Below are 230,686 nucleotides of genomic sequence, written 5' to 3'. Positions count from 1 at the left end.
AGGCTGCCAGAGCGATACGATCGAGCTTTCCGCTGCCCAGTCTCGGCAAGTCGCCCACGAAGACCACATCACGCGGCAGCTTGAAGTGCGCGAGCCGGGGTTTCAGCCATGACAGCAGGTCCTCCCCGCTGAGCGGGCGGTCCGTCCGGCAGACGATGTAGATCCGCACGGCTTCCACCTTGCGCGCGTCCTCGACGCCCACGGCGGCGCAGTGTTCGACGGCCTCGTGCTCGCAAACGGTCCGCTCGACTTCTTCAAGACTGACGTTTTCGCCGCCGACTTTGGCCATCAGCTTGATCCGGCCGCGATAGGTGACGAAGCCCTCTTCATCGACCGAGACGAGGTCCTCGCTGCGCACCCAGCCCTCGGCATCCAGTGCCCGTGCCGTCTCCTCGGGCTTGTTCCAGTAGCCGATCATGGTGTTGCCCCGCACCCATGCCTCGCCGATCTGACCGGGCGCGACGTCGAGCCCGGTTCGCGGGTCGATCACGCGCACCTCGTTGCCTGGCAGCGGCCGACCGCCGCTGGCGTGCTTGTCCCGCGGATCGGCCGGTCCGGTGATGGCGCAGGGACCGTAAGTCTCGGTCAGGCCGAAGGGGGAGAACGCGAATTCGACGTTTGGAAGCACCGTGCGCGCCGCCTCGTTGTGCACGTGGGCCAGCCGCAGGCTGTCCAGCACGATGCCGCGCGCATGCGCCTCCATCACGGCTTCCTTGCCCAGCACGCCGATGAACACGGTGGCGCGCTCCTGCTGGATCAGGCGGATCGCCAGATCGACATCGAAAGCCTCGGTGAACACCAGTGTACCGCCCTGCGGCAGCATGCTCATCAGCCCGTAGATGCTGCCCCCCGCGTGGAACAGCGGCATCATCGAGAAATAGGTGTCGCCCTGCCCCATACCCGTGCGCTGCGCATGCAGGATACCGTTCGCCACGAAGCCGCCCTGCTGGAGCATCACGCCCTTCGGAAAGCCGGTGCTGCCCGAGGTGTACTTGACCATGATGAGGTCTTCGGGCGTGGCCGCGAGCGCCATGCGGTCGGCGATCGCCAGCCATTTCTCGCGCGTTTCGGGGGCCGCATCCTGAAGCGCAGACCAGTCGTAGGCGCCCCGATGCGAAGATCCGGAGCGGCTGTAGACCACCACATTGCGCAGATCGGGCAAATCCCGCGAGCACAAGGCACCCGGCGCCGTCGTCTCACCAAACTCCGGGCAGATCTGCGCCAGCATGTCCGGCATGTCGAGCTTGCGGAAGCGGTCGAGCATGATGAGGTGCCGCGCGCCGGACTGGGCGATGCAGTACTTCACTTCGGGCGGCTTGAGGAACGTGTTGATCGGCACCACCGCCGCGCCGAGCCGGACCGCCGCGAAGCACGAGACGACCCATTCGAGGCGATTGGTCATCCACAGCACCACGCGGTCCCCGCGCGCCACGCCTATGCTGGCGAGGCCTGCCGACATGTGGCGCACGCGGTCGAGCAACTGGGCATACGTCAGTCGCCGGACGACGCCTTCATCGTCGGCGCCGACAATGGCATCGCGCTCCGGATCGAGCGCGGCGGCATCGACCAGCGCCTGCCACAGCGTGCGGGAACGGGCTGCCTCTAGCGCCGCGCGGTCAGCGTCGCTGGCGGGAATCCAGGCGATCGGCCGGGCCTCGGTCATGGTCTCTTCCGGCATCAGGCCACCGCGAATTCGGGATGGTTCAGACGGAACAGGCGCGCAGCGTTGCCGCCGACGATATCCGCCTTCTCCCGTTCGGAAATGTCGATACCGTCAAACAGATGCGCGATGACCTCGCGTGAACGCGGGAACGTGCCTTCGTGATGCGGATAGTCCGCGCCCCAGAGCAGCGCCGATGTCCCCGTGACCGAGCGGGACATGATGCAGGCCCGGTCAGTCTGAAACGAGCAGGCCACCTGCCGCGCGATGATTTCGTGCGGCAGCAGCGATAGCTTCGGGCGTACGAACGTCTCATGCGCCTCATAAACTTCGTCCATCCGTTCGGCGAGCGCGGCCAGCCAGCTGGCGCCGCCCTCGATCACGCAGACCCGGGCGCCCGGAAACCGATCGAGCAGGCCGCCGGCGACCATCGCGCCGATAGTGATCATCCCGTCGGTCGCCTGCACCATGTAGTTCATCACGGCGCCGCCCGCGCCCCGAAAGCTGCGGACATCGTTGCGCCCGGTGCCAGTGTGCAGTGCGAAAACGATGCCCAGCCGCTGGGCCGCGTCGAACACCGGGTCCCACGTATCGCTGGTATAGGCGGGCAGGCCGGAATCGCGCTCGATCAGGCTCGGCAGCATCGCCGATGTGAAGCCGAGCGCCGCCAGCCGCTCCATCTCCGCAACCGTCTGCGCGAAATCGCGCACCGGCAGGATCCCGCATCGCACGAAATAACGGGTGTGGTCCTTCAGCAGGCCGTGCAGCCAATCGTTGTAGACTTGCGCCGTGGCCAGTTCGGCCTCGGCATTCTCGATCATGTAGGCGGTCAGCCCCAGGCTGGGAAACACGATCTCGGCATCGACGCCGTCCAGCGCCATGTCTTTCAGGCGATATTCGATCTCCCGGTTTCCGCGCCGGTCGGGGCGGCCGAACGGCTCGCCATCGGGGCCGATGCGCGGCGGCCCGCGTTCGATGGGCACGCGCTGGAGCACTTTGTCTCCCGCCTTCGACAGGATGAAATCCCCGTCCTTTTCAGCATGCAGGCCGAACTTGCGAAGCGAAGGGGGCAGGCCCTCGCTGAACAGGTCGTTGGGTTCGACGATATGCCCGTCCGCGCTGAAGACGAAAGTCATGGCTGCTCCTCCGGGGGCAGGGGCAGGAGCAGCCGCGCGGCGCCGGATTTGAAGCGAATGCAAGGCGCCCTCCGGCAACGACGATCCGTTGCCGGCAGAACTGATCCCAAGCACCCTTCCCGTACGCGGCGCGGCTCTGCGCTGCCTCTTGTTGTAACGGGCTCAGCCTATGTCAGGAGAAGCGCACGGAACATTCGCTATTGCCATATATCTCCCATCGAATTTTCCGATGGGTTCATTCGTGCTCGAACAGGAAGTGGTCGAACGCCGCGACCAGACGGCTGCGGCGGATCGAGGAAGGCCGCGCCAGACTGAACGCACGGGTATAGGAAAACCCCGCGACATCGAGCTGCACCAACCGCCCGTTGTCGAGATCGAACTGGACCAGCGCGCGTGACAGGCAGCCGATTCCGCCCCCGGCAATGACGGCATGGCGCACGGCCCAGTTGCTGGTGGATTCGAACGCGACCGGCAACTGGCCAATCTCCTCGTGCATGTAGTAGCGCAGGCGCGCGGTTTCCGACGAGTTCGCCTCGCGCAAGCACCAGTGCGCGTCCCTCAGGTCGGCGATCTGCAATGGCCCGCGCCGGGCGAGCGGGTGATCGGCACTGACCACCAGCACCAGCTCGTCCGTCTTCCACCGCGTCAGCTCGATACCCGGCACATTGGGGAAATTCTCGATCAGCGCGGTCTCGATCTCGAACCGGCCGAGGCGTTCGAACAGAGTCAGCGTCGATTCCGATTCCACCCGGATCTGGACTTTGGGATGACGGCGCATGAACTCCACACAAAGGCGCGGCAGTTCGGTTTCCGCGATCGTGGCGGTCGCACCGATCACGAGCTGGCCGCTCAGTTCCCCCTGCCCGTCGCGCTCGATATCTTCCAGTTCGCCCAGTACCGACCGCACCATCGGATGCAGGCGGCGGCCTTCGTCGGTGATCTGAAGCGGGCGCCCCTTGGCATGGGCGAACAACTGGCGGCCCAGCACGATCTGAAGATCGCTGATCGCGGTGCTGGCCGCGCTCTGACTGACATTGAGCTTCGCGGCGGCGGCCGTCACGCTGCCCAACGTGGCCACCGCGTCGAATACCTGAAGCTGGCGAATGGAGATCTTCATGATGGCAAGCGCCTCATCCCGGCCTGTTTTGGCACATCGTAGGAGTCATCGGAAAAACCGAAAAGCCCCCTCAGGACTTTGCGGGTATTTCGCGGTGCTCCCGGTCGTATCATCGCCGCATCAAAACAGAGAGGATGCCATGAACACCGCCACGCTGGAGCGCTCGCAGACCGGTTCGTCGATCAAGGTCATCGATGCCGACACCCATCTCACCGAACCGCACGACATGTGGGTAAAGCGTGCGTCGGCGGCCATGCGCGACAGGGTGCCGCAAGTGAAGATGCTGAACGGCACGCGCAGCTGGGTGATCGACGGGGACAAGTCCATCGGCACCGGCGCGCATCCCAACAGCGCGATCCTCAAGCAGGGCGGCAAGGTCCGCGACCTCGACACGTTCCTGAAATTGCAGTTCGAGGACGTGCACACCGGATCCTCCTCCGTGAAGGAGCGTCTGGCGGTGATGGACGAGGCGGGCATCTACGCGCAGATCGTCTATCCCAATATCCTCGGCTTCGGCGGGCAGGCGGCGGCCAAGGTCGATCCGGAACTGCGGCTCGAATGCGTCAGGATCTACAACGACGCGGTGGCGGAATTGCAGGAGGAAAGCGGGCAGCGCCTGTTCCCGATGGCGCTGTTGCCCTGGTGGGACGTGAAGCAGGCCGTGCGCGAGACCGAGCGCTGCATCGCGATGGGCCTGCGCGGGATCAACATCAATTCGGACCCGCACACCAGCACGGATGCGGACGGCAAGCCGCTCCCCGATCTCGGCCATGAACACTGGTATCCGCTCTGGGAAGTGTGCGAGGACAAGGACCTGCCGATCAACTTCCACATCGGCGCCTCGGAAACTGCGATTGACTGGATGGGGCAGCAGGGCTGGCCCTCGCTGCCGCGCGACTTGCGCTCCGGCATCAGCGGCGCGATGCTGTTCTTCAACAACGGCAAGGTGGTGTCGAACCTGATCTATTCGGGGCTGCTCGACCGGTTCAGGAAGCTGAAGTTCGTCTCGGTGGAGAGCGGGATCGGCTGGGTGCCGTTCCTGATGGAAGCGCTGGACTACCAGTTGCAGGAAATCGCCGAGACCAAGAGCTTCGACAAGAAGCCCTCGGAATACTTCAAGAGCAACTTCTACGCCTGCTTCTGGTTCGAGGAAGGCCGCAGCGCCGCCGAAACCGCGCGTAAGGTGGGCATGGACAACGTCCTGTTCGAAACTGACTTCCCGCACCCCACCAGCCTCTATCCCATCGATCACCTGGAAAACCGGCTGGACGGCTTCACGTTTGAGGAGAAGTCGAAAGTCCTCAGCCTCAACGCATCGAAGCTCTACAAGATCGAAGTCTGACCGGGGAGGTCAGCGCAGGCAGCAAGGGCACGTTCCTCGCTGCCTGCTACTTATATTCCAATAAGATCGGGGCGCCGGGGCCCGGGGAGAGAAAGCCTTGAAAATCTGTCGCTTCACATTGGCCGATAGCCCGGAAATCCAGCGCCTCGGGATTGTCGAAGGCAGCTTCGTTCACGATGTCACGGCCAGCACGGACGCATTGCCTGCCTTGCGATGGCCATTCCCGCCGGGGGACCAATTGATCGGCCAGTTGCCGCATCTGCTTCCGGTCATGGCGGATCTTGCGCAGACCATGCCGCCCATCGCGCTGGATGCGGTGCGCCTGCTCTCGCCGGTGGCCAACCCTTCCAAGGTAGTGTGCGGCGCAGGCAACTGGAAACACCACGGCGCCCCATTCGGCATGATCGGTTTCATGGGCAAGTCGGCAACGGCAATTGTCGGCGCCGGTACCCCCGTGGAAATCCGCTGGCCGGACCGCACCACCCTGCACGAGCCCGAACTCGCCATCGTCATCGGGAGCAAGTGCACGAACGTCTCGCAAGCCGAAGCGCTCGATTATGTTGCCGGCTATGCCTGCGCCTTCGACACCACGCTCAAGCCCGAGCGCGAGGACTGGGCCTTCTGCAAATCGTTCGACACTTACGGCACGCTGGGCCCATGGCTGGTCACGAAGGACGAGATCCCCGATCCCTCGGCGCTGTCCTACAAGTTCTGGGTGGACGACGACTTGCGCGGAGAGCGTAGTTTTGCGGACCTTACCGGAGCACCTGCGGAAATGATCGCATTCGCCTCTACCGCGATGACGCTCTATCCGGGCGACATCGTGCTTTCGGGCGCCGCCGATGTCGGCCCGATCCGGCCGGGAGAAACGATGACCATCGAAATCGGCGGGATCGGCCGGATGTCGGTGCCGATCGTGCTCTCTCCCCATGCGCGCGCCGGGCAATAGGCGCCGCCTCAGGAAGCGGGAAGCATACCCTCGACAAGGATAGCTTCCCGCCTCGTGAAAAAGGGCGCGTCAGGCGCCGAGCAGTTCCGCCATCTCGACCACGCGCTTCTCCCGCGCGCTCAGTTCCGCCGCCGCGCCGATGGCAACGGCCAGCAAGCCGTCGCGCGCGGTGACCTGAACCTCGCCCTCGCCGCGAACCGCGCGGGCGAAAGCCTCGTGCTGGTAGAACGTCGCGCCGTGGTGCGAGCCGGCATCCATCGCCGCCTCGTCCACCGCGACATGCCAGCGCTCGACCGCCTTGGGTCCAGGCCAAGGCACGCGCGGCGACCAGACGAGATCACCGGGCGGGATCAGCACGTCGAGACGGCCCTTGTCGCCGGTCGCGCTCATCTCTTCCTGATGCTCGGCGCCCTCGGCAAACATGCACAGATCGAGCAGCGCACGGGTGCCGTCTGCAAAATCGACAGTGGTGAAGCTGTTGTCGATGATGTCGGGCTGGCGGCCGTCATAACGCTCATCAATGTGGTTCACATCCATTGCGCCCGAGCAGTAGACGCGCACCGGCTCCGAACGGGTGATGAGCCGCATCAGGTCGAAGAAGTGACAGCACTTTTCCACCATGGTACCGCCGGTATTGGCCGAGAAACGGTTCCAGTCGCGCACCTTGACGAGGAACGGGAAGCGATGCTCGCGGATCGAGAGCATCTGCAAGCGGCCAACCCTGCCGCCGTGGATTTCATCGATGAAAGCCTTGGCGGGCGGCATGAAGCGGTATTCCATGCCGGTCCAGAACACCGCCTTGCGGGCCTCGGCGCGTTCGACCACCCAGCGGGCATCGTCCATCGTCGTGCAGAGCGGCTTTTCGCAGAGGATCGCCACGTCGCTGTCCAGCAGCGGTTCCAGCACCGCCCGGTGCGTGAAATTCGGCGAAACCACGACGACCGCATCGAGGCCCGCGTTGGCAATCATGCTGGCGCTGTCGGCATATTCGGCCACGCCCTCGGCCTCGACTCCCAGCGCGTCCTTGGCCAAGCCCAGCGAGGTCGGCTCAGGATCCGCAATTGCAACAACTTGGGCGCCTTCAAGGATTTTAAGGTTGTGGATGTGTTCCACACCCATCATGCCGGTACCGACGATCCCGTACCGCAAAGCGTCTTTCATTTCGGCAATCTCTATTATATCGGTTGAGAATATGACCCTCCCCCTATCGACCCAATCCGTCCCGCTCGGCAAGAGTGGAATTTCCGTTTTTCCGATTGCCTGGGGCATGTGGCGGCTCGCCCGAGCCGACGGCAATGACGATATCGGCGCCATTGTCGCGCGTATCGAAGCCGCTCTCGAAGCGGGCATCACACTGTTCGACACCGCAGATATCTACGGCTGCGACGCCGCGCTCGGCTTCGGCGGTGCGGAGCTGCTGCTCGGCAAGGCGCTCGCCGCCCGGCCCGACCTGCGCGCGCGTATGGTGATCGCCACCAAGGGCGGCATCGTGCTGGGCGTGCCTTACGATTCGAGCCCGGAATATCTGAACAAGGCGCTCGAAGCCTCACTGGAACGCCTCGGCCTGCCGTCGGTCGAACTCTACCAGATCCACCGCCGCGATTTCCTGGCCCACCCGCGTGACGTGGCCGCAGCCCTCTCCGCCATGGTCGAGAGCGGTAAGGTCAAGTCCATCGGCGTGTCCAACTACAGCCCCGCCGAGTTCGAGGCGCTGCAAGCCTTCCTGCCCTTCCCCATCGTCTCCACCCAGCCGGAATTCTCGGCCGCGCGTTATGCGCCGCTCTATGACGGCACGCTCGATCAGGCGATGGCCCGCGATGTGGCAGTACTGGCATGGTCGCCGCTCGGTGGCGGCCGCCTTGCTTCGGGTTCGGAAGAGCCGGTCGCGAAACTGCTGGCCGCGCAGGGCGAACGCTTTGGCACCGATGCCGCCGCTGCCGCGCTCTCGTGGGTCATGGCGCATCCCTCGCGCGCGATCCCCATCGTTGGCTCGCAGAACCCGGAACGCATCCTCGCCTCGCGCGATGCGCTCAAGGTCGAATGGACCGCGCCCGAATGGTATGCGGTGCTGGAAGCCTCGATGGGAGCACGCCTGCCGTGACGTTGCCCCCCTGCGAGATCAGCTGGTTCTCGGCGCTCTGCGACGACGACTACGAGTTCCTCGGCCAGCCGGACCCGATGCTGCGCTCCAGCTGGGAGCACTGCCGCAATATCGTGACCGCCGCCGAGGAGGGCGGTTTCGACAACGTGCTGCTGCCTTCCGGCTATGCGCTCGGCATCGACACCACTGCCTTTGCCGCAGCCATCGCCACGCAAGTCCGCCGCATCAAGCTGCTGATGGCCGTGCGCATCGGCGAGATGTGGCCTGCCCAGCTTGCCCGCCAGATCGCCACGATTGACCAGATCTTAGGCGGCAGGCTGAACATCAACATCATTTCCAGCGAAATGCCGGGCGAAACGCTCGACGGCGGCGCACGCTATGAGCGCACCACCGAGGCCATCGAGATCCTGCGCACCCTGCTCTCGGGCCAGCCGCTCGATCATCAGGGCCGGTTCTGGAACCTGAAGCTCGACGCGCCGCGCATGATCGCGCCGGGTTCGAAGTGTCCGCCGCTTTACTTCGGCGGCCTGTCGGAGCCCGCCCGCGAAGTCGCCGCCAAGGGCTGCGACGTCTACCTCATGTGGCCGGATCGCATGGAGGCGGTGAAGGAAACCATCGCCGACATGCGCGCCCGCGCGGCGAAATATGGCCGCAGCTTGCGCTTCGGCTACCGCGTCCACGTCATCGTGCGCGAAACCGAAGCGGACGCACGCCTTGCCGCCAACCGCCTGCTCTCGCGCCTCGACGCGGCCGAGGGTGCGGCGATCCGCGCGCGTTCGCTCGACTCCCAGTCGGTCGGCGTGCAGGCGCAGGCGGCTTTGCGCGAAACCGCGAGCGATGACGGCTACGCCGAGGACAATCTGTGGACCGGCATCGGCCGTGCCCGCTCGGGCTGCGGCGCCGCCATCGTTGGCGATCCGGATCAGGTACTGGCGAAGCTTCAGGCCTATCGCGAAGCCGGGATCGATGCCTTCATTCTCTCCGGTTATCCGCATGCGGCGGAGGCGGATCTATTCGCCCGGCATGTGCTGCCTAGGATCGATCACGGCCCATTGTCGCTCTGATTTCAGGCGTTTCCCGGTTCCTCCACTGCAAGGGGAGGTGGCAGCGGCAAAGCCGCTGACGGAGGGGTGAAACGGGCTCGGGCGTGGCGCCACGCCGAGAGCCCGACACCCCTCCACCACCCTTCGGGCGGTCCCCCTCCCCTTGCAGGGGAGGATTTTGGGGCGTCCCGGATGTGGACCGGCGCGAGTAAACGCGTACGAATTCCTTGCGCCATCGTGGCCTCAACAATGCCGTCGCCCCCGCGAAGGCGGGGGCCCCGCTGCCTTTCCTCCACGCTCGCCAAGAACAAGCGGGGTCCCCGCCTCCGCGGAGACGACGGAGAGTATTTGGGCGGATCTCAACGCCATTCCGCCGCCCCCAATCGCATCCCGGAGACTAGAATTTCTTGTTCGCGCACGTCTGGCCCCACCGCTAGACCACAGGCTCAGAACAGAAGGTCCGCGATGTCGATTTCCCCCCGAGCCCCGATGAACCGCCGCAAGGCGCGCCGCGCATGACTCTCTCTCCGCGCCGCCGCTGGCTGCTCTTCACGCTCGCCCTGACGGCCGGCGTGCTCAATCTCGTCGACCGCCAGATCATCTCGGTGCTCAAGCCCACGATCGCTGCCGACCTTGGCTGGACGGACAACGATTACGGCACACTGGCGGCATGGTTTCAGGCAGGCGCGGCATTCGGCTTCCTTGCGGCAGGCTGGATCGTTGACCGGCTGGGCGCGAAATGGGCCAATGCGGCAGGCGTCGCCGCCTGGTCGCTGGCAGCGATGACCCATGGCTGGGCCAGCAGCTTCAGCCAGTTCGTGCTCTGCCGCATCGGCCTTGGCGCCACAGAATCGATGGGCACTCCGGCCGGCGTGAAGACCATCGCGACGATCTTCCCGCCCAATCTGCGCTCGCTGGGCTTTGGCCTTACCAACATGATGAACAGCATCGGCGCGATCCTTGCGCCGCTGGCGATCCCGGTGGTCGCAGCGTTCTGGGGCTGGCGCGCAGCGTTCGTGATCGCAGGCCTGATCGGCCTTGCGTGGGTGCTGGCATGGCTCACCGCCTCGCGCGGCGTGGATTTCGGCGACAGCCAGCCCGCCGCCCCCGGCAACGTCCTCTCCGGCGACAAGCTGTTCCTCAAGGAAGGCCGCACCTGGACCATCGCCCTCGCCAAGGTCCTGTCGGACGCGACCTGGTGGCTGATGCTGTTCTGGATGCCGGACTACTTCCACCGGCAGTTCGGCCTTTCCGGCACCGAACTCGGCCCGCCGCTGGCGCTGGCCTATTGCGGATCGGCGGCGGGTTCGCTGCTGTCGGGCTATGCCGCCAATCGGCTGCTGTCGAAAGGCTGGAGCGCCAACCGCACGCGCAAGACGCTGATGCTGATCTCCGCGCTTTGCGTGGTGCCGGTGCCGCTGGCACTCCATGCGCAGGAATACTGGATGGCAGTCGGCCTGATGGCGCTGACGTTGGCCGGGCATCAGGGTTTTTCGACCAACCTGTTCGGCCTCATCGCCGACGTCACCCCGCGTCACAAAGTCGGCCGCGTAACCGGCTTCGGGGCATTCTGCGGCAACCTTGGCGGCACCGCGATCAGCAAGATTGCCGGGCTCGTGCTGGCCGCCGGGCTCGGTTACGGCCCGCTCTTCGGCTTCGCCTCGGTATCGTACCTGCTGGCGCTGGGGTGGATCCAGATCACCATGCCCAGAATCATCCCTGCCGAGGATACGTAGGATCACCTCGTCTCCCGCATGGGGCGACTAAAGGAAAACTATCTTTCTCAACTGAATTGGTTGACTATGGTCCGCGCGGTTCAAGGGAGACAAGAATGACCATGACACCGCTCCGCGCCGCCCGCACTCTGCTGCTGGCATCCGCGGTTCTCTTCCCGGCAGCGGCCTATGCCGACGAGGCTGCCGACCGAAGCGCCATCACCCCGCAGCCGGGCGAGATCGTCGTTACCGCGCGTTATCGCGATGAATCGCTCCAGCAGGTTCCGATCGCGATCACCGCCGTCAGCGGCCAGTCGCTCAACGACCGCGCGATCCACACGCTGCAGGACCTCTCCAACACCGTTCCCTCGATCGACTTCCGCAACGGCGCCTCCAACAAGGACCGCACCGTCTTCATTCGCGGCGTCGGCACGATCAGCACGTCTCCGGGCGTCGAATCCTCCGTCTCCACCGTGCTAGACGGCGTCGTGCTCACCCGCCCGGGCCAGGCGACGCTGGACGTGGGCGAAGTGGAGCGCATCGAAGTTCTGCGCGGCCCGCAGGGCACGCTGTTCGGCAAGAACGCCTCGGCCGGTGTCATCAGCATCGTCACTGCCGCGCCCTCGCAGCAGTTCCACGCCTATGCCGAAGGCTCCGCGACGACCGACGAGGAATATCGCATCAAGGCCGGCGTCACCGGCGGCATCGCGCCCGGCATTTCGGCCCGGATCGACGGCCTCTATGCCAATTATGACGGCAATGTGCGCAACGTCTACACCGGCAACGAGGTCAACGGCTACGAGCGTTACGGCGTGCGCGGCAAGATCCAGGCGCAGGCGACCGACACGCTGAAGCTGACGCTCGCGGGCGATTACCTGCACTCGCACGACACCACGCCGAGCGGCGTCTACGCCAGCACCAGCCAGATCGCCTATCCCACCGGCGCGGTCACGCAGTCCCCGGCGCTCGCCGCGTTCCTGGCCAGCCAGGGCATCACCGCCGGCCCGGAGAACCGCAAGGTCAGCACCAATTTCGACACCGATGTGCGCGACCGGAACTACGGCGGATCGCTGACGGCCGAATGGGGCATCGGCGACTACACCGTCACCTCGATCACCGCCTATCGTGAGTGGAAGAACGAGCAGCATCAGGACTATGACGCCCTCTCGCAGCTTTCCGCCACGTTCCCCGAGGGTGAGGACTTCGGCACGGTCGACAACCACCAGTTCTCTCAGGAACTGCGCCTGACGTCGCCGAAGGGCAAGTTCATCGACTATGTGGTGGGCGCTTACTACCTCCACACCAAGACCGATGAAGTCTACACCCGCGCGCTCACCCGCCTGATCTCCGGCGCCGAGAACACCGTGACGGGCGTGGCGAATTACGGCGTCACCGGCGATAACTACGCGGTGTTCGGTGAGGCCAATATCAACTTTACCTCGTGGCTGCGCGCCATCGCTGGCTATCGTTCGACTTGGGACGATCTCAGCTACTACCACGTGCGCACGTCGACCAACGACCCGACCAATTCGGGCTCGCCCTCGCTCGATGTCGCGGGCATCCGCGCCTATCACAACTCGGCGGATTCGACCTCGACACGCGGCGATTCCTATCGCGGCGGCATCCAGGCGGACTTCCTGACCAACAATCAGGCCTATTTCACCTATTCGCGCGGCTACAAAGGCCCGGCCTACAACGCCTATTTCAACATGCGCTCGCTCAACGCGACCACGCCGCTGGATGAAATCGCGCTGAAGCCGGAAACCTCTGACTCGTTCGAAGGCGGAATCAAGGGATCGGCGCTCAATCGCCAGATCACCTATGCGCTGGCGGTCTATTCCACCAAGTTCCACAACTATCAGGCCAATTACAACGATGTGGTGGGCGGTGCGCAAGTCACCCGCCTGATCAACGCGGGCACCGTGCAGACCAAGGGCGTGGAGTTCGACTTCGGCCTGCACCCGATCCCGGGCCTCTCGCTCGATACCTCGGTCGCCTATACCGACGCCAAGGTGATCCACTTCATCTGCCCGGCCGGTGCGCCGTCGAGCTGCGATATCGACGGACAGGTCCTGCCGTTCGCGCCGAAGTGGAAGCTCTACAGCAACGCAGCCTATCGCTTCGCGCTGTCGAACGCGCTGGACCTCGAAGTGCAGTCGGACATCACACTGAAGAGCCGCACGCAGTACCAGTTGACCGAAACGCCGGGCACGGTGCAGCCGGGCTACTATGTGTGGAATGCCAGCGTCGCGCTGATCGGCACGACCGGCGACTGGCAGCTGCGCGGTTTCGTGAAGAACATCACGAACCAGAGCTACTCGAACTACCTCGCCAACGGCACGCTGGCCGGGATCGTCCGCTACGTGCCGCGTGACGACAAGCGCTATGCGGGCATTCTGCTGCGCAAGGACTTCTGATTGAGCGGGCTGCGGGGGGGGCGGAAGCCCATCCCCCGCAGTTCGTCATCTGGACTTCAAGCATCTTGGTGAGCCTGCCTCAATCTCCCTGCGCCCCGAAGGACAATGTACCGTTTCAGTTTCAGTGCGCACCCTGAATTTCATTACGGGCGGCTTCCACGATGAAGGCACTGCGGGTCAATCTGCGAGCCGCCGCTGCTGCGTCGATCGCGTCGAGAATACCGCGATCAAGGGAGAGGTTCACCCGCACCGATTTGCCAGCAGCAGTCAGACGAGGAACAGCGAGCAGAAACGCACCGGCGGCCAGATCATCGCTCACTTCAGCAGCGATCGTCGCCATATCGCGCGGAGTCGCTTCTTCAGCATCTTCGAACCAGAGTTCGAGCGCTTCGCAGGCATTGGGCAAAACGTCTTCCATGTGATCCGCTGCGGAAAAGCAACCCGGAAGATCGGGAAAGGTTACGCCAAAGGCACTGTCAGCGTCTTTGTGGACGAGTGCAAAAAAGGTCTTCATAACTGTTACTCCCGGAGCCGCCTCAGAGCCAACCCACCATCTTGGCTATGCTGCGCGCCGTGCCCAACGGCAGGTCTTTTTTGGGATGGGGAACGATCACCATTTGGTCACCCTTACGGAACTTGTGATGCGAGCCCTTGCACGAAACGAGTTCCCACCCTTCCGCCTCGAGACGCTTGACGATCTTCTTGCTATCCCGCTCCATGCGTAAATATATACACACTTACCGTGTGCTCAGCAAGTTTTTTGCGCACATATTTGCGCAATTTAGAGGTGGGCGACACAAAACGCGGCAAGCGAAGTGAAAATCCACGCCGATCAGCCCTTCAAAGGCCCTCGCCACCCACCCAATGGGCGTCGGCCAAATAGCGCGCAAGGTTCCAGACCTGCCGCCGGATATCCGGCACCGCCACGATCTCCCAGGCCTCGCCCTTGGTCACCGGGCCGACGGCGAAAAGCGTATCCTGCGGCTTGCCCTCGGCATCGCGCACGCGGCCGAGATGTTCGACATCCAGCCCCAGCCGGTGCTCGTCCGGCCGAACCCGGCCCTGTGCGAGCAAATCCTGCACCAGCGGCAACCCGCTGCGCAGCAGGTCGCCCTCGGGCCCGGTGCAATTGATCACCCGGCAGACTTCCAGCCTTTCCAGCCGGTCCTCGCCGCGCGGACGATAGTCCACCGCAACGCCCCGATTCGTCGCCTGCGAGCCGGCCAGCTTGCCGGCAACGAAGTCCAGCCGTCCTTCCGCTTCCAGTTCCGCCAGCCGCTTCGCCACATCAGGCGCGAGGCGATGCCGGTGGACATCCCAATAGGGCCGCAAGTGCCGCAAGAAGCGGCGCTGGGCGGCAGCATCATGACGGCGCCAGAGGTTCTGCGTGTGCGGCCGCTGCTCGTCCACCGCCGCGCGCCAGCCAATCGCCTTGGCACGCTCCCGGATCTGGCGGACCAGTGCGGAACCGCGCGCATCGGGCGCCGGGACGTTCTCGACCGCCGGGCCCGTCTCGGCGTGGGCGTGCGGCTTCAATCCGCGCCGCGACAGCGCGGTGATCCGCCCGTTGAACCCTGCCTTGTCGAGCGAGAGGATCATGTCCGCCGCCGTCAGCCCCGTGCCGATCAGCAGCACATGGCCCAGCGCCTTGGCATCGGCGACCGCCCCCGGATTCCACGGATCGGCGAAGCAGCGATCCTCGGGCAGCGCCGCCAGTGCCGAGTGCGGCGCGGGCGGGAAGTTGCCCAGCGCCAGAACCAGCGAACGGGCCTCGATCTCGCTGCCGTCGTCCAGTTGCACAGTGACCTGTCCGTCTCCGAAACGCGCCGACAGCGCTTCAGCGCTGACGATCTGCGCCCTCGGCCCGGCATCGGACAGCGCCTTGATCAGCAGTTCGCGTAAGTAGAGGCCATAGGTCAGGCGGGGCACGAAGCGATTGGCCTGTTCCTCCCCCGTCTGGCCGATCCAGCGCAGGAAGTTCGCCTGATCGTCGGGAAAGGCGCTCATGTTGGCGGCGCGCACGTTGAGCAGGTGCTCCGGCCCCCGCGTGCCGAACGCGAGTCCCTTGGCAAGCTGCGTCTGGTTGCGCTCGATCAGCACCACCCGCACGCCCTGGCGGATCAGGTTGATGGTCAGCAGGGTGCCACTGAACCCGGCGCCGACTACGGCTATGGGAAGGTCGCTGGGTTCGACTTTGGGGAGCATCTGATTCATGTCGCCTCCAGCCTATCCGCATAGCCGCCCATTTATCAACCATTTTGGTTGAGAATAATGCCGGTATTATGGGGAAAGGCGCAAAACCGGGAAATTACGCGGCACGAGATGCCAGTTCCTCGCCTGATAACGCCCTGTAGCAACGCTTCATGGGCCCGCGGGCGACGACCGGTGCATGGCTTACGACGACGCCCGAATGATAGCCTGACGAGCAAGCGAATCCCCGTTGACAGAACATTGTCCACCGTTATGGTTGAGAATGTAAGGCGCACCACGAGTCCGCCTTTCCCAGGCCTCCGCGCAAAGCCCGCGAAGCCTTCCGTGCAGGTCGTCAACGACAGCACTCCCATCCCGTAATTTTCGATGCTGCACGCCACCCGCGCCGCAGCCGATGAGGAGATTGTGCGATGAATGCCGTCACCCATGCTACCCGCCCTGCCGAAACCCATGCCGTCGGCGATTTCGAAGTCATCCGCGTAGAGGCCAATCTTGGCGCAGAGATCCGGGGCCTCGACCTTACCGGCCCGGTCACCGACGAACTGGCCGACCTGCTCCGCAGTCTCTTGTGGGAACATCAGGTCCTGTTCTTTCGCGACACCGGAATCGATGATGCCAAACAGGCCGAAATCGGCCGCATCTTCGGCCCGCCGGTGGCCGACAGCATCGCCAAACGCCGGGGCGTGAAGGACGAGGACATCGTCCCCTTCAACACCGGCCCCTATTCCAACGGCTATTACGGCACGCCCTGGCACGCCGACGCCACGTACCTCGAAACGCCCTATCAGGTATCCATCCTGCGCAGCGTGATCGCGCCGGAATTCGGCGGCGACACCGCCTTTTCCAGCGGCATCTCCGCCTACGAAGCGCTCCCCGAAGAGGTGAAGCAGAAGATCGATAGCCTCGATGCCATCCACCGCCCGAACGGCAAGGCCTACCGGCTTATCGACGATGAGAAGGAACTGGCCGATTACCTCGCCGAATATAGCGGCGTGGCCCATCCCGTGGTCATCACCCACCCCTTCAACGGCCGCAAGGTGCTCTACGTCAACGAGGGCTTCACCAAGGAAGTGGTCGGCCTGCCGGAAGACGAGAGCAAGGAACTGCTCCGCACCCTGACGCACCAGTTCTACCGGCCGGAAAACATCGTGCGGTTCAAGTGGCAGCCGGGCTCGCTGGCGATCTGGGACAACCGCTCCGTCCAGCACTACGGCGTGGCCGATTACGGGCAGGCGCAGCGTCAGCTCGTCCGCATCGTCGCCCAGGGCGACCGGCCGCGCCGCTGAACCCGCCGATCTCCGCCCCTTCCAAAAAAACTGAGCAAGGGTTCGCATCCGTGACCAATCCCCGTCGCCTCTCCGGTTTCCTTGCCTTGAGTTCCGTTGCCCTGCTGGCAGCCTGCCACTCCTCTTCCAAGCAGGACGAGCAGCCCACCCTGCGCGTCGCCGACCAGCTCCACACGCTGCAATCGGCGATCGGCGCGGCGGGCGAGGGCCAGCCCAAGTCCTACCAGATCCAATGGTCGAATTTCCTCGGCGGCCCAGCCGTGGTCGCCGCCGAGACCGGTGGATCGGTGGACCTTGGCTGGATGGCGGAAACGCCGATGGTCTTCGCGCAGGCAGCGGGGAGCCCGGTTAGGGTCGTCGCGGTCAGCAGAGGGCTGAAACCGGGCACTTCCAACATCGCACTGGTGGTGGCAGCCCATTCGCCGATCCATTCGGTGGCCGACCTCAAGGGCAAGAAGATCGGTTATGCGCCCGGAACGATCTCGCAATATCTGGTCGCGCGCCTGCTCGATCAGGCGCACCTGAACTTTGACGACATCACCTCGGTCAAGCTCTCCGGCATCAGCACTTCGATCCTGGACAGCGGCACCGTCGATGCCTTCACGGCCGCCGAACCGATGCTCACGCAAGGGATCGAGGCCGGCAAGCTGCGCGTGCTGGCCTATGGCGGCCAGCCGGTCACACCGGGATATGGCTATCTCGTGGCTTCCGAGGCCGCGCTGGCCGATCCCAAGCGCGCCGCGCTCATCGCCGATTTCGTCGAGCGTGCCGCCCGTTCGGTGAAATGGCAGCGCGAGAATGTCGACAAGGCTGCGACAGCCTCCGCCAAGGCCTACAACGTCACCCCCGCACTGGCCGGGCAGATCCTGCGCCGGATGCCACTGGGCTATACCCCGATCGATGCCTCGATCGTGGCCGGCCACCAGCAGGAGGCCGACCTGTTCCACAAGTTCGGCCTGATCCGCCAGCGGGTCGATGCCTCGAAACTGTTCGACCACCGCTTCGATGCGTTGGTCCGTACCGTGGAGAACGGACGATGAATGCTCCCTTCTTCGATCCCGGCCCCCTCGTTCGCCCGGCGATCCGCGCGAAAGAGGACAAGCCGGACCGCCTTTCGCTGGCCCGCCGGGCGATCGGGCCGCTGCTCGTGCTCGCGCTCTGGGCAGGAACGACCAGCGCCGGTCTGGTGAGTGCCACGACCCTGCCCTCCCCCAGCGCACTCGCGACAACATTTGCGCATTTGTGGACCGAACAGGCGCTGCCCCACCAGATCACCGTCTCGCTCACCCGCGCTCTGGCGGGCGCCGCGCTCGGCATATCGCTGGGGCTGCTGCTCGGCATCATCGCCGGGCTGACGCGGCTTGGCGAGGAACTGTTCGACGCAACCTTGCAGATGATGCGCACCGCTCCGCCGCTGGCTTTGGTGCCGCTGTTCATCGTCTGGTTCGGCGTTGACGAAACGCCCAAGCTGCTGCTGATCGGCCTTGCGACGCTGTTCCCCATGTACCTCAACACCTACTCGGGCGTGCGCAATGTCGACCGCAAGGTGGTTGAGGCCTCCCGCACTTTCGGCCTCAGGGGCCCGCGCCTGATCCGCGAGGTGATATTGCCGCTGGCCCTGCCATCGATCCTCACGGGTCTGCGCTTTTCGCTCGGCGTATCGCTGCTGATGCTGATCGCGGCCGAGACGATCAATGCACAGGCCGGGCTCGGCTACCTGCTCAACACGGCACAGGTCTACCAGCAGGTCGACGTGATCCTCGTCTGCATCTTCATCTACGCCGTGCTCGGCCTTGGCGCCGACCTTTTCGTTCGCCTGCTCGAAAGATTTCTCATGCCGTGGCGCGCCAATCTGGCAGCGCGATAGGAGACCGACGATGCTGCATTCCGCACCTTCCAAGCCTTCCGCTTCCGTCCACCCGCTTTTCGTACAGGAAGTGCTCCGCAATCGCGAGATCGACCCCTTCGAGGGGCGTCCGCAAGCCGTAGCCGTACAAGGCGTCTCGCGCCTGTTCCACGGCCGCCCCGTGCTTGACGGGGTGGACCTGTCGATCCGGCCAGGCGAGTTCGTCGCGTTGCTCGGCGCCTCGGGCAGCGGCAAGACCACCCTCCTGCGCATCCTCGCCGGACTCGACGCCCCCGACAGCGGCGAGGCCTGGGTGCCCGAGGCACGGACCGTGGTGTTCCAGGAACCCCGGCTGATCCAGACCAAAAAAGTCTGGAAGAACGTCGTGACCGGCCTTTCCGGCCGCGCTGCGGCACGCCACGTGGCGGCCGAGGCACTGGCCGAAGTGGGCCTTGACCACCGCGCCGACGCATGGCCCGCCACGCTTTCAGGCGGCGAGGCGCAGCGCGCGGCGCTGGCCCGCGCACTGGTGCGCAAGCCGCGCCTGCTGCTGATGGACGAACCCTTCGCCGCGCTCGACGCGCTTACCCGCCTGCGCATGCAGCGGCTGATCGGCGCGCTGTGCCAAGCGCATTCACCGGCAACGCTGCTCGTCACCCACGATGTCGAGGAAGCGCTGCTGCTGGCCGACCGCGTGCTGGTGCTGCGCAACGGCCGTATCGCCTATGACAAGCGCATCACGCTGGAGCGTCCGCGTGTCGCCAGCGGTCAGGAATTCGACGCCTTGCGCAGCGAACTGCTGTCAGAACTGGGCGTGCATGAGGAAAATCCAGTGCCCGCCTGAAGCGGCAAAGGAATGTAAACCGGTCAATCCCAACCCTCAGCCGTCATCCCCGCGAAGGCGGGGATCCCGCTTCTTGCGTGCGAAACGAGAAGTTGAAAGGCAGCGGGGCCCCCGCCATCGCGGGGGCGACGAAGCAGTGGAACGGCAAGTTTAGCGCCATATCGAATCCGAGCGGACATCCAACGCCGAATTCATCCGCGCACCTTAGCCCTGCTCCACGGACTCGCGAAGCTCGCGAAAACCCGTTTCGATATGCTGCCGCGTAGCCAGCATGGCCGTGGCGGTATCGCCTGCGATCAGTGCGGCCAGCATATCGTCATGCTCGTCGGCGGCGCGACTGACGCGCCCTTCGAGCCGGTTGATGAGGTCGAAAGGATAGCGGGCCCAGAGAATCTGCACGAAATGCAGCGTCTGCGGCATCGCGGCAATCTCGAACATGCGGTGGTGGAACCGGTAGTTCGCCGCGCGCGCCGCTTCGTTGTCGCCCGCCGTGAAGGCCGCGGCGAACTCACCGGCCAACACGGTCAGTTCGGCGATGTCGGCCCCGGTGACGTTCTCCACCGCGCCGCGCACAAGCTGGGTCTCCAGCAGGATACGCAAGTTCAGGACCTCGCTCGAAGCCTCAATGTCGAAAGGCGCGACAGTGGCGCCGCGATGGCTATCACCGATCACGTAGCCCTCGGCCGAAAGCAGTTTCAGCGCCTCGCGGACCGGGGTAATGCTGGTCTTGAGCAGCGTGGCGATTTCCTGCTGCTTGAGGCGGGAGCCACGGGGAATCCGGCCCGAGATGATGCCTTCGCGCAGGAAGTCCGCAACCTGCTCTTCCTTCGTGCGAAACGGCATCATCGCATTGGTCGTCACTTGCGCATCACCCCTTTTGTCGCACCGGTGCCCAGGCGAAATCGCCGGGTTGATAGGCCTTGGCTGCCCCCGCTGACAACAGCGCCGCTGCTTCCTCCCCCGAATAACCGAGTTCGGCGAGCAGCGCTTCGGTATGTTCGCCGATCTCCGGCGGCGGCAGGCCGGGTTCGACAGGGCCGACGCCCGCGAATTCGGGAACTTCGAACTGGAGCCCGCGATATTCCACATCGCGCAGCTTCCCCGGCTGACGGGCCTGCGGCGCTTCGAGCACGCGTTCGAGCGGCATGACTTCGTGGAAGCCGAGGCCCGCGGCTTCGAGCCGGGCCACGGCTTCGTCGAACGTGAACCGCGCAACCGCTATGCGCACGGCCTCTTCCACGGTTTCGCGGGCCTTCTTGCGGTCGCGCAGCCTGGCGAATTCGGGGGTATCATGCTCGGGCATGGCGAGCGCTCCGGTCAATCGCGCCCAGTGCGCATCGGTGAGGACAAGCAGGTAGATCCAGCGCTGGTCCGATGTGAGATAGGCGCCGTAGCCGGGCATCGAGAACTCGCCCCCGCCCTCTTTTTCAAGGCGGCCGAGCAACTGCGTCTTGAGCTGCATGCCCGCCAGATCGCGCGCGGCCAGATGGAGGCCGGTCTCGTAGAGGCCCACCTCGATCCGGCGGGCAGCCTCGTCGGCATCGGGATCGAGCAGTGCGGAAAGCACGCGGATCACCGCGTAAGTGCCGGCGAACTGATCGTGGTAGGACGGGCCGAAGCGCGTCGGCCGGTCGTCCACGCGGTGGTCGTCCATGGCCCCGGTCGCCGCCTCGGCAATCGGGTTGGTCATCAGCCCTTCGGCCTGCGGGCCATGGGTGTAACCCTTGATATGGACGTGGACGAGACGCGGGTTCACGGCCATGCAATCGTCCGCCGTAACCCCCAGCTTGCGCGCCGCCGAGGGCGCGAGATTATGGATCACCACGCGCGACGTGGCGACAAGACGGCGGAACACCTCCTTGCCCTCTTCCGTAGTCAGGTCGAGGCAGATCGCCTTCTTCGAATGGCTATAGGCGATGATCGTCCCGGAGGGTCCCCCGCGCACCAGAGAACGCGTGGTATCACCTGCGGGCGGCTCGATCTTGATGACCTCCGCCCCCAACTGCGAAAGAATATGCGTCGCGAACGGCGCCGCGATCATGGTGCCGAGTTCCAGCACGCGCATGCCCGAAAGGGGCCTGTTTCCCTTGCTCATGCCTGCCTGGCTAGCAATAATGCATTATCCATCATAGCTGCGTCGCATCCGCCCGGCGATATCCGGCGCGTCAGAGCGGCTTGCCGCAAGCCTCCATCGGCAGCGAGAAGCGAGTGTCGGTCAGGAAGGCGTGGTCGGTCAGGCTGTCGAGGAATGCGAGAAGCGCGTCCATATCAGGCTCCGACACGGAAATGCCGTCGTGCACGCGGATGGCGTCGGCAAGCGTGGGTGCGGAGCCGTCGTGCAAATAGGGTGCGGTGACTGCCGCGTTGCGCAGGCTCGGCGTGCGGAACTTGCCGAAATCGTCGCGGGATGCGGTGACTTCCGCCAGTCCCGCATCGCTGCCAGTGGCGCCGATGCGGTGAAACTTCCCGTCCGTGAAGTCCTTGCCGGCGTGGCAGGACGCGCAGGACTGCTGGAATACCGCCAATCCCCGCCGGGCTTCCGCAGAAAAGCCATCCGCCTGCCCGGCCGCGAACCGGTCCCACGGACTGCTGCGCGAGACCAGCGTCCGCTCGAATGCGGCGATCGCGCTGACCGTATTGTCATAGTCGATCCGGCCACCTCCGCGCGGAAAGGCCTTGCGGTACATGGTGCGATAGCAGGGATCGCGCCCAAGTCTTTTCGGTATCTCCGCCTCATGCCCGGTCATCGCCATCTCCACCGGATGCTCACCGAGTATCGGCACGGCGGCCTGCTTTTCAAGCTTGGTCTGGCGCGGATCGGCCCATGTCAGCGGCGATAGCGAAGCAAGGTTCTGGAGGCCGGGGACGTTTCGCCGCCCGGGATCGCCAAGCGCGCCTGGATGCATGCGATTGCCATCCGCGAAAGCGTGGTGCTGTTCATGACATGTCCCGCAGGACATCGTCCCGTTGATCGAGAGGTCCGCGTCGTAGAACAGCCGCCGCCCCAATTCGACTTTGGCCGCGCTGTCTGCGCGCACCACAGCGCCCGTCTCCCGCCCCTCACCCGATCCCGAAACGGCGAGCAGGCCGAAAAACGCAGTGGCGATCAGCAACAGGCCCGGCAGGGCATAACGCATGGCAGCGTCAGGGTAGCCGGGCGATCAACAGCGGCAGCCGGGATTCGGAATTGGCCGAAATCTGAAGCTGATAGTCGCCGGGTTCAAGCGTGAAGTCGACCATCTTGCGAATGCCCGAACAGTCCGGCCCATGGCCATGCGCGATGGAAGAGACGGCGGCGCCCCCCTTCACCACATCGATCCACGCGGCCGATCCAAGCGCCACGCGGTACTTGCCGGGTTCTGTAATCGTGAAGGCGAAAATCCCGCCAAAACTGACCGATCCGCCCGGCTTTTCAGGCCTTAGCGCAAAGTGGACTTCGGGCGTGGGACGCAAACCGCCATCGACCGCCTTGCCCACTTCAAGCCGCGCCGCGGAGAGACCGTGCGCGTCCCCCGCTGCCACCAGGGTCGTCCGCGAGTTCCATGCCGAGAGTTCGGCTGGCAGCGCGACAGGGGTGGAAGGACAGGCGATCGGGTCGGGAACAACGTTCGCCATCTCCTGAGCCCCGGCCGCGCCGGAGGCCAGCAATGCAGCGAGCGCCCAACCGCCGGATAAAACCCCGATACCGCGTCCCGTCACCATGAGTCCCTCATTTCGTTGCACTTTCGCGTCCGCAAAAAACTATATACGGCCGGATATAGAGAATCGCCAGAGCGGCGACAGTACAAATCATGGGGGTTTCAGTCATGCGTCTTGCATCCGCGTTTGCGGTTACTCTTTCCTGCGCGCTCGCCGCGCCTGCGCTGGCGCAGTCCGCTGCGCCGTCCGACCAGACCGAACGCAGCGATGCCTTCACGCTGGGCCAGATCATCGTCACGGCGCCCTCGCCGACTGCGCCCTCGATCACATCGTCCACGCTCGATGCCGAAGCCATGCAGTTGTTCAATCGCACCAGTCTGGACGACGCGGTGAACCTCATGCCCGGCGTGTCTTCGTCGAACAGCGGCGGATCCCGCAACGAACGCCTGATCAACGTGCGCGGGTTCGACCGTTTTCAGGTCCCGCTCTCGATCGACGGCATCCGCGTCTACCTGCCCGCCGACGGACGGCTGGACTATGGGCGCTTCCTCACCGCCGACATCTCGCAAGTGCAGGTCGCCAAAGGCTACGCCTCGGTGCTGGACGGCCCGGGCGCGATGGGCGGGGCGATCAACCTCGTCACCCGCACCCCCACGCAGCCGATCGAGGCCGAGGCGCGCGGCACGCTGAACCTTGGCCGTGAGGCGGAGTATAGCGGCTACAACCTCTTCGCCCTGCTCGGCACCCGGCAGGACAAGTGGTACGCGCAGGCCAGCTACACGCGCAATTTCACCGATCACTGGGACCTTCCCGGCAGCTATGAGCCGACGCCCGGCTCCGCCGAGGACGGCGGCCACCGCGACCTCTCGCGCACCGAGGACTGGCGCGTGAACGCCAAGGTGGGCTTCACACCCAATGTCACCGACGAATATTCGCTGAACTACACCCGGCAGGAAGGATCGAAGAACGCGCCCCTGCACATAACCGATCCGGTCTCCAGCCAGCGCAACTGGTCGTGGCCGTACTGGAACATCGACAGCATCTACTTCCTCTCGACCACCGCGCTGGGTGACTATGGGACGCTGAAGACGCGCGTCTACCGCAATAGCTTCGACAACCTGCTGAGCGCCTTCGACGACGCGACCGAGACCACTCAGACGAAGCCGCGTGCCTTCAACAGCTACTATGCCGACACCGCGTGGGGCGGCTCTGCGCAGCTCGATGTCGATGTCAGCCCCGCCAACCGCCTGAGCGTGGCCGCGCATTACCGGCGCGACAAGCATGTCGAATGGCAGCAGGTCTTCCCCTCGGGCGCGACCGAGCCGAAGCAGACCAGCATCGAGGAAACCTACAGCATCGCCGCCGAAAACCGGCTCGCCTTCAGCCCGACACTCGCGCTGACGGCCGGCGTCAGCTTCGACTGGCGCGATCTTTCCAAGGCCGAAGACTACGCCAATAACGCACTGATCGAGTACCCGCTGCACAACGGCAAGGCGCTGAATGGACAGGCGCAGCTCAACTGGACGCCGGACTCGCAAACCAGCTTCCACGCCAGCATATCGTCGCGGGCGCGCTTCCCGACGATCTTCGAACGCTTCAGTTCACGCTTCGGCGGCGCGGTATCCAGCCCGGATCTCAAGGCCGAGCGCGCAACCAATTACGAGATCGGCGGCACGCGCGATTTCGGCCCGCTCCATGCCGAAGCGGCCCTGTTCTATTCGCACCTCAACGATGTGATCGTCGCTTTTCCGTTCCTTTATCAAGGGCAGCCAGTCACCCAGAGCCGTAACCTTGGCAGCGGCAATTACTACGGCGGCGAGATCGCCTTGACCGCAAAGCTTGCCAACACGCTGAGCCTGGGCGGCAATTACACCTACACCCACCGCGACCTTGACGATCCGACCAACAGCGCCTTCCAGCCAACCGGCGTGCCGACACACAAGGCTTTCGTCTGGGCAGACTGGTCGCCGCTCGATGGCCTGCACGTCCTGCCCAATGCGGATATTGCCTCGAACCGCTGGACGGTGAACACCGCCGGCACGCGGTACTACCGCACGGGCAGCTATGCGCTGGCCAATCTCACAGTCAATTACGCGCTCTATCGGGGTGTGGAAGTGGGCGCGGGCGTGCGCAACCTGTTCGATGACTACTACGTGCTCACCGATGGCTTCCCCGAGCCGGGCCGAAGCTTTTTCCTGAGCTTCCAATACAAGTACTGAGGCGCCGTCCTCACTACTGCATGGTCAATCCCGCCGCTTCCGCCGCGCATGTCGCGGCGGGCGGCGCGGATGGCCGGGACGCGAGTTCAACCCGCGCGGCATCGAGATCCGCGCGGAAGGCCTTGTCCGCATTGAGGCGCGCGACGGCCGCCGCCGCCATCAGCCGTCCCGCCTTCACGTCGCTGGCCCAGTGGGCGTTGCAGACCAGCCGGCTCTCGCCGAAAGCATAGCCTCGCTGGAGGATGGCGTCCGTGCGGTCCGGCACCAGTTGGGTGAAGATCAGGGCCCAACCCCATCCGAGCGCGCTGTGGCCCGAGGGATAGGAGCCATCGGTCCGCAAGGTGGCTTCATCGGCGGGAAGGCAAGTGCCGTTGCCATGCGCGACAAAGGGGCGGACGCGCTGGTAGTGATCCTTCGCCTTGTAGGTCGACAGGCCGATATCGATCATCGACTTGCCCAGCAGCCGGTAGAGCACCGGCGTCCGCTTCGGATCGGGCGTGACCCCGGCGGCACAGGCGAACGTCTGGAAGGCATGGGCCGGCTTGAGATCGGCATCGCTGGCCGCCTGCACGAAACGCGGCGAGCCCGGCGCGCGTGTCATCGCCTTGCTGACTTCCTCATCGCGTGCAAAGGCTGCCGATTCCGCCGCAGGCGGTGGCGGCAGCAGCGCCAGACTGTCAGGTAGTTGGTCCATCGGCAGATAGCCCTTGGGCATGCCGGGAGGCAGCTTTGCGGTGATGCTCGGCACCGATCCGGCTGGCGTTCGGGCCGAAGTCTGGCCGTCCGGCGCCTGAGCCGCCGCCGAGACGAAAGTCGCGGCGGCGGCCAGGGAGGACAGGAGTGCGGCGCTACGCACTCCTCCCATCAACTCGATCCGGCGGAAGCGTCAGCCATCTTGGCGATTGCATCGTCGATGGTGAAGCTGTTGGGACGCTGAATCGGCGGGAAGTCCTTGAAAGTATCCGCAAACATCGCGGCGCCCGTTTGTGCGGCGTAGATGAAGTACGCGTTATACAGGAACCAGTCGTAGTACGTGTTCGACGTGATATCGGCGAATTCGTACGGATCGGTTCGCAGATTGAACAACTTGGGCAGTCGCAGCCGTGTGAAGGGCTCGGCCCAGACTTGCATCGTTCCCTTGCAGCGCTGTTCGAGGAACACCAGTTTCCAGTTGTCGTAGCGCATGGCGAGAATGTCGCCGTCATCGCTGATGTAGAAGAAGAAGTTGCGCGGGCTCTTTTCTTCCTTGCCGGTGATGTGGCCCAGCAGGCTCACCCCGTCGATGTGGTTCTTGTAGGTCCGGCCGATCGCAGAGTAGCCGTTCTTCACTTTCTCGACGATGTCGGGCGCGCCGGCCATTTCGAGGAACGTGGGCAACCAGTCGTGATGCTGAACGATACCGTTGGAGACCGACCCCGGCGTCACCTTGCCCGGCCAGCGGATCACCAGCGGAATGCGGAAAGCGCCTTCCCAGTTGGTGTTCTTTTCGCTGCGGAACGGCGTCATGCCGCCATCTGGCCAGGAATTGCGATGCGGGCCGTTATCGGTCGAGTACATGACGAAAGTGTCGTCGGCGATGCCCATCTCGTCGAGCGCGTCGAGCACTTCGCCCACGTTTTTGTCATGATCGATCATGGTGTCGTGGTAATTGGACTGCCAGCGGCCGGCCTGGCCGAGGCTTTCCTTCTTGGTGTGCGTGAACATGTGCATGTGGGTGGTGTTGAGCCACACGAACCACGGCTTGCCCTCCGCTTCCTGCTTCTTCATGAAAGCGAGCGCCGCAGCCACGAACTCGTCGTCGCAGGTCTCCATCCGCTTCTTGGTGAGCGGGCCGGTATCCTCGATCTTCTGCTTGCCCACCTTGCCCCAGCGCGGCATTTCGGTGGGATCGTCCACGTCGGTCGCCCAGCTATGAATCACGCCGCGCGGACCGAAACGCTCCTTGAAGTGCGGCATATCCGGTTCGTGCGCGGGATAGTGCTCCATCTCCGGCTCTTCCTCGGCATTGAGGTGATAGAGGTTGCCGAAGAACTCGTCGAAACCGTGGTTGGTGGGCAGCATGTGGTTGAGATCGCCCAGGTGGTTCTTGCCGAACTGCCCGGTCGCATAGCCCTGCTCCTTCAGCAGCGCAGCGATAGTGACGATCTTCTCGTTCATGCCGATGGGAGCGGCCGGAATACCCACTTTCGACAGTCCGGTGCGCAGCACGCTCTGCCCGGTGATGAAGGAAGAGCGGCCGGCCGTGCAGCTTTGTTCGCCGTAGCTGTCGGTGAACTTCATGCCTTCCTTGGCAATCCGGTCGATGTTCGGCGTTCGATAGCCCATCAGACCATCGGTATAGCAACTCAGGTTGCTGATTCCGATGTCATCTCCCCAGATTACCAGAATGTTCGGCTGTCCGTTCGGCATCAGACTTTCCCTTCGAGTATTTCAGCCAATAGTCGAAGGTTCGGCGGCCCGTATCTATCGGTAGTTTCCCTGAACATCGGATATTGTGCCACCGAAGCTCGACACGCCTGATTTTATTCTCCCAAGACCTCGCATTTCAGCGGAATACCCCCGGAGACCCTTCCGCAAATCCTAGGGTAATCCCCCATTCATGCGCGGTCTTCGGTGCTTCAGATTTGCCGGGGACATTTGCCGATCATCCATGACGCACCCACTGGAGAAGCCTGCGATGGAATTCGTCAAACATCTCCTGCCGCTGATGCTGACGGGCAGCCTTGCCTTGATGATCATCGCAGCGGGCGTCGCATCCGCGCGCGGGGATTTCGCCTATGTCCTCGCCCGCCCGGCGCTGCTCGGCCGAGCGGTGGTGGCCATCGTTGTTGTCCCTGTCCTCATCGCCGTCCTCGTCATCGCGCTGTGCCCGATTTCCCATTCGGCGAAGGCCGGGATCTTCCTGATGGCGATTTCTCCCGTCGCGCCGCTCATGCCGGGCAAGGCCCTGAAGTTCGGAGGCCACGGCACATACGTATACGGCCTGCAGGCGGCCGGTGCAGTGCTGGCGCTGCTGTTCGTGCCGACACTGGGCATGCTGGGCTCGAAGTTCTACGAAGTGGACGCCCATTTCCCGATCGGCGTAGTCGCCCGGAACATCTTCGTCGGGCTGGTGATCCCGCTGGGAATCGGACTGGTGCTGGGCCGTCTGGTCTTGCGGAAGGTTTCACCGGCGCTTCCCCGCACGCTCATGATCATCGCCAACCTGCTGCTGATACTCGCGTTTCTGCCGATCCTGGCCAGCCTCCTGCCGGACATCGGGGCACTGGTCGGCGACGGGACCATTCTGGCCATGGCGATCGTGGTCGGCGCGGCCCTGATCGGAGGGCACTTGCTCGGCGGTCCCGACCCGGCGAACCGCGCGACGCTCGCGTTCTCGGCATCAATGCGTCACCCCGGCATCGCGCTTGCCCTTGCCGGAGCCAACCATGCCAACAAGGCGATAACCGCTGCCGTGCTGTTGTTCCTCCTTGTCGGCCTGGTGGTACTTATTCCCTACCAGATCGCCCTCAAGCGCAAGGCCGCACCGGCCTGAAGAAGGCCTATCTCCGCCTCACGATCTCTGCCCGAATACGTGCGCGAGCGGATCGCGCGTGAGCGGCAGCGTCGAAGTCGGCGGTTCAGTTCTGTCTTCTCAAATCACCTGCAAGGCACCGCCGGCAGCAGCGGAGGCGCGCATGGCGTCCATCACCTGCATCGTCGCCAACCCATCTGCAAATGTCGGAGGCGCAATCGACGAACCCGCCTCAGTCCCCGCGATCCGGGCCATCAGTGCCTCGCACAGGCGCGTGAAGGGCCCCATCTCGAAGTGCGAAAGCCGGTCAGCAGGCGGTGGAGGAGGAAGCTGCAAATCCGCAGGCACCGGCAATTCGCGAGTGCCGCTCCTGTCGGCCACGAACACTTTGCCGCCTTCGATCCAGACGGTGCCTTTCGAGCCCGCGCAGCGGCACAGGCTCGCAGGTGCCCCCCAGGCCCCGGCCGATTGCTGCATCGAACCCTCGACGCCGTTCTTCAACAGAAAGCGCATCGAATAGCTGTCTTCGGCAACGCTCTCGCGGTGCGACACGACCATCAGGTTGGCGCTCAGCGAGTGGAAATCGCCAAGCCACGCCCGGATCTGGTCGATCAGGTGCGACCCGCCCGCACCGAGCCATCCGCCGCCGGCTTCCACATCGAACCACCACTTCGGCAATCGCGCCTCGGGATCGGCGCAGAACGGGATGAACTGGTCCAGCACCAGGAATCGCGGCTCCCCGATCAGGCCTTCGGAGATCGCGCGGCCGAACAGCGCACGCTCAGGCAGCCAGCGGAATTCGTGCGAGACCATATGGACAATCCCGGCGCCTTCGGCGGCCTCCAGCAAGGCCTTGCCCTGCGCCGCATCGAACGCGAAAGGCTTCTCGCAAAGCACATGACAGCCCCGCGCGATCGCCGTTCGCGCAAGCGCCGCATGGGTGCTCGGCGTGGTCGCGATAGTCACGATCCTTGCGCCGGTTGCGCTGATCGCCTCGTCAAGATCGGTGAAGAATGCGGGAATGCCGAGCGATGCAGCCTTGCGCTCCAGACGCTCGGCGTTTCTGCCCACCAGCCCGACGATATGAAAACCGGCTGCTCGCAGGGCCGGAACGTGGATTCGGCAGCCAAAGCCGGTGCCGACGACCAGGACGCCGAAATCTGCCGTGCCCATAGCTACGCTTTCCCTTCCCCATCCACGCTTCGGCGTGTTCGTTCGGGCAAGCTATGATAGTCAATACTATCTTACAAGCCGCCACCGCGATAGGGCGAGGATATAGCGCGGCTCAGAGCCGGCCGTGGGCCCGCTCAAGCGCTATTCCGGCAAGGTTCTGTCCGCGCCGGACATACCGGATCCGCACGCGATCGAAATCGCGGACCAATGTCTGAAATGTGGCAAGGTATGCGGCAAATCTGGGCGCAACGCGGCGGGTAGCGCCATTGATCTGGTCCACGACCATGGTCGAATCGCCAAGCAGGGTCACATCCCTGACGCCAAGCGCGCGCGCCATTTGCAGCGCCTCGATAGCGGCGAGCCATTCCGCATCGTTGCTGTCGCCGTCCCCCAGATCGGTCCGGAGGAAGGTTTTTCCTCCCGCGACTACCGCCGTTTCGATCGGCCCGGGATTGGGACGACAGCCGCCGTCGAAATAGATCTTCACGAATGCGCTGCGCCGGGATTGCGGGCAAACCAGATAACATGATCCGCGCCCCCTTCGCGGGCGCATTCATCCACGACGACTTCGGCCACGTGGAACCCCACTTCCTTGAGGCGCAGGACGAAGTTGGCGCAAGTCGAGGCCGACCAGACGGCAAGGATGCCGCCCGGCTTCAGCGCCAGACGCGCCGCCTTCAGCCCGCGAACGGTGTAAAGGTGATCGTTCTCCAGCCGCGTGATCCCCTCGGGCCCGTTGTCGACATCGAGCAGAATCGCATCGTACCCTGCCCGCGCGGAATCGATCAGCATCGCGACATCGTCGTTGACAAGCAGAACTCGCGGATCATCGAGGCAACCTGCGGTCAGGCGCTGCATCGGCCCGCGTGCCCATGCAATGATTTCCGGCACGAGTTCGGCCATCGTCACATGGGCATCGGGGCCCAGCACCGCCAGGGCCGCGCGCAAGGTATAGCCCAGACCATAGCCGCCGATCAGCAGTTCGGCCGCAGGCCGATTGCCAAGCCGATCGCACGTCATCGTCGCCAGCGCCTCTTCCGAGGCGCTGGCCCGAGTACTCATGAGTTCGGTGCGATCGAGCAGGATCGTGAACTCATCCCCCCGCTGCACCAGACGCAAATGCACGCCATCGGGCACTTCGGCAGTGTCTATCTGTTCGTGCCCGGCAATCGTGATGCGTTTGGGGGACGGAGGCGGCTCCGTAGCCGATTTTACCGTGATGACTTGCGTGCCTTGCGTGCAGCATAACGCGCATCACGCGCCGCCTTGAGTTCGGCCTCCGTTGGCGGGACCACGATAGCGGCGGCCTTTGCGGCTTCGGCGATTCTCTTGGCTTCGGCCCGCTCGGCGGCGCGCTTTGCCCGCAATTCCTCGCGCTCACGCGCCTTCTCGGCGCGTTCGGCCAGCACCGCGGGGTCGACTGCGGGCTTCGCCTTCAACTGGGCAAGCGCTTTCGCTCGTGCCGCCGAAGCAGCCGCAACGCGATCCTGAAAGCCCGGTTCCTTGTATCCTGCCATTGATTGTACCTGATGTTCCTCTGAGATCACGAGCGCGCGTAAGCGATGCGCCGACAACCATCCGCTGCGTGATCGTGCCTGAAGCGCCTAGCACGAAGAGTCTCCGGAAGCGACCTGCCAATATCGGAAGCGGTTTGGGGCTCGCGAAAACTTAAGGCAAAACGAATCCCACAGTCGCCTGCGCGACCGGTCGATGCTCGGCCTCCTGCCACAGTCTCACGTCGAGAGTGGCCAGCCTCCTGCCCAATTTCAGCACGCGCGCATCGGCAACGATCGGCGCCAGATGGCAGGCCCGCAAGAACGTGATGTTGAGCGTATTCGTAACTGCCATCGCCACCGGGCCAACGTGAGCCAGCACAACGGCATAGGCGGCAACGTCCACCAGACCCATGAGCGTGGGCCCGGAAACAATGCCGCCGGGCCGGACCATGTCACTGCCGGGGTTAAGCTGCATTCGCACATGCCCGGGTTCCACAGACACCAGATCGCCGAATGCCGGCCGGGCAGCCGCCGGAAATGCCGCGTCCAGAAAGAGCGCAAGTCCCGCAAGATCGAAGCGGAGCCGATCGTCGGAGATCGGGTTCTGAGATATTGTCGCCATTGGCGCACCGTACGGCATGGAAAGCGCCGGGCCCAGCGTTCTCCCAGTATTTCCGCGACGCCGGCGAGCGCCATAGAAACGCGAACCGAGCGATGACAAAAATATAATTGGCTGACGGGAATTCGCCCATTTAGCCGCAACAAACCATGAACAGAGCGAAGACATATCTGCATGACCCGCTTGAGCCCGACCACGCTCATGCAGAAACGGCTCTGTGCAGCCGGCATCTACATCCGTATATCACTTTGAAATTGCAGGTCATTTACAAAACGATGAAGGCTCTCTTCCGCTCCTACGCCCTGCTTTCGATGGCAGCTATTGCCCTTCTGTCGGAGCCTGCACTGGCCGATGCCGACAAGTGCAAGTTCGATATGATGGCGAAATTGCCCGTGGTCATGGAGGGTGAGCGAGCCAGCGTCGCGGTGAAATTCAATGGCAAGGACAGCCGTGTCTGGCTCGACAGCGGCGCCTTCTTCAATTTCATGCCCAAGGCCAAGGCAATGGAACTGGGTCTTTCGACCGGGCCCTTGCCTGCCGGCTTTTTCGTGAGCGGGATCGGCGGCAGCTTTACCCCCGAACTGGCACGCGTGCGCGACTTCGGCATCCTTGGTGCCACACTCCACAACATGGAATTCGTCGTCGGCGGCAGCGACAGCGGCAACGGATTTCTTGGCGCCAACCTGCTCGGCATTTGGGATACCGAATTCGACCTCGCCAAAGGGGCCGTCAATCTGTTCAAGGAGGCTGGCTGCAGCAAAGTAAGCATGGCTTACTGGGGTGCGGGCATGTCGGTGGGCGAGGCACGGCTGCTAGGCGGCGGGTTCCCCAACGATCACCACATCTATGTGGAAGTGTTCGTGAACGGCCATCCGCTGCGCGCCATGCTCGACTCCGGAGCGCCGACTTCCGTCATCGGCCGCCACGCCGTGGGCCAGGCCGGGATCGACCTCACGGCACCGCAGGTCGTGGCATCGGTCAATATGAGCGGCGTCGGGTCGCATGAGCGCAAGAGCTGGATCGTCCGCACCAAATCCATCTCGATCGGCGGCGAGAATATCGCCAACAGCCCGATCCGTGTGGTTGATGACGCTGCCGACGACAAAGATTACGACATGTTGCTCGGCGTCGATTTCCTGATGGCCCACCACGTGCTGGTATCGCAGCCGCAGCACAAGATGTTCCTGACGTACAATGGCGGCCCGATCTTCTCCGCCAGTACCGACCGGGAAATCGGACGCCACAGCACAACGCTCGGGAAAGACCTCGGCGCAAGCGAAACGGTGGCCGAGCCAAAGACCGCCGACGAATTTGCCGGGCGCGGCTCCGCACGGCTCATCAAAGGCGATGCCGTTGGCGCTATCGCCGACTTCACGGACGCCATCAAGCTGGCGCCGGAAAACGCCAACTTCCTTGCCCATCGCGCCCAGGCCTACATGCGGAATGGACAACGCGATATGGCGACGAAGGATGTCGGCGCCGCACTGGCGATTACCCCCAACGACCACCGCCTACTCACCACCCGCGCACAGATCGCGCTGGCCAAGGGAAACAGGGCGCAGGCACTGGCCGATACAGAGGCGGCCGCCGCAAACACCCCCAAGGGCTCGCTAGACGCAATGAGCCTGGTGCTGCTGTACGAGCGATTGGGAATGCCCGATCGGGGACTGGCGCTTATCGATCCGGTCATCGAACTTCACCGGGGCGACTCCAAATACCCGGCCTTGCTCAACGCGCGCAGCTGGAACCGAGGCCTTGCCAATGCCGACCTCGATAGCGCGCTGAAAGACATCAACACCGCGCTCAAGAAGGCCGGGCCGAATGCCGGCATGCTGGACACCCGCGCGCTGATCCAGTTCCGGCGCAAGGACTATGTCTCCGCCATCGCCGATGAAAGCGCGGCTCTCGACAAGCAGCCCGATCTGGCCGCCGCCCTGTTCACTCGCGGCCTCGCACGCGCGGCCAACGGCGACGTCGTCGGCGGAAATGCGGATATCGACTCCGCTCGCAAATCCCGACCAGGGATCGAGCGGCGCTACGCCGCTTACGGGCTGCTGGCACCCGGAGCGAAGCCCGCGATGTTATCAGGGGCGTCACTCGAGCCTGACGATGCTGACGATCAGGATGAGGGCGATTTCCTCTGATCTTCGGCTGTCGGGAGCGCTATCGCTATGGCCTGCGGCCGTGAGTCTCGTCCGTGATGAAAGCGGCAATGGCGCCTAACCTGTCAGCGTAGTGCTCGATCTCTCCGACACTGAGATTCCGGGGAATGCCGCTGATGACCAGTTGCAGCGAAACGGTGCCCATGGGCGAAAACACGGGCGCGGTGATATAGCCAATCCCCTCCTCGCCCAGATCACTGAGATCGAGAAGCTGCACTTCACGAGGCGTCAGGTGGCTCACCAGATCGAACACGGATGACCAGTAAGCCTCATCGCGCTTCTGACCGGCCGGCAGCGCGGTAGCCTCGCGGGCGTGGCTGGTAATGGGCCCGTTGGCGGCAACCGCGTAGCCGCGCCGCCGGATTACGGGAAATGCCGCCAATAGCCGTGCACGAACCGCTTCGCTGATATGCGGGGTCGCCTTGTCGAGATACGCGTCGATCACCGCATCTCCACCCCAGGCGACATGGCAAAGCCCAAGCGGCGGCACGAGCGGACGGCGCTCTCCCACGCGCGTGAGGCCGCGATGCGATTGCGGCGTCCCTTCCTTGGCCAGCACCAGAATCTCGTCATCGACCACGGTGTTGGCGCTGCACTGAACGTTCAGTTCCAGTGCAAGGCGTGCAATCTCGCGTCGTGCGATGTCGATCCCGCGATGTTTTTCCACCGCCGCTTGCCCGATCGCCACCATCGCCATGCCCAGCGAATAGGTTCGCTGCTTTTCATTGCGCGAGAGGAACCCGGCCCCGGCCAAAGTGGTCAGGATTCGATGCGCCGATCCGTTGCTGAGCCCAAGATGTCGCGCGATTTCCGCCAACGAGAAGCTTTCCGTGGGCCGCGCGGTGAGGAAGTTCAGCACGTCGATCACGCGAGCGGTCGGATTGGACGTGTCTGGCAAGGGCGAACTTCCTGTCCCGAGAGTTACAAAGGCATTGACTCCAACCTGCGTAAATCACATCGTTCCACAAATAACAATATATATTCCAATATTGGAACGGATGGGATGATGGAAAGGCAGAACGAACTCGATCTCCACGGCAAGGTCGTGATTGTTACCGGAGCCAGCCGGGGTGTGGGCAAGGAAGCCGCGCTCCAGTTTGCCGCACGCGGCGCGCGGGTGGTATTGGCGGCCCGCACGGTGGAGGTCGACGAAGCCTTGCCGGGGACGATCGGCGAAACGCTCGCTCGGATCGAAGCTATGGGCGGCGAAGCCATCGCCGTGGCGACCGACCTTGCCAGGGAAGACGATCTGAAGGCACTCGTCGATGCTGCAGTATCCCGCTTCGGCGGCGTCGACGTGCTCGTCAACAATGCCGCTGCGACCACGGGCGATATCTGGGGCAAGCCATTCCTCGAATTGACCCGCGCCGAGTGGCTCTACCAATTCGACGTCAATGTGCACGCGCCGTTCACGCTTACGCAACTGGTCGTGCCGATCATGGAAAAGCGCGGCGGCGGGCGCATCATCAATCTGTCCACCGGAAGCGGCGAGGTTTTCCGCCGGGCCGAGGAACCGCCGAAGCTGGACGCCGTCGGCACATTCAGCCTCGCGGTGCCGGGCTACTATTCGAGCAAGCGGGCGCTGGACCGTTTCGGCAATTGCATGGCGCCGGAACTCCACGCCCGGAACATCGCAATCATCGGCATGCATCCGGGACTGGTCTCCACCGAACTGGTGCAGATCCGGGTAAAAGAGCGCGGACTGGACGACAGCGTGGCGGTACCCATGGCCCTGCCTGCACGGATGCTGGTCTATTTCGCGGCCTGCGAGAACCCTTGGGAATATACCGGGCGCCTGTTCTGGGCGGAACGAGAGATGGCCGAGATGGGCATCGAACTCGACCACGCCACCAGCGAAGCGTAGAACCAACCGCCCGCAATTCCACCTGACACGCTGCCCTGCGGGAAAAAATGGATTGCGGGCGAGCCAGCCCTTGAGCCCCGATAATCGCTCGCGACGGAGGGGCTTAATTGGCGCCAGTCCCACTCAAACCGGCACCACTGGAGGACTGGCCGCCGAATTGCGTGGGCAAAGCGCCGAAGTCGATACCGCGATTGACGACATCGAGGCTGGCTTTTGCTACGATGCCGGGATGAACAACACGCACGAATGTGGTGTGCGCCGACGCAACCCTCACAAGACTGCAGAGGCCGTGCGAAAGCATTGGTAGATGTGAAAGAGTTGATAGCCGGTCGCTGCGAGCCACCCGCTTCGCCCTCATTATCCATTCAAAAGGCAGGAAAAGGTTTCGCTTGCAGCTCTGGCAGGTTGCCGAATTCCATGAAAATCACTTCGGAAATTGTGGACCGAAATTTTTCTACATTTCGAGCACAGATATAATCAGTCCTGCAATCGATTATATTACATCAATTCATGGATTAATTATAAACTTAACAACACAATCAAAATTAACAACGTTATAAAATTATCAATTCATTTTCTAAATACACAGAAAATGATATAACTCCTCCTTGGGAATCGAGGAGGTAACATTGGCTGAAATCGACAAACAAACTGACATCCCCGACCATTTCTTTATTGCGATGGATCTGGATGGAAAGCAGCATTACGTGCTGTGCGGATCGGTATACTCCATTGCAGAGGATGCGCTTTCCGAGTCAGCACTTGCGGGGATCAAGGCTCTTTTTGAAGCACTGACCCTCAAAGCGACACCGATTACCCATGACGACAAGGAGACTGCTCCCGTCACCATGCGTATGTATGGAATGCAATCTGCGCGATCAGCGCGGTCGCAATCCGCGACCGGGCCCGGCGGATGACACTTGAGCCTCGTGCTCAAGACTTAAGCAAGACCCTTTGCCTGGCGAGACAGGCCGCCCGCATCGCCGGTGTTACGCGCATTGGCGATGTGTCCCAGTTCGCCGTGCCGGGCATACCGGTGTTTCAGGCAATCCGTCCTTTTTCGAAATCGCTTACCGTTTCGCAAGGCAAGGGCGTAACGCCGATGGCTGGCGCTGTTGGCGCCCTGCTCGAAGCGGTCGAACTCTGGGCGGCGGAAAATCTACAGCCGCCAGCCTTCCGGTCGCGGTTGATTGATCTCGATCCTGCGGACCAGTTCTTGTGGTCGGGCGACAGGCACGAGTTAGCCCTGTCGCTGGCCTCGCACCGAGAACGCTACTGGCTGGATGGAATGGATCTGTTCAACGACACACCGTGCAAAGTCCCGTTCGATCTTCTGTCGCTCGATTTCACGCAGGACTGCTTTGAATTTCGGGTGACGTCGAATGGCCTCGCTTGCGGAAACAATGACGACGAAGCGCAGGCATCCGGGGTGGCCGAACTGCTGGAGCACCATTGCTGCGCGCAAGTAGAAGCACTCTCGCCGCGAGAACGCTGTGCGCAGCAAGTGGCGCTCGCGACGATCGACGACCCCGTTCTTATCCGTCTTATACGGCGCATTCAGGCGGCGGGCTTCCAACTGCGCGCATGGAGTATTGGCGACGCATTCGGGATCCCCGCCTTCCAGTGCCTGATTACCGAAACGAAACGGCAGTTCGACGATCTGGCCCCCTCAGCCGGCAGCGGTTGTCATCCCGACAGGCGTGTCGCCTTCGCACGGGCCATGCTCGAAGCCGTCCAGTCGCGCGCGACCCTGTTCGCCGGCGCGCGCGACGATCTTGAAGCGCAAGCCTATTCGATGGGAAGGCAGCAGGAATTCGCCATCCTGCTTTCACTCCTCGCGTTTGGCGAAGGCTCCCGGCAGTGGCAGGACATCCCCACCCGCGAAGAGCTGGAAGCCCCTGCCCGCCTGCGATTCCTGCTACAGACCGCGCGGTCGATTGCCGACGTGCCGGTTGTCGCGTTCAAGCACCGACTTCCGGTGGAGGGCTTGAGCCTGTGGCATTGTCTGGCGCCCGGCCTCATGGATCTGGCGAGAGAGAATGAGCCCCATAAGCCGGATCGCCGCGCCCCCACCATCTTGCGCGCGCGCCATCGCGACGCCGTTCTGTTCGCGGGCCCCAGCATATATGGCCTCGACATTGCCGACGATATCGAGGTCCGCCCGCCCGCCGTCTGCGGCGATCTGGCCGCGCTCCTCGACAAGCCGCCCGCGACGGTGGCGCTGATCGACGGCTTCTTCCGGACAGCGCGCACGACTTGGCACAAGGAAATACTCAGCCTGCTGGCAGCCGGCGTGCGCGTCATCGGCGGAGCAAGCCTCGGCGCGATCCGTGCCGCAGAGCTGGATGTCTTTGGCATGGAAGGGATCGGCGAGATCTACCATGCCTACCGCAGCGGCATGCTGATGCGCGACGACGCCGTGCTCATTTGCCATGCCCCCCGCGAGCTTGGCTACGCTCCCGTAACCACAGCTCTCGTCGACGCGGAATTCGCACTGGCAGGCCTCGACATTGGCGAGGGAGACCGCCGCATGATGCAGCGCATCGTGCGCACCACCGATTACACCGTCCGAACCTGGCGCCACTGCCGCTCGCTTTTCGTCCAGCGCACCGGGCACGATTTCCCGTTTTCGGCCGAGCAGCTTGAACGATGCCCGTCGATCAAAAAACGCGATGCAAAGCGAGTCCTCGAAACAATGCTGAAACCGAGACCCAGAGCGGCCAGTACCTGCCCGCAACCTCCCCTAACCTTCTATTACGAACGGCTCCTCACCACCGCGGAGCCAGTATTTGCGCAAGGTTCGACTTGATGAACGTGCGATGTTCGATGGGATTGAGCGGCAGCGTATAATCCACCCATTCCATCACATCCTCCAACTGCGGCTTCGTCGGCTGTTGCCATGCACGCAGGAAGGCGCCCCTGAAGCGCTCTTCGATTTCCGCCATCAGGCCGTCGCTATCGTCCAGCCTTGCGGCATTCGCCATGCGGACGGCGGTGTATTGCAGCCCCATTTCGCCCGATATGGAGAAATGCGCCTCCGCATCCTCGGCAAATCCCCGCAGCGCCGCGAGGACCGCGTAATCGGCATGATAATCGCTGGGCGGAAACGGATTCTGCCGGAACGCCCGCTGCATCAGGTCCTCCGCCACCTCGAAAAGGCCGAGATGGCACATGCCGAACGCGCACATGTTCACCATGTCCGGATCGTTCGGCAATGCGGCCAGCGCGGCCTTGAATTCGCGTTCGGCATGCGCGACATTGCCTTTGCGAAGCTCGCACCACGCCTGACGCAGCCGCACTTCGCAGTGCCCGGGTTGCAGCTTGACCGCCTCCCGCAGATGCCGTTCGGACGCCTCCCTGAAAGCCTGAACGTCATGGCCGCAGACCTGCTGCCAGAAATCGGTGTTGTACATGCGAACCAGCAGCAGCCGGGCGGCGATATGGGCCGGATCCTCCTCGACCAGCTCTTCCAACAAAGCCACCGCCGCTTTCACAGACTCCAGATCGCCCAACTGGCGGATCAGCAATCGCGCCCGCGTGTATTTCGCGCCTTCCTCCGCCAATTCGCCGTCATGCGACCATAGCTGCTTTTCGAGATCGCGGTCGATCGCGGGCAGGACGACACCGCTCGCTTTCTCGACCAGCATATCGATCGCCTCGATTTCCAGTGCCGCAAGCCGGATCGTTTCGGCCCAGAGGATCACATGGCTCGCCGCATTGGCAAGTTGCAGGCTGGCCTGATAGCCGGAGCCGATCTGCCGCACGTTCCCGGACAGGGAATAGATGGCCAGAGCATGTTCCGCCTCGGCAACGACGGAACCGACATCGCCTTCGTCGAGTGCCAGGACGTGGAGGCCGCGAAACTGGCAGACGGCGCTGCGGATCTCGTCGACGCAGGCTTCCCCGAATGACCGCACCACGTCCTGCTGCCCCTGCGCGCGGAGCGGCGAGACCAGCACGAGCGGCATCATGTCGCGGCTGCGCAGCGCTATGTTGGGCGAATTCGCCCTTCGCCCCCCGCCGCCCACTGCGTCCTGGGAAGGCGAGATACCTTCGGCCAGTGAATGGAACAGTTCGCGCGTCCGCGCCGATGGACGGGCGCCGAACTCGCTGTCGAGCCGATTGCACAGCTCGCGGTAGCGGCGGTGGAGCGAGCTGCCATCGCCGATATCATGGTCGAGCCGCATGCCCAACCGGGCTGCGGCTTCGTTGGCCGGTTCAAGGCGATCGAGCGATCGCAGGATTTCGCGGGCGTGCTTCATGTCATGCAAGCCCGCGCATCGCAGGGCGTCGAGCACCTCTTCCAGTACCTGCTCGCGCAGCCGGACGCGCTCGGCCATCAGCCATTCGTCGAATCCGGGCGAGATATCCAGAAAGTCCTCCAGCACATCGCCATGCGAATGGGCCAGCACCGTGGCCAGGACTTCCAGATCCTGCGCGTGGGCCGCCTTGCTGATCAAATCGAGATCGGACTGCACCCGCCGCTCGTCCAGGTGAATGGCGTCGCGATCCATTGCGAAAGCCTCGCCAAGGCCCGACAGTTCGCGCAGTTCCTTCAGCGCCTGCCGAAGGCTTGCCCTGGCTTGCGGGGGCGCCCGATCGGTCCACAACAGACATGCCAGGCTTTCCCGCGTCGCGCTGCGATCCGGAGCCAGCGTCAGATAGGCAAGAATGCCCCGTGCCTTCCGCCCGGGCAGCGGCATATTCGCCCCCTGATGCCGGATTGCGAATACCCCCAAGAGGTTTACGCAAACCGGTTGCATCTCGGCGTTGCAGTTGTCCACTGAAGTAGTCACGTGCAGTTTCCATCCGCTGAAGTCGTACCGCAGCCGCCTTCAAGTCATGGCCTGTATGTGCCGTCATGGAAAATGCCTCTTTAAGTATCGTATAGCAAGCAAGGGGTGCCTTAATACGGCACCCCCGCCCATTAATTTGGCCCGCCCGGCCTATTTCGACCCAGTCAACTAATACGACTTCTATTGGACAACCGACGCCTGTGCGATTTGCGACGCCGGATTTGTCGCAAGGTTGATGGCGATATCCCGCTGCCGCCGGACCTCACGCTGGGCGTCCTGCATGCAACGCGTGCCGCCCCGGTCTTCCCATGTGGAATGGAAATTGTTGTCAGCGCAGACCTTGCGAACCGCACGGCTCAGGCGCCGATCAAGCGTCGCGACGCCCTCCAGGGTCGCCAGATTGAGATCGCTGTAGTGAACCTGTTCCGTGCGCACGACTTCCCGGGCATGCAAGGCCGCCGGAACGCCATTCGCAGCGATCGTCAGCAATAGAAAAGCAGCGCCGACCGAATTAAATCTGATCGTGTTCATTTCCCGTCTCCAGGCTGGTCCGGCAAAAAACTGCCGGACGAGGAGGTCATGCGACGGGACACGTGATCGGCCACTTCGGGCCCGCGTGAAAAAAGCGTGAAAAATGCTATGGGGCGGAAATGAGCGGCGAGAACCGCTCCGTTTTAGGCTGACTTCGCGATCCGGGCGCGCAGCGCCTCTTCGGTGACGATCTCGATCGGCCGTCCTGCGTCGCGCAGTTCCTGCGCCTTGCGATGGAGTGGGCTGGCATCCACCCATCGGCCGTACGGCTGCGCGCTTGCGATCACCAGCATCGTGGTCGTCATGCCCACCGTGCTGACAACGCGCGCGCCGGCTTGCGCCGCCCACTGCGCCAGCGGGCCGTCCCGCGCCTCGCCCAGCACGGCAAGGCGCGCTCCGGAAAGCGGCCCCGAAGCAGCGGGGGCAGGTGCTTTGCCCCGCACACGCTGCGGCTTGGTCATCCAGCCTTCAAGATCCACGCCGGTCGACTCGATGGCCCTCAGGATCACGATGCCCGCCGCACGGGCATCGCTCAGTGCGTCGTGATGTCGATGCTCGATGCCGAGGAAGCTGGCGAGGACGTTAAGGCGATGGCTCGGCAATTGCGGCCAGGCCCGTTTGGCCACCGAAACGCTGTCCAGCCAGCGTGTTTCGATGGTGGGGCGCTCGCTAACGCGGCAGGCCGCGCCAAGTGCGCCCTTGTCGAACCATGAATGGGCAACCGTGATCCGCCCGCTCAGATAGGCATCGACCGCCTCGTGGATCTCGCCATAGGAAGGCGCGCCGACAACATGCCGCGCCGTGATCCCGTGGATGCCCACGTTAAACGGAGAGAACTCGTCACGCGGATCCACGAGCGTTTCGTAGGCGAAGACTTCCTGGCCGCCCTTGAAGCCAACGATCCCGATCTGACAGATGCTGCTGACCCGCGAGCATGCGGTCTCTACGTCAACGACGACGAAATCGGGCGCGTCGGAAGCAAGTGCGGTGGGCGGCGTATTCACGGGATTCAACGAGAGCATGCGCCGCCTATAGCAAGGCGGTCCCGACTGGGCGAGGCCGCCTTGCCATAGGCGGCCCCATACGGGCCGATTTCGTCGATCTGCCCCGTATAAAATGCTCGCCTGTCATGATAATCATGTGAAACGCGGCGTAGAGGCGGTGTCGTCTTGCCAATGGCCCTGTCCGCTCACGGTCCTTCCGCCCCGGACAGCGTGATGTCCGCAGTCATCTGGAATTTCGGAGAGAGAAATAAGCACAAGCCCCAGAGGAGAGTAGTGATGGGAAAAGCTACAGTTCTGATCTCAACGGCAGTCGTTCTGCTGACGATAACGGCATGTGCAGGCACCGATCACAGCAACACTACCGCATCGCGAGAACCCCGCCGATGTTTCTGGCCATCGGATGTGCGTAATTTCCGGGCCGTCAATGCGACAACGGTCAATATCCGCGCCGGACGCGATGTCTACCGCCTCGATCTGCTGGGCAGTTGCCCCAATATCAACTGGAATGAGCGGATGGGCCTGATGACGACCGGAAGCTCCACGATCTGCGTAGGCTCGGGCCTTGGGACCTCGGTCGTGACGCGCGGAACGGCCGGGCGGGGGCAACAGCGCTGCCCCGTGCAGACGATCACGGCACTGACACCCGAAGAAGTGGCCGCACTTCCAGGCCGCGAGCGGCCCTGACCCGGCTTCCCCCAATCGGCCCTCTCCCGGTGAGGGCCGATTGACGCCTTTTCATCGACTTCCTAAGCGCGGAGGGCTCTACCAGTCCCACCACCGCTTGCGAAGGAACCCGCGCGATGAGCTTCTGCGATACGATCTGGGCGGAAATCGCCCCGCTGCGCCGGACCATTCTCGAACATCCCTTCCTGACCGAACTCGCGGCCGGTACACTGGAGGCGGAGAGCTTCCGCCACTACATCGTGCAGGACAGCCTCTATCTTGCGGAATATGCCCGCGCGCTCGCGCTTGCCGCTGCGCGCGCGCCGACGGCGGCGGGGCGCCTGGAATTCTCGGACGGCGCCAAGGTCGCCGTGCAGGTCGAAGAAGCGCTGCATCAGGCGTTCTTCGCGCAGTTCGGCGTGACTGCCGAAATGGCGCACGAAAGCGAGCCCACGCCCGCGTGCCTCGCCTATACCAGCTACCTCAGCGCGCTGGCCGCCACGCGAAGCTATGAGGAACTGATCGCCGGAATCCTGCCCTGCTTCTGGGTCTATTGGGAAGTCGGCTGCGACGTGAAGCCCAGCGCGGCCTCGCCCAATCCCTATGCCGCGTGGATCGACACTTATGCGGCGCCCTCTTTCGGCGAAGCGACCGACCGTGTGCGCATGCTGGTGGACGAGGCTGCGGAAAACGCCACCCCGGCGACGCGAAAGGCGATGGCGACAGCCTTCCGCAACGCCGCGCGCTACGAATGGATGTTTTGGGATTCCGCCTATCGCCGCGCAACCTGGCCGATCTAGCGCCGGAGCGGCTGGCGATTACCTTTTCTTCGCTGCCGCCGCCGGTTCGGGGTTCTCGAAAGCCCAGTTCAGGTAAGCCGCAATGCGTACGCCCGCGTGCTTGAGCCGGTCGTCGATCTCGCCGCGATGCTGATAGGCATAGTCCCAAGAAAGGCTGGGATTCGCGGGGTAGATCGTCTTGCGCAGGGCAACGCTCTCGGCAATCCAGACCGCCGGATCACGCTGATTCCAGGCGATAACCTGTTCGGGCGTAATCGAGCGCGACAGCCAATGGGCATATTCGGAATAGGATAGCGAGCGGTGCTCGATCAGCCCGGAATCCCAGACCGAGTGCAAGTTGCTCGGCGTTCCGAACCACGTTACCGAAACGGTGTTGCCGCCGCGGTCGTCCCCGCCGCCGGCATGCAGCGGCTGATGCAGATCGCCAATGATGTGAACGATGAAGCGCAAGGCCGTGCGCTTGTCATCGAGCGAAGCATTCGGATCGCGCAGAGTCGCGGTGAAACGCGCCAAAGCCGTCATCGCATCACCCTCGGGCGGAGCGTCCGAAGCGGCATAGCGGTCGCCATGCACAGTCACATAGTGCCACGGGCTGGCTTTCTTCTGCCAGAATTCGGCGGGATCGGACTTCATGTCGTCCGGCCATGTCGCCGCTTCGGCAAGGTCTTCCTCCCCCAGCAGCAAGCGGACATTGGCACGGGCCACGCCGCTTAGGTTTTCATCGGCAATGGCACCGGTAATCCGGTGTCCGATCGGCCCCCATGCCTGAGCCGGGGATGCAATGGCGAGCGAGAGAGCTGTAAGGGTCAGAAAGCGCATGCGAATTCCATACAGGCGCAATCGGGCCTCGCAAAGAGGGGCGTGAGTACCTTTCCCACGGCTTCCCGGCACTGCCGGATCAAATCATTCTCCAACAACCGCATTCCGCCGAAACCAGGATCGCGTCCCGGCGGAAATCGGCCTGACCGCTCAGGTGATGGAGCGCGCGCACAGGACATCGGCGACATAGACCCGGCCGGAAACCGTCTCTGTCGTCTGCGTGCGCGCCACTACCCAGCCCACGGAGCGGCAGAACTGGTTCGCCGCCTGCCGGGCACAGTTGGAGTTGGAACCGCCCTCGCACTGGATGCGTTGGCCATCGCGCAGCGGCGCGGGGAAGAATTCCGCCGACGCCCCGCGCAAGGATTGACCCACGCCCGTCCCGAAACCACCGGTCGGACGCATCGACAGTATCGTCCGGAACTGCGGATTGAGTGTGGGCTGGTCCCGCGTGATCGTGGTGCAGCGGCCGGCGTAGTTGCGGGCCGTGCAGATCTGCCACTCACCGCTTCGCACCCTGATCGAGCGCGCGTCCCATCCCAGATTCAGATTGGGCTGGGCATTGGTCACCGACACGAAGGGGCCGTTGAACAGTGTGTCGCGATGAACGATCGCCTCAAGCACATTGGCTCCGGGTGGTGCCGGACGCCGCTCCTCCGGCTGCACAGCCGGAGCGGCCTCCTGCTGCGTCGCTGTGGGCGGCTCCTGACTAGCCGCAAGCCCGGGAAACATGAATGCCGCCGCAAGTGCGGCACTAACGATGATGCGCATCGCCGTCCTCCTGCCATTGCCTTGAACATGGGGCATTCGCGCTGAATGCCCCATCGCTTCGATTATCGTGACAGAGTGTTCTTGTAGACCTTTCCGTCCTTCATGATGACCACGAAATTCCTGGCCGGATCGGCTACCAGATTGAGGTTCTGGAGCGGGTTGCCGTCCACCAGCAGAAGATCCGCCAGCGCCCCGGTTTCAACGACGCCCAGCGTGCCCGCGTAAGGCGCGCGTTTACCCGAGAGCTTCAGCAGTTCGGCGTTGGTGGAAGTTGCCATGATCAGCGCCTCGGCAGGCGTGTACCAGCGGGCCAGAGAGGCCAGAATGGCGCCCTGCTGCTGCGCCAATGCGCGCGAGAACAGGACGTCGGTGCCAAATGCCGTCTTGATCTTGTACTTCTTGGCATACTCATATGTGCGCGAGATGCCGGGGAAGACTTCGTCCGCCTTTTCCCGCTGAACCGAACCCACCGGCATTCCGGTGCGCATTTCATCGGGTAGCGGTTGCAGGCTGAGCCAGATGCCCTTCTGGGCGATCAGCTTGGCATCGGCCTCGGTCATCAGAAAGCCGTGTTCGATGCAGGTCACGCCCGCGGCAATGGCCGACTCGATCGCTGCCGGGGTAAAGGCGTGCACGGTAACGTACGTGCCCCAGTTATGCGCGGCTTCCACTGCCGCTTGCAGCTCCGGCACGGTAAAGGTCACCACATCGATCGGGCTGAATGGGGAGGAGACGCCGCCCCCGGCGGTGAGCTTGATCTGCGAGGCGCCCTGCATCAACTGCTCGCGGACACGCACGCGCACTTCATCGGGGCTGTCGGCAATGGCATAGCCGCCCATCTGCTCTCCGCGCGTGAGCGGGCCGCCGATCTGGCGCGGCAGGTCCGAGAGCTGCCGGAAATCGCCATGGCCGCTGGTGACGGTAATCATCGCACCGGCCGGGTAGATGCGCGGACCGACCGCAAACCCGGCATCGATCGCCTGCTTGAGGCCGAACACCGGGCCGCCTACATCGCGGACCGTCGTAAAGCCGCGCAGCAGCGTGTCTTTCGCTTCATCCCCTGCGATCAGGTTGAGATAGCCCTCGTTTCCGGTAAGCAATTCGGCCGGGGTCGGGCGGATGAACATCGCATGCCAATGCGCGTCGATCAGGCCGGGCATCAGGGTCCGGCCGCCACCGTCTATAACCAGTGTATTCGGGTCGGCGGCAATCGCGTCCGTTGAAATACGCTCGATCGTGTTGCCACGGACAAGCACATTAGAGGGCGCCGAAAGGTTCGCGTTCTTGCCGTCAAAAATGCGGACATTCTGGAACAGAGTCGCCTGAGGTCCTGCCTCGGCAGGAGCCTGTTGGGCCATGGCGGGAACTGAAAGCATCGCAAGCAGAGACGCCAGCAGCGCCGCCGGCCAGAAACGACCGACGACGCGCGAATCCGGCGCGCCCAGAACCTTCTTCAACCATGTGCATGACCTCATGGCATTTCCTCCTCCTGACACCGCCGCCTACCCGGCTATCGCGTCGAAATCGAAACCCTGAAAAATCGCTCACGGATGACGAAGGCCTGCGTCCATTCGCCTATTTGTTCAAAGATGCACTGGTGGGCGCAGCGCAGGCCGAAGCGGTCTGCAAACCGTTCACCGGCCAGCTGAGTTCGTACACGACCCGAAAACCGTTATGGTCGGAAAGGACCGGCCCGCTCGGCCCGCCATCGAACATGCCTTCGGCGCGTATGGGGCGTATCTTCACGACCGCTCCCGACGAAAAATACTGCTTGTCCTGTACGCGCCGCCACTGATCGGCGTGCTCCCAATGCTCAAGAACCTCGCACTGGTCGGGCTTCTCGATGCAGAACTGGTGGACGTTCTGTAACGGGAACTGCCGTGAGAAATGCTCGAAGCGAACGTCGGAGTTCCGCATGTTGAAGTCCCCGGCGATGATCGTGGGGCTCGACAAGTCTCCGGTCGTGCTCGCGAAATCGGACAGTTCGTTGGTCTGCCGCTCGTGGGCGGCCGCGTGGCGCTCCACCGATACGCCCGACGCGCGCTGCGCCTGCATATGGGTGTTGAAGACATCGATCCTTCCGGGAACGCCCGGTATAGCGATCTCTGCCATAAGCGCGCCTTTGTTGGACAGGCAGTCAAACCCAGCGCAACTGCCCCTTGCATAGGGCCGGGCCGCTGAAAGCACGACCGGGTAATCGGTCGCGATCACAAGACCGCTCGATGTGAAATTCTCTGCAATTTCGCCGCGAAAAATATTTCGCCTGCCCGGCAGCGGTCCTTGCACATTGGGCGCCTGCCGCGTGCTGGCGTGCGGGCCGACGGTCAGGTCGGTATAGCCCGTATCCACCACCGCCTTGGCAGCGGAGCCGCTGAAGACTTCCTGAAACACGATGATGTCGGGTCCGTTATGCTGCGCGCGGAACGCGGCCAGACGCTTGCCGATCTCGCGCAGGTAAGGCGCCCGGTTCTGACGCGCCGGCCAGGGCAGGCCCTCAATATTGTACGTGAGCACATCGATGTGCGTAATGGCTGTTGTGCCATCCGCCGAATATGTGATTGCGGGCCCCGTAGCGGCCGCGCAATCGGCCGAACGTTCCGCAGGCAGGCTTGCGCATCCTGATAGTAGGAGTGCGGCACCTAATGGTGGAATACACAACCTCACAGTGACTTACTTATCACCGCGCGCCCCAACCGGCGCAAGCGATATCTTGTCTCAATGACTGGAGGCGTACTCCAAGACGACGGTCACGTTGCGACAAAGCAACACGACCGTCGTCTTGGCTTCAATACTTAGCGAACGAAGCGCCAGCGCATCGTTTCACCGGCATGGAACGGAACCACGCTGATCTCTCCGTGCGTGATCGCCGCCGGTACGACCACGTCCTCGCGCCGCAAGGTCACGGTGCCCTCGTTCAGGGGCAGGCCGTAGAAATTGGGGCCATGCACGGAAGCGAAACCTTCCAAGCGGTCGAGCACGCCTTCCTCGTCGAACACCTGGGCGTAGCTTTCCGAAGCGTACGGTGCGTTGAAGATGCCCGCGCATCCGCAGGCAGCTTCCTTGCGGCCCACCGTGTGCGGCGCGGTATCGGTGCCGAGGAAGAACTTCGGCGAGCCGGACACCGCCGCCTTGCGTACCGCGAGCCGGTGTTGTTCGCGCTTCGCCACCGGCAGGCAGTAGGCATGCGGGCGAATGCCGCCGTCGAAAATCGCGTTGCGGTTGATAATCATGTGCTGCGGCGTGATCGTCGCACCGATCTGCGGCCCGCTGCCGACAACGAAATCGACCGCATCGGCCGTCGTGATGTGTTCGAGCACGATCTTGAGGCCCGGGAAATCGCGCACCAGCGGCGTGAGAATGCGCTCGATGTAAACGGCCTCGCGGTCGAAAATGTCGACTTCGCGATCCGTCACTTCGCCATGGATCAGCAGCGGCATGCCGATCCGCTGCATGGTCTCCAGCACGCGGGTCAGCTTGCGTACATCGGTGACGCCATGCGCGGAATTGGTGGTGGCATTGGCCGGATAGAGCTTGCAGGCGGCGAACACGCCCTGCTCGAACCCGCGCTCGATTTCCGCCGGATCGGCATCGTCGGTCAGATAGCAGGTCATCAACGGCGTGAAATCCGAACCCGCAGGCAGAGCGGCCAGAATGCGTTCCCGATAGGCCTGCGCCGCAGCCACGGTGACCACGGGCGGCGTCAGGTTCGGCATGACGATAGCGCGCGCGAACTGGTCTGCGGTGTAGCCGACGACGGCTTTCAGCATCTCGCCATCGCGGAGATGCACATGCCAATCGTCGGGGCGGCGGATCGTGATCTGTGATGTCATGCCGGCCGCTTTAACCGCCAAGATGCGAGTCGTCGATGGCTCCGGCGGCATCGATCGACACGCAGCGGCCGAACAGCCACCAGTCATCCTGCAGTCCGGTTATCCCGACAGCTGTGTCGCAAACGCACTAACGAGGTAGGCAAGGCCGCCGATTGGCGAACATGCTAGCGAGGGATTCTTTCGATATCTCAGTGTTTACCCTGATGGAATCCTTCGGGTCGGCGGGTAACGTGCCCGTCTCAGCCTTCCAGACGCCGCCACCTCGGGAGTTTACGCGCGGCGAAGGCCCAATGTCACCTTCACCGGTTCTATGAAAGGTCGTGCGATGAGGATAGATCGTCTGCAAGTCACGCGTCGTCTGGCTGTCGGCGGCATTGCGGCTGCGGTATTGTCGCTAGCTGTTCCGACCCAGGTAAGCGCTTCTCCGCCTGCGGCGGAAATCGAAGCGAAATCGCGGGGCGCGCTGAAGCAGCTCTATGCTTCCAACCCCAAGGCCGCAGCAGTCGGCAAGCGAGCCAAGGGCATCCTGGTCTTTCCCCACATTATCAAGGGCGGCCTGGTCATCGCGGGTTCGTCCGGTGACGGCACGCTGTTCGTGAACGGCAAGGCCACGCGGTTCTTCAACATCTCGAGCGCATCGTTCGGTTTGCAGGCCGGGGCGCAAGGGTATGGCTACGCGCTCTTTTTCATGAGTGAGAAAAAGCTGGCCGACACGCTCAACGGCACGAGCTGGGATGCAGGTTCAGACGCCAGCGTGGCGTTCATCGATCAGGGTGCGGAAGCATCGCTCGATACGGCCAACCTGAACAAGGCCATCTATGCATTCGCCTTCAGCCAGAAGGGGCTGATGGCAGGCGTCAGCCTGAAGGGCAGCAGGATCAAGGAAATCCATCCGAAGTAAGCGACAGGCTCGCTGTAAATCGCACACCGGCATTCCCGGGCGGAGATTTCTGCCATCGTCTCGACACATCCTGCCTGGATTACCTATGTAATTCAGGCAGGATGACAAACAAGCGGCGATGGCGATCACATGACGAATGCAGGCGAACGTACCCAACCGAGGCTCGACCTTGTCGCGCTGGGACCCGCGCTGATCGTCTTCGTCATCCATGCGGTCTTAGGCGCGCGCTACGATCTCTTCCGTGACGAGCTTTACTTCATCGTCTGCGGCCAGCACCCCGCCTTCGGCTATGTCGACCAGCCACCGGCCGTACCGCTGATGGCTGCAGCGCTGTACGGACTCACGCATGCAGCGTGGGGCGTGCGCCTGCCTGCCGCGATCGCCGCAGGGATGCTGGTGTGGCTGGCCGTGCGCTTCGTCCACCTGCTCGGTGGAAACGGGCTCGCCATGGCATTTGCCGCGCTCGCTTGCGCGATTGCTCCGATGCTGATGGGGCTGGCGGCAACGCTCAACACCTCGACGTTCGACCCATTGACCTGGACCGCCGTTGCCTTCCTGCTGACGAAAGCGCTTCGCGGTGGAGACGAGCGCGCGCTGCTGTTCGCCGGACTGGTGGCGGGACTGGCACTCCAGATCAAGTACGCGATGATGTTCTGGATGGTCGGGCTGACGATCGGCCTGCTGCTGACGCCCGAACGCCGGCTTTTCCTACGCCCCGCCTTTTTGAAAGGGGCAGTCCTGGCCGCGTTGATCGCGCTGCCTTCGTTCGTGTGGCAACTTGTTCACGGCTTCCCGTTCCTCGAACTCGGTGAGGCCGCGAAGGCCAAGAACGCGGACGTGGCGCTGCTGCCGTTCCTCGGCAATCAGGTCCTGGTCATGAACCCGGCCTTCGCGCCGCTGTGGACCGCCGGGCTCCTTGCGCCGTTCCTCGCCCAGCGCCTCAGGGATCTGCGCTTCCTTGTGATCGCGGCCTTGGTCGTGGTCATCATCGTCCGGCTGGGGCAAGGCAAGGATTACTATCTCGCACCGCTCTTTCCGACGCTTTTCGTGATCGGAGCGGTCGCGCTGGCGCCGCTGGCGCGTCGAATGCCCGGCAAAGCTATGGCGGGTGTCGGTATCGGCGCAGCGGTAGTGTTTTCCGCGCTCGCCGCGCCGATGGCTCTACCGATCCTCTCTCCGCCTGCGCTCGTGGCCTATATAACTCGGATCGGCATTGCACCGCAGCAGCAGGAGCGTAGCTTCAAGGGCACCGTGCTGCCCCAGTCGTTCGCCGACCAATTGGGCTGGCACGATTTCACCCGTCAGGTCGAGACGGCATGGAACCGCATCCCCGCCCAAGACCGCGCGATGACCGGCATCAAGGTCGAGAATTACGGCGAGGCTGCTGCCCTTGATCTCTACGGTAAGCAGCTTCCTCCCGCGCTTAGCGGGCATAATCAGTATTTCATGTGGGGCCTGCGCGGACAAAATCCGCGCGACCTGCTGGTGATCCAGCACGACCTCGCCGGGCTGATGCCCTATTGCCACCGGGTCACTCAGCTCGGCACGACATGGTCGCCTTACGCCATGGCTTACGAGAACGGCAATGTGATCGCCCTGTGCCAGGGCGTGAAACCGGCGCTGATCGATCTCTGGCCTCAGCTCAAGAACTTCAGCTGAACGACCAGCTAACGGAGCAAATGGAAGTGCGAGGGCGCCAGCGCCCGGTCGGTGAAACGCGCCATGCGCACGGCGCCGTGGAAGAAGTTCACGCGATTGTAGCGCGCCCCTATCGAGGTGTTGCCGGGGCCTTGCGGCGCGAAGCCATCAACCTTCGCCTCGCCTTCTAGAACGCCGTCGACATAGCTGCGATAGGTCGTCCCGTCGAACGTCTGGGCAACGTGATACCAGCGGCCAACGGGATGCAGTTTCGCCGGATCGATAAGGACTTGTGCGTAGCCCTTCCCTTTGATGAAGCTGTCGAGATACCAGAAATTCCCCACGACCCTGATCTCGAACATCATCCGCGTTTGGTTCGCGGGATCGTCCGAAGCGAGATGCAGCCAGCGCTGCTCGAACGCGCCCCCGTCGGGCCGGAACACCGCCTCCAGCGTGAACTGGCGCGCGCCGGCAAGCGGATGGCGGGGAAGGTAGAGTGCATCGTCGACACCATCGAACACCACGGCCTTGCCGACCGGCCCATCCTCGACACGGGGATCGCCGAGCAATTGCGGGTGCAAGTTGCCGATACGGTCGAGACGGTCGAACGTCCAAACGACCTGCCCCTCCTTCGCCTGCGCCGGGGCGGCCAACACCGCCAGCGCAAGCAGGGCGAGGAACCGGGCACGCATCAGTGCGTCTCTCCAAGGATCACGACATTGTTGCGCTGGGTCACTTCCGGCACTCCGGTCGAGACCCTGACATGCAGCACTTCAGGCGCGCCGGCGGGGACGGTGAGCATGACCGTTGCGGTCTTTGCCAGCAGATCGGTCGGCGGTGCCAATGCAGGCACGGCGGCGGAGGCGAGGACCTTGCCCCTCGGCGTTTCCAGCGTGAGCGTGCCTGCGGGCGCGGCGACCGAGCCGAGGCTATGCACGATGACGGCAAGCCTGTTGCCCTTGCGCGTCACGTCATCGAGACCGATGCCGAGATCGGGGCGATGCTCGGGCTGGACAGCGGCCTTCTGCTTGAGCCGGAAAGTCATGACCGTCGCGGCGCCCGGCGCGAAGGTGACCGGCAACGAACCGCCGCGTTCCAGTTCGACCTCGCGCGGGGTCGCGCCCTGCGCGACATCGCTGCCGTCCGCAGCAAGACCCTGCGTCGTTTCCCAGGTGCCCGCCACAACGTTCCACGTTCCCATGTCCGCACGCTGCTCGGTGCCGGTGGTGTTGTAGGCAACGACCGTGAACTGCTCGGGCGTTGCATCGCGCACGAGGATCGCCACTTCCACCGCCGCCTCGGGGTCTGCAAAGCGCCAGCTCACCGCATTGCCCGGGTAGGTCTGGTTGCGCTTGAGGGCGATACCGCCGAGCCGCTCGCGCTGGAGCAATTCGTTCGGCGCCTCCACGCGGTCGCTCCACCAATGTCCTTCGGTGTACATGTACATGTGCTGGCTCTTGTCAGAGATGCCGTGGGCGTTGAGCGCCTCCAGCCACGCGCGGTCGCCGGTGGTGTTCCAGGCCTCGAACCGGGCGAAGTCGTCGCCGCCCTCTGCCTTGCGCAGTACGGGGTCTTTCAGATCCGCTCGCTTGCCCAGTACGGTCAGGGCGTTCTCGTTAAGCTCGGCCAGCACGCCGAAATTGTCCTTGCCGACGCGGCCGAGGATCGGGCGCAAGTACTTGTCGTCGCCGGTGAAGCGCCATGCCGCCCAGGCCGACTGCATCGGCAGCGTGGCGCCGCCGCCGTCGCCCGCGCGCTCGGTGTCGTGGTCGAAGCTGATGTCATTGGGGAAGGTCCAGAGCCCGTTCGCCCCTTGCTTGCCGTGGGCCAGCAAGCCGTCGACCAAGCCCGTAACCAGTCCCCGCGCGGTCGGATCGGCGTTGTAGAGACCCAGCAGGACCGGCGTATGCATGATGACGAAACCATAGGGTTTCTGCCATGCCCACGGCTCGTCGCGGTAGATCTTGCGCGCGCCGTACCAGCTGGACGAGATGTGCATGTGCCCGGCCGGGTTCACGCGGATCACTTTGCCCAGCGCCTTGACGGTGGCCATCATCCGCTCGACCGCCTTGGGTTCACCCCAGTTGAGGTAGAGCCGCTCGGCATCGGAATTGATGCCTTCCTCGTAGACGTGCAGCTCGTCGGTGGTGATGTAGCCCAGCCCGTCGACGATCATGCCGTTCTTGTAGACCGCGTCCGACAGCGCCCGCAGCGAGCCGTTGATCTTGTCCGGATCGACGCCCATCAGCGCAAGGCCGGGCCATTGCTGGGTCAGGTCGGTATCGTCGGAAATGCCGCCGCCGAAATCGCCGTAGGGCACCTGCCGGTTATCGATCCACCAGTTCACGAAGTGGCGGGTGAGCTTCAGGTCCTCAAGCTGGCGGAACGCCCAGAGCGGCATGCCCGCCGGTGGCTGCGGCTGGACGAAGGGCGGAAGCTGCGCCTCGGAATAGCCGATGTCCGCCCAGTAGCGCCGCGCTTCCAGATTATCGGGATCGACGCGCAGCAGGTCGGTAATGTCGCCATAGAGGCGGCGGTAGAGCGCGGCGCGCTTGGACGCGGTATGCTCCTCGACCAGGAAGGCCCAGTTGTCCTTCACCTGATTGAAGCGGTCGGCAACATGTTCGACTTTCGCCTCGGCGCGGTCCTTGAAGACAAGGCGCACGCTCATCCCGTTGAGCGATTTCGCGCCGAAGTCCGGCGCGGCCGACGCCACCGTCATGTAGAGACTGTCCGCCGTCAGGATCCGGTCGCGCAAATCCAGCCAGAGCGTGCGCTGCTGGCCCGGGCGCACCGATACCTGCACGTCGATCATGTCGCGATCGGGCCAGATCGGATCCTTCACCCGAATATCGAGCGGGATCACGCCTTGCGAATTGGGCGTCGCGTCGATCGCGGGCAGGTCGATGGCCAGCCCGTCCAGCCCGTCATGGACGTTTTCCCAGCCGTAGTTCCAGGCGCGCGCCAGTGGGCGACCTGCCGGAGCGTCGCCGAAGTTCGAGGGGATCAGCACATGGACCAGCGGCAGATCGTCGCCGCTGCGCCGCCCATTCCCACTTTGGGCCGTGCCCGAGGCGCCCGCGCTGCCCGCGCCGACCGCCGCCTTCACACCGCCGGTCGGCATGGCCACGACGGTCGAACGCTCGTTCGCCGGGTAGCGCCCTGCGATATGCGCATTGAGCTGCTCCAGCGCGCCAAGGTCCGATGCTGCGTCGGCGTGCACGGTATAGCTGAGCTGGAACGTGCCCTTGGGCACTTCCCCGGCATGGATGTCGTAGGCCCAGATCTCCTGGATCGGCTGCTCCTGCATCACGTTCGTGAAGCGCAAGCTGCCGCCCGTCTTCGTGGGGGTATCGGTGAGCGAGCGCACCACGCCCTTGGGCCGCGCCGCCAGCTTGGTCCACGCGGACTGGCCGTCCGGAGACCACTCCAGCGCGCCATAGGCCGCGCCGCGAATTTCGACGCGGTTGAACGCCGCGTTCTGCGGCAGCGTCAGTTGATAGGTCTTGCCGCCCTCGACATAGACGTTCCAGTCCGGCAGCTCGAAATAATCGTCACGCCCGGGCAGGCGGGAGCGGTTGTAGACGCCGGGCCAGGTGGTCTCGGCAATGCCGTCCACACCCTTCCACATCCATTCCTTGAGGTCCTTGGCATCCGCGAATTCGACCTTGCGGATGGCGGTAACCTTGTCATCCAGCACCGGCGGGCTCTGAGTGTCCCAGCCGAAGCGATGGAGCCACGCCTTGCGCAGATCGGCCTGAACCGAAGGAAGCGTTCCGGCCGGTTGCTGTCGCGCCGCCAGTTGCGCCACTTGCGCGCCGTCCAACATGTGGTCGTAGACGCGGATATCGTCGAGGTCGGACCCGCGCATGAAGTTGTAGCGGCTCTGCACCTGATGCGGCGCGATGACGCGGCCGGCGAGGCCGAACTGGTCCAGCGCCATGTCGAGATCCGCCGCCTGCTGCTTCGAGGCGACTTCCTTGCCATCCCAGAACAGTCGCACGCCCTGCGTCTCGTCCCAGGCGAAGGCGATGTGGTGCCAGTCGTCGGTGGTCGGCGGCGTCGGGATCGTCCAGCTTACCCGCACGCGCGAGAGGTTGGCGTCGGTCACGAAGGCGTCGAAGCCGTGGCCGTTCCAGTCGATGCGCAGGAAGGCCATGTCCCAGCTTGAATGGTCGCCCGCGCTCGCGCGGAAGATGACGAACGGCGCCTCGCCCACCGGCGTATGGCTGCGCCAGAAGAACGACAGCGTGCCGCGCTGCGCATAGATATTCCCGGGCGCCTCCCATGCGACATAGCCGCCATCAGACCATCGCCCCGCACCGCCGACGGCACCGTCAGGGACGATCGAGACATCGCTCTTGAAGTTCGGAACCGCCGCGCCGCCGGAAACCGTCGCATCGAATCCGCTGTCGAGCGGCGCATGAAACAGCAGGCCGTCCGCCTCCTGCGCGATAGCCGGAGCCCCGGCAATGCAGAGACCGGCGACAGCCAGTGCAATCCGCGAACAGACCAGATTCGTCACGATACGCCATTGGGGATGCGACACGCAGGCTTCTCTCCCTTGGCGGGCCGGGGAGAACACTCTCCACGGTCTCCGTCCTTGGGCAACCTTATGACACCGGTATCATTTCGATCAAGCCCCCCCGCTGCGAGCCTGTATGAAAAGTAATCCCCCGGCTCAGAACCCGATCGTGGCGACCATCGCCAGCCGGGTTTCCTTGCTGTCGGCAAAGGGCGCCTTCTTCAATTGCTGACCAAGATCGAGTTCGAGATCGAGATAGCGGCCCACCGTATAGTGCGCCTTGGCGCCCACGCTCACCAGTTCGGCGTTCTTGGGCGAATCCGGCAGGCGCCGCTGCTGCCACACTTTGCCGTAGTCCACGAAGAGGCCAAGCTGCATCTGGTCCTCGAACTGCCCGCTCTTTGCCAGCAGGTGGAAGGCCGGCGAATTGAGTTCGGTCTTGGCAAGGAAACCCTGGCTGCCCAGCGCCGCGTTGGGATCGTAACCGCGCACGCTGCCAAGGCCGCCGGCAGAAAGCTGCTCGCTGTACGGCAGGTTGCTGGTGGCGAACTGGGCCATGCCGCGCACCACCCAGTTGATCCCGTGCGGGAGATAGGTCGTGCGCGTGATCGAGATGCGGTCATAGGCGTAAGTCGCCTTGCCATAGGGCACCAGCTGCTGGAGATCGGCATCGTTATTGTGGCTGGTGACATTGCCGGGCGAGATCACGGTCTGGTTCTCCAGCACCGTCTGGCCGTGACGGTCGTTGATCGTGCCGGTGAAGATCACCGGAACCTGGAACACCTCGACGGCGGAATCAAGCAGCCGGAAGCCCAGGAATTCAAGGTTGCTGTTCGCCCGCTTGTAATCGATGCCCACCTGGATGCTGGTCCGCACCGTGCCCGGCCCGCGCATGTTGTGCACGAAGCGCGCGCTGACCTGGCCGGAATGCCCCTCGCTGTTGAACAGGTCGGAAAATTCCGGCTTCTGAATGGCATAGGCACCGAAGATCATCAGTCGGTCATCCGGCGTGATCGGGATGACGTCGCTCGCGGAATGGGAGGTATATTCACCCTTGAAGCTGCGCGTGAACTGATACGAGAGGATCTGGCCGGTCCCCAGCACATTGCCCCAGTTGAAGCCCACGAACCATTCGTCGCGGCCCAGCGTGGGCACGCCCTGATTGTCATACCCGGCATAGACGCGCACCGGCAGCCGGTCGTGTGCTTCCAGCACGAGGTCGGTCGTGCCGGTTTCCTGCCCGGGCCGGACCACGCCGTCCACGGTGAGGAACGGGTTCTGGTTATAGTCGTCCAGGGCCTCGCGCAGGCGCGGCAGGGTCAGCACTTCGCCCGATCTCAGATCGCTCATGCCCCGGATCAGGTTCGACGAGAAATGGCGGTTGCCCGTTACATCGATCGCGCCGACCCGATATTCGGTGACGACCACCTGCACCACGCCGCTCTGCACGTTCTGCGGCGGCACGCCGACATCGACGAAGGGATGATCCCCGGTCCGATAAGCATCCTGCACCACGCGGACGATGGCATTGAGATCGCCGCGCGTCAGCGGCCGGTTCAGATAGGGCCGCATCGCGGCGTCAAAGGACGGATTAGTCAGCAGCGGCAGGCCCCGCACTTCGACGCCGGAGCCCACCCCATCGGCGGCAATGCCCGCCGGTTGCAGCCCGGCGGGACCATTCACGAAGACCAGTCCGCGCAGCACGGGAAGGATCTGCGTGGCATCATCGGCGGAAGCGGCCGGCGACGGCGGCGTAGGCACTTCCGGAGCGGGCTGATTGGGCGGCTGTTTCGGCATACGCCGCTCGAAGTCCTGCGCATGGGCCAACCCCATTCCCAGTCCTGTCCCGAACGTCGCCGCACCCGCCGCGACAAGCGCGGTCACCACCTTCATCGATTTCATCATCATTGCCCCCCGCCAAGACCGATTGCCGGTGAAGGCGTGTCGTAGTGGATCTGGATCTGCACGCTGCCGCCGCCCCGGTTCAGGATCTGGTCACTGGAATTGACGACGGCGGTGCGCTTGCGGATCGTCCAGTCGGTCGCGGTCTGGTCGATCCCGCCCGGCTGCAGGATGCTCGGCATCGCCGCCATGCCCTGCGTGAGTCCCTGATAACGCGGGAAGATGCTGGGATAGACGATATAGAACCGCCCGAAGAGCCCGCCCCAGAACTTGGCCTGCAAGTCCGGCAGATCGGGCAGGCACAGCACCACCGAAGCGCACGGATAGGCATAGAGGATAGTGCCCGGCCCGGTCGCAACGTCCGGCAGGTTGTAGTTGGCGAGCAGCGTGCCCTGGTTGGCCAGATAATCGGAAGGCGAAAGCGCGGCGGTCACCAGGTGCTGGCCCGGTTCGGGCGAGGCATAAGTGCCCTGCGTCTGCGTGATGCTGGCGCCGTCACCCGCCACGAAACCGGTGATCGTGTAGTCGCCGGGCTTGAGCGTGGCATTGGTATTGCCGTCGCGCTGCTTGGTGGGATTGCCGGTGATCGCCACCGTCAGGTCCGCGCGGTTGATCGTGCCGTCGCCCGAGGCGCTGGTGGGCAAGACATAGTTGCTGAGCAGCGTGCCGCTATTGGCGGTGAAGTCCGAACTGTCGAGCGACGCCGTCTCGGTATGGGCACCGGCATTGGGGCCATCGTAGAGGCCCGAGGTCTCCGTAATCCGCGCGCCCTCTCCGGCCACGAAGCCGGTCAGGCTGTAATTGGCGCTGGTCAGCGCGACGTTGCTGTTCCCGTCATAGGTCTTGGTGGGATCGCCAATGATCGCCGCCGTCAGGATCGCGCGGTCGATCGTGCCCGCGCCCGAAGCCATGGTGGGCAGGACGTAGTTGCTCAGCAGCGTTCCGCCATTCGCGGTGAAATCGCCCGTGGCAAGGCCAGCCGTGACGATGCGGGCGCCGGCATTGGCGCTGTCGTAAGTGCCGACGGGTTGGGTGATGATGGCGCCCTCCCCGGTGGCGAAACCGGTCAGGCTGTAGTTGGCGCTGGTGAGCGCGATCGTCTTGTTACCGTCGTAGGTCTTGGTCGGATTGCCGATGATCGCCGCCATCAGGACCGCGCGGCTGATCGTACCGGCACCCGAAGCGCTGGTCGGCAGCACGTAGTTGCTGAGCAGTGTGCCGCTGTCCGCCGTGAAGTCCCCGGCGTCGAGGCTGGTCGAAACAGTGTGCGGACCGGCGTTGGCGCCGTCGTAGAGGCCCGCCGTCTGGTTGACCGTCGCGCCTTCACCGGGCGCGAAGCCGGTCAGGCTGTAATTCGCGTCGGTCAGCGTGGCCGAGGTGGTACCGTCATAGGCCTTGGTGGGATCGCCCACGACCGTGATCGACAGTACCGCCTGGTCGATAGTGCCCGCACCCGAGGCGCTGGTGGGCAGGGCGTAATTGGACAGGAGCGTGCCGCTGTTGGCGCTGAAGTCGCCCGCGCCAAGGCTGGCGGTGACGGTGCGCGATCCGGCGTTGGCGCTGTCATAGAGCCCCGCCGTCTGCGTGATGGTGGCGCCCTCTCCGGCGATGAAGCCGGTGAGGCTGTAATTCGCGCTCGTCAGCAGGGCGTTCGCATTGCCGTTGTAGGTCTTGGTCGGATTGCCGATGATCGCCGCCAGCAACGCGGCCTGCGTGATCGTGCCTGCTCCGGTGGCGCTGGTGGGCAGGATATAGTTGGTCAGCAAGGTGCCGCTGTTCGCGCTGAAATCTGCGCCGCCAAGGCTGGCGGTAACCGTACGCGATCCGGCATTGGCGCTGTCATAGAGCCCCGCCGCCTGCGTCACGCTTGCGCCCTCGCCCGCAGCGAAGCCGGTGAGGCTGTAATTCGCGCTCGTCAGCGTGGCATTGGCGTTGCCGTCGTAGGTCTTGGTCGGATTGCCGATGATCGAAGCCATGAGGATCGCCTGCGTGATCGTGCCCAGCCCTGCCGCGCTGGTCGGCAGCACGTAGTTCGACAGCAGCGTCCCGGAATTGGCCGCGAAATCGGCACTGCCCAGGCTGGCGGTGACAAGGCGCAGGCCCGCGTCACGGCTTTGATAGGTGCCGGAGGTCTGGGTGACGCTCGCCCCCTCTCCCGAAACGAAGCCGGTAAGGCTGTAGTTCGCACTGGTCAGCGTGGCGGCGGTGGTGCCGTCGTACGTCTTGGTCGGGTTGCCGATGATCACTGCCAGCAGGGTCGCCTGCGTGATCGTGCCCGGACCGAAGACGGTTGTGGGCAGCAGATAGTTGGACAGCAAGGTTGTGCCGGTTGGCGTGAAATCGGAAGGATCGAGGTCCGCCGTGATCAGGTGGATACCGGCATCCTTCGACGCATACCTGCCCACCGTCTGCGTGACGATCGCGCCGTCGCTACCCACGAAACCGGTCAGGTCATAATTGGCCGGGGTGAGCGTCGCGATCGTGTTGCCGTCATAGACCTTCGTGGGATTGCCGATGATCGCGCCGTCGATAGCGCGCCCGTTGATGGGGCGCGGGTTGATCGTTCCTGCTCCGGACGCACTGGTCGGCAGGATGTAGTTCGACAGCAGCGTGCCGCTGTCGGCGGCGAAATCGATGCTTCCCAGTGCGGCGGTAACGATCCGCGCCCCGGCGTTGGGGCTATCATAAGTTCCGAAGGTCTGCGTCACGCTCGCGCCCTCACCGGCGACGAACCCAGTCAACATGTAATTGGCACTGGAGAGCGCGGCATCGGTGGTGCCGTCGTACGTCTTGGTCGGATTGCCGATGATCGCAGCGGTCAGGATCGCCTGCGTGATCGTGCCCGCCCCGGTCGCGCTGGTGGGCAGGATATAGTTGCTGAGCAATGTGCCGCCGTTCGCCGCGAAATCGCCGCCGGCAAGGCTGGCGGTCACGCTGTGCGATCCGGCATTGGGTCCATCGTAGAGGCCGGCGGTCTGGGTGACCGTCGCCCCCTCGCCCGCGATGAAGCCGGTAAGCGTGTAGTTGGCGCTGGTCAGTACGGCGTTGGCGTTGCCGTCGTAAGTCTTCGTCGGATTGCCGACGATCGCGGCCAGCAGCGTGGCCTGGGTGATCGTGCCCGCGCCGGTGGCATCGAGCGGCAGCACGTAGTTGGTGAGCAGCGTGCCGCTGTCGGCCACGAAATCCGGACTGCCGAACGTGACGCTCACGGTGCGGGGCCCGGCATTGGCGCTGTCGTAAGTACCCGCGGTTTCGGTGACCGTCGCACCCTGCCCGGCCACGAAGCCGGTGAGACTGTAGTTCGCGCTGGTCAGCGTGGCTGCGGTGGTGCCGTCGTAGACCTTGGTCGGGTTACCGATGATGCTGGCCGTCAGCACCGCGCGCTCGATCAGGCCGAAGCCGGTTGCTGTCGAGGGCAGGAGATAGTTCGACAGCAGCGTGCCGCTATCGGGCGCGAAGTCGCTTGCCCCCAGCGTTGCCGTGATCTGGCGGAAACCGGCGTCGGGAGAGGCGAAGAACCCGTCCGTCCGGGTGATCGTCGCGCCCTCGCCGGCAGCGAAACCGGTCAACGAATAGTTGGCGGGGGTGAGCGTGATCGCCGTAGTCGCATCGTAGGTCTTGGTGGGCACGCCGACGATCGAGGCGACCAGCACCGCCCGGTTTATCACGCCCGCACCGCTGGCCGTGGTGGGCAGGACGTAGTTGGACAGCAGCGTGCTGCCGGTCGCGGTGAAGTCGGTGCCGGCAAGGCTGGCGGTGACGGTCCGCGCGCCCGCATTGGGGCTGTCGTAAGTGCCCACGGTCTGCGTCACGCTTGCGCCCTCACCGGCGACGAAGCCGGTCAGCGCGAAGTTCGTGCTGTTCAGCAGCGCGGCGGTGGTGCCGTCATAGCTCTTGGTCGGCGTGCCGACGATGGCGGCGGTGAGAAGCGCCTGCGTGATCGTGCCCGCCCCGCTGGCGCTGGTGGGCAGCACGTAGTTGCTCAGCAGCGTGCCGGACCCGGCCGTGAAGTCCCCGCCGCCAAGGCTGGCGGTGACCGTGCGCGGCCCGGCATTGGCGCTGTCATAGAGCCCCGCCGTCTGCGTCACACTGGCGCTTTCGCTGCCGATGAAGCCGATGAGCTGATAGTTGCCCGAAGTGAGCGTCGCGGCCGTATTGCCGTCGTAGACCTTGGTCGGGTTGTTGATGATGACGGCGCTGAGCGTCGCCTGCCCGATGGTGCCCGCGCCGCTGGCCGTGGTCGGCAGAACGTAGTTCGTCAGCAAGGTACCGGAATTGGCCGTGAAGTCCCCGCCCGCAAGGCTGGCGGTGACGGTGCGCGGGCCCGCGTTGGCGCTGTCGTAGGCGCCCACGGTCTGCGTCACGCTCGCGCCTTCGCCGGTCACGAAGCCGGTGAGCTGGTAGTTGCCGCCGGTCAGCGTGGCGACGGTATTGCCGTCGTAGGTCTTGGTGGGATTGCCGATGATCGCCGCCGTCAGCACTGCCTGGTCGATCGTGCCGAGGCCCTGCGCGCTGGTCGGCAGGATATAGTTCGACAGCAGCGTGCCCGATCCGGCGGTGAAGTCCCCCGAGCCCAGCGCGGCCGTGACCAGCCAGTTTCCGGCATTGGCGGACGGGTAAGTGCCCGAGGTCTGGGTGACGGTCGCGCTCTGCCCGGCGACGAAGCCGGTGAGCTGGTAATTGCCCGCGTTCAGCGTGGCATTGATATTGCCGTCATAGGTCTTGGTGGGATTGTTGATGATCGCGGCGCTCAGTTGCGCCGGAGTGATCGTGCCGGCGCCGGTGGCGCTGGTCGCCAGGACGTAGTTGGAGAGCAGCGTTCCCGAATTCGGGTCATAGTTGGCCTGCGTCAGCGCGGCGGTGATCGTGCGAGCCCCCACGTTGGCGCTGTCGTAGGTGCCCACCGCTTGATTGATGGTCGCCCCTTCGGTGCCCGCGAAGCCGGTGAGCTGGTAATTGCCGCTCGCCAGCGTGGCCGCGGTGTTGCCGTTGTAGACCTTGGTCGGATTGCCGATGATCGCGACGTTCAGCGTGGCCGGCGTGATCTCGCCGATGGGCTGGGCGGTCACCGCACCGGAAATGCTGTAATTGCCCGCGTCGATCCCGGCGAGCGTCAGTCCGGTCAGCGTCACATTGATCGCGGGCGCCACGTTCTTGTCCGCGTAAGACCCCGTAATCCCGGCAGTATTGACGCTGACGTCATCCCCCGAGACCACGCCGTTCAGCGTATAGGCGGTGGACTGTGTCGGCAGATCGGTGGTGGAATCGTAGACCTTGGTCACCTTGGCAAGCTCGATCAGTGCCTGCGTGATATCGGCCGAGAGCCCGGTCGGCTGCGCCACCACATAGTTGTCGAAGGGATTGTTCAGTAGCGCATAGCCCGCCGCCGTGACCGGAATGTTGGTACCGACGTTCTTGGTCGCGAACGTGCCGCTCGCGGCCGAGGAATCGAGTGCGACGGTATCGCCGCTGACGACATTGACGAGCGCCGCCGAACTGCTGTCCAGCAAGGCGATGGTGTTGCCGTTGTAGACCTTGTCCAGCGCCGTCACGCCCGAGATCGTCAGCACGCGCTGATCGATAGTCCCCGCTCCGGTGGCGCTGGTCGGCAAGGCATAGTTCGAAAGCAGCGTCGCCCCGGTCGGCGAGAAGTCGGGGGTGCCGAGCAAGGCCGTGACCGTACGGCTGCCCTGATTGACCGAATCGTAGGTTCCCGCCGTCTGCGTGATGGTCGCGCCTTCGCCGGACGCGAAGCCGGTCAGCGAATAGTTCGTGCTGCCCAGCAAGGCACTGTTGTTGCCATCATAAGTCTTGGTGGGATTGCCGATGATCGCGGCGAACAATTGGGCCTGCGTGACCGTGCCGATATTGCCCGTCACGCTGGAGCTGATGGAGTAGTTCCCCGCACTCGCCCCGGTCAGGCCGAGGTTGTTGACCGTTACCGGCTTGCCGGTGCCGACATTGGCGCTGTCATTGTACTGGCCCGAAACGCCGGACGTATCGGCAATCACCGTGTCCCCGCCCAGCACGCCGGTAAAGGTATAGCCGGTCGAAGCGCCCGGCAGCGTCACCGTGCCATCGTAGACCTTGGTGACCGAGGTCAGGAAAATCTCGAGCTGCCTGATCGTGGCGGTCAGGCCCTGCGCCTGCACGAGGTTGTAATTGCCCGCGTCCGTGCCGGAAACCGTATAGCCGCTGGTCTGCACGTTCCAGAAACCGGCATTGGCAGTGGGATTGCCCGCGCTGTCAATGAAAGTGCCGGTGCTACCGCTGGTGGACAACACGACGTTATCGTTCCCGAGAACGCCGCTGAGGTGCGTATTGGTATTGTCGAGAGCATCGGCGGACGACTGGTTATACGTCTTGTCCAGCGCAAGTGCGCCGGTCACATTGAGCGTGGCGGGCGTGATCGTGCCGATCGCGGCATCGGTCACACTCGCGGCAATCGTGTAGTTGCCCGCGTCCGCACCGTTCAGGACGACGCCGCTCAGGCTCACCAGCTTGCCGGTGCCGACGTTCTTGGTGTCGTAGTTGCCGGCAATTCCGCTCGCCTGAACGCCCACGCTGTCCCCGGCGACCACGCCGGACAGGGTGTAGGCGCTGTCCACCGTAGGGACCAGAGTGTTGGCATCGTAGACTTTGGTGACGGAAGCGAGCCGGATCGTCGCCTCGGTAATGTCAGCGGCAAGGCCCACAGGTTGCAGCACGATGTAGTTGGGCGCATCCACGCCCGAGGTCGTATATCCCGTCGCGGTCACCGGAATGGCGGTGCCGACGTTCTTGGTGGCGAACTGGCCGCTGGCGCCGCCGGACACGAGATTGACCGTATCGCCCGCAAAGACGCCGGACAGCGATCCGCCCGAGCTGTCGAGCGTGGCTATCGTGTTGCCGTCATAGACCTTGTCCAGCGCGGTCACGCCGATCACTTGCAGGGTGGCCTGCGTGATCGTTCCCGCACCGCTGGCGCTGGTGGGCAGCACATAGTTCGCAAGGTTGGTGCCCGATCCCGCCGCGAAATCGCCCGCGCCGAGCGATGCGGTGACCACGCGCGAACCCACGTTCTTGCTGTCGTAAGTGCCCACAGTCTGCGTCACGTCGGCGCTCTCGCCCCCAACGAAGCCGCTGAGCGAATAATTGGCGCTCGTCAGCGTGGCGACGGTGGTGGCATCGTAGATCTTGGTCGGATTGCCGACGATGATTGCGGCCAGTTGCGCCTGCGTGATCGTGCCGGGTCCGGAGATCGAAGTCGGCAGCACATAGTTGGACAGCAGTGTCCCGGCATTGGCGGTAAAGTCCGAAACCGCAAGAGTGGCGGTCACCGTGCGCGCACCGGCATCGGCGCTGTCGTAGGCCGCCCCGGCGGACTGTCCGACGGATCCACCCTCACCCGCGATAAAGCCGCCCAGCGCATAGTTCGCGGCGGTGAGCGAAACTTCCGTAGTACCGTCATAAGTCTTGGTCGGATTGCCGATAATGCTGCCGGTCAGCGCCAGCGGATTGATGTCCGCCGTCAGTCCCGAAGGCTGCGCCAGCGTGTAGTTGCCCGCCTGCCCGCCGGAAATGGCATAGCCGCCGACATCCACCCGCAAGTTGGTGCCGACGTTGGACTGGCGGAACGCGGCGGAAGAGCCCGAACCGCCCAGGACCACATCGTCGCCCGAAAGCACGCCCTGAAGCGTGGCCGTGCCCGAAAGCGTGGCGGCGGTGGTGCCGTCGTAGAACTTGTCGTTCGCCAGCAGGTTGGCAATCGTCAGCCCGCGCGGCGTGATGTTGGCCGTGAGGCCTTGCGGCTGGAACAGCTGGTAGTTGCCGATCGCTGCGCCGGTAACGGTATAGCCCGAAACGGTGACCGCGATCCCGTTGCCGACGTTCGGCGTCGCGAAATTGCCGGTCGACGCGCTGGGATCGAGCGTAACGTCGTCGCCGCTCACCAGACCGAACAGCGTAGGCGTTCCGACAAGCTGAGCCAGCGTGGTCTGGTCGTAGACCTTGTTCTGCGCCGTCATGCCCAGGATGACCAGCGGCGCAGGCGTGATCGTGCCTGGACCAGCAGCTTCGACGGGCAGGATATAATTGGTCAGCAGGGTATTAGCGCCGGCCGTAAACACGGCCGAGGACGGCAGTGCCGCGGTAATCACGCGGCTGCCGGCGTTCGGGCTGTCGAACTCCCCGGTGGCGGCGCCGGTGATCGTCATGGATTCACCGGTGATGAGGCCCGATATCTCATAGTCGGTCGGGTTGAGGGCAATCCGCGTGGTGCCGTTGTAGACGCGTGTGGGATTGCCGATGATGGTCGCGGTAATCGGCGCACGCAGGATCGTGCCGATGCCGGTCGCTTCGGTCGGCAGCGTGTAATTGTCGAGGTTGGTGCCGGAATCGGCGATGAAATCAGTGGGCGCCAGCTGGGCGATCACGGTGCGCAGGCCGGCATCCTTGCTGCCGTATTCGCCCACCGTCTGGGTGATCGTCGCGCCTTCGCCGGCGATGAAGCCGCTCAGCGTATAGTCCGCCGGAGTCAGGGTGGCGACGGTATTGCCATCGTAGACCTTGGTGGGATTGCCGGTGATATCGGCATTGATGACGCCCGGCCCAAGGTTGCGCCGGACGATCGTGCCCAAGCCGGTGACCGGCGAGGGAATGATGTAGTTCGACATGAGCGTATTGGCGTTGGGATCGAAATTGCTCGCATCGAGATTGGCGGAAACGGTCCAGATACCGGCGTTGGCAGAGGCGTACTGGCCCTGTGTCTGGTTGATCGAGGCGCCCTCTCCGGTAACGAAGCCGTCCACGGCGAAGTTGCTGGGGCCAAGCGAGGCATTGGCATTGCCGTCATAGGTCTTGGTCGGATTGCCGACGATGACGATGGTCAGCGGCGCGGGCGTGATCTCACCCTGGATCGCGCCGGTGGTAGGCAGGATATAGTTCGACAGCAGCGTGTTCGGCCCGGCGACATAGTCGGACGGGTTCAGCGCAACCGCAATATCCCAGATGCCCACGTTCTTAGAGGCGTAGTTGAGCCCCGAAGCCTGCGACAGCGAGATGGATTCGCCCGTGACGACATTGCCGAGCGCAACCTGGCTGCTGTCCACGACGGCATTGGTGGTGCCGTCATAGATCTTGGTCGGCATGCCGTTTCCGGTCAGCGTCAGCGGCCTCGGGGTAATGGCGGCGGTAAGCGAGGAGGAGAAGCTGAGATTGTAATTGCCGGCGTCGGCTCCGCTCAAGACGATCCCGCTGATTGTAACGGGAATGCCCTGTCCCACATCTTTCTGGGCAAAGGTGATCTGCGCCCCCGGCGTGGAAATCGGGACGACCACATCGCGCGAATAGAGGCCGGAAATCTGCAGTCCCGAAGTGTTGACGTCGGCAAAGAAGGTGCCGTCATAGATCTTGTCGTTCGCCGTGATCCCGGTAACGACCAGAGATGCCCGCGTGATATCGGCCGAAAGCCCGCTCGGCTGCGAAACCACGTAGTTCCCGGCGGACGACCCGCTCAGCGTAATGCCGGTGGCCGTGACGGGGATCGCGGTGCCCACGTTCTTGGTCGCGAAGATGCCGGTGGCGCCTGCGAAGTCCAGCGTGACATCGTCGCTGCCCACCACGCCGAAGACCGAGGCACCGGCGGTATTGAGAACGGCATCGGTAGTGCTGTCGTAAACCTTGTCCTGCGCGACGATGCCGCTGACCAGCAGCGAGGCAGGATTGATGAGCCCCGCCCCGGTCGCGGTGGTGGGCAGGATATAGTTGGACAGACTGGTGCCCGAACCGGCACTGAAGTTCGGCGTGGTGAAAGTTGCATTGACGGTCCGCGCGCCCGCGTTGGGGGAATCGTACGCCGCCGTCGCCGCGTTGGAGACATTGATGGTCTCGCCGGTCACGACACCTGTCAGCGCGAAATTGGCGGCGGTGAGCGAGACTGCCGTAGTGGCGTTGTAAGTCTTCGTCGGCGTACCGACGATCGCCGCCGTCAACACCGCCCGGTTGATCGTACCGACCGTGTCGGTCACGCTAGGTGTCGTTACGGCATAGTTGTAGACCGGTATGCCGCCGTGGGTCGCCTGGAAATTGGTCGCCGTTACGGCAATGCCGGTGCCCGCGTTCTTGTCGGCATAAGCCCCGTCGAGGGTCCAGACGTCATTGTTGATAATGCCCGTGACGGTGGTGTTGCTGTCATTGAGCGTGGCCAGGGTCGTGCCGTCATAATCCTTCACCACCGGCCCCAGCGTGAAACTGACACTGGGCGTCACACGGTAGAACCGCCCGTTGCCGGGAGCCGGGAACGCAGTCAGGCCGTCGTAGGCGTAGGAATAGTAATCGGGGATCAGGCCGCCGTCGGTATCGTTGGCGGGATCGTTGGAGGCGACGAACCAGTCGGCCGTTCTGGACGTGAGCGCACTGGCACCCGCATTGTTTACGAAAGTGCCCGTCTCCAGTCCGATGTAACCGTTGGTGGTGATCGAACTACCGGCCGCAAGAGTCAGCGTCCCCGGCAGCGAGAACAGCGTCTGCCCGACCGAGATCGGGGCGTTTACGGTAACATTGCGCCCGGCATCGATCTCCAGTTCACCCACACCCGAGATCATCTGACCGACAACCACGTCGCGGTAGGCATCGAGCGTAAGCGTACCGGTGCCGGTCCAGACGATCGGCGCCGCAACGGTGATGTCGCCCAAGCCGCCCGTGCCGCTGGCACTCGTCTGCTGCGTGACGTTGGTGCCGGTGTTCAACGTACCGACGATCGTGGAGGCCGCCGTGGCATCGATCACCAGATCATCCGGGTCGATCAGCCAGTTGCCGCCGGTGCCTGCTGAAACCGTGGCCGCGCCGACGCTGAAGCTGTGGCCCGAAGTCTCGATCAGCCCGCCACCTTGCGGGCCGCCCGCCGTTATCCGGGCGCCATCGGCAATCGTGGTCGACTGGGCAATATTCGCACCGCTGGCATAGCCGGACGTGCCGACGAGCACTTCGCCGCCGCCGGTCCCGGTCGCGCGGATATCGGCGCTTCCGGCCAGCTGGACTTGTGCGCCGTTGACGCCAACGGTGCCGCCGCTGCCATCCGCGCGCGTGGCGGAGAGCGTGCCGCCGACGTCCACGGTGCCCGAAGGCGCGGTCAGCCAGAGCTGGCCGTCGATCGTCGCGGTGCCCGTGGCCTTTACAAGACCGTCACGATTGCCCGCCAGCGCGAAGATATTGCCGTTGGCCGCCTTGAGCGCCACTGCCGCAGCCTCGATCCGGCCGGTCTGGGTCACGTCGCCGCCACCGGCGCCGTAGGAGACGTAGATGCCGTCGGCCTTGCCGTCGGTCGTCGCCAGCAGCACGTCGTCGGCCGCCGCCAGAGTGACGCGGCCCTGCGCGGCACTGATAAGGCCGCTATTCGTGACCGAGCGCGCGATCAGGACGACGCTGCCGTTCTCGGCACTGATGGTGCCCTGATTGTCGATTCCGCCCGGCGAATTGCCGGCAGCGCGCACTGCCCCGCCCGCCATGAACTGGCCGGGATCGATCTGGCGCGTAGAACCGACGAAGCTGCCCCCGGTAAGCACTTTGCCCCCCGGCCCCACGATCATCCCGGCGGGGTTCATCAGATAGACCGAGCCGGTTGCCGAGAGCGTCCCGTCGATTTGCGAAAGCTGCCCGCCCATCACGCGGTTGAGCGTGGCGCCGGCCGCATTGTTGATCTGGACGGTACGGTCGGCCCCGATCGAGAAGTCCTTCCAGTCGATCACCGCGCGGGCCGAGCCCTGCGTGATCGTCATCGTCGAGCCGGACGTGGCGATCGTGCCGGAGCCGCCCGCGAACACGCCGCCTGTCGGCAGCGGGGCGGTTTGCGCCAGACAAGGCGTCGCCAGGGAAAGGAGCAGAGGGACCGCCATCCCGCCCGCCGGAAGTACTCCGCGCGCGCCGCTCCGGAGCAGTCTTTTCAGGATCGTGGTGCTCAGCATAGCTGAGCGAACATGTGCAGATCCGTGCATAAAGCCTCGCTGCCCACCCGTTGTATTATCTACTTTCCTCCTGTTGACGCAGCCATCCGGAAAAACCCTTAGTACTAAGCATAAATACTTGGAGCGACTGGTTACTTGGTTAGTCGGCCGCTTTGTGTGACATAGTCCACGCAGCGTTTGACGGCAGCAACGTCATCGCGGCTTATGTGACAGGCGGTGGCCCTGCCTTCCCGAAACCCGCCGTTTCGAGGCAGACAATCTGCATCCCCGACTGCGCGAAATCTTGGATTGTCCGATTGCGAATCATTCCATATTCGGGAATATATCTCGTATATGGAATGCGCCATCCACCCTTATCGCGCCTTGGCCGATCACATCCGGCTGCTTCGGACCGATCATGGCCTCAGCCTGCAGGATCTCGCCGCAAAGAGCGGGGTCAGCCGCGCCACGCTGTCGCGGATCGAGAACGCCGAGGTCAGCCCCACGGCCGAAACACTCGGCCGCCTGGCCACCGCCTTTGCCCTTCCTCTCTCTCAGCTTTTTGCCCCGCTCGAACGCGATTTTCCCCCACTGGTCCGTCAAGCGGAGCAGAGTGTCTGGTCAGACCAGGATAGCGGGTTCACCCGGCGCACCGTCTCGCCTCCGAGCGGCCAGTTGAAGCTGGAATTGATCGAGTGCGAGATCGAGCCCGGCCAGCACATTGCTTACGATCAACCGGCATTTCCGGGGCACGAACATCACCTGCTCCTCCTGACCGGGGCGCTTACTCTCACAGTGGATGGGGTGCGGTACGAACTGCGTCCGGGAGACTGCCTGAGGTACCGCCTGCAGGGTGCGTCCTGCTTCGAGACCGGCGATCAACCGGCCCGCTACATCATCGCTCTGGCCTGAGGAACGGCTCGAAATGGAAACGAACGTTGTCGCGCTTGACGCTCAGGCGCTTGAGAAATGCGTCGCGTCGCTGTCCCGGATCCTTGCCGACAGTGTCGGCGATGGCGCGTCCATCAGCTTCATGGCGCCGCTGTCGCGGGACGATGCCGAGGATTTTTGGATAGGCGATGTTCTGCCCGAGGTCGCGGCCGGACGACGGATATTGCTTGGAGCAGAGCGGGGCAACGAGATCGTCGGAACCGTCCAGCTCATCACGGCGATGCCCCCCAACCAGTCGCATCGCTGCGAGATCGCAAAGATGATCGTCCATCCGGGAGTCCGCCGGCTTGGCATCGGGCGGACTCTCATGAACCGGGCGCTCGACACTGCGCGGAAGCTCGGCAAGACCCTCGTCACGCTGGACACGAGAACGGGAGACATTGCCGAGCCGCTCTATGCCTCGGTCGGTTTCAAGGTGGCCGGGGTCATCCCCGACTTCGCCTGGGATCCCGACGGAAAGGCCCGGCACGGCTCCACCTACATGTACAGGCAGATCTAGCTTTACCGGGCGATGAAACCGCCGATGCCCGCGATGGCAAGCTTGCCTGCCGGAAGCGCTGTTTCCGCGAATGTGAGCCGCAGATAACGGGTCTCCACCATGGCCGGGAACGCGATCCGCTGGGTTGAGAGCGCATAGGCAATATTGCCGAACTCGCCCGCGGCGGCGCGCGTCCAGATCTTGCCGTCGAGGCTGGTCTCGGCAAGGTAGCCCTTCGGCGGCGCGGAATCCGCCATGACCTGCCGCGAAGGCGTGAGCGTGAACCCGCCAAGGCGGGTACGCGCGCCAAGGTCCACGGTCACGCTGACAGGCTGGCCCGGCTGCGGCGCGGGCTGCTTCCAGATCGTGCCCGCGTCATTGTCCAGTAGCACTTCGGCGCGCGGGGCGCTGGCCGAGACGACCGACCACTTCGTGGTGTCGAGCACGCTGGGATCGGTCGAAACGATGACCGGCACGTCCACTGGCGCGACACTGGCGAAGAGCCCGAATTCCGAGATCGCCGGAGCCGCGCTGCCTTCCAGCACCACCAGCCGCACACGGCGCGGCGCGACCGGCTGCGGCAGGCGCAGGATGCGCTGCGCACCGATGCATTCCTTTTCGGCAATGCGCTGCCACTGGCCGTCGATCTCCGCCTCGACGGCGAAGCGCGTCACGCGCACGCCGAGCGGCAGGAATTCGCGCAGGCGCACCACGTCGAAGCGAGTGCCGGGCGCGAGGTCGAGCGTCAGCGTGGGCGTGAGCACCGCGTCGGGCGTGGACCAATAAGTCTCGCACTGTCCGTCCAGCACGTTCGCTGCCGCGAACCGGCTCCCGCGCGTGGCGCTCGCGTGCGCGACGCTGCCCTGCGCCAGATCGCGAGCAAACGTGGCGCGGATGGCATCGCCGAACGAGGTGAGGATCTTCACGTCCTGATCGGCGATCCGGCCGCGACGGTCCGGCGGCAGGTTCAGGTTGAGGTTGGTGCCGCGACCCACGGATTCGTCATAGAGCCGGATCAGGCGCGCCGGCGTCTTGACCTTGGAATCCTCATCCGCGTGATAGAACCAGCCGGGCCGGATGGAGACATCGGTTTCGGCGGGCCACCAGAGTTCGCCGCCCCGGAGGCCGGAATTGCCCACGGCCTGCTCGTAGAGGCGGTTGGGCATCGTCGGCCAGCAGGGATCGCCCGCCACGCCGTCCTCGTTGCCCACCCAGCGCACGTCGGCGCCCAGCGGATCGAACGTGCAGGCGTCGGGCTGGAGTTCGTGGACGAGCTTCACGATAGAGGGCCAGTTGTAATACTTCGGTGCGTCGATCTTGCGGGCCTCTCGCGCGCCACCGTAATAGCCGTCACCGCCGTTGGCGCCGTCGAACCAGACTTCGAACAGCTTGCCGTAGCGGGTGCAAAGCTCGGTAAGCTGGGTGCGGTAGTAGTCGATATAGGCGGGACGGCCATATTCCGCGTGGTTGCGATCCCACGGCGAAAGATAGAGGCCGAACAGCATGCCCGCCTTGCGGCTCGCCTCGGACATTTCCGCGACGATATCGCCCTTGCCCTGCTTGTAGGGGCTGTTGCGGATCGAGTGCTCGGTGGTCTGGGTCTGCCACAGGCAGAAGCCGTCGTGGTGCTTGGCGGTCAGGATCACGCCGCGCATGCCGGCCGCTTCCGCCGCCGCCACGATCTGGTCGGCGTTGAAATCGGTGGGGTTGAACCACTTCGGGTCCTCGTCTCCGTAGCCCCATTCCTTGTCGGTGAACGTGTTCATCGCGAAGTGGATGAAGGCGTACATCTCATGCCCGTGCCACTTCCATTGCCGCTCACTCGGAACGGCGCCGGAGGGTGCGGGCGCCCCGACCTCACCCAGCTTCGGGCGCGCGGCCTGCGCGGCATCGGCGCCGAGCGCGGCAGTCGCGACGGCGGAAGTGGCCAGAAAACGGCGGCGGGAAAAGTCCATCGTCAGTCCTTGTGGGGAGCGGGTGTGCCGGTACGCTCTGGTCAGAGCGGGGCAGAGAGAAGTTGCGGCTGGGTATCGGCCAGCTTGACCAGCAGTTCGCCGAAGAGGCCATTGGCCCAGGCGAACCAGTCGCGCGTGAATTTGGCAGGGTCGTTGCTATCCACCGCCTCGTGGATGAAGCCAGTGCCCGCGTCAGTGTCGCGCAGCATGCGCAGCATCGCGCGGATCACTTGAGGATCGCTGCGGGACAGCGCGCGCACGATCAGGCTCATCGGCCAGACTTGCCCGAGGCCCACATGCGGCCCGCCGATGCCCTCGATCTTCGATCCCCGGAAGAAATAGGGGTTCGCATCGGACCAGCAGGCATCCGCCGTCGCCTGCCAGAGCGGATCGCTCGCGGGCACGCACTCCAGGAAGGCCAGACCCAGCAGCGAGGGGACATTGGCATCGTCCATGAACATCGCGTTGCCGAAGCCGTCCACTTCGTAGGCCCAGACCCGGCGGCCATCGGGCAGCAGCATCGTGCCCCATTGGCGCAACGCCGCTTCCACTTCGCTTGCCAATGCGCGGGCATCGGCGGCGAGCGCGGTATCGCCGCGCGCCTGCTCGGCCACGCTGGCCATCTCGCGTAGGGCCGTCACCGCAAAGAGGTTCGCCGGAATCAGGAACGGATAGGTGCAGGAATCGTCCGAGGGGCGGAAACCGCAGTGTATCAGCCCCACCGCGCGGCTCGGCGCGCCCCAGCCGTCCAGTTGCAGTGTCTCGCTCGGCCGGTTGCTGGTGCGGCGGAAGCGATAGGGGCCGGGCGATCCCTTGCGCTGCTGTTCGCGCAAGGTGCGCACGCAGGCACGCGAGGCATCGGCCCAGGTCTCGTCGAAGGGGACCTTGTCGCGCGTCTGGCGCCAGTAACGGAAGCCGAGCCGCATTGCATAGCAAAGCGAGTCGATCTCCCATTTGCGCTCGGCGACGCCGGGCTTCATCTCGGTATCGTCCTTCAGGGCCCACGAGAGGTTCGTCTTCTGCGAGGGGTCGTGCATGAAGGCGTTGGCGTAAGGATCAATGAGGATCGAGCGCGACTGGCGGGCGATCAGCCCCCGGAACAGCGCGGTCAGCGCCGGGTCCTTGTTCACCAGATGGAGGTAAGGCAGCACTTGCGCCGTGCTGTCGCGAAGCCAGAGACAAGGGATGTCGCCTGTGATGACGAAAGCATCCGGGCGGCCGTCCACGGTGTCCATGTAGACGGTGGTGTCGAGCGTGTTGGGATAGCAGCCCACGAACATCGCGCGCAGCTTGGGATCGGCGATCTTGCGCGATACGCGGTCGATCTCCGCCTCCACCGCGCGGCTGACATAGCGGCGCTCGGACACCGGCGGGCGGCCTCCGCCTGCGGGCATGGGGATTGTCGCCGCGCGCGCCGCGCCCGGAAGGGCGAGGCTGGCGGCGCCCGCAGCAACCCCGGCAAGCGCCCCGCGCCGGTCGAGGGTCATCGTCGTCTTCATAGTTTCGCTCGTCACTTGGGCAGTTCCAGTTCCTGCCCTGTCAGGGTGAACTGCACCCATGCCCCCGCGCCGTCGCCCGGCTGGCCGCCGCCGATCCATACCTTGTAGTCGCCCGGAACGACCTTCCGCGTGCCCCGGCGGTCCACCACGGAAATGCTGCGCGGATCGATCGTCAGCGTGACCTCCCGCGACTTGCCCGGTGCCAGCGAGACGCGCGTGAAGGCGGCAAGCTGGCGCTGCAACACGCCCTGCGTCATGACCGGATGGTGCTCGATGACGGGCGGCACGACATAGGCCTGCACCACTTCCTCGCCCGCCATCGCGCCAAGGTTGCGCAGCGTGGCGGTTACCGTGACCGGCTGGCCGATGCCCGGCGCGGAGACCTTGGCGCCCTCGTAGCCGTAAGTCGTATAGCTCAGGCCATGGCCAAAGCCCCACAACGGCGTACCGGTGAAGTAGCGGTACGTGCGCTCCTTCATCGAATAGTCGACGAAGGCAGGCAGGTCCGTGGTCGAGCGATAGAACGTCACCGGCAGGCGGCCGGAAGGGTTGTTGCGCCCGGCCAGAGTCTCGGCAATGGCGGTGCCGCCTGCCTCGCCCGGATACCAAGCCTCCATCACCGCATCGGTCATGATGGGATCGATCGAGACGGCGCTGCCGCTCGTCAGCACCACGATCACCGGCTTGCCGGTGGCCTTGAGCGCCGCCAGCAGTTCGGCCTGCGGTTCGGGCAAGGCGATGTCGCTGCGGTCTCCGCCGACGAAGCCCGGCACCTGAACCTGAAGCGCCTCGCCTTCGAGATCGGGCGAGAGGCCCAGCACGGCGATCACGGCATCGGCCTGCCCTGCCGCCTTCAGCGCCTCTGCGCGCTGCGCGGCTGCGGGCGGCAGCCACATCAGGCGCAGGCCCTCGTCCTCGCCGTAATGGTCGAGTTCGAGGCTGATCGGCTGCGGCGTCCCGTCGAGGACGAGTTCGAATTCGACCCGCTGCTTGCCGAGCACCCCGGCGTGAAGCTGCTTGCCCCCGACGCTCAGGCGCACTTCGTCATGACGCTTGCAGTCTTTCCAGCAAGCCGGGATATCGAGCGCGAGGCGGTAGGTTCCCGCCCCCGGCGGGACCAGCGATCCGCTCCAACGCGCCTTGAAACCCGCCGCATCCAGCCCCTTGGGCGCCATGCGAGTGAGGTTGAAATCCACCCGCCGGTCCTGCCGCACGAATGCCTGCTTGCCCGAAAGGTCGAAGTATTCGGCCCTGAGCCCCGGCTTGCCGTCCGCGACAAGCGCCGTTTCCGGCACGACGACCGGCGCGCCCTCGGCAAGGACGGAGCCTTGCGCATAAGCGACGTTCGCCGCGCCAAACTGGCGGCGGATACCTTCCAGAGGCGTCACCGGATCGGCGGCAGTACCGTGGTAGTTGGCCTCGATCACCGCAAGATCGTCAGCATTGGTGCCGATCACCGCAAGACGCGTGCCCGCCTTCAGCGGCAGGCTGCCGTTCTCGTTCTGGAGCAGCACAATGGCCTTGCGCGCGGCTTCCAGCGCCAGTGCACGGTGCGCGGGCGTATTGACCTGCGAAGGCTTGATCCGGCCCCACGGATTGCTCGCGCCGAAGGCGATGCCGAGCTTGTAGCGCGCCTCCAGCGAACGGGCGAGCGCACGGTCCACGTCCGCCTCGCTGAGCAACCCGCGCGCCACCGCCTGCGTCAGCGCCGCGTATGTCGTGCCGCAATCGAGGTCCGTCCCGGCCTTCACGGCCGCCGCCGAAGCCTCGGCCGCATCGTAGCGGTAATTGTGGAACATCCAGATGTTCGCCACCGCATCGCAGTCCGACACGACGAAGCCCTTGAAACCCCAGTCCTGCCGCAGCCGCGTGGTCAGCAGCGCCTCGTCCGCGCAGACCGGCGTGCCGTGCGTGGAGTTGTAGGCGCACATCAGCGAGAGCGGCTTGCCCTGTGTCACTGCCATGCGGAACGCGGGCGTATACGTCGCCTCGCGGTCCTGAGGGCTGACGTCCACATCGAAGCTGTCACGCCCGGCCTCGGGGCCCGAATGGACCGCGAAGTGCTTGGGCGTGGCGATCACGCGCGGGTGGAGCGGGTCGGGACCTTGCAGCCCCTTGATGAAGCCCACCGCCAGTGAGCCGGTGAGGAACGGGTCCTCGCCGTAGGTCTCCTGTCCCCGGCCCCAGCGCGGGTCGCGGAAGATGTTGATGTTGGGCGACCAGATCGTCAGCCCTTCGTAGATGCGCCGCTCGGCGTTCACCGGTCTGGCGTTGAACTTGGCACGCGCTTCGGTCGAAACGACGGTGCCAACCTGCTCCATCAGTGCCGGGTCGAACGTGGCGGCGAGGCCGACAGCCTGCGGGAACACGGTGGCAATGCCGTTGCGAGCAAGGCCGTGAAGCCCCTCGTTCCACCAGTCATAGGCAGGCAGCCCCATGGCCTTGGCGGCAGGCGCGGTGCTCTGGAGCTGGTCCGCCTTTTCGGCCAGATCGGCCTTGGCGATGGCCGCGAGCACGGCGGGATCGGCCTCACCCGACAAGTCCTGCGCGGCGACCGATGGCGCCGCCAGAACCATGGCGATGGTGATGGGAGCGAGCGTGATCGGAAACAGAGCCTTCATCACCCTTCTCCCGCCAAAGTACGCAGCACCAGCGCCTTGCGCAGCGCGGCCTCGTCCGCCTCGGACGTGATCTCGATCCGGCGGCTTTCGCCCGGCAGCAGGTCGAACCCGTTGTCCGAAGCCTGCGCGCCGACCGCGCCGAAATCGAGCATGACCGCGCGGGCCAGCGCCTTGGCGGTAATCGTCACCGCCTTGCCGTCCCACGTTACCGAAAGGCCGGGCGCGGGATAGGCCATGGCCTTGGGCAAAACGCGCTCGACGATCTGGCGCGAGACGGTCTTGCCGCCAATCGCCAGTTCCGCCACGCCGTAGCTCGCTTCGGCCGGCGCGCTTGCGAAGACTTGCGCATCGGCCACATCGGGAACGGGCGTCGCCGTCGTGGGCGCGAGTGTCACCGCCCCGCCCGCTGCGCCCAGCTTGCTGCCGTCCATGGCATAGCCAGTCAGGCGCCATTCCGCCGCGATCGGGCTGGTAGCATCGGACGCGAAGCTGACCTTGGTAGCGCCGTCATGATGCTCGGCAATCACCGCCTGCGGCGCGAAGAACCGCCGCGCGGCATAGTGCAGCAGCTTCCAGCGCCCGTTGTAGTCCACGCTCGCCCACGAGATCGAGGGCCAGACATCGTTGATCTGCCAGTAGAGCGAACCTAGCGTCACCGGCGCGCAGGCGCGGTGATGGCGCGCGGCCAGGTCGATCGCCTGCGCCTGATTGACCTGCGTAAGATAGACGAAGTCCGCCAGATCCTTCGCCGGGCGCAACCTTGCATCGAGGTAGAACTTCAGGCGCTCATTGCCCTCGCCCGCCAGGAACTTCTGATGCGCCTTCATCACCGGACTGTCGGGCGCCTGCGCCGCATCGCTCGCGAAATCGCGGATCGTCGCCATGACCGGCATCGACTGGAAGCCATATTCCGACATGAAGCGCGGGCAGGAGAGCGTGTAATTCTCCACCGGCTTGGAGCCCGACCAGACATCCCAGAAATGGCGATCCCCGGCGGCATCGGTGTCGACCGGACCTTCATAATCGGTCGAGGGCGAGCCCGGCCAGTAGGGGGTCGTCGGCGCATGATCGGTCACGGCCCCCCGCAGCACGCGATCGAACAGCACGGTCATCGATGTGGCCATGCGCTCGTGTTCGTCGGGGCCAACGGCCTTCTTCCACGCCTTGCGGTCGCTCCAGGTTTCCCAGCCGGACAGCACTTCATTGCCGCCCGCCCAGACCACGATGGAGGGATGCGAACCCAGCCGCTCGACCTGCTGGTCGGCCTCGATCCGCACGTTTTCGCGGTACGCCGCGTCTGCGGGAGGAACCGCGCCGCCGAACATGAAGTCCTGCCAGACCATCAGGCCCATGCGGTCCGCCGCGTCGTAGAAGCTGTCCGGCAGGTAATAGCCGCCGCCCCAGACGCGGATCATGTTCATGTTCACCGCGCGGGCATCGTCCAGGATCGACTGCATCTTGGCGTCGGTGACGCGCGAAGGGAACATGTCGAACGGGATGAGGTTCGCGCCCTTGGCGAACACGGTCACGCCGTTGACGCGGAAACCGAAAGCGCCGTTCCCGCGCACCAACTGGATGTCGCGCAGGCCCACCCTGCGCGCGGCCTTCGATCCGGCGCCCGCACCCGAAACGATCTCTCCGGACACGCTATAAAGAGGCTGATCGCCATAGCCCACGGGCCACCAGCGCTTGGGCGCGGCGATGGTCAGCGGCACGGTCACCACGCTCTCGCCCGCATCGAATGCAGCCTCGCGCTCGACGGGGGCCAGCGCCTGCCCGTCCGGCCCGGTTACACGCGTGGAGAAACGCGCCTTGCCGGGCTTGTCCGCCACAACACGGAACTTCGCCACCAGCCGGGCCTCGTCCTTGCCGAGCGCTTCCTGCATGACCTCGAACGCGCCGAGACGCGCCTCGTCCCACGCCTCAAGGCGGACGGGGCCGGAAATGCCCTGATTGACGATGCGCGGGCCCCAGTCCCAGCCATAGTGGTACTTGGGCTTGCGGATATAGGCGGACGTCTGCTTGCCCTTGGGCTCGTCCCCGAAGGCGGAATCGTATTCGCCGGGCAGCGGGTGCGCCTCGGCCAGCACCATCGGCTGCAAGGTGCGGATCGGCGAGGCGAAGCGCACGACGATCTCGTTGCGCCCCTGCTTCAGGAACGGCTTGGCCGCCACGCGCCATTGGCGGTGACCGTTGTCCGCTTTGAGCACTTGCTTGCCGTTGATGAAGACGGTGGCGAACGTATCCAGCCCGTCGAACACGAGATCGAGATTGTCGCGCGCCATGTCCTGTGCGCTCACGTCCAGCGTGCGGCGCAGTTCCCAGTCGGTCAGCCCCGCCCACTGGATCGCGGCTTCATTGGTGCCGAGGAACGGATCGGGCACCTGACGGGCGGCGATCAGATCCTGTTGCACGCTGCCCGGCACTTGCGCGCGGAACCAGCGCGCGGCCTTGGGATGGGCTTTCACGGCCGCCGCGTCGCTCGGTGCGATGCGGACCTGCCAGCCATCGTCCAGCGCGGTCTGCGCGGGCGGTGCTGCCAGCACCGCGCCCGAAACGCTCGCAAGCCAGATGGCCAGTGCCCCGCCTGCGAACTTGCCCGCCAACTTCACTGCGCCTTCTCCCCGTAAACCACTTTTTCAACTGCATAGACGGGATCGGACAGCGCCGCGGTGAACTGGAAGCACACGTCCGTCTCGTCGCCGAGTTCCGGCCGGTCCGGCAGGTTCGCCGTGAAGGTGAACTGCTGCGGCGCGGTCTTAGGATCGGGCAGCGGGAACGAGGCCAGCACGGTCGCGCCCGGCATGGGATCGTGCTGCTTCTGCTTGGGATCGGCGCTCTTGTCCGCCGCGCGGCAGCCCGCGCTGATCACCAGTTCGCCGTGCGTCGTCACTGCGTAGTGCCTGACCAGCGCCGCTTCATCGTGTGCGAGCCCGTAGTTACGCGGCAGGCGCGCGACCGAAACGGTGATCGACTTCGCATGGGCCAGCGGTGCGTGGTCGTCGGCCTGACAGGTATCGAAGATATTGACGTTGTAGGCGGGCGCATTGTCAGTCGCATCCGCATTGAGCGGCACGCGCAGCCCCTGCGAACCGCGCGGACAGGCGGTGAGCGTGGAACTGGTGGAAATCAGCAGCGCCTCGCCCGCAGTTTCGAAGCGGCGCGGTGCCGCAAGCGCGGTGCCATCCGGCGCGAAGCTGGCAGCAGTGACGACCGTGCCCGGCTTAACCGAAAGGGCCTTGGCGTAAGCGGGGGACTTCGCGCCCGGCGCCTTGCCGTCCAGCGTGTAGCGGATCGTGCCGTAGGGTGCCTGCATCGCCATGGTCACGCCGATGCTCTTGGCATCGAGCGCCGCGCCGCGCGTCTGCGTGGGCGTGAAGGCCACACCGAAGGCGCTGTCGGACACCTGGAAGCCGCCCTGCTTCCAGCGGCGGATCTGCGGCGTCAGGCGCGCGAGGAAGCCCGGATAGTCCTTGCTTGCCACCGGCGGAGACCATGCCACTTCGGCAATCGCGCCCAGACGCGGGAACAGCTTGTGCTGCAATTGCCAGGGCGTGACGATGTACTCGCTCCACGCATTGCCCTGCAGGCCCATCACGTGCTGCGCCTTGGAAGCATCGATCCCCTTGGGCATCGGATCGTAGCGATAGACCGCTTCCATCGTCTGGATCGAGATGCGCCCCGGCGCTTCGTCCGGCAGGGTCGATTCGAGATTGTCGAGATAGAGGTTCGGTGCGGGCGAGAGCACCACGTCGTGCCCGGCGTTGACGGCATCCACCGCGCCCTGCTCGCCGCGCCAGCTCATCACCGAGGCGGAAGCGGGGAGGCCCCCTTCGAGGATCTCGTCCCAGCCGATCAGGCGGCGGCCGTGCTTCGCAAGGTATTCGCCGAACTGGTCAATCATCCAGCTCTGCATGGCGTTCTCGCTCTTGATGCCCAGCTTGCGCATCTGCGACTGGACTTCGGGCGAACGCTCCCACTGGTCCTTGACCGCCTCGTCACCGCCGAGGTGGATGTACTGCGAGGGGAAGACCTCCATCAGCTCATCCAGCACGTTGCGCACGAACGTCATGCCGCCTTCGTTGGGATTGAACAGCCAGGGGAAGATGCCCCAACTGTTGCCCACCGCAGGGCGGTCCCCCAGCATGCCCAGTTCGGGATAGGACGCGACCAGCGCCTGCGCGTGGCCGGGCAGGTCGATCTCGGGCACCACGGTAATCCCGCGCGCAGCGGCATAGGCGACGAGCGCCTTGAGCTGCTCCTGCGTGTAGAAACCGCCGGTCTTCGCGCCGGGTCCGTGGCCGGTATCGGGCCCCGTGCGCCATGCGCCGATGCGGGTGAGTTCGGGGTAGCGCTTGACCTCGAAGCGCCAGCCCTGATCGTCGGTCAGGTGGAAATGCAGGGTGTTGAGCTTCACTTCCACCATGCGGTCGACGATGGCGTAGATGGATTCCATCGGCTGGAAATGGCGCGCCGGGTCGATCATCACCCCGCGCCAGCCAAAGCGCGGCGAATCCTGGATGGTCAGCACGGGAACGGAAACGCCCTTGCCCGCCGCGTCTTTGGCATCGGCCGTCAGCAGTTGCATCAGCGTCATCGCGCCGTAGACGAGGCCGGACTTGCCCGAGGCCGAGATCACCGCGCCGCTGGGCGTGACAGTCAGCCGGTAGGCTTCCGCGCCGGAAATCGCGGGATCGCGCTCGAAGCGGATCGGTGCGGTGGTCGCAGTGGGCGCGACCGACAACATAAGCCCATTAGCGCCCTTCACATGCTCGGAAAGCAGCCGCGCCGCTTCGGCGGCATCGGCATCGCCGGCGGGAACGCCGATCGTCGCACCCGAACCGATGGTGAGCTTGCCGTTGCCCTGCTCTACAGAGGCAGGCCACGGCGCGAGCGGGAGGGAAGACGCGGATTGCGCGTAAGCAGGGACCGAGAACGCCAAGCCCGCAAGAATCGCAGCCAGTGCCGCTCCGCTGCCCCGGACCTGCCGAGACCCTTTTTTTGCCGTCATCCTCATACCTGCCCCCTTGTTTTTTGCGACCAGAGCCATCAACGTAACCAAAATATATCCTTTAGAGCAATAGGTCTTATCCGATTGCTGCAAAATGGGCTTGGACAGAGACAATTTGATGCGATTGTCAGCACGACATGACCAATGTAAAGCCATTCGCAAAGAATGGGACAAGGGGGATCGAATGTCGTTTTCTGACCGGATTGGTCGTCTGCGCGAAGGTAACGCGGCGCCGCTGTATATTCAGCTTCAACAGCTGATCCGCGACGCGATTTCCGAAGGCGTACTCGACCAGAACGAGGCAATTCCGCCCGAACGCAATCTCGCCATCGAATACGATGTCTCGCGCATCACCGTGCGCAAGGCCATCGCCGGCCTCGTGGAAGAAGGCAAGCTGACGCGCCGACGCGGGGCTGGCACGTTCGTCGCCTCACGCGTGGAAAAGAGCTTCTCCAAGCTGACCTCGTTCAGCGAGGATATGGAAGCACGCGGCAGGCGCGCCTCCAGCGCCTGGATCTCGCGCACGACGGGGGCGGTCAATTCGGACGAAGCCATGGCGCTGGGCCTCGCGCCCGGCAGCACCGTGCTGCGCTTCACCCGCATCCGCTATGCCGACGACGAACCGCTCGCGCTCGAAATCTCGACGATTGCCGGATATTGCCTGCCCAGCATCGATGCCGTCGGGGATTCGCTTTACACCGCGCTGGAAAAGAGCGGCAACCGCCCGGTCCGCGCGCTCCAGCGCCTGCGCGCCGTGCCCTTCGGCACTGAGCATGCGCGGATGCTGGGCGTCGATGCCGGCCATGCCGGTCTGCTGATCGAACGCCACGGCTTCCTGCGGGACGGCCGCCCCGTGGAATTCACGCGCTCGTACTATCGGGGCGATTCCTATGACTTTGTTGCGGAGCTTATCGAAGGATCATGAAGCGTCGTGAATTGCTGCTGCGCGGCGCCTCCACAGGCGCCGTCGCTACCCTATTGCCTGCTTTCGCTCCTTCCAGTTTGGCTGCTGAAACACAATTCGGCCCCGGCCTGCCCGACGGTCTGCCGATGCCCGCACCGCTTGCGGGCCCCTCGCCCCGTCTTCCCGAAACCGATCCTTCGCGCACGCTGCTCGAACGCGGCTGGCGGTTTCACGAGGGCGAGGTCTCGGTGCCCGAGCCTGCCGACCACAACGCCACCTATCTCTCGGTCAAGGCCGGCAATGCGCGCGGCCCCGCCGCCCTCGCCTTCGACGATTCCGACTGGCCGACTGTCGATCTTCCGCATGACTGGGCCATCGCGCAGGACGTGAGCGAAACGGCCAATGTCTCGCAGGGCTACCGTCCGCGCGGCATCGGCTGGTACCGCCGCCTGCTACGGCTGGACGAGTGCCAGAAAGGCCGCAGCCTCGAACTTCATTTCGACGGCATCGCCACCCACGCCACGATCTGGATCAACGGCAGCGAAGTGGCCCATTCGTGGTCCGGCTACAGCAGCGTCATTGTCGATCTCACCCCCTTCGCCCGCTTCGGGGACGAGCTGAACTGGATCGCCGTGCGCGTCGATGCGCAGGCGCGCGAAGGCTGGTGGTACGAAGGCGCCGGGCTCTACCGCCATGTCTGGCTGGTCAGCCGCCCTGCCCTCTCCATAGAGACCGACGGCGTCCACTGCGATCCCGTGCGCCAGCCGGACGGGACATGGCAGGTTCCCGTGGAAGTGCGGCTCGCCAATGTCGGCGAGGAAGCGGGGCAGGCCGAGATTTCGGCCCGTCTACTCGATCCGGAAGGCCGGGAAATCCACCGTTCCGGCGGCGCGGCCACTGTCGGCCCGCTGGAACAGGCGCAAGTGACCACAGCGCTCATCCCCGGGCCGGTCAAGCTTTGGTCCCCCGATACGCCGGTACTCTACTGTGTCGAGGTGGACTTGCTGCGCGAGGGCAAGGTCGTCGACACCCGGCGCCAGTTCATCGGCTTCCGCACGGTGGTCTTCGATCCCGCGCGCGGCATGATCCTCAACGGCGTGGAAACCAAGCTCAAGGGCGTCTGCATCCATCAGGACCACAGCGGCGTTGGCACCGCGATCCCCGATGCGCTGGCGCTCTGGCGGCTCCAGCGGCTGAAGGCGATGGGCTGCAACGCCATCCGCATGTCGCACAATGCCCCCGCCAAGGAAGTGCTGGACTGGTGCGACCGGCTGGGCTTCCTGGTCATGGGCGAAAACCGCCTGTTCAACCCGGCGCCGGACTATCTGGCGCAGCTCGAATGGATGGTGCGGCGCGATCGCAACCATCCCTCCATCGTGCTCTGGTCGGTGTTCAACGAGGAACCGATGCAGGGCACCCATGCCGGTGTCGAGATGGTCCGCCGCATGCGCAAGGCCGTGCGCGAACTGGACACGCAGCGCCCGGTGACGGCGGCGATGAACGGTTCGTTCTACAACCCGGAGAACGTCTCCACCGTCGTCGATGTGATGGGCTTCAACTACTATCAGGGCGATTACGACAAGTTCCACGCCCTGCATCCGGACAAGCCGATCACCAGTTCGGAGGACACCAGCGCCTACGAATCGCGCGGCGCCTTCGAGTCCATTCAGGCGCAGCAGGTCATCACCTCGCTCGACAAGGAATCGGCCTCCTGGGGCGCGACCCACCGCGACAGCTGGAAGATGATCGCCGAGCGTCCCTTCGTGGCGGGCGGCTTCGTGTGGACCGGTTTCGACTATCACGGCGAGCCGACGCCTTATGCGTGGCCCTCCACCAGCAGCTTCTTCGGCATCATGGACCTCTGCGGCTTCCCCAAGACCGCGTTCGGCATCCATTCCGCGCACTGGCGCGATGATGCGCCGATGATCTGGCTCGCCCCGCACTGGACGTGGCCCGGCAAGGAAGGCCAGACGCTGGAAGTCTTCGCCATCACCAATGCAGAGGCCATCGAGCTGCGCCTGAACGGCGAAGTCATCGAGCGCGTATCCGCCGCCGACCGGATCATGGGCCACAGCTTCAAGGTGCCCTACCGTCCCGGCCGGATCGAGGCGCTGGCATTGCGCGGCGGCAAAGTCGTCGCCAGTGCGGTTCACGAAACCACAGGCACGCCGGTTGCGCTGCGCCTGACGCCCGCCCGGCAAGCCATCGCCAGCGACGGTGAGGACGTGCAGGCAATCACCGTGGACTGCGTGGATTCGCGCGGCCGCCACGTTCCCACCGCCAACCTGCCGGTGGAATTCGCGATCACCGGGGGCCGGATCATCGGCCTCGGCAACGGCAATCCCAACGACCACGACAGCGAAAAGGGCAACAAGCGCGCGCTGTTCAACGGCCTTGCGCAAGTCATCGTCGAGGGCGACGACAGCGGCAGCCGATTGACGCTGACGGCCACTACCGGTGCGCTGCGGCCCGCCCGCCTCTCGCTCGCCCGCGCGCCGCGCGAACCGCGCGCACAAGTGCCGCCGGTGCCCGCCGAAATGCCGATCACCGACTGGCGCCGCTCGGCCCTGTTCGCGCAGAAGCCCGATCCGGCACTCGCGCCGGTGGACGGGGACAACAACTCGTGGGACTTCGTGCGCTCTGGCGTCGCCGCGCCTGCCGGCAGCAGCGGCTGGCGCAGCTATCGCACCCGCTTCACGCCGTGGAAGAAGATCGCGGCGCAGGGCGGCACGCTCCACTTCGCGCAGATCACCGGCGCGGCCGAAGTCTGGCTGGACGGCAAGCTGGTGGCGCGCAAGGCGGACACTGCGGCGGCTTCACTGACCGCCACGATCCCGCCGGGCACGGGACCGCGCACGCTGGCCGTGCTGATCGAGGCGAAGGACGGCGCGCCAAGCGGGATCACCGGAAGGGTCTACGTCTCGGGCTGAGCGCCCTGCGCGAAAAGGCCCAAAATGTGCTTGCGCCTGTGACAAGAACGGCTCAGCTTGGGTGCCCACACCCTTGCGCGTCAGACGCAAGACAAGAGGACGCCGCCTGCGGCGAAGCTCTGCCTACAGCGCCCGGCGCGCCTTCGCATGAGAGGAGGCGGACCGATGGGCACAGCTCCCAGCACCAATACAGCCCCCAGCCCCAGTTCCGCCTTCGGCGCCTCGGGGGCCCGCATGATTGCTCTGGTCGGACCGGCAGGAGCAGGCAAGACAAGTCTGGCCGAAGCGCTGCTTTTCGCGAGTTCCGCGATCAACAGAGCCGGTTCGATAGAGGCCGGCTCCACCGTTGGCGATGCAAGTTCCGAAGCGCGTTCGCGCGGCGGTTCGACCGAAATCAATCTTTCGCATTTCGAGTGGCTGGGAGATCGGTTCACACTCCTTGATCTGCCGGGCGCGGCGGGCTTTATCGCCGATGGTTTTGCGGCCCTGCAATCGGCAGACCTTGTGCTGGTGGTGGTTGATCCGGTGCCTGAACGCGCCGGTCTGGTCGAACCCCTGTTGCGGCGGCTGGACGCGCTGGACATTCCCCATGCCATCGTCGTCAACCGCGTCGACACCGCACGCGCCGGATCTGTCCATGACTTGATCGACAAGTTGCAGCCGCTCAGCCGCGAGCCGCTGGCGCTCCGCCAAATTCCCATTCGCGAAGGCGAGCAGGTCGTGGGCTATGTCGATCTGGCCATGGAGCGGGCCTACCGATATCGATCGGGGAGCGAATCCCAAAAGATCGAGATGCCAGCGGATATCGCCGATCTGGAGCGTACCGACCGCGGCAAATTGCTCGAAACATTGGCCGATTTCGACGACGAACTGCTCGAAACCCTGCTGATGGATGACGTCCCCGACGCCATGAAGGTGATGGCCGACCTTGCCGAGGATACCGCGCACAATCGAGTGGTTCCCGTGGTTCTGACGTCGGCCCTCACCGGAGGGGGTATCCACCGGTTGCTGAAGCTGCTGCGCCATGAAGCTCCCGGACCGATGGAAGCCGCGACGCGCGTCGGCACGACCGATGGCATTCATGTATTCAAGGTGGCGCAGGGAAGCGCCGTCGGACGGCTCACTTATGCGCGAGTCTATGGCGGCCTGCTTCAGGAGGGCGAGGAACTTGTCGTCGGAGACAAAACCGCCCGCTGCGGCTCTCTGTTTGCCGTGCAAGGCGAAAAGACCGTTAAACAGGCGAGCGTCGGCACAGGCGAGGTGATCGCCATATCCAAATTGGACGATGCTTCCGTGGGCATGGTACTGGCCCGCAAAGGAGGAGCGCCGAGCGACGTGGCCGTGCCGGACTATCCGCCACGTAATGCGAAACTGGCCATCGCGGCGCGTGATCGCAAGGACGACGTCAAGCTTTCTGCCGCTCTTCACAAGCTGTGTGACGAAGATCCGATGCTGGAGTGGGGACATGACGAGGCTACTCGCGAGACCCTGCTCAGGGGCGTGAACGACGATCATCTCGAGGTTGTTCTTGCCCGGCTCCGGCGGCGCTATGGCGTCGTGGTGGACAGCCGGCCGCCAAGCGTCGCCTATCGGGAATCCATCCGGAAGAGCGCGACGCAGCGCGGACGGCACAAGAAGCAGTCGGGCGGGCACGGCCAGTACGGCGATGTCGTCCTTGAAATTGCGCCGCTGGAGCGCGGCGAAGGCTTTCGTTTTTCGGACCGCACTGTCGGCGGCGCCATCCCCAAGCAGTGGATTCCTGCGGTAGAGATGGGCGTGCGCGACGCGCTGGAGGCCGGGCCATTAGGCTTTCCGGTTGAGGATGTTGCGGTTACGCTGACTGACGGCTCTCACCATTCGGTGGATTCTTCGGAGCTTGCCTTTCGCATCGCCGGCCGCATGGCGGCCAGTGAGGCCCTGGCAGCCGCCGCGCCTTATCTGCTTGAGCCCATCTGCCGGCTGGTGGTCGATATGCCGACGGGTACCGGCTCGAAGGCCGTCTCGGTACTTTCGAGCCGGCGAGGACAAATCCTCGGCTTGTTGCCGCATCCGGATTGGGAGCGCTGGGAGCGCGTGGAAGCGCTTTTGCCCGAAGCAAACTTGCAAGGGCTGGACGGAGACTTGTGCTCGCTGAGCCAAGGGCTCGCCCAGTTTACCGTCAGCTTCGATCATCTCGCAGAGCTGACCGGAAAGCAGGCGAGCGAGGTCGTATTGGCCCGAAAGGACGTGGCAGCGGCGTAGCGCCCTGTATCGGCAGGTCGCAGAATTTCGGAAGATCGCCGGAAGCACGCCCAGCCGGTTTCCGGCGGCTTTGCGATTTTCCAGATTCAGCAGCGCTGGATAACATGTAGAGGCGGAATGCATGTTCGCAGCGAAAAAACCGGCTTTACGGGGGGAATGCAAACCAATGGCAAACGTGCCCAAAATGCGGGAGAAGTCGCCCGTATTGGATCGGGCAGCCTGGGTCGCAGCGGCGCTCAAGATGTTGGCCCGGAACGGCATCGATGGCGTCCGCGTCGAGGTGCTGGCCCGCAAGCTCGGCGTTACCAAGGGCAGCTTCTACTGGCACTTCAAGGACCGCACCGACCTGTATGAGGCCATGCTGGACCATTGGCGCCAGCATGTCGTGACGCAGATCATCGACCGGCTCAATGCGATCCAATCTCCACAGGAACGCTATCAACGCATGATGCGTCTGCCTTTTGGCAAGCATCCGCCGGATTTCGACATGGAGCTATCCATCCGCCTGTGGGCCAGGCGCGATCCCCGGGCAGAAGCGGCTCTCGCGGAAGCGGATGAGATCCGGATTCGCTTCATTACAGATGTTCTTGTAGCCGCCGGCGTGCCGGTCGGCGGCGCACGCAGCAGGGCCGTGCTGATTTTCTCGTTCCTGCGCGTGGGAGCGCCTTTCGCGGATGAGGCGACGCTCTCGCAATGTGAAGAGTTTCTCATCACTCGCTGATGGGCAATCCCGTGTAATCCCGGTCTGCCGACCAACCTTGCAGGAGCGTTGCAGGCCTGCCATACGGTAGCGTATGGATTCGTTCCGGATGGAAGCGACTGGAGAGGCGCGGCGGGATGCAGACAACGGATAAGAGAAGCGATCGGTTCGCTCTGGTCACTGGCGGGGGTTCGGGTATCGGCGAAGCGATCTGCCACCGGCTTGCGCGGGATGTCACAGCTGTGGCGGTGCTGGATATCGACACCGATGCGGCACACCGGGTGGCCGAAGACATCAAGCATGCGGGCGGCAACGCGATCCCCGTTCATGGCAATGTCGCGGACCGTGTTTCGATCGAGGAGGCCGTGAACCGGGTTCATGCGGAACTCGGCCCCGTGACGATACTGGTCAACAACGCCGCTATCGAAGGTTTTCAATTGTTTGAAGACATCGAGGAGGCAAGTTGGGAACGCGTGATGGAAGTGAACCTCAAGGGTCCCTACATCGCGGTTCAGGCGGTTCTCGCCGATATGCGAGCCGCCGCCTGGGGGCGCATCGTCAACATTTCCTCACTGGCTGCGCAAATCGGCGCCTTTAAGATGGCCCATTACAGCGCATCCAAGGGCGGTGTGACATCGCTGACTCGCACCCTTGCGATCGAACTGGGCGCGAAGGGGATTACTGTGAACGCAATTGCCCCCAGCTTCATCGACACCCCGATGGCGCGCCGCGCGATTGCCGCGAGCGACCTGCCGATCCCCTTTGAAGAGATTTTGAAAAGCTATCCTATCCCGCGTTTTGGCCGCCCCGAAGAAGTCGCCGCCGCCTGCGCGTTCTTCGCGTCGGACGAGGCTTCCTACATCACCGGCCAGCTTCTGGGGGTCAATGGAGGCGCAGCATTCTGATAAGGAGACCGACGTGGTGACCTATGAGGAACTGCCGGTCTTACCGGTCGAAAATCCCGAATTCTGGACGGACCCCGAGCGGTTCATGATACCGACCCGACAAGAGCATCCATGGCTGGCGCGTTTTTCGGGCGGCTATGTGATCCACGGATGCCAGGCGAACAAGGATCTCTTCGCCGACGAGCGCCACCTTGAAATGGGGCTGGGCGGCATCGTCGAGTTCTATGACCTGCAAGGAACGATGTGGGCACGTTTCATGGACGAAATGCTCCTGTCCAAGCATGGGAGCGAGCACAAGCGGCTGCGCGCCAGCGTGGCATCTGCCTTTACGCCCCGGAACGCCAATGTCATTCGCCCGCTCGTTCACGCGGCGATGACCAACCTGCTCGACGAGTGGGTGCCGCAGGGGCGTTTCGACTTTACGGAGTTTGCCTCCTATTTTCCGGTCTCCGTCATGTGCGGATTGCTGGGCATTTCCGTCGATGTGATCCCCAGCTTGCGCTGGGCCCTGGAAATGCAGGTGGCCGCGATCAGTCTCGACCGGTCGCTGAGGGAGAAGATCCTGGAGGCATTCGACATCAAGTGGGCCGTCGCCGACACGCTGATCCGCGAAAGGGAGGCAAGCGGCACAAAGAGGGAATCTTCTCTGCTTGATGACCTGATCGCCGCGCGCGATGCGGGCGCAATGGACGACACGGAGCTGCGTTTCATGCTGCTCGTTCTGCTGGTCGCCGGTTACGACACCTCCAAGAACCTGCTCGGCATGATGATGAACCTGCTCATTGATCGACCCGACATGTATGCGCGCTGCGCAGCGGACAAGCACTTTTGTGCCATGGTGGTGGAGGAGACGCTGCGTCATTCCACCATCGCGACACCGTTCCGGCAAGTGGCGGAGCCCTTCGACTACGAAGGTGTCCGGTTCGAGAAGGGCATGCTCGTTGCCATGGCCACGCCATTGGCCGGGCGCGATCCGGCAGCTTTCCCAGAGCCGCTTCGCTTCGATCCGGAGCGGGAGCACAAGACGCGCCACGTCGGCTTCGGCCGTGGGCCGCATATCTGTCTCGGCCAATATCTGGCACGGAACCAACTGGAAGAGGGCATTCACCTCATCGCGCAGCGCATACGCAATCCGCGTCGCGATGGTGACGTTAGCTGGCGCCCGATGCTGGGCGCTTGGGGGCCACGATCGCTGCCGATCGCATTCAATCACGGATAGGGCAAAAATCGGCGGACAGCGCTACAGCCCTGAGAGACCGGGAAATGCGTCCAAGCCTTTCCGCCGACATTCCGGCCGGACGTCGGCAATGGCGCCCTCACGGGAACGAGGGTATCCGAAACCTTGCCTCCAAACCGATTGACGTTGCGGGCCGGAGCCGACATATGGCTGCGCAAGGCGATGGATTTCCGCCGGGCCGTCAGGCCGAACCGCCCTTGCAAGGGACGATGATTCCTACTTGGCGCCGCAAGGCAGCAAAGGAGGAATTGTGCGCGCGACGTTTCGCAACCTGTTCAATGCGTTCAATGTGGCGGCCTTCTTTGGCGATCGGCGCGATCATGCCATGTCGGTGGTGCACTGGACACTGATCCTGGTCCCGATGGCCGCACTGATCGGGACGCTGTGCGCAGCATTCCTGTGGAGCCTTGAGGCCGCGACCCGGCTGCGGTTCGACTATCCCTGGCTGTTGTACTTCCTTCCCGTGGGCGGCGCGGCCATCGCCTGGCTTTACCACCGCACCGGACGCTCGGTGGAGGCCGGCAACAACCTCATCGTCGAGCAGATCCACGAACCGGGTGGCGGCGTGCCGCTGCGCATGGCGCCGCTTGTCTTTGTCGGCACCATCGCAACGCATCTTTTCGGGGGCTCGGCCGGGCGCGAGGGTACGGCGGTGCAGCTTGGCGGCAGTCTTGCCAGTGCAGTTGCCAGCCTGTTCAAGCTCGCCCCCCCCGGCATCCGTATCCTGCTGATGGCAGGCATTGCGGCGGGCTTCGGCGCCGTGTTCGGCACTCCGCTGGCAGGCGCCGTCTTCGCGCTGGAAGTGTTGGCGCTAGGGCGGATCGAATATGCCGGCATCATGCCCTCGCTCCTTGCCGCACTGGTGGGAGACTGGACGTGCCATGCCTGGGGCATCCACCACACGCCCTACCACATCGCCTACGTGGCATCGGATACCGGCGCCCTTCTTGTCGAGCCGATGCTGCTTGCCAAAGTGGCGATAGCCGGCGTCGCCTTCGGGTTGGCCGGACTGGCCTTCGCGGAGGCCAATCACGCGCTCGGCGGCTTCCTCAAGCGCTGCGTCCCCTATGGCCCGGCGCGTGCCGCGCTGGGCGGCATCATGGTGATCGCGCTGGTCTATATCGTGGGCACCCGCGCCTATCTTGGCCTTGGCGTCTGGTCCGCCATCCCCGGCGACCCCACTATCGCGGGGTTCTTCACTGGCCCGGTCGATCGGTGGAGTTGGGCGCTCAAGTTGCTGTTCACGGTCGTAACGCTCAGTTCAGGCTTCAAGGGCGGCGAAGTGACGCCGCTGTTCTTCATCGGCGCGGCGCTGGGCAATGCGATGGGTTGGCTGTTGGGGGCACCGCTCGATCTGTTTGCGGGGCTCGGCTTTGTTGCGGTGTTCGCTGGCGCTGCCAACACGCCGCTCGCCTGCACGATCATGGGCGTTGAATTGTTCGGCGCGACCCACGCGGTTCCCATCGCGGTGGCCTGCTTCGTCGCCTACATCTGTTCGGGCCATAACGGCATCTACCTGTCGCAGCGCATCGCCGTGCCGAAGCGGGCTTCACGCGCGCATGTCGGGGCGGCCACGCTGCGCGACGCCCGTGCGACGCGCAGCATGCCCCGCCCGCATTCTTCTACCGGCATCACCAACGAGCAACGTTGATGGCCCCAAAACACAAGGCGTGCCCGGCGAGATCGGGATGAATCGTTAGGTCAGGCCGCCGATCGCGCCGGGAATTGCGCCATCAGCTTGGCGACCTCCTTCTCCACTTTGTCGGTATTGAGCTTCGAGCCGACATCGTCGACCGCCTTGCCGTGCCAGAGCGGCCGTTTCGTCTTCGCGTCGAAGGCATCCACGGACAGCTGACCTTCCGTATATTGGCGTACGTCCACCTGCCGCCCGAAGGCGCCCCAGGTCTCGACATCGGTCTTGTCCTTGGCACCGACGGTGATGATGACGGCAAGGTCACCGTCGTCCGCCTTGGCATAGCCCTTGCTGGTCAGGCCCTGCTCCACCCCCATCCGGATGCGCTCGAATGCCACCGGATCCATGCCGGATGGCGGGCGCTCATTCACGATATGGAATGTCTTGTACTCGGCGAAGTTCACGCCGGGCGTTACATCCGACGAAACTTTCGAAAAGCTTGCCGTGGGCGTTCCCAGCGCGATTGCCATTGCCAGACAAAGTGCAATCCGTTTCATTTTCAACCTCCGCATCGGCCATTGGATGGCCGCGAGACTAACGCGCACCGATTCTCGTGTTATTGCGGTTTTTCCCGAGAAATATGGGCGGTAACCCCGATCTTGCGCGAAATTTGCGACACTCACGCGGATCCGTCGGTGCGCAATCGCGGATGTAGAAGACCCCACGCCAGACCACCTCGGGTTTCAGCATCTTGCAGGCTGGCGAGGGCGACGAAAGGCCGTCCTGAGAGACAGAAATGTCGTAATCCGCCCCTTGAGATGACGAGAAAGGAGGCGGGCGCGCCGCTTCTCTCTTCTCCGCATTTCGCTTGCCCCTTCCTCAGGCTTGCCACCCCACCGCTCGTTCTTCTAAGGGCGCCGTGAACAAGAATCGGCAGCTCCATCGTCCGGTCAGATCGAGGGACCTCTTCCATGCGCAAGAATATTGCGTGGCCGCTGGCATTTGCCGGTGTGTCTACGCCAACGCTCGCCCACGCAGCGAGCGCAGTCTCCAATCAGCCCAATGGCGCGGATACTGTCTGGATCCTGATCTCGTCCGCGCTGGTACTGATGATGTGCATGCCCGGCCTCGGCCTCTTCTACGGAGGGCTGGTGCGTGCCAAAAACTTCCTGGCGGTGCTTGTTCAGGTAGGTGCGGTCGCCGCGATCGCATCGCTGTTATGGATTGTGTGCGGGTACACCATCGCCTTTGGCACAGTCACCAACGGCTGGTTCGGCTCCGCAAACGCGCTGATGCTCTCCGGCCTCCCGGCCATGCGCGCCGGACTCACCTTGCCTGAAAATGCCTATGCCTTGTTCGAGATGTGCTTTGCAGCCATCACGCCAGCGCTCATGGTCGGGGCCTGGGTCGACCGGGCCCGCTTCAGCTGGGTCATCGGCTTTTGCGCACTGTGGAGCCTCGTTGTCTACGCACCGGTCGCGCACTGGATCTGGGGCGGCGGTTGGCTGGCGACCCAATGGGGCACGCTGGACTATGCTGGCGGCATCGTGGTGCATACCACGGCCGGGGTCTCGGCTTTGATCGTCGCGATCATGCTGGGCAAGCGTCAGGGCTTTCCCAAAGCGCTGATGCTGCCGCACAGCCCGGCCCTTACCATGGCCGGCGCTGGCCTGCTGTGGGTGGGATGGTTCGGCTTCAACGGCGGATCGGCCCTGGCTGGCAACGGCACGGCGGTGAACGCGATCATCAACACCCATATCGCCGCCTCGGCTGCCGCGATATCGTGGCTGCTGATCGAGCGTATCACTTTGGGCAAGCCAACCAGCGTGGGCTTTGCCACCGGCGCGATCGCGGGATTGGCGACAGTGACCCCGGCCGCGGGCTTCATTGCGCCCGGCGCCGCCCTGCTGTTCGGCGTGGTGGGAGCCGGTATCTGCTTCCCGATGATCCTGCTGGTCAAGCACAAGTGGGAAATCGATGACTCGCTCGACGTCTTTGCCGTCCATGGCGTGGGAGGCATGGCAGGTTCGCTCCTGCTTGGTGTTTTCCTATCCGGCGGCCTGGGCGGCGTCGGCTACGCTGAGGGCATGTCCGTGGCCCGCCAACTCGTCGCGCAGTTGCTGGGCGTGAGTGTGGTCGCGCTTTGGTCTGCGGTTGCAACCGTAGCCATCGGGCTTTCGCTTGCACGGGTCCTGCCGATGCGGGTCAGCGAGGACGAGGAAGTCGACGGGCTTGACCTGTCATCGCACGGTGAACGGGCCTGGGAGTTGGATTAAGTCACCCTCTGACCCTGTCCCGAAGGCGAACCTGCTGCTGGAAACAGGTGGCGCCGGTGCCTTCGGGTTTGCCCCGGATCTAGCGTTCCAACCGGCGCAAGTGCTTTCGAACCGAATACGCCTCGGCCCTCTCGGGTAGGTGCGTACGCTATGTCGCGTCTGGTTCACGTCATCCTTCATGCCGCCCAACGACCTGCAATAATGCTGCAATATTTGCGACATCATTGCGCATCGCTGAGGTCGTAGTGGCCATGCCGATAGCCACGACGGCACTATAAACACCCGCAGCTCCGGTAAAGAATACTCTCGACCGAAAGCCCTTTCGGAGGGGCAATCACCGGCCATGGCCAGTGGCAAAACCGGTCAAGCTGCGCCTGTCTGTTTCCGTCCTCATTTCTTTAAGAACAAACGGAAATTCATGCGATCGCCAATTCATCAACGCGCATCAGACACGGCCTCGTTGGTCAATTCAGACGCGATACAAGTCAGCAAGATCTTTCCGACGCCGTTGGCCAGCATCGAGCATCCCGATGCTTCGCGCCTCAACCGCGATCTGACCACGGCCATATTGGCGCGGGAAGCAGCCGATCCCGGCGTTCGGCACAGCAATCAGGGCGGCTGGCAATCACAGGATGACTTCCTCGACTGGAGCGGCGAGGCAGGCGCGGATCTCGTTGCCTTCGCCCTGGCTTTCGCCAACAGGATGTCCGCCATATGGCATCCCCAGCAGGGCTTGCTTGAAGCCAATCTTGACTGGGCTTTCAATGCTTGGGCGAATGTGAACCGACACGGCCAAGGCAACATCGGGCATGCACATCCCGGTTGCTACTGGTCGGCCGTATATTGGGTCGATGACGGAATGGATGACGCCGAAGGTTTGGGCGGAGAGCTCGAATTCCTCGACCCACGCGGCTCCATGCCTATCATGCTCACAGCTGCGATAAAGATGCGGATCGAGGGTTGCTTGTTGGCAGGCCTCAAGCATCAGGTTCGCCCCTCGTCCGGCACGCTGCTCATGTTTCCGTCATGGCTGATACATGCGGTGAACATTTTTGAAGGCAAGCGGCCCAGGATTTCCGTGGCGATCAACTTCGTACCGCCGCTGGCGGCGTAAGGCCCACTTCACCGGGGGCGGCCGGCCATGCCCCCCACGCCCCCCCTATGCTGGATGGGCTCCGCGCAAATCCGGCCGCAGCGAAGCGACAGCTTCGGCGGCCGATGCGGCGCCGAAAACGCCCTTTTGGGCGTTTTCGACCAGCCTCTGAGACGCGATCGCGCAGAAGCTGCCGCACACGGCGCGCGCCGGCGCCTACCCTTAGCCTCCGAAAAGACCGATGCGCGTCATTGCGCAAGCTTGGCGAAAGATCCATGATCTGCCTTCAAGGGAGCAATGAACGATGTTCATGCCCGTTTTCGGCTGCCCATCGTTATCGTAGCGCCGGAAACTGCCTGCCTTCGATCTGAGTTCCTTGTGCGAAAGGACGTCCATGAGCCATCGATCCCCTCTCGCCGTATCGCGCCGCGTGGTCCTTGCGGGGAGCGCCGCCAGTGTCGGCCTCAGTGCGGTTCCGATCGGGGGCGCTTCCCAGAATGTCGAGGCCCCGCCGCTGACCATGCCGCCCACCATGCCGGTGTCGATGGAAGTCAATGGCAAGCCGGTCTCGCTCACGCTCGATACCCGCACGACGCTGCTCGACGCGCTGCGCGATCATTTGAAGCTCACCGGCACCAAGAAAGGCTGCGACCACGGCCAGTGCGGTGCCTGCACGGTGCTCGTTGACGGCGTCAGGATCAATTCGTGCCTGACCCTTGCCGTCATGCACGAGGGCGACAAAGTGACCACTATCGAGGGATTGGGCACCCCGAGCGACCTGCATCCAATGCAGGCGGCCTTCATCAAGCATGACGGCTACCAGTGCGGCTATTGCACGCCCGGTCAGATCTGCTCCGCCGTTGCCGTGCTCGAGGAGATCAAGGCGGGCGTGCCCAGCCATGTCCAGGCCGATATCACCCACGCCGCCAAGGCCACGAACATGGAGATGCGCGAACGCATGAGCGGCAATATCTGCCGCTGCGGCGCCTACTCCAACATCGCCGAAGCCATGGCGGAAGTCGCGGGGACAGCCTCGTGAGAGCGTTCACCTACGAACGCGCCCGCTCGCCGCAAGCCGCTGCGGAGGCGGTAGCAGGCAAGCGCGGTGCCCGGTTCATCGCCGGGGGCACCAACCTGCTCGACCTCATGAAGCTTGAGATCGAAACGCCCACCCATCTGGTCGACGTTCAGGATATCGGCCTCGACCGGATCGAGCCTACCGACGACGGCGGCCTGCGCATCGGAACGCTGGTTACCAACACCGCACTTGCGGCCGATCCACGCGTGCGCCGCGATTATGGCGTGCTCACTCGCGCGATCGTTGCGGGTGCCTCGGGGCAGCTGCGAAACAAGGCAACCGTGGGCGGCAACCTGCTCCAGCGAACGCGTTGTCCCTATTTCTACGACACCAATCAGGCCTGCAACAAGCGCAAGCCCGGGTCGGGCTGCGCGGCAATCGGCGGCGTAAATCGTCTGCTGGGCGTTATCGGCACAAGCGATGCGTGCATCGCCACCAACCCCGGCGACATGGCAGTTGCGCTGCGACTTCTCGATGCCTCGGTCGAGACGGTGGATGGACAGGGCAAGACTCGCACCATGCCTATTGCCGAGTTCCACCGACTGCCGGGTGATACCCCGCATGTCGAAACGGCGCTCCAGCCCGGCGAGCTGATAACCGCGGTAAAACTGCCGAGGCCCCTGGGCGGGCGGCATCTTTACCACAAAGTGCGCGACCGCGCCTCTTACGCCTTCGCCATCGTTTCGGTAGCGGCGGTGATCCAGCCAGACGGCAGCGGGCGCGCGGCCTTCGGCGGCGTGGCGCCCCGGCCCTGGCGGGTCGAGGCTGCCGAAGCGGCCATGCGTGACGGTGCGGCGGCGGTTGCCGCGCAAGTCTTCGCCGGGGCCCGACCGACGCATGAGAATGCCTTCAAGGTTCCCCTTGCCGAACGCACGCTGGCGGGCGTTATGGCAGAGGCACGCGCGGAGAACCGGGCATGAAGTTCGACACCCCCGCAGGCACCAATCCCATCGATCGCATGAAGGTGGTGGGGCAACCGCACGAACGCGTTGAGGGGCCGCTCAAGACAACCGGAACAGCGGCTTACGCCTACGAGCACCAGCAATATCCCGGCGCGCCCGTCTATGGATACGTGGTGGGTGCCGCGATCGCCAAGGGCCGGATCGACTCCATCGACCGGACGGCGGCCCAGCACATGCCCGGCGTGCTCGCCATCGTGACCGCGCAGGACCTCGGCGCATTGGGCTTCGGCCCATTGGGGAAAGGCAACAAGAACACCGCCAACCTGCTCGGCGGCCCCGATATCGAGCACTATCATCAGGCCGTCGCGATCGTCGTTGCCGAGAGCTTCGAACAGGCCCGTGCCGCCGCCAATGCGGTTCACGTCGCCTATACGCGCGGACAGGGCCGCTTCGATCTGGCGCAAGAAAAGCCGAACGCCAAGGCGCTTACGGGATCGGATGCCGATACCGCGACCGGCGACTTCGAAACGGCCTTCGCGGCAGCGCCTGTCCAGATCGACCAGACATATACCACGCCCGACCAGAACCACGCGATGATGGAGCCTTTCGCGACGATCGCGTGGTGGGAAGGCGATGCGCTTTCACTCTGGACCTCGAACCAGATGATCGCTTGGAACCGCGAGGATCTCGCCACAACGCTAAGCTTACCGCTCGAAAAAGTGCGGATCATGTCGCCCTATGTCGGCGGTGGTTTCGGGGGCAAGCTGTTCCTCCGGTCCGACGCCGTCATGGCCTCGCTCGGCGCCAAGGCGGTTGGCCGGCCTGTGAAACTGGCGCTTCCCCGGCCCTTTATAATGAACAACGCCACCCACCGCCCGGCGACGATCCAGCGCATCCGCCTTGGCGCCACGCGGGACGGCAAGCTCGTCGCCATCGGCCACCAAAGCTGGTCGGGCGACCTGCCCGGTGGCGGCCCCGAAGTGGCGACGCAGCAAACCAAGCTGCTCTACGCCGGGGCCAACCGGATGACCGCCATGCGGCTGGCCGAACTCGATCTGCCCGAAGGCAATGCCATGCGCGCGCCGGGTGAGGCGCCGGGCCTGATGGCGCTTGAAATCGCGGTCGACGAAATGGCCGAGAAGCTGAAGATGGACCCGGTCGCCTTCCGCGTGCTCAACGATACGCAAGTCGATCCAGAGAAACCGACGCGCCCCTTCTCCCAGCGAAACCTCGTGCGCTGCCTGAAGGAAGGCGCCGAGCACTTCGGCTGGCACCGCCGCCTCGCCACGCCGGCACAGCTGCGAGAGGGCCGCTGGCTCGTGGGCATGGGCGTGGCGGCCGCTTTTCGCAACAATATCAACATCGCGTCAGCCGCCCGCGTCCGATTGAACGATCAGGGCATCGTCACGGTCGAAACCGACATGACCGACATCGGCACCGGCAGCTACACGATCATCGCCCAGACCGCGGCCGAGATGATGGGCGTGGATATTGACAGGGTCGTGGTGCGGCTGGGGGATTCCGCGTTCCCGGTATCTTCGGGCTCCGGCGGGCAGTTCGGCGCGAACAGTTCCACTTCGGGCGTCTATGCAGCCTGCGTCAAGCTGCGCGAGGCGGTGGCGCAGCGGCTGGGATATGATCCTGAGCGAGCGGAATTCGCGGATGGCCTGGTCCGAGCGGACAATCGCTCCGCCACGCTCGCGGAAGCCGCCCACGCAGGCGAACTCGTCGCCGAGGGCAGGATCGAATGGGGCAATCTCTCGAAGCAGTTCCAGCAATCGACGTTCGGCGCCCACTTCGTGGAGGCGGCCGTGGATTCCTTCACCGGTGAGATCCGCGTACGCCGCATGTTGGCGGTCTGCGCTGCCGGACGCATCCTCAATCCGCGAACCGCGCGCAGCCAGATGATCGGCGCAATGACGATGGGCGTGGGCGGCGCACTGATGGAGGAACTCGCCGTGGACAAGCGCTTCGGGTTCTTTGTGAACCACGACCTTGCCGGCTATGAAGTCCCCGTCCACGCCGATATCCCGCATCAGGAAGTACACTTCATCGACGAGGCGGACGCCACCGTATCGCCGATGAAGGCCAAGGGCGTGGGCGAACTGGGTCTGGCGGGTGTCGGCGCGGCCGTCGCCAATGCCGTTTACAATGCCACCGGGGTCCGTGTGCGCGACTATCCGATCACGCTCGACAAACACCTCGCCGGATTGCCCACGCTGATTTGAGGCGGTCGAACCCGAAACGACCTGGATTATCCCTTCCTGGAGAACGATCATGAATCCCGACACGACGGCCCTGGTCCTGATCGAATTCCAGAACGACTTCACAAGCCCGGGCGGCGCCCAGCATGATGCGGTCAAGGCAGTGATGGACAGCACCGACATGCTCGCCAACACGCAGGCACTGGTCGAGCAGGCGCGGGCCGCCGGGGTGAGCGTGATGTATGCGCCGATCTCGTTCGCTGACGGCTATCCGGAGATCGCCAGCGACGCCTACGGCATCCTTGCGGGCGTGAAAGCTGCCGGGGCCTTCAAGCAGGGAAGCTGGGGCGCGGCGATCGTGGATGTCCTGGCGCCTCAATCCGGCGACATTGTCATAGAAGGCAAGCGCGGCCTCGACTGTTTCGCCAGTACCAACATCGATTTCATCCTGCGCCAGCGCGGAATAACGGATGTCGCCATCGCGGGCTTCCTGACCAATTGCTGCGTCGAATCGACCATGCGCAGCGCCTATGAGCGCGGGTACCGCGTCGTCACGCTAACGGATTGCACCGCCACGCTCTCCGAAGAAGAACAGCAGCTTGCGACCGAGAAGAACTTTCCGATGTTCTCCCGTCCGATGCGCCATGATGCCTTTCTGGAAGAACTTGACCGACACGCGCTCTCCAAAGCCTGAAACGGGCGAGTGACGCTATAGTTCGGAACGCCCGGTCACGATGACGATCACGATGTCGGCGGCGGAATGGGGAACCCGGTTGCCAGATGGTCGATCCACGCCCTGACGGCAGGGGGAAGACCTCGGCGTGTCGTGAAGACCAGATGCACGATCCCCTTCTGACCTCGCCAGGCCGGAAGCACATGCACCAGTCGCCCATCGGCGAGTGCTTCGCGGCAAACATGGTCGGGAAGAAGCGCAATGCCGAGGCCGTCGATCGCGGCGTTCCTCACCGCCAGCATGTCTTCACATTAGAGCCGAGGGGAAAAGCGGACATGATGCGAGGCTCCCTCGTCGGTTTCCAGCAACCATTGAATCTCGTCGCTGCTGTCGCTCGTGCTCAGGCAAGGCAGATCGGGCAATTGCGCAACCTCTTTCACGCGGCTCGCCATTTGGGGGCTTCCCACGAGGATGCGCGTCGAAGTCCCCAGCGAACGCATGGTCAGAGACGCGTCGCTCGTCAGCGCCGTCCGCACGCGCAGGGCTACGTCGATGCGCTCGTCGATCAGGTCGACCGCCCGGTCCGTCGCTACGAGTTGAAGGCGGATCTTGGGGTATCGTACGAGAAATGAGGGAAGAAACGCCGAAACCAGCTCGACCAGACCGGTCGGGCAACTGAAGCGCACCCGGCCGTGAGGTTCGGCCTGCGCCTGCATGACCAGGGTCTCGGCCTGTTCCACTTCGGCCAGAATCGTGCGGCATCGCTCGTAAAACGCCTGCCCGGTGTCGGTTACGCGAAAGCGCCGGCTCGATCGTTCGATAAGACGCAGGCCCAGACGCTCTTCCAGTCCCGCAATGCGGCGGCTGAGCTTGGATTTGGGTTCGCGCAAAGCGCGCCCGGCGGCCGCGAAGCCACCATGAGTCACGACCTCGGCGAAATAGGCATAGTCGTTGAGATCGATTTTCATCATCGTTCCTCCAATGGAACGCTAAGTGCCACATTTGCCGTCTACACGCATCATCGTTCTGGATGCATTTCCAAGGGGCAACGGCGATCCCGCCGCCAGCTTCAAGGAGAAAGACAATGACGGACAAGTTCAATGGCAAGGTCGTAGTGGTAACCGGCGGCACCAGCGGCATCGGGCTGGCAACTGCCAAGGCATTCGCCGATGAGGGCGCCTCGGTGTTCATCACCGGACGGCGTCAGGACACCCTCGATGCGGCGGTCCGTGCGATCGGTGGCCGCGTGACCGGCGTGCGCGGCGACATGGCGCAGCTTGCCGATATCGACAAGCTCTACGACGCAGTCCAGCAGAAGCATGCCCAGATCGATGTGGTCTTCGCCAATGCCGGCGGCGGTGAGTTCGCCCCGCTCGGCGCGATCACCGAAGAGCACTACCAGCGCACTTTCGACACGAACGTCAAGGGCGTCCTGTTCACTGTCCAGAAGGCGCTTCCGCTGATCCGCGACGGCGGCTCGATCATCCTCACCGCCTCGACGACCAGCGTGTCGGGCACCCCTGCCCTCAGCGTATATTCGGCCACCAAGGCGGCAGTCCGCAACTTTGCCCGCAACTGGATTTTGGACCTCAAGGACCGCCGCATCCGCGTGAATGCCGTCAGCCCCGGCGTGACGGAAACGGCCGGGCTCAATGAACTGTTCGGCGGCGGCGAGCAGGCGGAAGGCACGAAGGACTACCTTGCCGGACTGATCCCCGCCGGGCGTGTCGGCCAGCCGGAGGAAATTGCCAAGGCGGTCCTGTTCCTCGCCTCCGACGAGGCCAGCTTCGTCAACGGGGTCGAACTGTTCGTCGACGGTGGGCAGGTCCAGATCTGAAGCGCATCGGGAGGTTTCCGCCGGCGGGAACCTCCATCCGTCCCCCAAGACGTCCAACGCGGCGGCGGAGACACAAAGGCCTCTGGAAATCCAGGGGCCTTTGCTTTCATCACAGTGGCAAAATGAGCGGAAGGGTGCCGATCTCGCCCGCTCGCGGCAAGCAGCATGGGCACACAAATAAGGCATTGCCGCTGCGGATGTGCTTGGCTACATGCGAATGACTCGCAAGTTCGGCAGGTCGTCGTTGAGGCTGAAAGGGAAGCAGATGCCGCAGCGCGATGTCATAACCGACATTGTTACCGAGCGCCGGGACGAATTGGTGAAATATGCGGGCGCAGTCAGCGGCGATGCGGACGGCGCAGAAGACCTTGTGCAGGAAGCATGGTTGCGGCTGGATCAGGCCGCGCGCGTGCAGGAGGTCGCCAAGCCCACGCACTTGCTGTGGCGGGTGCTCCGCAATCTGTCGATCGATCGCAGCCGCAGGATTGCCCACGAAGGCCGTGTTGTCGCGCCAGCGGACGAGCGGCGGTTTACGGAACTCCCGGATGACCAGGCTTCGGTGGAAGCCATGCTGATCGCGCGCGACGAACTCGCCCGCATCCAGCGCGTGCTCGATGCACTGGATCCCCGCACGCGCACCGCTTTCGAGATGCATCGCTTTGAAGGCGCAAAATTGCGCGAGATCGCCGCACGCCTCGGGGTCTCCGTGACGGTGGCGCATGGTCTGGTGGCGGCGGCCATCCGCGAAATTCGCGCCGCGATTCCCCGCTAATTGCGATCGATGCGCGTCGTGCGCGAAAAACACGCCGCTTCGTGCGTCTGTTGGGTAAGAGGATGGAGAAGATGTGCCTGAAAGGCGCAACGATCCTCGATACTGGCAGGAAACGGGAAGACGGGTGACAGGGCAGGGATGACGGGCACTTTCCCCGATGACGCCGCGCGGCACGCCGATGAAGAGGCAGTGGAGTGGGTCATCCTGCTGCGCGAGGAGGCCGATGAGCCCGAGACGCGCGCGCGTTTCGAGGACTGGCTGGCCGCATCGCCGCTCCATGCCGAGGCTTGGGCCGCAGTGGCCTATGCCTATGACCGGGCGGGCGATGCGCGCCCGGCTTATGCCCCTCCCGTCCGCGCCGCCGAGCCGCGCCCGGTGCTGCCTGCCGGTCCCTCACCCTATCGGCGCCGGGGCGGGACGCGCCGTTCGCCGGGCTGGCGGCGCCTGCGAGTGCGTCATCTGGTTGCAGCGGCGGTGGCGGCCTGCCTCATGCTGGCCGTCGCGCCTTCGGTCATGCTGCGTGCGCAGGCGGATTACCGTACCGGAACTGCCGAACTCCAACAGGCACGGCTCGCGGACGGCAGCTTGGCCCATCTCGCGCCGGGCAGCGCCATCGCCGTGTCCTACGGCGCCAACCGCCGGGAAATCCGCCTGCTGAAAGGCGAGGCATGGTTCGACGTGCGGCACGATCCCGCCCGTCCCTTCTATGTCGATGCGAACGGCGTCACCACGACAGACATTGGCACCGCCTTCGACGTCCGTCTCGATGCAAGCGGCGTCACCACGCAAGTAACGAGCGGCCGGGTCCGCGTCGCTTATGCGGCCCGGCCGCCGGTGTCCGAGCATCTGGCGGGAGGCGATGCCCTGCGCGTGGGATTCGACGGCGCGGTCGAGCGCAGTACGATGCCGCCCGCGCAGATGGCTGCGTGGCGCAATCGCCAGATCATCGTCCACGACCGCCCGGCGACCGATGTGATCGACGCGCTGCGGCCGTGGTTTGTGGGTGTCATCGTCGTCAGAGGCGATGGTTTTGCGCACCAGCGCATCACCGGCGTCTACAACGCCAGCGATCCGGCCGAAGCGCTGCGCGGGCTGACGCAGGCCTATGGCGGGTCCGTGCAGACGATCACGCCGTGGATGATCGTCATCTCCTCAAGCTGAAAACTTGCTGGAATCGGGCGCTAAAACCGATTTCGCTCATGCCTCCCGAAAAAATTCCCGCAGCTGCGTCTATTCGGATGAGAGGTGTTATTGCGACGCATGAGCGGAAATGCCTCTGGTCAGGGATAACGATGAAGGAGGCATTTTTGGTGGTTCAGGGTGGGTTCGCCGGACGCAATAATTCGCGGAACAAGAGGTCGCGCCGTGCCGCACTGGCGGCATTGTTGATGACGGCCGGGCCAGTCGCGCTGACCGCCGCCGCACCGGCGCTGGCTCAGGACGCGGTGCGCAGCTTCGATATTCCCGCCCAGCCGCTTGCCAATGCGCTCACTGCGTTCGGCCAGCAGTCCGGGCTTCAGGTTAGCGCGCAGGCGCCGCTGCTCGAAGGGCGCACCTCGCAGGCCGTGAAGGGATCGCTCTCGTCCATGCAGGCGCTGAGCCAGATGCTGATTGGCACAGGCCTGACGTTCCGGATGGTCGGAACGACGGTCTCGCTCGAAGCCGCGCCGCGGGCTGCCGGGGGCACGGTCCTGCTCGGCCCGGTGCGAGTGGAGGAATCGAGCGGATCGCAGAGCGCCGCCAATACCGCCGCCACCGATCCGCAGCGGCCCACCGGCCCAGGCGAAGGCTATGTCGCAACGCGCAGCGCGACCGGAACCAAAACCGACACTCCGATTGCGCGCACGCCGCAAGCCATTTCGGTCGTCACCAGCGCCCAGATCGCCGCGCAGGCCGCGCAAAGCGTGCCGCAGGCGCTGCGCTACACCTCCGGCGTCCAGGCCGAACAGCGCGGCGTCAACACGGATGGCGAGGAATATGTGTTCGGCCGGGGCTTCCGGCTGGAGGAATACCTTGATGGGCTGATCCTGCCCGACGTCTCCTACAACATCGCCTCCTATGAGCCCTACAACCTCGAACGCGTGGAAGTGCTGCATGGCCCGGCCTCGGTCCTGTTCGGGCAGGCTTACCCCGGAGGCATCGTCAATTTGGTGAGCAAGCGGCCTACTGCCGATCCGCTGCATGAAGTGCAGCTTTCGGCCGGAAGCTGGAACCGCTTTCAGGGCGCAGTCGATCTCGGCGGTCCGCTCGATGCCGGGGGCGACGTTCTCTACCGGCTGACCGGCGTGGCGCGCCACAGCGATTCCCAGATCGACCACGTCGAAACCGAGCGCTATTCGCTCGCGCCTGCCGTTACTGTCCGGATCGACAAGGACACCGACCTGACGGTGCTGGGCAACGTGCAGTACGATCCCAAGGCGGGCTACTACAATTTCGTACCCTCGCAAGGCACCGTGACGGCCAATCCCAACGGCAAGGTTTCCACCAGCCTCGACATCGGCGATCCTTCGTTCGACCGGCACAGCCGTACGCAGTGGGGGCTTGGCTACATGCTGGAGCACCGCATCGGCGAAACGTGGACGCTCCGCCAGAACCTGCGTTACACGCACATTCGCGACAGCCTCGACAACGTGTTCACATATGGCTTCCAGCCCGACTTGCGCACGCTCAACCGTTATACCTTCACCAACCACGAGAGCCTCGGGCAGATCGCGGTGGATAATCAGGTGCAGGCGAAGTTCTCGACCGGCGCGCTGGAGCACACGCTGCTTGTTGGCCTCGACTATCGCCGGATCGACTATGAGGAGCGCTATGGGTCGGACTTCGCCGGGCAGCCTACGCTGGATGCTTTCGCGCCGGTCTACGGCCAGAGCTTCACGATGCCCGCCTATTCGGGTGACGAGGATGTCGGGCAGGACCAGCTCGGCCTCTATGCGCAGGACCAGATCCGCGTAGGCAAGCTCGATATACTCGCCGGACTGCGTCAGGACTGGGCAGGATCGACGGATCACGAGCGGATCAGCGGGCAGGTCACCAAGCAGAACGACAGCAAGCTGACGGGCCGCGTCGGCGCGGTCTATAGCTTTGCGGGCGGCCTTTCGCCTTATGTCAGCTACGCCACCTCGTTCCAACCGACGGTCGGCACCGGCTATGACGGATCGGCGTTCCGGCCAACGACCGGAGAACAGTACGAGGCGGGCCTCAAGTACCAGCCCACCGGCCTCAATGCTTTCGCCACTGTCTCGGTGTTCCACCTGACGCAGCAGAATGTGACGACGCCCGACCCCGATCCCACGCATACGGGCTTCAGCGTCCAGACCGGTGAAATCCGTTCGCGCGGGGTGGAATTCGAACTGCACGCACACCCGGTGCCGCAGCTTGGCCTCATCGCCACGTACACTTACCTCGACAACAAGGTGACCAAGAGCAACGACACCGAGAACGCCTTCGGCAACAACCTTGGCAAGCGGCCCTTCGGCGTTCCCCGCCAACAGGCGTCCGGCTGGGCGGACTATACGTTCGACGGCGGCCACATCTCCGGCCTGACGCTCGGCGCCGGTGTCCGCTATGTCGGATCGACCTATGGCGACAGCCTCAACACCTTCAAGGTGAAGGCCAGCACGCTTGTCGATGCGCTCGCCAGCATCGACCTGAGCGAAATGGGCGAAGCGCTCGAAGGCTGGAAGCTGAGCGTCAACGCCAGCAACCTGCTGGACAAGCGCTACGTCGCCTATTGCCAGAGCGCCTCGCTCTGCGCCTTCGGGCTGCGGCGTACCGTGCTGGGTTCGCTGGCCTACCGCTGGTGATGCCCGGGTGAGAGCGCGAAACATGCAGGCGTGGTCGGTCATCCATCGATGGTCGAGCCTCGCCTGCACGGCCTTTCTGTTGATGCTGTGCCTGACCGGCCTGCCGCTGATCTTCCACGACGAGATCGACGCCGCAAGCGGCCGCCTTATCCATCCCCCGGCCGGGGAGCACGGGCCGGAACTCCCGCTCGACCACATCGCGAACCGCGCCGATGGTGCGGTGCAGGCGATCTACTGGAAGGATGAGGAACCGGGCGTCGTGCACCTCGTCACCACGAAGGCGGGCGACACGGCTTTCGATGCCCGCACGGCCCTGCCGCTCCGCGCGCCGACGGCTGGGCCGGACGTGATGGGCGGTGTGCTCATGCTGCACAGCCGCCTGTTCGCAGGGCTTGCCGGATACATTGCGCTTGGGCTTGCCGGGCTGCTCGCCGTGCTGGCGATCCTATCGGGCGTGGTCCTTTACGCGCCGTTCACCCGCCACCTGCGGTTCGGCGAAATCCGTCGCACGCGGCCGCTGCGTGTCAGGATGCTGGACCATCACAACCTGCTTGGCATAGCCACGGCGGCGTGGCTGGCGGTGGTCGCGGTAACCGGCACGATCAACACGCTGGAGGAACCGCTCTTCGCGGTGTGGCGCGCTGACCGCCGGCCCGACGGTATCGCTGCTGCCCAAGGCAAAAGCGTCACACCGGGACAGGCCCTCGCCGCCGCCCGCCGCGCTGCCCCGGCGCTCATTCCGAACAGCATGGTTCTGCCCACATCGCCGGTGGGCACTCCCGGCTACGTGACCGTCTGGATGCACGGCGGCTCTCCGCTGACCGGGCGGCTCTATCGCCCCGTCATGGTCGATGTCCGGTCCGGTAGGGCCGAACTGGACCGGAACTTCCCATGGTACCTCAATGCCCTCAATCTCGCGCGTCCGCTCCATTTTGGCGACTATGGCGGATTGCCGCTCAAAACCATCTGGGCCTTGCTCGACATCGTGACGATCGCGGTTCTCGCCACCGGGCTCTTTCTGTGGTTCGGGAAGCGCAGGCCGAGGAGGCTCGGATGAAGGCGCGGCACGTTTCCGCCCGCGAGCAATGGGGCTGGCCCGTCGCGCTCGCCGGGCTGACCCTGTTCGGGTTGCTATCCGCGCTGCTGGGTGAAGGCGGTTTATGGTGGGCCCTGTCGTGGACCGCGCTCGCAACACCGCTGCTGGTAAGCGCGCGGCATGTCATGCGCCCTCCTCAGCCGATGACGAGGATCGACGACAATGCCTTGTGAACCGCAAGCCGAACGACTGGGCTACCGCCCCGCCGCGAGCGGGCGCTTCTACGGGCTGATCGGAACCGTCATCGTCTACGCGCTGGCCGCGTCGGGTTTTCTTGTCGCGATTTCCTTTGTCGCGGCCCGGCCTCCGGCTGCTCCGGCGCTCGCGGTGGTGAACCTGAGGACGGCCGCTTCGCCGCCGGAAAAGACGCCCGAAAAACAGGATGCGCCCAAGCCGGTCGAAAACAAGCCTCTCCCGGCTGAACCGCAAAAGGTCCCGCCGCCTCCGCCGGTCGCCATCCCTATCGTATCGCTACCGGCGCCGACCGCCGCCGTTACCAAGCCGGCCGCCCCTGCTCCCCAGCAGACCGAATCCGCCGCGCCCAGGACGCTCCCCGCGCCGCCCGCCCCGCAAGTGGCCAGCAATGCGCCCGACACATGGGAGGGCCGGGTGCTGGCCGCACTCAACCAGCATCGCCACTATCCGGCAATGGCCAGATCGCGCCACCAGCAGGGCATCCCTTACGTGCGCTTCGTGATGGACCGGCAGGGCAAAGTGCTATCCTGCCGCCTTGAGCGCAGTTCGGGATTCCCCGATCTGGATCGCGAGGCCGTATCCCTGCCCAAGCGCGCTGAGCCCCTACCCAAGCCCCCGGCCGAACGGATCGGTGACACCGTGGAACTGGTCGTACCGGTCGAGTTCCTGCTGAGTTGAGAGCGGCGAAGGCGCGTGATCGCCGGGCTTGCCTGAGGCCGTCCACTCTATCGACGGCCAGCTTCCCCTACCGCTGCCCAGCCATCTGTTAATTCGCCTTGGCCAATTCAGCCGCATAGAGCACCGGTTTGCCTTCGACATTCGCGCGATAGACCATCCAGCGCCCATCCGGCGTAAAATGCTCATTGGGCTCCAGCGTGTAGTCCTGCCGGGAAAGGTCAACTATCCGTTCGCTACGCAGCGTTCCGGTGGCGATCAGGCTCTCTGCATCAAGCGTTTCTTCAGCTTCGGGTGATGCGTCCGCTACGGGATGGAAAACGCTGATATACTTGTCGGCATCGTTACCGTCGCCCGCGACAAGAGTGCCATCGGGCGAAGTGAGATAGTGGTAGGCACCTTGGTCGTGGGCAACCTTGTACCAGATGCGCTTTTTGGCGTTGCCGCCGCTCTCGATCTCGTACCGGGCGAGCCAGAGCATGCCACCCTTGGGCATTTGCAGGTCGTACCAGATCGCTTTGCCGTCGCTCGACCAGTATTCGTGCCCGGCGATTTCGCCCTGCATCGAACGCTGGTGAATCTTTGTAAGCGCGCTGCCGTCGGTGCGGATCGTCCAGATGCGGTCAACTTTGTGCCACGGGCCTTCGTGACAGAACATCATCAGTCCGGCGTCTTTGGGCGAGAACTGGACATGGTTCAGCCAATCGGTGGCGCGGTGAATGCTGTGGCTGGCGCCCGTCGCGGTATCGATCGTGAAGATCTCCATCGGCACCTTTGCGGCGAGTCTTTCGTCCATCCAGCGCGCCTTGGCCGCTGCGAAAGAGAGCGGGTGGCCCTGCGCATCGGTGCCAGAATAGCTCGGCGCGCCGGTCTTGGGATCTCGCTTGCCCTGGGCGGCGATGGCGGGCGGCGGCGGTGCCAACTCGCGGTGTCCGGCAAGGAGCGTATCGTCGGCATTGATCGATTCGACACGGCCGCCGGGCAATTGCGCAATTCTGCGCGACTTGCCGGTGTCGAGGTTCAGAACCCACACCGTGGAAGGACCTTCGCCGTCGTCGCTACCGGCCGGGCGGGTGGTGTAATAGGCTTCCGGACGGGTGTGGCCGGTGAAGAGCAGTCGGTCCACAGTACCCCGAAAGACCAGTTTCGTGGACCAGTCGCGGGTCGAGGCGGTGCGGATGCCTTCGGCGGTCAGATAGACCATCCGGTCGCCATTGGGCGTGAAAGGGTTGTAATTGAAATAGAGGCCGTAGACGCCGGGCCGGTCATCTATCCTGACAATCCGGTGGCCGGTGGCGGGATCAGTCCATTCGCGCGGGCCCTCCTTCGGCCAAGCCGCCGGCGCCATCAGAGCTGCGCCCGCCGCGATCACCAAAAGAGCTTTCCGCATTGCCTTCTCCGTCCCATTTTTAGAGATGCAATACCGAATATAGGGACGATGGCAATATGGGGATGGCACCCGAAGGCTGCACTCCCTGACAAGTATCCGCCGGTGACCCGGCGGGAGCAGGTCACCACCGATTGCCAGCGATCGCCGCTGCCGCCATACGTTTCCAAACCCGACAAGAAGGGAGCATCATGAAGAGACTCCATTTTCTTCTTCCGCTGATCGCCTCGCTGGCGGCTTGCGAAACCGCACCGCATGAAACGGGGCCTCAAGAAACGGGGACCACGAAGGCGATGATCACGCTCTCGGGCCACGCCACTTATCGCGAGCGGATCGCCCTGCCGCCCGACGCGCACCTTTCGGTCGCGATCAGCGACGTAAGCCGGATGGATACCGCTGCGCCCGCGATCGCCTCGACCGAGTTCGCCACCGAGGGACGGCAGGTGCCACTGGCCTTCACTCTCGATTACGATGCGACGAAAATCGACCCGCGCGGTCGCTATGCGGTATCGGCGCGCATTACCGATAGCGGCGGGCAACTCATCTGGATAACCGACACCCACACGGCCTTGCCCGCCCCCGGGCAGCCGGTCGAATTGATGCTTGTGCAGGTTCTGCGATAAATCACGGCGATTGCCGGGCTCCGCTAGAAAGTGTGCTCCGCAAGGATGATTTCCGCCGCGCGCCAGCCGATTGCCATTGTTGGCGCATTGGTGTTGCTGCCGGTGATCGAGGGCATGATCGAGGCATCAACGACACGCAGTCCTTCCACACCCCGCACCTTGAGGTCGGCGCCGACCACAGCGTTCTCGTCCGATCCCATCCGGCAGGTTCCAACAGCATGAAAACCGGTGGAGCCATACTTGAAGGTTGCCTCCAGCAGGTCCTCGTCGCTGACCGTGCCCGGGCCGGGGATCAGTTCCTCGACGATGTGCTCGGCTAGAACCGGCTGCGCGGCCAGCATGCGGATGTAGCGCAGGATCGCAACCGCATTGTCGCGGTCGTACTGGGTAGCCATGTAGTTGGCATCGATCTTGAGCGGGGCCGAGGGATCGCTTGCGGTGATTTCCAGCGTGCCCCGGCTTTCGGGCCGCAGCGTGTAGCCATAGATCGTCACGGCCGGATAGGGACTGACGCCCTCCCGCCCGGACGTGAACGGCCCCAGTCCGATCTGCGCATCCGGTAACTTCAGGCTCGGATCGGTCTTGATGAAACCACCGGCAACGAACGTCGAGCGCGCAAGCGGCCCTCGCCCCAGGAGGCCCCAGGCCAGCGCGGAGCGAACCAGCCCGAGGCCCTGAAGACCTGCATTGCTGCCACCGCGCTTGACCCGGTACTGGACAGGCAGGGTGCGGTGATCGCTCATATTGCGCCCGACCTCAGGGCGATCGACGACCGCCCCGATGCCGAGGTTTTGCAGCAGTCCTGCCGGACCGATGCCCGAGCGCTGGAGGATCGCCGGAGAATTGAGCCCACCGGCACTGAGGATTGTCTCCCGTCCGGCGGCAACGCTGAACTCGCCGCCCCGATGGCGAACGCGCACGCCGGTCGCCCGCCGTCCGTCGAATTCTACCGCAAGGACCTCAGCGTCCGTCACCACATCGAGGTTCTTGCGGCGCATCGCTGGCTTCAGGAATGCACGCGCGGCGCTGAAGCGCTTGCCGTTCTTGCAGATCGTCCGGGGCTGGCGACCGAAACCGCCCTCCACGCTCGCCTTCACGCTGTTGATGTCGTCCACGACCGGAACGCCAAGCGCTGCCGCCGCTGCGATGGTCGCGCGAAACAGCGGATCGTCGCTGGGCGAGAGGTTGACCTGAAGCGGCCCTGCCCCGCCGCGTGCCTGCGCCGGGCCCAGTTCGTGCCGCTCCATTTCCTCGTAGCAGCGGCTGATGTCCTGCCAGCCCCAGCCCGGACCCGCCTTGGCCTCCCAGTCATCGTAGTCGTCCGGCGCGCCGCGCGTGTAGACCATGCCGTTGATCGAACTGGATCCGCCGAGCGTGCGTCCGCGCATCCAGAACTCCGCCGGACGGTTGCCGCCGGGCGAGGCCATGTAGCGCCAGATATAGGGGCTTTTCGGCCCCATGAGCTTGGCGAGGCCCATTGGAACCGTGATGAGCATGTTGCGATCCGACGGCCCGCATTCGAGCAGCAGCACCGAATTGCGCGCGTCGGCCGAGAGGCGATTGGCTAGCACGCAGCCGGCGGACCCCGCGCCGACAATCACATAGTCGTAGTGGGGCCGCATCAAGCGATGCCCAGCGCCGCGCGGATCGCGTTGCCGACTGCGCTCGCTCCGTCCGCCGCGCTCATGCGGTTGTGGCAGTAGGCAACGGCAAGCCCCGTGGCGGGGTCAGCCCATCCCAGCGAGCCGCCTGCCCCCGGGCACGCGATTGCGGTGGTCGATGCCAGCGCCATGGTGAGCGGCGACTGGCCATCGTACATCCAGTAGCCACCCTGACTGAGCGGCATCGGCATGCCGAAGAACACCGGATCGGGAAGCGTGCCGCCGGGCCGCATCTGACAGCTCATCGCCACGCGTTCGGGCGAGAGCAGGCGCTTGCCATCAAGTTCGCCGCCATTGGCAAGGATCGCCCAGAACCGCGCGAGGCTGCGGGCGGTAAAAATACCGCCGACACCCGCGATGGTCGCCCGCCGCACATCCTCGCGCTCGAAAATGTCGGGAGCGAGGCGAACATCGAAAGGCATCGCCTTTTCAAGCACCGTCCCCGGCGGTGGCGGCTGCATGTTGAGCGCGTCGACAAGCTTGGCGATGCGGGGCTCGACCTCCTCCGGAACCCCGATCCACAAGTCCTCGATGCCGAAGGGCGCGGCGATTTCCTGCGCCACAAATTCCTGAAAGCTGCGGTGTTCGGGGTCGGTCCGCCGGACAATCTCGCCGATCACCCAGCCGAAAGACACCGCCTGATATGCCGGCTGCCCCACCGGGAAGATCGGTTCGAGCGCGGCGATGCCGGCCGTCATCGCATTCCAGTCGCACATCATCTCGGGCGTCACTGCCGGCGGCATCTGCGGCGTGCCGGTCCGATGCGAAAGCGCATCGCGAACGGTAACGGCCTCCTTGCCGTTGGCGCCGTACTCGGGCCAGTATTGGGCCACCGGACGGTCGTAATCGACAAGGCCGCGTTCGGCCTGAACGTGCAGCGCGGTCGCGGCAACAGCCTTGGTCACCGAGAAGACGTTGAACAGCGTATCGCCGTCCACCGCGCGGCCGCTGGCGGGATCTGCGACACCTGCCCAGGCATCCGCCACAAGCTCGCCGTTCAGATAGGCGGCAACCTGCACGCCGACTTCGGTGCCATCTGCGACCAGAGTGTCGAGAACTTTCTGGACAGCTGCATTCACTGCCTGATGCTTGGTCATGTCTACGCCTCTCCACCGGGGCGGCGTAAGGCCGGCTCAGACAGCCCCCGCCAACTCTGCGTGACTCATAATATGCATTTTATGAGCAGGTCAATTCCCGATAATCGGCATTCCTGCGGCGATATCCGTCCATAATACACTATATTAGAAATCCCTTGAAGTCCTACCGCCGGGCGTGGAATGGAATGCGAACGGCCTCGCCGATGCGAGCTGAATGACGGGAGCAATGTGCAAATGGCTGGAAAGCCATCGAAGGAAGGCCTGGTTTCGGCAGCGGCCGGGCGCATGAAGGAGATGATCCTGGCGCGGGAACCCGACGCGCAGATCGGCTCACTTCCGGATGTCGCCAAGGCGCTGGGCGTCGGCGTGGTCACGGTGCAGCAAGCCGCGCGCGTGCTGGAGCATGAGGGGTTTCTAAAGGTCAGGCGCGGCAACGGCGGCGGATATTACGGCGCCCGCCCGAACGCCGCGTCGCTGGGCCGGGCCATCGCGGGTTTCCTTCAGGTCAACCAAACGCGAGAACACGAAGCCATCGAGATCATGACGCTGCTCGACTGCGACCTGATTTCCGCTGCCGCGCTTGCGACCGACGAGACGCTTCGCGCGCGGCTGCGTGATCTCGGCAAGCGCATCGATGCCTGCGACACGGCGGAGCAGCGAGGCGCCTTCGAGCAGGAGATGCAGGACATCATCTATGCCATGGTCGATCGGCCGCTGATGGAGATGCTCGCGCGGGTGACCATGGAGCACTATTCCTCGCACGCCCGCCTGCCGATCTATCCGGGAACGGACGGCGCGGAGCGCTGGAAGCAGGAGCGCCACAACATCATCTACGCCATTCTCAGAGGCGATCCGGGGCTCGCCCGTTTCGAGGCGCAGCGCCGGCGCGAGGACATTCTGGAACGTCTGGCAAAAGCCCAGTCAATGGCTGGCGGGCAGTAGCAAGGGTCGGGCCTGCCTCTCTCACCGCACGGACATCGAATAGGGCCTTTTTGCAGAGCCCGAACCCCACGCCTTATTCGGCGTCGCCTGCATCGTGAAACGAAGCGTGCCGCCGCTGCGCACGTCGGCATCGGATATCCACGCGTGTTCAAGCGGGCGTCCGTTCAGTTCCACCTTCCCGACATAGGCGTTCGCGTCGGACAGGTTCTCCGCATCGACCGTGAAGGTCTTCCCGTTCGGCAGCGTGATCGCGGCGTGGCGCACGAAAGGACGGCCGATCACATACTGGTTCGAACCCGGCGTTACCGGGTAGAAACCAAGCCCCGTGAAGACCAGCCAGGCCGACATCTGGCCAAGGTCGTCATTGCCGGAAAGCCCGTCCGGCGTCGGCTTGTACTGGCTTTCGACGATCTGCTTCAACCGCTCCTGCGCGCGCCAGGGCGCCCCGGCATGGACATAGAGATAGGCGACGTGGTGGCTGGGCTCGTTGCCGTGAATATACTGGCCGATCAGCCCTGAAATGTCTTCGGCATGGCTGTAGTCGAGCTTCGAATTGTCGAAGTCGAACATCGCGTCCAGCCGGGCGACGACCTTGCCGTCCCCGCCCAGCATCCGGAACAGGCCCGCCTGATCCTGCGGCACGAACCAGCTGTATTGCCAGGCGTTGCCTTCGGTATAATCGGAGCCGTAGTTGATCGCCGTGGGATCGAACGGCGTGCGGAACGATCCGTCGCTTTTGCGCGCCCGCAGCCAGCCGCTCTTGGCATCGAACGAATTGCGCCAGTACCCGGCCCGCTTTTCAAAACGGGCGGCAAGGTCGTTGCGGCCCATCGCCTGCGCCATGCGGGCGATCGTCCAGTCGTCGTAGGCGTATTCGACCGTCTTGGAGGCCGCTTCCGGCTCCTTGTCGATCGGCACATATCCGCGCGTCATGTACTCACCCAACCCGCCGTAAGGCGCATAGTCGGCGCTGGCCACCATCGCGTCGAGCGCCCTGGCCGCGTCGAACCCGCCGAAACCCTTGAGGTAAGCATCGGCGATCACCGGCGCCGCGTGATAGCCGATCATGGTCCAGGTCTCGCGCCCGGCGAACTGCCACACCGGCAGGATACCCCAGGGGCTGTGCTCGCGGCTGGCGACCAGCGAATTGACGACGTCGGACGTGGTACCTTCGGGCTGGACCAGCGTGAGCAAAGGATGCTCCGCGCGGAACGTATCCCAGAGCGAAAACGTCGAGCGGAACGTGAAGCCCTCGGCCTTGTGAACCTGATCGTCCGGACCGCGATAGCGACCGTCCGCATCGCTCCAGACGCTGGGCGCCAGCAGGCTGTGATAGAGCGCAGTGTAGAGGTTGGTCCGCATCTGCGGCGCGGCATCGATCTTCAGGCGGTCGAGCGCCTGCCGCCATTGCCCCTCGGTGCGGTGGCGCACGGTGTCGAAGTCGGCACCTTCGGCATCCAGATTGGCCACGGCGCCCTGCTCGTCCACGCCGGAAATCGCCACGCGGACTTCCAGCGGCCGGTCCAGCGCGCCGAAGTCCAGCCGCGCCTCCAGCGCCTTGCCAAGCTTTTCGGCCAGCGCATCGCCGCCCCGCCCCGGCAGCGCCTGAGGGGCGCGGAACCCCTTGTAGGCCACATGCTCATCGCGATCGACGAAAGCATGGTCCTTCAGCGGCGCGGAAAAGCGCATGGCGAAGAACAGCTTGCGGCCCGGTGCCCAGCCCCGCGTCTCGCGAAAGCCGGTGACCGTGCCGTCTTCGCGCAGATGCAGGCCGGACCACAGGGTCTTGCCCGGATAGTCGTAAAGGCTGCTGCGCAGGTCCAGCACCAGATGGGCCTCGGCACCCTTGGGGAACGTATAGCGGTGGATGCCGACGCGGGTGCCGGCGGTCAGTTCGGCGCGTACGCCGCTATCGGCCAGCGTCACCGCGTAATAGCCCGCGCTGGCGACTTCGCTGTCATGGGAGAAACGCTGGCGGTAGCCGGAACCGGGCTGACCGGCGCTGCCGGGATCCAACCGCACATCGCCGGCCCTGCCAGTTGCGGGCATTACCAGAATGTCGCCGAGGTCCGAATGTCCCGCGCCTGAAAAGTGCGTGTGACTGAACCCCTCGATGGTGCTGTCGTGATAGCTGTATCCCGCCGCATGGGCATAGCAATCGCGGATCTGACAGGTCGTGTCCGTATCGGGCGACAGTTGCACCATGCCGAAGGGCGCGCTGGCACCGGGGAACGTGTGGCCTTCCGGGCCGGTGCCGATCATCGGGTCCACCCAGTGCAACGGATCGTCTTCCGGCGCGGCCGCGAGCGGTTGAACGGCAAGGACACAAGTTAACGCGGCGACCGCAAATGATAGCTTCATGGCGCCAGAATAGACAGAGCAGCCCGGGGTGTTCAACCGCCGCCGATCGGCAGGATTTCGCGTTCAAGCATAGCAATCGTCGTCAGCATCGCGGCCGTTGGCCATCATCCGCGATAGCGCAGCGTTTCCACCAGCAGCGCGAAGGCCGGCGAGGCATGGCGCCGACTGGGATAATAGAGGTGATAGCCGGGGAACGGACCGCACCAGTCCTCCATCACGCGGACAAGCCGGCCTGCTTCGACATGATGCATCACCTGATCTTCGGGCAGATAGGCAAGGCCCAGCCCGTCCAGTGCCGAATTGAGGCGCAGGCTGATATTGTTGAAGACCAACTGGCCTTCGATGCGCACGTTCACCTCATGCCCGTCCTTGTCGAGGTCCCAGGGGAAAATGCCGCCATAGGTCGGCAGACGGATGCCGATGCAATTCTGCGCGGTCAGATCCTGCGGCGTGCGGGGAATAGGGTGGCGAGTGAAATAGTCGGACGAACCGACTACCGCCATGCGCATGTCGGGGCCGATCCGAACGGCAATCATGTCCTTTGCAACCTGATCGCCCAGACGCACGCCGGCGTCGAAGCCCTGCGCCACAATGTCGGTCAGCCCGTAATCGACGATAATCTCCACGCGAACATCGGGGTTGTCGGGAACGATCCTGCGAAGTGCCGGTTGCAGGATCGAAACGGCGGCATGTTCTCCAGCGTTGATGCGGATGGATCCAGCAGGCCTGTCGCGCAACTGGCTGAGAGAGGCGAGTTCCTGCTCGATTTCCTCGAAACGCGGGGCCAACGTATCGAACAACCGACGCCCCGCCTCGGTGGGTGCCACACTGCGGGTAGTCCGGGTGAGCAGGCGCAGTCCGATGCGCTCCTCCAATCCCCTGATCGTCTGGCTCAGGGCCGATTGCGAGACGCCCAGCTTGGCCGCAGCGCGGGTGAAGCTCAGTTCTCTGGCGACGACCACGAAGGCCGCCAGCTCGTTATAGTTCTCAGTTGCCATTGATTAGCCCAGCTTATCGAAACATGCAGATTATAGAGACTAATCGTACCTTCGCCACCAACCTATCTTGATCGCCGACCAGTGGAACAAGCTTGGACCTTTGGAGCCGAGATGGATGGAGATGGACTCTGATTGGGCCATTGGACGTCGCGCGATCGTCGCCGATGGCGGTATCCGCAAGGTTCGTTCCCGAGAACCCGTGACCGCTGAACCAGATAGAAGAGTAGGACAACGACAATGACGACCGAGCCTCCCACCGTCACGCTGAACAATGGCGTAAAAATGCCGAGCCTGGGCTTCGGCGTATTTCAGGTGCCCGACCCCGCCGAGTGCGAGCGCAGCGTGCGCGACGCGATCGATGTCGGCTATCGCTTGCTCGACACTGCAACGTCCTACGGCAACGAAGCCGCGGTCGGTGCGGCGATCAGAAGCCACGGGATCGACCGCAACGAGCTGTTCGTCACCACCAAGCTGTGGATCGAGGATGCAAGCTACGAGGGGGCGAAGGCCGCCTTCGAACGCTCGCTCGACAAGCTGCAACTGGACTACCTCGATCTCTGGCTCATCCATCAGCCCTATGGCGACGTCTATGGTGCATGGCGTGCCATGGAGGAACTCCACCGCGAGGGACGCATCCGCGCGATCGGCGTCAGCAATTTCTATCCCGACCGTCTGCTGGACTTCGTGCTGCACAACCAGATCACACCTGCCGTGAACCAGATCGAGATCCACCCCTTCCATCAGCAAGGCGACGCGCAGGAACTCCTTGCGGAATACAAGGTACAGCCCGAGGCCTGGGGCCCGTTCGCCGAAGGCAAGAACGGCCTGTTCTCCAACGAAGTGCTTGCCGCCATCGGCCAGAAACACGGCAAGACCATCGCGCAAGTCGTCCTGCGCTGGCTGAACCAGCGAGGCATCGTCGCCATCCCGAAGTCGGTTCGCAAGGAGCGCATGGCCGAAAACTTCGCGATCTTCGACTTCGAACTCGATGAAGACGATAATGCCAAAATCGCAACCCTCGACCAGAAGGCGAGCAGCTTCTTCGATCACCGGGATCCCGCAATGGTCAAGTGGCTGGGCACGCGCAAGCTCTGAACGCGGCACAGCGAAGTCGGTCGATCGGCGCCGACTTCGCCGTGCCCTTGCTCCGTTCGAGCAGCGGTTTAGAGCCGCATAGACGTGAGGATACCCCCGGCCTCGCGATGGGCAAAGATCCGCACCGGCGGCGAGAATCAAAAACAGGGGGCATACCCCTGCGCGCCCGGCATAGTTCGTCCCGCGCGAGCACCCCGCCCTCACCTAGGCACTCCCGTTGCCCCAAATTTTGACTGTGAGAGCAGTCAAATTGCCCCTGAAAGCCAGAATGCGCAGATCGACTTGACGCAATTTTTCCATGAACCAACCATCCGGATGGTAGGTGCGACTACTGCGATTTCTCCAAGTTAAAACCGCAATTCAACTCAAACAAAAAGCCTGAGTATTAGGGGGAATCCGTTCAGCCCACCTGCCCGTGAAATATATAAAAAAACCGGGAGAGGGATGATTATGAAATCTTCACGATTGAAGAATTGCGCACGCGCGAGCGTCGCGATTATTGCGCTGCTGCCCGCTATGGCTGTGGCTCAATCTGCCGATCAATCGAACGAGGGGCACCAGGGCGACCAGCCTGCCGCGTCTCGAGAGACCGAAATCGTGGTCACCGGCACGCTCATCCGCGGCATTGCGCCGGCAGGCTCCAACGTCATCGGCATTACCGACGCGCAAGCCAAAGCAACCGGCGCGGCAACCGCAAACGGGCTGCTTTCCAGTCTTCCGACAGTGGGCAACTTCTTCAACTCGGTGCAATCGGGCGTATCCGGCGTCGCGGGCTCGAATGGCAGCACTTCCATCGCCCGTCCGAACCTTCGCAACCTGCCCGGCGCAAATACCAGCGGCGGCGCGCAGACGCTCGTCCTGCTTGACGGCCATCGCGTAACTCCTCTTGGCATCAACCAGCTTGCGGTCGACCCCGACTTCATTGCACCGCTGGTGATCGAACGGGTCGAGGCCATGACCGATGGCGGTTCGGCCGTTTACGGTTCGGACGCGCTGGGAGGCGTCATCAACTTCATGACGCGTAGCCGCTTTGACGGCGTTCAACTCGATGCCAAGGTCGGCATCGGAGACAGCTACACCTCGTATCAGGCGGGCGGCATCGCGGGCAAGGACTGGGGTTCCGGTTCGGCCTATATCGCCTATCGCTATTCGCAGAACGACGCGCTGTTTGGCTCCGACCGCGACTATGTCCATCGCATCGATCCGCTGACGGGCATTCCGACCGGCCGGAACTGCGCCGAAGGCGTCAACGTCTCGGCAGGATCGGGAGCCGCTGCCCGCAACTATATCATGAACGGCGCCAACCTGGCAGTCGGCGGCCCCATCACCTGCGACTATGCGCAAGACGTTGCCATTTATCCAAGCGTCAAAGCGCACAACGTTTTTGCCAGCCTGATGCAGAAACTGGATGACAATCTGCAAGTTGACCTGAAGCTCTATTACGCAAATCGCCAAATTCGCGGTAACAACGGTACATTGGGCAACGGCCAATTGGGCACTGGCGCGGAATCGATGGTCACGCTCGCGCCCTCGAACCCGAACTATCACGCCTTGCCGGTGGGAGACCCCAATTTCGGCATGGCTCAGACGGTCCGCTTCAGCCTTGCGGATGCCTTGGGCGCGCGGTCCAGCACGCAGAATACCAACCTCGATACGTGGAACGTCACCCCGCAACTGACCTGGAAATTCGGCCACGACTGGCAATTGCGCGCGCTGGCGAACTACGGCAGGGGCACAGTCGATTACGAGAACGCGCAGCTCGTGAATGCCCGCGGTAACTCGCAATTGCAAAATGCCGCCAACACCGGTGCATTGAACCCATACAACGTGGGGGCGACGAGCCAATCCGTGCTGGATAGCATTGTCGGTTACGACGTGGGCATTGGCCGGAATGAGTATGCCAATTTCCGTGCCATTCTCGACGGGCCGATCATCTCGCTGCCGGCAGGCGATCTGCGCGCGGCCCTCGGCGCAGAATATTCAACCGATACGATGCGGCAGCGCACGACCAACGTGACAACCTATACGCTGCTGCCGCCAAGATCCTATACCCAGACCGTCAAATCGCTGTTCGGCGAATTGCAGGTCCCGGTCCTTGGCGGCGGCGACAATGACATGTCGCTCGTCCTTGCCGCATCGGCCCGGTACGACAAGTACAATGACTTCGGAGACACCTTCAATCCGAAATTCGGTATCACCTTCGAACCGTTCAACAGCCTGACCCTGAGGGCAAACTGGGGCAAGTCGTTCAACGCCGCCACGCCGGCAGACCAATTGGGGGTCTATTCGTCGATTGCCCAGCAGATCCCGGGCGCGTTCCTTCAGTTTCCGCCGCCCACTCCGGGCGTTTGCGGCGTGTCCGGCCTTCCGGCATGTGCCTCGGCAACCGCTGCGGGCATCTACCTCAACGGCGCGGTTCCCGGTCTCCAGCCGCAGAAGGCCACCAACTGGTCAGCAGGTTTCGACTTCCGGCCGATCGACCGGGTCACGCTTAGCGCCAGCTATTACAGTATAGACCTCAAGGGAACAATTGGGCGTCCGGTCAGCGGGTCTAACTTGACTGATTTCTACATGGGTTACCCCGATCTTTGGTTGTTCCAGCCCTCGGGCGAACAGGTTGCGCGGATCCTCGCCACTATCCCTGCGGCGGGTGTCGGAGTTGCACTCGCAAACCCGACCTCGACGAGCCAGGCGCTCCTTCTCGGGGCGGGCGGATCCACGACGCCAGTCCAGGTCCTGCTTGATACGCGTGCCCAGAACCTGGGCCGCACGAAATTGTCCGGGATCGACTTTTCGGCCAACTTCGACTTTGACACCAGCTGGGGATCGATCGATGGCCGTGTCGCAGGGAACTATCGCCTAACGCAAAAGAACCAGTCCCGCCCGGGGATCGCCTGGTTCGATGTGCTCCAGTACGATACTTCGAAGTACCAGATTTCGACCAATCTTGGCACCACGATGGGCCAGTTCCGTGCCCAGGCAACCTGGAATCTCACGCCGGGCTACACACGTAGCGCGAATGTAGCCGGCCAGAAGAGGGTTTCTGACTTCAACATCGTCAACCTTTACTTCGGCTACGACTTCAAGGGTAGTGGCTTGACGAACGACCTGAGCGTAACGTTGAACTTCAACAACATCTTCGACGAAGATCCGCCAGCATACCTCGATGCCGGGCAGCCCGGCTACCTTCCCGGCAACGCCTTCACTCTGGGCCGCATGGTTCAGCTGGGCTTGTCGAAGAAGTTCTAAGACCTTGCAATAAAATATTGCCGAGCGCCCGTCCGACAGTTCTATTGGGCGGGCGCTCCCTTTTTCGAGGCACAATGGAAAAGAAATCGGATCGGAAGGTTGTACGGGTGGACGGCGGGGTCCGCCGGGTACAAATCATGGATGAAGCCCAGCGTCTCATCGGCGAGCGGGGCTACAACGGCTTTTCCATTCAGGAACTTGCTGACCGCTGCTCTCTCACGAAGGCTGGCCTGCTTCATCACTTCAGTAGCAAGGAGCAGATTCTGATCGATTTGCTGGATGACCGTACCAAGCGGCACCAGCTTGACATGAAGAACTGGGTTGCCCGCCGCAAGGCAGCGACAGTGGGATGGTATGACCGTGCAACGTTCATCGAATCGCTCAAGAAGAGCGTCGAACGCGAGATTGCCGATGTCGAAATGGTCCGCATGCACGTGATGCTGCAGGCCGAGACTCTATGTGCAAGTCACCCAGCACATAACTACTTCAATACGCGCGAAGCCATGCGGCAAAGGCGGATGGCGCTTGCGCTCGAACACTTCTGTCAGGATCCACAGACTACGGCCCGGCACCTGCTGGCGCTGATGGACGGACTGACGGCGCAATGGCTGCGCGAACACATGAACTTTGATCTCGCGGCTCAATTTGCAGCGGCGATCAGCCTGCAATTACCCCAGCCCGATGACGAAAATTAGCGTCGAACCAAAGGGGCAATAGCAACGCCATTGCCCATGCCGGTTTTGGCCGCTTGCAATTGCAAGATCAGTGCAGTCTCACCGCCGTACCAGACCCTTTGGCTGCACGACACCAAGATCCAGATGCGTCACGATCCCCGGCGCCGCATCGCATACAGCCGGCACGGCGGTACAGCCGACCAGCCCTGTCCAGGGCAAACCGAGGAACGGATGGCGTCCGTCCTCTTCCTCCATCGCCATCAAGTGGCATTCGAGCGGCGGCTCGCCCTTTATCCGCACGCGGTACTTGGCCTCGCCCTGTTCCCATACCGGATCGAGGTCTTCACCGAGCTGCCAGTAAAAATGATACACAATCAGCGGTGCACCCTCACACCAGGCGATCCACTCGTAGTGCTGGCCGCCCACAGTGCCCGCCTTCACCTCGCCGTAGAGATGCTGAATGTCCTTCAGCGCCTTGGCGACCTCGAACTTGACAGTGACTTTCTCGATCTCCTTGCCCAGCCCTTCGGCAATCATCGCCATGCTGGAGTAGAAGTGCTTGTAGGTCTCTGGCGAACGCCGCGGATTTGCCAGCAATTCCTCAGGGTCGGCGCCAAAGCCCATGATCTCGGTATAGATCATCGGGTTGCGCACCTTGTCGATAATCTCCGACACCTCGATGCAATCGACGCGGCTCATGAGACGGGCCAGCGTCAGGGGAAGGATGTCGCCCGAGAATCCAGGGTGGATGCCGCAGCCGTGGAAAGAGACATTACCCTCACGGCATGCCGCCTCGATACGCGCGGTTTCCTCCGGAAGCCACTTGTTGGGCAGGAACGGGCCGGCGGGTGAGACGACATTCTTGCCCGAAGCAAGCAACTGGCACACCTGCTCCAGTGGCGGCGTCATCATGCTGGGCGCAAACAGGACGCAGTCCGCCTCCATCGCCAGGATCGCGTCGATATCGCTGGTTGCCTTGATGCCCGTGCTGGGCAGGCCGACCAACTCTCCGGCGTCCTTGCCGACCTTTTCCGGATTGGTGACGTAGACGCCGACCAGATCGATGATCGGGTTCTCGATGAAATATTTTAGCGCAGCGCTGCCGACCGTGCCGGTGGCCCATTGGATGACGCGATAGGTCTGCTTTGTCATGGTATTGCTATCCTCAGTTCAGGCCACGGCTCTGGCCGCCATCGACACGGTAATTGGCGCCGGTGATGAAACCGGACAGCGGACTGGCGAGCAGGCACGCCACCATGGCCAGTTCGGTTGGCTTGCCGACACGCCCGACAGGCGGGATCTCGAACACCTGCGCCTCGCCGAAACGTTGGCAGACATCCTCGAAGCTCATGTCGGGGTCGGCAAATTTTTCGCGTCCGAAGCGCAACAGGCCGTCGACCATGATGATGCCGGGCGTCAGGATATTCGCCGTTACGCCTACCCCGCGCAGCGACCCTGCAAGGCTCACGGTAAAGTTGTTCAGGGCAGCCTTGGCCGCAGAATAGTCTGCGCCCATGTAGTTGGGCTGCATGGCCACCGCGCTCGATACGTTGACAATTCGTCCGAAGCGGTTCGCCACCATATCGGGCACACAGAGCTGACACAGCTGTACCGCACCCATGGTGTTCGCGCGGTAATTGGACAGAAAGTCCGCCGCGTCGATCTCCACCGGAGCCTTGGACGAGTTGCCTTCCGAATTGCCACCGGCGTTGTTTATCAAGATTTCGACATTACCGCCGAGCGCTGCAACCGCCGCGGCGTGGACGGACTGCGCCCCGCCGTCATCGGCAAGCTCGCCGATGGCGACGCCAGCGGCGCCGATCGCGGTGGCAACTGCTTCCGCACGCTCGCGGTTGCGGCCGTGCACGACGACGCGCGCTCCTTCCTCAGCCAACATGCGGGCAATGGCCTCGCCGATCCCGCTACTGCTGCCCGTGACCAGCGCACGTCGCCCTGACAGATTCAGGTCCATTCATCTCTCTCCCAGTCGTTCGCTCGCAAACATCACGACGCGGGTCGCCATTCCATTCCCAAATGGGGATCTCCCGAAGTTGGGAAGCGACAGGCGCCTTGGTCGATGCGGCGGCTTGGAGAGAATGTTCTGTAAGTCTGTCCGGTGGGCTGCCCCCCATCGACTGATTTGTCGGTAAATTTCGGCGCAGTGACGCTTACTCGAGCAGACATCCACGTGCACATCATTAATCCGGCACACGTGACAAGGCCCGCCCTTCGAGGGCAGGCCTTGCCGATTCAAAATTGCAGGTCCGATCAATATTTGAAGCTGACCGTATTGATGACCGTACGGCCCGCTGCCTGATGGGCCTAGTGGTTGGCGTGTGCCTGATCGTAGTACAGCTTGATAGTTAAGTTCAGCACATCCGGCTCCCGGCCTTGCAAGGCTGTGTGGGATCAGGTGTTCGAGCTGCGAACGTTGCGCCAGGCCTCGCGGACTTTGGCTATGCCGAAGCGCAGAACCTGCGCGGGATCGATGTGCGGCATTGTTGGCAGCTCGTCCGGATCGACGATCGCATGAAGAATGGCCGGGCCCGGCGCGGCAAGGAATTGCGCGACCGTCGTATCGAGCTCAGCGGGATCGCGAACCGTGAAACCCTGCGCGCCACATGCCCGGGCGAAGGCGGCGAAATCGACGTTCGGAAACGTCGTGCCCTTGGCCGCGGGCAGTGCGGCCACCTCCATCTCGAGATGGACGAGGCCCCATTCGGCATTGTCGTAGACCACGATCTTGACCGGCAATTGATGCTCGACGCTGGTCATGAATTCGCCGAGCAGCATCGTCATGCCCCCATCGCCGACATGGGCGATCACCTGTCTGGAACGGTCCAGCAGTTGCGCGCCGTTAGCAAGGCCCAGCCCTGTGCCGACCGCCGCGTTGTTGAAGGAGCCGGTGTTCTGCTGCCGGCCGCTCTGCCGCCACCAGTTTGCCGCCCAAAGCGTCACTTCGCCAGTATCGGTGACGATGATCGCATCATCGGCCGCGTGATTGCTGATCGCCCGCGCCAGTGCGGGCGGGTGGAGCTTGCCCGGGGTGCGCGCGATATCGGCCCGCTTGTCCAGCATGGCGTTCCATTCGTTCCGGGCGGTCTGTGCCTTTTCGAGGAAAGCGGCGTCCGAGCGGGCAGGAAGAAGCTCCAGCAACATCGACAAGGCAGGGCGCACGGAACCCACGATGCCCAGCGCCACCGGCGCACGCCTTCCAAGGGCCAGCGCGCGTTCGTCGATCTGGATTACCCGGCCATGTTTGGGAAGGAATTCGGAATAGGGATAATCGGTGCCCAGCATGAGGAGCAGGTCCGCCTCGTTGATGGCGTCCACACCTGCCTTCGAACCGATCAGACCCACGCCACCGATCCAGCAGGGATGATCGAAGGGAAGAATGGCCTTTCCCCGGAACGTATGCATGAGCGGGGCTTTCAGCCTGTCGGCAAGCTGTTCGAGTTCGGACGCCGCACCATGGCAGCCCTGTCCGCAAAAGACGGCCACGGTGTTCGCCTCGCCGATCATTCGGGCAGCTTCGGCCACATCGGCCTGAGCCGGGGCAATTTCCGGCCGGGGCCGCAGGACGGCCATGCTCGCCACGTCCCCACCGATCTTTGCCGCAAAGACCTCCGGCGGCACGTTGATATGAGCGACACCGCGTTCGGCATAGGCGGCGGCAATGGCTTCGCGGATGACGGCGGGCGCCTGTTCCGGCGCGCTGATCATCTGGCTATAGACGGAAACGTCGCGAAACAGCAGGGCCGGATCGTCTTCCTGAAGATAGTCGGTTCCCCGCTTCTCCGCCGGAACGCCGCCCGTGATGGCCAGCACCGGCGCATGGTCCTTGCGCGCTTCGTAGAGACCGGCGACGAGGTGGTTGCCGCCCGGGCCGGTGGTCCCGCAGCATACGCCAAGGCGCCCGGTCAGTTTCGCTTGCCCGGTGGCCGCAAGCGCCCCGCCTTCCTCATGACGGACGCCGATCCAGTCGATCGCGTCCTCGGCATCCAGCGCATGGGTGAAGGGATTGAGAGCATCGCCGACCACGCCGAACACGTGGCGAACGCCCAGTTGCGCAAGTGTATCGACCAGCAATTCGGCTACGGTTCGGGACATGGGGGGCTCTCTCTCAGAGTTTGACGGCGTGGAAACGCCTCACCGTCCCGTCTGCTCCCGCGTGTTTTCGAGCCCCGAAGAGTCGCTCGCCGGCAGGAGAAGCGGAACGTCCACACCACCCACGCATTTGCAAACGATGAACCTCCCTCATCGGCACATCCGAACGGCGCTGGCCCTGATCGCAGCATGTCTTGCGGCATGCGCGATATTGGCCGGAGCGTTCCCCGCCAGCTGGCTCAAGGATCTTGCCGAACGCAAGCTGAGCGAGAACTTCGGACGCCCGGTGACGATCGCGGAGATGTCTCGCGACAGTGCATTCTCGTTCACGCCGGTCCTCAGCCTGAACGGGGTGGCCATTCCGCAGGCGGCATGGGCGGCCCCGGGCAGGCTTGCATCCATCGAGCGGCTTCGCGTGCGTATCGCGATATTGCCGATGCTGATCGGTCGCGGCAGCCCGGAACTGGTTTCAGCGGACGGTGTGATGCTTGACCTGGTCCGGGATGCGGACCGCCGCGTCAACTGGAACAGCGGCGGCAAGCAGGAACCCGGATCGAGCCCCACGATATCGTTTGCCGGGATGGAATCGGTGAAGGCGCAGATCCGCTATCGGGATGCGCTGCGCAAGCGATCGGTCGAACTTCATGTGAGCATCGACCCCCAGCACGGGCTGGTCGCGTCCGGCCCCGGAACGATCGACGGGAACGCCGTGGCAGTATCGGTCAAAGGACCGGCGGGCGCGGCGAATGCGCCATGGCCCTTCGAGGCCAGCATTGTCGGCGCGGCGATCGACATGCGCGCGAAAGGAACCATGGCCGGTCCGCTACGCACGGACGACATAAGCCTCGACATAACCGCGCGGGCAAACGACCTCAAATTACTGGACCGGGTGATCGAGGCCGGCCTCTTCCACACGCAGCCGATCAGTCTGACCGCAAGCGTCCGGCACCAATCGGACGTCTGGACGATCGACGGTCTCAAGGGCAAGGTGGGCAACAGCCCGTTGTCCGCCAGGCTCTCGGTCGACAAGTCCGGAGTCCGCACAAAGCTCGATGGCGAAATCCGGTTTGCGACATTAGATTTTGCCGATCTGGCGTCCGATGCAAGTCGGGCCGCCAATCACGCGCTGGAACGGGCCGAGGGAGAGAGACTGGTTCCCAATACCCGACTCAACATCCGCAAGATCGACAAGACCGACGGGCGCATCGCCTTTCGCATTGACCGGATCGCAAGTGGCGGGTCCTCGCCGTTGCGCAGCGCGCAAGGCGTCCTGACAATCGATAACAGGCTGCTCATCGCCAAGCCCCTGACGCTGCGCCTCAGCCGGGGCGTTGTTGATGGCGAGATCAGGGTCGACCAGCGTCAGGGCCAGAGCGAGCCGACGATCACGCTCGCGCTCGACATGCGCGGCAGCAGCATCGATGCCCTCGCAGGAGGCAGCGGCGAAATCGACGCCACCGTCGATGGCCGGGTTCGGCTGACCGGCGTGGGAAACACGGTCCGTGAAGCCGTCGGCAAGTCCGACGGGATCATCGGCGTAACCGCGCACGATGGGGTCCTGCCGGCAAAACTGGCCAGCTTGCTGGGCTTCGATGTCGGGAAAGGCCTGCTTGCCGACAAGGGCAAGCAGGCGACGCTTCGTTGCGCCGTCGCGCGTTTGGAAATGCGTCACGGAACAGGAACGGCCGCGCCGGTGCTGGTCGACACCAGCGAAAGCCAGACGCGCGGCACCGGCACGATCTCCTTTCCCGATGAGCGCATCTCGCTCACGCTTACCGGCGCTCCCAAGAGCGATTCCGTCCTGCGACTGCCCGGCTCGATCCATGCGGGCGGGACGATCCGCAATCCGTCCGTCGTGATCCCCCCTGAGGTCAAGTCCCTAGGCAACGTGATCAAGGCATTGGGCCGGGCGATCTCGGGAAAGCGGATGCCTGAAGCAACAGATGCCGATTGCACGGCACTGAACGCCCGCGTGCTTTCGCCCCATACGGATTGAGACGGTTCGCAGCGCCGCTCTGGAACTGCGGGCACGGGTCCGCCGTTGCACAGGCAGAGGATAATCAAAGGGAACGTGATCACTCCATGTACGGGATTATCGAGGCCGACAGAGAAGCCGCAAGAGCACTGCGCGAGGTTCTGGCCGACATTTGCGGCTTCTGGCATTGCCCTGATGATAATGGGCAACTCTGCCAGGCACTGGCCCGGCATCGCATAGAAGCCGAACAACGCCTCACCGACAAACTGGCGCCTTTGGTTAAGGCGCGGGCGTGCGAACAAATGCCGCGTTTAATGCAGCAGGAGATGCCGCCCCTCTCGCGCGGTTTTGGTCCGGCCCACCAAAGCATGAGATCGGGACACAAGTAGCAATCCGGCGCCCCGCTTTAACATGGCGGGCAAGCGATTTGACCACGATTGCAGTGATGCCCGAGACAGGTGAGGCGGACTGGACGCCACGAGATAACCAGAGTCATAGTCGCGCAGAACACCCGGAAATCTGGAGCCTGTCCATGACCATCGACATCGATCTGCCTATGGTCCGACATGTGCCCGGAGAACCGGTGCTGGGGCTGGGACAATACGAACTGTCCGCGCTCGGCATTCTCAAGGAAGAGTTTTTCATTTCGGGAACGGCGCGATCCTTCGTTGCCGTCGGTGAGACTGGCTCCGAGGGCCGGTGGACGGTAGCGCCGGCCGATCTTGCCGATTTCGAGACGCGAATAGTCGTATTGCGTCCCGTCGCCCCGGAGGTGTTCAGCGGAACGGTGATCGTCGAATGGTTGAACGTGTCCGCCGGCATCGACGCGGCACCCGATTGGAGCATGACTCATCGCGAGATCGTGCGGAGCGGCCATGCCTATGTGGCAGTCTCCTGCCAGGAGGTCGGGGTGCAGGGCGGCCCCAGCATGGGCAGCGACATGTCGCTCAAGAAGCTGAACCGCGAACGATACGAAAGCCTGATTCATCCCGGCGATGCCTTCTCGTACGACATTTTCACGCAAGTCGCCCGGCTGCTTCGATCCCCGAAGGCCGCAGGGGTGCTCGGCAACCTTGAGCCACAATACATCCTCGGCGTCGGCGAATCTCAATCCGCCACGTTTTTGGTGACTTACATCAATGCCGCCGATCCCATGGCAAAGGCATTCGACGGCTTCCTGGTCCATTCGCGCGGGACGACTGCGGGCCCCCTGTCCGGCCAATCGATCTTCGTGGGCGAACGCGTGACCGGCGTAAGGCTGCGCGAAGACTTGCGTGTTCCGGTGATCATGATCGAGACCGAAAGCGATCTCACGTCCCTCGGCGGCCTCGCCGTGCGCCAGCCGGACACCGACATGTTGCGCACGTGGGAGATCGCCGGCACCGCGCATGCGGACAACTATCTGCTTGCAGTGGGGAGCATCGATTCAGGGAATATCCCGATCGAGACACTCGCGGCCGCGTTCGACCCCATCCAGGACTTGATGGGCAAACGGCTCGGCAAGCCCGTCAATTTTGCGCCCCAGCATCACTATGTCGTTCAAGCGGCGCTCCACAGGCTCCATAGATGGGTTGTGGACGGCGAGACCCCGCCGAGCGCAGAGCGATTGCAACTCGCGACCGGCGATCCCTCCCAACTCGCGAGGGACGATGACGGAAACGTGTTGGGTGGCATCAGAACGCCTTGGTCCGATGTCCCCACGGCCTGCAACTCGGGAATTGGCGAGGCGGGCACGTTCTCATACCTCTTTGGCTCATCGGTGCCGTTCGATCGCGCCAGACTGGCAAGCCTCTATCCCGGCGGCGAGCCGCAATATCTGCCGATGTTCGAGCAATCCCTCGATCAGGCGATCGACGCCGGATTCATATTGCCTGCCGACCGAACCGAAATCCTTGGTCTTGCGTCTTTTGGCTTTCGCTTCGCCATCCGTTAGCGCGAGACGCGACCCGTTCTGAGGTCCCCTCCCAAGGGCCTTTCCGGCGGCCAGCCGGATCGCCAAGGCGGCGCAAACACCGGTTGACAGACAAACTCAATCAAATAAGTTGAGTTTACCGGGCCGAGCCCGGCTTTGCAGTTTCGCCGAACAACGCGCGCGCGGGAAAGCGTTCGTATGTCCGGCATTTCTGGCCCCAGGCGACCACGTCCGGGCTTTTCACACCATGTCTGGGATTGAGAGGTTGCGTGGGCCTTGGCGCTTGTTTGCGCGCGTCTGCAAAAACCTGCCCGATCCCGAGAAGCCGTGCGGCCGCATCGCCGCGACAATTCGGAAGGGATGACATTGAACCGCAAGATCCTGATGGCAATGACTGCCCTCGCGTCCTCATTCGCCATGGCCAGCACCGCCGGTGCTCAACAGCAGCAGGCATTCCAGGGCACCGTGGGGCGGACGCTGGCAGAATCGAAGGAGTGGTGGCCCGAACCGGCGCGCGCGCCGGCAGGCGCCCCCAACGTGGTGTGGATCCTGCTCGACGATGTCGGCTTCGGCGCGTCCAGCGCCTTTGGCGGCGGCATCAGCACCCCGGCGCTGGAAGCGCTCGCGCAGCAGGGTTTGCGCTACACCAACTTCCACACAACCGCGATCTGCGCGCCGACGCGCGCGGCCTTGTTGACCGGACGGAACAGTTCCTCCGTCCATGAGGCGGGATTTTCGCACATTCCGCTGTCGGCCGGCTTTCCGGGCTGGGACGGCCGGATCCCTTCCGAAGACGGCACCATTGCCGAGATCTTGCGCGACAGGGGATACAATACCTTTGCCGTCGGCAAATACGGCCTGACGCCCGATGAGGACGCCACCGATGCCGGGCCCTTCGATCGTTGGCCTACCGGCAAGGGCTTCGAGCACTTCTTCGGCTTCCTGGGATCGCAAACCGACCAGTACAAGCCCGATCTGGTGGAGGATCAGGCGCACGCCCAGCCCGATGGACGCCACCTGAGCGAGCAGATCACCGACAAGGCGATCACCTATATCGACCGCCAAAAGACGGCGGCACCCGGCAAGCCCTTCTTCCTCTATTACGCCCCCGGCGCCACCCATGCGCCGCATCAGGTCGCGGCGGAATGGAGCGATCGCTACAAGGGCAAGTTCGACGAAGGCTGGGACGCCTATCGCCAGCGCGTATTCGAACAGCAGAAGCGCCAGGGGATCATTCCCGCCAATGCCGTGCTTCCGGACCGCGATCCCGGCATTACCGCCTGGTCGTCACTCTCGCCCGATGAGCGCAAGCTCTACGCGCGCTTCATGGAAGTCTACGCTGGATATCTGACCTATACCGATCATGAGATCGGCCGCCTGATCGATCATCTCAAGGCGACGAACCAGTACGACAATACGCTGTTCGTGGTGATCGTGGGAGACAATGGCGCCAGCAAGGAAGGCACCCTGAACGGCGATATCGATCGCAAGATCACGTCGAAGCCGCTCAGCTATCAGGAAAACGTCGCCTACAATCTGGCCAAGATCGGCGAACTGGGAACGCCGTCGGCAGTGGAGGGCAACTATCCGCTCGGCTGGGCGCAGGCCGCAAACACGCCGTTCCGGCTATGGAAGTCCGACGCGAACAGCGAAGGCGGCACGCGCAATCCGCTGATCGTCACTTATCCGAAGGGTATCAAGGGCAACGGCGCCGTTCGCACGCAATACGGCCATGTCATCGATATCCTGCCGACCACGCTGGAACTGATCGGCCTGAAGGCCCCGGATCGCATTCGCGGATTGGCGCAGCAGCCCATCGAAGGGACCTCGCTGGCCTATTCCATCACCGACGCGAAGGCGGCATCGCAGCACCGCACGCAGTACTATTACATCTTCGGATCGCGCGCGATCTATCAGGACGGATGGAAGGCCTCGCTTCCCTATCCCAACGCCGTGATCAGCGGCAGCCCCAACGCCGCCAAGCCGTTCGATGAAAATGCCTGGGAACTGTACAATCTGAATGAGGATTTCACCGAGCGGGTGAACCTTGCCCAGCGTTATCCCGAGAAACTGGCCGCCTTGCGTGCCCTGTTCGAAAAGGAAGCGCAGGCGCACAACCTCTACCCCCTGATCACCTGGGACGACGTGCGCAACGGCCGGATCCATCAAGTGCCGGGCGCTCCCACCGGACAGCATGCGCTCGATCAGTTGACCGATCATCAGGCAAAGGCTCAATAGCCCCGAAGCGGCATTCCCGAGGCAAGCCTCATGGTCGGTCATGCGATTGCGTGGTCGGCCATGAGCGTCGATGCCGGCGTTCGCGCCTCACCGATGATGCACGGACGACTACGCAACGCGCACGCAAAACGATTGCGCCCCAATCGACCCGATGGCACGTCGCAGCACTGAAATGAAAACATGGAGAGACCCGAGGTGACGGAAAGACCGCTGCATCCCGAGACGCTTGCCCTGCACGCAGGCTGGCGCGCCGATCCCGCCACCGGTGCCGTCGCCCCGCCGATCTACCAGACCACATCCTATCAGTTTCACGATGCCGACCATGCCGCCCGCCTGTTCTCGCTTGAGGAACTGGGCAATATCTACACCCGGCTCGGCAACCCCACGACCGACATTCTCGAAAAGCGGATAGCCGCGCTTGAAGGCGGCGCCGCGGCGCTGGCCGTGGCCTCGGGACAGGCCGCATCGGCCTACGCGATCCAGAACCTTGCCCGCAGCGGCGACAACATCGTGAGCGGCACCGACCTTTACGGCGGCACTTACAATCTCTTTGCCAACACGCTGAAAGACATGGGCATCGAGGTCCGGTTCGTCGATCCTGCGGACCCGGACGCCTTCCTGCGCGCAAGCGACGCTCGCACCCGTGCCTGGTACGTGGAAACCCTTCCCAATCCCAAGCTTGTCGTCTGCCCCATCGGCGAGATTGCGAGCCTTGGCCGCCCTCTCGGCATCCCGCTGATTGTCGACAATACCGCGGCCCCCCTGATCGCCCGCCCATTGGAGCATGGCGCCGCGATCGTCGTCTATTCTACCACCAAATACATCGGCGGGCACGGCACTTCCATCGGCGGCATGATCGTCGATGGCGGCAATTTCGACTGGAGCGCCTTTCCTGACCGGCAACCGCTGCTGAACACGCCCGATCCCAGCTATCACGGCGCCGTCTGGGCGGAAGCGGCGCGTCCGCTTGGGCCCATCGCCTACATCCTTCGCGCCAGAACGATCCTCTTGCGGGACCTTGGCGCCGCCCTGTCACCCTTCAATGCGTTCCAGATCCTGCAGGGCCTCGAAACCTTGCCACTGCGCATGCCGCGCCACTGCGAGAATGCTCTTCGGGTCGTGCAGTACCTGCAGAGCCGCGAAGAGGTTGTCCGCGTCATTCATCCCAGCGTTCAGACCGGAATTCAGGCCGAGCGCGCCCAGCGATACCTCACGGGCGGGCTCGGAGGGCTGGTAGGCTTCGAGCTGAACGGCGGTCGGGACGCCGGACGCCGCTTCATCGATGCGCTCGAGCTGTTCTACCATGTCGCCAATATCGGCGATGCAAGGAGCCTCGCGATCCATCCGGCCTCGACGACGCATTCGCAGCTCTCCGAAGCGGAGCAGGAAGCGACGGGCGTTTCGCCGGGCTATGTCCGCCTGTCGATCGGCCTCGAGCATATCGACGACATTCTGGCCGACCTCTCGCGAGCACTCGACAAGGCAAGCGCCTGACGCCGTGATACGAACGGCCATGCTGCCAAGGCATGGCCGTTCGTATCAGCGAGGACGTTTCCCCGGCCCAAGCCCACCCCTATGGCCAAGAATTTCAGGGCTTGCTGCCGCCGCCGATCTGTCGCACCGCCTCGGGGCAACCTTCGGACGGAATTCAGGATATGAAAAAGAGCATGGGATGGCCCCTCCTCGGGCTGGCCATTGCGCTCGCCGCGTTCTTCTCGAGCGGACAGGGCTTCCCCAGTGCAAGGGCCGAAACCATGGCCTCGTCACAGGAGCGCGCTCGCATGAAGGACGCGCTCGCAAACGATCCGGGCGTCCCCAGCGTGGCCCCACAGGGATATGACGTCACCATCGTCGTCTTCTCGGACTACCAGTGCCCCTACTGCCGCAGGTTTCACGCCGACCTGAAACAGCTCCTCGCCACCGACCAGAAACTGCGCGTGGTCTATCGCGACTGGCCGATCTTCGGCGGCGCATCGCGCGAGGCTGCTCGGATCGCCATGGCCACGCGCTATCAAGGCAAGCACGCGGCCTTCAATGATGCCCTGATGGCCGGCCCGGTCAGGCTCGATACGGATGCCATCCGCCAGGCCGCAACGCGCGCAAGTGTCGATTGGGCGCGGCTGCAAGCCGACCTTGCCCGCCACGGCGGCGAGATCGACGCGGCGCTGCAAAGGACCGGGCGATTGGCCGAAACCCTCGGGCTCTCGGGCACACCCTCGCTGGTCATCGGCGACTACCTCATCCCCGGCGCTATCGACGGTGCGACCTTGCGCAGCGTCGTCCAGAAATCACGAGCCGGAAAGTCCTGATGGCAACCGCCCGCATCAACCTGCGCCTATGATGCATTCCGCTGCGTCCACTGGCCGGGCGTGAGGCGAGATAACCTTGACGATCGTCAGCTTGCGATCATGGCCGTCCCGGTCCGGCCACAAGATGGATTGTCCTTGCCGCAGACCGATCAATCCGGCGCCAACGGGCGTGAGGATCGATATCCGATTTGCCGTGATATCGGCTTCGCCGGGGTAGACCAGTTGGACCGTCCGGCTCGAACCGCTCGCCGCGTCCACGAACTCGACAAGGCAGTTCATCGACACGATGCGCGCAGGAAGCGCGTTCGACCCGTGCAGCGTGGCGCGCTCTATCTCCTGCAGGAGAAGTTCGGCGACTTCCGGAAGCCGATGCTCGGCCGCAAGCGCAAGATTGGTGAGGGTCTCGGCCTCATCGTCGATGAGGTGGATCGCCGGCCGCCTGGCCGCCTTCCTGATATTCATGGTGCTGGTTATCCCGCAAGAGAGAGGCCCCTGCACGAGGCAGCGGGCGTTTCCTTCACATCCCCGAGCCTGGTGCACGCGGCACCGAACCCGGGGCTAATTGCCTGCGAGAAGCTGTCCCCCGTGACGGGCGAAACGGATTAGGCGAAGGCGTCCGTGCATCGGTTCAGCATGCCCTCAAGAAGCGGGTCCGTCAAATGAGACGCGCGCGAATCCTTCCGCCGAGTAGTTGAAGACAACCATCCGGCGCGCTGCTAGGGGTCAGCCATGATGTCATTCCTAACCTCGAAAAAGCCGGAACTCGCGATTGATTTTGGCACTGCGAATGTTCGCGTGGTTCATCGCTCAGAGGGCATTTTATTCGACGAACCTTCGCTTTGCTGTTTCACGGGCCCATGGGGCGCCGAGCAACTTCTTGCAGCCGGGACGAACGCACGGGCGATGGTGGACCGGACGCCGAGCCACATGCGGATCAAGCGTCCGCTTCGCCGCGGCGTGCTTCAGGATATCGATGCGGCCACGCACATGCTGCGCTATGCGCTTCGAAGCGCGGTGGGACGCTCCGGGCTGGGCAGGACGCGCGTCCTGATCGGCGTACCTTCGGATGCCACGCAGGCTGAGCGGGCGGCACTGCTCACTGCGGCGAGCGACGCCGGACTGGCCTCGGTTCGGCTCGTCCCGGAACCGCTGGCCGCCGCGATCGGCGCAGAGCTTCCCATCGAACATCCCACCGGCACCATGGTTGTCGAATGCGGGGCCGGCACCAGCGAAGTAGCCCTGATCTCCCTGGGAGGCATTTGCCAGACACGCTCGGTCCGCGTCGGCGGCGCATCGCTTGCCCGCGCCATTGCCGACGATCTCCACCTTCGGCACAAGCTGCTCATCGGCGACCTCACCGCCGAGCGCATCATGGAGGAGTACAGCGCCCGCGCGCAGACCGGCGAACGTTCGCTGCCGATCGAGGTCAAGGGACGCAGCCTGCGCACCCAGATGCCGGCTGTCCTTTCGCTTTCGTGCGAAGAACTCGATCTCGTCGCGGAAAAGCATTTCCGCGTGATTATCGAGGCGGTGCGGCAACTGCTCAGCGAAACGCCGCCGGAGCTCAGCCATGACATTCTGGCGGACGGCATCGTTCTGACCGGCGGCGGCGCACTGTCGCCCTTGCTGGGCTTGTTGATGTCGAAGGAAACCGGCCTTTCCGTACGCACGGCAGCCGACCCGAGCGAATGTGTAGCGCGCGGCCTGCAGGCAATGCTGCTGCACTGAGACGACATCGACCGGCGAGCAGCCCCCGCGCGGATTTCGGTTAGCAAACGAAAGCGCATCATGAACTGCGATTGATCCGCCCAGCGCTTCGGCTTGCCGCCGCGCGGGCGCAACTCGCGCCGGTGCGAAACCGAACCGAGCCGAGTGTCGGGAGCAATTCTCTCCGCGCAAGCGTTGTGCGTTGGCAGGAGAAGGAGCCCGATCGATGTCGCTTGCCGCCGACTTTGCCACCACCGCCCGCCGCGAAGTGCTTACCCGACCGGTCATGTCCCTCGTGCAGTCGGCGCTCCCGGCCCTCTCCGCCACCGAGAACGAGGCCATCGATGCGGGCAACACCTGGTGGGACGCCGCGCTGTTCACCGGTAACCCGGACTGGGATCAGCTCCTTGCCGTCCCTCCCGCCACGCTGACGGATGAAGAGCGGGCGTTCCTGAATGGGCCGGTGGACAGGCTCTGCGCGATGATCGACGACTGGCGGATGACGTGGGAGACCCACGACTTGCCGCCGGAAGCCTGGGACTTCCTGAAGCGCGAGAAATTCTTCGGCATCATCATTCCCAGGGAACACGGCGGGCTGGGCTTCTCGAACTTCGCGCATAGCGAGATCGTGCGCAAGATCGCCACGCGCTCGGTATCGACGGCCGTGACGGCGATGGTTCCCAACTCGCTCGGCCCGGGCGAGTTGATCCTGCGCTTCGGCACCAAGGCGCAGCAAGAATATTGGCTGCCCCGTCTGGCCGATGGACGCGAACTGCCCGCCTTCGGGCTTACCAGCCCGGAAGCCGGCTCCGACGCCGCCTCCATGACCGACGAAGGCGTGATCTGCCGGGGCGAATGGAACGGGGAGGATGTGCTGGGCATCCGCCTCAACTGGCACAAGCGCTATATCACGCTGGGCCCGGTGGCGACGATCCTGGGCCTTGCTTTCAAGCTGCGCGATCCCGACCATCTGCTGGGCGGGCAGGACGATATCGGCATCACCGTCGCCCTCGTGCCCACTGACCTGCCCGGCGTCACCATCGGCCGCCGCCATGTCCCCTCCATGCAGACCTTCCAGAACGGCCCGAACGAGGGGCACGATGTGTTCATCCCGCTCGACAACGTGATCGGCGGGCCCGAGCGCGTGGGTCAGGGCTGGAAGATGCTGATGAGCGCGCTTGCGGCGGGGCGCGGAATCTCGCTGCCCTCACTCTCGGCGGCGGCGGGAGCCTTCGCCGCGCATACGACTGGCGCCTATGCCCGCCTGCGATCGCAGTTCAACCTGCCGATCGGCAAGTTCGAAGGTATTCAGGAGCGCCTCGCGCGGATTGCCGCCAATGCCTACCTGCTGGACGGCGCCCGGCGCCTGACCTGCGCCGGACTCGATCAGGGGAACCACCCGGCGGTCATTTCCTCGATCCTGAAGCTCCACGCCACCGAACGCATGCGCGTGGTCATCAATGATGCCATGGACGTTCACGGCGGCAAGGGGATCATCGAAGGGCCGCGCAACTACCTTGGCAGCCAGTACCGCGCCATTCCGGTGGGCATTACCGTCGAAGGCGCCAATATTCTCACCCGCAGCCTGATGGTTTTCGGCCAAGGCGCGATCCGGTCGCACCCTTACCTGCTGGACGAAATCCGTGCCGTTGGCGATGCCAACCGCAGCCGGGCGCTGGCGAATTTCGATCAGGTGCTCTGGAAGCATATCGGCCACGCGCTGAAAACCGCCATTCGCGCCTTCGTGCGGAACTGGAGCGGCGGCCTGTTCGCGCCCGCACCCAGGGCCGGCAAGGCGAAGAAATACTATCGGCAGATGAGCCGCTATGCTGCGGCCTTCGCGTTCGTGTCGGACATTTCCTTCCTGACGCTGGGGGGCGAATTGAAGCGGCGCGAACTGCTCTCTGCCCGGCTGGGGGACGTGCTTTCGGAGCTGTACCTCCTGTCCGGTGCGCTCAAGCGCTGGGAGGACGAAGGGCGGCAGGATGACGACTTGCCGCTGCTTGCCTGGTGCATGGAAAGCGGCTTCGCGACGATCGAACAGCGCTTCGCCGAGATTATCGCGAACTTCCCCGCAAGGCCGGTCGGCTGGATGCTGCGCCTGTTTATCCAGCCCTTCGGCCGCCGCCGCAATGGGCCTTCCGACCGCACGATCCGCGCCTGCGCCAATATCCTGCTGGAGCCCTGCCCGGCACGCGATCGACTGGTGGAGAACGTCTACATCGGCGGCGCCGACGAAGCGGTAGGGCGCCTGACCGATGCCTTCCTCCAGACCGTCGCCACCCAGCCCATCCACGACCGGCTGCGCAAGGCGCGCATCCGCGATTTGGACAAGGCGCGCGATGAGAACCTTATCACGGCCGAGGAATTCGAAAGCCTGAAGGCCGCCGATGCCGCCGTGGCGGAAGTGATCGCCGTAGACGATTTCGCCGCCGAAGACCTCGAACGCTCCCACCCGGAAAGCGCCGACAACCGCATCGGCGAGCCTGCCGAATGAGCCGGGCCGTCTATATCGTCGATGGCGCCCGCACGCCGTTCCTGAAAGCGCGCGGCGGCCCCGGCCCCTTCACGCCCGTAGACCTTGCCGTGCAATGCGGCCGGCCGCTGCTGCTGCGCCAGCCTTTCGCGCCCCCGGATTTCGATCAGGTTATCCTGGGCTGCGTCAACGTCATTGCCGATGAGGCCAATCCCGCGCGGGTTGCCGCCCTGCGCCTTGGCTGCGGGCCGCAAACGACGGCCTTTACCGTCCAGATCAATTGCGGCTCGGGCATGCAGGCGATGGATACCGCCTATCGCTACATCGCCGACGGCGGAAGCGACCTTGTCCTTGCGGGCGGCGCTGAAGCGCTGAGCCATGCTCCACTGGTCCTTCGGCAAGATGCCGTGGAATGGCTGGCGGCGATGCAGGGCAACAAGGCCGGCCCGCTTGGCGCGCTGAAGGCCGCCAGCGGGTTCCGGCCGGATTTCCTGAAGCCCATCGTCGGCCTCGAACGCGGGCTGACCGATCCGATCACCAACCTTGGCATGGGCCAGACCGCCGAAGTGCTGGCGCATCTCTTCTCCATCTCGCGCGAGGCGGCGGACCGTTATGCGGTGGAGAGCCACAAGCGATTGGCCAAGGCTCAGGCCGAAGGCTGGCTGAAGGGCGAACTCGAACCCGCCTTCGCCCGCGACGGCACCGTCTACGACCACGACGACGGCGTGCGACCGGACAGCGACGTCGCCAAACTGGCCAAACTCAAACCGGTATTCGAGCCGCCTTTCGGCAAAGTCACGGCCGGCAACAGTTCGCAGATAACCGATGGTGCCTGCTGGACGATCCTTGCCTCCGAAACGGCGCTGGAGCGTCATGGGCTGATTCCCCGCGCACGCATTCTGGACAGCCAGTGGTCCGCGCTCGATCCCTCGATCATGGGGTTGGGGCCAGTTCTCGCCGCTACCGAACTGCTCAAGCGCAACGCATTGACGCTGCAAACGGTCGAGCTTTGGGAACTCAACGAGGCTTTCGCAGCGCAAGTTCTGGCCTGCCTCGCCGCCTGGCAGGACGAGGGTTTCTGCCGCGAAGTGCTCGGCCTCGACGGCGCGGCGGGCGCGATCGATGCCGAGTCCATCAATGTCGATGGCGGGGCGGTCTCGCTCGGCCATCCGGTCGGCGCCAGCGGAGCCCGCATCGGGCTCCATCTGGTGCAGGCCATGGAGCGGCTGGGCAAGCGGCGCGGCATCGCCACCGAATGCATCGGCGGCGGCCAGGGCGGCGCCATGCTGATCGAACGCGCGTGAAGGAGGCCATGATGAACGATCCCGTATGGACCTATCTGGCCAACCGCGACCTGACGCTCGGCCCCGTTGCCCGTTCACAGGCCGGGGGCGAGTTCACGCACTGGCAGTTCTCGCGCGATGCCGACGGCGTGGCCTGGGCCGTGATCGATCAGCAGGGCACCGGCGCCAATACGCTCTCGCAGGCGGTATTGGAGGAATTCTTCCGGATACTCGACCTTGTCGAGCAGCGCGCGCCCAAGGCGCTGGTGATCCGCTCGGCCAAGAAGAGCGGTTTTCTTGCGGGCGCGGATATCTCCGAGTTTCGCGGCGTCACCGATGAAGCCGCGATCCGCGCAAGGATTGCTAGCGCCCATGCGGTGGTCGATCGGCTGGAAGCGCTCACTTTGCCGACCATCGCCGTCATGCACGGCTATGCCATGGGCGGCGGGCTGGAGATCGCGCTTGCCTGCAACCAGCGCATCGCCGTGGAAGGCACCCGCTTCGGCTTTCCGGAAGTGCAGATCGGTCTTCACCCCGGCCTTGGCGGAACGGCGCGCTTCCCGCATCTGTGCGATCCAATCGAAGCGATGAGCGCCATGCTGACCGGCAAGTCGATCCACGACCGGGAGGCCCGGCGCATGGGGCTGGTAGATACGGTGGTGCCCGAACGCCACGTTCGCGCGGCGATCGCGGCGGCCGTGAACGGCGATCTTGGTCAGGCGCGACAAGGACTGGTGGGACAGTTGAAGGACACAGCCCCCGCCCGACGCCTCGCTGCGCGGCAGATGCGCGCGCAGGCCGAAGCGCGCGCGCCTTCGGCGCACTATCCTGCGCCCTATGCCTTGATCGACCTCTGGGAAGAGCACGGCGGCGACATGGAGGCGATGAAGCAGGCCGAGATCGCCTCCTTTGCGCATCTCATGCTGACCGATACGGCGCAGAACCTGATCCGCGTCTTCTTCCTGCGCCAGAAGCTCAAGGATCTTGCCCCCAACGCTTCCGGGGTGGCGCAAGTCCATGTGATCGGCGCGGGCGCGATGGGCGGAGACATCGCCGCCTGGTGCGCGTGGAAAGGCCTGCGCACCAGCCTGTCGGACGTGAAGCCGGAACCCATCGGCGCCGCCATCGGTCGTGCCGCCGCGCTCTACGAGAAGATCGCCCACGGCGACCGTCTGAAGATACGCGATGCGCTCGATCGGTTGGTTCCCGATCCCGAGGGCCACGGCATCGCCAGCGCCGATCTCGTGATCGAGGCCGCGCCCGAGAAAGTGGACCTCAAGCGCAAGCTCTACGCCGATGCCGAGCCGCGCATGAAGGAAGGCGCAATCCTGGCCACCAACACTTCCTCGATCCCGCTTGCCGAGCTGCGCGAAGGGCTTCGGCGGCCGGAGCGGCTGGTCGGCATCCATTTCTTCAACCCGGTCTCCCGCCTCGATCTCATCGAAGTGGTCAGCCACGACGGCACCGAGGCGGAAGTCGCCGCCGAGGCGCTCGCTTTTGTCGGCCGCATCGGCAAGTTGCCCGCCCCTGCGAAGAGCGCGCCCGGCTTCATCGTTAACCGCATCCTCACCCCCTACCTTGTCGAGGCCTTTGCCCTGATGGACGAAGGCCTGCCGCCCGAGGTCATCGACAAGGCCGCCACCGATTTCGGCATGCCGGTCGGGCCGCTGGAACTGGCTGATCAGGTGGGCCTCGACATCGGCCTTGCGGTTGCCGAGATGCTGAAGCGGGAACTGGACTGGCCGCTTCCGGACGCTCCGCAATGGCTGAAGGACAAAGTCGAAGCGGGCGACCTCGGCCGCAAGACCGGCAAGGGCATCTACCTCTGGCGCGACGGCAAAGCCGTGAAAGGGCGTCCCGCAAAACACGGCACAATCCCTCCGCCCCCCAATCTCGTCGACCGGCTGATCCTGCCGATGCTAAACACGGCCGTTGCCGTGCTGCGCGAAGGCGTGAACGACGATCCCGACGTGATCGATGCAGCGATGATCTTCGGCACCGGATTTGCCCCGTTCCGCGGCGGCCCGCTCCATTATGCCCGGGAACGCGGCGTCGGCGAGGTCACTGCCGCCCTCTCCGAACTCGCCCGCAAGCATGGCCCGCGCTTCCAGCCCGACGCGGGGTGGGACGCCTTGCAGTGACCGCCTGCTTCACCGATCCCGAAGAGATTGCCGATCGCATCATTGCCCATACCGGCGGCCGGATCGTGCTGGGGCTGCCGCTTGGGCTGGGCAAGTCGCCCCACATTGCCAATGCCCTGTTCGAACGGGCACGCCGCGATCCCGCGATCCGGCTCGACATTTTCACCGCGCTCACGCTGGAGCCGCCCGAACTAGGGTCCGATCTGGAACGCCGATTTCTGGAACCTGTATTCGCGCGCACCATGGGCGGATATCCCGAATTCGCCTATGCCGCCGCCCAGCGCGCGGGTGACATGCCGCCCAACATCGAAGTCAACGAGTTCTTCTTTCAGGCAGGCAGCCGGCTTGACACGCCGATCGCCCAGCGCAGCTACATCTCGGCCAACTATACCCACGCCATCCGCTACCTGCTCAATCAGGGCGTGAACGTGATCGCCCAGATCGTCGCGCGGCGCGGCGATCGTTTCAGCCTGAGCTGCAACAGCGACATGACGCTGGACCTCCTGCGCGCCCGCGACGCGGGCAAGGCCGATTTTCTGCTGGTTGGGCAAGTGAACGACGAGCTTCCCTTCATGACCGGCCCGGCCGACCTTCCCGCCGATCGGTTTGCAATGATCCTGGACAGCCCGGAGACGCAGTTCCCGCTGTTCGGACCGCCCAATCAGCCCGTCAGCACGGCGCAACATGCGATCGGCGTCCACGTCGCCTCGCTGGTGCCGGACGGCGGATCGCTCCAGATCGGCATTGGCGAAATCGGCGATGCCGTCGCCCATTCGCTGATCCTGCGCCAGCAGCGCCCGGATCGCTTTCGGAGGGCCATCGATACCTTGCTCGTTTCCGGGCAGGTTCGTCCTGCGGTGGAAACGGCCCCGTTCGACGAAGGCCTCTATGCGCCGACCGAAATGCTGGTGGACGGCTTCATCGCGTTGATCCGCACCGGCATCGTCAAGCGCGAGGTGGAGGGGGCCGTGCTCCACGGCGGTTTCTTCGTCGGCCCGCGCGCATTCTATGCGGCCCTGCGCGACATGGACGACGCCACGCGCAGCCGCATCCACATGCGCGAAATCTCGTACGTCAACGCGCTCTATGGCGACGAGACAGCCAAGCGCGCCGCCCGCGTCGGCGCCCGCTTCGTCAACAGCGCGATGATGGTGACCCTGCTGGGCGCGACGATCTCGGACGGGCTGGAGGACGGGCGCGTGGTCAGCGGCGTGGGCGGCCAGTACAACTTCGTCGCGCAAGCCCTGGAACTGGAGGGCGCGCGTTCGATCATCACGCTCCCGGCGACCCGCAGGCACAAGGGGGAACTGCAATCGAACCTCGTCTGGACCTATGGCCACGAGACGATCCCGCGCCATTTGCGCGACATCGTGGTCACCGAATACGGCGTGGCGGACATACGCGGCATGAGCGACGAGCGGGTCATCCAAAGACTTCTCGCCATTACCGACAGCCGCTTTCAGGATGAGTTGCTCGATAACGCCAGAAGCGCCGGCAAGATCGATGCGAAGTGGGACATTCCCACCGAATGGCGAAACAACCTGCCCGCAAGGCTGGCACCGGCGCTACCGGCAGACGATTTCCCGCCCTATCCGTTCGGCACCGACTTCACGCCGGTAGAGCAGCGGCTGCTCCCTGCACTCCTGTATCTGGCAGACAGCAGTTCCTATCCCGGCACACTGGCGAAGATTGCTGCACGCGGCGTGCTTGGCAATGTCACGGCCGAGGAAGAGGAAGCGCTGAATCGGCTCGGGCTCACTCCTCTCGAAGGTGACAAGGCACACAGCCTGCGGACGCGAACCTATCGTGCTTTGGTTCTGGGTGCAGTGCGTTTGACGAGATAGCCCGGATACCGCGAGACCATTCGATATTCGGACCGGCATTAAAGCGTCGCCCGGTCGCTCGCGCCTTGGTTCGCCGCTCCTGGAACGGGGCCGCCGACATGGTGCGGCGGCCCCTTTTGGCAAGGCCAATGTTCACTTCTGCGAGATTGTAACTTCGCCTATCGCGCCTCCGGCAAAGGCGTAGCCGGGGGCCGCATCCGCGGGATAGTCGCCCACCGGAGAACCGCGGTCGATCCCGACATCGAATGTCTCATCGATGGTAAAATAGGTTGGCAACGTCATTCTCAGCTTGCCCGCATCCTCCCTGTGCCCATCGATATTGAGCGTGACATCCGCACCGCTTGCAAAGCCCTGGCCTTGGTAGGCAATGTCGACATCGATCCGATGCTGCCCGGCGGAGAGCGGCGCCGCGCTTCGCAGGTCGAGCGTCTGCAGATCATAGGCGCGATAGCGGAACACCGCATGGTGGCCGGCATCCACGAAGATCGTCCATCCGGCGGATTCGCCTCCCACCGCCGCGACGACGCCCTGAGCTGTCGGATCCGTCCGCAAGGTTGCCGAAATGCCCCAGGACCGATTCTGAACCTTGGGCAAGGCCGTCTCAGGTATTCCCACCGCGCCGGCATGGAAAGTTGCCTGTTTGACGCCCGCCGCCAGATCGGGAAGGCCGCGCCCGAACAGCTTTGGGCCGGATATCGGAAGGACCTGGTTGGCAGCCGCCTCCTGTTCGAAAAGCCGCTTCATGTCCTCCAGTCGGGCCGGCTCTTTGGCGGCAAGGTCGGTCGATTCCGAAAAGTCGCTGCGCAGGTCGTAGAGCTGCCAAACATCCTTGGCCGGGTCGGTGTCCTGAAGTGCCACTTTCCAGGGCACGGGCCCGTGGTTGGCCATGGCGAACCATCCGTCATGATAGATGGAGCGGCGTCCGAACACCTCGAAGTACTGTGTATTGTGCCGTTCGGCAGCTTTGGGCGCATCGAACGTATAGCGAAGGCTCACGCCGTTCATCGGCTTTTGCGCAATGCCATCCACGCTCTTCGGCGCCTCGATTCCAACGATGTCGAGAAGCGTCGGGACCACATCGTTGATGTGCCCGAACTGACTGCGAAGCCCGCCTTTGTCCTTGATGCCGTTGGGCCAGGTAATGACCATCGGATTGCGAATGGCGCCAAGATGCCCCGCCATCGACTTACCCCACGGAAACGGTGTGTCCGTGGCCCAGGCCCAGGCTGCATTGACATGGGCATAGGCATTGCGCGTGCCGATATCTTCCAGCCGGGCATCGGTGACCGGCGGTGCGGGGAACCCGATCAGGCCGCGCAGATAGCTGAGCGATCCCGCCGTGCCCCCCTCCATGCTCGCGCCGTTGTCGCCCACGAGATAGACGATGACGGTGTTGTCGTACTGACCGCTGTCCTTCAATGCCTGAACCACCTTGCCGACTTGCGCGTCGGTATGGGCAAGATAGGCGGCATAGGCTTCCATCAACCGTGAGGAGAACGCCTTCTCCTCGGCGCTGAGGCTGTCCCATGCCGAAAGTTCGGCAGGACGCGGCGTCAGCCTGGCGTCTTTCGGAATGACGCCAAGACGCTTTTCGCGCGCGAAGATTTCCTCGCGCAGCTTGTCCCAGCCTTGATCGAACTGACCGCGATAACGATCGATCCATGGCTTCGGTACCTGGATCGGGGCATGAATGCCGCCCGTCGCCAGATAGAGGAAGAAGGGCTTGTCGGGCGTCACCGAATGCTCGCGGCGCAACCAGTCGATGGAATGCGCGGCGAGGTCTTCGCTCAGGTGATAGCCCGTGCCGGCCGGACGCATGGTGGGCGTCGTCCCGTTGAACAGCGTCGGCTCGAACTCGTTCGTCTCACCCCCGATGAAGCCATAGAAGGATTCGAATCCCTCGCCGGTCGGCCAGCGGTCGAACGGGCCCGAGGGTGACATTTCCCAGTCCGGCGTCTGGTGCCACTTGCCGAATGCCGCCGTACTGTAGCCGTTCTCGCGGAGGATTTCGGCGATCGTCGCGGTGTCCTTGCCATGATAGCCGCTATAGCCCGGCCGCCCGTCGGCCGTATTCATGACCGCGCCGATGCCTGTGGCATGGGGGTTTCGCCCCGTCAGCAGCGCTGCGCGGCTCGGCGAACAGATGCCTGCGGTATGGAAGCGATTGAACCGCAGGCCGTCGTGCGCAAGCGCATCGAGCGCAGCAGTCTGCGCCGGCCCGCCAAATGTCGAGGCCGCTCCGAATCCGACATCGTCCAGCAGCACAATCAGGATATTGGGCGCGCCCTTTGGTGCCGGCTTCTGGACAAGCGTCGGGGCTGTGACCGGAACAGACGAAGCAGGCACGGGCGTACCGGGAATTGGAGACGGCGCGGATTGCGCCCAGGCACCCGTCACGGGTGTCAGGCCCGCCACGGTTAGCGAAGCGGTTAGCAAGAGGCGGCGGCGAAGGATCATGGTTGCTCCCCTGAAGGCGTTCGCGGGTCCGGTGCGTGCCAAGGGCGCAAGCGACTACGGCTCACGCCGAGGCGCGGCCAAGCGCGACCGGATGCCAGACGAATGGCCGGATGCTGGAATGCGAGAAAAGGCGAACGCGTCTCCGGTGGACCGGTGTGCGGTGCCCCACAACTAGCAGAGCGGGATTCAATTTCTAATGCATAAGGAATGCCAAATTGATAACCCATGGTAATGGATATCGATCTGACCAAACTGCGCCATGTGATTGCCGTTGCCGATTGCCTCAGCTTTTCCAAGGCCGCCCGGGCATTGCGGCTGACGCAGCCTGCGCTCAGCCGCAGCATCGCCCGCACCGAGCAGCAATTCGGAGTGACGATATTCGAACGCGGGCGCAGCGGCGTATCGATAACCGGCCAGGGCACAACCATCCTTGCCGAGATGCGGGAGCTGATCGCGCATGCACGCGAATTGGAAAACAATCTTCGGATTTACGGGCGCGGCGAGGCAGGCAGGGTCAAGCTCGGCGTCGGCCCGCAGCCTGCCAGTATCTTTCTTGCGAAGCTGGCGGCATCTGTCCTGAATTCCCGGCCTCGGCTGGATTTACAGGTCGAGATCCGCTCATCCGAACAACTGCTGGAAGATGTCCGCGCCGATCGCGTGGACGCGGCGCTGATTACCGATTTCAACATGGATGCCGCCGACCTGATGGTGGAATCGTTGTGCAATCTTGATCGCGGCATCCTGGTGCGACGGGACCATCCATTGGCCAGGCAAGCGCTATGCGCTGAAGATATCTACCGCTTCACGGTTGCCTGTGGCTCGCGCATTCCCATGCCGTCCGGCCACGCAGGCCTGTTCGTCTGCAACAACGACCATATCGTCGGCGAAGTGGTAAAGCAGACGGACCTCGTCTGGTTCGCCTCACCCAAAGTTGTCGAAAGCGAAATCGCGCAAGGCCATATCGTCGCGCTCGAACTGGACGAGCAGGCGCACGAGCCTCTCTCGGCCGTACTCGTGCGGCGCAGTTATGGGGCCCCCTCACCTGCCCTCACGTTCGTGATTGGTGAAATCAAGCGCCTGTTCGAGACGGTCAAACCTGAGATCGCCACCAGTTGACGAAGATCCGACGAAGACAACTAGCCGCGCCGCCACACCCACATCGGTCCGTTCATTCAGCTTTTTTCAGCGAAATCACGCGATCAACAACAATCTCATTCCTGAACAATCCGAATTGGCCATACGCCCCCGGATACATGGTTTTTCGCCCAACGAACTCAATAAGCATTTCTCGGCGGCCATTTCTGTAGTCATGCCCAATTCCTGCATGCTCGACATCAATCCAGATCGAGGAGGCACGAACTCGCTCAAATTTCTCACGCCAACCTGGCGTCTCCGGGCCGGAACCCGGCCATTCGGGCGCTTTCTCCCCTTCTGGAATAAACGCCTGACCTTCAAATTCATCAATCCAAACGCCTCGATATCGGCGCGGCGCTTCCATCTTGAAGCATTGGTCGACCGGCAAGAGACCTATCGTCGAATCATCAATATGATAGGCACAAGGCGCTTCTCGAACTAAGCGATCGCTGGAACGGTAGCATCCGTGTCCGACATCGGCCTCTGTGCAAGGCGTACCCAACAATCTTGCGCGCTCCTGATCCTCTGGACGGGCAAACACTTCAGGACTCGGTGGATCGAGTGGTCCCGCTTTGGCGGAGCTGACGCAGAATATCATTGCCATAAGCGCCAATATAAGCCGGTCGCGATTCACGAATGCTCCTGCACGACGGTAAACCTCTCGCTTTTGCGGTCGGAAACCGATTCACACGCAACGTGCACTGGCTCTTTAACATGCACAACCCGTAAAGCTCTGAAATCAATAGAGTTCATCCGAGAATCGTGAAATCTCAATTCCCTTTCCGAAGACCACGCCGCACCAATTTTGTTTTCGCCCTGAGGTGTTGGAAACGGCCACGACGCTACGGTCACCCCGGAAGCAAGGCATACTGCCGGACGCAAGGCATGCTGCGGCGCGCAACAGGCGAAGGTCCGGCAGCACTTCTTCGACGATGTCGATCAGGAGGCCGAGGCGCTCGCTTCGACCAGATCGGCGATGCCGGCTTCTGTGGTGATCACCATTCCCGCGACCGAGGCAGCAACCTGAATGGCGCAGCGCGCGACCTTCGTGGGATCGATGACGCCAGCCTGGAACAGGTTCTCGTATGTCTCGGTCTGGGCGTTGAACCCCATATTTTCGTCACCGCCGTCAAGCAGCCGCCCGGCGACCACACCGCCATCGTAACCGGCATTTTCCGCAATCTGGCGAACCGGTGCCCGCAAGGCGCGACGAACGATTTCGATGCCGCGGGTCTGGTCGTCGTTCTCGCCCTTGAGGTCGTTCAACACCTTTGAGGCATAGAGCAGCGCCGTACCCCCGCCGGGAACGACACCTTCCTCCACAGCTGCCCGCGTCGCGTAGAGGGCGTCTTCCACGCGGTCCTTGCGCTCTTTCACTTCGAGTTCGCTCGATCCGCCGACCTTGATGATCGCAACGCCGCCAGCAAGCTTGGCCAGCCGTTCCTGCAGCTTCTCCTGATCGTATTCGCTGGTGGCAAGCGCGATCTGGGCCTGGATCGTCGCGATGCGCGCCTTGATCGCATCGGCCGTGCCCGCGCCGTCCACTATGGTTGTGGTATCCTTGTCGATCGTCACTTTCTTGGCACTGCCCAGCATGTCCAGCGTGACGTTTTCGAGCTTGGTCCCAAGGTCTTCGGAGACGATCTCGCCGCCCGTCAGAACCGCGATATCCTCAAGCATGGCCTTGCGGCGATCGCCGAAGCCCGGAGCTTTGACCGCCGCGACATGCAGACTGCCGCGCAGCCGGTTTACGACGAGCGTGGCCAGCGTTTCGCCCTCCACGTCTTCGGCAATGATCAGCAGTGGCCGTTGGGACTGGACGACCGCTTCCAGCAAGGGGAGGATCGAGGCCAGCCCCGCCAGCTTCTTCTCGCACAGGAGGATGTACGGGTCGCTCAGTTCCACCGTGAGCTTCTCGGCATTGGTGACGAAGTAGGGCGAAAGATAACCCCGGTCGAACTGCATGCCTTCGACGACGGCAAGCTCGAATTCGACGCCCGAGGCTTCCTCGATCGAGATGACGCCTTCCTTGCCGACTTTTTCCATGGCCTCGGCGATCTTGCGGCCGACCACGTCATCGCCATTGGCCGAGATGGTTCCGACCTGCTCGATCTCCTGCGTTCCCGCCACGGGCTTGGACCGCGCCTTCAGTTCGGCGACCACGGCTTTCACCGCACGGTCGATACCCCGCTTAAGGTCAATGGGATTGGCCTGCGCAGCCACGGACTTCATGCCTTCGAGAACGATCGCCTGCGCAAGGACAGTGGCCGTGGTCGTGCCGTCTCCGGCGTGGTCGTTCGTTCGCGAGGCGACGGTGCGCAGCAGCTGCGCGCCCATGTTCTCGAACTTGTCCGAAAGGTCGATTTCCTTGGCGACGGCAACGCCGTCCTTGGTGATGCGCGGCGCGCCGTAGCTCTTGTCCAGCAGGACGTTGCGCCCCTTGGGGCCCAGCGTCACTTTCACGGCATTGGCGAGCGTATCGACACCGCGGCTGAGAGCTTCACGGATATCGCGCGAGAATCTTACGTCTTTGGCTGGCATGCTCGGTATCCTTCAACATGGAGATGTTTGGCTTCGCCGGAAGCGCCGGCCCGCAAACAACTCAGTCCAGAATGCCAAGCACGTCGCTGTCCTTCATGATGATGAGATCCTCGCCTTCGATCTTGATCTCGGTGCCGGACCATTTGCCGAATAGAATTCTGTCACCGGCCTTGACGTCCAGAGCGATGACAGCGCCGTTTTCCGTGAGCGTGCCCGCGCCCACGGCGACGACTTCACCCTCCTGGGGCTTTTCCCGCGCATTGTCGGGAATGATGATGCCGCCGGAGGTCTTCTCGGGCGCTTCGAGCCGGCGCACGAGAACGCGGTCGTGCAAAGGGCGAAATGTCATGGGGAGCGATCCTGTCGCTGGGCCGCGACGAGGGCGTCGCTTTCACAAGTGGAGCCAGCGCTACGCCTTGCGATTGGCAGTCTTTACCAAAGAGTGCCAATGCCCGCATATGGGCAGTACCTGCGGCGATTCAAGGGCGCGCGCCCGCCAGTCCCGGTCGGAAGCGCAGATCGCACGGACGTTCTTATCGAACTACCAGGGCCCTCTGTCACGATAGAAGGGAAACCGCCGCACGGGCCCTGCCACGAGGTGGTTCTTGAATTTTACACGCATCAGTTCGGCGCCTTCCTCCCGAACGCACACCAGGTGCGTACCTCCGGTCGGAAGCGGTTCGGTCACGCTGATGGTAACGGCAAATTTCTCGCAAAGGGCCACTACTTCGGCTTCGTCGAGAGTCAGATTCATAGCTCGGCTCATAGCGGCAGTCCCAAAATTGTCACAGGATACGGGGGAAGGCACAAGCGGAGCATGGCGATGCCCCTCTTGGTAAGCGCAGGCCTGGCGAAACTCTCAATCGGAGACCGGCCCGCATACGCGATTGCCGATCTGCGCGGGAGGACGGCCTAGGATCGCTTTTCTGGCTGAAGCGATATGGGACCCTTTGCCGACGGATTGGATGCGTTCGGCTTAGGGGGAGCAGGCTTCTTGGGTTTGCGGATTTCCCTGCTGCTCTTTTTTTGGCTCTTTGCCATTTATTGATCCTTTGAGATCGGATTGGATGCATGTCCCGGGCGCGAATGAAGGAGCGCCGCGGCGCGCAGTGCAGTCCAACTGCACGCGGCGGCCGCACCGAGCCTGAGCTGGTAATCTTCGATTTGGTGTCCCCAGTTTTGAGCGAGTTGCCGGTGTTTCGTGCGCACTGCGGCATCGATGGCCGAATCCGCTCGCATCGATGCAAGCTGGTGCGCGAAGTATAGCCGATTGAGGTCCAAAAAAATGGCTCCACGTCGTAAGCGGGAGCGCAATCGGTCTCTCAGTCGCGGGTGCCTACAGAGAACCCATCCGCGATGAATGGTATATAGGCACGCATCCGGGATATAATAAGGGGGTCACGTGCGATGCCGAAAAAATACTTCGAATGACATACCAGAGCACGTATGCGCTCAAATTCGCCCCCATCAGCTATCTCCTGAGCCTAGAACACGAAGAAATACTGACTGCGATCCAATTACTGACCGAACAGAGCGTAGTGGTAGACGATATTTCGGCGCTCCTTTTCCCCAAGGCGTCGTCCACCTCGAAGAAATCCGGGCCAATCTCCTCGTGTGGCAGGCCTCCCGCTGCGGTCTCATTTCGTCACCGCTTATCGCGTTAAAAGAACCAATAATCCCACCGATAAGTATCCCATATTGCCGTCCCCGCGGTGGTAACGGTATCTTGCACGGTCGAGGGTGCGAATGTGGAGGTGGCACATGGCACGCGCCCTATTCCTTCAAGCGCCTTCCTTCGATGGTTTCGATGGCGGCGCAGGTTCGCGCTATCAGGCAAAGCGCGAAATTCGCAGCTTCTGGTATCCGACATGGCTGGCGCAACCGGCAGCGCTGGTCGATGACAGCAAGCTGATCGACGCGCCGCCCGCCCGGCTCAAGCTGGACAGCGTGCTGGCCGAAGCGCGCGGAGCGGACTTCGCCATCATCCATACCTCGGTGCCGAGCTTTGCGTCGGACGTGGCGACGGCGCGCGCGCTCAAGGATCTGGTGCCCTCGCTCAAAGTTGGCTTCATCGGTGCCAAAGTGGCGGTAGAGGCGGAGAAGAGCCTGCGCGATGCCGGAGGTGCCGTCGATTTCGTCGCCCGCAACGAGTTCGATTTCACGATCAAGGAAGTTGCCGAAGGACGCGACTGGAACGCGATCAAGGGCCTGTCCTGGCTTCAGAACGGCACCATCGTCCACAACGAAGACCGCCCGATGCTGGAAACGATGGACGACCTTCCCTTCGTGACGCCAGTCTACAAACGCGACCTGCACATCGAAGATTACTTCATCGGCTACCTCAAGCACCCCTATATCTCACTCTATACCGGCCGCGGCTGCAAAAGCCGGTGCACCTTCTGCCTCTGGCCGCAGACCGTGGGCGGCCATCGCTATCGCACCCGCTCGGTCAGGCATGTGATCGAGGAAATACGCTGGGCGCAAAAGGCCTTCCCGCAAGTGAAAGAGTTCTTCTTCGACGACGACACCTTCACCGACGACGCACCGCGCGCAGAGGCAATCGCGCGCGAGCTGGGCAAGCTCGGTGTCACCTGGTCGTGCAATGCCAAGGCCAACGTTCCGTACGAAACACTGAAGATATTGAAGGACAATGGTCTGAGGCTGCTGCTCGTCGGCTATGAGAGCGGCAACCAGCAGATCCTCCATAATATCAAGAAAGGCATGCGGATCGAGGTCGCGGAGAAGTTTACGCGTGACTGCCACGCTCTCGGCATCACGATCCACGGCACTTTCATCCTGGGTCTGCCCGGCGAGACGCGGGAGACGATCCAGCAGACGATCGAGTGGGCCCGGCGGATCAATCCCCATACCATCCAGGTGAGCCTTGCGGCGCCCTATCCCGGCACTTTCCTGTACAACCAGGCATTGGAGAATGGTTGGCTCGACACCGACAATGCCGAGCTGGTGGATGCGCACGGCGTGCAGATCGCACCGCTGCACTATCCGCATCTGGAGCATCGGGAGATCTTTCACTCGGTCGAGGAGTTTTACAGGAAGTTCTATTTCCGCTCGGGCAAGATCGCCTCGCTGGTGGGCGAGATGGTGCGGGACTTCGACATGATGAAACGCCGCTTGCGCGAGGGGGTGGAATTCTTCGACTTCCTGCGCGAGCGCAAGAGGACGGCCTGAGCCATGGACGCTCCCGCCACCCTCTCGCCCGAGCCGGTCCGCCCCGGCGCGCGCTTCATTCCGGGAATCGTAGACCTGTCGGTAACCGACTATTGCAATGCCGATTGCAGCTTCTGCGGCTTTGCGCGCTCGAAGATGAAGCGGGTGCCGCGCCGGTTCGTCGATGCGGACGGCGTGCTGCGCGCCCTGCCAATCCTGAAGCGGCGCGGAATTGCCTATATCAACTTCCAGGGCGGCGAGCCGCTGCTTCACCCCCGCATGATCGAGATGGTCGCGGCGGCCCGCGCCATCGGCATGAAACCCAGCCTCATCACCAATGGCTGGAAACTACCCGAGAAGGCAGAAGCGCTGGCCAAGGCGGGACTGCAAAATCTGCTGGTCTCGATCGACAGCCATGATCTTGCAGCGCACGAGGCCAATCGGGGCCTGCGCAACCTGACCGACCGGATCGCGCGCGGTATCGCGCAGCTCAAGGCCAGGGGCGTGCCGGTGATGGCCTCGGTCACCGTCAACAAGCTGGTCGATTTCGCTGCGCTTCCCGACACCTTGCGCCAGTTGGGGTTCGATGCGGTCACGTTCTCCTATCCGCGCAAGGATCCGTTCGGTTCAAGCAGCCTAGTCTATGATGAAGACAGCGACCTGGTGGATTACAGCGAGGCGGAACTGCTCGCCGCGCTCGATGCCATCCTGGAGGTCAAGAAGCGCTTCCCCGTCCTCAATCCCACAGCGTCGGTCCGGGATATCCAGCGCCATGTAATGGGAAAGCCGGAAAGGTTCGCCTGCGTCGGCGGGTTCAAGTATTTCTACATGGACTGGAACCTCGACATCTGGCGGTGTGAGGCCTGGCATGCGCCGCTGGGATCGGTGTTCGAGTTCGATCACATGCCCGACGATCGCAGCCCTTGCACGGCCTGCATCATGTCCTGCTATCGCGATACGAGCACATTGATGCACGCCGGGGTGGCGGTCGATGCGGCGGGCAGAGCACTTGCGGAGTGGAAGCCCATGCAGGCGGCGCGAACTTTGTTGAACCGCGCCGTCGCGCAATCGCTCGGGACGACGATGGCGGAGGCAGGATTGATCGTTAAGCTCGGGCTGAGGAAGGGCAAGGCCGTGCGCACGCCGTGATCGCCGCTGTGTCGGCATCGCAAGGGCAGGCGGAGGCACAGAGCGATTGGTTGTGCCGATTTCCATCAGCCGTCTGTAGATCGGGTCAACTCCTCCCAATCCGCAATCTCGCGGTCCATCCTGTCCATGCGCTCGCGAACCAGTCGCAATGCATCGCTACCCAGCAGCAGTTGCGGCGGCGGAGCGTCCGACGCGACAAGCGCAAGCACTGCCGCAGCAAGCTTCGCGGGATCGCCCAGTTGCTTGCCATCTTTCTCGTGCCGCGCCGTCCTGATTGGGTCGAACAGCGCGTCGTAGTCGCCAATCGAGCGAACGGTCCTGACCATCGAGCGCCCGGCCCAGTCGGTACGAAACGAGCCGGGACACAGCGTCGTCACGTGCACCCCGAAAGGCGCCATTTCCGCACGCATGACTTCCGAAATACCCTGCAGCGCAAACTTGCTGCCGCAGTAGTAGCCTATGCCCGGCATCGTGATCATGCCGCCCATCGATGTCACGTTCACGATGAACCCGCGGCGGCGCTTGCGGAAGCGCGGCAGGAATGCCTTGGCGACAGCGACCGCACCGAAGACATTCACATCGAACTGGCGGCGCATTTCCTCTAGCGGCGATTCCTCCAGTATCCCTTCGTGTCCATAGCCGGCGTTGTTGATCAGCACGTCGACCGGGCCATGCTCTTCCTCGGCCTCCGCGACGATCGCGGGAATTCGCTCGAAATCGGTGACATCGCACAGGACCACGCGCGCGTCCGGCAAACGCTCCCGCAGCGATGCCCCGGCCTCGTGCGAGCGGACCGAGCCAATCACCCGGTGACCGGCCGCCAGCGCGGCTTGCGCAATGGCGAAACCGAAACCGGAGTTGGCGCCTGTGATGAAAAAAGTCTGCTCTGGCATAGCTGTTCTCTGCTTGATCGGATTTACGGCTTGTCAGATAGTATGTTGCCGGAGCAGCCCCAATTGCGCTTCCTCTGAGATCCTTGCCCAATCCTATGGAATCGCCGTCCACGCAGTCTACGTTACCCGCGCTTGCCGCCGAACTCGCGCCGCAGCACGGCTATAACGCCACGCCTTTGCCCGGCGTCCGCATTCTGCGGTCCGAAGCGATCCTCGAAGACGTGCCCGTACTCTACAGGCCCGGGGCGGTCTTCGTGCTGCAAGGGTCCAAGCAGGGCTTCGTCAATGGCGAGATCTACCGCTACGATGCCGACCATTACCTTGCCGTCTCGGTTCCCGTGCCGTTCCGGATGGCCTCGCAGGCCAGTCCCGAACGCCCCCTGCTCGCCATCTATCTCGATTTCGACCTGCATCTTGCCGCCGAGATCGTGACCGCGCTCGATGGAAAGGCTGGCCGCGAGGACAAAGTGCGGGCTCGCAGTCTTGTCTCAAGCCCGATGGCACCGCCGATCAGGGATGTCCTCGGTCGCTTGCTTCGCGCCCTTGGGGATGCGGAGGAACTCGCCATTCTCGGCCCGGGTCTGCTGCGCGAGTTGCATTACCGCGTGCTGGTGGGTCCTCAGGGCGGTTCGGTGATGGCAGCGCTTCGTCGCCATGACAAAGCAGACCGGATCGTTCAGAGCCTGACCCTCATTCGCGAACGCTACAACGAAGGGTTATCCGTGCCGCAGCTTGCCGCATCGGCCGGCATGAGCGTTCCGTCCTATCACGCCGATTTCAAGGCGCTCACCGGCAACACGCCGATCCAGTACATCAAGGCCCTGCGTCTGCATGAGGCCCGGCTGATGATTGCGCGGCGCAAAGGATCGATTGCCACGATTGCCGCTGAAGTCGGCTATGCCAGCCCGGCCCAGTTCAGCCGGGATTTCAAGCGCCATTTCCATCGCAGCGCGAGCGAGGAAGCGAAATGGATGCGTCTGCATCTCGGGGAGATGGATTAGGACAGGACGCTGGCTCACCCCCGAAAGCGATAGGGATCGAAACACCGCTCATCCCGATCCAGATTTCCGTCCAGCGCGGCTTCGAGCAGTTCGGCCGCGAGCGCCGCAAAGGCGATGCCATTGCCGCCGAAACCCGCGGCTATCCAGACGTGCTCCATCGATTGCACGGGACCGATTGCAGGCAGCCCATCCGGGGAACTGCCGAAGGTAGCCGTCCAGGCGCAATCCCAGTCGATCTGTTCGCATCCCAGCGTGGCGGCGAGCCGTGCCGCAATCTTGCCTGCCTTGGCGTCCAGCAGATCGTCCCGCGTTTCGGCCTGGGAAAAGTCCACGTCCTCGCCTCCGGCAATGATCCGGCCCTCGCTGCATGAGCGGACATAGAGATAGGGATCGTTCGCTTCCCAGATCATCGCATCTTCGGCCCATAGCGGCGCGACGCCGGGTCTTGTGGCGATGACGTAAGTGGAGAGCAGAGAGAAGGCCGGCGGCAGGAACAGCCTTGCTCGTTCGTATCCGGTGGCAAGGATCACGTCCCTTGCCGTGAACCTGTGACCTTCCGCCGTTTCCAATTCGACGCCCCGCATGGAGGGATGAAGGGCTACAATGTCCACGGGATAGCTCAACGTAGATCCATGCGCCTGCGCGCGTACCAGCAGGGCGTGACAGGTTCGAACCGGGTCGATGGCATAAGTGCCGGTCGAAACGATCCCCGCCCGCGGCGCTATGCCGAAACGTTCCGCCACCGCCTCCGCAGGGAGAAACTCGGACGGGAGGCCGTGCTGCCGGTGAAGCCCCGCCTCGGCTTCAAGGCCGCCGGAATCGAGCAGTCCGCCAGCCAGATATACGGTGGGGCCATCGATCTTCAGCGATGCGTCCAGCCCATCGAGATGCGTGCCGAAACGCTCGACTGCGGCGAATACGCGCCGCCAGCGAATTGCCGCTTCCTCTTCGCCCAGCTCGCGCGCAAGCGAGATCAGCGGCACGTCCATGGCCCACATGATCTGGGCGGTGGAAGCGGCGGTGCTGCCGGTCGCCGGCGGGCGCCGATCGCATAGGGCAACCGTTCGGCCGCCGCGCGCCAGCCTCTCGGCGAGGATGGAGCCCATGATCCCGCTGCCAAGGATCGCGATATCGACGTCCGAGGTGGGCAGCGGAGAAGCAGGTGGAGAGCGCCAGTCACTTTCGCGCCATGGCACTCTGCCGGTCCGCAGATCGCGCGCTTCGGTGAGGGGAATGGCAGCGCTCACGCCAGATCGCGCAGTTGCGCTTCGCGCGCCCAGTGCCGCTTCGCACCGACTTTGGCGAAATCCTCCACCGGCACGACGCCGTCATCCTTCTCGACGCCGGCCTTGTCCAGGATCACTTGCGTGCCGGGGCAATGGGCAATCGTCTTGCAGTGGCCGTAAGCGTCCATGAACCATTGCACGGCTGCGCCTTGCGCTGCCAATTTCTCTGCCGCCTCCGGCATCAGGATCGAGGCGACGGCATCGAACACGACCGATGGCGAACCGGCCAACTGGCCATCGGCCTTCAGCGTGCCGCCCTTTACGGCGATCCCGCCGACCTTCGGCGCGACTAGAAACGCCGTCCCGCCCGCTTTCTCTATTTGCGCCTTGAGAGCATCGATCGCGGCCTTGTCCGATCCTTCGGCGAACAGAATGCCGATCTTGCGCCCCTCCAGCGTATCGAGCGCTTTCTTCTGGATCGAAAGGGCGTCCGATGGTTTCATTGTCACCGGCTCGCGGGCCGCCTTGGCTTTTTTGGGCAGATCGATAGCCAATCCTGCGGCCACGCGCTTCGCCAGATCCTCGTCGACGTTGCGCAGGCGGGCGACCACGCGCTCGCGAATATGCGGGATAGCAACTTTCGACAGTTCGAAGACGATGGCCGAGGCGATGTGCGCCTGCTCATTTTCGGTCTGCGAGTGATAGAACAGCGCAGCCTGACTGTAATGATCGGCAAACAGCTCCGCGCGGATGCGCAGCTTTTCGGCCGGGTCGTTACGTTCGGCATTTTCGGGGAAGCTGACGAAACCAGTGTCCGGGCACGCGCGGGGGCCGGCATCCTCTCCCGCTTGCGCCAGACTGTTCGGCTCGTAATTGGCGCGGCCGGTGGGCACCAGGGTCTGCATCATGCCGTCGCGCTGGAAATTGTGGAACGGGCACTTGGGCGCGTTGATAGGAATCTGGTGGAAGTTGGTTGTACCCAGCCGCGATTTCTGGGTGTCCAGATAAGAGAACAGGCGGCCTTGCAACAGCGGATCGTTGGTGAAATCGATGCCGGGGATCACGTTGCTGGGCAAGAAGGCCACTTGCTCGGTTTCGGCGAAGAAATTGTCGACATTGCAGTCGAGCGTGAGCCTGCCGACCACTTGCAGCGGAATTTCCTCTTCAGGGATCAGCTTCGTCGCATCGAGCACGTCGTAAGGCTGCCTAGCGGCCCATTCCTCGTCGAAGACCTGCACGCCCAGATCCCACGCGGGGAACCCGCCACCGGCAATCGCTTCGAACAAGTCGCGCCGGTGGAAATCGGGATCGGCACCGGCGATCTTCACCGCCTCGTCCCAGACCAGCGATTCCATGCCCAGTACAGGCCGCCAATGAAACTTGACGAACTTGCCCTCTCCGCTTTCGTTGACGAAGCGGAAGGTGTGCACGCCGAAACCTTCCATCATTCGAAAGGAACGGGGAATCGCCCGGTCGGACATGGCCCACATGATCATGTGCAGCGATTCCGGCATCAGCGAGACGAAGTCCCAGAAGGTATCGTGCGCCGATGCGGCTTGCGGATAGCCGCGATCCGCCTCCATCTTCACCGAATGGACCAGATCCGGGAACTTGATGGCATCCTGGATGAAGAAGACCGGGATGTTGTTGCCCACCAAGTCCCAGTTGCCCGTCTCGGTGTAGAATTTGACCGCGAAACCACGCACATCGCGAGGCGTGTCGACCGACCCCGCGCCGCCGGCGACGGTCGAGAAACGGACGAAGACCGGGCATGTCGCGCCCTTCTTCTGGAAGATCGATGCCTTGGTGATTTCAGGAATGGCGCGCGTGCACTCGAACACGCCGTGCGCCCCGGACCCACGCGCGTGGACGATGCGTTCGGGAATACGCTCATGGTCGAAATGGAAGATCTTCTCGCGCAGAACGAAATCTTCCAGCAGCGACGGGCCACGCTCTCCCGCACGCAGGCTGTTCTGGTTATCCGCAATGCGATGCCCGAAATTGTCGGTCAGAAATGCCGCGGGATCGCTGCTTGCGCTGGCGACCTCCTGGTGCAGTTCGCCGCCATTTCCAGCACTCTCACGGGGTTCATTCCGACCGCTGCCGGGACGGATGGCTTCGCGTGCGTTATCGGCGGCTGGGGTGCGATCGTCCTTCGGGGAAGACATTGCGACAACTCCTGAGGAAAGGGCAGCCGAAGCCGAAACGGCCGGCGAACCTGTCTAATGAAGCGTTCCGCCTGCGTCGCCGTTCCCCTGCGCCCCCTCGCCTCGTCGTGCCCGAGCCCCAGAATGACGATACGTTCAAATGTGCTGACCGGCATGCACGCGCCTACGCTGGGCACATAGCATCGGCAGCTCGCCTCTCCGCGAAGCGAGCTGCCGTCAGACTGGAAGATGAATGCGCTATGTGGGCGCGACTGGGGCCGATCAGTACCGGGGCGTCAGTCCGTAGCGCACCCTCTCCTGCTCAACCTCTTCGGCCGAATAGGCAGGAGCATTCTCGTCGAAGCGGGTCCAACCGGACTCTCGGTAGCGGGCGCCGCGCGCCGCGATATCGACGGAACCCACCGTATCGACTGCGGCATTGGCCCGAGCGACCTCCGCGTCGTTCACCTTTGCACTCAGCAGTACCCCGCCGCGCCTTACGCCCTCGGAATATATCTGCGCTTCCTCATCCGAGTGTCCCGCATGCTTGAGCGCGCCGACAATGCCGCCCGCTGCCGCACCGCCAACCGCACCCACGCCTGCGCCGACAGCGGCAGCAGCCAACCAGCCCGCTGCGACGATCGGACCCAGCCCGGGAATGGCGAGCATTCCCAGACCTGCCAGGACGCCGCCGGCACCGCCCAGCACCGCACCGGCGGACGTGCCTGCGGCGACCGCCCCGCCCTCAGTCACGCCCTCATGGACATGTTCGCCATGGACATTGTTGGCAATGACACTGATGTCGTCACGGGGCACGCCAATGCTTTCAAGCTCACGGATTGCCTCTGCAGCATCCGCATAATTGTCGAAGAGACGAGTGATTGTCTTTGTCATGATCATTCTCCGCGCTGGTCAGGTTCAGTGAACGGTGACGTTACCCTTGTAATCAAGAGCGACCGTTACGGACTTGCCATGCTTCATGGCCTTGCCCTGCCAGATGCCATTTTCGTTTTTCGTAAGCTTGCCGATGTTCGTGTATCCGGCCTTGGCAATACGCCCACGAGCCTGGTCTTCTGTGAAGGAGTTGTGCCCCTTCGCAGCGTGGTTCGTGGTCGCGACGGTAGGATCCTTGACCGCCGGATTGTGCGATTGCGCATAGGCAACAGAAGACCCGAGCGCGGCAGCAAGCGCCGCGACAAATACGATTTTCATGGTTTTTCTCCTCTGTGCTGACCTAACGAATCCACTCATCGTTGGTTGCCCGGAGAAGTCGCTCCTTCACCCCGCGACGGTCCCGCGAAGCAGAAACAGGACGAAACGAACGATCGACATCGGCGCGTTATCGATCGGCAGCAGTATCGACCGGAATTCCCGCTTCCTTGCGCTCCGAGTACCGGTCGACAAGTTTCGCTGCGTGCGGGCGCATCAGCACCGTGAAGCGCACCAGTTCTTCCATCACATCGACGATGCGCTCGTAATAACTCGATGCGCGCATCCGCCCATCCTCGTCGAACTCCTTGTAGGCCATCGCCACCGAAGACTGGTTGGGGATCGTGAACATCCGCATCCAGCGCCCCAGCAGGCGCAACGAGTTCACGGCATTGAAGGATTGCGAGCCGCCGGACACCTGCATGACTGCAAGCGTGCGGCCCTGCGTTGGCCGCATCCCGCGTATCTGTAGCGGCAGATGATCGATCTGCGTCTTCATGATGCCGCTGATCTGGCCGTGACGCTCCGGGCTGCACCAGACCATGCCTTCCGACCAAAGCGCATGCTCGCGCAGTTCATGCACGGCCGGGTGGTCGTCTCCCGCTATCTGATCGGGCAGCGGCAGGTCGCTAGGATCGAAGATCCGCGTCTCAGCGCCGAAGAATTGCAGCAGGCGCGCCGCCTCTTCCACGGCGAGGCGCGAAAACGAGCGTTCCCGCAGCGAGCCGTAGAGCAGCAAGATGCGCGGCGGCGGTTGGTCCGGGCCAAGGCCGCTGGCGGGACGCGCCAGCGCGAAGGCCTTGTCCAAGGCAGGAAGATGATCGGGGGCGGTGAGTTCGCGTAGTCTCATGCAGGGATACCTTTCTCGTACCAGGGGCGGGTTCGCTTCACCAAGGCGACGATCGACGGGATCGCCGGCACTTCCACCAGCACGCCCCCGACCGTCGCCAGCACAGCGCCGGAATTGAAGCCAAAGAGGCTGATGGCGGCGGCCACAGCCCGTTCGAAGAAATTGGAGGAACCGATCAGGGCCGAAGGGCCGGCAACGCACCACGCCGCACCGAAACGGCGACTGAGCCAATAGGCGATGCTGGCAGGTCCTCAGTCCTTCCCGGAAGTGGCAGGCGCAGTCGCAGTGCCGCCGCCCAAGGCGATCTGCATGTAAACCGTGTCGAGCCAGCGTCCGGCCTTCCAACCCATACCGGTCAGGCGGCCGACATGCCCGAAACCGCAAGTATCGTGCAGAGCAACGGACATCGGTTCAGCACCGCCAATGACGGCGACCATTTGCCGGAAGCCATAGGCTTCGGCGGCCTCCAGCAAGGCCTTGAGCAGCAGCTTGCCGATGCCGCCGCCGCGCCGGTCGTGTGCCACGTAGATGCTGTTCTCGCAGGCATAGGCGTATGCGGGGCGATCGCGGAACTGGGTGGCGTAGGTATAGCCCACCAAATCCGGTCCATCGCAAGCGACGAGGAACGGCCAGTTCCGGCCGGTCACCATCCGTATCTTGTCTAAGGTCTCGGCCTCGGTCGGCGGTACCACTTCGTAAGTCGCCGTACCATGCAGGACATGGTACGCGTAGACGGCGGCAATCGCCCGGCCATCGTCGATCGTTGCGCTGCGAACCGAAAGAGTCATCGCCGGGTTCCTTCCACGACTTCGCCGTCTTCCTTGACGAAAGTACTGCGTTGCCCGGCCGGCAGCAAATCCAGCACTTCTTCGGACGGCCGGCAGAGCTTAACGCCCAACGGTGACACGACCAGCGGACGGTTGATGAGCACGGGATGCTCCATCATCGCATCGATCAGCACCTCATCGCTCAAGGCCTCATCGCCGAGGCCCAGTTCGGCATAAGGCGTGCCCTTCTCGCGCAGCAGGGCGCGCGAAGTGATACCGGCCCGCTCGATGAGTTCCACCAGCAGCGCGCGGCTTGGCGGCGTCTTCAGGTACTCGACGACATGAGGTTCGATGCCTGCATTGCGGATCATGGCCAGGGCATTGCGAGAGGTCCCGCAAAGCGGGTTATGGTAGATCACGATATCCGTCATCGTTGCCTCTTCAGCAGCAGGTAAGTTGGGCCAGAAGCGGCTCGCACAGTTCGGCGCGCCCCTGGCAGCAATCCTTGGCCAGATAGACCATCAGTCCGCGCAGCGCGTCCAGGTTGGCCCGCTGGATTTGTTGCCGACCACGCTTCTCGGAAAGCACCAGCCCGGCCTTCGCCATAACGGCCAGATGCGTCGAGAATGTGCTTTGCGTCAGTTCAGAAGCTTCGACCAGTGCGCCGGTCGTCAGACCTTCAGGCTCGTGCCGGATCAGCAGACGGAACGCTTCAAGGCGCGTCGGGTGCGCGAGGGCAGAGAGAATCGAGAGGGCATCACCGATATCCATTCATCGGAATTATCCGATGCAATTAATTTCGTCAACAAACCATCGTTAATTTCCGATGCATCCGACAGCCTTCCCGGTTGGGCCATCGGTCGGCCATGAAAATGGCTGAATCGAACACCGGACCCGGCAGCTATGCCCATGCTTTCGAAAGTCCCGCAGAGAGCCACAGCCAGGCGTAGTCTTCTCGCCTGATAACGATGCCTCCCCCTTACCTGCCAAGGGTCATGGCCTGCTCCTTCCATGGCGAAAGCCCCACTACTGAAATTGTCAGATCCCTACGCCCGGCAATGCTGCTCGACCTGTGTGTCTTGGCGTTCTACCTGCAAGGCCATGCTGCATATCGTCCATCATCCCGGTTACGTGGTCGAAGCCGAACGCACGGGCACTTTCCCGCATGACAAGTATGCGCTGGTGATGCGGGCGCTGGGCGAAAGCGGCGTAGCCATGACGGTCCATGCGCCCGAAGTCATGCCGCGCGAATGGCTCGAGGCTGTCCACGACCCGGCCTATGTCAATGAAGTCATCGATTGCGCGGTGCCGGTGGCCAAGCAGCGCCGGATCGGTTTTGCGATCGACGAGCGTATCTCCCGGCGATCGCAGCTCTCCCCCGGTGGAACATGGCTGGCCGCGAAGCTGGCGCTGCAGCACGGGTATGCGGCAAATTCCGCCGGCGGCAGCCACCACGCCCTGGCCGATACCGGCGCGGGCTATTGCGTGTTCAATGATCTGGCGCTCGCCGCCAACAGGCTGATCGAGGAGGGTAACGTCTCGCGCATCCTGATCCTCGATCTTGACGTGCATCAGGGCGATGGCACTGCGGCCCTGACCGCAGGGCGCAGCGACATCTTCACGCTTTCCATTCATGCCGAGAAGAACTTCCCGACACGCAAGGCGCGCTCTTCGTTGGATGTCGCACTACCCGATGCAACCGGCGATGCGGACTATCTGGAAGCTCTGGCCGGATCGCTGCCCATGGTCCTCGATCATTTCGTGCCGGAACTGGTCCTGCTGCAGGCAGGGGTCGATGCCCATAAGGACGACAAGCTTGGCCGACTGTCCCTGACCGACGAAGGCCTTGCGGACCGCGATCGCTTCGTGGCGGCAGAAGCGAAACGGCGCGGCATTCCATTGGCGAGTACGCTGGGCGGTGGTTATGGCGCGGACCGTGAAGCCGTGGCCTTGCGGCACGCGCGCACGATCCTCGCCCTGTCCGCCACGATTGGCGCGAGGGATACGGCCTGAACGCGCGCGCTTACTGGGCCGCCTTCCTCTCGGCATTGAGGCGCTCGACCAGTTTCTGGATCTCGTCGGGATTGAGAACCCAGGTGCGGGTCTTGCGGCCTTCACGAAACACGGGCCGCGTCAGCAGGATGCGCGCCTGCTCCTTGGCGAAAGGCTTGAAGAGCGCGAAGTGCATCACGCATTCGAGCATCGATCCGATCACCGGCGTCTTGCCGTCCAGATCGATCAGCGTTGCAGGCTGGTCCCAGGGAATGTTCATCATGCCGCGCGCCTATCGCGAGTTAGAACGAATGCAAAGGCTGAATGCTTTCACTCGCACTACCTCAAAATGCCACGAGCGCCTGACGGCCGTCGGCTAGGCCATCGTCTTGTGGACGCTGTGCACGATCTGCAATGAATCCTTAGACGGTGGCAGTCCAAAATAGCGCGAGTATTCCCGGCTGAACTGGGTGGGGCTTTCGTAGCCTACGCCAAACGCAATCAAGGTCGCGTTTCCCTCTCCAGCGATTAACAGCGATCGGGCGTGAAGCAGCCGGATCCGTTTCTGATACTGAAGCGGGCTGAGCGCCGTGACCGCCTTGAAGTGCCGGTGAAACGCAGAAACGCTGAGCGCTGCCATCGCAGCAAGAGCCTCGACTCTCAGTGGTTTGGTGAAATTCTCGCGGATCCATTGGATGGCGATGCTGACACGCGAGAGCGCCGTTCCGGGCGCAGCGATGTCGCGCAGCATCCAGCCATGGGGTCCCTGAAGGACGCGGTAGAGGATTTCGCGCTCATAAGCGGGAGCCAGCGCGGCGATGTCGCCAGGATGCTCCATCAGGCGTAACATTCGAACCCAGGCGTCGAGCAGTTCGTCCGTGACCGGCGCAATCGAGAAACCTGGGCTGTAGAGATCGCCTCCAGCAGGTTTGGGCAGATCCGTCAGCAGATTTGCGACAATCGTCGGCTCCAGAGTGAGGCTCACTGCCAGATAGGGCTCGCCGGTTTCTGCCGGATGAACCGAGCCCACGGCGGGCAGATCGACCGACATCACGAAATAGGTGGCCGGATCGTAGCGCAGTGTGCGGTCTCCGACTGTCATCGTCTTCGATCCAGTGAGAATGAGGTTGATCATCGGATCATAGACCGCTGCCAACTGATGTTCAGGGATCTCGCCCTGCACCATCGCCACCCGAGGGATGCCCGTGTCGGTACGCCGATTTTCGGCGTGCGCGGCCAGGCGTCGCAGTTCGGTCAGGTTCGTGTTCATGAGCACGATCATCTCACGCGCAGCGTACCGGGCCAACCCAAAAGCAGAAATAGGCATGGATCGAGGAGGATCCGGCAAGCGCCGTCCAGCCCATCGGCGTAGTTCAAGGCTCGACAACATCGTGAGGAGCTATCCAATGAAAATCGTCATCGTCACCGGTGGGAGCCGGGGCATCGGTGCCAGCGCTGCTCGCCTCTGCGCGAAGGAAGGCATGGGGGTCATCCTCACCTACAACAGCAACCCTGCTTGCGCCGAGGCGGTCGCGGCCGATATCGAGGCGGATGGCGGCAAGGCCGTCACGCTGAAACTTGACGTTGCAGACACGTCGGCATTTCCCGCCTTCCGTGATGCTGTCCAGGTGGCGCTGAAGGCTCGCTGGGACCGAGACGATTTCGACGGCCTCGTCAACAACGCCGGATATGGCGTCTTCAATCCGATAGCGACGGTCACGGAAGCGGAATTCGACGGCCTGTTCGCCGTCCATCTCAAAGGGCCATTCTTCCTGACGCAGACGTTGCTGCCGATCATGGCCGATGGCGGCCATATCGTGAATGTCGCAAGCGCAACCACGCGCATCGCAACCACCGGTGTCGCACCCTATGCCAGCTTCAAGGGCGGGCTAGAGGTTCTAACCCGCTACATGGCGAAGGAGTTCGGGCATCGCGGCATCCGCGCCAATTCGATCTCACCGGGCGCGATCCGCACCCAGCTCGGCGGCGGTCTCAACGACGAGTTTGAAGCCGTGCTGGCCGCGCAAACCGCGCTCGGCCGCGTTGGCGAACCGGATGATGTCGGCGGCGTCATCGCGGGGCTGTTCTCTGACCACAATCGTTGGGTCAATGCGCAGGCGATCGAAATCGCCGGCGGCTACATCATCTGAACGGGAGAGCCACATGCTCGATCACGTCTTCCTGTCGGTCAGCGATCTCGATCGCTCGATCGCCTTTTACACCGCCGCACTTGCGCCGCTGGGGATCACGCAGCGGGTCGACTACGACGGGAAGGATGGCCCTCCGGGCCACCCGGACCTCAAAGGTTTCGGCAAGGACAACCGGATGGCCTTCTGGCTTCGACGGGGCTCCGTCGAGGGCGGGGCCGCGCATGTCGGCTTCATCGCCAGTTCGCGCGCAGAGGTGGATGCGGCCTACGCCGCGGCCATCGCGGCGGGTGCGACCGACAACGGACCGCCCGGCCCCCGGCTCCATTACGATCCCCGCTATTACGCCGCAAACGTGCTGGACCCGGACGGATACAGCCTCGAATTCACCTACAAGAACTGGCAGCACTGATATGACGAAATTGATGATTTACGGCGCTGCCGGCTACACCGGTCGCATGGCGTCCATCAACGCCAGGGCACACGGCCTCGACTTCGTCATCGCCGGAAGAGTGAAGGACGAAAGCAGGCTCAACTTATTCGCCGCGGAACTGAACGTCGAATATCGGCTGTTCGCCGTCGATGACCGAGCCGCCGCTGAGGCAGCGATGGTGGATATCGGCGTGCTGCTGAACTGTGCGGGTCCCTTCATGCATACGGCCGAGCCAATGATGCGCGCTTGCCTGGCGGCCGAGGTCCACTATCTCGACATCGCGGCCGAAATGGACAGCTACCGCCTTGCCGAGACACTGGATGCGGAGGCCCAGGCGGCCGGCGTAATGCTGTTGCCCGGTAGCGGCGGAAGCGTGGCGATGCTCGGATCACTGGCGGGACACGCAGCGAAGCGCGTCGCCGCTCCCTCCAAGCTCAGCATCGCGCTGCACGTCACCGGCGGCTTTTCCCGTGGGTCGGCAATCAGTGCCAGCGAGAATGTGACGGCGCAGACACTCCAGCGCGTCGATGGCACGCTGGTCAGCCGCAATGCGGATGAGGTCCGCACCTTCGATTTCGGCAGGGGGCCGGCCACATCTTTCCCGGTAACGCTGCCCGATCTTATCACGATCTGGCGCGCCACGGGCATCCCGAACATCGAGACGTTCGTCCATGTGTCGGAGGGCGCCTTCCCCGAGGGCGATCTGGCGCAGATGCCTGATGGCCCCACGCTGGAACAGCGCGAAGCCAATCGCTATCAGGCGGCGGTGGAAGTGACCGGCGAGGTCGGTACCGTGGTTCGTTCGCTGCTAGATACCGTAAACGGCTATACGTTCACGACGATCGCGGCAGCAGAAGCAGCGCGGCGGGTTGTGGGCGGCGAGGCGCGACCGGGCTTCCAGACCCCGGCCACGCTGTTCGGCATCGGCTTTGCCGAGACAATCGCCGACACCCGTATCGTCGATCAGTGACGCGGCAAGAGGGCCTGGCTATGGAGGACAAGCAGGATCGCGGCGAGGATTTCGCCACCCATTGCTGGTCCTTTACTTCGTGCAAGCCGATCGAAGGCAGGGTCACCGACACGCAGACCGCGCTGTCGGTGACCCTCGCGAAAGATCTGAAGGCACGAGGCTTCAAGTTCGTCGGGCCGACGATCGTCTATGCCTGGATGCAGGCCGTCGGCATCACCCACGACCACGTCCCGGTCTGCTTTCGCAGGGCGCAGATTTTGGAGCGGGGCCGGCCCTGACGCTTCAGACGCCGCGTGCGCCGCCGGTGGCCCTGATAGACTCGCCGCTGACCCAGTGGGCATCGTCCGATGCCAGGAACAGGACGGTGGGCGCAATGTCCTCCGGCTCGCCGAAGCGTCCGAGCGGCGTCTCGGCGAGCAGCCTTTCGCCAAGCTCGCCCGCGAAATTACCTTCGGTCGCCCGGGTGTTGGTATAGCCGGGCATGACGGCGTTCACGCGGATGCCGCGCGGGCCAAGTTCACGCGCCAGCGCATACGTCATGGTGTCGACCGCGCCTTTGGTCGCCGCATAGATGCTGGTGCCGGGAGATGGATGCGTGCTGAGGATCGAGCTGATGTTGACAATGCTGCCACCGTCCTCGCCGAAATGTCTGACCGCCTCGCGGATGGCGAGGAAGTAGCCAAGCACGTTCACATTGAACTGCTTGTGAAAGGCGTCTTCGGTCAGGCTCTCCGCCGTCTCGAACTTTGCAACGCCGGCGTTGTTGATGAGAATATCCAGCTTGCCGTGCCGCGCGATGACGTCGTTGAAAAGACGGACAACATCGCTCTCCTTCGACATATCAGCTTGGAGGGCAGTTGCTGCTCCGCCCTCAGCTTCGATCAATGCCACCACCGCGTCGGCGTCGTTCTTGCTGGTGGCGTAATTCACGATGACGCTCGCCCCCTCGGCGCCCAAAGCCCGGGCTATGCCCGCACCGATGCCGCTCGACGCGCCCGTGACGAGCGCGACTTTTCCCATTAATCTCATGAAATCTTCCCTCTCGGCGAAAGCCGGAATTTCGCATGGTTGCGATGGTATCGGTCGCTACCGCTCGGTCTTCAGATGACGGAGAGCACCGACGGATCGCCGGAACGCCAGACGTTATCGATCGTGACGCGTTGTATGACCCAAGCATCATCGCCGCGAACCAGTTCGACATCGTAGCGGTTCTTCATGAGATAGTGCCGCGAATGGTCGGCTGCTGGCACATGCTGCGCCTCCATCAGTGCATCAAGGCGAGCCCGGTCGCCATCGACGGTGACGCGCGGATTGCTCACCGAATGCGTGGTATCGAGGGACTTGAGCGATCCGGATAGGGCCGCGACGATATTCTCCCGCCCCTGCAGCACCGGATATTCGAAACCGGCCTTGGCCGCGGCAGGCCTGAAATCGGACACGGCGTCCGCCGCGAAGGCCGATGCGAGCAGATCGGAATTCTTGAGGTCGATGCCGGCGGCGAAGCGGTAGAGGGTTTCCGCCGCTGCAAGCTTATCTGCAGCATCGCTTGGCTGGATCGGCTGGTTGGTCTTCAACATGATACGGTCCTGATCTGGTTGGCGTCGTCTTGGCGACATCAGCCGGATCTAGGGCCCGCTCCTCCTGTGCAGTAGGCAGCAGAAGAGCATAGCAACCATTCCCTGCAAGAATGCTCAGGGTATCTGAAGGCCGGGCTGGCTAGCGAAGGTCGCCGCGAGAAAATCGATGAAGACGCGTACACGATATGGCATTTTGCGGCCGCCCGGCGTGACAAGATGGATCGGATCGGTACCCGCTTTATAGGCTTCGAGAATTCTGACGATCCTGCCTGCTTCCAGATCCGCATGAAACAGCGCGCCCGGCCCGTGCAGGATGCCGATTCCTGCGAGCACAGCGGCCCGCAAATCCTCGCCATCGTTCGAGCGAAACGCGCTTGTCGGCATGATCGCAACAGTCCCTTCCTCACCGCTGAACCGCCATTCGATGGCCCGCCCGCCGGTTTGGGCAGCGATGAGCTTATGGCGTGCCAGATCTCGCAGGTCCGCTGGAGTGCCATGCCTGGCGAGGTAGTCTGGAGAAGCAACAGTGATCATCTGCATCTCACCGATCTTGCGGGCAATCAGGCCCGAAGAACCAAGCTCGCCGACGCGCAGCGCCACATCGACTCCGTCCTTGACCAGATCGGCAAACGGTTGGCCGGCGGTGAACTCGACCTCGATCTGCGGGAACTGCGCAAGAAAGGAAGGCAGGCGCGGGATGATGTACATGCGACCAAGGACAGGAGGAGTGGCAACGCGGACGAGTCCACTTGGCGCAGTGGATCCGTCGCGGATACGCGCTTCGGTTTCCTCAAGGTCACTGATCAGGCGCAGCGCAGAATGATAGAGGTCCAGGCCTGCTGCAGTCGCCCTGAGTCCGCGAGATGTGCGCTCCAGCAACCGCGTTCCAAGATGCGCCTCAAGAGAGCCAATCTGCTTGCTGGCGGATGGTTGCCCCAAGCCGAGTTCGTGCGCGGCACGCGTGAAACTGCCCAGTTCGATAACACGCGTCAGCAATCGCAACGTCGATAATCGATCCAAATCGTCATTCCCTGTTGGAATGCCAACGTGGTCGCGCATTGGCTTTTGCACAATCCCACGCAGAGATTATTTCTCTGCGAACGTCAGGTTTCAGGAACGATGATTAGATCGTTCCAGGGACGTGCCGCTGACATACAACGCCAGCCTCGCGCGCATCGCGAAAGGGCATCGCCGAAAGCTGTACAGGATAAATACGTTCATGGTCGGTCTTGTTGCCAACGACGCAAGGTTGTTCCCGCAAGCCGGCATTGAGCCGCATAGAAGGCAATGCAAGCGTCAAGCACCCGGCCGACCAGCCTTTGACCGGCCGGCCAGCCGGGACGAATACAGCCGACGATTAAAGCTTTACGCGAGACATGCCCATTTCATTGTAGCGCGGGCCAGCCGTCTTGCCGCTGGGAGCGGCGGCCTCGATCGCGGCGAGGTCATCGCTCGACAAGTCCACATCGGGCGCACCGACGCTGTCCCGCAAGGTCTCGCTGCGCTTGAAGCCGGGGATCGGCACGATGTCCTCTCCCTGAGCCAGTAGCCAGGCGAGCGCGATCTGTGCATTGGACACGCCGTGACGCTGCGCGACTGACGCGATCGCATCGACGATCGCCAGGTTCCGGGGCATGTTCTCCGGCGAATACCGCGGATCGTTGCGCCGCCAGTCGTTCGCGGGCAGGTCGTCGAGACTGCGGATGCCCCCAGCCAAAAAGCCGCGCCCCAGAGGGCTATAGGGAACGAACCCGATGCCGTTTTCGCGGCAGGCGGAAAGGATGTCGCCTTCGACATCGCGTTCCCAAATCGAATATTCGCTTTGCAAGGCGGCGATCGGATGAACTTTCGCGGCGCGGCGCACGGTGTCGGCCGCAGCCTCCGACAGGCCGATGTGGCGCACTTTGCCTTCCTTGACGAGGTCCGCCATGCCGCCGATCGTTTCTTCGATGGGGACCTGCGGATCAACGCGATGCTGATAGAACAGGTCGATCGTGTCGATGCCCAGCCGCTTCAATGATCCTTCGCAGGCACGCCGTGCGTTTTCGGGGCTGCCGTCCACGCCGACCGGCGTATCGCCATCCCAGCGCATCGCGAATTTCGTGGCGATGACCAGTCCTTCGCGGCGCCCCTTGATGGCCGCGCCGACCAGTTCCTCGTTACGGAACGGGCCATACATTTCGGCGGTGTCGAAGAAGGTGATGCCCAGATCGATCGCCTCGTGGATCGTTCGCGTGGAGACATCGTCGTCCGCAAGGCCATAGTTGATGTTGCCTTCGCGGATCATCGGCATGCAGCCCACGCCGATGGCGGAAACCTTCAGGTCTTGGCCCAATGTACGATACTTCATTGTATTTGCTCCCAGCTTGGCCAGACGGACGTCCTCAGAAAAGCTCGCCGACCAGTTCCTCACTCTTCGCCCAAAGCGCCTTCGCGGTTTCCGGATCGAGGGCATAGGGCTGCACGCCGCCACGCAGGCCTTCGCTCTCCTGCATTTCCGCGACATGGCAGTCCTCGCAATAGCGGCCGCCGATTTCGGAAGGTTCCGCGACGATCGCGCTCCAGACCGAGGTTGCCGCGCCTTGCGGGATCGACTTGTAGACGAGCGGCGGCTGGCCCGCAGCTTCAAGGCCGGCGCCGATCGTGGCAACCAGTGCCTCCTTGTCTTCCTCGGTCATGTACCGGGACAGTTCGGTTTCCCAGATGACGCCGGGATGCACGGCCGTGGCGCGAATGCCGCTATCCCGATGCCGCCGGTCGAACTCGACGGCGAAGAGGATATTGGCGGTCTTGGAGCGACCATAGGCGACCCACGGATCGTACGGGGTCTGTTCGAAGCCCGGATCGTCAAGGCTCACGTTGCCGTAGCGATGCCCGGCCGACGACAGGTTCACGAGCCGGCCACCCGGCTTCAGGAGCGAGGCGATACGGTTAACGAGCAGGAAATGGCCCAGATGGTTTGTGCCGAACTGGGTTTCGAAACCGTCCTGCGTATGTCCGAACGGCGCTGCCATGACCCCAGCATTGGCGATCACGATGTCGAACGGCCGACCATCCGCGTTCAGACGGTCCGCGCAGCTGCGCACGCTTGCGAGCGACGCGAGATCCAGTTCCACGAGTTCGAAGCTGCCCTGACTGCTTTCGGCCGCCGCGCGCATGCCTTGCGTCGCAGCTTCGGCTTTCTTCAGATCGCGCGCCGCGCCGACCACATCGGCGCCGTGGGCGACGAGGGTACGGCAGGTTTCGACACCGATGCCTGCCGATGCGCCGGTCACCAACACGCGCTTTCCGCTAAGGTCTATGCCTGCAAGCACGTCATCGGTCGTCGAAGTCGCGCCAAATTGCTGGGTCATGATGCTCTCCATTTGCGTGGCGGCAGCGGCCGGCGACATTTCCGGGCTGCAGGTCACGGCCGGCATATGGGCGCGGCATTGCCGATGCAGGTGCCCGATCGTCTCAACGCCTTGCCTGATCCTATCAGCATGGTTGAATCGCGCCACCGGCAGTACGATAGTAGGTGCCATGCAGGAGACGCTTGATCGCATGTGCCGGCGCGTGGAGCGCCATGTCGGCGGCCCGGTGCCGGAAACCGCCGTGCCGCGCCTGCGCATCCACGCGGCGCACGAGGTGGGCTCGGCCATGAGCAGCCGCTATGAACCGATGATCTGCCTGGTCCTGCGCGGCGCCAAGCAGGTCACGATCGGCAATCGCGTGCTGCGCTATGACGCGGCAACCTGCTTCGTGACTTCGGTGGAAGTTGCCGCAGTCGGCTGCGTGATCGAGGCATCGCGTGATCGGCCCTATCTGGTGACGAGCCTTGCGCTCAACCGGGAGGTTCTGGCGGAACTGCTCGCCGAACTGCCCCCGGGCGCAGCGAATGCGGATGATGCGGGCCCGCTTGCCGGGTTCGGCGTCGCACCGGTCACATCCGATATTCTTCTCGCCTGGGAGCAGCTTCTGGCCTTGCTGGATACTCCCGGCGACATTCCCATCCTGGGCCCCGCACGCGAGCGCGAGGTCCTCTATCGGCTCCTGCAAAGCGGTCACGGCTCGATGCTGCGACAGATCGGACGCGAGGATAGCCGTCTGTCCCGCATTCGCCGGGCGATTGAATGCGTCCGCCGGAATTTCGACCAGCAACTGAGGACGGAGTCTCTCGCGCAGATCGCGGGAATGAGCGTTCCTTCATTCCACCGCCACTTCAAGGCGGCAACAGGCATGAGCCCGCTGCAGTACCAGAAGAGCCTGCGATTGCAGACCGCACGCCGCCTGCTTACCGTCAGCCCCGACGCGGCGCGCGCGGCCTTTGCCGTCGGATACGAGAGCGCGTCGCAGTTCAGCCGCGAATATGCGCGGCATTTCGGCGAACCTCCGGTTCGTGACGTTGTCCGGCTGCGCGGTCATAAGTCCGACGCGTTCGAGGCCATCTAATAGTCGGAGCGGTGCACCAGACATCTGCCTTATGCAGAACCGCGTTCGTGCCGAAAGTCTTGTCGGTTTGTGCAATCGCCAAACTTAAGCAGTGCGCATCCTTGTAATTGCCTGAGTACCGTGCAGCTCGGGCTAGGTTCGATCTTCCGCACGGTGACGAGGGGATTCTGTCATTAATTGCCGGCGTTCGTGCAGCCGCTCCCGCCAACTTGGACGAACCCGCTCGCGCGGGAGGGCCGCGTGGGGCGAAGTCGCGGAGTAGAGTAGGCCTTTGAGTAAGACGCAGTCGCAGTCCCAGCATGGAGTTCCCTTCAAGGAGAGGAACCTGCCATGCCTATGCCCCATCGACTGAAGCCCCTGTCACTCCGCTACGTCAGCGCATGCTGCACGATATGATGATGCGAAGCCTACTGCCACGTACACAGGACCAGTACATCAGGCACGTGCGGCGTTTCGCGGCCTACTTCGGCCGCCCGCCCGATATGGCAACGGCGGAGGATCTGCGTAATTTCCAGATCCGCCGGCACGAGAGCGGCGCCAGTGCCGGCACCATCAATGCCGCCTCGACGCGCCTGCCGACGGCCCCGGGACGCCCGGAGATCGTCCGCTCTTGCCTGCATCGCAGCGCGTGTGCGCACCCCGGCCACACCATCACGAAACACAATTCCCTATAGCTCAGCGCAAGTCGCCAGCGGATTCTTCCATGTCTCGATTTCGTACGCAAGCACCCGAAATCCTTCGACATAGCGGACCGTCTGGGCTCCGCGCCCCTTCCCCGAAACCAGCCCTTCGTTAATGCGTCAAATTACGCTCAACAGTCGTAAGGGACGATGTCGGACACCCCGTTGCTTGGAGCCAAAACCCGAGAAACGTTCCGTTGCCCATCTTCGCAAGTGAGCCGCACGACCCGACCCACCGCCGTGCGACTTAGCCGCACCAGATCCTTCCACTTCAAGTGGGCGTTTAACTGGAGGATGGCTTGCGCCAACCGATAGGCAGAACCGAAGCGTGCCCCGTGGAGATCGGCTCTGGCGATTACTTGTTTCCGATGGAAGGCCAACTGTTTCCGATGGAAGGCCAACGAGCGAGTGTATCGAGTTGCGACTGCCGCGCCGTTTGGTGGAGGCAGCATCTGTATTGGCCAATCCCTTATTCCAATTTGTGGTTGTATTTTCCACATAACGGGAGATAGATTGAAAGAAGTGCGCTTGGCAGCGATATTGGCATCAAAAGAGGCCTTACCAATTTTCGGGGAGAAAAAGATGTCGTTTCCTAGCCACGCCAGGCGTGCGGCCCTGCTTGCGATGTGCTCTTTCTGCGTTCCCGGTGCTTTCGGGCCGCTGGCGGCGCGCGAGGTCGTTCCGCTCGGTTCGGATTGGTCCTTCCACCTCGGCGATCTTCCTGCCGGCGCGGAGAGTGCAGATTTCGATGTTTCCGCATGGGACAAGGTTTCGCTGCCGCACAACTGGAACCGGATGGGCGGGACTGCGAAGCGGCGGGAAGACTACCAGAACGTCAAGGGCAGCGGCTGGTACAGGCGCGGTTTCCCTACGCCGGACAAACTCGGAAACAGACGCGTCTGGGTGCAATTCGATGCGGCCAGTGTCGTTGCCGATGTCTGGGTCAACGGCGTGCACCTCGGCCGCCATGCAGGCGCTTTTGCAGGCTTCCGGTTCGATGCGACGCCGGCGCTCAGGCCGAGCGGCGAGAACGTGCTGGTCGTTCGGGTCAACAACAGTTCTCCGCGGGAGAAGGGATCGCCGACGGCCGATGTGATCCCGATGAACGGCGATTGGCCGATGTACGGCGGCCTCTATCGGCCGGCGTCGCTGATTGTGACCGCCCCCTTGCGCATTGCGATGGAGGACTTCGGTGGCCCAGGGGTCTATGCGAGCACGACCTCACTGGAGAACGGCAAGGCAGGCCTGCGCGTTCTTACACGGCTTGAGAATGGCACCAAGAAAGCGGCTGCGGGCAAGCTCCAGATCCGCGTGCTCGACCGGGATGGCAGGTTCGCTGCGGCGTCATTCGTGCCGTATCGCACTGCGGCTGCGGGCGAGCGGGCGGGCCGCAGCGAGGTCGCAAGCGAACTCGTCCTTGCCAGTCCGCACTTGTGGGACGGACTGCGCGACCCTTACCTCTATCACGTAAACGTCCGCCTGCTCGATCATGCGGGGCGCGTGGTGGATGAAGTGGAGCAACCGCTCGGTATTCGCACCATGCGGATCGATCCGCAGAGCGGATTCTGGCTCAATGGCCGGCATATCGCGCTGCACGGTGTCTCCCGGCATCAGGACAGGCCGGGGAAAGGCTGGGCGATCACACCGGACGATATCGCGCAGGATACGGCGATGATCCGGGAAATCGGGGCCAATACGGTTCGCCTTGCGCACTACCAGCATGCCAACGAGACCTATCGGCAAATGGATGAGGCAGGCATGGTCGTCTGGGCCGAGATCCCGCTCGTCGATCGCTCGGCGCCCTGGTATTCGGAGACGACGACCGAAGCCTTCGCTGCCAATGCCGAGCAGCAACTGCGCGAACTGATCCGGCAGGAATACAACCATCCCTCGATCGCGGTCTGGTCGATCGCCAACGAGGTCAACCTGGAGGCGGCCAAGGGGCGGGGCACTTCGAATGCCAGGCCTCTGCTTGAGCGTTTGCAGGCCGTTGTCCATGCGGAAGATCCCTTGCGCCCTGCCACGCTGGCGGATTGCTGCGGCACCATCGCGGAAGATAACAAGCCGGGGCTCGACAGCGTCGCGGGGGTCACCGACGTGATCGGCTACAATCGCTATCACGGCTGGTATGGCAATACCGTCGATCTCCTGGGTCGCGATCTCGACCGGCTGCATGGCCGTTTTGCGCATCAGCCCATTTCGATCAGCGAGTACGGTGCAGGCGGCGCGCTGACCCAGCATACGGATGATCCGCTTGGCGGCGCGATCGCGGCTTTCGGAAGGCCTCATCCCGAGGAGTTCCAGAGCCACCTGCTGGAGGAAAGCTGGAAGCAGATCGCCGCGCGGCCTTATGTCTGGGCGAGCTGGGTATGGAACATGTTCGATTTCTCGAACGAGTTGAGGCTCGAAGGCGATCTTACCGATACCAATGACAAGGGCCTGGTCACGTTCGATCGCAAGACCCGCAAGGATGCTTTCTATTTCTACAAGGCGAACTGGTCGCAGGAGCCAACCCTCTATCTGGCCGAACGGCGCCACAGCTCGCGTCCCTATCCGGTGGTCGAGGTGAAAGCCTATGCGAATACCGAAACGGCTCAGCTGAGCCTCAACGGCCGCTCGCTGGGGGAGGCGCGCTGCGAGGTCGGAATTTGCCGTTGGCCCGAGGTTACTCTGGACCCGGGCGAGAACCGGCTGGAGGCAACCGGAATGCGCGACGGGAAGCGGATTTCGGACGCCATTACCTGGACTTTCGAGGGAAGGCCCGGCCTCTATCATATCCGGGCGGGCACTCTTGAGGAGCAGCGCGCACCCGATGGCGTGCTTTGGGGATCGGATGTGTTTTCAAAAGGCGGAGAGGCGCATTTCCGCGACCGCCCCTCGATGTCGCGCGGGGGAGAGCCGGGCCCGGTGCGGCCGGTGCTGGGCACAAGGAACCAGGCGCCCTATGGCAGCTGGCGGGAGGGCGATTTCCGTTATGCGATCCCGGTGCCGAACGGGCGCTATACGGTCCACATGCACTTTTTCGAACCGGACGAGAAGGCGGGCGTTGGTACGCGGCAGTTCCAGGTTCTGGCAGAAGGCCGCGCGGCGGCCCGCGTCGACGTTCGCCGCGAAGCGAAGGCCGCCTGGACAGCGCTGACCCGCGAAATCGCGGTCAATGTCGCGGACGGCACACTCGATCTGGTGTTTCAGCCGATCAACGGTCCCGCAATCGTCTCGGGCATCGAAGTAATTCCGAAATGAAAAAGGAGGCCGGTTCGCTTAGGACCGGCCCATGTCCGCCGAAGCTTCCGCCTCACCGGATAGTGCCGCGGCTCCGAGAGTAATGGTGATTGCGCTCAGGATGTCGCTGCCCAATGTGCAGCCGCCAATAGCATCGAAGGCGATCGTCGCGCCGGTCTCCCGGATTGCAGCGGTGAGCTCTTGCGCAAATCGCGACTACTTCACCCTGACGATGAGTTTGTCTGCACGCTTGCTCCACTCGGCGAGGCAAAATACCCAAGCACGAAAGGACTTCGATGTGGAGATTTTCGTGGCCGGGCATGCACAAATCGCCGTTCAACGCGTCATTCATACCATTCACGCCACTTACGATCTTCATGCATGCCGTCTCCTCTATCAGGACGCTTTGGGCGGCCTCGTATTTGCCGAAAACTACTTTCCAGCAGAAGATCGGGACTGTGCGCTCCTCTACGTCACCAATCATTCGATCGAACCCATGGCACCGCGAACGCGCGATGACATGAGCAAGGGGTTTGCCCGGATGACGAGCAAAATTGGCGAGAGTTTTCATTCGTTCGAGCTCAAGGTCGAGGATGGTCCGGCAGCCAGCCAGGCCATTCGGGACGCCGGCGGCGTAGTTGCAAGCGACTATGGTTTCTTTTTCTTCGTAAAGCCGGAATCCACGGGCGGTGTTCTGCTGGAGGTTTGCTCCTCCACGATGCCGAACGACCCGTACGATCGTCCGGGAGGCTGGGGCCCTTCCGTCGGAACCGGGCATGCGTCGTCATTGCTGCAGCTTGACCATATCGCATGCGTGACCAGCGAAATCGAAAAGGCGATTCACTTCTTCACGTCGGTCCTGGATGGCCGCGTCATCGAGGACGGAGCGACCGCACTCCCCCAAGATGGCCGCCGCGTGCTGCTGAGCGTTGGCGACATCCAGGTTGCCTTCATCCAACCTGACGACACCGAACAAGGCCCGCTCGGAGCCTTCCTCAACAAGCCACAGAACGGCATTTACGCGCTGGTTTGGCGGGTGAAGGACGAGGAAACTGCGCGCGATCATTTTGAGAAGCGCAACCTGCGAGTGACGAAATCTGCGTGCATTTCGTCCGGCTTTGCGATTGATCCTGAGGACTTCTTTGGAGCGCGACACGAGTTCGTCTGCTGAAAATGAGGCATGAAACGGGACATTCATCTCCTCATCATCTGAGTTACGCTAAAGTATTTACAGGTTATCCGAACTCGGCGCTGCCTCGAAGTGCCATGGAAGAACGGTGGCGGAACGACCCGTTCCTTCCTTGTCCTGCTGGAACCGCAGATCTGCAAAGTTCGCCAATTGCAGCGCTGGACTGCGCCCTGGGCTAAACCATGAGGGGAAGGAGCAGCGGCGAGACACCCTCGATATGCCATTTCATAGCAATGATTGCGACAGTGGCGGCGCCGGCGTTTGCGACGGCTCTCCAGCTTCCAGCTTGCGGTTCTTCGGCATGGCGCCACAGCTCCAATGCAGCCGCGATCATCCAGAATGTAAGGATCTGGTAGCGCGTCTCCACCAGCTGGAAAGTGTAACGGCCGGCGGCGCCGCAAAGCGCAAACAGGACCGGAGGCCCGATGGCAAGAAGCGCCTTGGAGGAATATTGCATTGCAGCAATGTGACGTGAACGGCGGAATAAGCCAACCCATTGCCGACAGTTTGAGCGGTTCGTGCGGCAATGCGGGCGCAGTAACACGACTGATTTAAGGGACGACGGCGGCGGCTCAGGGTCGCGAAAGCCTGCCGCCCTTGCTGGGATCGCTATGAACTAATGGAGCACCCACTCCATCCTGAAAAGGCTTAAAGCCAGCCCGCAGCCGCCTGGATGACGCCGCAGACAATGCCGGGCGGCCCAATCAGGATGGTATCAATGAATGGTGGTCCAACCTTCACCATCATCGTCGAGAAAAGTACCTATTCCCTCGATCTCCACCGCGCGTTTGAACGCCTCGAAGGCTGACGCATCGCTATCGAACGGGTCCTCCCAGACTGTTGAAGTGCCGGTTTCGTTGATCACCTCCAACGTCCAGCCTTCGTCCGCTTCGAGTTTGAATATCTCCACTCGAACCGTAATGCCATCCTCGCTGACCATCCGGGAAAGTGGAGAGACCATGATGGGGGGATCGTTGTCAGCCATGTCGCTCTCCAAAGGGGGCAGTGCTCGCCGTCTTATACCAAGATCCAGGTAGACCGAACCGCCACCGACCTGCAACGCTCGGTGCGCAATCAGGTTCGAGCTGCGCCGTCAGTTCCACACACGCGCGGCCCGGGTTGGCGGCGACCGTAGCTCCCGCCCCATAGACTTTCACGGGTTCCACGCTGGTCAGGGTGTCGTGCGCGCCTGGAACATCGAACAGTGAACGTGAACGTTTTTTGCATTATTGCATTTGCAAATCATTCGCATTAGACGCCAGCGGGCATAAGGACGCCGGTTTCTCCGGTGCGCTGCATCAGGGGGCCCACAATGACAATCACAACCAGAAGCCGAATGCGCTATTGCGTCGCATCTACATTAGCTATCGGGTTGATGAGCTTTGGCAGCGCCCGCGCCGAAACCGCGACTGAGGATCCGGAGGAGAACCCGATCGTGGTTACGGGTGAGACAAGAACCACCGGCCTCAGTCTCTCATCGCGCGAGACCCCGCAATCGGTGACCGTCCTGGACAGCGTGCGTATGCAGGAACAGGGGCTTTACGACATCTCCGGCGTGATGGCGCAGATCGTCGGCATACAGTCCAATCAATCCAGCGCGCTTGGGACCGACGGCACAAACTACACAGCCCGCGGCTTCGCGATCGAAAACTATCTCGTGGACGGCATCGCCCGGCCCACCAAGATCTACGGCTTCACCGAAGATACGGCGGACATGATCGCCTACGACCGGATCGAGGTCATCCGGGGATCGGCCGGGATGATGACGGGCACTGGACAGCCCTCCGCGGCAATCAACATGATCCGCAAGCGTCCCGGCAGGGATCTCACGGCCACCGCGGCCGCAACCGTCGGTTCCTGGGATATGTACCGCCTGGAAGGTGACCTGGGTGGGACCGTAACGGCCGACGGCCACATCCGCGCCCGCGTCTCTGGCGCCTGGCAGGACAATGACACTTTCATCGATCGCGAGCACGTCAAGCGCCAGGCGCTCTACGGCATCGTCGAGGCTGATCTGGCGCCGTCCACTTTGCTGACGGTCGGCGTGGAATACCAGAACTTCGGCAACAAGGGTGCCTCTCGCGGAGGCGTACCGCTGTTTTTCACAGACGGAACCACGACTGATTTTGCACGATCGACCAACGGCGGCGCAAACTGGTCCGATTTCAAGCGCGAAAGCGTCAACATCTTCGCGTCACTGGCGCACGATTTCGACAAGAACTGGCACTTGCAGATCGACGCCGAGCACAAGTCCGGTTCCTATGACGAAACTATCGGCTATTTTTTCGGGAGCGCGATAGACAAGGATACCGGGGATGGCGGCACCCTGTATTCGACGCGCTGGGCCTCGGACCTCACGCTCAATGCCATTTATGCCAACTTGCGCGGGACCTTCGAAGTTCTGGGCCAGGAGCAGCACATCGGCCTGACGCTTAGCCACGCGCGGTCCGACGATGACCAGACGCTTTACCCCGGCTGGTGGTCGGGGAGCGATTACGCGAAACCGATCAATGCTTACGCATTCTTCCCCAATGGCGACACGCCCAAACCCGATTTGACGGCAACGGGCGATCTCGGCGGCAATCGCGTCGAGACGAGCGGGATCGCCGGCGTGGCGCGCCTCAAGCCCATCAGCCCCTTGTCGGTGATCGCGGGCGGACGCCTGACATGGTGGAAGCAGGACAGCTATTCGCAGCCCGCGGGCGGCGTGCGCACGTGGTCATCGGTAACCGACGAGAAAGCCGTGTTCACGCCCTACGCCGGCATCGTCCTCGATTTCAGCAAGGCCATCTCGGCCTATATCAGCTACGCCAGCGTCTTCGACCCGCAGACGGAACGCACCGTGGACGGCGATACGATTGCTCCGCTTGAAGGTGACACGTACGAGGCAGGCCTGAAGGCGGATTTCCTTAACGGCAAGCTGAGCGCCAGCACGGCGGTCTTCCGGATGAAGCAGAACAACTATGCCCTGGCAGACGGCCCCGGCATCTTCGCGCCGGACGGCAGCTCCGCCTATCACGCGGTATCGGGCATGAAATCATCGGGCTTCGAACTTGAAGTCAACGGCGAAGTCCTGCCCGGATGGCGCGTGGCGGGCGGCTTCGCGAACGCCCGGGCCGAGGATCGCGATGGGGTTCGCCAGCTTCCGCAGATCCCCAAGAACACCTTCAAGATGTTCACCACCTACCGGCTGCCCGGCGCGCTCGACGCCTTGATGGTGGGCGGAAACCTCAAGTGGCAGAGCAAGACCACGGCCGACGGTACCGGCCCCAATGGCGAAATTTACACGCAGGGCAGCCTTGCGACGCTGGACCTTCTGGCCAACTACCGTTTCTCGGAACATTTCTCGCTTACCGCGCACCTCGATAACGTCTTCGACAAGAAGTATTACTCGGGCCTCTATATCGGCAGCGCACGCTTCGCGACGCCCCGCGCCTTCACATTGACGCTTCGCGGCACGCTGTGAGAACCAGGCGGTAAGCAAGCACCCCCTCACCCTTCACCGCGCGTGAACCCGCCGCCTTTCCTCTGCCGCTTGCGCCGTTCCAACCAAGAGGGTGGAAACGGCGCATCGGTGCGCGCGGCCGCCGTTGCCATTACGGCCGGGGTTCACGTGGCGGCAGCCGCCGTTGCCGCCATCACGTTCGGCTGGCTGCAAGCAGGCGCGCCGAATCACGCGGTGCCTGCCACGCTGGTGACATTCAACGTCCATTCGCCCGCGCCCGTGCACGACAAGCCGAACGCCCAAGCGGTGCGTCCGCGACATATCCCGGCATCGGCCCCGCCCCATGTCGCTACGCCCCTGCCCGTTCGCACCGCAGAAGTACTCGCGACAAACGCCCCTGAACCGCCCGCCGCTGCTGCCACCGGCGGCCTGTCGGACAATCTGCCGGACCTTGCCCTATCCTATCGCCGGGCCCTGATCGCGCGGCTGGAAAGCCAGCGCCGCTATCCGGCGGGATCGCTTCAACATCATGCGCAGGGGACAGGCTCCCTCCTCTTCCGCATCGATCGCGACGGGTATTTGCTGGATGCGGTGATCGTTTCCAGCACGGGACATTCCGCCCTCGATCAAGCCGCGCTGGCCATCGTCTCAAGGGCGGCACCCTTCCCCCCGATCCCAAGCGGGCTTCCGGACGAACTTGCCGTCTCCCTACCCATCGTCTTCCTGATCGATGACGGGGCGACGTCGGCGGCCACACCGTGAACGGGGGCGATGCCGCCATCGTCGGTTCCCATCAGGCCGCGCTGTTCGCCTATGTCCGTTCGCTCGTGGATTCGCCGCCGGTTGCCGCCGATATCGTGCAGGAAACCTGGGCCCGGGCCATTCCGTCGCTTCGCGCGGGCCGGGTGGAGAACCCCCGCGCCTTTCTCTACCGCGTGGCCCGCAATCTGGTGAACGACAGGGCGCGGGACAGCGGCAAGTGGCGGCCTTGGCTGGCAGACGAAGAGGCCGGCATCACCGTCGCCGATGAAAGCCCGGATGCCGAGCGGCAAGTCCTTGCGGCAGATCGCCTGCGCATGGTGCGCGAACTGGTGGCAGATCTACCTCCCCGATGCCGGGAAATCTTCATTTTGCGCAAGTTCGATGGCCTCGACCAAGCCGTCATCGCCGACCGCCTCGGCATCACCCGGGGCGCGGTCGAAAAGCAATTACGGATCGCCCTGCTGACGCTGGCCACCCGGCTCGGCGAAATCGAAGGGGAGGCGTGATGCCCAGTGCGATCCACAACAGTCGCCCAGCTTTGCCTGACGGCATCTCGTCTGGCCGCGTCGTGTTTGGCGGGACAATTCCGTCATGGTTGATGAGAAAGCCGACCGAAGGGACGGAACCGTGACCGAAAACGCACCTCGCGCCACCATTCCGGCCGCCATTGCAGAATCCGCCGCAGACTGGATCGTCCGCCGGGACGGAGGAGAATTGTCGGCTGAAGATGAGCGGTCCTTTCGGGAATGGTTGTCCGAGCCGGACCATCGCCGCGCCCTTGAACGACTGGAAGAGCTTTGGTGCCTGATGGACAGCGATCCGGCATCCGTTGCTACCCAACCCACCGGTTTGCCGCCAATCGCGCTCAAACGCCGGAGTATATTCGGCCGCAACCGCAGCTCCTCCACCCCTCCCGCCCGCAAGCCGCGACGGTGGGCCGGAGCGGCAGTCGCCGCATCGATAGCGCTGGCGGCATTCACCTCGTTCGGCGACTGGCCGACCCGCCTGCGCGCGGATTATGCCACTGGGGTAGGCGAACGCCGTTTGCTGACGCTGGAAGACGGCTCACACGTGACGCTGGGCAGCAGTTCGGCCATCGTTCACGACTTTTCCGCCACCCGCCGCCAGGTGCGCCTGCTTGAAGGAAGCGCGCTGTTCGAAGTGACGCCGGACCGCAGCCGCCCGTTCACTGTCGAAGCCGCGGGCGGCAGCGCCACCGCTCTTGGCACGGCTTTCGCAGTGCGCGAGCGGGACGGGATCGCCGAACTCGTGGTGACCCAACATCGGGTCCGGGTTATCGGCGGTGGTCGCTCCGCAATCGTCGACGAAGGCCGGCGCGTCGATTTCGATGCCGAGACACTGGGCGCTGTCGAAGCCGCCGGCAATGGGGTCACCGCCTGGACGCGAGGCCGGCTCGTCGTGGTCAACCGCCCCTTGCGCGAAGTCGTCGCCGAAATCGCGCGCTATCGACACGGCTATCTTTCCGTCACGGGAACAGCGGCGGACGTGAAGGTCAGCGGCGTCTACGATCTCGACCACCCGCTTGAGGCGGTCGACAGCATCGAGCGCAGCCTGAATCTCAGGTCTTTCCGGTTTTCGGATCGCCTGATCGTGCTCCACCGCTGAACCGCAAAAAATTTGCAGCCCTTAGTCGTCTTTTCCCGCCCCGCCCCGTCTCCATTATTGAGAATGCGTCGCAACAGCGTGATTGCGCCATCTCGCAACCATATTGGGGTCAATTCGATGTACGAGAAAATGGGTCATGGCGGCGCACGCCTGCTGGTAGCCGCACTGCTAGCCGGCACCACCATGACCGGGGGTATGACTGCGTTCGCTTCCGGCGCGATGGCGCAAGAGAACGGCAGCGTGAACGCCTATGCCATTCCCGCTGGCTCGCTGAGCGACGCGTTGAACAACTTTGCGCAGCAGAGCGGATTGCAGCTGAACTACGACGCCTCGCTCACGCAAGGACGTCATTCGGCGGGCCTCAACGCAAAGCTGCCGTGGCGCGATGCACTGGCGCGGCTGCTGTCCGGCACCGGCCTTGTGGCGCGTGCCAATGGCCCGGCGGCCGTGACCATTGCGCGTGCCACCACCGGGGCGATGACGCTCGATACACTGCTCGTCTCGGCCAGCGCAGAGCCTTCCACGACAGCCATGCTCAGCGATGAGGATCGGTTTGACCCAGCGGATGACGCGCGGCGTGGCGATTCCATCGTGGTCACGGGCCGCAACGTCAAGATCGACACCCGCTCGGCCTCCGGCCCCTGGGGCGACAAGCTCGTCATCGATACGCCTTACGCGATCAGCGTGCTGTCGCAGGACCTGATCGAAAGCGTCGTCGCCGGCGACATGGACCAGATGTTCAAGATGAACCCGGTGGTCCAGAACTCCGCCCCATCGACCGTCTACGGCACGCCCTATGTCACCATCCGCGGCTTCGATTCCCAGAAGGGCGTGGTGGACGGGGTCCGGCTATCCTCCACGCTGACCGGCATTTCCATGGAAGAACTCGCCAATGTCGAGATCATGAACGGCCTGTCCGGCTTCCTATACGGCGTCGGCAATCCGGGCGGTGTGACCAACTACGTGCTCAAGCGGCCGACCTACACGCCCACGCGCGACATCACTGTGGGCGACTATGGCAACCGGCAGTTCTTCGTCCATGCCGATCTGGGCGGCAAGATCGACCGGGACGGTGTGTTCGCCTACCGGCTGAACCTCTCCTATCAGGACGGTGAGACCGCGAAGAAGAACCAGAACATCGCCCGCAGCCTGTTCAGCGGCGCGGTGGACTGGAACGTCTCGCCGGACCTGCTGCTGCAAGTCGAAGCGGCGCATACCTATTACCGGATCGACGGCATCGATTCCCGCTTCTACGCCTATGCCGATACCAGTTACGCGGCGATCGATCACTGGATCGAACCGCTGGACGCCAGCAAGACCTGGACGCCGGACTGGACTTACCTCCAGATCAAGACCGACCGCATCGGCACCAATGCCAAGTGGAAGCTGAACGACACTTTCAGCCTGCGCGCCGCCTACCTCTACAAGCGCGATGCGCAGGAATCGATCAACGTCTATCCCGCCTATTTCGAGGATGTGGGCTGGAAAGTCGGTTGGGCCTCGCGCAGCGCGCCGTCCTACAACATTGCGCAGGGCGCCTATGCCTATCTCGACAGCGAATTCGAGACGCTGGGCATCAAGCACCGCCTGACCGTGGGCGCTTCGGGCGACATCCTGCGTGTGAAGCGGCACGTCACCAACTCGGTCAGCGCCGGTTTTTCGCCGGCCTTCACCGCCCCCAACGACATGAACAGCTGGGCCATGCCCGATACGCTGAACACCTATTCGTGGGGCGCACTCTACAAGTCCAGCCAGTCGCAGAACACCAACGTGATCCTGGGCGACGACATCCAGTTTACCGAGCAGCTCAGCGCGATGGTGGGCGTGAACCGCAGCACCGTGAAGGCCCGCAACTTCGGGGCGACCGGCACGCGCACGTCCAGCTACAACGAAAGCGCCTATACGCCCACGGTCTCGCTGGTGTTCAAGCCGGCAGCGCGGGTGACGACGTACGCGACGTACATGGAAGGTCTGGAACAGGGCTCGACGGTCCCCGACGACGCCGCGCTCTACAACAATCCGGGCGAGATCATGAAGCCCTACGTCTCCAAGCAGTACGAGGTGGGCGCCAAGTACGCTCCGATCGACGCGCTCATGATCACCGGCGCGCTCTACCGGATCGAGAAGGCCAATTCCTACGACGAAACGGTAAACGGCAAGATCACCCGCACGCAGGACGGCGTGGAGGTCCATCAGGGTGTCGAACTGACGGTGACCGGCCACGTCACGCCCCGGCTCAACGTGATGCTGGGCGGCACCGTGATGGACCTGAAAGTCACCAAGACCAGCACGGCCTCGCTGCTGGGCAAGAAGCCCACCGGCGTCAGCGACATGCTGGCGAAAGTCTACGCCGATTACGAGATTCCGGGGCTGGACGGCTTCTCCATCAGCGGCGGCGTCTACCACGCCGGCAAGATGTACAAGGACAGCGCCAATCTCCAGAAGATCGACGGCTACACGATCGTCGACCTTGGCATGCACTACAAGACCCAGATCGACGGCCACCCGATCCGCTTCGACCTCAACGTCGCCAATCTGGGCGCCCTCGATTACTGGGCGACCTCGTCCCAGCTCGGCGGCCCCCGCAACGTGGCCTTCGCGGTCAAGTACGGGTTCTGAGCGATGACGGATCGAGATCGACACGCGGTGGCCGCGTCATGAAGCAGAGCCTGCGCCAATCGATGGCATGGCTGCACACCTGGGCCGGGCTGGTGCCAGGCTGGGTGCTCTACGTGATCTTCGTGTTCGGATCGGCCGCGTTCTTCCAGCACGAGATCGACGCCTGGATGCGGCCCGAGCTGCCTTCCGAAACGCGCGTATCCCCGCGCGCCTTCGCCTCTGCCGATGCGGTGCTGCGGGCCCGGGCGGCGGGGGCGGAGAGCTGGTCTGTCTCGCTGCCCGCTGCGCGCGGCGGTAGCGGGTTGGATGTTTCCTGGCAGATGCCCGGCCAAGGCCGCCGCGAAGCAACGCGGATCACACTGGATCCCGCGACCGGCGCCGAAATCCCGGTGCGCGAGACGCGGGGCGGCTTCTTCCTCTACCGCTTCCACTTCGATCTCCATTTCATCTCGGTCATGTGGGCGCGCTATCTGGTCTGCGTGGCGGCCATGGCGATGCTCGTCGCGATCCTGTCCGGCGTGGTGACTCACAAGAAGATTTTCACCGACTTCTTCATGCTGCGCTTCCGCAAGGGGCAGCGCAGCTGGCTGGACGCGCACAACGTGACGGCCGTGCTGGCCCTGCCCTTCTATCTGATGATCACCTACACCGGCCTCGCGACGCTGCTGTTCACGCTGATGCCCTGGGCGATTTCGGCGAACTTCCCGGACCGGCAGGCCTTTTACGCCACCACCTATCCGCAAGGGCCCGAGCGCGAGGCCAGCGGAGAGGCCGCACCCGTCGCCCCGATCGGGCAAATGATCGCCAAGGCCCAGAGCCAATGGGGCGGCGCGATGCCCACCTATCTCTCTATCGAGAACCCCGGCGACAGGGCAGCCATGGCCACGCTCTATACCGCCAAGTCGGAATGGGGGAATGGCCGGTCAGACACGGTCTACCTCGATGCCACGAACGCAGCGCTGCTGCCGTCCACACCTGCAACGCCCGGCGGCGCCACCGCGACGCACCGCGTGATGGTGGACCTGCACACGGCCTGGTTCGCCGGCTATGGCCTGCGCTGGCTTTACTTCCTCTCCGGCCTTGGCGGCGTGGCCATGGCGGCGACCGGGCTGTGCCTGTGGTGCGTGAAACGGCGGTTGAAACTGCCCGATCCCAGCCGCCCGCATTTCGGCTTCCGTCTGGTGGAACGGCTCAACATCGGCTTCATCACCGGAGCGCCGATCGGGATCGCGGTCTATTTCCTCGCCAACCGGCTGCTCCCCGTGGCCATGGCCCGCCATGCGGACTGGGAGATCAACGCGCTGTTTATCGCTTGGGGCGGCACGCTGGCCTGGGCCTTCCTGCGCCAGCCGCGCCGGGCATGGCTGGAAACGCTGACGGCAGCCGCCACGCTCTACGCCACGATCCCGCTGGTCAATGCGGCCACCACCCCACGCGGACTTGCCCCCAGCCTGATGGCGGGCGACTGGACTTTCGCCAGCTTCGACCTTGTAATGCTGGCGCTGGCAGCCGGCTTTGCCTTTACAGGCTGGACGCTTGCCCGCCACAAACCGCGACAAATACCCGCGCGCAAACGCCGCAGCGGCGAGGAGGCGACGGCATGATCCATTCCATCGTCGCCGTCATGACGATCGCCGGCTTCGCGCTCCTGCTCATGGCCATGACCCGCCATCAGCAGGACTGGCTCCGCCGCAAGCTACCGGCCCGCATCAGCCGCTGGCTGCGCTTGGGCGGCTTGGGCATTCTGACCGGCGCGTTCGCCGTTGCATGCGCAGGTTTCGGCTGGGCCTACGGTGCCGTCGCCTGGTTCGGCTGGCTGTCCTTTGGCGCCGCCCTTACGCTTACCGCCCAAACCAATCGCGAACGCATCCTCGCCCGCCTGCGTCGATGAAAACCCCGAGAACCCCGCGCATGATCAAGCCGCTTTCCATCATCTTCTCCCCTCGGGATAAAAACCGCCATCGCTGGTCGGTCGCCTCGCGCACTATTGCCGGAACGCTCGGTGCTTATGCAGTGACTGCGCTTGGTACCGTGGCAGTGTCGCTGGTCCTCGCCGCACTCGGCGTGACCCGCTCCGAGGCGGTCACCGCCGCAACGCTGGCGAGCTATGCGGTATTCGCGGTCGTGGCGATGGCGGTATTCCACGCCGCCAGTCCCATGCGGGCCTGGGCCTTGCTGATCGGCGCGGCCGTGCCTCTGAGCTTGATTGTCTGGTTTCTGGCGCCCGCGCGATGAACCCGTTCTCCCTGCTCATCGCGGCGCAGCCGCAATGACGTCCGGTACGCCTGGCCAAGAGCCGACACGGTCTGGACGGGGCTGAAACGGCGCTCGACACCCCGTATTGTTAGCGTTACCAATTTTCCAGCCGCGCAGCATAAGTGTGGCAACACAAGGAGAGATGGAATCGTGACGCACCGGACCTCGCGCTTTACCGCCCTGCCCATTGCGCTGCTGTCGCTTTCCGCACTCTTGCAGGCCAATACTGCCGCCTATGCCGCGCCGGCGCGGTTCGATCGTTTCACATACAAGGGGTATTCGACCGAAGAGATCGCCATCAAGCCCGGTGAATATCGCAATCCGATCCTGACAGGCTATTACCCGGACCCCTCTGTCATGCGGGTCGCCGATGACTATTATCTGGTCAACAGCTCCTTCGCTCACTACCCGGGACTGCCTGTCTTCAAATCCAAGGACCTGGTGCACTGGACCCAGATCGGTAATGCGATCGACCGTCCCGGGCAACTCGACTTCAAGGGCCGCCGCACATCGCAGGCCGTCTTTGCACCAGACATCAGCTGGCACGATGGCACCTTCTACATCGTCAACACTTGCGTCGAATGCAGGGGAAATTTCATTATCACTGCCAAGGATCCGGCCGGCCCCTGGTCCAACCCGATCTGGCTGCCCTTTGAAGGTATCGATCCTTCTCTCTACTGGGAAGGAGACAAGGCCTACATCGTCAACAACCGCGCCCCCGACGAGCCTCCCCGCTATGAAGGCCACCGCGCAATCTGGATCCAGGAATACGACTGGCGCGCGGGCAAGATGGTGGGAAAAAGTACCCAACTCATCAACGGCGGCGTCGACATCGGCAAGAAGCCGGTCTGGATCGAAGGGCCGCATATCTTCCGCAAGGACGGCTACTATTATCTAACCGCGGCGGAAGGCGGCACGAGCGTCAACCATTCGCAGGTCGTGTTCCGCTCCAGGGATCTACTCGGCCCCTACATACCATTCGCGGATAACCCGATCCTGACCCAGCGCGATCTCGATCCGGCAAGGCCTGATCCGATCGGATCGGCCGGCCATGCCGAACTGGTCCAGACCCGGAACGGAGACTGGTGGGCGACCTTCCTCGCTGTGCGGCCCTATGCTGACGATTATTATAATATCGGCCGCGAAACATTCCTTCTGCCGGTCACATGGAAGGATGGCTGGCCGATCATCCTGCCGCGCGGGCAGGCAATCCCGCACGCCCTGAATGCGCCAGACCTGCCTGCCCAGCCCAAATCGCCAATTCCGACAAGCGGCAACTTCGAATATGTCGAGGAATTCGACGGCAAGACGTTGCCCATGCAGTGGATCGGCATCCGAACGCCGCAAAAGCCCTTCTACCATCTCAAGGGCGGCGCGCTGGAACTGGATAGCGCAAGCCCTATCGGCGACCTCAACGGTGCTCCTGCCTTCATCGGCCGGCGGCAACAGCATGCCAATGCCACCGTCTCCACAACGATCCGCTATGCCCCGGTCAAGGATGGCGACCGCGCAGGCCTGGCAGCCGTGCAGAGCGACCGAAGCAACCTCTTCTTCGGCCTGACCCGGATTGCCGGAAACACCGTGATCGCGCTCTACACCCGCGACGCTGCCGATGCCGACACGCTGATCGCCTCCGCGCCGATCTCGGCCGCCGGGCCAGTCACGCTCACTATCCGCACGCACGGCGCAACGATGGGCTTCGACTTTGAAGTCGATGGCCGGACGCAGACCCTGAAAGATGGGCTTGACGCGACGCTGCTCAGTACCAAAAAGGCGGGCGGTTTCGTCGGCACGGTCTTTGGTCTCTACCACTACACCCCGGCCGCGTGAGTGCGCGCGCCATGATCCGCACAAAAGGCACAGGAAAGCCCTTGCTTCTATGGATCAGCCGCAAGTTCAACGCATTGGAGGTCTCGCATCCGATTGCCTGCGGATGAGCCGGTAATCGAGTTGCAGGCTAACGTGCCTGGAATTGGACTCGCTTGCTTTGCCGCCTTGCTCAAGTTCCTGACACAACGCTCTGATGGCCTTGGTGGACATTTCCCGCACGGGAAGCCGGATCGTTGTGAGTGCGGGCCAAATAGAGCTCGCCAGAGGCGCATCATCGAAGCCACAAATCGAAAGTTCGCCAGGGACGTCGATCTTTCGCTGGTGCGCGATCGTGACCGCCGCTGCCGCCATGTCGTCGTTGCACGCCAGGATCGCTGTGGGAACCGTCGGCAAGTTCAGCAGGCGTTCCGCGGCGAGGAGGCCGGAGCGATAGGAAAAGTCTCCTGGAACGATTAATTCCTCTCCAGGATGAATTCCATTTTCGCCCAGCCCTTGCAGAAATCCTTCCAGGCGCCGGCTACTACCGCGGTGTTGCAGATTACCTTGAATGAAGCCGATCCTGCGATGGCCCATATCCACGAGGTGTTTGGTAATCTCGTAGGACGCCTGCCGGTCATCGACAGAGACAGCCGTCACGCCGTCCGTGTACCGATCAGGGGTGATGGCTACGACGGCAATATTTTCCGCCAAAAGACCCTCGACCAATTCCTGCCAATCGCACAGCGGAGGAGGAAGGATTACACCAGCGGCGCGCCCGTCGACTATCTGGTTGACAAGCCGGGCCGAGGGACGACCCTGAACATATTGCTCCACGGTCAGGTGGATGTGACGCGCTGCAGCCTCCGCCAAGGCGCCCAGCAAGAGTTCTCCGAGATATGCGGAAGTCATGCTGTCGCTGTGCACCAGGGCAATTGTTCGTGTTCCCCCGCCAGCCAGCAACTGCGCGGTGCTGTTCAGCACGTACCCCAGTTCCTGGACCGCCTTCTCGACCGCACTGGTTGCAGCTTCGCTGACGTAGGCGCTCCTGTTCACGACACGCGAGGCAGTCATCAACGATACGCCTGCAAGGGTCGCAACGTTTTGAAGAGTAGGTGGCCGGCGTTTAGGGGCGGGCTTCTTTGCCATGATCTAACAGTTACCTTGGGCTTCCAGACGGACAGGCTATTCGCACTGCAACAACCCTTGTTCACGTTCCGCATTTGCGTGGCAACCGCAAGCACCCGCAGCTTCAGACCGTGAAGCAGCCAGCGCCTTAAGTTGGATCTCACTTATCTTGACGAAAGTCAGCGCCAAATCAACGTGGCGGCCGCGTTCCCAAGGCCTTCGCCCAAAATATTATGAGCCGCTGTCGATCCCGCCAGTGCTTCGCGGGATCATTCGTTTCGCTGCTAGTGACCGATCTGGCCATTCTCCGCATCCAGATCCCGCAGGTCGCGGCCACGGGTTTCCCGTCCGAACCACGCCACCAGTACCAACGCCAATGTGGTCGGCAGCATCACCAGCGCTGACGACAGACCCATGGACAGGACAATCCCGCTGATCGTCAGTCCCTGAGCCAGCAGCCCGCCCCCCTTGGTACAGGCCGCGACCCAGCCCGTTGCACGACCGCGAACGCGCAGCGGAAAACTCTCGGCCGTATAGGGGAGAACGATAGCGATAATGCCATTCGTGCCAACAATCAGCAAAGCAACCGGAAGCACCGGACTGCCGCTACCGGCCAGTTCCAGGCGGAGCACGAGTAGCAGTCCCGCGAGCGTCAGCGCGATCATCGTCGCGAGCGACCATTTGGTACTCCATCGGCTGTACATCAGCGCAGCGACGAAAACGGTGGGAAAGGCTATCAGCGCGCTTTCGGCCAGCAAGCGGCTCGAGATGCCCACCGAGTAACCTTTTGCGACCAGATCGGCAGGTAGCCAGAGCAACAAACCAAAATTGATGAGGCCCCAGGACAGCGCGCAAATGCTCAACGCCGCCAGCTTGCCGTAGAGGCCGATCCCGGTCAGCGCGTGTGATGTACGCCCCTCTGCGAGCCTTCCCGAACTCGCCCGTGTCGCCCGCGCACCGAAACGGCGCATCACTGCCTCCGCCTCCGAGACTCGTCCGCGCGCGAGCAGAAACTTGGCGGATTCGGGGATAAACGCGCCAAGCACCACGAGAGTGAGGCCGGTCGGCAAGTTGGCGAGCCACAATATCCGCCAGCCGAAAACCGGCTGCAGAATTGCAGAAAGGCCGCTCGCTGCGAAATAGCCGCCGACCGCGCCCAATCCGCCAACCAGAACGAGACTCCAACCACGGTGCCGGCTCGGCATCATCTCGGCCAGCAGTGCATAAGTGACCGGCAGCATGCCTCCCGCGGCTGCGCCCATCATGAAGCACATCGCGATATTCCACGCGAGGCTGGGCATGGCACCGCAGATTGATGTCCCGACGAACATGACCGCCGACAAAAGGATCGAAGCCTTGCGCCCATAGACGTCGGCAATCCATCCCCACAAAACCGATCCCGTCACGGTACCGGCCAGAGCGAAGAAGGGCACCAGCGAGACCGTCCTCTTCGGAACGCCATATTCGCTGATCATGCCAGGCACGGTAAAGCCGAGCGAAGCAGGCTTCATGACGTCGATGATCAGCGCGATGACCAGCACCGCCATCAGCCCCCAGTGCGCAGGCCCGAGCGGCGCATCCTCGGGCGCCGCGACCACGATTTCGGATGCGGCGGTGCGCTGCGCCCCGATATTACGCGGGAGCAGGCCGTAAGCGGCAACCATTGTCCCGACGATGATCAGCGCCATTCCGCCCAGCATCATGCCGTCCATCGGCATGCCCGCCAGACGATATTGCATCGAACGGGCCATCGCGAACATGGGGAGGTGGGCACAGACGCCGAGAGTGACGGCAACACAACCGAGGATGAAAGCCCAGACTGCCTGCCGATCCGACAGCGTGCTTTTGATCGAATCCATTGTTGAACGCCCCCTCCGGCACTGCGATAGCTACCGGCTGCGGCGAAATGAAGAGCCGCGGCTGCCTGAAGCTGGGCAAAACAAGGCGGATTGTGTTTTGCTGCGGATGGGGACCGTCAAGCGGGTGGAAATGGGCTTTCGGCTTGGTGAGGATGACGTCATCATCAAACCTTGACTGGCCAATTCATTCGTTGACCCCGGCCATCTTCCCCGGCGTCGTCTAGGCCGTAAACTGCCTCCCAAGCACTGGTGCGCTCCTCCAGTGAAGCCCTCAATGCCCCAATGTTGGCTCATGCTGACTCATGCTGCCAAGTCAGTCATGGATTAAATCTTACAAAGCTGCATCCCGCCCCCGAACCGAGGGCGAGATGCAGCATGCGACCAAAATGATCGGTCCCTTTACCCCGTCAGAGACGAGCGCGGACCCCGAAGAAGAACGAACGACCCGAATATTCGTAGAAATTGGGCAGATTACGATAATCGTTGAACCGCTTGATCGCCGAACCCAGCAAGTTCGAGCCCTGAACGTAGACCGAGAAATTATCGGTCAGGTCGTAAGACAGGCTTGCCGACATCTCGTGATACGGCTCTTCCTTCACGGGCAGGTAGGCAAGGCTGCCCGCCTGAGCATACGTGAAGCGCGACTGATAGCTATACGAAACCTGCGCGCTGATGCCGTGGTTCTCGTAGAACAGCTTGGCATTGGCGGAGAAGGGAATCGCACCCGGAAGATCGGTGGTAATGCCGCCGGTCTTCGCGCGCGAGCGATTGTAGGTGAGGTTCGCCTGAAGACCGAACCCGTTATCCAGGAAGTATTGCCCCCCCACTTCGAGGCCGTAGACGTTCGCACTGTCGCCGTTCATCACTTGATATTCGACGAACGAGTAGCCCTGCGGCTGGTTGGCGGGCTGGTTGGTCGGCGTGATCTGCACATCCACCGGCACTGTCGAGACGAAGTTGGTGATATGCTTGTAGAAGGCCGCCGCCGTGAGTGCGAGACGGTTGGTCGGATAATATTCCAGGCTGATGTCGAGCTGGTTGGCCTCGGTCGGCTTGAGGTTCGGGTTGCCGGCATCATAGATGATGTAAGTGCCGGACTGCGCCGAAGTGGCGTCCTTGGCCGGCGAGAGCTCTCCGAAGCTGGGGCGCGAGATCGCCTGCGAGGCGGCAAGGCGCAGACGCAGCCCATCGGCCAGATCATAGGAGAAGTTCGCCGCCGGCAGCAGGCGCATATAGTCGCCGCCGCCCTCGATCGGCTCGACCGGATTGAACGTCACTGCATTGTCCTGCGTACCGGCGCGCGGGATGATGCTGGCGATGCTGGCACCGTAGCCGACCGAGGACACCTTGGTGGCCACCAGACGCGCGCCGATGTCGGCGCGCCAGCGATCACCCTCAAGGTTGAACATCACGTAGCCCGCCCAGGTCCGCTCCTTGATGCGATAAGAGGCGGGCAGGTCTTCCTCGATGACCTGCGTCGAATAACCCGAAGGATATTGGGAAAGCGTGCAGCCCGGGATGGTCGCGCCGGTATCGTCAAGGCAGCTGTTGGGATTGAGGATCGCCGGGTTGTTCTCGGCACGGGACAGCGCCGAGAGGTAGGTGTCGATATCGAAGCGCGGGAAATTGCGCGGGAAATCGCCCTCAAGCTTGCCAAGGATCGAGCCACTGCCCGGCTGCACGACGTCCGCGCCCAGTTGCCCGAATGTGAAGGGGTAGCCGCAGAAGTTGCACGAGCTGGTATACTGGTTGTCGATCGTGGCGACGGTCTTCTTGCGATTGGTATAGGCGACGCCGAACTGGATCGACTTGAACACGCCGTTGTCGACGTCATAGGTGCCGTCGCCCTTCAGACCCTGCGTGCGGTCGGAGATGTTCTGGCCCTGAATACCGATATAGTGGGCCCGGAAATCGTCGTTCGTAGCCTCGTCCAGCGTACGCCCGCCGGGGATGGTGATGTCGAGATCCGGCAATCCGCCATTTCGCGTCGCGAAATCGGCCGAGGCACCGGTGATGCCCGCCACCACGAAGCGGTTCTGGCCGCCGGTATTGTCGCGCGCCTCACCGACGTAGCCATCGAAGCCGAATTTCAGGCGGTCACTCGCCTTCCAGTCGATGTGGCCACCGATCTGCCAGGTCTGGCTCTTGCGCGGTTCGTCGGTGGTGAGAACTTCGGCAGTATAGTCGTTGATGGAGAAGCCGGTGACGACGTGGTTGGCATCGACACTGATCGAATCCGGATCCCAGCGCGGCGAACCATCGTCGCCCAGCGGGTTGAGGTAGTTCGACGAGCGATAGTTATGCTGCTTGACGTCGAAACGGCTGTAGAGACCGTCGATGGTCAGTTCGAACGCGCTTGACGGCTTCCACTGGAACGATCCGGCCGAGCCGATGCGCTCGCGCTGGCCCACCACGGTGCCGACGCTGTAGTAGTCCGGCCAAATGTAGGCGGGGCCGTTCTCATCGGGATCGACGCGGCCGTCGCGATTGAAATCGATGCCGTATGCCGCCTCGGTGCCGTCCGCCAGCGAGTATTCGCCCAGATTGTCGGTCCGGAACTTGTACTTGTTATAGCTAACGCCCAGCATCAGGCCCATCGTGTCGTCGGCGAACGTGGTGCTGACGACGCCGCTGACCTTGTAGCCCCCCTTGTCCGCCAGATCGTTGTACTGGCCCTCAACCGCGCCCGAGGCGTGGAGGCCGGGACGATCGAGCGGGCGCGCGGTGCGCAGATCGACATTGCCGCCGATGCTGCCTTCCAGTTCGGACGCGCGGACCGCCTTCTGCACTTCGGCGCCCGAGATGATCTCGGAGGGAAGAACGTCAAAGGCAAAAGAGCGGTCCGGCCCGTCGGTCGGGAGGATTCGACCGTTGAGGGTGGTGATCGCGAAATTCTCGCCAAGGCCGCGAATGGTGATCGAGCGGCCCTCGCCGCGCCCGTCGCGGCCGACGGTGACGCCGGGGATGTTGGCAAGCGCCTCGGCAACGTTGCGATTGGGAAACTTGCCCAGTTCTTCGGAAGAGATCGCGTCGACGATAGTGTCGGCGCTGCGCTTGGCCTGGATCGAGCGGAGCAGGCTGCCGCGCACGCCGCGGACGACGATGGCCTCGGCAGTGGCGGCGTCGGCGGCGGTCTGCGCGCTGTCGGCGGAAACCGTCGTATCGGCGGCAACGGCATCGGCGGAGGCGGGGGCGGTGGCGGCATTCGGGCCGTTATCCTGCGCGGCCTGGGCCTGAGAAGCGGCGAGCAGCGCCATGGTGCTGGCCCCGGCAAGCGCTGCGTGGCGCCAGGTGATACGTCCCGTCATGTTTCCATACCCCTTGTCACGTCGCCGTAGTCCGTTGCGGGATTTCGCGTGATTCCCGTCGCCATGGCGTACTATATTTCGTTTTGGTAACTTGGATGTCGGATATCTGTCAAACAGAAACGAAACGAAACATCGCTTAATGTTTGTCGCAGCGCGTCGGCGCTGATAATGCAGTGCTTCGCAGGAGAATCTGATGGTCATCACCCGGGACACGAGCCGCAGACGGCAGGAAATCAGCACACTCGTGCGTGAGCGCGGCAGTGTGCAGGTCACCGACCTGTCCGAACGCTATGGCGTTTCGATGCAGACGATTCGCAAGGACCTTCATTTCCTTGCGAAGAAGGGCGTGGCCGAACGCTCTTACGGCGGCGCCATCTCGGCCGACGCCGTCAACGTCGTTGCCGAGCCGCCGCTGGAAACCAAGCGGGCGGCCAATCCGGACGCCAAGGCGCGCATTGGCGCGTTGGCGGCGGCTATGGTCAGGCCGGGGGATTCAGTGGTGCTCGATTCCGGCACAACCACGCTGCAAATCGCGCATCATCTGCCGGATGACGAGGAAATCACCGTCCTCACCAACGATCTCGACATCCTCTGCGCACTGGCCCGCAAGGAGAATATCCGCGTGGTCATGCTGGGCGGCGCCCTGCGGCGGCGCAACCGCGCCTTCTACGGGGCGCAGACCGAAAGCGCGCTCAGCGATCTGCACGTGGACAAGCTGTTCCTCGGCGTCGACGGTTTCGATTTCGAGCGCGGCATCACCACGCATTACGAACCCGAAGCGATGCTGAACCGAAAGATGGCGAAAGCGGCGCAACAGGTCATCGCAGTGACCGACCGTTCTAAATTCGGCAAGGTCTGCCTGCACCGCATCCTCAATGTGGAGGAGATCGACGATCTCGTCACCGATGCAACCGAGGAAGACGCGGTTCAGTCTGCCGCCGACCGACTGGGCTTCCGCCTCCACCGCGCCTGACGGCTTTGGTGCACTTCAGGTAGCGTTAGGGTACGCTTAGGTGCCTTCAACGCCGCCCCCTCGCAATGACGGGGCGGCATCACTGTCTGCGGCCGTTATGCCTTGATCTGGAAGAACTTTCTGGCGTTCTTCCAGTAGATCTTGTCGATCACGTCGCTGGGCAGATTGAGACCCACCGCATCAGCGTTGATCGCATCGACACGCTGGCTGAGCGGCGTTGCCAGATAGCGCCAGTCGGCCCGCCAAACTTTGTCCGCCTCGCCCGGAAAATCATCGGTTGCGGGCGGATTCTGGGCGCGCGCCGCCGGGTCTGGCGGGCTGTCGGTCAGGTCCGTTCCATAGAGGATGCGGTCCTGGTACTTGATGAAAAAGGCGCGGACTTTGGCGACATCGGCGTTGGACTGGACCTGAAGATTGGACAGCCGCGCGGCCAGATCCACCACTGCCTTGGGATGGGCATCGAAGAAGCGCGCCAGTTCATCGATGCTCCATTCCAGACTGGCCATGTGCGCCCCGTCGAACGCCAGCTTCGGATGCCGCGTCACGAACCGGTCACGCGCCGCCATCAGCGCCTCGTAGCTCGGCTCCTCGGGATGGAGGTACATGTAGTACTCGGGGTGCTCACGGAAGTAGCTGCGGTCGTTGTCGGTGGTCATCTGATCGAGCGGAAGCCAGCAGTTCTTGGGCTCAGCCTGATGCGCGATCAGCGGAATTCCGCGCTCTTCCAGATGCGCGATGACCCCATCGAAGCGCGGATCGTCCAGGAATACCCGCTTGCCATCGGCATCCCGGGCAACCATGCCGATGTTCTTCCAGACCTTCACCGCCAAGGCCCCGCGCGCCACGGCCGCATCGATCAGGGCATTGGTGCGCCCGGTCCAACCCGGCGTTCCGAAGCCCTCCATCGGAAATGTCGTGGCGAAATGGAAAACCTTCGGATCTTCCTTGCGCATCGCCCCGGAAATCGAAGCCTGCAGAAGCAGCGGCGGGAAATCGGGATAGTCGACATTGATCGACAACACCTCGAAACCATCGCGGCGCGCGAGGTCGATGAAGCGCGGATCGTCGACGTTGGCGTGGACATGCGCATCGAACTTGGCGACCCGCGCGAAGTCGGCCTCGCTGTAATGCCGTTCGGCTGCAGCAGATGCGGCGCCTTCGCTTGCCAGCGCTATGCCTGCAAGAAGCGCCCATTTGACCATTTTATGCAAGATTGAGCCCTTTTCACACGAAAACGAAAGAAAACGCATTCATAAATTGCGTTTTTGGTTTGCATGCGGGGTTGCGCTGGTGCAAGCTTTTTCTCGAGGGGCGGTTCCGGCTCGAACCGGACGTGCGCACCATCAGGAGAGAGAGGATATGCAGTTGAGCCCCGTTACCCGCCGCGCGGCCCTTGCCCGGCTGATGACCGGCGCCACGTTTGCCGCCGCGAGCGGGCCGATGCTGTCGGGGCAAGTCTGGGCGGCGACTGCCTCCACCGTGAAGCTGACCGATGGCACCCTGACCATCGAGTTCGACGCGGCCATGCGTTCGCGCCTGCTCTTTCGTGACCGTGAGATTGCGCCCTGGGCGGCCGCTGATGCGCTTTTCTCGCTGGAAGGCGCCGCTTTCGACCGCTTCGTGCGGCTCGATCAAAACGAGGCCGCTGTGCCAGGAGGCCGCCGCCACGTCCTGCGCGCCACGGCGGGCGGTACGCTGGAGCAGGAGATCGCGATCACGTTCCTCGATCGCTTCCCCGGCCTTGCGATCTATGACGTGCGCTACCGCAACACCGGCGACGAGCCGCTGCCCTTGTCCGCCTGGCGTCTGGCCATGCACGATCTGCACAATCACCCCGATGGCGCCTGGAGCTTTGCGGGCGCATCCTATCCCGATCGCCGCGACTGGGTGCAGAAAGTCGGCCCCGGCTTCGAACAGCGCAACTTCATGGGCATGAATGGCTCCGACTATGGCGGCGGGACGCCGGTCGCGGTTGCTTGGCGGCGTGATGTCGGGCTGGCGGTGGGACATCTCGAAACGGTGCCCCGCCTCGTCGCGCTGCCCGTTTCGGCGCAGCCCGGCGGCACGCGCATCGGCATGACCGGTGACGCACGTGAGGTCCTGTCCCCCGGCGCCTCGCTGGCACTGCCGAGCGCTTTCGTGATGGCGCATGAAGGCGACCATTTCCGCCCGCTCGACGCCTATCGCCAGCTGATGGCCGATCGCGGCCTGAAGGCACCGGCGATCCCGGAATCGAGCTACGGCCCGATCTGGTGCGCCTGGGGCTATGAGCGCAAATTCACCCCCGAACAGATCTACGGCGCGCTGCCCAAAGCGAAGGAAATCGGCTTCGAATGGGCGGTGATCGACGACGGCTGGCAGGTCGCGGATGGCGACTGGCGCGTCGATCGCACCCGCTTCCCGCGCGGCGACGCCGACATGAAGGCCTTCGCCGGTCGCATCAAGGCCGACGGTATGCGCCCCCGCCTCTGGCTGGCGCCGCTGGCGGCCGATCCCGGCACCCCGCTGCTGCGCGACCATTCCGACATGCTGCTGCTTGACCGCGACGGCGCCGCGCAGAACGTGACCTGGTGGAACGCCTTTACGCTGTGTCCGGCCTACCAGCCCACGATCGATTATTTCCGCGGTGTCGTCCGCACGATCATCGGCGAATGGGGCTTTGAGGGTCTCAAGCTCGACGGCCAGCACCTCAACGGCGTCGCGCCCTGCCACAACCCGGCCCACAACCACACGCGGCCCGAGGAATCGTACGAGAAGCTGCAGGATTTCTGGAAGGCGATCTACGACGAGGTCATGGCAATCAACCCGCAGGCGGTCGTCGAGATCTGCCCCTGCGGGGACAGCTTTGCCTTCCACAACATCCCGGCGATGAACAACACGCCCGCCTCGGATCCAACCTCTTCCTGGCAGGTGCGATCGAAGGGCAAGACCTTCAAGGCGCTGATGGGGCCATCCGCACCCTATTCGGGCGACCATGTCGAACTGACCGAGACAGGCAACGATTTCGCATCGACCTACGGCATCGGCGCTATCCCCTCGACCAAGTTCACCTGGCCGGAGGACACGCCCACACCGTCCGAGCCTCTGCCACCCGGCGGGTTCAAGCTTACGGCCGAGAAGGAAAAACTCTGGCGCAAGTGGATCGACCTCTACCGTGAAAACATGCTGGCCAAGGGCACCTACCTTGGCGGGCTGTACGACATCGGCTTCGACAAGCCCGAGGCCCATGCGATCGCGAAGAACGGTGAACTGCACTACGCCTTCTATGCCGAAAAGTGGGACGGGCCGATAAGCCTGCGCGGGCTGGAATCGGGACGATACAGCCTGACCGACGGCTTCACGGGGCAGCCGCTGGGCAGTGCCACGGCAAAACAGAACACGATCGCCGCAAAGTTCGAGCGGTTCCTGCTCGTCCGCGCCACTCCGGCCAAGGAAGCCAAGGCATGAACACTCTTACCGCACCGTCGAACCGGGCCTGGCTGGTCAACGCCCTCGTCACCGTGGTGCTCTGGGGTATCTGGGGGGCCTTCTCCGGCCTGTCTCCCCAGCACGGGTTTCCCGAAACGCTGGTCTATTGCGTCTGGGCGCTGACGATGATCCCGCCCGCTCTGGTAGTTTTGGCGCAGGTACGCTGGGCGCTGGACGTTACGCCGCGCGCCATTGCCTATGGGCTTGCGGTGGGCCTGCTGGGGGCCGGCGGACAGATGGTGCTGTTCTACGCCGTCGCGCGCGGGCCGGCCTATCTGATCTTCCCGATCATCTCGCTCTCTCCGGTGGTGACCATCGCGCTGTCCTTCGTGCTGATGCGCGAGAGGACCGGCAAGCTGGGCGCGCTGGGCATCGTGCTGGCCCTGCTGGCCCTGCCCACGTTCGACTTCGCGCCCGGCGGCAGCGGCGCCGCTTCTGCTGCCTGGCTGATCCCGGCGATGGTAGTGATGCTGTGCTGGGGCGTGCAGGCCTACTTCATGAAGGCCGCCAACAACGTGATGTCGGCAGAAAGCATCTTCGTCTACATGACGATCTCCGCCCTCGTGCTCATGCCCGCAGCCTGGGCGATGACCGACTTCACGCACCCGGTGAACTGGGGCTGGGACGGCCCGGGTCTGGCCGCCGTGATTCAGGTCCTCAATGCAGTCGGAGCGCTCACGCTGGTTTTCGCCTTCCGCTACGGCAAGGCGATTATCGTCGCGCCGCTCTCGAATGCGGGGGCGCCGCTGGCGACTGCACTGCTGTCGCTCGCGGTGCTGGGCGTCATGCCCGGCCCGCTCAAGAGCCTGGGCATCGGCCTCGCGCTGCTCGCCTCTCTGCTTCTCGCCATCGAACCCGACGCTGAAGCCGAAGACGCCATTCCTGCGGAATGATGGTTTCGATTAGTTTCGATTAGTTGCGTTTTAGATTTCGCTACGCTAGCCGTGATTGCGAAAGGAAGCGATGTGAAAGCGATTCGAGATATCGTGCTGCGGCACAAGGCGGGCGAACGCATCGGCGTGACTTCGGTATGTTGCGCGCATCCGCTGGCGATCGAGGCGGCGCTCCGCCACGCTCTGGGAACCGGTCAGGAAGTTCTCCTTGTCGAGGCGACCTGTAACCAGGTGAACCAGGAAGGTGGCTACACCGGAATGACCCCCGCCGATTACCGCGACTTCGTGCGCGAAATTGCCCGACGCGTGGGTTTCCCGCTTGATCGTCTGGCACTGGGCGGCGACCACCTCGGCCCCAATCCCTGGACTGCGCTTCCCGCTGCCGAGGCCATGGAGCGTGCCGAGGTCATGGTTGCGGCTTACGTCCGTGCCGGGTTCGGCAAGATCCATCTCGACTGCTCGATGAGCTGCGCGGACGATCCCGTGCCGCTGCCCGAGCGCACTATCGCCGAGCGCGCCGCACGTCTGTGCCGCGCGGCGGAAGACGCCTTCCAGTCCGGCAGCGAGAACGGGGCGGACGACGCGCCGGTCTATGTCATCGGCACCGAAGTTCCCGTCCCGGGCGGCGCTGCCGAGGATCTTGAGGAACTGGCCGTCACCGATCCGGCAGACGCCATTGCCACCGTCGCGATGCACCGCGACCTGTTCGCGGAAGCTGGTCTGTCCGCCGCGTGGGACCGCGTGATCGCCACCGTCGTCCAGCCCGGGGTCGAATTCGATCACGACAAGGTGGTCGACTATCGCCCCGAGCGCGCCGCCAACCTCAGCCGCGCGATCGAGCCGATTGCCGGGCTCGTCTACGAGGCGCACTCAACCGATTATCAGACCGCCGATGCGCTCTCGGCGCTGGTGCGCGATCATTTCGCGGTGCTCAAGGTCGGACCCGGCGTGACCTTCGCGCTGCGTGAAGCGCTCTGGGCGCTCGATGCCATCGAGACGGAAACAATCCCCGCGTCCGGCCGCGCCGCCTTGCGCGAAGTCGCGCTCGATCGCATGCATGCAGAGCCCGGCAACTGGCGCAAGTATTACCATGCAGAAGGCGCGGCGCTGAACCTGCAATTGCAGTACAGCCTCTCGGACCGCATTCGCTACTACTGGCCGGACGAAGAGATCCTTGCCGCGCAAGAACAGCTGTTCGCCAACTTGCGCGCTACGCCGCCTTCCCTGCCCTTGGTCAGTCAACACCTGCCACTCGCTTACGCAGCCGTGCGCAGCGGCGACGCCACACTCGACCCAGCCGATCTTGTTCTGGCGCACATAGCCGCCACTCTCGATGCCTATCATGGAGCTTGTCACCCCAATGCCTGACGCACCGCTGGCTCCCGAAATGCCGGGTCACGACGCCGAACCCTGGACTCGCCGCGAAATCGCGCAGCAGCCGGAAACGCTGCGCGCCACGCAGGCGATCCTGAACGCCGAAAAAGCCGCAATCGAGGCCTTCGTTGCGCCGCTCCTCGCCAAATTCGGTGTCAGGATCGTGCTGACCGGTGCGGGCACCTCGGCCTTCATTGGCGAGTGCCTCGCGCCGTGGCTCTCCGGCCTTCTGGGCCGATCGGTGGAAGCGATCGCGACGACCGACATCGTCAGTTCGCCCGCGCTGTACCTGCGCCGCCACGAGCCAACGCTGCTAGTCTCGTTCGGCCGTTCGGGCAGCAGCCCGGAAAGCGTGGCCGCTGCCGATCTGGTCGACGCGCATGTCGATGATGCCTACCACCTCGTCATCACTTGCAACGCCGAAGGTGAACTGGCGCGCCGCGTTGGAAGCAACATGCACGTCGTCGTGCTGCCCGAGGCGACGCACGATCGCGGTTTCGCGATGACGTCGAGCTTCAGCGCGATGATGTTCGCTGCGCTTTCGATCCTGAGTGGTATCGATATCCTCGACGACCGTATCGATGCCATCGCATCCGCCGTGGCCGAAACGCACGCCCGGAGCCTGCCGGTGGTCACGGACCTGGCCGCGCGCGGTTTCCGCCGTGTGGTCTATCTCGGCAGCGGACCGTTCAAGGGGCTGGCGCGCGAGGCCGCACTGAAGCTGATGGAATTGAGCGACGGCGCAGTGGTGACCGCGTTCGACACCGCGCTCGGCTTCCGACACGGCCCGAAGACGATCATCGATGCGCAGACGCTGGTGGTGGTCTTCGTCTCGAACCACCCGCTTACACGCCTCTACGATCTCGACATCATCGCCGAACTGCGCGCGGATGGCCGCAGCGGTGCAGTCATGGTGGTCTCCGCCAATCCGGACGACAACGCCGAGGTCGCAGTGCCCGGTCTGTCCCGGGCAGCGGACGCGGATTTGCTGTTCCCGTTCATCGTTCCCGCACAATTGTTCGGGCTGGCAGTTTCGCTGGAGCTGGGACTGACGCCGGATCGCCCGAACGCCAGCGGCACCGTCAATCGCGTGGTGCAGGGCGTGCGGATTCACGCGCAGCCCGCATGAGCCAGAGCCTTTTCCTTGGCGTCGACGGCGGTGGGACCAAGACCGAGTTCGTTTGCATCGATGCAGCAGGGCAGGTCCTTGCCACTGCATTGACGGGGACGACCTATCATCTGCAGGTCGGCTTCGACGAAGTCGTGCGGCGCTTGGAATCCGGCCTCTCGCAGGTCTGCACAGCGATCGGCACGCCGCGCGAGGCCATCGGCCATGCCTTCTTCGGCCTGCCAGCCTATGGCGAGGATCGCGCCGTCGACCCGCGCCTTCATGCGGCATGCGGAGAGGTGCTCGGTCATAGCCGCTATGTGGTCGGCAACGACATGATCTGCGGCTGGGCCGGTTCGTTCGGCGGCGAGGACGGTATCAACATCGTCGCCGGAACCGGCTCGATCGGATATGGCGAGCGTCAGGGCCGAACGGCCCGGGTCGGCGGTTGGGGCGAAGTATTCAGCGACGAGGGATCGGCCTACTGGATCGCCATTCAGGGTCTTTCGCTGTTCACCCGCATGAGCGACGGGCGCACCCCTCGCGGTTCGCTGCACGAGAGGATCGTCGCGGCGCTCTCGCTTGAAGACGACTTGGACCTTTGCGGGCGGATCATGGGACCCGAAGGGATGGGTCGCAGTGAAATCGCCGGTCTTGCGGGGCTGGTCTCCGAGGCGGCTGCTGCCGGCGACCATGCGGCGCAGGCTATCCTCGACAAGGCGGCACGGGAACTGGCCGACATGGCGACGGCGCTTCGCACGGAACTGCGATTCCCCGAAGGCGAGGCTGTTCCGCTTTCGTGGTCGGGCGGTGTGCTGAGCCGGGAAGCCCGGGTCCGGGACGAGTTTTTGCGTATCGTCCGCGAACGGGGGTTTTCACCTAGCGAGCCTCGGTTCGCGCCAGGATATGGGGCGGCGCTGTATGCACGGAAACTGGCTGAGCGGAAGTAAGAACCTGACCTGTTTGTCGGCCACCTGATCACTGCGGCAAAATTTGGGGTTCGATCCAGCGCGCTGCCCTGCTGGAGTTCCACCGCCCAAGCTCTGAGATAGTTGGAATGCCGCATCGATGCGGCATTCCCAACCAAACGGCAGCTAAGAGCAGGCCGATGCCTTGGGGCAGTTGCGCATGTGTGCGAACAGGCCGTTTTGCCGCCAGCTGGCTTCTGCTTGTTCTGCGCCCCCTTGGACGAGCGCCCGCGTTGCGTCATTCGTAAAGCTGAGCAGATGGCACGTCTGTCGCCGTATTTCCCCAAGAGCCTTGGAAAGCCAAGGGTTGATGACAGACGAGTGCGGAACGGGAGCGGGATCATCCTCGTCAACCGGAACAGCCTGCGCTGGCGGGATGCACTCAGGGAATACAGACCGCTCAAGACACTGTAGGCCATCGCACGGCTTCCATCCTCGGGGGGCAAAGAGGATCTCGGACGACTGATCGGAAGGACCGAGGGCGGCACCGCGCTCTTCCGGCTGTGATCAAAGAGGCCAGAGCCTGACACAGGAAGGCTTGCAAAAATCCAGAGCAAAGTTACCAACTGTTCAGTATGTCAATTGCGGCAGGCAAGATGCTGCATTTGGGAGTAGATGGATGGTTGCTTCGCCCTTTTGGAACGCCAGTCGCGTTCGCACGCGCGAGACCTTGGCATGATTGTGCAATATGTCCTGCGCGGCATCGCAGGCCGCCTGCTTAAGCTACCTCCCAGAACGAACACCATCCGAAGGGAGAAGGCGCTAGGGATCCCCATGCGCGATGGCACGACACTGGTTGCCGACCGCTATTTTCCGGCCAAAGGGAAGGCCCGCGCGACTGTCCTCATGAGGAGCCCCTACGGGCGCGGCTTCATTATCGGATTTTCGGCAGCCTTGCTCGCTGAACGGGGGCTCAATGTTGTCGTCCAGAGTGTTCGGGCCACTGACGGATCGGGTGGAGAATTCGATCCGGGCCGACAGGAACGCGATGACGGCGTAGACACAGCGCTCTGGGTTCGAGACCAGCCCTGGTTCGGGGGCAAGCTTTACCTTTTTGGTGGCAGTTACCTCGGCTTCGTTGCCTGGGCCCTTGCAAGCGAACGCCCCGACCTCGTGGACGGTGCGGCGCTCACCGTGACCTCTTCTAACTTTGCGCAAGCGCTGCGTGAAGGAGGCGGGCTCGCACTCTTCACCGCACTCAATTGGACCAGGCAGATGCATGACAGCATCAGTGCGGGCAAGTCCCCCTTCTTCGGCGGCAAGATGCTTGCCGCGTCGGCCTTTTCGCACCTGCCACTGGGTTCGATCGACAAGAACGCGTTTCAGGTGACGAACCGCTGGTGGCAGGACTGGGTTGTACATGATCCCGATGACCGTTGGTAGGAGGCGATGGACTTCTCAAGCGGCGTGACACTTCTCGACGCGCCCGTCCTGCTTGTCGCCGGTTGGCAGGATCTGTTCCTGCCATACCAACTCGACGACTTTGCGGCACGCCAATCCGCCGGCCTGCCAACCTGGATCACGATCGGCCCTTGGGAACACGGCGGGCCATCCGGATTGTTCGAGGGGCAACGCCAGTCAATCGAATTCCTGACCAGCCTTGCACAAGGAACATCCGCAATCCCGCTAGAGCGGGCACCGGTAAGGCTTTACGTCCAGGGCGCTGGCGAGTGGCGGGAATACGAGCAATGGCCACCCCATTCAGGCGCGCCGCTTCGAATGCATCTTCATGCAGACGGCGGTCTTTCACACAATGCCGCTGACGCGCACGAGGGGTCGACGCACTACAGGTACGACCCCTCCGATCCTACGCCTTCGCTCTACGGTCCCGTCACGGTCCCGGCAAAATCGCGCGACTTATCCGCTTATGACACGCGCAGTGACCGGGCGAAATTCACCTCGCCGTCGCTCCGGAAGGATTTCGAGATCATCGGCGCGGTGGACGCCGAACTTTATGGCCGCACGAGCAGCCCTTGGGCGGACTTCTACGTCGCATTTTGCCAAGTGCACGAAAACGGTTCGGCCATCCATATCTGCGACGGTTACGTTCGCCTGGACGAACATGATTCACCCGCGGACGCAGATGGCGTGCGCAAGGTCACCGTTCGGTGCTGGCCGACCGCATGGTTGTTATACCAGCCTGCGCTGAACCTGACTCACGTTTGGGATTCCCAAATCGCTAAAAGTCTGAATCAATGAGGTCCTGCATTGAAAGGACAGGCAGATGGGTCAGGCAATTGCGTTACGGAATGATTTCGACGGGGCGGCGCTTCGGCGTCTGGCGCGGTTGTCGAAGAGCGCGCCGCAGGCCCGGCGCTTGCTGGCGCTTGCACAGATATACGATGGAGGCAGCCGTAGCGATGCAGCGCGTATCGGCGGCGTCACTCTGCAGATCGTGCGCGATTGGGTGATCCGGTTCAATGCCCAGGGGCCGGACGGACTGCTGGACGGCAAGGCCCCGGGCAAGCGCTCGATCCTTGATGACGAACAGCGTCGGGCGCTTGTCGAAGTGGTCGAGCGCGGGCCGATACCGGCGATCCATGGCGTAGTGCGGTGGCGGTTGATCGACTTGGTTCAATGGCTTCACGAAGAGTTCGCGGTGTCGCTCGATGAGACGACGGTGAGCCGCGAGTTGAAGAAACTGGGCTATGTGAAGCTGACAGCGCGACCACGCCATCACGCGCAGAACGAACTCGCCATGGAAGCGTTCAAAAAAGGGGCTTTGCTGCCGCAGTGGCAGAGGTCCGGACAAGCCTCCCGAAGGGCACCGCTATAGAGATTTGGTTCCAAGACGAGGCCCGCGTCGGCCAGAAGAACACCATCACCCGGCGCTGGGCCAGGCGGGGAACGCGACCGTCAGCGCCCAAGGATCAGCGCACTAAATCGGCCTATATCTTCGGAGCCATCTGCCCTGAACACGGCAAAGGAGCTGGGCTGATCCTGCCTTTCTGCAACACCCAGACAATGTCCCTTCATCTGGCAGAGATCGCGCTCGCCGTCGCGCCGGGCAGCCACGCTGTGGTGCTGATGGACCAAGCCGGATGGCACATGACCGACAAGCTGGAGATTCCCGCCAACATCAGCATCGTCGCGCTACCGGCCAAGTGTCCTGAGCTAAATCCAGTCGAGAACGTTTGGCAATTCATGCGCGATAATTGGCTCTCCAATCGCGTGTTCACATCCCACGACAACATCGTCGATCACTGCTGCGAGGCTTGGAACAAATTGGTCGACCAGCCTTGGCGCATCATGACCATCGGCCGCCGCAAATGGGCCCGTCAGTTCTAATCAATGCAGATTGGTATTACCTGCAGGCGCCCGCTTACGGATCTACGTCACCAGCGCCTGTTTCCCGCGCTATGCGCGCAACTGTGGCACGGACGAACCTCTCGCGACAGCTACGCAGATGGCAGCAAACGACGTCGAAATCCTGCATACGCAGGATCACCCCTCGTGCCTCGTACTCCAACCATCTGACGGGATGCCGCCGGTCTTTGCAGACTGAAAAGCTCGCAGCCGCTCGCGGCGGGAGAAGACTGATTTAACAACCTGAGCGGAGCAGGCGATCGAGTCGCGGTTTCTAAAACAATAGTACTTCAGGGAGCGGAAATGATTAAAAGACTGATATTAGCAGTATCGCTGCTGGCTCTTGGCGGGCATCTATATGCGGCATCAAGTGTTCCGATGGTTAGCACACCCGACAACCTTGAGAGAGGCAAGCAGGGCGAACTCCTTGCTGGAGAAGCCAAGATCCTGCCGCAGCCCTATTCCATGGGCGTGAACGTCATCGGTCACAATTCGCTCGACAACCGGATCGGCAATCTCAACATGACCTGGTCAGGACGATGCGCCTATATATCGAGTGGCGGGATTCTGGAGCCATCCGGCGTTCTCAAATTCCTGCCGCACGATTCCACATCCGGTATCGCTGTCATCGACGTAGCCAATCCCGCCGCGCCCAGGCTGGTGCGCTACCTGCAGGACAAAGGATCGATCGATGCGACCGAAACCACGGACGCTGTGACGCTTAAGGGGCGCGCCGTGCTTGCGGCAAGCAACTACGGCGGCGTCGCAGGGATCAATGGGCCCAAGGAGGGCTGGCTCGCCCTTCATGATATTTCCGATTGCGCCAACCCCCGCCTCCTGTCGGAGACGAAATGGCCCGAACCCGTGCACATGCTCACCCTGTCGCCGGACGGCCGCTATGTCTACGGAACTGTCCTCAATCCGTTCACCGGTACCGGCGGCGTCGAGATCATGGATATCTCGGATCTATCCAAACCGCGTTTCATCGGAAAGTTCGAGGTAACGCGCCAGGACGGCACCAGCTTTGAATTTGCACCGCACGGCCTGGCCTTCAGCGCCGATGGACGGCGTCTCTATCCCGGTACTACGACATCGCAAGGCGGCGATCTGGTGCCCGACATCGTGAAAGCCAAGTCGCCCATGGCCTTCCTCAATGGCGGGAATGACGCCGGCGGGATCTACGTCCTCGACAACAGCGATTTCGTGGATCACAAACCCGATCCGAAGCTGCGGTTGATCGGCACCGTGCTTCATGCCGGCTGGCATAGCCCTGTTCGCGCAACGATCGGCGGCAAGCCCTATCTGGTAAGCGCGAATGAACTGGGCGCCTGCCCGGGAGCCTGGCCGCGCATCAATTCCATCGCAGATGAGAAGAGACCGCACATCGTCGGCGAATTCCGCCTTGCAATGAACCGGAAGGAAAACTGCCCGAGCGAAGCTGCACCCGCTCCGGGCGTGCCTCCAAGGCCCGCCGATGCGGCAAGCCATTTCCAGGATGTCGACAGTGCGACCAACACGCGGCTCGGTCTGTTTTCATTCACATTCGCCGGATTGCGCATCGCTGATTTGCGCAATCCCGCCGAGCCGAGGGAAGTCGCCTATTTCAAGCCGGGCGACCCGTGCATGTCCCACGTACGGTATGTTCCGCAGACCGGACACATCTGGTTCGCATGTGCCTCAAGCGGCTTCTATGTACTGGCGTTGAAGCCCGAGCTGCGCAAGAAACTGGGCCTTCCTGTGATAAAATATAATTAATAACAGCGTGTTAAAGGAAATCCCTATCTGATATTGCGTTACAGCGGATTCGTTCCACTCGGTCTGCTGTGGCTCTACGCTGCGCATCACGATGCGCACGCAATTTGGTCGTTGAGCTGTTCGCCTAGCTGGCAAGCGTCCGCCACTTGGCCAAAGCGGCCGAGTGGCGGATCTTGTATGTCTGCCTGACAGCGACACGACGGTCCCGATTATGGCTAGGATTGCGGGCTTTCTGCTGGACAGCATCAGACGAAAAGTGGACGAAGATTCCGTTCCAGAGCGCGAAGCCGCCGTTCACCCAAGCCGTGGATCTATAAGGAACTTCTCTCCGGTTGCCTTGCGCTCGTAGCGGCACAGGACGTCCGGTTGCAACGCCTGCGCCAGGCCGATGACCTGGGTATACCGGCTGGCGAACGTCGTCGTGAGTTCGGCCAATACGCGCGCTCGCAGCCGGGCAGCGACGTCCGCCCCCGCCTTTTGCAGGAACGGAAAGAGCAGCCAGCCGCCGGCAGACCATTGAAAGCCGAACGTCATGCGGTTGAGTGTCGTCGGTGCAAGGTCGAGCGCGCCATAGATGTAGAGCTGCTTGAACGTGTCCGAGCCATAGCGACTATAGCTGCTCGAATTATCCACCGCGGCGCGTTCCATCGCGCTCAGGATGTCGCTGCCCAATGCGCCGCCGCCAATGGCATCGAAGGCGATCGTTGCGCCGGTTTCCCGGATCGCAGCGGTGAGCTCCGCGGTGAAGTCCTCGTCCCGGCTATTGACGACATGCTGCGCGCCGATATCGCGCAGGATCTGTGCCTGCTCCGGGGAGCGCACCACATTGACGAGCGCAATTCCGTCCGCAAGGCAGATCTTCTGGAGCATTTGGCCAAGGTTCGAGGCGGCGGCAGTGTGGACCATGGCTTTGTGACCTTCCCGGTGGGCCGTCTCGACAAAGCCGAGAGCCGTCAACGGATTCACGAACATAGCCGCGCCGTCAGCGGCGCTGGCACCTTCCGGAAGCACGACGACATCGCGCGCGGCGATCCGGCGATAGTCGGCGTACATTCCCCCGCCGATCATGCCGACAAGCTTTCCCTCCAGAGCCTTGGCATTACGGCCGGCGGCGATCACTGTCCCGGCGCCTTCGTTGCCAATCGGCAACGACTGACCGATCCTTCCGCTCACGCTGGGAAGGCGACTCTCCGGCACTTGTAAACGAAGGCTGCCGCGATCTGCGGGCTCCAAGGTGGTGATATCGGCCGGGCCGAGCAGAAGGCCGAGATCGCTGGGATTGATGGGAGCCGCTTCTATCCGTACGATCACTTCGTCGTCTCCCGGCTCACCGAGAGCGACACTTTCCAGCGAAAGCGCCAAGGTTCCGTCCTGATCGATACGGCTCCGCATTTCGCGATTGGTCAGCGTCATCGTGCTCTTCCTTGGTTAGTTTTCGAAACTAGCCGAGCGCAACGGGCTTGCAACTGCTTCCAGACAGACCGCTCGCCCGGCAGGTCAGACGCCGCGAGGCAATCCGCCGCCATGCAGCTATTCACCTCTTTGTCGCGTCCCGATCGAATTTTTGGTCACGCTTGGAAGCGGGCGTTCTGGCGGGAGAGCGGTTATAGCAGTGCTATTTTTCGCCTTACCGAAAACCGCTTTGCAGCCAAGAACAGCGCCCAAACGGCAGTCGCCCAGCCAAGGTCACGGAGTAGGTCTGCCGCAATCGGCAACATCAGGTGTTCGCCCACCGGTTCAATTGAAAGCAGACCCTTGGGATCAGGAATGCCGGGGCTGCAACCCAAATTCGAAACCACGGCCGCGCTATGGCCTGCTGAAACATAGAATAAATCGGACACAAAGAACGCGGTATGACCGGCGTCATATTCTCCGGCATGGCGGAGGCGATCAAAGGTCACAACGGAGCGTCTGCCCGAATTACCGATAATCTCTACCTGAAAATTGCAGTGAATCGACGGCCGATCTGGCATGCCGATACCTGTTCCGAGCTCAACTTTCTGTTCGAGGTTCAATTCGAACCGATCATGGAAGCGGAGGCTTGGGCCTTTGTTGACGAGATGAAGGATGCTTGACCGGCCGCGTTGCGGCATTGGCTGAACGTCACTTCCGCCCGTGCCGGGATATACCGCATAAGAGGCAACGAATAAGGCTACGGCAAGAGCGGGTGGGCCCAACCCAACAAGTCCCAATTGGCGTATCTGCATGACCGATAACGTATCGCACCACGCCATGTCAGCAACAGCGGCGCACGCCGCCAAAGCGGTTCTGGGTTAAATCTCCGTAAGGCTGACCGTCCAGTTGGTCCGGCCATGGTGCCGAACACCCGCCCCGCCGTGCGAACACGCGCTGTCACTTTGTCGCTCTCAGATCCACGGTGCCTTCCTTCAGCCCCTCGGCCGTGGCGGTGACGGTGAAATGGCCCTTGCCCGTTCCCCGCACCAGGGCGACGGCGAGACCGTCCTGCGCTGCGCGGTCGGGCGAAGGGAAAGGGGTATGATCGACCGAGGATCCATTGTCGGTCGCGATCAACTGCCCGGTGCCCTTGACCGCGAAATGCAGGCGATTGTTCGCGGAAGGCACGGTGACGCCGTTCGCATCAACCACCCGCGCGCGGACATAGACCATGTCGTCGAATGCGGAGCCGACGGTCGGCGTATCCGGCTTCAATTCGATGCGGACGGGTTTCCCCGCCGTTCGCAGGCTGTCTGAAACGGTCTCGCTACCGGGATCGCGGCAGGTGGCGCGCACCTCCCCCGGCACATAGCGCACGGCCCAGCGCCGAGGAGAGGCATCCGCGTCGATCGGCAGCGTACCCAGCGAGCGACCATTGAGGAAGGCCTCGACCTGTCGGCAATTGCTATAAACCTCGATCGTCTCTTCGTGCGGACTGCGGTCCTGCGGCGTCCAGTCGTCGAACAAGGCAACCTTGGGCTTGGGCGTCGCCACGGCGATCATGGTCGGCAGGACGGGCTGGTTCGGACCGCCCGCGCCATCGGTCGACGGGCCAGCCGCAGCAGGATCGGCATTGCGCACGACATGGACCACGGGTCGATCCGACCACCAGCTTTCGCGCTCCATCCCGCTGATCTTCTGGCGCCCGGTGCGATCGAGGAGTCCGGCCGGATTCTGGATATTGGGCCAGCCGGATCGGTTTGCCTCGCCCAGATAATCGACGCCGGTCCACAGGAACATGCCCGAAAAGGGCGCATAGTCGCGCACCGGCACCCAGTTGCTGCGGTTAAGCGCATTTTCGGTGCCGATGATGCTGCGTTTCGGGTTCTGCTTGCTCGCCGCGATCAGTTCATTCTCGCGGTAATTCTGGCCGACCACGTCCAACATGTCGGCCAGCCCGTTGTCGTAATCCTTGGTCACGTTCGGCCGGAACAGCGCCATCGTTACCGGCCGTGACGGATCGGCGGCATGGACGATGTCCAGGATGCTGCGCAGCGCGGCCTTGGCCTGGACCGGATAGGCGGTGTCATGGATTTCGTTGCCCGCGCTCCACAACACTATGCTGGGATGGTTGCGGTCTCTGCGCACCATGTCCAGCGTGTCGCGCTTGTGCCAATCGCCGAAGAAAAGGTGATAATCTTCCGGCGTCTTGGCGACATTCCATTGGTCGAACAGTTCGTCCATTACGATCAGCCCCAACTCGTCGGCCAGGTCGAGAAATTCGGGGCTGGGGACATTGTGCGCGGTGCGGACTGCGTTGACGCCTTGCGCCTTGAGCGTGGTCAGCCGCTGGCGCCAGACGGCCAGCGGGACGGCGGCTCCCACCGCGCCGCCATCGTGATGAAGCGCCACGCCCTTCAGCTTGAAGTTGCGGCCGTTCAGCCAGAAGCCGGTCGCCGGATCGAACCGGGCTTCGCGCACGCCGAACCGGACATCCTCATTGTCAAGCAGCGTGCCGTTGGCGGCCAGCACGCGAACGGAGGCACGATAGAGCGCCGGGTCGTTTACATCCCAGCGGCGCGGGCGAGGCAGTGCAACTTCGACCGGCAGGATCGTGGTCCGTCCGGCCGCGATGCTGGTGGCCGGCGACACCGTGTGCGCGACTTCGCGCCCATCCGGATCGGTCAGCCGGAGTTCGATCTTCACGTCGGTGGCGGCGGCGGTGTCATTTTGCACATCCGTGGTGACCGCGATTGTCGCTCGATCGTCGCTGATCGCTGTCGCCCGCAGATAGGCGCCGCCTTGCGGGATATGGACATCGTCTGTCTCGATCAGGCGGACGTGCCGATAGATGCCCGATCCGGTGTACCAGCGTGACGAGGGCGCGGCGGAGGTATCGGCGCGGACGGCGATCACATTGTGGCCGTCCGTGCGCAGATGGCGCGTCATGTCATAGCGCTGGCTGACATAGCCCATCGGGCGATAGCCGATATGATGGCCGTTCACCCAGACGCCACTGCGCTCCATGATGCCGTCAAATTCGATGAAATAGCGCCGTCCCGGCTGCGGCGTCAGGTCCAGCCTCTTGCGATACCAGGCAACTCCGCTGGGCAGAAAGCCATTCTCTCCTGCGGCCTTGGCATTGGGGTCGAACGGGCCCGCAATGGCCCAGTCATGCGGAACGGAGACAACCTGCCAGGCTGCATCATCCAGCGTTGGCGTTTCGGCGCCTTCAGGATCTGACTGGATGAAGCGCCAGCCGTCCGGTAACGGCGTAACCTCACGTGGAGCAGCCTCGGCCACGCCGGTCGATGCCAGGGTTGTTGCAAGCGCATAGAATATCGACTTGATGCCTCTCTTGCGCACCCGCGTTTCCTCTCCTGACACTCTCCTGACACTCTCCTGTCGACTGGGTACTGAAGTTCCCGCTATTTGCAATACAGTTTCATTATACGGCCTACCAGCACTTCGGCCTGGTGAGTGGAAAGGCGAGGATTGACCCTTTGCCCCTGATCCAAAATGTGAACGTCTTGCCGCGGCCGGTTCCCAGCGCCTCGGCACCGATCCGGCCTGAGGCAGAGCTGGAACAGCGTCAACGCGCTTCAGGGTCGAGGCCGGCGTCGGCTGTGGCCGGAGTGAAGCGGATCGGCAGTGTCTCCAGCCCCCATACTCCGGGAAAACGCCGCCAAGTCGGCTCGCCGGCCAGCTGCGGATTCTTGAGCCGCTGGGCGATCAGGTGAAGGCCTTCTTCCAGCTGGAACCGCGCGAGATGAAGGCCTAGGCAGATGTGCGCCCCCTTGCCGAAGGCGAGGTGATGCTTTGCCGCTTCTCGCCCCGGGCGGTATTGCATCGGGTGGTCGAAGGCTCGCGGATCGCGCCCCGAGATATTGAGCAGGAACATCAGATGCGTGCCCTTGGGGATCAGCACATCCTGGTAGACGATGTCCTCGAGCGCGATCCTCGGCGGACTGCTGGGGCTCGAATGGCGCAGCCCCTCCTCAATTGCGAGCGTGCAGAAGTCCCGGTCACGCGCGCAGCGCTCCCAGAGACCGGGTTGCTGAAACAGAAGCAGCGCGGTCATGCCTAGCTGGTTCTTGGAAGTGTCGTAACCCGCCGCGAATAGGAAGAAGAGCTGCTCGCAGACCTCCTGGTGCGATAGCACGCCGGCATCCTCGGCCCGGATCAGTTCCTGCAAGAGGTCGTCGCGAAGCTCGCCGCTGGCGCGGCGCTTGGCAACCAGATCGGAATTGAATGCCATCATCATGGCATGGGCCTTTTCCATCTCGGGCAGCAGCGAGCGATCGAGACTATAGCTGAGCCCTTGCACCTCCAACGCCCACTTGATCTTGGGAAGATCGGCAAGGTCGGCGCCGATCAGGCCGAACATCACCGCCACCGGAAAGTTGGAGGCGAATTCGGTGAAATCGAATTCTCCCTTGAGCGCCCAGTCATCGAGCAGCGTCGTCACCACCTCGCGGATGAGATCGACGTGATCGGCGATCCGGCGCGGCTTGAAGAAAGGCTTGAGCGCATCGCGCATGCGCTTGTGGTCGGCGCCGTGGCGGGCGATGAGCAGCGCCTTCATGAAATCGCCCCACGGTGTGTCGGTGGCGCCCATGATCTCCACAACGTCGTCGGTGGCGATATGCAGCTGGTCGTCCATCTGCATGAGGTCGCGAATCTCGCGGTGCCCGTGAACGATATAGCCGTGCGTGAACTTCGCGAGCCACGGATGCTGCTCGCGCGCTTGGGCGAACCACGGCTCGGGATCGGCACCGAACGCGCGATCCTCGATCGGCAGGTTCGTCAGCGACAGTTCGTGGATGCTCGCAGTCACGCTCTCTCCTCGGTCGCCGGTGCCTGGGCCCATGCTGACCAGTTGCTTAGCATTGCTGACCATTTGATTAGCAGTAATGGTCTTGTCAATCTGTAAGCGGTGTTGCGTTCTTGATTTTGACGTGGCCAAGAATGCGCATCGGATCGGAGATAAGGGAAAATGGCGATAAACCGACGGATCGGCGCCGAATCTTCTGCAACAAGAGCGTCGCTCATGGATGCGGTGGAAGCCGTCATGCGCCAAGATGGCTATGCCGCGCTGACCGCGCGGCGCGTTGCCGAGCGCGCTGGCCTGAAGCACCAGCTCGTCTTCTATTATTTCGAGAATATGGATGAGCTGGTGCTCGCCACCTACCGCCGGCACATCGATCGTTACCGACATGTCATGGATCAGGCCCTGCGCTCGGACCGGCCGCTGCACGCCTTCTGGGCGGCGAATTCGAATTCACACGATGCCGTGCTCAACATCGAATTCATGGCGATGTCGAACCACAACGACGTGGTACGTGCGGAGACGGTTCGCTTTGGTGAGGAATTTCGCAGGTCCAGCCTCAATCAGGTCGTCCCATCGCTTGCGGTTCCAGGGCAAGGGACGACGGATCTGCCTGCCGCCGCCGTGATGATGGTGATCAACTACATCGGCAACTTGCTTGGGTTGGAAACCGCGATCGGAATTTCAGGCGCCCACAACGAAATCCGGACATTGGTGGACTGGTGCGTCAATGAGCTGGAACCGCATCATGACGCTCACTAGGGCACGCGCAACTACAGCCATTCGGCCTTGCTCGAGTTGATCGCGTGCTGCCCGCAACGCTGAGAGCTGGCTCGCGTTCAAAATAACTGCCGTTGGATTCGGGCGAGCTGAATGAATGACCGCTTCGCCCGATCAAGTGTTGGTAGCGGATTCACCAGATCGCCCGACGCTACGGCCGCTACGGTCCTAGAAAGTCATATGATGAATGTGGGGCATCCTGGCCATTTCCCGCCCGGAACGAGACTAGCCGAAAGTTCGATTTAGCAGGCTTCAATCATCGTGCAAGGCACGTTGTATTCGATTTGAAGCGACAAGATTACGTAAACTTGAAGCGATGACAACGGTGGCTCTACCGACCTTGGCCACTTCCAAATCGCCATCGGAGATCAGTTGGTAGATTCTTGTTCTGCTCAGTCTTGTCAACCGAACGGCGTCGGAAATTCCGACACTGATCTGCTCCATCCCGGCGGAAGGAGCGCGGGTGTCGAAATCTCGATCCATCATCACTTGCCCTTCTTCTTCTGCTGTTGAAATCCGCGATCCGCGTCCAAAAATGCGCTCAAGATCGCCGGTATGAGTTCCGGCACCGGAACCTGCATCCCATAAGTCGACGCATAGGCGGCCGCGTAATCCTGCAGGCTCTGATGGAGATCCGGCGTCACCAATACTGCAAGCTTCACCGGCGTCTTGTCCGGGAGCTTCGCCAGCTTGATCGTGTTCATCGCCCGTCCTCTCCTCTCCATGGCACCAGGACCAGGTCTCGCCGCACCACAAGCCGTACAGGCGCGCCTGGCCGTATCTCGATGGTGGGCTGAACCTCTAGATTGCGCTGGGTAATCTGATCCCCAGCCCGGGAGACATTGGTCTGGGCGGACTCTCGGATCGCCTGCACCAGATCGCTCTCGCCGGTGATCGATAGCTGTGTGCCGACACCCAGAAGCGTTGCGATTGCCACGCCCTTGAGCAATCTCGCGGTGTGGGTGTTAACCCGATCAGCGAGCCCCGCATATCCAGAGGGATCTGCCGCCGGCATATTGTCTAGCCGCATCGATCTTCCGTCGGGCATCACCAATCGCTGCCAGATGACGAGCGCCCGGCTCTGTCCATAGGCCACCACGCTGTCGTATTTACCGACCAGCCTTGCGCCCTGCGGAATGAGCAGGATTTGGCCGGTGGCACTGTCGAACACATTCTGCGTAACCTGCGCGACAACCATCCCCGGAACATCGGAGTTCACGCCGGTGACCAAGCTAGCGGCAATGACGCTACCGGCCATCAGCATATAGGGGGAAGCTGGAGCCGCCAGACTGTGCGGGTTTACGTCGCCCCGTTCATCAAGCTTCTCGGCAAATTGGCTCTTGCGATCCTCCTCAGTCGAGGTTGAGCCCGCCTGTCCTACGTCGATTGGAGTGTTTGGGACTGTCGGTGAAGCTGTAGCGGCCGCGCCAGCCGAGCGCGGCCCCTGTACGAGGAGCGAGGATTGCCTGGCTGCTTTGAGTTCGGCTGCCTGCCGCTGCCGCGCGTCGGTAATTCCGGGAGCGCCAACCGGCGCCATGCCATCGGCTGCCATTTGTCGCTGCTGCGCGTTCAGGATCGGCCGCCCCAGGTCGCCAGGAAGTGGCGGGCCAAGTTTGGGCACGTCCCCATAGCTTTTGGGCAGCCCAGCCAGCGCATCGTCCGAAGGCTTCCGATCGGGCTGGGACATTGCGCTATCAGTCATAATGTGCCCGGCGATCCGTGGCTTGAGCGCGATCCACGCCACGCCAATCAAAGCGATCGCAGCCAGAGCGGTCCCGCCGATGACCACTTCCTTGCGAAAGCGCGTGACGCGCGGCGTACGAGCGCGAATAGCCAGCGTCTCAGGATCGACCTTCGGCGATGGCGCCGGGCTGCTGGTAGCCTCAGCCCCCATCTCGGACGCAATCGCCATGGGGTCCGGAACCTGCAGGGCCTCTGCTTCTCCCAGCTCATCGCTCATCGCCGTGCCCTCCCCTCGCCGCCGCGCGTGATCCGCACGACCTGTTGCTTCTTCGTTCCGAGCCGAAGCTCAGCGACATTGAAGATCCGATCGACCACGTAGAAGCGGCCTTTCATGCGGTAATTCACCAGTTCGGCCGCCCCGTCTGGCCCGATCAGGAACAGAGGCGGGGCTTCATCGACGCCGATCGTGGTGGGGAATTCGATGAAGGTCTGCCGGCCGTCATCGAAGGCACGGACGGGTCGCCAGGCCGGTGTGTCGCCGGTGATTGCGTAACCAAAGTAGAGCTGCTCCACGCCCAGCCCCGCCGCGACCGGCTTCACTGCCTCGGCGGCCGCTTGCGCTGCGTTGACCGCGACCAGTTCGTCGAGCGGATAATTCCATGAGAGCGCAGACATGCCGGCGTCGGGCCGACTGGTGAGGAGCAGATGATAGGTGCGCCGATCGGTGGTGATGACGAGGTTGGTCGCGAGCCCGGTGCTGAACGGTTTCACCAGAACATGCGTGCGCTTGTCCTCGCCGCTCCCGCTCGAAGTATCGCCGATGACCCAGCGCGCGGTGTCGCCGGCAGCGACCGCAATCAGGCCCTCACCCGCCTGCAGCGCGATATCGGTGATCATGCCCGGCTGAGTATAGGCATGGTAGACGGTGCCGTCGGACCAGAGGTAGACCTGCCTCGCGTTGACCCAGGAACTGGGGGACGGCTCGGCGCTGGCGGGCTCCAGCGCACCGGTCAATATTTTCGCGGACGCCGGCGTACCTGCCGAATGGACGCCCACGGCAAAAGCGGCCGCAGCCAGCAGCGAAGTCTTCATGGCAGAACCTCCTTGGCTTTTTCAGGATTGGGATCGCGGAGTGCGGGCGTGGCCGGTGCCGCGACTGCGGCGCCGTCTGTGCTCCCGAGCGGAGCAGTGGCGGGCGCTGCCGGCGCCTCCAGCTCACGGCTCCAGTCGATGGCATCGACGTAGATCCCGAGCGGGTTCTTGCGCAGTGTTTCGCTGCCCAGCGGCGCCTGCTGAACGATGGTCAGGATCGCGGTCCAATGACTGGCCCCCGCAGCACTACCGCGCTCGAATGCGTTTTCGATCCACTTGATCTGGAAGCTCTTGTCCGAGGCCCGCACCACGCTGGTGACCTGGACCGAGACAGTCCGCTCTCCGAGCCCCGTCAGCGCACCCGAGGCCCGGGCATATTCGCTGAGGAACCGGCTGCCGCGCTGGGTCGAGAAGTCGTAGGCCTCGAGCCAACCCTCACGCATGATGACGGGATCGAGCGAGATGCCGCGCACGTGTCCGATGAACTTGGACAGGGCCCAGGCGATCTGTGGATCCGTGGGCTGATAGCCAGCCTCCGCCTCGCTGACCGCGCGCGGCTCACCCAGCCTGTCGACCGCAACGACATAGGGAACCACCCGGCTCTGCAACGACTGCCAGATGAGGCCTCCTGCCATGCTGCAGGATAGTCCGAGGCAGCCGAAGGCCATGATCCGCCAGCTGCGCGCCTGGACGCGGGCGGAGCCGATCCGCTCGTCCCAAAGCTGTGCGGCGCGTTGGAAGGGCGTCTCGGGAAGCGGTGTCCGTCCATAGAGCTGGACGCTGCGTTTGAAGCGCATGGGTCAGTCGTTCCTTTCGCTGATGTCGGGAGTGGTGGATCCGCCGCCGCGGTCGCCCTGCTGGACGGCGTGGATGGCGACGTCGCGGCGATGACGAGCGGTCTGCTCGGCGCGCATGGTCTTGGCCCAAGCAGGCGCCCCTTCTCTGCCTTCAGTGCTGGTGGCCGTCTCCGGGGCGGACGGAGAAGATGTCGAACTATCGGATTGCGACGATCGTGCAGCGCTGCCGGGAGTTGACCGGGACGTAGATATCCCAGGTACCGAAGGACCTGTGTTATGACCCGCCGCGCCAGATGACGTCGAAGGACCTGTCGTCGAGCCTGCATAAGCCCCGCCGCCATGGCTGGCCGAACTTGCGGCCGCCGCGCTGCTGCCCATCGAAGTCCCGGCACGAATGCCGCCCAGCGCCGTACCGGCGAGACGTGCGCCGGCAACCGCCCCTCCCCCTGCCAGCATGGCGATGCCGCCTGCACCAAGCGCTGTACCTGCAGCCGCACCCGCTCCCAGCTGCGGAGCACCCGATGCGAGGCCGCTTGCGACCGATGGCGCAAAGATGCCGAGACCGAAGAGCGCGAGGCTAGCGAGCACCAGGCTCATGGCCTGTCCGATGTCGGGCTCCTGCCCCTGAAGCGCCTGGGTGAACTGATCGAAGAAGTTCGAGCCGATGCCGACAATGACGGCGAGCACCATGACCTTGATGCCAGAGCTCACAACGTGCCCCAGGACGCGCTCGGCAAGGAAACTCGTGCGGTTCCACAGCGCGAAAGGCACCAGGATGAAGCCGGCGAGTCCAACCAGCTTGAACTCGATGATGCAGACGAACATCTGCACAGCGAGGATGAAGAAGGCGAGGATCACCAGCAGCCACGCGATCAGCAGCACTGCGATCGTCAGGAAATTTTTGAAGAAGCTGGTGAAGCCGAGAAGCTTCGACGCCTGCTCAAGGAGCGGCCATGCTGCCGAGAAGCCAGTTCCGGCGAGACGTCCAGGACGAAGCAGATCATCCGCGGTGAGCGATCCCCCGCCTGCCGTGATCCCGGCCTGCGCGAAGGAATGAAAGATGATGTCGGCGAGCGTCGAGAAGCTGTTGATGATGAAGGCGAAGGCGCCGACGTAGAGGACCTTGCGGATGAACTTGGCGAGGACATTATCCTCGCCCCCAAGCGACCAGAACAGGCCGGCCAGCGTCACATCGATCGCGATCAGCGTTGCGGTCAGGAACCGCACATCGCCGCCGAGCAGACCGAAGCCGCTGTCGATATAGTGGATGAAGGCGGTCATGAACTGATCGATGATGTTGAGGTCGTCCACGTGCGGTCATCCTGTCTGGGCGAGTGCGCCAGACGCGCGATAACGCGCTCAGCGCAGCACTAAGGTGGTGGGTGCCCGCGGGGCACGGCCGGGGGTGGAACGCGTGCCCCGCGGGCGCGGCGGCAGGAGAGGCGATCCGCCGCCGCTGTCGGGAAAGGAAAGCGGCGGCCTAGTTCGGCGTGTAGGCCGAGCCGGTACCCAGGAACTTCCGGGTCGCCGCGTCTGCTTCGCTCTCGGCCTGAGCGCTATTGGCGTCGCTCACGGCCTGCGCGCGGAACTGGGCGGCCAGCATTTGCTGGATCTGGAACTGCTGCTTCGCCGTCAGCGCGAGCAGTTGGTTGGTGACCTGAAGTGCCTGCAATGTGCCCTCGGCACCCTGGCTACGCTGCACCAATGCGTTCATCGTCGTCGCATCAGCCTCGACGTTCTCGGCGATCTGGGCCTGCATCGTCACTGTCTGGCGATAGGCTGCCACCTGGGTGTCGAGGCGCGAGCGCGCCGCCGTCACCTGATCATCGAGTTTCAGCGATTGGCTGAAGGCGTCGGGATAGAGCTTGCTGAACTGCTGGTCGGCGCTCGCAACCTTGAACTGGATGTTCTGGGCCTGCCCCATCAGCGTGTCGATCTTCTGGAGCGTCTGGGTCAGCGCCTGGAGCTCGGGGAAACTCACCGTCGAGAGGTTCTTCGCTTCATTGGCGAGGCTCTGCGCCTCGTTCTGCAGCGACTTGATCTGGTTGTTGACCTGCTGCAGCGCCCGTGCCGCCGTCAGCACGTTCTGCGCATAGTTGGCCGGATCGTAGACCACCAGTGCATGAGCGGGCGGACTGGCAACCATTGCATCGAGAACAAAGGCGCTGCCGGTAACGAGCGCCAACACTGCGATGCCCGCTCCAAATTTGTGACGCGGCTTTGCCGGACACGGGCTAGACGAGTTCTTCATCGCCATTCTCCTTGAAATTGGGATCACGGGAAGGTTGGGATCAGGGGCGCCACGCCCGATTGCCGGGATAGGTTCCGATCAGATCGGCTGCCCAGGCAGCTCGCGTTCCGGCGAGAAAGTGCGCGAAGAATTCGCCCTGACCGTGCTCGGCAAGCAGCCCGTCGATCCGGGCCTGCGTTGCCGGATCGGAACTGCCGCAGAGCGCCAGTGCCACATCGCCCAGCCCCAATTCGAACAGCCGGTTGCCGCGGGCGGATTGCAGGTAGTAGTGCCGCTTGGGCGTCGAGCGGGCGATGAGCTCGATCTGCCGCTCGCTGAGCCCGAAGCGCTCGTAGATCTCGCGGCTCTGCGGCTCGACTGCGCGGTCGTTGGGTAGCAGAATGCGCTGCGGGCAGCTCTCGATCAGTGCCGGGGCAATCGGTGATCCGGCAATGTCGGCGAGGCTCTGCGTGGCGAACAACACCGAGACATTGCGCTTGCGCAGGACCTTGAGCCACTCGCGGATGCGCGCGGCGAAGAGCGGATGGTCGAGGAATATCCAGGCCTCGTCGAGTACCAGCAAAGTCGGGCGGCCGTCGAAGCGTTCCTCGAGCCGGTGGAACAGGTAGGTCAGCACCGGTCCGACCACCGAACCGTGCCCCATCAGCGCCTCGGTCTCGAAGCACTGGAGGTCGGCGAGATGGAGGGTGCTCTCCGAGGCATCGAGCAGGCCGCCGTAAGGCCCGTCGATCGTGTAGGGCCCAAGCGCGGTGCGCAGCGCTTTCGACTGCAGCAGGAGCGTGAGGCCCGTGATCGTCCGCTCGGCCGGCGGCGCGCTGGCAAGGCTTCCCAGAGCCAGCCAGACCTGATCCTTCACCTCCGGGGTCACGGTCACGTTCTCCTGCGCGAGGATCGCGGCAATCCATTCCGCAGCCCAAGCGCGCTGCGCCGGATCGTCGATGTCGCGCAGAGGCTGGAACGCCAGCGAGCCGGTCTCTCCGCCTAGTCCAAAGGCGTGATGCGCGCCGCCGCAGGCCAGCACCGCGGCCCGCGCCGAGAGCCCCTTGTCGAAGATGTAGATCTGGGCGCCGGGATAACGGCGGAACTGCAGGATCATGAGCGCCAGGAGCACCGACTTGCCTGCCCCGGTTGGCCCGGCGACGAACATATGCCCGACGTCACCGACGTGGGTCGAGAGCCGGAATGGTGTCGATCCCGAGGTCTTGGCATGGATCAGCACCGAGCCATCAAGGTGGTCGTTGCGGACGGGCCCTGCCCAGACCGCCGAGAGCGGCATCAGGTGGGCGAGGTTCAGCGTATGCACCAGCGGCTGGCGGACATTGGCGTAGACGTGCCCCGGGATGGAGGAGAGCCAGGCTTCAACCGCATTGACCCGCTCGCGGATCGTCGTGAAACCGAGTCCGCCGAGCACGCGTTCAACCTGGCGCATCTTGGCCTCGACCGCACTGCGTGTCCTATCACTGATGGTGATCGTGGTTGTCAGATAGCCGAATGCGACATGATCGCCGCCGAGGGCCTGGAGCGCGAGATCGGCATCGGCGACCTTGTTGTCGGCATCGCTGTCGAGGAGCTGCGCCGGCGTGTTGTACATCACCTCGCGCAGCATCGCGGTCAGCGACTTGCGCTTGTTGAACCACTGCCGGCGCAGGCTGGTCAGGACCTTGGTCGCCTCGGCCTTGTCGAGCGCGATGAAACGCGTGACCCACCGATAGGCGAAATCCTGGTGGTTGAGTGCATCGAGAATGCCCGGCCGGCTGACGTTGGGAAATCCGAGCACCGAGATCGTGCGGATGTGCCGATCGCCTAGCATCGGCTCAAGCCCGCCGACCAGCGGGGTGTCGACGAGAAGCCCATCGAGATACATCGGGGTTTCGGGCACATGCACGGGATGGCGGCGATCCGAGATTGTCGTGTGCAGATAGGTCAGCAGTTCCTTGCTATCCAGCGCGCGGATCTCGGGCATGAAGCCCGCAAACAGATCAAGCGCCCGATCGGTCTCGCCGATGAAGCCGGCGAGCGAAGTCCGCCAGTCGCGGCCCTTCTCGTCGTCGGCGCGCTCGACCAATCGCCTGCCGGCAGCATCCTCGCTGTCGGCGGGAGGAAGCCAGGTCAGCGTCAGGTAGTAGCCGCTTTCGTAGTGCTTGCCCTCCGCAAGGAAAGCCGCGCGGCGTTCGCGGTCGACGAGCCAGCTTGCTGCGTCGGGAAACGGATCATCGGGATAGCTCGCGGCTTCGCGCCGCTCGGCCTCGAAGAACAGCGCCCAGCCTGATCCGAACCGGCGCAAGACATTGTTGGCGCGCGCCGAGATCGAGACCAGTTCGGCCTCGGTGGCGGATTCGAGATCGGGCCCGCGGAATTCGAGGACGCGCAGGAAGCTGCCGTCCTTGTTGAGGACGACGCCCGGCGCGACCAGCGCGGCCCAGGGCAGATGGTCGGCAAGGCGCCCGGCCTTGCTGCGATATTCGGCGAGGTTCAGCACGCGAGATATCCTTTCTGGCGCAAGTGGCGAAGAAGGACGGGCGCGAAGTCGGGATCGCGCCGGGCGGCGAGCACGGCGAGGCTGTGTCCCGCCGCCCAGATGAAGAGGCCGGCCAGCCACTGCTGGAGCCCGAGGCCGACGGCCATGGCGAGTGTGCCGTTGAGGATCGCGATCCCGCGCGGCGCACCGCCGAGGAGGATCGGAACGCCAAGGCTGACATGGATCGGGACCTCGAAGCCCTCGATGTGCTGGCCGGCCGCAATCATGCGATCAGCGCTCCGCCGCCGAAGCTGAAGAACGAGAGGAAGAAGCTCGAGGCGGCAAAGGCGATCGAGAGCCCGAAAACGATCTGGATCAGCCGGCGGAAGCCGCCTGCGGTCTCGCCGAAGGCCAAGGTCAGGCCGGTCACGATGATGATGATGACCGCGACGATCTTGGCGACCGGACCCTGCACGGATTCGAGGATCTGCTCGAGCGGCTGTTCCCAGGGCATCCCCGATCCTGCGGCCCAAGTCTGTGCGGAAACGGTGAGCGAGGCTGTCATTGCCGCCGCCGCGAGTAATGCAGTTCGTGGTTCGGGGCGCAGTTCGAGCCGGCGAAGTCGTAGCGTCTTCATGAGGTCATTCTCCTTGCTTGGTGGAAGGGAAGCGGACGGACGGGAAGCAGAGCTCGTGCAGGCGGTATTCGCCGCTTGCCGCGTCGAAACCGTCGAGGCTGGCGATGGCCGAAATCCGGCGACCAAGACCTCGCCCGGAGATGACGACGATGAGGTCGATGGCCTCGGCAATGAGGTGGTGCGGCACCGTCACAACCGCCTCCTGCACGAGCCCTTCGAGCCGGTGAAGCGCGGCCGATGCGCCGTTGGCATGGATCGTGGCGATCCCGCCGGGATGGCCGGTGTTCCAGGCCTTGAGCATGTCGAGGGCCTCAGGCCCGCGCACTTCCCCGATGATGATGCGATCGGGGCGTAGCCGCAGGGTCGAGCGGACGAGGTCGGCTATGGTGGCGACGCCCTGCCGGGTGCGCAGCGCGACCGTATCGGGCGCCGGGCTTTGCAGTTCGCGCGTGTCCTCGATCAGCACCACCCGTTCATCAAGCGCTGCCATCTCGGCAAGCAGCGCATTGGCGAGCGTGGTTTTGCCCGAGCTGGTGCCACCGACGACGAGCACGTTGCGACGATCCAATACGGCGGCGCGAAGCATGTCTGCCGCCTCCGACGTCATGATGCCGTCCGCCACGTAGTCCGCGAGCGAATGGATGCGCGCGGCCGGCTTGCGGATGGAGAAGCAAGGCGCCAGCGAAACCGGCGGCAAGACTCCCTCGAAGCGCTCGCCAGCTC

178 protein-coding genes, 4 pseudogenes and 1 riboswitch (2 of these 183 only partly in view) are annotated in these 230,686 nt (G+C 63.5%); of the genes and pseudogenes, 93 read left to right on the top strand and 89 right to left on the bottom strand.

Going from position 1 to position 230,686, the window contains the following annotated elements; translation table 11 throughout:
* The 3 genes from AC1VVK_RS20650 to AC1VVK_RS20640 all read right to left on the bottom strand — a co-directional run.
* Positions 1–1,663, bottom strand: the 5' portion of a protein-coding gene (locus tag AC1VVK_RS20650) for a class I adenylate-forming enzyme family protein (protein ID WP_482906618.1). Its footprint begins 26 nt before the window's first position; only the first 1,663 of its 1,689 coding nucleotides appear in the window; it begins with the start codon at positions 1,661–1,663; the stop codon falls past the left edge of the window.
* A gap of 14 nt (positions 1,664–1,677) precedes the next feature.
* Positions 1,678–2,796, bottom strand: a complete 1,119-nt coding sequence (locus AC1VVK_RS20645; RefSeq protein ID WP_482906617.1) for an amidohydrolase family protein — start codon at positions 2,794–2,796, stop codon at positions 1,678–1,680.
* A 235-nt stretch (positions 2,797–3,031) separates the two neighbouring features.
* The gene (locus AC1VVK_RS20640; protein ID WP_482906616.1) at positions 3,032–3,913 is read right to left on the bottom strand and encodes a LysR family transcriptional regulator; all 882 of its coding nucleotides are present in this window, start codon (positions 3,911–3,913) and stop codon (positions 3,032–3,034) included.
* A gap of 139 nt (positions 3,914–4,052) precedes the next feature.
* Between AC1VVK_RS20640 and AC1VVK_RS20635 the strand changes: the two genes are divergently transcribed.
* Together AC1VVK_RS20635 and AC1VVK_RS20630 are read left to right on the top strand one after the other, a co-directional pair.
* Positions 4,053–5,255, top strand: coding sequence for an amidohydrolase family protein (locus AC1VVK_RS20635; RefSeq protein WP_482906615.1), 1,203 nt, complete (start codon positions 4,053–4,055; stop codon positions 5,253–5,255).
* 97 nt (positions 5,256–5,352) lie between these two features.
* The gene (locus tag AC1VVK_RS20630; protein WP_482906614.1) at positions 5,353–6,204 is read left to right on the top strand and encodes a fumarylacetoacetate hydrolase family protein; all 852 of its coding nucleotides are present in this window, start codon (positions 5,353–5,355) and stop codon (positions 6,202–6,204) included.
* A gap of 69 nt (positions 6,205–6,273) precedes the next feature.
* On the opposite strand, the gene AC1VVK_RS20625 is transcribed toward AC1VVK_RS20630, so the two are convergent.
* Positions 6,274–7,365, bottom strand: a complete 1,092-nt coding sequence (locus tag AC1VVK_RS20625) for a Gfo/Idh/MocA family protein (protein WP_482906613.1) — start codon at positions 7,363–7,365, stop codon at positions 6,274–6,276.
* 31 nt (positions 7,366–7,396) lie between these two features.
* Between AC1VVK_RS20625 and AC1VVK_RS20620 the strand changes: the two genes are divergently transcribed.
* From AC1VVK_RS20620 to AC1VVK_RS20605, 4 genes are all read left to right on the top strand, one after another.
* Positions 7,397–8,305 carry an aldo/keto reductase gene (locus tag AC1VVK_RS20620; RefSeq protein WP_132385926.1) on the top strand — a complete coding sequence of 303 codons (909 nt, stop codon included), beginning with the start codon at positions 7,397–7,399 and terminating at the stop codon, positions 8,303–8,305.
* Positions 8,306–8,307: 2 nt separating this feature from the next.
* Complete coding sequence (locus AC1VVK_RS20615) at positions 8,308–9,369, top strand: LLM class flavin-dependent oxidoreductase (RefSeq protein WP_482906750.1); 1,062 nt, start codon at positions 8,308–8,310, stop codon at positions 9,367–9,369.
* A 494-nt stretch (positions 9,370–9,863) separates the two neighbouring features.
* Complete coding sequence (locus AC1VVK_RS20610) at positions 9,864–11,084, top strand: MFS transporter (RefSeq protein ID WP_482906612.1); 1,221 nt, start codon at positions 9,864–9,866, stop codon at positions 11,082–11,084.
* A gap of 95 nt (positions 11,085–11,179) precedes the next feature.
* Complete coding sequence (locus tag AC1VVK_RS20605; protein WP_132385922.1) at positions 11,180–13,480, top strand: TonB-dependent receptor; 2,301 nt, start codon at positions 11,180–11,182, stop codon at positions 13,478–13,480.
* 121 nt (positions 13,481–13,601) lie between these two features.
* On the opposite strand, the gene AC1VVK_RS20600 is transcribed toward AC1VVK_RS20605, so the two are convergent.
* From AC1VVK_RS20600 to AC1VVK_RS20590, 3 genes are all read right to left on the bottom strand, one after another.
* On the bottom strand, positions 13,602–13,994 hold the full coding sequence (locus AC1VVK_RS20600; protein ID WP_482906611.1) for a type II toxin-antitoxin system HicB family antitoxin: 393 nt from the start codon (positions 13,992–13,994) through the stop codon (positions 13,602–13,604).
* Positions 13,995–14,016: 22 nt separating this feature from the next.
* The gene (locus AC1VVK_RS20595; RefSeq protein ID WP_482906610.1) at positions 14,017–14,199 is read right to left on the bottom strand and encodes a type II toxin-antitoxin system HicA family toxin; all 183 of its coding nucleotides are present in this window, start codon (positions 14,197–14,199) and stop codon (positions 14,017–14,019) included.
* A 121-nt stretch (positions 14,200–14,320) separates the two neighbouring features.
* Positions 14,321–15,694: an FAD/NAD(P)-binding protein gene (locus tag AC1VVK_RS20590; RefSeq protein ID WP_482906609.1), complete on the bottom strand. Its 1,374-nt coding sequence runs from the start codon at positions 15,692–15,694 to the stop codon at positions 14,321–14,323.
* 407 nt (positions 15,695–16,101) lie between these two features.
* Between AC1VVK_RS20590 and AC1VVK_RS20585 the strand changes: the two genes are divergently transcribed.
* Genes AC1VVK_RS20585 through AC1VVK_RS20570 form a run of 4 tightly spaced genes read left to right on the top strand, consistent with a single transcriptional unit; the run spans position 16,102 to position 19,667 of the window.
* Positions 16,102–16,977, top strand: a complete 876-nt coding sequence (locus AC1VVK_RS20585; RefSeq protein ID WP_482906608.1) for a TauD/TfdA dioxygenase family protein — start codon at positions 16,102–16,104, stop codon at positions 16,975–16,977.
* Between the two features lie 50 nt (positions 16,978–17,027).
* Positions 17,028–18,017 carry an ABC transporter substrate-binding protein gene (locus AC1VVK_RS20580; RefSeq protein WP_482906607.1) on the top strand — a complete coding sequence of 330 codons (990 nt, stop codon included), beginning with the start codon at positions 17,028–17,030 and terminating at the stop codon, positions 18,015–18,017.
* Positions 18,014–18,844: an ABC transporter permease gene (locus tag AC1VVK_RS20575; protein ID WP_482906606.1), complete on the top strand. Its 831-nt coding sequence runs from the start codon at positions 18,014–18,016 to the stop codon at positions 18,842–18,844. Before AC1VVK_RS20580 ends, AC1VVK_RS20575 begins: the two co-directional genes overlap by 4 nt.
* Positions 18,845–18,854: 10 nt before the next feature.
* Positions 18,855–19,667 carry an ABC transporter ATP-binding protein gene (locus AC1VVK_RS20570; RefSeq protein ID WP_482906605.1) on the top strand — a complete coding sequence of 271 codons (813 nt, stop codon included), beginning with the start codon at positions 18,855–18,857 and terminating at the stop codon, positions 19,665–19,667.
* A gap of 204 nt (positions 19,668–19,871) precedes the next feature.
* Here the strand turns inward: AC1VVK_RS20570 and AC1VVK_RS20565 are convergent, their stop codons facing one another.
* The 4 genes from AC1VVK_RS20565 to AC1VVK_RS20550 all read right to left on the bottom strand — a co-directional run bounded on the left by AC1VVK_RS20565 (position 19,872) and on the right by AC1VVK_RS20550 (position 23,369).
* A complete protein-coding gene (locus AC1VVK_RS20565) occupies positions 19,872–20,528 on the bottom strand; it encodes a GntR family transcriptional regulator (RefSeq protein WP_482906604.1) in 657 nt (218 codons plus the stop codon).
* Between the two features lie 7 nt (positions 20,529–20,535).
* On the bottom strand, positions 20,536–21,762 hold the full coding sequence (locus AC1VVK_RS20560) for a CaiB/BaiF CoA transferase family protein (RefSeq protein ID WP_482906603.1): 1,227 nt from the start codon (positions 21,760–21,762) through the stop codon (positions 20,536–20,538).
* A gap of 70 nt (positions 21,763–21,832) precedes the next feature.
* Positions 21,833–22,804: a cytochrome-c peroxidase gene (locus AC1VVK_RS20555; RefSeq protein ID WP_482906602.1), complete on the bottom strand. Its 972-nt coding sequence runs from the start codon at positions 22,802–22,804 to the stop codon at positions 21,833–21,835.
* A gap of 7 nt (positions 22,805–22,811) precedes the next feature.
* Positions 22,812–23,369 (bottom strand): homogentisate 1,2-dioxygenase, encoded by a 558-nt coding sequence (locus AC1VVK_RS20550; protein ID WP_482906601.1) that lies wholly within the window; start codon positions 23,367–23,369, stop codon positions 22,812–22,814.
* A 104-nt stretch (positions 23,370–23,473) separates the two neighbouring features.
* Between AC1VVK_RS20550 and AC1VVK_RS20545 the strand changes: the two genes are divergently transcribed.
* Positions 23,474–25,525 carry a TonB-dependent receptor plug domain-containing protein gene (locus AC1VVK_RS20545; protein WP_482906600.1) on the top strand — a complete coding sequence of 684 codons (2,052 nt, stop codon included), beginning with the start codon at positions 23,474–23,476 and terminating at the stop codon, positions 25,523–25,525.
* Positions 25,526–25,538: 13 nt separating this feature from the next.
* Here AC1VVK_RS20545 and AC1VVK_RS20540 read toward each other — a convergent pair whose 3' ends face one another.
* Together AC1VVK_RS20540 and AC1VVK_RS20535 are read right to left on the bottom strand one after the other, a co-directional pair.
* Complete coding sequence (locus tag AC1VVK_RS20540; protein WP_482906599.1) at positions 25,539–26,390, bottom strand: acid phosphatase; 852 nt, start codon at positions 26,388–26,390, stop codon at positions 25,539–25,541.
* A complete protein-coding gene (locus AC1VVK_RS20535; RefSeq protein ID WP_482906598.1) occupies positions 26,390–27,934 on the bottom strand; it encodes an arylsulfatase in 1,545 nt (514 codons plus the stop codon). Before AC1VVK_RS20535 ends, AC1VVK_RS20540 begins: the two co-directional genes overlap by 1 nt.
* Before the next feature lie 268 nt (positions 27,935–28,202).
* Between AC1VVK_RS20535 and AC1VVK_RS20530 the strand changes: the two genes are divergently transcribed.
* The gene (locus AC1VVK_RS20530) at positions 28,203–29,060 is read left to right on the top strand and encodes a Na+-dependent transporter (RefSeq protein WP_482906597.1); all 858 of its coding nucleotides are present in this window, start codon (positions 28,203–28,205) and stop codon (positions 29,058–29,060) included.
* Positions 29,061–29,159: 99 nt separating this feature from the next.
* On the opposite strand, the gene AC1VVK_RS20525 is transcribed toward AC1VVK_RS20530, so the two are convergent.
* From AC1VVK_RS20525 to AC1VVK_RS20505, 5 genes are all read right to left on the bottom strand, one after another.
* Positions 29,160–30,212, bottom strand: a complete 1,053-nt coding sequence (locus tag AC1VVK_RS20525) for a Gfo/Idh/MocA family protein (protein ID WP_482906596.1) — start codon at positions 30,210–30,212, stop codon at positions 29,160–29,162.
* A gap of 112 nt (positions 30,213–30,324) precedes the next feature.
* Positions 30,325–30,699, bottom strand: coding sequence for a reverse transcriptase-like protein (locus AC1VVK_RS20520; protein WP_482906595.1), 375 nt, complete (start codon positions 30,697–30,699; stop codon positions 30,325–30,327).
* Complete coding sequence (locus AC1VVK_RS20515; protein ID WP_482906594.1) at positions 30,696–31,349, bottom strand: spermidine synthase; 654 nt, start codon at positions 31,347–31,349, stop codon at positions 30,696–30,698. Before AC1VVK_RS20515 ends, AC1VVK_RS20520 begins: the two co-directional genes overlap by 4 nt.
* A 74-nt stretch (positions 31,350–31,423) precedes the next feature.
* Entirely contained in the window at positions 31,424–31,729 is a 306-nt protein-coding gene (locus AC1VVK_RS20510; RefSeq protein ID WP_132385907.1) for a DUF6481 family protein, read from the bottom strand.
* A gap of 151 nt (positions 31,730–31,880) precedes the next feature.
* Positions 31,881–32,330, bottom strand: a complete 450-nt coding sequence (locus AC1VVK_RS20505; RefSeq protein ID WP_482906593.1) for a PaaI family thioesterase — start codon at positions 32,328–32,330, stop codon at positions 31,881–31,883.
* 272 nt (positions 32,331–32,602) lie between these two features.
* Here AC1VVK_RS20505 and AC1VVK_RS20500 point away from each other — a divergent pair, with 272 nt between their 5' ends.
* The gene (locus AC1VVK_RS20500) at positions 32,603–34,471 is read left to right on the top strand and encodes an aspartyl protease family protein (protein ID WP_482906592.1); all 1,869 of its coding nucleotides are present in this window, start codon (positions 32,603–32,605) and stop codon (positions 34,469–34,471) included.
* A 25-nt stretch (positions 34,472–34,496) separates the two neighbouring features.
* Here the strand turns inward: AC1VVK_RS20500 and AC1VVK_RS20495 are convergent, their stop codons facing one another.
* Positions 34,497–35,387 (bottom strand): IclR family transcriptional regulator, encoded by an 891-nt coding sequence (locus tag AC1VVK_RS20495; RefSeq protein ID WP_482906591.1) that lies wholly within the window; start codon positions 35,385–35,387, stop codon positions 34,497–34,499.
* Here AC1VVK_RS20495 and AC1VVK_RS20490 point away from each other — a divergent pair.
* The 3 genes from AC1VVK_RS20490 to AC1VVK_RS20480 all read left to right on the top strand — a co-directional run bounded on the left by AC1VVK_RS20490 (position 35,286) and on the right by AC1VVK_RS20480 (position 39,162).
* The gene (locus AC1VVK_RS20490; RefSeq protein ID WP_482906590.1) at positions 35,286–36,353 is read left to right on the top strand and encodes an SDR family NAD(P)-dependent oxidoreductase; all 1,068 of its coding nucleotides are present in this window, start codon (positions 35,286–35,288) and stop codon (positions 36,351–36,353) included. The genes AC1VVK_RS20495 and AC1VVK_RS20490 overlap by 102 nt on opposite strands.
* A gap of 629 nt (positions 36,354–36,982) precedes the next feature.
* A complete protein-coding gene (locus tag AC1VVK_RS20485; protein WP_482906589.1) occupies positions 36,983–37,270 on the top strand; it encodes a hypothetical protein in 288 nt (95 codons plus the stop codon).
* Entirely contained in the window at positions 37,267–39,162 is a 1,896-nt protein-coding gene (locus tag AC1VVK_RS20480) for a YcaO-like family protein (RefSeq protein ID WP_482906588.1), read from the top strand. The genes AC1VVK_RS20485 and AC1VVK_RS20480 overlap by 4 nt, the downstream gene beginning before the upstream one ends.
* Here the strand turns inward: AC1VVK_RS20480 and AC1VVK_RS20475 are convergent.
* The 3 genes from AC1VVK_RS20475 to AC1VVK_RS20465 all read right to left on the bottom strand — a co-directional run bounded on the left by AC1VVK_RS20475 (position 39,122) and on the right by AC1VVK_RS20465 (position 42,702).
* Positions 39,122–41,056 carry an AfsR/SARP family transcriptional regulator gene (locus tag AC1VVK_RS20475; RefSeq protein WP_482906587.1) on the bottom strand — a complete coding sequence of 645 codons (1,935 nt, stop codon included), beginning with the start codon at positions 41,054–41,056 and terminating at the stop codon, positions 39,122–39,124. The genes AC1VVK_RS20480 and AC1VVK_RS20475 overlap by 41 nt on opposite strands.
* 273 nt (positions 41,057–41,329) lie before the next feature.
* Positions 41,330–41,680, bottom strand: a complete 351-nt coding sequence (locus AC1VVK_RS20470; RefSeq protein ID WP_482906586.1) for a UrcA family protein — start codon at positions 41,678–41,680, stop codon at positions 41,330–41,332.
* Positions 41,681–41,823: 143 nt separating this feature from the next.
* Positions 41,824–42,702, bottom strand: coding sequence for an exonuclease domain-containing protein (locus AC1VVK_RS20465; protein WP_482906585.1), 879 nt, complete (start codon positions 42,700–42,702; stop codon positions 41,824–41,826).
* Between the two features lie 153 nt (positions 42,703–42,855).
* Between AC1VVK_RS20465 and AC1VVK_RS20460 the strand changes: the two genes are divergently transcribed.
* Both AC1VVK_RS20460 and tenA read left to right on the top strand, forming a co-directional pair.
* Positions 42,856–43,368: a DUF6491 family protein gene (locus tag AC1VVK_RS20460; protein WP_482906584.1), complete on the top strand. Its 513-nt coding sequence runs from the start codon at positions 42,856–42,858 to the stop codon at positions 43,366–43,368.
* A gap of 116 nt (positions 43,369–43,484) precedes the next feature.
* Entirely contained in the window at positions 43,485–44,147 is a 663-nt protein-coding gene (gene tenA / locus AC1VVK_RS20455; protein WP_482906583.1) for a thiaminase II, read from the top strand.
* Positions 44,148–44,165: 18 nt separating this feature from the next.
* Here the strand turns inward: tenA and AC1VVK_RS20450 are convergent, their stop codons facing one another.
* The 5 genes from AC1VVK_RS20450 to pyrC all read right to left on the bottom strand — a co-directional run bounded on the left by AC1VVK_RS20450 (position 44,166) and on the right by pyrC (position 49,567).
* Positions 44,166–44,966, bottom strand: a complete 801-nt coding sequence (locus AC1VVK_RS20450; RefSeq protein ID WP_482906582.1) for a S1/P1 nuclease — start codon at positions 44,964–44,966, stop codon at positions 44,166–44,168.
* Between the two features lie 150 nt (positions 44,967–45,116).
* Entirely contained in the window at positions 45,117–45,737 is a 621-nt protein-coding gene (locus tag AC1VVK_RS20445) for a beta/gamma crystallin-related protein (RefSeq protein ID WP_482906581.1), read from the bottom strand.
* Positions 45,738–45,799: 62 nt separating this feature from the next.
* Positions 45,800–47,212: a metal-dependent hydrolase family protein gene (locus tag AC1VVK_RS20440; RefSeq protein ID WP_482906580.1), complete on the bottom strand. Its 1,413-nt coding sequence runs from the start codon at positions 47,210–47,212 to the stop codon at positions 45,800–45,802.
* Between the two features lie 100 nt (positions 47,213–47,312).
* Complete coding sequence (locus AC1VVK_RS20435) at positions 47,313–48,251, bottom strand: endonuclease/exonuclease/phosphatase family protein (protein WP_482906579.1); 939 nt, start codon at positions 48,249–48,251, stop codon at positions 47,313–47,315.
* Between the two features lie 278 nt (positions 48,252–48,529).
* A complete protein-coding gene (pyrC, locus tag AC1VVK_RS20430; RefSeq protein ID WP_482906578.1) occupies positions 48,530–49,567 on the bottom strand; it encodes a dihydroorotase in 1,038 nt (345 codons plus the stop codon).
* Between the two features lie 325 nt (positions 49,568–49,892).
* Here pyrC and AC1VVK_RS20425 point away from each other — a divergent pair, with 325 nt between their 5' ends.
* Entirely contained in the window at positions 49,893–50,468 is a 576-nt protein-coding gene (locus tag AC1VVK_RS20425; protein WP_482906577.1) for a lipid-binding SYLF domain-containing protein, read from the top strand.
* Between the two features lie 129 nt (positions 50,469–50,597).
* Positions 50,598–52,127, top strand: coding sequence for an ArnT family glycosyltransferase (locus AC1VVK_RS20420; protein WP_482906576.1), 1,530 nt, complete (start codon positions 50,598–50,600; stop codon positions 52,125–52,127).
* An 8-nt stretch (positions 52,128–52,135) separates the two neighbouring features.
* Here the strand turns inward: AC1VVK_RS20420 and AC1VVK_RS20415 are convergent, their stop codons facing one another.
* The 4 genes from AC1VVK_RS20415 to AC1VVK_RS20400 form a co-directional block, all read right to left on the bottom strand.
* Positions 52,136–52,798, bottom strand: a complete 663-nt coding sequence (locus tag AC1VVK_RS20415; protein WP_482906575.1) for a LamG domain-containing protein — start codon at positions 52,796–52,798, stop codon at positions 52,136–52,138.
* Positions 52,798–56,655 carry a LamG-like jellyroll fold domain-containing protein gene (locus AC1VVK_RS20410; protein WP_482906574.1) on the bottom strand — a complete coding sequence of 1,286 codons (3,858 nt, stop codon included), beginning with the start codon at positions 56,653–56,655 and terminating at the stop codon, positions 52,798–52,800. Before AC1VVK_RS20410 ends, AC1VVK_RS20415 begins: the two co-directional genes overlap by 1 nt.
* Before the next feature lie 132 nt (positions 56,656–56,787).
* Positions 56,788–58,539, bottom strand: coding sequence for a ShlB/FhaC/HecB family hemolysin secretion/activation protein (locus tag AC1VVK_RS20405; protein WP_482906573.1), 1,752 nt, complete (start codon positions 58,537–58,539; stop codon positions 56,788–56,790).
* Positions 58,536–70,406, bottom strand: coding sequence for a YDG domain-containing protein (locus tag AC1VVK_RS20400; RefSeq protein WP_482906572.1), 11,871 nt, complete (start codon positions 70,404–70,406; stop codon positions 58,536–58,538). Before AC1VVK_RS20400 ends, AC1VVK_RS20405 begins: the two co-directional genes overlap by 4 nt.
* A 357-nt stretch (positions 70,407–70,763) precedes the next feature.
* Between AC1VVK_RS20400 and AC1VVK_RS20395 the strand changes: the two genes are divergently transcribed.
* Both AC1VVK_RS20395 and AC1VVK_RS20390 read left to right on the top strand, forming a co-directional pair.
* Entirely contained in the window at positions 70,764–71,366 is a 603-nt protein-coding gene (locus AC1VVK_RS20395) for a helix-turn-helix domain-containing protein (protein ID WP_482906571.1), read from the top strand.
* Positions 71,367–71,379: 13 nt separating this feature from the next.
* Positions 71,380–71,904, top strand: a complete 525-nt coding sequence (locus AC1VVK_RS20390; RefSeq protein WP_482906570.1) for a GNAT family N-acetyltransferase — start codon at positions 71,380–71,382, stop codon at positions 71,902–71,904.
* A gap of 2 nt (positions 71,905–71,906) precedes the next feature.
* Here AC1VVK_RS20390 and AC1VVK_RS20385 read toward each other — a convergent pair whose 3' ends face one another.
* Genes AC1VVK_RS20385 through AC1VVK_RS20365 form a run of 5 tightly spaced genes read right to left on the bottom strand, consistent with a single transcriptional unit; the run spans position 71,907 to position 82,969 of the window.
* The gene (locus tag AC1VVK_RS20385; RefSeq protein WP_482906569.1) at positions 71,907–73,838 is read right to left on the bottom strand and encodes an alpha-L-fucosidase; all 1,932 of its coding nucleotides are present in this window, start codon (positions 73,836–73,838) and stop codon (positions 71,907–71,909) included.
* Positions 73,839–73,879: 41 nt separating this feature from the next.
* Positions 73,880–75,325 carry a glycoside hydrolase family 125 protein gene (locus tag AC1VVK_RS20380; protein WP_482906749.1) on the bottom strand — a complete coding sequence of 482 codons (1,446 nt, stop codon included), beginning with the start codon at positions 75,323–75,325 and terminating at the stop codon, positions 73,880–73,882.
* 23 nt (positions 75,326–75,348) lie between these two features.
* The gene (locus AC1VVK_RS20375) at positions 75,349–77,958 is read right to left on the bottom strand and encodes a glycoside hydrolase family 3 C-terminal domain-containing protein (RefSeq protein WP_482906568.1); all 2,610 of its coding nucleotides are present in this window, start codon (positions 77,956–77,958) and stop codon (positions 75,349–75,351) included.
* Positions 77,958–80,570, bottom strand: coding sequence for a beta-mannosidase (locus tag AC1VVK_RS20370; protein ID WP_482906567.1), 2,613 nt, complete (start codon positions 80,568–80,570; stop codon positions 77,958–77,960). Before AC1VVK_RS20370 ends, AC1VVK_RS20375 begins: the two co-directional genes overlap by 1 nt.
* Positions 80,567–82,969 (bottom strand): beta-N-acetylhexosaminidase, encoded by a 2,403-nt coding sequence (locus AC1VVK_RS20365; RefSeq protein WP_482906566.1) that lies wholly within the window; start codon positions 82,967–82,969, stop codon positions 80,567–80,569. The genes AC1VVK_RS20370 and AC1VVK_RS20365 overlap by 4 nt, the downstream gene beginning before the upstream one ends.
* A gap of 184 nt (positions 82,970–83,153) precedes the next feature.
* Here AC1VVK_RS20365 and AC1VVK_RS20360 point away from each other — a divergent pair, with 184 nt between their 5' ends.
* The 7 genes from AC1VVK_RS20360 (at position 83,154) to AC1VVK_RS20330 (ending at position 93,537) form a co-directional block, all read left to right on the top strand.
* Entirely contained in the window at positions 83,154–83,894 is a 741-nt protein-coding gene (locus AC1VVK_RS20360; RefSeq protein WP_482906565.1) for a GntR family transcriptional regulator, read from the top strand.
* On the top strand, positions 83,891–86,803 hold the full coding sequence (gene galA, locus AC1VVK_RS20355) for a beta-galactosidase GalA (RefSeq protein WP_482906564.1): 2,913 nt from the start codon (positions 83,891–83,893) through the stop codon (positions 86,801–86,803). The genes AC1VVK_RS20360 and galA overlap by 4 nt, the downstream gene beginning before the upstream one ends.
* Positions 86,804–86,950: 147 nt before the next feature.
* Positions 86,951–89,044, top strand: a complete 2,094-nt coding sequence (locus AC1VVK_RS20350) for an elongation factor G (protein WP_482906563.1) — start codon at positions 86,951–86,953, stop codon at positions 89,042–89,044.
* A gap of 166 nt (positions 89,045–89,210) precedes the next feature.
* The gene (locus AC1VVK_RS20345; protein WP_482906562.1) at positions 89,211–89,765 is read left to right on the top strand and encodes a TetR/AcrR family transcriptional regulator; all 555 of its coding nucleotides are present in this window, start codon (positions 89,211–89,213) and stop codon (positions 89,763–89,765) included.
* A 116-nt stretch (positions 89,766–89,881) separates the two neighbouring features.
* A complete protein-coding gene (locus AC1VVK_RS20340; RefSeq protein ID WP_482906561.1) occupies positions 89,882–90,649 on the top strand; it encodes an SDR family NAD(P)-dependent oxidoreductase in 768 nt (255 codons plus the stop codon).
* The gene (locus AC1VVK_RS20335; protein ID WP_482906560.1) at positions 90,630–91,868 is read left to right on the top strand and encodes a cytochrome P450; all 1,239 of its coding nucleotides are present in this window, start codon (positions 90,630–90,632) and stop codon (positions 91,866–91,868) included. Before AC1VVK_RS20340 ends, AC1VVK_RS20335 begins: the two co-directional genes overlap by 20 nt.
* 167 nt (positions 91,869–92,035) lie before the next feature.
* Positions 92,036–92,112, top strand: a riboswitch (Fluoride riboswitch).
* A gap of 24 nt (positions 92,113–92,136) precedes the next feature.
* A complete protein-coding gene (locus AC1VVK_RS20330) occupies positions 92,137–93,537 on the top strand; it encodes a voltage-gated chloride channel family protein (protein WP_482906559.1) in 1,401 nt (466 codons plus the stop codon).
* A 50-nt stretch (positions 93,538–93,587) separates the two neighbouring features.
* Here the strand turns inward: AC1VVK_RS20330 and AC1VVK_RS20325 are convergent, their stop codons facing one another.
* Positions 93,588–94,076 (bottom strand): DUF4136 domain-containing protein, encoded by a 489-nt coding sequence (locus AC1VVK_RS20325; RefSeq protein ID WP_482906558.1) that lies wholly within the window; start codon positions 94,074–94,076, stop codon positions 93,588–93,590.
* 414 nt (positions 94,077–94,490) lie between these two features.
* On the opposite strand from AC1VVK_RS20325, the gene AC1VVK_RS20320 reads away from it, so the two are divergent.
* The 6 genes from AC1VVK_RS20320 to AC1VVK_RS20295 all read left to right on the top strand — a co-directional run bounded on the left by AC1VVK_RS20320 (position 94,491) and on the right by AC1VVK_RS20295 (position 101,766).
* Positions 94,491–95,795, top strand: coding sequence for an ammonium transporter (locus AC1VVK_RS20320; RefSeq protein WP_482906557.1), 1,305 nt, complete (start codon positions 94,491–94,493; stop codon positions 95,793–95,795).
* A 343-nt stretch (positions 95,796–96,138) separates the two neighbouring features.
* On the top strand, positions 96,139–96,909 hold the full coding sequence (locus AC1VVK_RS20315) for a TIGR02466 family protein (protein WP_482906556.1): 771 nt from the start codon (positions 96,139–96,141) through the stop codon (positions 96,907–96,909).
* A gap of 373 nt (positions 96,910–97,282) precedes the next feature.
* Complete coding sequence (gene paoA, locus AC1VVK_RS20310; RefSeq protein ID WP_482906555.1) at positions 97,283–97,927, top strand: aldehyde dehydrogenase iron-sulfur subunit PaoA; 645 nt, start codon at positions 97,283–97,285, stop codon at positions 97,925–97,927.
* Positions 97,924–98,886 carry an FAD binding domain-containing protein gene (locus tag AC1VVK_RS20305; protein ID WP_482906554.1) on the top strand — a complete coding sequence of 321 codons (963 nt, stop codon included), beginning with the start codon at positions 97,924–97,926 and terminating at the stop codon, positions 98,884–98,886. Before paoA ends, AC1VVK_RS20305 begins: the two co-directional genes overlap by 4 nt.
* Complete coding sequence (paoC, locus tag AC1VVK_RS20300; protein ID WP_482906553.1) at positions 98,883–101,096, top strand: aldehyde oxidoreductase molybdenum-binding subunit PaoC; 2,214 nt, start codon at positions 98,883–98,885, stop codon at positions 101,094–101,096. Before AC1VVK_RS20305 ends, paoC begins: the two co-directional genes overlap by 4 nt.
* A gap of 49 nt (positions 101,097–101,145) precedes the next feature.
* On the top strand, positions 101,146–101,766 hold the full coding sequence (locus AC1VVK_RS20295; RefSeq protein ID WP_482906552.1) for a cysteine hydrolase family protein: 621 nt from the start codon (positions 101,146–101,148) through the stop codon (positions 101,764–101,766).
* Between the two features lie 47 nt (positions 101,767–101,813).
* Here AC1VVK_RS20295 and AC1VVK_RS20290 read toward each other — a convergent pair.
* Positions 101,814–102,713, bottom strand: a pseudogene (locus tag AC1VVK_RS20290) (LysR substrate-binding domain-containing protein).
* 116 nt (positions 102,714–102,829) lie between these two features.
* Between AC1VVK_RS20290 and AC1VVK_RS20285 the strand changes: the two are divergent.
* The 7 genes from AC1VVK_RS20285 to AC1VVK_RS20255 all read left to right on the top strand — a co-directional run bounded on the left by AC1VVK_RS20285 (position 102,830) and on the right by AC1VVK_RS20255 (position 110,129).
* A complete protein-coding gene (locus tag AC1VVK_RS20285; RefSeq protein WP_482906551.1) occupies positions 102,830–103,582 on the top strand; it encodes an SDR family NAD(P)-dependent oxidoreductase in 753 nt (250 codons plus the stop codon).
* A gap of 265 nt (positions 103,583–103,847) precedes the next feature.
* Entirely contained in the window at positions 103,848–104,354 is a 507-nt protein-coding gene (locus tag AC1VVK_RS20280) for a sigma-70 family RNA polymerase sigma factor (protein WP_482906550.1), read from the top strand.
* A gap of 138 nt (positions 104,355–104,492) precedes the next feature.
* Positions 104,493–105,515, top strand: a complete 1,023-nt coding sequence (locus AC1VVK_RS20275; protein WP_482906549.1) for a FecR family protein — start codon at positions 104,493–104,495, stop codon at positions 105,513–105,515.
* Between the two features lie 227 nt (positions 105,516–105,742).
* Positions 105,743–108,160 (top strand): TonB-dependent siderophore receptor, encoded by a 2,418-nt coding sequence (locus tag AC1VVK_RS20270; protein WP_482906548.1) that lies wholly within the window; start codon positions 105,743–105,745, stop codon positions 108,158–108,160.
* A gap of 22 nt (positions 108,161–108,182) precedes the next feature.
* Positions 108,183–109,217, top strand: coding sequence for a PepSY-associated TM helix domain-containing protein (locus AC1VVK_RS20265; RefSeq protein WP_482906547.1), 1,035 nt, complete (start codon positions 108,183–108,185; stop codon positions 109,215–109,217).
* Positions 109,214–109,429, top strand: coding sequence for a hypothetical protein (locus tag AC1VVK_RS20260; protein WP_482906546.1), 216 nt, complete (start codon positions 109,214–109,216; stop codon positions 109,427–109,429). The genes AC1VVK_RS20265 and AC1VVK_RS20260 overlap by 4 nt, the downstream gene beginning before the upstream one ends.
* Positions 109,419–110,129, top strand: coding sequence for an energy transducer TonB (locus tag AC1VVK_RS20255; RefSeq protein WP_482906545.1), 711 nt, complete (start codon positions 109,419–109,421; stop codon positions 110,127–110,129). Before AC1VVK_RS20260 ends, AC1VVK_RS20255 begins: the two co-directional genes overlap by 11 nt.
* Positions 110,130–110,217: 88 nt before the next feature.
* On the opposite strand, the gene AC1VVK_RS20250 is transcribed toward AC1VVK_RS20255, so the two are convergent.
* Positions 110,218–111,516, bottom strand: coding sequence for an oligogalacturonate lyase family protein (locus tag AC1VVK_RS20250; protein ID WP_482906544.1), 1,299 nt, complete (start codon positions 111,514–111,516; stop codon positions 110,218–110,220).
* 188 nt (positions 111,517–111,704) lie between these two features.
* Here AC1VVK_RS20250 and AC1VVK_RS20245 point away from each other — a divergent pair, with 188 nt between their 5' ends.
* Positions 111,705–112,136, top strand: a complete 432-nt coding sequence (locus tag AC1VVK_RS20245; RefSeq protein ID WP_482906543.1) for a YbaY family lipoprotein — start codon at positions 111,705–111,707, stop codon at positions 112,134–112,136.
* Between the two features lie 23 nt (positions 112,137–112,159).
* Here the strand turns inward: AC1VVK_RS20245 and AC1VVK_RS20240 are convergent, their stop codons facing one another.
* A complete protein-coding gene (locus tag AC1VVK_RS20240) occupies positions 112,160–113,758 on the bottom strand; it encodes a GMC family oxidoreductase (protein WP_482906542.1) in 1,599 nt (532 codons plus the stop codon).
* Complete coding sequence (locus tag AC1VVK_RS20235) at positions 113,758–114,894, bottom strand: serine hydrolase domain-containing protein (RefSeq protein WP_482906541.1); 1,137 nt, start codon at positions 114,892–114,894, stop codon at positions 113,758–113,760. The genes AC1VVK_RS20240 and AC1VVK_RS20235 overlap by 1 nt, the downstream gene beginning before the upstream one ends.
* 234 nt (positions 114,895–115,128) lie before the next feature.
* Between AC1VVK_RS20235 and AC1VVK_RS20230 the strand changes: the two genes are divergently transcribed.
* A complete protein-coding gene (locus AC1VVK_RS20230) occupies positions 115,129–115,836 on the top strand; it encodes an FCD domain-containing protein (RefSeq protein ID WP_482906540.1) in 708 nt (235 codons plus the stop codon).
* A 21-nt stretch (positions 115,837–115,857) separates the two neighbouring features.
* Here the strand turns inward: AC1VVK_RS20230 and AC1VVK_RS20225 are convergent, their stop codons facing one another.
* Both AC1VVK_RS20225 and AC1VVK_RS20220 read right to left on the bottom strand, forming a co-directional pair.
* Entirely contained in the window at positions 115,858–118,197 is a 2,340-nt protein-coding gene (locus tag AC1VVK_RS20225; protein WP_482906539.1) for a GH92 family glycosyl hydrolase, read from the bottom strand.
* Positions 118,198–118,301: 104 nt separating this feature from the next.
* Positions 118,302–119,195 (bottom strand): LysR family transcriptional regulator, encoded by an 894-nt coding sequence (locus AC1VVK_RS20220; RefSeq protein WP_482906538.1) that lies wholly within the window; start codon positions 119,193–119,195, stop codon positions 118,302–118,304.
* Positions 119,196–119,432: 237 nt separating this feature from the next.
* Here AC1VVK_RS20220 and AC1VVK_RS20215 point away from each other — a divergent pair, with 237 nt between their 5' ends.
* The 3 genes from AC1VVK_RS20215 to AC1VVK_RS20205 all read left to right on the top strand — a co-directional run bounded on the left by AC1VVK_RS20215 (position 119,433) and on the right by AC1VVK_RS20205 (position 124,234).
* Positions 119,433–120,290, top strand: a complete 858-nt coding sequence (locus AC1VVK_RS20215) for an aldo/keto reductase (RefSeq protein ID WP_482906537.1) — start codon at positions 119,433–119,435, stop codon at positions 120,288–120,290.
* A gap of 450 nt (positions 120,291–120,740) precedes the next feature.
* Positions 120,741–123,539 (top strand): TonB-dependent receptor domain-containing protein, encoded by a 2,799-nt coding sequence (locus AC1VVK_RS20210; RefSeq protein ID WP_482906536.1) that lies wholly within the window; start codon positions 120,741–120,743, stop codon positions 123,537–123,539.
* A 137-nt stretch (positions 123,540–123,676) separates the two neighbouring features.
* Positions 123,677–124,234, top strand: a complete 558-nt coding sequence (locus tag AC1VVK_RS20205; RefSeq protein ID WP_482906535.1) for a TetR/AcrR family transcriptional regulator — start codon at positions 123,677–123,679, stop codon at positions 124,232–124,234.
* A 78-nt stretch (positions 124,235–124,312) separates the two neighbouring features.
* Here the strand turns inward: AC1VVK_RS20205 and AC1VVK_RS20200 are convergent, their stop codons facing one another.
* From AC1VVK_RS20200 to AC1VVK_RS20190, 3 genes are all read right to left on the bottom strand, one after another.
* Positions 124,313–125,365 carry an NAD(P)H-dependent amine dehydrogenase family protein gene (locus AC1VVK_RS20200; RefSeq protein ID WP_482906534.1) on the bottom strand — a complete coding sequence of 351 codons (1,053 nt, stop codon included), beginning with the start codon at positions 125,363–125,365 and terminating at the stop codon, positions 124,313–124,315.
* Between the two features lie 13 nt (positions 125,366–125,378).
* Positions 125,379–126,185 (bottom strand): SDR family NAD(P)-dependent oxidoreductase, encoded by an 807-nt coding sequence (locus AC1VVK_RS20195; protein WP_482906533.1) that lies wholly within the window; start codon positions 126,183–126,185, stop codon positions 125,379–125,381.
* A 437-nt stretch (positions 126,186–126,622) separates the two neighbouring features.
* Entirely contained in the window at positions 126,623–128,323 is a 1,701-nt protein-coding gene (locus AC1VVK_RS20190; RefSeq protein WP_482906532.1) for a thiamine pyrophosphate-binding protein, read from the bottom strand.
* A gap of 136 nt (positions 128,324–128,459) precedes the next feature.
* On the opposite strand from AC1VVK_RS20190, the gene AC1VVK_RS20185 reads away from it, so the two are divergent.
* The 6 genes from AC1VVK_RS20185 to AC1VVK_RS20160 all read left to right on the top strand — a co-directional run bounded on the left by AC1VVK_RS20185 (position 128,460) and on the right by AC1VVK_RS20160 (position 136,754).
* Positions 128,460–130,316, top strand: a complete 1,857-nt coding sequence (locus AC1VVK_RS20185) for an AsmA family protein (RefSeq protein WP_482906531.1) — start codon at positions 128,460–128,462, stop codon at positions 130,314–130,316.
* 86 nt (positions 130,317–130,402) lie between these two features.
* Positions 130,403–130,684: a hypothetical protein gene (locus tag AC1VVK_RS20180; protein ID WP_482906530.1), complete on the top strand. Its 282-nt coding sequence runs from the start codon at positions 130,403–130,405 to the stop codon at positions 130,682–130,684.
* 143 nt (positions 130,685–130,827) lie between these two features.
* Positions 130,828–132,228, top strand: a complete 1,401-nt coding sequence (locus AC1VVK_RS20175) for an alpha/beta hydrolase domain-containing protein (protein WP_482906529.1) — start codon at positions 130,828–130,830, stop codon at positions 132,226–132,228.
* Positions 132,229–132,573: 345 nt separating this feature from the next.
* The gene (locus tag AC1VVK_RS20170; RefSeq protein WP_482906528.1) at positions 132,574–134,445 is read left to right on the top strand and encodes an arylsulfatase; all 1,872 of its coding nucleotides are present in this window, start codon (positions 132,574–132,576) and stop codon (positions 134,443–134,445) included.
* A gap of 195 nt (positions 134,446–134,640) precedes the next feature.
* Positions 134,641–135,939: an O-acetylhomoserine aminocarboxypropyltransferase/cysteine synthase family protein gene (locus tag AC1VVK_RS20165; RefSeq protein WP_482906527.1), complete on the top strand. Its 1,299-nt coding sequence runs from the start codon at positions 134,641–134,643 to the stop codon at positions 135,937–135,939.
* Positions 135,940–135,971: 32 nt separating this feature from the next.
* On the top strand, positions 135,972–136,754 hold the full coding sequence (locus tag AC1VVK_RS20160; RefSeq protein WP_482906526.1) for a DsbA family protein: 783 nt from the start codon (positions 135,972–135,974) through the stop codon (positions 136,752–136,754).
* 15 nt (positions 136,755–136,769) lie between these two features.
* On the opposite strand, the gene rnk is transcribed toward AC1VVK_RS20160, so the two are convergent.
* A complete protein-coding gene (gene rnk / locus AC1VVK_RS20155; RefSeq protein WP_482906525.1) occupies positions 136,770–137,216 on the bottom strand; it encodes a nucleoside diphosphate kinase regulator in 447 nt (148 codons plus the stop codon).
* Positions 137,217–137,483: 267 nt separating this feature from the next.
* On the opposite strand from rnk, the gene mreB reads away from it, so the two are divergent.
* From mreB to AC1VVK_RS20130, 5 genes are all read left to right on the top strand, one after another.
* A complete protein-coding gene (gene mreB / locus AC1VVK_RS20150; RefSeq protein WP_482906524.1) occupies positions 137,484–138,482 on the top strand; it encodes a rod shape-determining protein MreB in 999 nt (332 codons plus the stop codon).
* A 205-nt stretch (positions 138,483–138,687) separates the two neighbouring features.
* A complete protein-coding gene (locus AC1VVK_RS20145) occupies positions 138,688–140,958 on the top strand; it encodes an acyl-CoA dehydrogenase (RefSeq protein WP_482906523.1) in 2,271 nt (756 codons plus the stop codon).
* Positions 140,955–142,241, top strand: a complete 1,287-nt coding sequence (locus AC1VVK_RS20140; RefSeq protein ID WP_482906522.1) for an acetyl-CoA C-acetyltransferase — start codon at positions 140,955–140,957, stop codon at positions 142,239–142,241. The genes AC1VVK_RS20145 and AC1VVK_RS20140 overlap by 4 nt, the downstream gene beginning before the upstream one ends.
* Before the next feature lie 8 nt (positions 142,242–142,249).
* Complete coding sequence (locus tag AC1VVK_RS20135; RefSeq protein WP_482906521.1) at positions 142,250–144,361, top strand: 3-hydroxyacyl-CoA dehydrogenase NAD-binding domain-containing protein; 2,112 nt, start codon at positions 142,250–142,252, stop codon at positions 144,359–144,361.
* Positions 144,358–146,205, top strand: coding sequence for an acetyl-CoA hydrolase/transferase C-terminal domain-containing protein (locus AC1VVK_RS20130; protein ID WP_482906520.1), 1,848 nt, complete (start codon positions 144,358–144,360; stop codon positions 146,203–146,205). The genes AC1VVK_RS20135 and AC1VVK_RS20130 overlap by 4 nt, the downstream gene beginning before the upstream one ends.
* A 132-nt stretch (positions 146,206–146,337) precedes the next feature.
* Here the strand turns inward: AC1VVK_RS20130 and AC1VVK_RS20125 are convergent, their stop codons facing one another.
* On the bottom strand, positions 146,338–148,662 hold the full coding sequence (locus AC1VVK_RS20125; RefSeq protein WP_482906519.1) for an arylsulfatase: 2,325 nt from the start codon (positions 148,660–148,662) through the stop codon (positions 146,338–146,340).
* A 231-nt stretch (positions 148,663–148,893) separates the two neighbouring features.
* On the opposite strand from AC1VVK_RS20125, the gene AC1VVK_RS20120 reads away from it, so the two are divergent.
* Positions 148,894–149,778, top strand: a complete 885-nt coding sequence (locus AC1VVK_RS20120) for a LysR family transcriptional regulator (RefSeq protein ID WP_482906518.1) — start codon at positions 148,894–148,896, stop codon at positions 149,776–149,778.
* 52 nt (positions 149,779–149,830) lie between these two features.
* Here the strand turns inward: AC1VVK_RS20120 and AC1VVK_RS20115 are convergent, their stop codons facing one another.
* From AC1VVK_RS20115 to groES, 3 genes are all read right to left on the bottom strand, one after another.
* Positions 149,831–150,430, bottom strand: a complete 600-nt coding sequence (locus tag AC1VVK_RS20115; RefSeq protein ID WP_482906517.1) for a hypothetical protein — start codon at positions 150,428–150,430, stop codon at positions 149,831–149,833.
* A 305-nt stretch (positions 150,431–150,735) separates the two neighbouring features.
* Positions 150,736–152,337 (bottom strand): chaperonin GroEL, encoded by a 1,602-nt coding sequence (groL, locus tag AC1VVK_RS20110; RefSeq protein WP_482906516.1) that lies wholly within the window; start codon positions 152,335–152,337, stop codon positions 150,736–150,738.
* 61 nt (positions 152,338–152,398) lie between these two features.
* A complete protein-coding gene (groES, locus tag AC1VVK_RS20105) occupies positions 152,399–152,686 on the bottom strand; it encodes a co-chaperone GroES (RefSeq protein ID WP_482906515.1) in 288 nt (95 codons plus the stop codon).
* Positions 152,687–154,098: 1,412 nt separating this feature from the next.
* Here groES and hpnJ point away from each other — a divergent pair.
* A complete protein-coding gene (hpnJ, locus tag AC1VVK_RS20100; RefSeq protein WP_482906514.1) occupies positions 154,099–155,526 on the top strand; it encodes a hopanoid biosynthesis associated radical SAM protein HpnJ in 1,428 nt (475 codons plus the stop codon).
* A gap of 3 nt (positions 155,527–155,529) precedes the next feature.
* Complete coding sequence (locus AC1VVK_RS20095) at positions 155,530–156,654, top strand: radical SAM protein (RefSeq protein ID WP_482906513.1); 1,125 nt, start codon at positions 155,530–155,532, stop codon at positions 156,652–156,654.
* 65 nt (positions 156,655–156,719) lie between these two features.
* On the opposite strand, the gene AC1VVK_RS20090 is transcribed toward AC1VVK_RS20095, so the two are convergent.
* Positions 156,720–157,547, bottom strand: coding sequence for an oxidoreductase (locus AC1VVK_RS20090; protein WP_482906512.1), 828 nt, complete (start codon positions 157,545–157,547; stop codon positions 156,720–156,722).
* A gap of 95 nt (positions 157,548–157,642) precedes the next feature.
* Here AC1VVK_RS20090 and AC1VVK_RS20085 point away from each other — a divergent pair, with 95 nt between their 5' ends.
* Positions 157,643–158,548 carry an AraC family transcriptional regulator gene (locus tag AC1VVK_RS20085; protein ID WP_482906511.1) on the top strand — a complete coding sequence of 302 codons (906 nt, stop codon included), beginning with the start codon at positions 157,643–157,645 and terminating at the stop codon, positions 158,546–158,548.
* A 14-nt stretch (positions 158,549–158,562) separates the two neighbouring features.
* On the opposite strand, the gene AC1VVK_RS20080 is transcribed toward AC1VVK_RS20085, so the two are convergent.
* The 9 genes and pseudogenes from AC1VVK_RS20080 to AC1VVK_RS20040 all read right to left on the bottom strand — a co-directional run bounded on the left by AC1VVK_RS20080 (position 158,563) and on the right by AC1VVK_RS20040 (position 165,518).
* On the bottom strand, positions 158,563–159,795 hold the full coding sequence (locus AC1VVK_RS20080) for an NAD(P)/FAD-dependent oxidoreductase (RefSeq protein WP_482906510.1): 1,233 nt from the start codon (positions 159,793–159,795) through the stop codon (positions 158,563–158,565).
* On the bottom strand, positions 159,792–161,942 hold the full coding sequence (locus AC1VVK_RS20075) for a catalase (RefSeq protein ID WP_482906509.1): 2,151 nt from the start codon (positions 161,940–161,942) through the stop codon (positions 159,792–159,794). Before AC1VVK_RS20075 ends, AC1VVK_RS20080 begins: the two co-directional genes overlap by 4 nt.
* Positions 161,943–162,203: 261 nt before the next feature.
* Positions 162,204–162,815: a general stress protein gene (locus AC1VVK_RS20070; protein ID WP_482906508.1), complete on the bottom strand. Its 612-nt coding sequence runs from the start codon at positions 162,813–162,815 to the stop codon at positions 162,204–162,206.
* A gap of 24 nt (positions 162,816–162,839) precedes the next feature.
* On the bottom strand, positions 162,840–163,133 hold the full coding sequence (locus AC1VVK_RS20065) for a hypothetical protein (RefSeq protein ID WP_132385833.1): 294 nt from the start codon (positions 163,131–163,133) through the stop codon (positions 162,840–162,842).
* Positions 163,134–163,260: 127 nt separating this feature from the next.
* Positions 163,261–163,980, bottom strand: a complete 720-nt coding sequence (gene arsH / locus AC1VVK_RS20060; RefSeq protein ID WP_482906507.1) for an arsenical resistance protein ArsH — start codon at positions 163,978–163,980, stop codon at positions 163,261–163,263.
* Positions 163,977–164,225: pseudogene (locus tag AC1VVK_RS20055) on the bottom strand (arsenic resistance protein); the annotation flags it as partial. The pseudogene AC1VVK_RS20055 and the gene arsH, both read right to left, overlap by 4 nt.
* Before the next feature lie 6 nt (positions 164,226–164,231).
* The gene (locus tag AC1VVK_RS20050; RefSeq protein WP_482906506.1) at positions 164,232–164,768 is read right to left on the bottom strand and encodes a GNAT family N-acetyltransferase; all 537 of its coding nucleotides are present in this window, start codon (positions 164,766–164,768) and stop codon (positions 164,232–164,234) included.
* Positions 164,765–165,178, bottom strand: coding sequence for an arsenate reductase (glutaredoxin) (gene arsC / locus AC1VVK_RS20045; protein ID WP_482906505.1), 414 nt, complete (start codon positions 165,176–165,178; stop codon positions 164,765–164,767). Before arsC ends, AC1VVK_RS20050 begins: the two co-directional genes overlap by 4 nt.
* Before the next feature lie 10 nt (positions 165,179–165,188).
* Positions 165,189–165,518: an ArsR/SmtB family transcription factor gene (locus AC1VVK_RS20040; RefSeq protein WP_482906504.1), complete on the bottom strand. Its 330-nt coding sequence runs from the start codon at positions 165,516–165,518 to the stop codon at positions 165,189–165,191.
* A 330-nt stretch (positions 165,519–165,848) separates the two neighbouring features.
* Here AC1VVK_RS20040 and AC1VVK_RS20035 point away from each other — a divergent pair, with 330 nt between their 5' ends.
* On the top strand, positions 165,849–166,760 hold the full coding sequence (locus AC1VVK_RS20035; RefSeq protein WP_482906503.1) for a histone deacetylase family protein: 912 nt from the start codon (positions 165,849–165,851) through the stop codon (positions 166,758–166,760).
* 10 nt (positions 166,761–166,770) lie between these two features.
* On the opposite strand, the gene AC1VVK_RS20030 is transcribed toward AC1VVK_RS20035, so the two are convergent.
* Both AC1VVK_RS20030 and AC1VVK_RS20025 read right to left on the bottom strand, forming a co-directional pair.
* The gene (locus AC1VVK_RS20030; RefSeq protein ID WP_132385828.1) at positions 166,771–167,022 is read right to left on the bottom strand and encodes a hypothetical protein; all 252 of its coding nucleotides are present in this window, start codon (positions 167,020–167,022) and stop codon (positions 166,771–166,773) included.
* A gap of 93 nt (positions 167,023–167,115) precedes the next feature.
* Positions 167,116–168,009 carry an AraC family transcriptional regulator gene (locus AC1VVK_RS20025; RefSeq protein WP_482906502.1) on the bottom strand — a complete coding sequence of 298 codons (894 nt, stop codon included), beginning with the start codon at positions 168,007–168,009 and terminating at the stop codon, positions 167,116–167,118.
* A 136-nt stretch (positions 168,010–168,145) separates the two neighbouring features.
* On the opposite strand from AC1VVK_RS20025, the gene AC1VVK_RS20020 reads away from it, so the two are divergent.
* Genes AC1VVK_RS20020 through AC1VVK_RS20005 form a run of 4 tightly spaced genes read left to right on the top strand, consistent with a single transcriptional unit; the run spans position 168,146 to position 170,567 of the window.
* Positions 168,146–168,889, top strand: a complete 744-nt coding sequence (locus AC1VVK_RS20020; RefSeq protein WP_482906501.1) for an SDR family NAD(P)-dependent oxidoreductase — start codon at positions 168,146–168,148, stop codon at positions 168,887–168,889.
* A 13-nt stretch (positions 168,890–168,902) separates the two neighbouring features.
* Entirely contained in the window at positions 168,903–169,298 is a 396-nt protein-coding gene (locus AC1VVK_RS20015; protein WP_482906500.1) for a VOC family protein, read from the top strand.
* A gap of 1 nt (position 169,299) precedes the next feature.
* On the top strand, positions 169,300–170,289 hold the full coding sequence (locus AC1VVK_RS20010) for a saccharopine dehydrogenase family protein (RefSeq protein ID WP_482906499.1): 990 nt from the start codon (positions 169,300–169,302) through the stop codon (positions 170,287–170,289).
* Positions 170,290–170,309: 20 nt separating this feature from the next.
* On the top strand, positions 170,310–170,567 hold the full coding sequence (locus AC1VVK_RS20005; protein ID WP_482906498.1) for a DNA-3-methyladenine glycosylase I: 258 nt from the start codon (positions 170,310–170,312) through the stop codon (positions 170,565–170,567).
* A gap of 4 nt (positions 170,568–170,571) precedes the next feature.
* Here AC1VVK_RS20005 and AC1VVK_RS20000 read toward each other — a convergent pair whose 3' ends face one another.
* The 6 genes and pseudogenes from AC1VVK_RS20000 to AC1VVK_RS19975 form a co-directional block, all read right to left on the bottom strand.
* The gene (locus AC1VVK_RS20000; protein WP_482906497.1) at positions 170,572–171,309 is read right to left on the bottom strand and encodes an SDR family NAD(P)-dependent oxidoreductase; all 738 of its coding nucleotides are present in this window, start codon (positions 171,307–171,309) and stop codon (positions 170,572–170,574) included.
* An 80-nt stretch (positions 171,310–171,389) separates the two neighbouring features.
* Positions 171,390–171,866 (bottom strand): nuclear transport factor 2 family protein, encoded by a 477-nt coding sequence (locus tag AC1VVK_RS19995; RefSeq protein ID WP_482906496.1) that lies wholly within the window; start codon positions 171,864–171,866, stop codon positions 171,390–171,392.
* Positions 171,867–171,980: 114 nt separating this feature from the next.
* Positions 171,981–172,925, bottom strand: a complete 945-nt coding sequence (locus tag AC1VVK_RS19990; protein WP_482906495.1) for a LysR family transcriptional regulator — start codon at positions 172,923–172,925, stop codon at positions 171,981–171,983.
* Positions 172,926–172,997: 72 nt separating this feature from the next.
* Positions 172,998–173,087, bottom strand: a pseudogene (locus AC1VVK_RS19985) (thioredoxin domain-containing protein); the annotation flags it as partial.
* A gap of 136 nt (positions 173,088–173,223) precedes the next feature.
* Positions 173,224–174,216: an aldo/keto reductase gene (locus tag AC1VVK_RS19980; RefSeq protein WP_482906494.1), complete on the bottom strand. Its 993-nt coding sequence runs from the start codon at positions 174,214–174,216 to the stop codon at positions 173,224–173,226.
* A 34-nt stretch (positions 174,217–174,250) separates the two neighbouring features.
* Entirely contained in the window at positions 174,251–175,219 is a 969-nt protein-coding gene (locus AC1VVK_RS19975; protein WP_482906493.1) for an SDR family NAD(P)-dependent oxidoreductase, read from the bottom strand.
* Between the two features lie 169 nt (positions 175,220–175,388).
* Between AC1VVK_RS19975 and AC1VVK_RS19970 the strand changes: the two genes are divergently transcribed.
* The 4 genes from AC1VVK_RS19970 (at position 175,389) to AC1VVK_RS19955 (ending at position 181,370) form a co-directional block, all read left to right on the top strand.
* Complete coding sequence (locus AC1VVK_RS19970; RefSeq protein WP_482906492.1) at positions 175,389–176,297, top strand: AraC family transcriptional regulator; 909 nt, start codon at positions 175,389–175,391, stop codon at positions 176,295–176,297.
* A 299-nt stretch (positions 176,298–176,596) separates the two neighbouring features.
* Complete coding sequence (locus AC1VVK_RS19965; RefSeq protein ID WP_482906491.1) at positions 176,597–176,971, top strand: phage integrase N-terminal SAM-like domain-containing protein; 375 nt, start codon at positions 176,597–176,599, stop codon at positions 176,969–176,971.
* A 588-nt stretch (positions 176,972–177,559) separates the two neighbouring features.
* Positions 177,560–180,220, top strand: a complete 2,661-nt coding sequence (locus AC1VVK_RS19960) for a glycoside hydrolase family 2 TIM barrel-domain containing protein (RefSeq protein WP_482906490.1) — start codon at positions 177,560–177,562, stop codon at positions 180,218–180,220.
* Between the two features lie 31 nt (positions 180,221–180,251).
* Positions 180,252–181,370, top strand: coding sequence for a VOC family protein (locus tag AC1VVK_RS19955; protein ID WP_482906489.1), 1,119 nt, complete (start codon positions 180,252–180,254; stop codon positions 181,368–181,370).
* Positions 181,371–181,563: 193 nt separating this feature from the next.
* Here AC1VVK_RS19955 and AC1VVK_RS19950 read toward each other — a convergent pair whose 3' ends face one another.
* Both AC1VVK_RS19950 and AC1VVK_RS19945 read right to left on the bottom strand, forming a co-directional pair.
* Positions 181,564–181,845, bottom strand: a complete 282-nt coding sequence (locus AC1VVK_RS19950; RefSeq protein ID WP_482906488.1) for a hypothetical protein — start codon at positions 181,843–181,845, stop codon at positions 181,564–181,566.
* A 258-nt stretch (positions 181,846–182,103) separates the two neighbouring features.
* The gene (locus AC1VVK_RS19945; RefSeq protein ID WP_482906487.1) at positions 182,104–182,373 is read right to left on the bottom strand and encodes a hypothetical protein; all 270 of its coding nucleotides are present in this window, start codon (positions 182,371–182,373) and stop codon (positions 182,104–182,106) included.
* A gap of 390 nt (positions 182,374–182,763) precedes the next feature.
* Here AC1VVK_RS19945 and AC1VVK_RS19940 point away from each other — a divergent pair, with 390 nt between their 5' ends.
* The 9 genes from AC1VVK_RS19940 to AC1VVK_RS19900 all read left to right on the top strand — a co-directional run bounded on the left by AC1VVK_RS19940 (position 182,764) and on the right by AC1VVK_RS19900 (position 193,926).
* Positions 182,764–184,854: a TonB-dependent siderophore receptor gene (locus AC1VVK_RS19940; protein ID WP_482906486.1), complete on the top strand. Its 2,091-nt coding sequence runs from the start codon at positions 182,764–182,766 to the stop codon at positions 184,852–184,854.
* 108 nt (positions 184,855–184,962) lie between these two features.
* The gene (locus AC1VVK_RS19935) at positions 184,963–185,595 is read left to right on the top strand and encodes an energy transducer TonB (protein WP_482906485.1); all 633 of its coding nucleotides are present in this window, start codon (positions 184,963–184,965) and stop codon (positions 185,593–185,595) included.
* Positions 185,592–186,101: an RNA polymerase sigma factor gene (locus AC1VVK_RS19930; RefSeq protein ID WP_482906484.1), complete on the top strand. Its 510-nt coding sequence runs from the start codon at positions 185,592–185,594 to the stop codon at positions 186,099–186,101. Before AC1VVK_RS19935 ends, AC1VVK_RS19930 begins: the two co-directional genes overlap by 4 nt.
* 85 nt (positions 186,102–186,186) lie before the next feature.
* Positions 186,187–187,221 (top strand): FecR family protein, encoded by a 1,035-nt coding sequence (locus tag AC1VVK_RS19925; protein ID WP_482906483.1) that lies wholly within the window; start codon positions 186,187–186,189, stop codon positions 187,219–187,221.
* 117 nt (positions 187,222–187,338) lie between these two features.
* On the top strand, positions 187,339–189,840 hold the full coding sequence (locus AC1VVK_RS19920) for a TonB-dependent siderophore receptor (protein ID WP_482906482.1): 2,502 nt from the start codon (positions 187,339–187,341) through the stop codon (positions 189,838–189,840).
* 38 nt (positions 189,841–189,878) lie between these two features.
* The gene (locus AC1VVK_RS19915; protein WP_482906481.1) at positions 189,879–191,444 is read left to right on the top strand and encodes a PepSY-associated TM helix domain-containing protein; all 1,566 of its coding nucleotides are present in this window, start codon (positions 189,879–189,881) and stop codon (positions 191,442–191,444) included.
* Positions 191,441–191,731, top strand: coding sequence for a DUF3325 domain-containing protein (locus AC1VVK_RS19910; RefSeq protein ID WP_132390784.1), 291 nt, complete (start codon positions 191,441–191,443; stop codon positions 191,729–191,731). Before AC1VVK_RS19915 ends, AC1VVK_RS19910 begins: the two co-directional genes overlap by 4 nt.
* A gap of 20 nt (positions 191,732–191,751) precedes the next feature.
* Positions 191,752–192,075 (top strand): hypothetical protein, encoded by a 324-nt coding sequence (locus tag AC1VVK_RS19905; RefSeq protein WP_482906480.1) that lies wholly within the window; start codon positions 191,752–191,754, stop codon positions 192,073–192,075.
* A 171-nt stretch (positions 192,076–192,246) separates the two neighbouring features.
* Positions 192,247–193,926, top strand: coding sequence for a glycoside hydrolase family 43 protein (locus AC1VVK_RS19900; protein WP_482906479.1), 1,680 nt, complete (start codon positions 192,247–192,249; stop codon positions 193,924–193,926).
* Positions 193,927–193,992: 66 nt separating this feature from the next.
* On the opposite strand, the gene AC1VVK_RS19895 is transcribed toward AC1VVK_RS19900, so the two are convergent.
* The 3 genes from AC1VVK_RS19895 to AC1VVK_RS19885 form a co-directional block, all read right to left on the bottom strand.
* The gene (locus tag AC1VVK_RS19895) at positions 193,993–194,976 is read right to left on the bottom strand and encodes a LacI family DNA-binding transcriptional regulator (protein WP_482906478.1); all 984 of its coding nucleotides are present in this window, start codon (positions 194,974–194,976) and stop codon (positions 193,993–193,995) included.
* 338 nt (positions 194,977–195,314) lie between these two features.
* Positions 195,315–196,889, bottom strand: a complete 1,575-nt coding sequence (locus AC1VVK_RS19890; protein ID WP_482906477.1) for an MFS transporter — start codon at positions 196,887–196,889, stop codon at positions 195,315–195,317.
* A 407-nt stretch (positions 196,890–197,296) separates the two neighbouring features.
* Positions 197,297–200,197: a TonB-dependent receptor gene (locus tag AC1VVK_RS19885; RefSeq protein ID WP_165912272.1), complete on the bottom strand. Its 2,901-nt coding sequence runs from the start codon at positions 200,195–200,197 to the stop codon at positions 197,297–197,299.
* Positions 200,198–200,390: 193 nt separating this feature from the next.
* On the opposite strand from AC1VVK_RS19885, the gene agaR reads away from it, so the two are divergent.
* The gene (gene agaR, locus AC1VVK_RS19880; RefSeq protein WP_482906476.1) at positions 200,391–201,170 is read left to right on the top strand and encodes a transcriptional repressor AgaR; all 780 of its coding nucleotides are present in this window, start codon (positions 200,391–200,393) and stop codon (positions 201,168–201,170) included.
* Between the two features lie 95 nt (positions 201,171–201,265).
* On the opposite strand, the gene AC1VVK_RS19875 is transcribed toward agaR, so the two are convergent.
* Entirely contained in the window at positions 201,266–202,372 is a 1,107-nt protein-coding gene (locus AC1VVK_RS19875; protein WP_482906748.1) for an amidohydrolase family protein, read from the bottom strand.
* 157 nt (positions 202,373–202,529) lie between these two features.
* On the opposite strand from AC1VVK_RS19875, the gene AC1VVK_RS19870 reads away from it, so the two are divergent.
* From AC1VVK_RS19870 to AC1VVK_RS19825, 10 genes and pseudogenes are all read left to right on the top strand, one after another.
* Positions 202,530–204,617: a glycoside hydrolase family 36 protein gene (locus AC1VVK_RS19870; RefSeq protein ID WP_482906475.1), complete on the top strand. Its 2,088-nt coding sequence runs from the start codon at positions 202,530–202,532 to the stop codon at positions 204,615–204,617.
* Entirely contained in the window at positions 204,614–205,531 is a 918-nt protein-coding gene (locus AC1VVK_RS19865; protein WP_482906474.1) for an EamA family transporter, read from the top strand. The genes AC1VVK_RS19870 and AC1VVK_RS19865 overlap by 4 nt, the downstream gene beginning before the upstream one ends.
* A gap of 72 nt (positions 205,532–205,603) precedes the next feature.
* Positions 205,604–206,899, top strand: coding sequence for a D-tagatose-bisphosphate aldolase, class II, non-catalytic subunit (locus AC1VVK_RS19860; protein WP_482906473.1), 1,296 nt, complete (start codon positions 205,604–205,606; stop codon positions 206,897–206,899).
* Positions 206,892–208,034, top strand: coding sequence for an SIS domain-containing protein (locus AC1VVK_RS19855; RefSeq protein ID WP_482906472.1), 1,143 nt, complete (start codon positions 206,892–206,894; stop codon positions 208,032–208,034). The genes AC1VVK_RS19860 and AC1VVK_RS19855 overlap by 8 nt, the downstream gene beginning before the upstream one ends.
* Positions 208,031–208,963, top strand: a complete 933-nt coding sequence (locus AC1VVK_RS19850; protein ID WP_482906471.1) for an N-acetylglucosamine kinase — start codon at positions 208,031–208,033, stop codon at positions 208,961–208,963. The genes AC1VVK_RS19855 and AC1VVK_RS19850 overlap by 4 nt, the downstream gene beginning before the upstream one ends.
* A 276-nt stretch (positions 208,964–209,239) precedes the next feature.
* Positions 209,240–209,392 (top strand): annotated as a pseudogene (locus AC1VVK_RS19845) (IS5/IS1182 family transposase); the annotation flags it as partial.
* A 204-nt stretch (positions 209,393–209,596) separates the two neighbouring features.
* Positions 209,597–210,364 (top strand): CocE/NonD family hydrolase, encoded by a 768-nt coding sequence (locus AC1VVK_RS19840; protein WP_482906470.1) that lies wholly within the window; start codon positions 209,597–209,599, stop codon positions 210,362–210,364.
* Positions 210,365–210,370: 6 nt separating this feature from the next.
* Entirely contained in the window at positions 210,371–211,180 is an 810-nt protein-coding gene (locus AC1VVK_RS19835) for a CocE/NonD family hydrolase (protein ID WP_482906469.1), read from the top strand.
* Between the two features lie 25 nt (positions 211,181–211,205).
* Positions 211,206–212,269, top strand: a protein-coding gene (locus AC1VVK_RS19830) for an IS630 family transposase (protein ID WP_482906416.1) whose coding sequence is annotated in 2 segments (ribosomal slippage) — positions 211,206–211,697 and positions 211,700–212,269 — 1,062 coding nt in all. Because the reading frame shifts where the segments join, the coding sequence is not laid out codon by codon here.
* A gap of 321 nt (positions 212,270–212,590) precedes the next feature.
* On the top strand, positions 212,591–214,042 hold the full coding sequence (locus tag AC1VVK_RS19825) for an LVIVD repeat-containing protein (RefSeq protein ID WP_482906468.1): 1,452 nt from the start codon (positions 212,591–212,593) through the stop codon (positions 214,040–214,042).
* Positions 214,043–214,336: 294 nt separating this feature from the next.
* Here AC1VVK_RS19825 and AC1VVK_RS19820 read toward each other — a convergent pair whose 3' ends face one another.
* Complete coding sequence (locus AC1VVK_RS19820; protein WP_482906467.1) at positions 214,337–215,455, bottom strand: zinc-binding dehydrogenase; 1,119 nt, start codon at positions 215,453–215,455, stop codon at positions 214,337–214,339.
* A gap of 440 nt (positions 215,456–215,895) precedes the next feature.
* On the opposite strand from AC1VVK_RS19820, the gene AC1VVK_RS19815 reads away from it, so the two are divergent.
* Positions 215,896–216,117, top strand: a complete 222-nt coding sequence (locus AC1VVK_RS19815; protein WP_482906466.1) for a hypothetical protein — start codon at positions 215,896–215,898, stop codon at positions 216,115–216,117.
* A 277-nt stretch (positions 216,118–216,394) separates the two neighbouring features.
* Here the strand turns inward: AC1VVK_RS19815 and AC1VVK_RS19810 are convergent, their stop codons facing one another.
* A complete protein-coding gene (locus tag AC1VVK_RS19810; protein WP_482906465.1) occupies positions 216,395–218,803 on the bottom strand; it encodes a glycoside hydrolase family 2 TIM barrel-domain containing protein in 2,409 nt (802 codons plus the stop codon).
* A 226-nt stretch (positions 218,804–219,029) separates the two neighbouring features.
* Positions 219,030–220,403 (bottom strand): cytochrome P450, encoded by a 1,374-nt coding sequence (locus AC1VVK_RS19805; protein ID WP_482906464.1) that lies wholly within the window; start codon positions 220,401–220,403, stop codon positions 219,030–219,032.
* Positions 220,404–220,487: 84 nt separating this feature from the next.
* Between AC1VVK_RS19805 and AC1VVK_RS19800 the strand changes: the two genes are divergently transcribed.
* A complete protein-coding gene (locus AC1VVK_RS19800) occupies positions 220,488–221,027 on the top strand; it encodes a TetR/AcrR family transcriptional regulator (protein WP_482906463.1) in 540 nt (179 codons plus the stop codon).
* A 270-nt stretch (positions 221,028–221,297) separates the two neighbouring features.
* On the opposite strand, the gene AC1VVK_RS19795 is transcribed toward AC1VVK_RS19800, so the two are convergent.
* From AC1VVK_RS19795 to trbB, 11 genes are all read right to left on the bottom strand, one after another.
* The gene (locus tag AC1VVK_RS19795; RefSeq protein ID WP_482906747.1) at positions 221,298–221,531 is read right to left on the bottom strand and encodes a helix-turn-helix domain-containing protein; all 234 of its coding nucleotides are present in this window, start codon (positions 221,529–221,531) and stop codon (positions 221,298–221,300) included.
* Positions 221,531–221,749, bottom strand: a complete 219-nt coding sequence (locus AC1VVK_RS19790) for a DUF2274 domain-containing protein (RefSeq protein WP_482906462.1) — start codon at positions 221,747–221,749, stop codon at positions 221,531–221,533. Before AC1VVK_RS19790 ends, AC1VVK_RS19795 begins: the two co-directional genes overlap by 1 nt.
* A complete protein-coding gene (locus AC1VVK_RS19785) occupies positions 221,746–223,005 on the bottom strand; it encodes a TraB/TrbI/VirB10 family type IV secretion system protein (RefSeq protein ID WP_482906461.1) in 1,260 nt (419 codons plus the stop codon). Before AC1VVK_RS19785 ends, AC1VVK_RS19790 begins: the two co-directional genes overlap by 4 nt.
* Positions 223,002–223,820, bottom strand: a complete 819-nt coding sequence (gene trbG, locus AC1VVK_RS19780; RefSeq protein WP_482906460.1) for a P-type conjugative transfer protein TrbG — start codon at positions 223,818–223,820, stop codon at positions 223,002–223,004. Before trbG ends, AC1VVK_RS19785 begins: the two co-directional genes overlap by 4 nt.
* On the bottom strand, positions 223,817–224,617 hold the full coding sequence (trbF, locus tag AC1VVK_RS19775) for a conjugal transfer protein TrbF (RefSeq protein WP_482906459.1): 801 nt from the start codon (positions 224,615–224,617) through the stop codon (positions 223,817–223,819). The genes trbG and trbF overlap by 4 nt, the downstream gene beginning before the upstream one ends.
* Positions 224,618–224,620: 3 nt before the next feature.
* Entirely contained in the window at positions 224,621–225,928 is a 1,308-nt protein-coding gene (gene trbL, locus AC1VVK_RS19770) for a P-type conjugative transfer protein TrbL (protein WP_482906458.1), read from the bottom strand.
* Positions 225,929–226,097: 169 nt separating this feature from the next.
* Positions 226,098–226,868, bottom strand: coding sequence for a P-type conjugative transfer protein TrbJ (trbJ, locus tag AC1VVK_RS19765; protein ID WP_482906457.1), 771 nt, complete (start codon positions 226,866–226,868; stop codon positions 226,098–226,100).
* A 40-nt stretch (positions 226,869–226,908) separates the two neighbouring features.
* On the bottom strand, positions 226,909–229,347 hold the full coding sequence (trbE, locus tag AC1VVK_RS19760; protein WP_482906456.1) for a conjugal transfer protein TrbE: 2,439 nt from the start codon (positions 229,345–229,347) through the stop codon (positions 226,909–226,911).
* Entirely contained in the window at positions 229,341–229,613 is a 273-nt protein-coding gene (locus tag AC1VVK_RS19755) for a VirB3 family type IV secretion system protein (protein WP_482906455.1), read from the bottom strand. The genes trbE and AC1VVK_RS19755 overlap by 7 nt, the downstream gene beginning before the upstream one ends.
* Positions 229,610–229,963, bottom strand: a complete 354-nt coding sequence (locus AC1VVK_RS19750) for a TrbC/VirB2 family type IV secretion system protein (protein ID WP_482906454.1) — start codon at positions 229,961–229,963, stop codon at positions 229,610–229,612. Before AC1VVK_RS19750 ends, AC1VVK_RS19755 begins: the two co-directional genes overlap by 4 nt.
* Positions 229,964–229,967: 4 nt before the next feature.
* Positions 229,968–230,686, bottom strand: partial view of a P-type conjugative transfer ATPase TrbB gene (gene trbB, locus AC1VVK_RS19745; RefSeq protein WP_482906453.1) — the 3' portion only. Its footprint extends 283 nt past the window's final position; only the last 719 of its 1,002 coding nucleotides appear in the window; its start codon lies beyond the right edge, outside the window — the gene reads right to left on this strand; the stop codon is at positions 229,968–229,970.

It is taken from the genome of Novosphingobium sp. BL-S-32 (assembly GCF_056857055.1).
Note: the sequence above shows the minus strand (reverse complement) of the source record. Positions and strands in the feature narration are given on the sequence as shown.

Excerpts from the sequence above, each read along its gene's own strand:
- AC1VVK_RS20230 (WP_482906540.1), top strand. The coding sequence starts at position 115,129 with ATGGCTGGAAAGCCATCGAAGGAAGGCCTGGTTTCGGCAGCGGCCGGG.
- AC1VVK_RS20540 (WP_482906599.1), bottom strand. The coding sequence starts at position 26,390 with ATGGGAGGAGTGCGTAGCGCCGCACTCCTGTCCTCCCTGGCCGCCGCC.
- AC1VVK_RS20605 (WP_132385922.1), top strand. The coding sequence starts at position 11,180 with ATGACCATGACACCGCTCCGCGCCGCCCGCACTCTGCTGCTGGCATCC.
- AC1VVK_RS20350 (WP_482906563.1), top strand. The coding sequence starts at position 86,951 with ATGAGAGGAGGCGGACCGATGGGCACAGCTCCCAGCACCAATACAGCC.
- AC1VVK_RS19785 (WP_482906461.1), bottom strand. The coding sequence starts at position 223,005 with ATGAGCGATGAGCTGGGAGAAGCAGAGGCCCTGCAGGTTCCGGACCCC.
- AC1VVK_RS20475 (WP_482906587.1), bottom strand. The coding sequence starts at position 41,056 with ATGCCGCTGCCCGGGCGGAAGGCACGGGGCATTCTTGCCTATCTGACG.
- AC1VVK_RS20325 (WP_482906558.1), bottom strand. The coding sequence starts at position 94,076 with ATGAAACGGATTGCACTTTGTCTGGCAATGGCAATCGCGCTGGGAACG.
- AC1VVK_RS20200 (WP_482906534.1), bottom strand. The coding sequence starts at position 125,365 with ATGACAAAGCAGACCTATCGCGTCATCCAATGGGCCACCGGCACGGTC.
- AC1VVK_RS19800 (WP_482906463.1), top strand. The coding sequence starts at position 220,488 with ATGGATGCGGTGGAAGCCGTCATGCGCCAAGATGGCTATGCCGCGCTG.
- AC1VVK_RS19835 (WP_482906469.1), top strand. The coding sequence starts at position 210,371 with ATGGACTTCTCAAGCGGCGTGACACTTCTCGACGCGCCCGTCCTGCTT.
- paoA (WP_482906555.1), top strand. The coding sequence starts at position 97,283 with ATGAGCCATCGATCCCCTCTCGCCGTATCGCGCCGCGTGGTCCTTGCG.
- AC1VVK_RS20365 (WP_482906566.1), bottom strand. The coding sequence starts at position 82,969 with ATGACGGCAAAAAAAGGGTCTCGGCAGGTCCGGGGCAGCGGAGCGGCA.
- AC1VVK_RS19975 (WP_482906493.1), bottom strand. The coding sequence starts at position 175,219 with ATGACCCAGCAATTTGGCGCGACTTCGACGACCGATGACGTGCTTGCA.
- trbJ (WP_482906457.1), bottom strand. The coding sequence starts at position 226,868 with ATGAAGAACTCGTCTAGCCCGTGTCCGGCAAAGCCGCGTCACAAATTT.
- rnk (WP_482906525.1), bottom strand. The coding sequence starts at position 137,216 with ATGAATATCAGGAAGGCGGCCAGGCGGCCGGCGATCCACCTCATCGAC.
- AC1VVK_RS20545 (WP_482906600.1), top strand. The coding sequence starts at position 23,474 with ATGCGTCTTGCATCCGCGTTTGCGGTTACTCTTTCCTGCGCGCTCGCC.
- AC1VVK_RS19925 (WP_482906483.1), top strand. The coding sequence starts at position 186,187 with ATGGTTGATGAGAAAGCCGACCGAAGGGACGGAACCGTGACCGAAAAC.
- AC1VVK_RS19960 (WP_482906490.1), top strand. The coding sequence starts at position 177,560 with ATGTCGTTTCCTAGCCACGCCAGGCGTGCGGCCCTGCTTGCGATGTGC.
- AC1VVK_RS20400 (WP_482906572.1), bottom strand. The coding sequence starts at position 70,406 with ATGGCGGTCCCTCTGCTCCTTTCCCTGGCGACGCCTTGTCTGGCGCAA.
- AC1VVK_RS20225 (WP_482906539.1), bottom strand. The coding sequence starts at position 118,197 with ATGAAGCTATCATTTGCGGTCGCCGCGTTAACTTGTGTCCTTGCCGTT.
- AC1VVK_RS20335 (WP_482906560.1), top strand. The coding sequence starts at position 90,630 with ATGGAGGCGCAGCATTCTGATAAGGAGACCGACGTGGTGACCTATGAG.
- AC1VVK_RS20620 (WP_132385926.1), top strand. The coding sequence starts at position 7,397 with ATGACCCTCCCCCTATCGACCCAATCCGTCCCGCTCGGCAAGAGTGGA.
- galA (WP_482906564.1), top strand. The coding sequence starts at position 83,891 with ATGAAGCGTCGTGAATTGCTGCTGCGCGGCGCCTCCACAGGCGCCGTC.
- AC1VVK_RS19995 (WP_482906496.1), bottom strand. The coding sequence starts at position 171,866 with ATGTTGAAGACCAACCAGCCGATCCAGCCAAGCGATGCTGCAGATAAG.
- AC1VVK_RS20385 (WP_482906569.1), bottom strand. The coding sequence starts at position 73,838 with ATGGACTTTTCCCGCCGCCGTTTTCTGGCCACTTCCGCCGTCGCGACT.
- AC1VVK_RS19875 (WP_482906748.1), bottom strand. The coding sequence starts at position 202,372 with ATGGTCAAATGGGCGCTTCTTGCAGGCATAGCGCTGGCAAGCGAAGGC.
- AC1VVK_RS20245 (WP_482906543.1), top strand. The coding sequence starts at position 111,705 with ATGAAGAGACTCCATTTTCTTCTTCCGCTGATCGCCTCGCTGGCGGCT.
- AC1VVK_RS20285 (WP_482906551.1), top strand. The coding sequence starts at position 102,830 with ATGACGGACAAGTTCAATGGCAAGGTCGTAGTGGTAACCGGCGGCACC.
- AC1VVK_RS20220 (WP_482906538.1), bottom strand. The coding sequence starts at position 119,195 with ATGGCAACTGAGAACTATAACGAGCTGGCGGCCTTCGTGGTCGTCGCC.
- tenA (WP_482906583.1), top strand. The coding sequence starts at position 43,485 with ATGAGCTTCTGCGATACGATCTGGGCGGAAATCGCCCCGCTGCGCCGG.
- AC1VVK_RS20035 (WP_482906503.1), top strand. The coding sequence starts at position 165,849 with ATGCTGCATATCGTCCATCATCCCGGTTACGTGGTCGAAGCCGAACGC.
- AC1VVK_RS20025 (WP_482906502.1), bottom strand. The coding sequence starts at position 168,009 with ATGAACACGAACCTGACCGAACTGCGACGCCTGGCCGCGCACGCCGAA.
- AC1VVK_RS20000 (WP_482906497.1), bottom strand. The coding sequence starts at position 171,309 with ATGGGAAAAGTCGCGCTCGTCACGGGCGCGTCGAGCGGCATCGGTGCG.
- AC1VVK_RS20555 (WP_482906602.1), bottom strand. The coding sequence starts at position 22,804 with ATGCGTTATGCCCTGCCGGGCCTGTTGCTGATCGCCACTGCGTTTTTC.
- AC1VVK_RS19870 (WP_482906475.1), top strand. The coding sequence starts at position 202,530 with ATGCAGTTGAGCCCCGTTACCCGCCGCGCGGCCCTTGCCCGGCTGATG.
- AC1VVK_RS20600 (WP_482906611.1), bottom strand. The coding sequence starts at position 13,994 with ATGAAGACCTTTTTTGCACTCGTCCACAAAGACGCTGACAGTGCCTTT.
- AC1VVK_RS20140 (WP_482906522.1), top strand. The coding sequence starts at position 140,955 with ATGAGCCGGGCCGTCTATATCGTCGATGGCGCCCGCACGCCGTTCCTG.
- AC1VVK_RS19945 (WP_482906487.1), bottom strand. The coding sequence starts at position 182,373 with ATGGCTGACAACGATCCCCCCATCATGGTCTCTCCACTTTCCCGGATG.
- AC1VVK_RS20595 (WP_482906610.1), bottom strand. The coding sequence starts at position 14,199 with ATGGAGCGGGATAGCAAGAAGATCGTCAAGCGTCTCGAGGCGGAAGGG.
- groL (WP_482906516.1), bottom strand. The coding sequence starts at position 152,337 with ATGCCAGCCAAAGACGTAAGATTCTCGCGCGATATCCGTGAAGCTCTC.
- AC1VVK_RS20420 (WP_482906576.1), top strand. The coding sequence starts at position 50,598 with ATGACGAATGCAGGCGAACGTACCCAACCGAGGCTCGACCTTGTCGCG.
- AC1VVK_RS20490 (WP_482906590.1), top strand. The coding sequence starts at position 35,286 with ATGTCGCGCGATTTCCGCCAACGAGAAGCTTTCCGTGGGCCGCGCGGT.
- AC1VVK_RS20465 (WP_482906585.1), bottom strand. The coding sequence starts at position 42,702 with ATGCTCTCGTTGAATCCCGTGAATACGCCGCCCACCGCACTTGCTTCC.
- AC1VVK_RS20315 (WP_482906556.1), top strand. The coding sequence starts at position 96,139 with ATGGCCAGTGGCAAAACCGGTCAAGCTGCGCCTGTCTGTTTCCGTCCT.
- AC1VVK_RS20505 (WP_482906593.1), bottom strand. The coding sequence starts at position 32,330 with ATGGCGACAATATCTCAGAACCCGATCTCCGACGATCGGCTCCGCTTC.
- AC1VVK_RS20445 (WP_482906581.1), bottom strand. The coding sequence starts at position 45,737 with ATGCGCATCATCGTTAGTGCCGCACTTGCGGCGGCATTCATGTTTCCC.
- AC1VVK_RS20210 (WP_482906536.1), top strand. The coding sequence starts at position 120,741 with ATGAAATCTTCACGATTGAAGAATTGCGCACGCGCGAGCGTCGCGATT.
- AC1VVK_RS19915 (WP_482906481.1), top strand. The coding sequence starts at position 189,879 with ATGAAGCAGAGCCTGCGCCAATCGATGGCATGGCTGCACACCTGGGCC.
- AC1VVK_RS19790 (WP_482906462.1), bottom strand. The coding sequence starts at position 221,749 with ATGAACACGATCAAGCTGGCGAAGCTCCCGGACAAGACGCCGGTGAAG.
- AC1VVK_RS20190 (WP_482906532.1), bottom strand. The coding sequence starts at position 128,323 with ATGTCCCGAACCGTAGCCGAATTGCTGGTCGATACACTTGCGCAACTG.
- AC1VVK_RS20500 (WP_482906592.1), top strand. The coding sequence starts at position 32,603 with ATGAAGGCTCTCTTCCGCTCCTACGCCCTGCTTTCGATGGCAGCTATT.
- AC1VVK_RS19825 (WP_482906468.1), top strand. The coding sequence starts at position 212,591 with ATGATTAAAAGACTGATATTAGCAGTATCGCTGCTGGCTCTTGGCGGG.
- AC1VVK_RS19840 (WP_482906470.1), top strand. The coding sequence starts at position 209,597 with ATGGATGGTTGCTTCGCCCTTTTGGAACGCCAGTCGCGTTCGCACGCG.
- AC1VVK_RS20135 (WP_482906521.1), top strand. The coding sequence starts at position 142,250 with ATGATGAACGATCCCGTATGGACCTATCTGGCCAACCGCGACCTGACG.
- AC1VVK_RS20015 (WP_482906500.1), top strand. The coding sequence starts at position 168,903 with ATGCTCGATCACGTCTTCCTGTCGGTCAGCGATCTCGATCGCTCGATC.
- AC1VVK_RS20120 (WP_482906518.1), top strand. The coding sequence starts at position 148,894 with ATGGATATCGATCTGACCAAACTGCGCCATGTGATTGCCGTTGCCGAT.
- AC1VVK_RS20145 (WP_482906523.1), top strand. The coding sequence starts at position 138,688 with ATGTCGCTTGCCGCCGACTTTGCCACCACCGCCCGCCGCGAAGTGCTT.
- AC1VVK_RS20625 (WP_482906613.1), bottom strand. The coding sequence starts at position 7,365 with ATGAAAGACGCTTTGCGGTACGGGATCGTCGGTACCGGCATGATGGGT.
- mreB (WP_482906524.1), top strand. The coding sequence starts at position 137,484 with ATGATGTCATTCCTAACCTCGAAAAAGCCGGAACTCGCGATTGATTTT.
- AC1VVK_RS20175 (WP_482906529.1), top strand. The coding sequence starts at position 130,828 with ATGACCATCGACATCGATCTGCCTATGGTCCGACATGTGCCCGGAGAA.
- AC1VVK_RS19795 (WP_482906747.1), bottom strand. The coding sequence starts at position 221,531 with ATGATGGATCGAGATTTCGACACCCGCGCTCCTTCCGCCGGGATGGAG.
- AC1VVK_RS20065 (WP_132385833.1), bottom strand. The coding sequence starts at position 163,133 with ATGAAAATCGTATTTGTCGCGGCGCTTGCTGCCGCGCTCGGGTCTTCT.
- AC1VVK_RS19940 (WP_482906486.1), top strand. The coding sequence starts at position 182,764 with ATGAGCTTTGGCAGCGCCCGCGCCGAAACCGCGACTGAGGATCCGGAG.
- AC1VVK_RS20320 (WP_482906557.1), top strand. The coding sequence starts at position 94,491 with ATGCGCAAGAATATTGCGTGGCCGCTGGCATTTGCCGGTGTGTCTACG.
- AC1VVK_RS20005 (WP_482906498.1), top strand. The coding sequence starts at position 170,310 with ATGGAGGACAAGCAGGATCGCGGCGAGGATTTCGCCACCCATTGCTGG.
- AC1VVK_RS20415 (WP_482906575.1), bottom strand. The coding sequence starts at position 52,798 with ATGCGTGCCCGGTTCCTCGCCCTGCTTGCGCTGGCGGTGTTGGCCGCC.
- AC1VVK_RS19920 (WP_482906482.1), top strand. The coding sequence starts at position 187,339 with ATGTACGAGAAAATGGGTCATGGCGGCGCACGCCTGCTGGTAGCCGCA.
- AC1VVK_RS20260 (WP_482906546.1), top strand. The coding sequence starts at position 109,214 with ATGAAGGCGCGGCACGTTTCCGCCCGCGAGCAATGGGGCTGGCCCGTC.
- AC1VVK_RS20180 (WP_482906530.1), top strand. The coding sequence starts at position 130,403 with ATGTACGGGATTATCGAGGCCGACAGAGAAGCCGCAAGAGCACTGCGC.
- AC1VVK_RS19895 (WP_482906478.1), bottom strand. The coding sequence starts at position 194,976 with ATGACTGCCTCGCGTGTCGTGAACAGGAGCGCCTACGTCAGCGAAGCT.
- AC1VVK_RS20275 (WP_482906549.1), top strand. The coding sequence starts at position 104,493 with ATGACGGGCACTTTCCCCGATGACGCCGCGCGGCACGCCGATGAAGAG.
- AC1VVK_RS20010 (WP_482906499.1), top strand. The coding sequence starts at position 169,300 with ATGACGAAATTGATGATTTACGGCGCTGCCGGCTACACCGGTCGCATG.
- AC1VVK_RS19970 (WP_482906492.1), top strand. The coding sequence starts at position 175,389 with ATGCAGGAGACGCTTGATCGCATGTGCCGGCGCGTGGAGCGCCATGTC.
- AC1VVK_RS20085 (WP_482906511.1), top strand. The coding sequence starts at position 157,643 with ATGGAATCGCCGTCCACGCAGTCTACGTTACCCGCGCTTGCCGCCGAA.
- AC1VVK_RS19905 (WP_482906480.1), top strand. The coding sequence starts at position 191,752 with ATGATCAAGCCGCTTTCCATCATCTTCTCCCCTCGGGATAAAAACCGC.
- AC1VVK_RS20070 (WP_482906508.1), bottom strand. The coding sequence starts at position 162,815 with ATGACAAAGACAATCACTCGTCTCTTCGACAATTATGCGGATGCTGCA.
- AC1VVK_RS19815 (WP_482906466.1), top strand. The coding sequence starts at position 215,896 with ATGACCGGCGTCATATTCTCCGGCATGGCGGAGGCGATCAAAGGTCAC.
- AC1VVK_RS20480 (WP_482906588.1), top strand. The coding sequence starts at position 37,267 with ATGACACTTGAGCCTCGTGCTCAAGACTTAAGCAAGACCCTTTGCCTG.
- AC1VVK_RS20270 (WP_482906548.1), top strand. The coding sequence starts at position 105,743 with ATGACGGCCGGGCCAGTCGCGCTGACCGCCGCCGCACCGGCGCTGGCT.
- AC1VVK_RS20470 (WP_482906586.1), bottom strand. The coding sequence starts at position 41,680 with ATGAACACGATCAGATTTAATTCGGTCGGCGCTGCTTTTCTATTGCTG.
- AC1VVK_RS20075 (WP_482906509.1), bottom strand. The coding sequence starts at position 161,942 with ATGTCTTCCCCGAAGGACGATCGCACCCCAGCCGCCGATAACGCACGC.
- hpnJ (WP_482906514.1), top strand. The coding sequence starts at position 154,099 with ATGGCACGCGCCCTATTCCTTCAAGCGCCTTCCTTCGATGGTTTCGAT.
- AC1VVK_RS19865 (WP_482906474.1), top strand. The coding sequence starts at position 204,614 with ATGAACACTCTTACCGCACCGTCGAACCGGGCCTGGCTGGTCAACGCC.
- AC1VVK_RS20185 (WP_482906531.1), top strand. The coding sequence starts at position 128,460 with ATGAACCTCCCTCATCGGCACATCCGAACGGCGCTGGCCCTGATCGCA.
- AC1VVK_RS19750 (WP_482906454.1), bottom strand. The coding sequence starts at position 229,963 with ATGAAGACGCTACGACTTCGCCGGCTCGAACTGCGCCCCGAACCACGA.
- AC1VVK_RS20050 (WP_482906506.1), bottom strand. The coding sequence starts at position 164,768 with ATGACTCTTTCGGTTCGCAGCGCAACGATCGACGATGGCCGGGCGATT.
- AC1VVK_RS19850 (WP_482906471.1), top strand. The coding sequence starts at position 208,031 with ATGAGCCAGAGCCTTTTCCTTGGCGTCGACGGCGGTGGGACCAAGACC.
- AC1VVK_RS20345 (WP_482906562.1), top strand. The coding sequence starts at position 89,211 with ATGGCAAACGTGCCCAAAATGCGGGAGAAGTCGCCCGTATTGGATCGG.
- AC1VVK_RS20020 (WP_482906501.1), top strand. The coding sequence starts at position 168,146 with ATGAAAATCGTCATCGTCACCGGTGGGAGCCGGGGCATCGGTGCCAGC.
- AC1VVK_RS19885 (WP_165912272.1), bottom strand. The coding sequence starts at position 200,197 with ATGACGGGACGTATCACCTGGCGCCACGCAGCGCTTGCCGGGGCCAGC.
- AC1VVK_RS19950 (WP_482906488.1), bottom strand. The coding sequence starts at position 181,845 with ATGCAATATTCCTCCAAGGCGCTTCTTGCCATCGGGCCTCCGGTCCTG.
- groES (WP_482906515.1), bottom strand. The coding sequence starts at position 152,686 with ATGACATTTCGCCCTTTGCACGACCGCGTTCTCGTGCGCCGGCTCGAA.
- AC1VVK_RS20405 (WP_482906573.1), bottom strand. The coding sequence starts at position 58,539 with ATGATGATGAAATCGATGAAGGTGGTGACCGCGCTTGTCGCGGCGGGT.
- AC1VVK_RS20240 (WP_482906542.1), bottom strand. The coding sequence starts at position 113,758 with ATGCGGCCCCACTACGACTATGTGATTGTCGGCGCGGGGTCCGCCGGC.
- AC1VVK_RS20295 (WP_482906552.1), top strand. The coding sequence starts at position 101,146 with ATGAATCCCGACACGACGGCCCTGGTCCTGATCGAATTCCAGAACGAC.
- AC1VVK_RS20095 (WP_482906513.1), top strand. The coding sequence starts at position 155,530 with ATGGACGCTCCCGCCACCCTCTCGCCCGAGCCGGTCCGCCCCGGCGCG.
- AC1VVK_RS20645 (WP_482906617.1), bottom strand. The coding sequence starts at position 2,796 with ATGACTTTCGTCTTCAGCGCGGACGGGCATATCGTCGAACCCAACGAC.
- AC1VVK_RS20250 (WP_482906544.1), bottom strand. The coding sequence starts at position 111,516 with ATGCGGAAAGCTCTTTTGGTGATCGCGGCGGGCGCAGCTCTGATGGCG.
- AC1VVK_RS20570 (WP_482906605.1), top strand. The coding sequence starts at position 18,855 with ATGCTGCATTCCGCACCTTCCAAGCCTTCCGCTTCCGTCCACCCGCTT.
- AC1VVK_RS20280 (WP_482906550.1), top strand. The coding sequence starts at position 103,848 with ATGCCGCAGCGCGATGTCATAACCGACATTGTTACCGAGCGCCGGGAC.
- AC1VVK_RS20510 (WP_132385907.1), bottom strand. The coding sequence starts at position 31,729 with ATGGCAGGATACAAGGAACCGGGCTTTCAGGATCGCGTTGCGGCTGCT.
- AC1VVK_RS19990 (WP_482906495.1), bottom strand. The coding sequence starts at position 172,925 with ATGCGCGACCACGTTGGCATTCCAACAGGGAATGACGATTTGGATCGA.
- pyrC (WP_482906578.1), bottom strand. The coding sequence starts at position 49,567 with ATGACATCACAGATCACGATCCGCCGCCCCGACGATTGGCATGTGCAT.
- AC1VVK_RS19855 (WP_482906472.1), top strand. The coding sequence starts at position 206,892 with ATGCCTGACGCACCGCTGGCTCCCGAAATGCCGGGTCACGACGCCGAA.
- AC1VVK_RS20635 (WP_482906615.1), top strand. The coding sequence starts at position 4,053 with ATGAACACCGCCACGCTGGAGCGCTCGCAGACCGGTTCGTCGATCAAG.
- AC1VVK_RS20125 (WP_482906519.1), bottom strand. The coding sequence starts at position 148,662 with ATGATCCTTCGCCGCCGCCTCTTGCTAACCGCTTCGCTAACCGTGGCG.
- AC1VVK_RS19965 (WP_482906491.1), top strand. The coding sequence starts at position 176,597 with ATGGAGTTCCCTTCAAGGAGAGGAACCTGCCATGCCTATGCCCCATCG.
- AC1VVK_RS19910 (WP_132390784.1), top strand. The coding sequence starts at position 191,441 with ATGATCCATTCCATCGTCGCCGTCATGACGATCGCCGGCTTCGCGCTC.
- AC1VVK_RS20460 (WP_482906584.1), top strand. The coding sequence starts at position 42,856 with ATGGCCCTGTCCGCTCACGGTCCTTCCGCCCCGGACAGCGTGATGTCC.
- arsH (WP_482906507.1), bottom strand. The coding sequence starts at position 163,980 with ATGAGACTACGCGAACTCACCGCCCCCGATCATCTTCCTGCCTTGGAC.
- AC1VVK_RS20265 (WP_482906547.1), top strand. The coding sequence starts at position 108,183 with ATGCAGGCGTGGTCGGTCATCCATCGATGGTCGAGCCTCGCCTGCACG.
- AC1VVK_RS20640 (WP_482906616.1), bottom strand. The coding sequence starts at position 3,913 with ATGAAGATCTCCATTCGCCAGCTTCAGGTATTCGACGCGGTGGCCACG.
- trbG (WP_482906460.1), bottom strand. The coding sequence starts at position 223,820 with ATGAAGACTTCGCTGCTGGCTGCGGCCGCTTTTGCCGTGGGCGTCCAT.
- AC1VVK_RS20380 (WP_482906749.1), bottom strand. The coding sequence starts at position 75,325 with ATGACCCTCGACCGGCGCGGGGCGCTTGCCGGGGTTGCTGCGGGCGCC.
- AC1VVK_RS20030 (WP_132385828.1), bottom strand. The coding sequence starts at position 167,022 with ATGATGAACATTCCCTGGGACCAGCCTGCAACGCTGATCGATCTGGAC.
- AC1VVK_RS20215 (WP_482906537.1), top strand. The coding sequence starts at position 119,433 with ATGACGACCGAGCCTCCCACCGTCACGCTGAACAATGGCGTAAAAATG.
- AC1VVK_RS20425 (WP_482906577.1), top strand. The coding sequence starts at position 49,893 with ATGAGGATAGATCGTCTGCAAGTCACGCGTCGTCTGGCTGTCGGCGGC.
- AC1VVK_RS20040 (WP_482906504.1), bottom strand. The coding sequence starts at position 165,518 with ATGGATATCGGTGATGCCCTCTCGATTCTCTCTGCCCTCGCGCACCCG.
- AC1VVK_RS19980 (WP_482906494.1), bottom strand. The coding sequence starts at position 174,216 with ATGAAGTATCGTACATTGGGCCAAGACCTGAAGGTTTCCGCCATCGGC.
- AC1VVK_RS20205 (WP_482906535.1), top strand. The coding sequence starts at position 123,677 with ATGGATGAAGCCCAGCGTCTCATCGGCGAGCGGGGCTACAACGGCTTT.
- AC1VVK_RS19890 (WP_482906477.1), bottom strand. The coding sequence starts at position 196,889 with ATGGATTCGATCAAAAGCACGCTGTCGGATCGGCAGGCAGTCTGGGCT.
- AC1VVK_RS20585 (WP_482906608.1), top strand. The coding sequence starts at position 16,102 with ATGAATGCCGTCACCCATGCTACCCGCCCTGCCGAAACCCATGCCGTC.
- AC1VVK_RS19955 (WP_482906489.1), top strand. The coding sequence starts at position 180,252 with ATGTCCGCCGAAGCTTCCGCCTCACCGGATAGTGCCGCGGCTCCGAGA.
- arsC (WP_482906505.1), bottom strand. The coding sequence starts at position 165,178 with ATGACGGATATCGTGATCTACCATAACCCGCTTTGCGGGACCTCTCGC.
- trbF (WP_482906459.1), bottom strand. The coding sequence starts at position 224,617 with ATGCGCTTCAAACGCAGCGTCCAGCTCTATGGACGGACACCGCTTCCC.
- AC1VVK_RS20450 (WP_482906582.1), bottom strand. The coding sequence starts at position 44,966 with ATGCGCTTTCTGACCCTTACAGCTCTCTCGCTCGCCATTGCATCCCCG.
- AC1VVK_RS20255 (WP_482906545.1), top strand. The coding sequence starts at position 109,419 with ATGCCTTGTGAACCGCAAGCCGAACGACTGGGCTACCGCCCCGCCGCG.
- AC1VVK_RS20575 (WP_482906606.1), top strand. The coding sequence starts at position 18,014 with ATGAATGCTCCCTTCTTCGATCCCGGCCCCCTCGTTCGCCCGGCGATC.
- AC1VVK_RS20090 (WP_482906512.1), bottom strand. The coding sequence starts at position 157,547 with ATGCCAGAGCAGACTTTTTTCATCACAGGCGCCAACTCCGGTTTCGGT.
- AC1VVK_RS20560 (WP_482906603.1), bottom strand. The coding sequence starts at position 21,762 with ATGAGCAAGGGAAACAGGCCCCTTTCGGGCATGCGCGTGCTGGAACTC.
- AC1VVK_RS20340 (WP_482906561.1), top strand. The coding sequence starts at position 89,882 with ATGCAGACAACGGATAAGAGAAGCGATCGGTTCGCTCTGGTCACTGGC.
- AC1VVK_RS20525 (WP_482906596.1), bottom strand. The coding sequence starts at position 30,212 with ATGGGCACGGCAGATTTCGGCGTCCTGGTCGTCGGCACCGGCTTTGGC.
- agaR (WP_482906476.1), top strand. The coding sequence starts at position 200,391 with ATGGTCATCACCCGGGACACGAGCCGCAGACGGCAGGAAATCAGCACA.
- AC1VVK_RS20195 (WP_482906533.1), bottom strand. The coding sequence starts at position 126,185 with ATGGACCTGAATCTGTCAGGGCGACGTGCGCTGGTCACGGGCAGCAGT.
- AC1VVK_RS20160 (WP_482906526.1), top strand. The coding sequence starts at position 135,972 with ATGGCCGTTCGTATCAGCGAGGACGTTTCCCCGGCCCAAGCCCACCCC.
- AC1VVK_RS20610 (WP_482906612.1), top strand. The coding sequence starts at position 9,864 with ATGACTCTCTCTCCGCGCCGCCGCTGGCTGCTCTTCACGCTCGCCCTG.
- AC1VVK_RS20360 (WP_482906565.1), top strand. The coding sequence starts at position 83,154 with ATGTCGTTTTCTGACCGGATTGGTCGTCTGCGCGAAGGTAACGCGGCG.
- AC1VVK_RS20550 (WP_482906601.1), bottom strand. The coding sequence starts at position 23,369 with ATGGTGACGGGACGCGGTATCGGGGTTTTATCCGGCGGTTGGGCGCTC.
- AC1VVK_RS20375 (WP_482906568.1), bottom strand. The coding sequence starts at position 77,958 with ATGAAGGCTCTGTTTCCGATCACGCTCGCTCCCATCACCATCGCCATG.
- AC1VVK_RS20535 (WP_482906598.1), bottom strand. The coding sequence starts at position 27,934 with ATGCCGAACGGACAGCCGAACATTCTGGTAATCTGGGGAGATGACATC.
- AC1VVK_RS20590 (WP_482906609.1), bottom strand. The coding sequence starts at position 15,694 with ATGAATCAGATGCTCCCCAAAGTCGAACCCAGCGACCTTCCCATAGCC.
- paoC (WP_482906553.1), top strand. The coding sequence starts at position 98,883 with ATGAAGTTCGACACCCCCGCAGGCACCAATCCCATCGATCGCATGAAG.
- AC1VVK_RS19755 (WP_482906455.1), bottom strand. The coding sequence starts at position 229,613 with ATGATTGCGGCCGGCCAGCACATCGAGGGCTTCGAGGTCCCGATCCAT.
- AC1VVK_RS20390 (WP_482906570.1), top strand. The coding sequence starts at position 71,380 with ATGGAAACGAACGTTGTCGCGCTTGACGCTCAGGCGCTTGAGAAATGC.
- AC1VVK_RS20530 (WP_482906597.1), top strand. The coding sequence starts at position 28,203 with ATGGAATTCGTCAAACATCTCCTGCCGCTGATGCTGACGGGCAGCCTT.
- AC1VVK_RS20440 (WP_482906580.1), bottom strand. The coding sequence starts at position 47,212 with ATGAGGTCATGCACATGGTTGAAGAAGGTTCTGGGCGCGCCGGATTCG.
- AC1VVK_RS19820 (WP_482906467.1), bottom strand. The coding sequence starts at position 215,455 with ATGACGCTGACCAATCGCGAAATGCGGAGCCGTATCGATCAGGACGGA.
- AC1VVK_RS20235 (WP_482906541.1), bottom strand. The coding sequence starts at position 114,894 with ATGACCAAGCATCAGGCAGTGAATGCAGCTGTCCAGAAAGTTCTCGAC.